Source organism: Mongoliimonas terrestris, from assembly GCF_001927285.1.
Classification (GTDB): domain Bacteria; phylum Pseudomonadota; class Alphaproteobacteria; order Rhizobiales; family Pleomorphomonadaceae; genus Chthonobacter; species Chthonobacter terrestris.
The window spans coordinates 170,739-368,599 of the sequence record NZ_MSIG01000005.1; the positions used below are offsets into that span (position 1 = coordinate 170,739).

Sequence of the window (197,861 nt, forward strand, 5' to 3'; positions counted from 1 at the left end):
CGGCCGAGAAGTGCGCCTTCACCGTTCCGGTGGCAAGGTCCACGATGGCGAGGTGATTGTTTTCCTGGAGAGTGACCAGCACCTCGTTCGCGTCGTTGATCGCGACGAACTCCGGCTCCGGGTCCTCCGGCGCGACCGCAGCGAGGCCGGTGAGGTCCACCTTCTTCAGGCTGTCGCAGACGGGCACGCCGTTCGCGATGCCGAGGATGGCGAGGTAGCCCGCCGGAAGCTGCGGAATGGCGGCGTCGTTGACCTCCTCGTTCCGCTCGTTCTCGATGGCGACGGCGACGAAGGCGCCGTCCTTGGAGATCGCCACGCTGTCGGGCTGACCGCCGAGGTCGCAGCTGCTTTCGACCGCCTTCGTGGCGATGTCGACGACCGTGAGGTTTCCGCCCGGCTCGGTGAAGGACGCGGAGGTGTTCACGCCGACCAGAGCCTTGCCGCCGATCACCTTCACCGAGGTCGGCTCGCCGCCGAGCGCCACGAAGCCGGCCGCCTTCGGCGCCGCCGGATCGGCGATGTCCACCATGCCGATGCCGCCCTGGGGGCTGTCGGTGTAGACGAGCATCATGCCGTCTTCGGTCGCGCTGATGATCTCGGCCACCGACTCCTTGCCCGGCTCCGGCGCGTTGGCCGAGGAGGGCAGAGACGCGACGCGGTTGAACATCTCCGCCGCGGGGGCCGAAAGGACCGTGGTGGAGAGAAGGGCGGCGGCGAGGGCGCCGAGCCGGATCGTCGATGTCATGGGTCTTCCCCTTGGGCTACGGACAAGCTTGGGAAGCACCTCAATCAACGCCCGTCATGACAGTCGCATGACAAGATCCTTAAGTTTTCAAGAAAGCCCGAAGGATCGCACCAGACTGCCGGCGAGCAGCGCCCAGCCGTCCACCAGCACGAAGAAGATCAGCTTGAAGGGGAGGGAGACCACCGCGGGCGGCATCATCATCATGCCCATGGCCATCAGGATGGACGACACCACCATGTCGATGATCACGAAGGGCAGATAGATCAGGAAGCCGATCTCGAAGGCGCGCCGGAGCTCGGAGATCATGAAGGCCGGGATGAGGATCCGAAGGCTCAGCTCCTCGGCGGTCGCCGGCGCCTCCTGGTTGGCGAGGTCCAGGAACAGCGCCACGTCCTCCTCGCGCACCTGGGTGCGCATGAAGACGTGGAAGGGCGCCACCGCCCGCTCGATCCCCTGGTCGAGTTCGATCGTGCCCTCGATCACCGGCTGGATGCCGTCTTCGTAGGCAGCCTCGAACGTCGGCTGCATGATGAAGGCGGTGAGGAAGAGCGCGAGCGAGATCATCACCGCGTTCGGCGGCGCCGACTGCAGGCCGATGGCCGTGCGCAGCAGCGACAGGACGACGACAATCCGGGTGAAGGACGTCATCATCACCAGGATGGACGGGGCGAGGCTGAGGACCGTGATGAGGCCGATCAGCTGCACCGCCCGCTCGGTGAGCGTTGTGCCCTCGCCGAGCGCGATGGAGATGTCCTGGGCGCTGGTCGGCACCGTCAGGACGGCAAGCGCCACCGCCGTTCCGAGCGCGCGCCGCCGCCAGCGCGCCGTCCCCCACACGATTGCCATGGTCCTCACCTCGGCGCGTCGCCCCACGCGGGTCTGAAGATCCGCGAGCTCCGATCCGCCGAACGCCCAAGGCGCCGGGGGCGGCCTCGCCCTCGACGGCATCAACGCAACGCTGCCGGATTCCCTACGTCAAAAGCGCCCCGGGCACGCGGCCCGGAGCCCTGCGTCGCCCGGTCCCGACCTCGATCAGGACCGGGACGAGCGGTTGCTGTCGCCGGCCAGTTCGTCGAGGAGGCGAGCCATCTCGTCCTCCAGCGACGTGAAGTCGTCCGCCCGGGCGGTCTCCTTCTGGGCCGGCTTGTCCACCACGACCGGTGGTGCCGCGTCGGGCGCCGGCTCGGCCAGCTCCTCGGCGAAATTGATGGTCGGCTCCGGCCGGCGGCTGCCCGCGTTCGGCTCCTCAACCAGGATCCGGGCGAGGTCGTCCGCGAGCGTGGAGCCGATGTCGGCGCGCACCGGCGGTGCTTCCACGGCCGGCAGCACGGCGGCCACCGGGCCGTCGGTGCGGGCGAGGGAGTCCGGCTCGACGCGCGGGAAATCCGGCTCGCCGGCCGGCTTGTCGGCCACCGGCTTCAGCCCGAGCGCTTCCGGCTCCAGGCGGACCCGCTCGGGTCCGGAACTGGCGGCCGGACGCTCCGGCGCGGGCTCTCCGGCCGGCTCCAGGCGCGTCGGCTCCAGGCGCGGTGTGGCGGGCGACGGATTGGAGCGCGGACGGAACCAGGTGCTCGCCGAAGCCAGCGGCGAGCGGGGCGCCGGCGGTTCCGGATCCACCGGCTCGGGCAGGTCGGCGACCGGTTCGGCCGCCGCGATCGGCGGCGCGGCCACGACCGGCGGTGCGGTCACGACCGGCGGAACCGGCGCGGGCGTCATGGGAGCCGACCCGACCGGAGCGGATCCGACCGCGCCGGGCACGGCCGCCGGGCCGCGGGTCGGCCGCGGGTAGCTGGTGGCGACCGGCGCAACCGGGGCACGGGCCGGTGCGGGCGCCCGGGGCTGCTCGATGTCGAGGCGAAGCGCCTCGTCGAGCCGCGCGGCAAGGTCGTCGAAGGGAACCGCCGGCTCCTTGGGCGCGGCACTCGATGGCGCGGGCTCACGGATGTCCGGGGCGACGACGGCCGGTTCGGCGACGATCGGCGGCGTGGCGATCGGCTCCTGGCGGGCCGCCGGCCGGCTCGGGGCGGGCGGCACGTAGGGCTTCGCGGGCGCCGCGGGCACGTCGGTCATGGCCGGCGCGGCGACCGGGGCAGGGACCGCCGCGGTCGGCGGGGGAACCGGTGCCGGCGACAAGGCCGTCTGCGCCATCGCGGAGGCGGACGCCGCGAGCGGTGCCGGCGACACCGCCGGCTGGGAAGTGGCGGTCGCCACCGGTGCCGGGTGCGACGGGGCAGACTGCAGCGGGGATGCCGGGCGGGCCATCGGCCGGCGGGCGTCTGCCGGCTTGGCCTCGGCCACCGCCGGTGCGGGCGCTGGCGCGGGCTCGGACGAGGGGCGCAGGGCGCGGACCGTGGCCGCCGCCTCGCTCACCGCCTCGGACGAGCGCGTGCCGCGTCGGTCGGCGGGGCGCTCCGGGGCCGGACGCTCGTCGTCGGCGCGATCGCCGGCCCGTTCGCTGACCGACGGCGGCACGTCGAAGGTCTGCGGCGGTCGCGGCACCCGGCCGGCGGTGGTGCCCACCGGCACGCCCTTGATGATCGTCTGTTCCACCACCACGTCGGACGGGCCGCCGATGAGGATCAGATGTTCGACGTTGTCGCGCCGGATCAGCACGAGACGGCGGCGGTTGTCGACGGCGGCCACGTCCATCACGGCAAGCCGTGGCTGCCGGTTGCGGATGGACCTGAGGCCCGAACCGCCGACCATCGCGTTCCACATGCGCGGAAGGACGAGCCAACAAACGAGAACGACGAGAACGACAAGGGCGATGATCAGCGCCCTTCCGCCTCCGGTCGATCCAAACCACTCAACGAGCTGATCCTGCATTTCGCTCTCTTGTCGATTCCTGTGCAGCGGCGGGTGCACCCCGGGGCGTCAGCGAATCCTAGACGTATACAAAGATAGTAAACTGTCAGGAAATGTTTGCCGACCCCCCGTTCAGTGCCGAAGGCCGTCCGGGGCACGTCCTCCGTCCTGGCTACGGCAATACTACGGGATACGGCCTTCTGCCAGTCCGCTCAAGAACAGCATTAACGCCCCGTTAACCATGCAGTCGGCAGAATATGCCTAGTGAAACATCTGTCCTTGTCCGACCAATGCCTGAGGGCGGTCCGAAGGCGGATGCCGAGTGGGTGCACGGGAGCGTTCTGTCCATGGCAATTTCCGACCTCACGGTCATGCGGGCCATCCGCGAAAAGCTGAAGTTCCACGAGCAGCGCCAGACGGTGCTGGCCGACAACGTCGCCCATTCGACGACCCCCGGCCATCGCGGCAAGGACCTGAAAGCACCCGACTTTTTCCGCATCGCCGCGACCGGTGGGCCGACCGGTTCGGCGACGCCGGTGCGTCCGGCGTTGACCAATGCCGGCCATCTGCCGGGGCGGGTCCTCTCCACCGGTCGGTTCAAGGACGAGACGGTCGCCGGCTACGAGGTGACCCCCGACGGCAACGCGGTCGTCCTTGAAGAGCAGATGATGAAGATCGCCGAGAACCAGATGGATTTTCAGATGGCGACGTCGCTCTACCAGCGCAGCGTCGGCATCCTGAAGACCGCCATCGGCAAGCGCTGAGGACGGATCATGGATTTTCTCAAGACCCTCATGGTGTCGGCGGCGGGCCTGAAGGTGCAGTCCGGCCGCATGCGCATCATCGCGGAGAATCTCGCCAACGCGGACAGCGCCGCCCGCACGCCGAACGAGGATCCCTATCGGCGCAAGGTGCCGACCGTGACCACGTCCTTCGACAAGGCCCTCGGCGCGGAGGTCGTGAAGCTCGGCCGCATCGAACCGGACCGCAGCGACTTCGACAGCCGCTACGAGCCCGGCCACCCGGCCGCAGACGCCAAAGGCATGGTGCGCTACCCGAACGTCTCCACCCTCATCGAGAGCGTGGACATGCGCGAGGCGCAGCGGACCTACGAGGCCAACCTCAACGTGGTCACCGCAACCCGGTCCATGCTGCAGAAGACAATCGATATCCTGCGCGGCTGACGCCGCCGCTGGCGACGTCCCGCCCGACTGACGCCGCCGCGGCTACCGACCTGTTCTCCCTCCTTCCGTCCGACCTGGAGTGCCCTCCGTGGCCATCACCACCCCGCTGAACGCCACGAATGCCTACGGAGCCATGGCTCGTCTGGCGAATCGAGGCCCCGACGTGCAGTCTCTCCGCGGCGGTGGCGGCATCGCCGGCGCCGACCCCTCCAGCTTCGCCGGACTGGTGCAGGACCAGGTCAAGTCGATGGTGGAGCAGGGCAACGCGTCCGAGGCCCTGCAGCGCGACCTGATGGCCGGCAAGGCGGACGTCATCGACGTGGTGACCGCCGTGTCGGAGACCGAACTCGCCTTGGAGACCATGGTGTCCGTGCGCGACAAGGTGATCGCCGCCTACGAGGAAATCATGCGGATGCCGATCTGATCCCTGTCTCCGGCCTGTGTCTCGTCGCTCGTTCAGTCCCGCCCGACGGTTTCGGGCCATCGCTTCAGGAATTCCGTGCGCCCATGACCGGAGCCGACGCCCTCGACATCGCCCGCGACGCCATCTGGGTGACGGTGGAGATCGCCGCGCCGACCATGGTGGTCGGCCTCGTCATCGGTCTGACCGTGGCGCTCTTCCAGGCGCTGACGCAGATCCAGGAGATGACGCTCGCCTTCGTGCCGAAGATCCTCGCCATCTTCGTGGTGCTGATCCTCGCCTTGCCCTTCATGTCGGACGCCCTCAACGGGTTCATGACGCGCATCTCCGAGCGGATCGTGGCGGGATGAGATGACCATCACCATCCTTCCCGAGGTGACGGTCCTGTTCCTGCTTCTGTTCGCCCGCCTCGGCGCACTCGTGATGCTGATGCCGTCCCTCGGCGAGCAGGCGATTCCAAGCCGCTACCGTCTGTCTCTCGCCCTGGCGATGACGCTCCTCTTCTTCCCGATCGTCTCCACCACGCTGCCTCAGGGCCTGCAGAACGACACGCCGGCGCTGATCTTCGCGCTCATCACCGAGGTGCTCACCGGCGTTGCGCTTGGTCTCGTTGCGCGCCTCGCGCTCTCGGTCGCCCAGGTCGCCGGCACCACGGTGGCGGCCAACATCGGCCTCAGCTTCGCCCAGACGGTGGATCCCACCATGGGCCAGCAGGGCGCGGTGATCGGCGGCTTCCTCTCCGTCACCGGCCTCACCCTCGTCTTCGTCACCGACCTCCACCACCTGGCCATCGCCGGCATCGCCGACAGCTACCGCATGTTCCCGCCGGGCTCCTACCTGCCGATCGAGGACTTCCGCGACGCCGCCCTCATGGCGGTCGCGGAGGCCTTCAAGGTCGGCATCCAGATCGCCGCACCCTTCATGCTGTTCGGCCTCGTCTTCAACCTCGGCCTCGGCGTCTTGCAGAAGCTGATGCCGCAGCTCCAGGTCTTCTTCCTCGCCCTGCCGGTGTCGATCGGCGTCGGGCTCATCCTCTTCGCGCTCCTGGTCGGCGCCATGACGACGGCCTACGTCGAGCATGTGCGCACCGTCCTCATGCGCTTCATCGGTCCGTGAGGGAGCGCGCCGATGGCCGAGGGGGATGACGGCGATAAGACAGAAGAACCAACCCAGCGAAAACTCGACAAGGCGCTGGAGGAGGGCGACGTCGCCAAGAGCACGGAGGTGGTCACCTTCTTCACCCTAGCGGCCGTCACCATGATCGTCTGGAGCCTCGCCAACGGCACGGTCGGCGGCCTGACGCCGACCCTTCGCGGTCTCATCGAACACGCCGGCGACATCGCCATGGACGGCGGGGGCCTCCGCCGCCTGTTCCTCTCGGTCGCGGGCGCTGTGGGCCTTGCGATCGCCGCGCCTGTGCTCCTCATGATGGTCTCGGGCGCGGCTGGCCACATGATCCAGCACCGGCTGGTCTTTTCCACCAAGAGCCTGCAGCCGCGCTTCTCCAAGGTGTCGCCGCTCGCCGGGCTCAAGCGCCTGTTCTCGCCGGAGACGATCGCCAACTTCGTGAAGGGCCTCTTGAAGCTCTCCCTCGTCGGCGCCGTCATGCTGTGGATCCTCTGGCCCGAGCGCCAACGCCTCGCCGGCATGGTCACCATGGACCTCGCCGGCTTTCTCGGCTTCGCCCAGACCGAGGCGGTCGCCATGCTGGCCGCCATGCTGGCGATCGTCTTCTTCATTGCCATCGGCGACTTCGCCTGGTCGCGCCATCGCTGGATGCAGAAGCAGCGCATGTCCGTGCAGGAGATGAAGGAGGAGTACAAGCAGACCGAAGGCGACCCGGCCGTGAAGGCAAAGATCCGCCAGATCCGCCAGGAGCGGTCGCGCCGGCGCATGATGGCCGCGGTGCCGACCGCCACGGTGGTGATCACCAACCCGACCCACTATGCCGTCGCTCTCAAGTACGAGGAGGGCATGCAGGCGCCGGTCTGCGTCGCCAAGGGCACCGACCAGGTGGCCCTGAAGATCCGGGAGGTGGCCAACGCCAACCAGGTGCAGGTGGTGGAGAACCCGCCGCTCGCCCGCGCCCTCTACGCCACCGTCGAGATCGACGATCTCGTCCCCGAACAGCACTACAAGGCCGTCGCCGAGGTCATCGGTTTCGTTCTCAATCTCAAGAAGAAAGGCTCGTGGCGGTCCTGACCGCGCTGGCGTGTGCACCCTTCGCCTCGCCCGGCCGGTTCACCGCGCCTCGGCGAAGCGCTATGAATGGCAGGATCGGATCGCGGCTGATTCGCGTGCGTCGGGGCAGGGCCCCTCATGGCTGGACTCCATGTTGAACCCCAATCGAGGCTATGAGCGCATGAGCGACAGCGAGGCGGCGCCCTCGGTCGAGGCGGCTGTGATCGACCGGTCGGAGCGCGGCGGCAACGTCGGCCTTCTGGTGGCGCTGGCGCTCGCCCTCGTCACGGCCGCGGCCGTGTTCGCCATGCTGGACCGCACTGCGGCAGAGCCCTATGTGCTCGGCCTGCTCGGCCTCCTCGCGGTGGTCGGCGTCTTCTCCCTCTTTGCCGGCGCCATCGGCCTTCTGCGCTTCGGCGCCAAGCCGGACGGTCAATCCACGCTCGCCCGCCGCTTCCTCGACAGCACCGCCGACGGCGTCTGCATCACCGACGAGGACGGGCGCATCATCTACGCCAACGTCTCCTATGGCCGCCTCATCCGGGCCGAGACGGCGAGCGAGGTGCGCACGGTGGAGCGCGTCTTCTCCGGCGATCCGGACGCGGCCGACGCCATCTTCCGCCTGTCGCACGCCGCCCACGAGGGCCGGTCGGCGGAGGAGGAGGTGCGCGTCGCCCACCCGATCGGCCGCACCGAGGGCGCCGCCCGCTGGTACCGCATCCGCGTCCGCCCCCTCGGCGACGGCGGGCCGAAGGCGCTCACCGTCTGGCGCATCACCGACGTCACGCGCGACCGCGACGAGCAAGAGGACAGCTTCCAGGCCCTCCAGCGCGCGGTCAACTTCCTCGACCACGCGCCCGCCGGCTTCTTCTCCTCCGATGCGCTCGGCCGCATCGTCTACATGAACGCCACGCTCGCCGACTGGCTCGGCTACGACCTTGCCGAGTTCGACGTCGGCTCCATCAACCTCTCCTCCATGGTGGCGAGCGACGGGGCGGCGCTGCTCGACGGCGTGCGCGGCGCGCCGGGCGAGATCAAGACCGGCATCGTGGACATCGACCTCGTCAAACGCAACGGCCAGAGCCTGCCGGTCCGCCTCATCCACCGGGTGCCAGTGGGCGCGGAGGGCGGCATCGGCGACAGTCGCACGCTGGTGCTCAACCGCTCGCCCGGGGAGGACATCTCCGAATCGCTCCGCGCCGCCGAGGTGCGCTTCGCCCGCTTCTTCAACAACACGCCGATCGCCATCGCGTCGATCGACAAGGACGGCAGGATCGGGCGCACCAACGGCCCCTTCATGAAGCTGTTCGGCCCCTTTCTGAAGCAGGACGGCGGGGCGGCCCGCGGCCGGCTGGTGGACGTGGTGAGCCCGCGCGACCGGGATTCCATTGCTGCCGCCGTCAAGGCCGCGGTGGAAGGGCAGGGGCAGATCCCGCCCATCGACGCGCCGCTTGCCGATGACAAGGGCCGCTCCGCCCGCTTCTTCGTCTCTCCGGTGGAGGAGGGGGCAGGCGACGGGGAGGTCGGCGTCGTCTATGCGCTGGAAACCACCGAGCAGCGGGCGCTGGAGGCGCAGTTCGCCCAGGGCCAGAAGATGCAGGCGATCGGCCAGCTCGCCGGCGGCGTGGCGCACGACTTCAACAACGTGCTGACCGCCATCATCGGCTTCTCCGATCTCCTTCTGGCCAACCACCGGCCGACCGACCCGTCCTTCCAGGACATCATGAACATCAAGCAGAACGCCAACCGGGCGGCGGGCCTCGTCCGCCAGCTCCTGGCCTTCTCGCGCCGCCAGACCCTCCGGCCGCAGGTGCTCAACCTCTCCGACGTGCTCGCCGACCTTTCCATCCTGCTCGACCGCCTGCTCGGCGAGAAGGTGAAACTGAAGGTGGTGCACGGCCGCGACCTCTGGCCGGTGATGGCCGACCTCAACCAGCTGGAGCAGGTGGTCATCAACCTCGCCGTCAACGCCCGCGACGCCATGCCGGAAAGCGGCCGGGTGGAGATCCGCACCACCAACGTCACGGCCGACCAGTGCTCCGCCTACGCGCACCAGGGTTTCGTGCCCGGCGACTACGTGATGATCGAGGTGGAGGACACCGGCACCGGCATGCCGCCGGAGATCATGGAGAAGATCTTCGAACCCTTCTTCTCCACCAAGGAGGTCGGCAAGGGCACCGGTCTCGGCCTCTCCACCGTCTACGGCATCGTCAAGCAGACCGGCGGCTACATCTATCCGATGTCGGAGGTCGGCGTCGGCACCACCTTCCGCATCTTCCTGCCGCGCCATGTGGCCGCCCAGGACGCGGCTCCGAAGAAGAGCGTGGAGGCGACCCCCATCGCCGACCTCACCGGCACGGCCACCATCCTCCTGGTGGAGGACGAGGAAGCCGTCCGCGCCTTCGCCGCCCGCGCCCTCAAGTCGCGCGGCTACACCGTGCACGAGGCCTCGTCCGGCACCGAGGCCCTTGAGGTGATGGAAGAGACCGGCGGCACCGTCGACCTCGTCGTCTCCGACGTGGTCATGCCCGAAATGGACGGCCCGAGCCTCCTCCGCGAACTCCGCAAGACCCGCCCCGACCTCAAGATCATCTTCGTCTCCGGCTACGCCGAGGACGCCTTCAAGAAGAACCTGCCCGAGAACGAGCAGTTCAACTTCCTGCCAAAACCCTTCAGCCTCAAGCAGTTGGCGACGACGGTGAAGGAAACGCTGGCGCAGTGAGGGTGCGTTCAGATGGTGTATGGGACGAGGACGGACGGGTCGGCGGGGTCGAAGTCCTTCGTGTTCCGCGTCACCAGAACGGCGCCGGCGAGATCCGCGCTCGCCTTGATCACCGCGTCGGGTAGGCGGACACGTGTCCGTCTGCGGATGTCCACAGCCCGTTCGGCGACAGCCTCCGTCAGCGGGAGGATTGGAAACCCATCGAGAAACGCGCGCGTAGCCATCCGCGTGTCGCCAGCCCCGACCATCACCTCGATCCAGGTGACGACGCTGATCGCCGCCGCGCCATCGTGACGCCGGAGTTCGGCGTGAGCCACTTCGACGCCTTGCAGAAAGTCGATCAGGATGCAGGTGTCGAGGACGACTTTCACCATTCGGACCGAAGGCGGCGCTGATAGTCGAGCCCGTCTTCCGGTAGATCGCCGGTTGGCTCCGACCGCCAAAGACCGAACGCCGCATCGCGATCGATGGGCTGCCGGGCGGCCAGATATCCTGTGACAGCCTCCCGCACGAGAACGGACAGCGACGTCCGCCGCTCTTCCGACAGCCGCTCCAGGTCTTCAATCTGCTCCTCCGGCAGATCAACGCGGATTCGTCGCATCACGGCGCTTCGCCTTGACATCGATGGTTGCAAGTTGCTCGACACGATCCAAGCCCGGATTCGAGCGACGGCGACAACGAAGCCGTTGAGCTTCGCTTGAATTCCCCCCAAAGGGTAGTCTCGCGCCTTCTCCGAATCCAGTGCCGTTCGTTCACTGTTCCGCCGCTCGGGATGCTTCATGCCACCCTTCCGCCAGCCGCCCGCCGATCACGCCTTCGGCCAGAACCCCTATCCGATCTATGACCGCATGCGCGCGCATGGGCCGGCGGTGTTCTGGGAGGACTACGGCTTCTGGTGCTTCACCGGGTTCGAGCCGGTCGGCGCACTTCTGCGCGACAAGCGGTTCGGCCGGGCCATCCTGCACGTGGCGAGTCGGGAGGAACTCGGCTGGCCGGAGATCCCCGAGCGGCTGAAGCCCTTCTACGACGTGGAGGCGCACTCGCTCCTGGAGACCGAGCCGCCGGTGCACACGCGCCTGCGCACCCTCGTCAACCGCGCCTTCGTCAGCCGCGCCGTGGAACGGCTCCGCCCCCGCATCGCCGCCCTTGCTAATGACCTGATCGACCGCTTCGAGGGCGTCGGGACCGCCGACCTGATCGCCGCCTTCGCCACCCCGATCCCGGTGATCGTGATCGCCGATCTCCTCGGCGTCCCCGCCGCGATGGCGGACCGGCTGCTCGACTGGTCGCACCGCATGGTGGCCATGTACCAGTTCAACCGCACGCCCGCCGTGGAGGACGACGCGGTGGCGGCGACGGAGGGATTCGTGGCCTTCATGCGGTCCTATGTGGACGAGCGCCGGTCGAAGCCCGGCGACGACCTCATCAGCCACCTGATCGCCGCCGAGGAGGCCGGCGAGCGGCTCTCCACCGACGAGCTCATCACCACCTGCATCCTCCTCCTCAATGCCGGCCACGAGGCGACGGTGCACGCCATCGGCAACGGCGTGAAAGCCATGCTGGAGGCCGGCGCGGACCCGGCGGCCGCTTTCGCAACGCCGGCCGCGACCGCCGCCACGGTGGAAGAACTGCTCCGCTTCGACGCGCCGCTCCACCTCTTCACCCGCTATGCGCTGGTCGACACGGAGGTCCACGGCGTTCCGCTCCGCAAGGGCGATCGCATCGGCCTCCTCCTCGGCGCCGCCAACCGCGACCCGGACCGCTTCGCCGCGCCGAACAGCCTCGTCCTCGACCGGACGGACGGCGCCAACGTCTCCTTCGGCGCCGGCATCCATTTCTGCGTCGGCGCGCCGCTTGCGCGTCTGGAGCTGCAGGTGGCCCTGCCCACCCTGTTCCGCCGCCTGCCGGGCCTCCGCCTCGCCGCGCCGCCGGTCTACGCCGACCGCTACCACTTCCACGGCCTTGAGCGGCTGGACGTCAGCTGGTGACGGGAATCCCGCCGCTTCGCGCGAAGACCCGAAGCGCCAGATCCGCTGCCTCGTCGTGAAGCCGCCGTCGGTCGATGCCCGGCGGATCGGCGAAGAGCGTGGCGTCGAACAGCTTGCCCACGGGCAAACCCTCCGGCAGGTAGACATAGTGGCCGACGCCCAGGCCGGTCACCGTCAGGCGCGCGTCCGGCAGGCGCGCCGCCAGCCAGCGGGCGCAGTCGTCCGCGGGCGCGATCGTGTCCGCGTCGCCCACCAGCATGTCGACCGGCACGCGCAGCGCCGCGAGGCTCTCGTCCGTGAAGCCGCGCACTGTCGGCGCCGGCGCGATGGCGAACACCGCCCGCACCCGCTCGTCCCGATGGCTCTCCCCGTGCCGGGCGAGCGAGTCCCGATAAGCCGGGCTGGTCTCCCGCAAGCTGGCCGCGCGGGCGATCAGGTCGGGAAACTCCGGCACGCCGGCCAAGCCCACTGCCGCCGCATAGGCGTCGAACCGCGCGACCTCCGTGATCGCGCCGGCAAGCGCCAGCACCGTATAGCCGCCGAGCGAAAATCCCGCCGCGAAGACACGGCCGAGATCCGCCGCCGGCCCGAACAGCGGGTCCGCCGCCAGCCGGTCGAGCGCGACGGAAAGGTCGCGCGCCCGCTCCCACCAGGCCATGAAGCCCTCGGCCCGATAGGGCTCGTTCGCCGTGTTGCCGTGATGGTCCACGCCGACCGCCAGATAGCCCCGTTCGGCGAGCCGGATCCCGAGCCAGCCGAAGCCGGCCGCCGTGCCGCCCGTGCCGTGCGAGAGCAGCACCACGGGGCGCCCGCCCGGCGCGATGGCGAGCGGCGCGTCGACGGCCACCTTGCCCATCCGGCAGAAGGGCCGCCCCGGCGGGCCGATGTCGAAGTCGGCCACGGTCGTGCCGGCGGGCGCGGGGTACCAGACGGCCGCCGCCAACGGGCGGGGCGGTGTCCCGTCCCAGGTCGTCCGGTCCGGATCGACCCAGGCACGCGTGGTGAAGCCGACCGGTCCCGCCTCGTGCATGGTGCACCCCTTCCTGACGACCGCCTTCGACGTTGTCCGATCCGATGGCCGTTCGCCCCGGCAGACGAACGCCGGGCGGCGTCAATCCGTCCCCAATCGAAACGCAACAGCCTGTTGCCTATCTCGACCATGTATGTCGAGTATACCGCCCCACGACCGAACCCGCGAGGCGCGATGGAGTCCACTCATCTCTTGATCTTCCTCGCCGGCGTGCTCGCCCAATTGGTCGACGGCGCACTCGGCATGGCGTTCGGCGTCACCGCCACCACCGTGCTCCTCAGCTTCGGCGTGGCGCCGGCGGCCGCCAGCACCATGGTGCATGTGGCGGAGATGTTCACCACCGCCGCCTCCGGGGCTTCCCACATCGCCCACCGCAACGTGGACTGGTCCATGCTGAAGCGCCTCGCGGTGCCCGGCATGGTGGGCGGCGTTCTCGGATCCACGCTGCTGGCCAACGTGGACGGCAACATGATCCGCCCGTTCGTGTCGGCCTACATGCTGGTGATCGGCGCGATCATTCTCGCCAAGGCGCTCCGCTGGCGGCCGCGCACCACCAATCTCCGCTGGGCGCCGGGTCTCGGCCTCGTGGGCGGCTTCCTCGACGCGGTCGGCGGCGGTGGCTGGGGGCCGATCGTCACCTCCACGCTGATCGGTCACGGCGGCGCGCCCCGACGGGTGATCGGCACGGTCAACACCACGGAATTCCTGGTTACCACCGCCACGTCCGCGGCCCTCGTCACCCAGGTCGGCCTGTCCGATGCCTGGCCGGTGGTCTTCCTGGTGCTCGGCGGCCTCATCGCAGCCCCGTTCGCGGGCTGGATCACCAAGGTCATGCCCGAGCGGGTGCTCATGAGCCTCGTCGGTGGCCTCGTCGTGCTGCTCGCCACCATCCAGCTCATCCAGGTCGTCTCCCGCTGACCGTCCGCTCAGCGGGCGAGCGCCACCGCGATTTCCGCCGCCACCCGGGCGTTGTTCTTCACCAGCGCGATGTTGGTCTGAAGGCTGCGGCCGCCGGTCCGCTCCAGCATGTCGCCGAGGAGGAAAGGCGTGACCGCCTTGGCGGTGATCCCTTGCGCCGCCGCGGCGGCGAGCGCCGCCTCGATATGGACGGCGATCTCCGCCGCCGGGATCTCGTCCGCCACCGGCACCGGGTTGGCGACGAGCACGCCGCCGGTGAGCTTCAGGCTCGCCCGCGCCTTCAGGAAGGCGGCGATCTCGGCCGCGCTGTCGAGCCTCAATGGCGCCTTCAAGCCGGACGTCCGGCTCCAGAAGGCGGGCAGGTCGTCGGTGCCGTAGCCGATCACCGGCACGCCCTTGGTCTCCAGCACCTCCAGCGTCTTCGGCAGATCGAGGATGGCCTTCGCCCCCGCCGCCACCACCGTCACGGCCGTGCGGCCGAGTTCCTCCAGGTCGGCCGACACGTCGAACGTGGTCTCCGCCCCCCGGTGCACACCGCCGACGCCGCCGGTCGCGAACACCGGAATGCCGGCGAGCGCCGCCGCGATCATGGTCGCCGCCACCGTGGTGGACCCCGGCCGGCCTGTCGCCACGGCGAAGGCGAGGTCGGCGCGCGACAGCTTCATCACGTCCGTCGTCGTCGCCAGTCGCTCCAGCGTCGTGTCGTCGAGCCCCACCCGGATGGCGCCGTCCAGCACCGCGATGGTCGCCGGTACCGCGCCCCCCGCGCGGATGACCGCCTCGACCGCCCGCGCGGTCTCCACGTTGGCCGGAAACGGCATGCCATGGGTGACGATGGTGGATTCCAGCGCCACCAGCGGCCGGCCCGCCGCGCGCGCGGCCGCCACTTCGGCGCCGAAGACCAGGGGAGGGGCGGACGACGGGGTGGTCATGACGGATCGGCCTCTTCGATGCTTAGAGCGCTTTCCAACCTGATGGACTCATCAGGTCGATAAGAAATCGCTCCAGATTCAATCAGCTGGAGCAATCTCTCAGCGATCAGGTCGTGCAACTTGATCGCAGAAAGCTCCAGGGTTGGTCGGGATGGCCCCGGCCCGGTGGAGCACGGCGGCCGGCAGTCGCGCAAGAGCGCCGGTGCACGATAGCGCAGCACCGGCAGCCAGGATGCCGATCTCCGCCGCCTCCACCAAGCTCCGGCCGAACGCCAGCGCCAGCAGCGTGCCCGCGATCAGCGCGTCGCCGGCCCCGGTGACGTCCGCGACCGGCATCGCCGGCACCGGGAGCAGCCGCGGATCACCGCCGTCCAGCACCGCGACCGGCCCGGCCCCCGCCGTCACCACCGCGCGCCGCACGCCGATCGTCCGAAGGCTCCGCGCCGCCGCATCGGCGCTCGGAAGGGCGCGCCCGGCAATGGCCTCGGCGCTGGCTCGGTTGATGAAGAGGAGGGCGCCCGCCTGGGCCGGCGCCAGCACCCGGCCGGCCTTCGCCCGCGACACCGCATCGACCGCAAGCCGCGCGCCGACGCTCTCCGAAAGTACCGCCAGGGTGGCGGCCGGCAGGTTGGCATCGGCGAACACGACGTCCGCCGCCGCAAGCGGCGCCGCAAGGGCGGCCATCTGGTCCGGCGACAGGCGGTCGTAGATGCGAAGGTCGGAAAGCGCCGCCACCAGTTCCCCGTCGGACCCGTGCAGGGCCACATAGGTGCCGGTCGCCGCGGTGCCGTCGCGGACGACGCCGTCCGTGCCGACGCCGCGCGCCGCAAGGTCCGCCAAAAGGGCGTCGCCGGCCGCGTCCGCGCCGAGCCGCGTCGCCAGGTGGATCGCGACCACCGGCGCCGCGCTCGCCAGCAGCACCGCCACGTTCCGGGCCACCCCGCCGGCGCGCTCCGCAAGCCGTCCCGGGCAGGACGTGCCCGGCTCGAACGGCTGGTCGGTGCGGCCGATCAGGTCGCGATGACAGCCACCCACCGCCAGGAGCATCGGGGCGCCGCGGCCCCCGAGGATCCCCGCGCCCTCGGGCGAGTCGACGCCGGAGGTCACGGCGACCGGCCTGTGAAAAATATGTGAACAAGCATAGAACGCATGGGCGAAAAATTATTCACCGCAAAGGGTTGGGGCGACTCTTGCAAACCAGAACAAACCACGTACATTAACCTCAGTTTGTAAGCGCCGTCCGCACGTGGAATAAGGGCTGATCTCATGTCGCAGAATACGCTACGCCTCGTCGAGGGAAGTTCAATGGACAAGACCAAGGCCCTGGATGCCGCCCTCTCGCAGATCGAGCGCGCCTTCGGCAAGGGCTCCATCATGCGGCTCGGCCAGGGTTCGGCGGTGGAGGTGGAGACGGTGCCGACCGGCTCGCTCGGTCTCGACATCGCGCTCGGCGTCGGCGGCCTGCCGCGCGGCCGAATCGTGGAGATCTACGGGCCGGAGTCCTCGGGCAAGACCACGCTCGCGCTCCACACCATCGCCGAGGCGCAGAAGCGCGGCGGCGTCTGCGCCTTCGTGGACGCCGAGCACGCGCTCGATCCGATCTACGCCCGCAAGCTCGGCGTGAACCTCGACGACCTCCTGGTCTCCCAGCCGGACGCCGGCGAGCAGGCGCTCGAGATCACCGACACGCTGGTGCGCTCCGGCGCGGTGGATGTGCTCGTGATCGACTCGGTCGCGGCGCTGACGCCGAAGGCGGAGCTGGAAGGCGAGATGGGCGACAGCCTGCCCGGTCTCCAGGCCCGCCTGATGAGTCAGGCGCTCCGCAAGCTCACCGCTTCGATCTCCAAGTCGAAGACCATGGTGATCTTCATCAACCAGATCCGCATGAAGATCGGCGTGATGTTCGGCTCGCCGGAGACCACCACCGGCGGCAACGCGCTGAAGTTCTACGCCTCCGTGCGCCTCGACATCCGCCGCATCGGCGCCATCAAGGCCCGCGACGAGATCACCGGAAACCAGACCCGCGTGAAAGTGGTGAAGAACAAGCTCGCGCCGCCGTTCAAGGAGGTCGAGTTCGACATCATGTACGGCGAGGGCATCTCCAAGCTTGGCGAGCTGGTTGACCTCGGCGTGAAGGCCGGCATCGTGGAGAAGTCGGGCGCGTGGTTCTCGTACAACAGCCAGCGGCTGGGGCAGGGACGCGAGAACGCCAAGACCTTCCTGAAGGACAATCCGGCCGTCGCCAACGACATCGAACAGGCCATCCGGCAGAACGCTGGCGTGATCGCCAATGCCATCCTGCAGGGGACGCCCGAGCCGGACGGCGACGCGGCGTCGCCCGACTTCGAGTAGGTGCCGGCGCGCCCGCTCCGGCGGGCGGTTCCGTTCTGCCGTCGTGTTCGGGGGCGCCGTTCTGGACAGGGGCCGGCACGACGGCTAAAACCCGAAGAAATACCGCCGTGGGGTCCAGCGCCTCGCGGCGGTTCCCGTTCGCGGCGAGCCTGTTCGTCCGGCCGGCACGGATCCGTCGAAGGTCCGTCCGGGTGGGCCCAGGGCAATGCGGCGGGCCGAAACCGTGCGCGGGGAGGCGCCCCTTCTTCAGGGCGTCCCAGCCGCCGAGCCTCAAGGTGAAATCAGCGTCATGAGCGGCGTCAACGAGATCCGGTCGACCTTCCTCGACTTCTTCGCCAAGAACGGCCACGAGCCGGTGGCGTCCAGCCCGCTCGTGCCGCGCAACGATCCCACGCTGATGTTCACCAACGCCGGCATGGTGCAGTTCAAGAACGTCTTCACCGGCCTGGAGAAGCGCCCCTACGTGCGCGCCGCCACGTCGCAGAAGTGCGTCCGCGCCGGCGGCAAGCACAACGACCTCGACAATGTCGGCTACACCGCCCGGCACCACACCTTCTTCGAGATGCTGGGCAATTTCTCGTTCGGCGACTATTTCAAGGACCGGGCGATCGAGCTTGCCTGGACCCTGGTCACCCGCGAGTTCGGCCTCCCGAAGGACAAGCTCCTCGTCACCGTCTACTCCGAGGACGAGGAGGCCGCCGCGCTCTGGAAGAAGATCGCGGGTCTTGGCGACGACCGCATCATCCGCATCGCCACCTCCGACAACTTCTGGGCCATGGGCGACACCGGCCCCTGCGGCCCCTGTTCGGAGATCTTCTTCGACCACGGCGAGGGCATTCCGGGCGGACCGCCCGGCTCGCCGGACGAGGACGGCGACCGGTTCATCGAGATCTGGAACCTCGTGTTCATGCAATACGAGCAGGTCTCCAAGGCCGAACGGATCAACCTGCCGCGCCCGTCCATCGACACCGGCATGGGGCTGGAGCGCATCGCCGCGGTGCTGCAGGGCGTTCACAACAACTATGAGATCGACCTATTCCGGGCGCTGATCCGCGCCTCCGTGGAAGCGACCGGCGTGCCGGCGGAGGGTGCCCAGACCGCCAGCCACCGCATCATCGCCGACCACCTGCGCGCCTCGTCCTTCCTGATCGCCGACGGCGTGCTGCCGTCGAACGAGGGGCGCGGCTATGTGCTTCGCCGCATCATGCGCCGGGCCATGCGCCACGCCCACATCCTCGGCGCCGCCGATCCGCTGCTGCACCGGCTGGTGCCTGCCCTCGTGCGCGAAATGGGCCAGGCTTATCCGGAGCTCGTGCGCGCCGAATCGCTCATTACCGAAACCCTGCGTCTGGAGGAGACACGCTTCCGCCGCACCCTGGCGCGCGGCCTCGGTCTTCTCGACGAGGCGACGCAGGACCTGTCGGCCGGCGGGCGGCTCGACGGCGAAACCGCCTTCCGCCTCTACGACACCTACGGCTTCCCCCTCGACCTGACGCAGGACGCCCTGAAAGCCCGCGGCATCGCCGTCGACACCGATGGTTTCGCGGTCGCCATGGAGCGCCAGAAGGCCGAGGCCCGCGCCAACTGGTCCGGCTCCGGCGAGGCGGCGACCGAGACCGTGTGGTTCGCCCTTCGCGAGAAGCTCGGCGCCACGGAATTCCTCGGCTACGAAACCGAGACCGCCGAGGCCGTCGTCACCGCCCTCGTCCAGGACGGCCGGCAGGTCGAGACCCTGGAGACGGGCGCGTCCGGCGCCGTCGTCCTCAATCAGACGCCCTTCTACGGCGAGTCCGGCGGTCAGGTCGGCGACACCGGCATCATGACCGGCGCCGGCGTTCGCCTCCGTGTCACCGACACCCAGAAGAAGGCGGACGGTGTCTTCATCCACATCGTCACGGTGGAAGAAGGCCCCGTGCGCCTCGGCGACGCGGTGGAGCTTTCCGTCGACCACGACCGCCGCGGCCGCATCCGCGCCAACCATTCGGCCACCCATCTCCTCCACGAGGCGCTCCGCACCGTGCTCGGCACCCACGTGGCGCAGAAGGGCTCGCTCGTCTCGCCGGACCGGCTTCGCTTCGACATTTCCCACCCGAAGCCCATCGTGGAACCCGAACTCGACGAGGTTGAGCGGCTCGCCAACGCCATCATCCTCCAGGATGCGCCGGTCACCACCCGCCTGATGGCGGTCGACGACGCCATCGAAAGCGGCGCCATGGCGCTCTTCGGCGAGAAGTACGGCGACGAGGTCCGTGTCGTCGCCATGGGCACCGCCCTTGAGGGCGAGAAGGCCGGCCGCGCTTATTCGGTGGAGCTCTGCGGCGGCACCCATGTGGGCCGCACCGGCGAGATCGGCCTCGTGCACCTGGTCAACGAGGGCGCGGTCTCGGCCGGCGTCCGCCGCGTCGAGGCGCTCACCGGCGCCGCGGCCCGCCAGCACCTCGCTGAGCAGGAGCGGCGCCTGAAGGATGTAGCCGCCACCCTCAAGGTCTCGGTCGCCGACGTGGTGGAGCGGGTCGCCACCCTGGTGGACGACCGCCGCCGCCTGGAGCGCGAGTTGGCCGACGCCCGCAAGAAGCTCGCCATGGGCGGCGGCAAGGCCGCCGACGCGGTGCGCGAGATCGGCGGCGTCAAGTTCCTCGCCCGCGTGGCCGAGGGCATCGCCCCGAAGGACCTGAAGGGCTTGGTGGACGAGACCAAGAAGTCGCTCGTCTCCGGCGTCGTTGTCATGGTCGGCGTCGGCGAGGACGGCAAGGCCGGCGTGGTCGTGGGCGTCACCGATGACCTCACCAGCCGTATCTCCGCCGTGGACCTCGTCCGTCATGCCTCAGAGGCGCTCGGTGGCAAGGGCGGCGGCGGCCGTCCCGACATGGCCCAGGCCGGCGGCCCCGACGGCACCAAGGCCAACGAGGCGATCGCCGCCGTGGAGGCCGCCCTCTCGGCCTCCTGAGGACTGCGGTTCATGTAGCGCCCGCCGCGAACCGGCGGACGCACCGTCGCTTTCTCGTCCGGGCGCACGCGCTTTCGGCTCGTCCTCACGCCGGTCACCACCTACGCCCACGCCATTCAAACCGCCTTTGCGCGGCCCCCTAGTGCTTGATCCGCCAGCCCTTTCCGGGGCCGTCACCCAGTTGCGTGGGCGATCCGCTTCGCCCGTCGCCGCCCGCATCGGGGTTGGCCCCGATGGCGCCCCGCTCCGTTCGATGACAATTCTGCGATTGATGCGAACCGGGGCGGGGCACCATGTGGCAGCGGCGGCTCTTCGAGGTGCTTGAGATCGGCGGCGTCAGCGACCGAACCGCGCGCCTTGTGGAATGGACGATCATCCTCATGGTCGTCGTCAACGTCACCGCCGCCGTGCTGGCCACCGTTCCGTCCCTGGCGGCGTCGCACGGCACCCTCTTCGTCGGTATCGAGGCCGGCACGGTCTTCTTCTTCGCCTTGGAGTACGGCCTCCGCCTCTGGGTGGCTCCGCTCCAGCCGGCTCTCGTGCGCCAGCCGCCATGGCGCGCCCGCCTCGCCTTTCTGCGCCAGCCGCTCGCGGTGGTGGACCTCCTCGCCATCCTGCCGCCGGTGATCGGCGTCCTGTTCGGCCTGGAGGATGCCGGAATCGCCGTCGCCTTCCGGCTCCTCCGCTTCCTGAAGCTCGCGCGCTACTCTCCCGGCATCCGCTCGCTGGCGGCGGCGATCGCCTCGGAGCGGCGAGCCATCCTGGCCTCCGGGGTCATCATGATGGGGCTGATCGTCGCCGTCGCCAGTCTCATGCACGCGCTCGAGGGCGATCTCCAGCCGACTGTCTTCGGCTCGATCCCGGCCGCCATGTATTGGGCGGTCACCACCCTGACGACGGTCGGCTACGGCGACGCCGTTCCCATATCGCCGGCCGGCAAGGTGCTTGCCGGCATCACCATGGTCCTGGGTTTCACCATGTTCGCCCTGCCGGTCGGCGTCATCGCCACCGCGTTCGCCCGCGAGATCCGCCAGCGCGAGTTCATCGTGACCTGGTCCATGATCTCCCGCGTGCCGCTCTTCTCCGAGCTCGACGCCGCCGAGGTGGCCGACGTGCTCCGGCTCCTGCGCGCCCAGAGCGTGGGCGCCGGCACGGTCATCACCTATGCGGGCGAGCCGGCGACCTCCATGTATTTCATCGTCGCCGGACAGGTGGAGATCCAGCTTCCAGGCAAGGCCGTGGTCATGGGGGAGGGGAAGTTCTTCGGCGAGATCGCGGTGCTGAGCCGTGCACGGCGCTCCGCCGACGTGGTCGCCCTGGCGCCGACCCGCCTCCTGGTGCTCGACGCCGACGACTTCCACCATCTCATGCACCGACGCCCGAAGATCGCCCGCCACGTCCGCGCCGTCGCCCGCGAACGCCTCCAGGGCGAGGCCGTGACCCCGAAGGGTGACATTTCCGCCGCCGAGATCGCCGGCTCGCCCGACCCGGACACCGATCCCCCCGCCTGACGGCTCTTCCGCCCGGCACGGAAACACGAACGGCGGGCCTTTCAGCCCGCCGCTCAGTGTCATTTCCTGTTCCGAAGCCCGAAGCCCGAAGCCCGAAGCCCGAAGCTAGACGCCCGACGCCCCGTCGCCCGCTCAGGCCATCGCCTTCTGCAGGTTCTCGTCGATCTTGTCGAGGAAGCCGGTGGTGGAGAGCCAGCCCTGCTCGGCGCCGACCAGCAGCGCCAGGTCCTTGGTCATGAAGCCGGCTTCGACCGTGTCGATGCAGACCTTCTCCAGCGTGGAAGCGAAGCGCGCCAACTCCGCGTTGTCGTCGAGCTTGGCCCGGTGGGCGAGGCCGCGGGTCCAGGCGAAGATAGAGGCGATGGAGTTGGTGGAGGTCTCCTTGCCCTGCTGGTGCGTGCGGTAGTGGCGCGTCACGGTGCCGTGGGCGGCTTCCGCCTCCACGGTCTTGCCGTCCGGCGTCATCAGCACGGAGGTCATCAGGCCGAGCGAGCCGAAACCCTGCGCCACCGTGTCGGACTGCACGTCGCCGTCGTAGTTCTTGCACGCCCACACATAGCCGCCGGACCACTTCAGCGCCGAGGCCACCATGTCGTCGATCAGGCGGTGCTCGTAGGTGATCTTCGCTTCGGCGAACTTGTCCTTGAACTCCGCATCGAACACCTCCTGGAACAGGTCCTTGAAGCGGCCGTCATAGGCCTTCAGGATGGTGTTCTTCGTCGACAGATAGACCGGATAGCCGCGGTTGAGGCCGTAGTTCATCGAGGCGCGGGCGAACTCGCGGATTGAATCGTCGAGGTTGTACATGGCCTGGGCGACGCCGCCGGCCGGGAAATCGAACACCTCGTGCTCGATCGTCTTGCCGTCGGTGCCGACGAACTTGATGGTCAGCTTGCCCGGGCCCGGCACCACGAAGTCGGTGGCCTTGTACTGGTCGCCGAAGGCGTGGCGGCCGATGATGATCGGCTTGGTCCAGCCCGGCACCAGCCGCGGCACGTTCTTGCAGATGATGGGCTCGCGGAAGATCACGCCGCCGAGGATGTTGCGGATCGTGCCGTTCGGCGACTTCCACATCTTCTTCAGGTTGAACTCCTTCACGCGCGCCTCGTCCGGCGTGATGGTGGCGCACTTCACGCCCACCCCGTGCTTCTTGATCGCCTCGGCGGCGTCCACGGTCACCTTGTCGTCGGTGGCGTCCCGGTGCTCCATGCCAAGGTCGTAGTAGTGGAGGTCGATGTCCAGATAGGGATGGATCAGCTTGTCCTTGATGGCCTGCCAGATGATGCGGGTCATCTCGTCGCCATCGAGTTCGACGACCGGGTTGGCAACCTTGATCTTGGACATGGGCGAGGGACCTCTCGTCTTGCGGATTTTCTGGCCGGGATGCTCGCGCGGGCCCGGCGGGCGCGGGGGATGAGGCGATCGGCGAGGGACCGGCGCCCGGGGGGTTGCATAGCACCGCAGGCGGCGGGCCGCAAAGGTCACCGTTCGGATGATGGGATTTGCCGATCGGCTGGTCGGCGCTGCCGCTGATGGCCGTCCGGAGCGCGCCGCGGTAAACCAAGACCGGCGTTGAGTGGTGAATCTAACCTTGCTAAACTTGACACTCATGAAGGCGAGCCTTAGTGTGCAGCGAGTGCATTGAACAAGGAATGATTGCCATGACCAACACATTCGCTCGCGCATTCGGCGCTTCCGCCCTGGCTCTCTCCATGGCCGTCGGCGGCTTCTCCGGTGCGGTCGTCCTCACCGGTGCCGCCTACGCCCAGGTCGCTTTCGTGCCCTTCGTGATTCTGATCAACGGCGTGCCGGTGACGGTGACCTCGCTTGCTCAGCTGTCGACGATCGTCGCCAGCAACCCGGCGCTGGCGGCCACCATCGCGTCCGCCGCTCGTGTGGCCAACCCGGCCCTGACCGTCGAAATCGCGTCGGCGATCACCAGCGTCCCGGGCGTGGACGTGGCGGCCGTGCAGGGCGCCCTGGGCCCGTCGCCGACCGACACCGCCGGCCTGCCGACCGGCGCTACCCCGGTTTATTGATACCTCTCGCCTGACGGTCGATCCGGCCGGGACCACAACACGGCCCGGGGCTTGCGTGGCCCCGGACCCTCCTGTCGATGGCGCGCTGAATGGCTTCCCGAAGCAGTCTCCAAGCCGCGCCGTCCGGGTCGAGCCGCGGGCCTCGTTCATCCGGTCGCCTTCCTGGCTCGTCGACCTCGAAGGTCAACCGCCGCTTCGCCATCCTGGTGGCGCTGCTGGTTGCCGTGGCGCCGATCCCGTTCGGATCGACGTCCCCGCTTTTCAGCCTCCTGCTTGCTGGTGGCGTTGGGGCTTTGGCCCTGGCCTATGTCCTTGCGATCCGGTTCGATGCCGCGAACGTTCGTGTTCCGCCGTCCCGCGCTCCCCTCGCCACCGCCTTCATGCTCGCCACGCTCGTCATGCTCGGCGTGCAACTGCTGCCACTTCCCTTCGCGGTGGATGAGAACATCCGGCTGGCGGCTGAAGCGCTCGGCACGCCGGTCACCGCCCGCATTTCCGTCGATCCGGCAGCCACCTTGCTCCAGGCCGTCCGATACGGCGCCTATGTGCTCTTCACCTTCCTCTGCCTGCAGGTCGCCGCGCGGCTCGGGCGTGCCCGCATCTTCCTGGAAACCCTGTTCTGGATCGCCGTGGCGCACGGCCTCTGGGCCCTCGCCTCGCTCTACGCCCTCGACGACAGCTTCCTCGGGGTCCCGAAGTGGTTCGTCCAGGGCTTTGCCACCGGCACCTTCTTCTCCCGCAACACCCTCGCCACCTTCATGACCCTTGGCGCCGTGGCCGGCAGCGGCCTTCTGGCCCTGGCGATCACCGACCGGACCGGCGAACGGCTGCGGTTCGACGTGGCTCCTGTCATCCTGCTTTACCTTTGCGGCATCGGCATCCTGGCGGCGGCGACCTTTGCATCCGTGTCGCGGATGGGCATCGTCCTCGTCATCCTCGGCCCGTCGATCGTGCTCGCCGCGCTCATCGCCCGCAGCCTGCACGGGCTCGCCAGCCGGCTGGTCGCGCTGGCAGCCTTCGGCGGGATCGTCACGACCATCACGCTCGTCTATGCGGATCGGCTGATCCTTCGGGTCGGCAGCGTCGACCGGGACGGGGAGGTCCGTTGGGCGGCGGTGTTGCAGACCTACGAACTCGCCCTCCAGCGGCCCTTCGTCGGCTGGGGCGGCGGCACATTTCCCACGGCCTTTCCGCTGGTCCGCGAGCCTGCGGTCGGGGTCAACACCAACTGGACCTATGCCCACAATCTCTATGTGGAACTCTGGTCCGACCTCGGCTTCATCGTCGGCAGCTTTCCGATCCTGGCGGTGCTCGCGCTCACGGCGCGGTGCTGCGTGGGCGCCGTCCGCAACCGCACCCGCTGGCCCTACGCGGTGACGGCGCTTGCCGCCGTCCTGGTGGCGGGCGTTCATTCCGCGGTCGATTTCAGCCTGCAGGTCCCGTCCGTCGTGCTCTTCTTCCTCGCCCTCCTGGCGATCGGCACGGCCCAGTCCGACCGCCCCGTCGTCGGCGGGTCCCCCTGATCGTGGCCGCCGTGCCGCGGCTGCAGCCCGCGACCGCAGACCGGCCTTCGCCGCTCCGTCCAATTCGACACAAATCGTCACGGGCCCGGCAAGCTTCGCTTATCCCCTTCTTTTAATTGATAATTCTGACATGGGTGATTTCATGGGTGCACCGAACGGAAAAGGTGCTCTTCATGCGAATTCTCCGCGCCGCCCTGGCCCTGTCCGCCTTCCTGGCCCTCGCGCCTTCGGCACACGCCCTCATGCCCACTCTGCCGAAAAACCTTCCGACCCTGCCGAAGGCCGGCAAGATCGCGCTCGGCGCCGAGACCTCCCCGCCGCTCGGCTTCGTCTTCTATTGCGCCCGGGATCGGAGCGCCTGCGCGCCCCGCAAGGCGAAGTCGGTGTCGGTCACCAAGGATGGCCGGGTGGAGATGGAGGCGGCGGTCGCCGAGGCGATCGTGACCGTGAACCTTGCCGTGAACCGCCAGATCCGCCCGGTCTCCGAAGCGGCCGGCAGCCCGGACAACTGGCAGGCCAACGTCTCCGCCGGCGACTGCGAGGACTACGCCCTCACCAAGCAGCAGCGGCTCCTGAAGGCCGGCTGGCCGTCCTCGGCGCTGCTCATCGCCAAGGTGCGCATGCGCGACGGCCTCTACCACGCCATTCTGATCGCCCGCACCTCCGCCGGCGACTATGTGCTCGACAACATGACCGACGAGATCCGGTCGTGGAACGCGGTGCCCTACCGCTACATCGGCGTGCAGTCTCCCGCCAACCCGAGCGTCTGGCGCACAGTCTGAAGGAAGAGATCGGGCATCGCGAAAATTCGCATTGCGATTGACCGCAGTGTTGGCTAACCAACGGCGCACAACAAGAAGCGGGCCTTCTCATGCGCATCGGATTGGATCAGATTGTCCTCGGCCTGTTCGGGCTCGCCGCCGTGGGGCTTGTGACGACCGCAACCCTGATCGTGCCGGCGGAACTGGCGCCGTTCGTGGACCAGTTCGCGGACGACGCCGAGGTCTATCCGGTCTTTGCCGAAAAGGCCGGCGTGCGCCAGCCGTTCGTGAGCCTTGCCGCCCTCAAGATGGACCTCGACCGGTGCGTGAAGCTCGATCCCGCCAGCCTTGTCGACAGGGAGGGCAGGGGGCTGGGTCAGGCGGCCGTGCTGGACGTCTGTCAGCAGATGGCCGAGGCCGCGGTGGCCGCGTCGCCGCACTTCGCCTACGGCTGGTACATCGCCGCCGGCACGGCCCTACGAACCGGCGAAGAGGCGCGCGCGCATGACGCCTATATGCGCTCCGTCGCGACGAACCCGGCGGAGGCCTGGCTCGCCCGGCTGCGCTTCCAGGTGTTCGACCGGCCCGGCACGCCGCTGCCCGCCCCTGTGACAGCCGCCGCCGACCGGGATGTCGCCGTGCTTCTCACCGAACACTCCACCGTGGAGATGGTCGCCCGCCGCTATCTGGAGGATCCCGGCTTCAGAGGCCGCTTGTCGGTGATCGCCGAGTCGCTGCCACCGCAAAAGCAAGCCGATTTCGTCCACCGGGTCCGGGCCCTGATGGCGAAGGGCGCAGGACAGCCCGTGTTGCCGGGCTCCGGCTGACCGGACCGGACGCGCCGAGCCCTCAGGGTGAAACCGCCAGGGCCAGGCGACGAAAGCCGGTGCGCTCGGCGTCCAACCGTCAGGCGACCGGCCGCTCGCGGAACAGTGCCTTGGCGGCGCGGATCGCATCGCGGGCGTAGGATCCGTCCCGGTGCACGAGCGATTGCACCAGCGCTCCATCCACCAGCACGGCCAGCAGCCGCGCGTCGCTCGGGTCGCGCCCTTCCGCCTTCAGGAGCGCTGCGAACCAAAGCTCCACGGACTTCTTGCCGCTCACGGCCAGCCGTCGGGCCGGGTGGTTGGGCAGGGCGCCGAGTTCGGTGGCGAAACGGATGAAGCCCAACTCCGACCATGCGCCGCTGTCGATCCAGTCGCCGATGTGGGAGAGAAGGCGCTCCATGCGGGCCTCCATGGAGAGATCCGCCTCCTCGCCGCCCGCCCAGTCCTTGATCCGCTTCAATGTCGGGTGCTGCTCCGCCGTCACGCAGGCGGCCGCAAGGTCGTCCTTCTTGCCGAAATGGTAGAGCAGGCCGCGCTTGGTGATCCCCGCCGACCGGGCCACATCCTCCAGGCTGACCTGCGATAGCCCCCGTTCCTCGAACAAACGTCCTGCTTCAGCGACGATGCGTTCCCGTGTCGATGTTCCGTCCCGCGGCATTGCCCAAAGCCCCCACTCCGGAAAAAATACAGCATTAGCTATCAACGAAGGAAAAGACATAGAGCATTGTTCAGGAAGAGCGGTCACCAAAACAGGTGACGGCCTCGATTTCACGCGCGGATTGCGTCCAATTGACCTAAAGTAACACAAATGGAGCAAGCGTCGTCAGCTTTGTCAGGTCCTGTCGGCAACTTGGACGCGGCGGTCCGGCACCCCGCGCCATGCCCGGACCTCTGGCGGAGACACGGGGCATCCGCCCGCCGATCCTGGACGCCCGGGCCCTACCGAACCGGCGGTCGGCGGCTCCAAGGGCCAGCCAACCCGCCTGTGCGCGTGGGGCAGGGGGTCTGGACTTCCGTCCCTTGCCCGCCTAACACCGTCCGATCGTTCCCCTCAGCAGACCCACACGAGCCGTTCCGTGCCCGATCCTTCCACCGTCTCTCCTGTCGTGGTGCTTGTCGAACCCCAGATGGGTGAAAACATCGGCGCCGCGGCCCGGGCGATGGCGAACTTCGGCCTTTCCGACCTGCGGCTGGTCCGCCCGCGCGACGGCTGGCCGAACGAGAAGGCCGTCGCGGCGGCGAGCCGGGCCGATCACGTCATCGCGGCCGCTACCGTGTTCGAGACCGTGGAAGAGGCCGTGGCCGATCTCGGCTTCGTCTACGCCACCACCGCGCGGGACCGCGATCTCACCAAGGAGGTGGTCGGTCCGGTCGAGGCCGGCCGCCGCCTGCGCGCGTTCGGCACCGACGGGGTGCGCACCGGCCTCCTGTTCGGCCGCGAGCGCTGGGGCCTCAACAACGACGAGATCGCGCTCGCCGACCACATCCTCACCCTGCCGGTGGTGCCGGAGTTCGCCTCCCTCAACATCGCCCAGGCGGTGCTGGTGATCGCCTACGAGTGGCGGAAGGCCGGTTTCGAGGCCGAGGATGGCGGCCTGCCGTTCCGCATGCCGGACCGCTCTCCGCCCGCCACCAAGGAAGAGCTCATCCACTTCTTCCACCACCTGGAGACGTCGCTGGAAGAGCGCAGCTTCTTCCGTCCGCCGGAAAAGCGCGAGACCATGATCCGCAACCTGCGGGCCATCTTCCAGCGGGTGCAGCTCACCGCCCAGGAGGTACGCACCCTTCGCGGCATCATCGCCACCCTGGAGGACCGGCCGCACCGGCCGAGCCGCCCCAAGGGCCAGCCGCGCAAGCCGAAGCCGGATCCGGCCGGCGATCCGCCGATCGCCGCACCCGAGCCGGACGGCGACTGAGGAGAGACGGATGCGGCTCGTCGTGTTCGACAGCGGGGTCGGCGGCCTCTCCGTGGTGCGCGAGATCGCCGCGAGCCTGCCGGCCGCCGACATCCTCTACCTCGCCGACACCGCCGTCTTTCCCTACGGCGACCTGGAGCCCGACGCCCTCGTCGACCGGGTGGAGTCGCTGATGGACCGCGTCCTGCCGGCCGCCGACCCGGCCGCCGTCGTGATCGCCTGCAACACCGCCTCCACCCTGGTTCTGCCGCCGCTCCGCGCCCGTTTCGCCGTGCCCTTCGTCGGCACGGTACCGGCGGTGAAGCCGGCCGCGCAGTCGAGCCGCAGCCGGCTCGTCAGCGTGCTGGCGACGCCCGGCACGGTCCGGCGCGACTATACCCGCGACCTCATCCGCGAGCACGGCCAGGACTGCCGCTTCACCCTCGTCGGGTCCGCGCATCTTGCCACGCTGGTGGAGCGCCATCTTGCCGGCGACCCGGTGGACGACGCCGCCTTCGCGGCCGAGATCGCCCCGTCCTTCGTCACCGACGGCGACGCCCGCACCGACACGGTGGTGCTCGCCTGCACCCATTTCCCCCTTGTCCTCGATCGGCTCGCCGCCGTCGCGCCCTGGCCAGTCGACTGGATCGATCCCGCGCCCGCCATCGCCCGCCGCGTCGTCACGGTGGCGGGCGGGGAGGGGGGCGGTACAGGCCGGCGGCGGATCCTCGTCACCGGCCGGGCGCCGGCTCCCGCCTTCCTCGCCGCCTTCGGCTTCCCGTCCGCCGAACCCTTCGCCGGCTGAGCGGACCGCCGGCCGCTTTCCGGCCTCAACCGGCCCCTCCGGGTTTGACATCGCGGCCGACCTCGTCTATCCACCCCACCAACGTGCGCGGGTCCCTCAAGGGCCCGCGTCTGCGTTCACGCACCCGTGGATCGGACTGCCTCGCGCTCACCCGGTCCTGTCGGCCTTTCCGTGCATCGCCTTCGGGCGGCGCTTTCGGATCGTGCAAAGGAGGGCGTGTGTCCTGAAGAACGATCCTACTAAGAACGGGATACGCGATGTCCAAGCGCCATAGCGCCAAGTACAAGATCGACCGTCGCCTCGGCGAAAATCTCTGGGGCCGCCCCAAGAGCCCGGTCAACAAGCGCGAGTACGGCCCCGGCCAGCACGGCCAGCGCCGCAAGGGCAAGCTCAGCGACTTCGGTCAGCAGCTTCGCGCCAAGCAGAAGCTGAAGGGCTACTACGCCAACATTTCCGAGAAGCAGTTCTACGGCGTCTACGAGGAGGCCTCGCGCCTGCGCGGCGACACGTCCGAGGCGCTGATCGGCCTTCTGGAGAGCCGCCTCGACGCGGTGGTTTTCCGTGCGAAGTTCGTGCCGACGCCGTTCGCGGCCCGGCAGTTCATCAACCACGGCCACATCAACGTCAACGGCAAGCGGGTGAACATCTCCAGCTACCGTGTGAAGCCGGGCGACGTGATCGAGGTCCGCCAGCGTTCCAAGGAACTGGCCATCGTCCTTGAGTCCGTGTCGCTCGCCGAGCGGGACGTGCCGGAGTACATCGAGGCGGATCATTCCAAGATGGTCGCCAAGTTCGTGCGCATCCCGACGCTCAGCGACGTGCCCTACGCCGTCCAGATGGAGCCGAACCTGGTCGTCGAGTTCTACTCGCGCTGATCAGGCCTCGACGGGCACCGCTCCCTTCGGAGCGGTTGGCTCACCGAGAGTGCCCACATGATCGAAGCCGCCCCGTCGCACGGGCGGCTTCTTTTTTGTGCAGGATTCGCGAGCCCGGGAGGGGGCGACGGCTGCCTTTCGCCCCCGCGAGAAGGCGCACCCGCCGGTCGGACCGGATCGCCCGTCCGGGCTGCCTCAATTCCAGGCATAGATCGATATATTTTCGCCCTTGAAATTACTGGAGTCGGGGCGCATATGGGGATTGTCGGCTCTGGCCGACCTCGCCCATCCGGGCGTTTCCTCCCTAGACTTCAGGCCGCGCTCGCGCGGCCTTTTTTCTTGTCTCGGGACATCCGTCGCCGAGGACGGCGCCGATAGGGGCCGCTCCGTGCATTCGGAGATCTGCCTAGCGGCCGAGCTTCTCGCGCAGGGCGTCGATTCGCCTGGAGGCCTCCGCCTTGTCCAGGTCGTCGGCAAAAGCGTCCGAATCTCCAGCCTCTTCGGACAACGTCTTCAAGTAGGATGCCTGTGCGCCGGTCATCGGATCGTGGCCAGAGACCCACGCGTCCGGGTCCTTCTCCGTGTTGGAACCGGGATGATCGTCCTGTTTCGGGTTGGTCGCCATGACGGATCCTTTGTTCATGATGTGTTCCGCAGAAGAACGCGCCCCGATCCATCAGGTTCCATTTCGGCATCCCCGCAGCGACCGCCCGGCCCCGCGCGCCAAACTGTCGCGTTAAGCCTGTTCGTGGCTGCAAATCGCGCAGGATTGCTGGGTATTTGACGCAGCCGAGGGCAGCGTCTTGCGCTGCAACAGTTCGGTGACGGCCAATGCTTGGGAAAAATCCGTTGCACCGTCTGCATCGATGTCTGACATTACGGCACTGCACTCACGGGCGCACACCGACAGGAACGCAAATATGGCAAGACACAGGTATTACGTTGTCGCCATAGACGAGCAGTGGGCTGTAAAGGGCGACGACGACGCGTGCATCCGCTGCGCCACGGAAGACGAGGCGGTCTGCACGGCCAAGAAGGTCGCGCGCCAGCACCATCGCTCCGGCGACGTCTCCGAAGTCATCGTTCCCGATCCGCACGGCTACCCGCGCACGGCGTGGAGCTGCGGCTGAGGGCAGGGGCCGCGCGTCGACCGCGCCGGCTGACCCCGACCAGATCCCATCCCCGAATCCGAAGAGGCCACCCGATCACTCGAGTGGCCTCTCTTTGTTTTTGCCGTCCACCGGCAATGGGGCGGTGGGGGGCGATGACTCCATCGCCGTGTGGACGGCTCCGTCCACCACGAGGGTGGCCGGATGGCGGAAAGGGAGCTGACCGTCGGCGCGCAATGATGCGCGCGAGATCACGTCCCTGATGTCGCGGGAAAATCCCCACCCGCACATCAAGAACCGCCTTCCCACCCTTCCGGTTCCATGCCACCGACGAATTTTCTCTTCTTCGCCCTACCGCCAGCGCGACGCCGACCGGGACGGCCCTGCCTCCCCGAAACGCGAAGCGCCGGCCGCGAGGGTGCGGCCGGCGCTTGGGCATCGATCAGGGATCGATCGGGGCGTCTTAGATAGGCTCTGCCTGTCGGCTGGCCGGTGACGGGCTGTCGGCCCGACACCTCCCGGCCGTCCTCAGACGCTGGTCTTCACCGGCACGCCGGCACCCGACATATGGCTCTGCAGTTCGCCCTGCTGGAACATCTCGCGGACGATGTCGCAGCCGCCCACGAACTCGCCCTTCACGTAGAGCTGCGGGATGGTCGGCCAGTTGGTGTAGGTCTTGATCCCGTCACGCAGCTGGTCGTTCTCCAGCACGTTGATGCCCTTGTAGGGCACGCCTAGGTGGTTGAGAATCTGCACCACCTGGCCGGAGAAGCCGCACATGGGGAAGTCCGGGGTGCCCTTCATGAAGAGCACCACGTCGTTAGACTTCACCTCGTTGTCGATGAAGGCATGGATAGGCTCGGCCATCGTTCTGTTCCTCGCATGCCGGGTTCAAGGCCCGGGTTACACTAGGGTTGGTTCAAAAAAAAGCGCCGAAGCGGCCGGGCCCGGCAGACCCCGGCGCTGCAGCCGGTCGTCGGTCACGCCGGGGCGCTGGTCTGCAGAGCCAGCGCGTGAAGCTGACCGCCCATCTTGCCCTGCAGGGCGTTGTAGACGAGCTGGTGCTGCTTCACCCGCGTCAGCCCCCGGAAGGCTTCCGAGATGACGATCGCCGAGTAGTGGTCGCCGTCCCCGGCGAGATCGCGGATCTCGACCTTGGCGTCCGGCAGCGCTTCCTTGATCATCGCCTCGATTTCACGGGCCTGCATGGCCATGTCGCTCGTCCCCTTCCTGGTCAGTCGGGGCAGAACGGCCCCTTTGGATCCCGCGCTCCGCCGGTCAGGCCGCTTCCCCGCCCATGAAGCGGGGGAACCAGCCTTCGTGCGTGTCGCGCAATGTCTCCACCGATATGGCGCCCGCCGCGCCAAGGTTCAACGCGTCGCCGCCCACCGTGCCGAGCCGCACCACCGGCACGCCCGCCGACTGGGCGTCCGCCGCCACCGCCTCGGCCTGTCCGGCCGGAACGGTGACCAGATACCGCGCCTGATCCTCGGCGAAGAGTGCCACGTGCGGGGTGATCCCGTCGAGGGAGACCTTCGCGCCGAGCGACCCTGCCATCGCCATCTCTGCAAGCGCGATGCCGAGACCGCCGTCCGAGAGATCGTGGCAGGCGCTCACCCGTCTGGCGGTGATCAGGGCGCGCACGAAGTCGCCGTTCCGCCGCTCCACCGCCAGATCCACCGGCGGCGGGGCGCCTTCCTCGCGCCCCAGCACCTCCCGCAGATAAAGCGACTGGCCGAGATGGGTGCCGTGGCCGCCGACGAGCAGGATCTCGTCGCCCGCCGCCTTGAAGGCGATCGTCGCCATCTGTCCGATATCCGACAAAAGCCCGACACCCACGATGGTCGGTGTCGGCAGAATGGCCTTGCCGTTGGTCTCGTTGTAGAGCGACACGTTGCCTGACACGACGGGGAAGTCCAGCGCCCGGCAGGCCTCGCCGAGGCCTTTGATCGCGTGGACGAACTGGCCCATGATCTCCGGCTTCTCCGGATTGCCGAAGTTCAGGTTGTCGGTCACGGCGATCGGCGTCGCTCCGACGGCGGTGATGTTGCGCCACACCTCCGCGATCGCCTGCTTGCCACCCTCGAACGGATCCGCCTCGCAGTAGCGCGGCGTCACGTCCGACGACATGGCGATGCCCTTGGTCGTGCCGTCCACGCGCACCACGCCCGCGTCGCCGCCCGGCACCGTCGCCGAGTTGCCCTGGACGAGCGTGTCATACTGCTCCCACACCCACCGGCGGGAAGCCGCGTCCGGCGAGCCGAGCACGGTGAGGAGCGCGGCCGCCAGATCGTCCGGCGCCTCCACGCTCTCCGGCGCGATCAGCACTGGCCGGGCCGGCGGAATCCACGGCCGGTCGTACTCCGGCGCCTGGTCGCCGAGGTCCTTGATCGGCAGGTCGGCCACCACTTCGCCCTGGTGCTTGATGCGGAAGCGCAGGTCGTCCGTGGTCACGCCGACCACCGCGAAATCCAGCTCCCACTTGGCGAAGATCGCCTTGGCGACGCCCTCCAGCGCCGGCTCCAGCACCATGAGCATGCGCTCCTGGCTCTCCGAGAGCATCATCTCGTAGGCGGTCATGCGCTCCTCGCGCACCGGTACCTTGTCGAGGTCGAGCTCGATACCGAGGTCGCCCTTGGCGCCCATCTCCACCGCCGAACAGGTGAGGCCGGCCGCGCCCATGTCCTGGATGGCGATGACGGCGCCAGACGCCATCAGCTCCAGGCAGGCCTCCAGCAGGCGCTTCTCGGTGAACGGGTCGCCCACCTGCACGGTCGGGCGCTTCTCCTCGATCTGGTCGTCGAACTCGGCCGACGCCATGGTGGCGCCGCCGACGCCGTCGCGGCCGGTCTTCGCCCCGAGGTAGACCACCGGCAGCCCGACGCCCTTGGCCTCGGAGAGGAAAATCTTGTCCCGGTCGGCAAGGCCGAGCGCGAAGGCGTTGACGAGGCAGTTGCCGTTGTAGCGCGGGTGGAAGTTCACCTCGCCGCCGACGGTCGGCACGCCGAACGAGTTGCCGTAGCCGCCGACACCCGCCACCACGCCGGCCACCAGGTGCCGCGTCTTCGGGTGGTCCGGCGCGCCGAAGCGCAGCGCGTTCATGGCGGCGATCGGCCGGGCACCCATGGTGAACACGTCGCGGAGAATGCCGCCGACGCCCGTCGCCGCGCCCTGATAGGGCTCGATATAGGACGGGTGGTTGTGGCTCTCCATCTTGAACACCGCCACCTGGCCGTCGCCGATGTCGATCACGCCCGCGTTCTCGCCCGGGCCGATCACCACCTTGTCGCCGGTGGTCGGCAAGGTCTTCAGCCACTTCTTGGAGGACTTGTACGAGCAGTGCTCGTTCCACATGGCCGAGAAGATGCCGAGCTCGGTGATGGTCGGCTCGCGGCCGATCAGGTCCAGGATGCGCTGGTACTCGTCCGGCTTCAGGCCGTGCGAGGCGACGAGGTCGGGCGTGATGGCGATGTCGTTCCGGAGCACGGAGAAGGCCTCGCAAGGATCGCTGCGGTTTCAAGCCGGTGGATTAGACCGGCAGCCCGGCGAGTGCAAGGAAGGAGGGCCGGAACGGTGCGGAAAAGCGCCGCCCGTGTGCTAGCATCGTGAACCGACATCGCCTTGGGGCGAAGCCACGAACAGGCCGACCATGCGCATGCGATCCGACCCGCCATGGACGCTGGCGGAATACGAGGAACTCATCCAGGAGATGCCCGAGGGCGAGCGCTGGGAACTGATCGGCGGCCGCATCTACAAGATGATGGTCGGTGGTACGCTGGGCCACGCCAGGATCGTCGGCAACATAGGGTTTGCGATCTCGCGGCAGCTCCGCGAGCGCGGCTCTCCCTGCGGCGTCTTCCAGGAGGCCGCGCGGGTCCAGGTGGACGCCGCGGAGGCCACCTTCTTCCCGGACGTGGTCGTCACCTGCGAGGACACCGACGACGCGGCTCGCGTGGTCCGCAACCCCGTCCTTCTCGTCGAGGTCCTCTCGCGCACGACCCGGGAGAAGGACGAGACGATCAAGCTCGCCGCCTATCGTGAGATCCCGTCGCTTCGCGCCTACATCATGGTGGAGCAGGGCGCGCCCATGGTCCGTGCGGTGATCCGGACCGACGACAGTCTATGGACCTGGGTGCACCTCGAGGAGGGCATGGCCGAGTCGATGCAGCTTCCAGGCATCGACGTGACCCTGTCGCTAGCGGACGTTTACGCCGGGCTTTCCCAAGTGGTTGCGGACCGATGATCCTGGCTCACCCGCCTTCCAGCCCCGCCGCCACCTCGCGGATTACCCGCCACCCCTCGCGCGCATCCCCCTCCGTCATCTCGAACGCCCCGAACTGGATGCGGATGGCGATGCGCCCGTCGTGGCGGGTCTGCGTCACGTAGACCCGCCCGTCCCGGTTCACCGCCTCCACCAGCTGGATGTTGGCCGCATCGAGATCCGTCGCGCCCGGCGGCGTCCAGCGGAAGGCGAACAGCGACAGCACCGGCTCGGTGACGAGCTCGAAGCCTTCGCTCGCCCGGATGGTCTCGGCGAGGTCCCGTGCCCAGGCCACATGGTTGCGGATCATCGTCCGCAGTCCCTCCAGCCCGTAGGCGCGCAGGAGGAACCACAGCTTCAGCGATCGGAACCGCCGGCCGAGCGGCACGCTCCATTCGCTGAAGTTGACGATCCGCGTCTCCCCATAGGTCTTCAGATACTCCGGCTGGATCGCCAGCGTGCGCACGTGGCTCTCCGGGTCGCGGATGAAGTGGGCGGCGCACTCGAACGGCGCGCCCAGCCACTTGTGCGGGTTCACGACGATCGAATCCGCGTCCTCCGCGCCGGCCCAGAGTCCGCGAAACTCCGGGCAGATCATGGCCGACCCGGCCCAGGCCGCGTCCACGTGCACGAAGAGGCCGTGCGCCCGCGCCACCCGCACCACCGCCGCCACGTCGTCGCTCGCCCCGACGCTGGTGCCGCCGACGCAGGCGATCACGCCCGCCGGCAGATGCCCCGCCGCGCGGTCCGCCCGGATCGCCGCGTCCAGCTCGTCCGCATCCAGCCCTTTGCTGGGGCCGCGGCCCGGCAGCTTGACGAGGTTGTCCTCTCCGACGCCCGCAATCCAGCAGGCCTTGTCGATGGAGGAATGCACCTGGTCGCTGCAGTAGACCCGCACCGCAGGCCGGCCCGCGAGCCCGGTCCGGTTGCCCGTGAAGGCGAGGGCGCGTTCGCGCATGGTCAGCACCGCCGCAAGCGTCGCCGTCGAGGCGCTGTCCTGCAGCACCCCTGCGAACCCGTCCGGCAAGCCCAGCGCATCGCGCAGCCAGCCGACGACGGTGATCTCCAGCTCCGTCGCCGCCGGCGAGGTCTGCCACAGCATGCACTGCGCCGCCATGGACGAGATCAGGATCTCCGCCACCACGGCCGCCGGTGCGGCGTTCGCCGGGAAATAGGCGAAGAATCGAGGATGCTGCCAGTGCGTCATGCCCGGCACGATCAGGTCCTCGAAATCGCGGACGATTGTCTCCATGGGCTCCGGCTTTTCCGGCGCGCGGGCCGGCAGACGGGCCGCGATGGCGCCGAAGGCCAGATTCGGCCGCACGGGCCGGTCGCGGAGGGTGCGGCGGTAGTCGGCCGCCCATTCGGCGGCGCGGACGGCCCAGGTCTTGAAGTCGGATATCTGCATGGCCGGTGGCCTATAGCGCAGCGCGCCGCCGCCCGCTAGCCGCGCCGTCGACCGCGCCTCAGGCGGCGAGCGACTTCACCACGCTCTCGAACACGCCGCGCCCGTCGAGGCCGCCGTGCAGCGCCTCGATCAGGTTCTCCGGGTGCGGCATCATGCCGAGCACGTTGCCCCGGTCGTTGAGAACACCCGCGATGTCGTTGATCGACCCGTTCGGGTTCGTGCCCTCCGCATAGCGGAACGCCACGCGGCCCTCGCCCTCGATCCGCGCCAGCGTCTCCGCGTCGGCGAAAAAGTTGCCGTCGTGGTGGGCGACCGGGCAGCGGATGATCTGCTCGGTCCCGTACGCGCGGGTGAAGTCCGTGTCCGGGTTGGCGACCTTCAGCTTCACCTCCTTGCAGATGAAGCGCAAGTGCGCGTTCCGCATCAGGACGCCCGGCAGGAGGCCCGCCTCGGTCAGGATCTGGAAGCCGTTGCACACCCCGAGCACCCGCACGCCGGCAGCCGCCTTCCGCGCCACGTCCTGCATGGCCGGCGAGCGCGCCGCGATGGCGCCGCAGCGCAGGTAGTCGCCGTAGGAGAAACCGCCCGGCAGCACGATCAGGTCCACGTCCGGAAGCGTGCTGTCCTGGTGCCACACCACCGCCGGTGCCTCGCCGGTGATTGACGTCAGCGCCCTGATGGCGTCGCGTTCGCGATTGGAGCCGGGAAAGACGACGACGGCCGAGCGCATGGCGGGCGATCCTGATCAGCGGGGAGGGGGCTTATCAGCGCCCTTTTCAACCAAGACTGCGGCAAAGTCCAGAACGGCGCGCGATTTTCAGCGCCGGTTGTCACGGCATCAGGAAGGCGACGGCAAGGACCGTGGCCACCAGCGGAATGCCGATGAAGATCGCCGCCTTCACCACCAGGAAGCGCACCATCCGGCCGGTGTCGTCGCCGGGCGCCGCCATGCCGGTCAGCCGAGGATGTCGATCGTGTAGTTCTCGATCACCGTGTTGGCGAGCAGCTTGTCGCACATGGCGGCGATGGTGGCCCGGGCGGCGTCCGCGTCGGTCTCGGCCAGCGTCAGGTCGATCACCTTGCCCTGCCGCGCGCCCTCCACCCCGCCGAACCCCAGCCCCTTCAAGGCGCCCTCGATGGCCTGTCCCTGCGGATCGAGCACGCCGGACTTCAAGGTGATGATGACGCGGGCTTTCATGGGATGGGAGCTCCAGATCACGCCGGGTCGCCGAGCACGGCGATCCCTTCCTTGCGAGCGGCGCGTAGCATGGCCCCGTCGAGACTGGCAAGGACAGATCCGGTGCGAAGCGCGAGATCGACATAGAGCGCGTCGTAGACGGTGAGTCCGTGGCGGGTCGCAAGCGCCATCAGCCGAAGCAGTCCATCGCGGTCCAGTGCCTCTTCGACGACGGGAGACATGGCGAACCCGTCCTCCACCAGGCGCTCCCGGTCCGACGGCTCCACCCGGTGGCGCCGTTCGGCGTTGACGATCGCGTTCGCAAGCTCTGTCGGCCACAGCGACGGCACAAACACCGTCGCGGTCATCATGACCGCCCGGAACGCGTCGATGGACGCCCTGAACTGTGGCGCGTCCTCGCCGAGGCAGAGCGCGGTGACGATCGAGCAGTCGGCAACCAGCCTCAACCGCGCCGCCCTTCCTTGACGATCTCCAGGATCTCGTCGACGGACAGGGGGTTGGTCAGGGTTCGCCGATAGGCCTCCATGTCCTTCAATGCCGCGAGTCGCCGGGCGACCGTCGCCGCATCCGGCTTACCGTCCGGATCGTCTTCGAGCGTCATGCGGCCCAGCACCCGCCCGCCGCGGGTGAGAATCACGTCGTCGCCCCGTTGCAGATGCTCGACCACCGTCTCCAGGGTTTCGCCGGCCTGCACGTCGATCTCGATGCGTATGCTCTCCGACATGGCTCGACACTCCAACACGGTCCGCACCACACGAAAACGCCCGCCGGGTCTCCCCGGCGGGCGCATCCTAGCATAAATCCGGAGGCAGTGCCTCACCGTGCCGCTGTCACTTCACCAGCGTCGGGCCGCCCGTGCGCGCCGGGCCTTCCTCGTTGAGGATGCCGAGGCGGCGGGCCACTTCCGTGTAGCTTTCCAGAAGCCCGCCCATGTCCTTGCGGAAGCGGTCCTTGTCCAGCCGGTCGCCGGTGGAGAGATCCCACAGTCGGCAGTTGTCGGGGCTGATCTCGTCGGCGACGACGATGCGCATCATGTCGCCTTCCCAGAGCCGCCCGCACTCCATTTTGAAGTCGACGAGCTTGATGCCGACGCCGAGGAAGAGGCCGGCCAGGAAGTCGTTGACACGAATGGCGAGCGCCATGATGTCGTCGATCTCCTGGGGGGTCGCCCAGCCGAACGCCGTGATGTGCTCCTCCGACACCATCGGGTCGTTGAGCGCATCGTTCTTGAAGTAGAACTCGATGATCGAGCGCGGCAGCTGCGTGCCTTCCTCGATGCCGAGGCGGGCGGAGAGCGAGCCGGCCGCCACGTTGCGCACCACGACCTCGAGCGGGATGATCTCCACTTCGCGGATCAACTGCTCGCGCATGTTGAGCCGTTTGATGAAGTGGGTCGGAATCCCCATGTTGTTGAGGTGCGTGAAGACGTACTCGGAGATGCGATTGTTCAGCACCCCCTTGCCGTCGATGATCTCGTGCTTCTTCGCGTTGAACGCCGTGGCGTCGTCCTTGAAGTGCTGAATCAAGGTCCCGGGTTCCGGACCCTCGTAGAGGATCTTGGCCTTACCCTCGTAGATGCGCCGGCGGCGGTTCATGGGGATGTACCGTGGTCTGTTGATGAAATCCATTGTACTCGCTCTTGCCAGGCCAGACGGTCCGGGGGTGAAATCGGGTCGTTCGCCTCGGCATAAGCGACGAAAGCGGGCGGAGTAGCTCCGCCCGCTCACTCGCAGTCGCGCGGACACTACTCGATCGGCCCGAGGATCACAATCCCGTTGCGGTTCCGGCCGTTTCGCCGCCGGAGCCAGCCCCGTGCGCCGGGCCGGGCGGGGGCATCTCTGTCGCCGGCAACCGGGACCCGTGGTCGCATCCCGACGCGTCCGGACTACGCTTCGGCCTTGGCCCCACCTACATGGGAGGGCCGGACGTGTCATTGATTTGGGGTGGTCCGGGCGATATGCAAGGCGCGAACCGGCGACGGCGCGGAATAGGGGAGACGAGTCATGAGCGGCTTCGACAATCGGGAAAAGGCTTTCGAGGACATGTTCGCCCACGACGAGGCGCTGAAGTTCAAGGCGCTCGCGCGGCGGAACAAGCTGCTCGGCCTCTGGGTTGCCGAGAAGATCGGCCTTTCCGGCACCGAGGCCGACGACTACGCCAAGTCGGTCGTGCGGGCCGACCTGGAGGAAGCCGGCGAGGAGGACGTCTACCGCAAGGTCAGCGGCGACATGACCGCCAAGGGCGTCTCCGTCTCGGAGCACCAGATCCGGCGCACCATGGAAGAGCTGCTGGCGACCGCCGTCGCCCAGGTGAAGTCCGAAGGCTGATCGCCCTCGGCCACCTCATCGAAATTCGGTCCGGGGCGCGGGATCGCCCCGGTCACGCGTCCGGCGGCGCCTGAGTCCGAGGATCGCCCCTTCGCGCCCGGGCCGTCGTGCCCCGGCGCACCACCTGCCCGGAGCTGACATGACGAATCCGTCCCTCGCCGGGCGCTTCAAGACCGAAGACACCATCCTCGCCGGCTGGATCAGCCTTCCCGAGCCGCTGGTGGCGGAAGCCTGCGTGCGGGCCGGCTTTTCGGCCCTGGTCGTCGACCTCCAGCACGGCCAGGTCGACATGCTTTCGGCCACCCGCATCATCGCAGGCATCCGCCACGCGGGCGGGCGGGCGATGCTGCGCATCCCGGTCGGCGAGTATGCCACCGCGTCCCGCCTCCTCGACGCCGGCGCCGACGCGGTCATCGCCCCCATGATCGAGACCGTCGCCGACGCCGAAGCCTTCGCCTCGTTCGTGAAATACCCGCCGCTCGGCACGCGGTCCTGGGGACCGACCCGGGCGGTGCAGCTCTCCGGCGGCACCCCGGAGGCCTATCGCACGGGGGCCAACGGCGAAACCCTCGCGATCGCCATGATCGAGACCCTCACGGCACTGCGGAACGTGGAGGCGATCCTCGCGCTTCCCGGCATCGATGGCGTCTTCGTCGGCCCCGCCGACCTGTCGATCGCCCTCTCGAACGGCGCCGCCCTCGATGTGGACGCGCCGGATGCCGTCGCCGCCTTCCGGACGATCGCCGATGCCGCCCGCGCGGCCGGCAAGATCGCCGGCATCTACGCGGTCGACCCCGCGCACGCCCGCCGCTGCTTTGGCATGGGCTTCCGCTTCGCCACCCTCATGAGCGACCTCGGCTATCTCACCGCCGGCGCCAAGGCCGCGATCGCCGCCGCCCGCAGCTGAGTCCCGGCTCGTGAAGCTCGGACGCCTCCGGCCTTCACCGGCGTTTCGGCCGAACCAGCCTGTGCTCGTTCAGGCTTGCCGGCGCCCATAAAGTCTCGCCAGGTCGGGACTTTACGGACTTGGGATGAGCTCCCCCGCCGCCGTTCCGACGTCGCTCCGACGGCCGTTTCCGCCCCGCCGCTGGCGCACGGCTGCCCTATGGCTGCGACTGTTCCTTGTCATTCGTGCCATCAGCAGTATCTTCAGAATTTCGCTGCACCCTGCGCATGCGAAATGGGTGCTTATGGGCAAACCGGCGGGACGGCAGATGGGTCTCACTTCACTGTCCGGGCAACTCGTCGAGGCCTCGATCGACATGCAGTCCTGCGTCCAGGCAGGGGGCATCGTCGACGTGGTCCGCACCCGGCTCTCCGCGGCCTGGGGCACGATCCGGTTCGGCGCCTTCACGGTCTCGCCGAGCGGAAGCGTCTCTGAAGTCCCGATCCTTGACCCACCCGACATGTTCCGGGTCGCGAACCTGGACGCTTGGCTGCTCCATGGCGGTACGCCCCAGGTGGCGGACGCGGGCGCTCATCTGCTGCACCGCCGCCTGGCCACCGCGGAAAGGGGCTTCGGCGGCATCCTCGTGGAGGCCGGCCCGCGCGAGGCGGACGACCTTTTCCTGCTGGATGCCCTGGTTCGGCTCGCGACGGCCAGCCTATCGGCCCTTCATCAGAAGCGCCTCTCCCAACTTGTCCTCGAAGCCCTGGAGGAGAGCGAGGAGGCGATCTCCTTCTATGACAAGGACGAGGGGATCATCTTCACGAACGATGCCTATCACCGGGTCTTCCCGCATTATCCGGACCGTTCCTCCCTCATCGGCTGGCGCCACCTGGACTTGTACCGGCTCGATCTTGAGGCCGGCGTCATCGACGATCCGCTCGCCCGCGAGGACCCGGATGCCTACCTGCGTCAGCGGGCCGAGAAGGCCAACGCCCTCACGCACCGTCAGCGCGAGGTGCAGTCGATCGCGGGGCGCACCTACATCTACATCCGCTCGCGGTCCCGTACCGGCGCGACCCTGTCGCGCCGCATCGATGTGACCGACCAGGCCCTTGCCGAGGCCAAGCTGCGCGAGCGCGAGCGGGACCTCCACGAGCTTGCCTACAAGGACGCCCTCACCGGCCGCCACAACCGTGCCTTCCTCCCCGAAAGCTTGCGCCGCGTCCGCGAACGGATCGCGCGAGGGGCCCTCGACGGCTTTTCCGTCTTCCTGATCGACCTCAACGACTTCAAGGCGGTGAACGACACCCACGGTCACGACGTCGGCGACCATGTGTTGAGGACGGTCGCAGAGCGGGTGGCCGATGCCGCGCCCCCTGGCAGCGCGATCATCCGGATGGGCGGCGACGAGTTCATCGTCCTGACCGAAGGCGCCGCCGCCGAGGGCGATCTGGCCGCGACGGCGGAGGGCTTCCTGGCAACCGTCGGCCGGCCGATCATCCTTCACGATCTGGTGCTGCGGATCGGCTGCTCCATTGGCGTCGCCCAGCTCCGGGCTCCGGAGATCGACGACCGGGAGATCCTGATCGAGGCCGACCTCGCCATGTACGAGGCGAAGGGCCGGCGCCCCAAGCGCAGCGGCTATGCGCTGTTCCGCTCCCATCTCAAGGATGTGGCGGCCCTCCGGCAGGCCGTGCTGTCGGACGTCCGGTCCGCCGTCCATGGCGGGGCCTTCGAGCTCCACTACCAGCCGCAGTTTGCCATCCGCGACCTCCGCCTCTCCGGCTTCGAGGCCCTTCTCCGGTGGCGTCACCCGACCCGGGGGCTGATCTCACCAGCCGAATTCATCCCCGCCCTGGAAGAGGCCGACCTGATCGAGACGGTTGGCGCCTGGGTGCTGGAGACCGCCTGCCGCGAGGCGATGCGCTGGCCGCAGCATCTGAGGGTCGCCGTCAACGTGTCGCCGCTCCAGCTGCGCAAGCCCGGCTTCACGGCGACGCTCGCCGAAACGCTCCGGCGAACCCGTCTGCCGGCCCACCGCCTCGAGTTGGAGATCACCGAGTCGGTCTTCCTCGCCGACGAAGCCGATGCCCGGAGCATCCTGGAGGCCTGGAAGGCCATCGGCGTCCGCATCGCGCTCGACGACTTCGGCCGCGGCTATTCGGCCTTCAGCCATCTCGGCAGCCTGCCGATCGACACCATCAAGATCGACGGCAGCTTCATCGGCGCGATGGCGCCTGACGACCCGGCGTCGCCCGCGCTCATTCTGTTGAAGAGCATCATCCGGCTCGGTCGCGATCTCGGCATGACGGTCACCGCCGAGGGCGTCGAGCGACAGGACCAGTTCGACCGCCTCGCCGCCCTCCAGTGTCCGCTGGTCCAGGGCTTCCTCTTCGGCAAGCCCGGCCCCTCCGCCGATGTGTGGCCTCTGGTCGAGGCGGCCGCCGAAACCGTCAGATCCGACCGAGAAGCGTTGCGAACCGGGTGAGCCCTTCCGGCCACGGCCCGTGGCCGGACTGCGTGTTGATGTGGCCGGCGTCCCCGGCATCCACCAGCACCGACCCCCAGGCCGCCGCCATCTCGTCAGCCGCCTCGAAGCCGCAATAAGGGTCCGTGCGGCTCGCGATCACCATGGACGGGAAGGGCAGGGGATCGCGCGGCGCGGCGCCATAGCTGTGGTGGATGGTCGGCGGCATGTCGGGCCGCGCCACGTCCGGCGGGGCCACCAGAAACGCGCCACGCACCTTGTCACCCATCAGCGGGGCAGCTTCCGCCACGGCGATCACGCCCAGCGAATGGGCAACCAGCACCACCGGCCGCGTCGCCGCCGCCACCGCCGCCACCAGGCGGGCGGTCCAGGCGGCGCGGTCGGGCCGCTCCCAGTCGGTCTGCTCAACCCGCCGCGCGGTCGGCAGCTTGCGCTCCCACCGGGTCTGCCAGTGGTCCGGCCCGGAGTTGCCGAGGCCGGGGATGATCAGGATGTCGCATTCGGCTGTCTTCATGGGGAGGAGAGTGCCGGGAATCGCCGCCTCGCGACAAGAGGGCTCGTGGTCCGTCCACCGCCGAACGCCCACGGCCGGCGCACCTCAGCGGGCCGCCGTCCCGGTGGTGAGCGCGTGCGCCCAGTCGGCGCGACCGCGCGCCCGGGCGACGGCGGCCGCCGCCTCCCAGTCGTAGGCGACGGCGCGGATCTGCACGTCGAGGCCCTGACGCCGCTGGTCGATCACTGCGTAGCGCGCGTGCGGGCTGCCGGTCTCCACCACGTGCGGCGCCGGCACGTCGTCCGCGAAGGCCTGGATGCCCACGCTGCCGGGGTTCACGATGGTCGGCCCGTCCGGCACCGTCGCCACGCGGGGCAAATGGGTGTGCCCGCACAGCACCAGCGGTTCCGACACGGTCTCCACCATGGCGCGGATCTCGAAGGCCGGACGCAGCACCATGGCGTGGTTGGCCACATGCTCGGTCAGGTAGGTCTCGTCCGAGCGCGGCGCGCCGTGGCAGAGGAAGGCGTCGCCGATCACCAGCGTCGGCGGCAGCAGCGCCAGCCAGGCCAGATGCCGCTTTTCCAGCTGCGGCAGCGCGTCCGCGTCCCAGTCGCCGAGATCGGCCTCGTCCTCCTCCAGGAGGTAGCGGTCGTGATTGCCCCGCACCGTCGGCCAGCCTAGGTCGTCCAGCCGCTCGATTGTCGCCGCCGCCTCCAGCGGCCCCGAGGCGCTGTCGCCGAGGTTCACCACAAGATCCGGCGCCTGCCCCCTCAGATCGGCCACCACCGCCTCGAGCGCCCGCAGATTTCCATGAATGTCGGCGACGACGGCGATGCGCATGGTCGGATCCGTTCAAGAAGCGAGAGGTATGAAGCGCCCCGGCCCTCATCAAGCCTTATCGGATCGGGGCTGGCCATGCCTGTCATTTTTCCTTACCTTGTACGCCAAACCGATGAGTGGTCGCCGCCATGCCCGCCCAAACCCCCTACGCCGCCAAGGCACTATCCCGCGGAACCGATGCCGCCGGTCGAAACGCCGATGCCCGCCCACCGATCAAGGCTGCCGCCGAAAGGCCGTCTTCCGGAAACGCGGACATGACCCCCGAGGGTGTTCTGGCCGTTCTTGACGCTGTGGCCGGCGCGGGTGCCGCGGAAAGCCGCGGCTGGACCGCCCGTGAGATCGACGCCCACCTCCGCCGCCTGCGTGGCGATGATTGACGTCCCGGGCGGGTCGCGGGTCTACGTCGACACGAACATCTGGATTTATGTGGTGCAGCTCGACCGGGCGGAGCACGCGGCCGCCAGAGCCTTGCTCGACGGGCTGGTCCACGCCGGCTGTCGCCTGACCACCAGTGAACTCACCATCGCCGAATGCCTCTACAAGCCCGCCCAGCAGGGTTGGCAGGCGTCCATCCTGGCCTTCGACCGGCTCTTCCATTCGGGTGCTGTCGACATCCTGCCGCTCGATGGAGCGCTGGCCCGTCGCGCGTCGCTTCACGGCGCCCGCACCAAGCTGAAGCTCCTGGACGCCATCCACCATGTCTCGGCGATCGAGAGCGGCTGCCGCCTCCTCGTCACCAACGATCGCCGCTTCCGCGCGTCGGACGACCTTCCCGTCCTCAACCTCGACCCCTGAGCCCCCTCACGCCCGCCCGAACACCCGGCGGAAGATCGTGTCCACGTGCTTCACGTGGTAGCCGAGGTCGAACTTGTCGCGGATCTCGTCCTCCGAGAGCGCCGCCCGCACCTCCGCGTCGGCGAGGAGCTCGTCGAGGAAGTCCACGCCCGCGGCACCCGCCTGCTGGTAGCTGTCCCACACCTTCATGGCGTTGCGCTGCACCAGCCGGTAGGCGTCCTCGCGCGAAACGCCCTTCTGCGTCAGCGCCAGTAGGATGCGCTGGCTGTGAACGAGGCCGCCGAGCCGGTCCATGTTGGCGACCATCCGCTCCGGATAGACCAGGAGCTTGTCCACCACGCCGGTGAGCCTGGCGAGCGCAAAGTCCAGCGTCACGGTGGCGTCGGGGCCGATCATCCGCTCCACCGAGGAGTGCGAGATGTCCCGCTCGTGCCAGAGCGCCACGTTCTCCATCGCCGGCATCGCGTAGGCGCGCACCATGCGGGCAAGGCCGGTGAGGTTCTCTGTCAGCACCGGGTTGCGCTTGTGCGGCATGGCGGACGAGCCCTTCTGCCCCGGCGAGAAATACTCCTCCGCCTCCAGCACCTCCGTCCGCTGCAGGTGGCGGATCTCCACCGACAGGCGCTCGATCGACGAGGCGATCACCCCGAGGGTGGCGAAATACATGGCGTGCCGGTCGCGCGGGATCACCTGGGTCGAAACCGGCTCCGGCTTCAGGCCGAGGGCGGCCGCCACGTGCTCCTCCACCCGTGGGTCGATGTTGGCGAAGGTGCCGACCGCGCCGGAAATGGCGCAGGTGGCGATCTCCTCGCGGGCGTGCCGAAGCCGCGTCCGGCAGCGGTCGAACTCCGCATAGGCCTCGGCCATCTTCAGCCCGAACGTCACCGGCTCCGCGTGGATGCCGTGGCTGCGCCCGATGCAGACCGTGTCCTTGTACTCGAACGCCCGCCGCTCGATCGCGGCCAGCAGGCCGTCCATGTCCTTCAGGAGGAGGTCGGTCGCCCGCACCAGCTGTACGCTGAAGCAGGTGTCGAGCACGTCCGACGACGTCATGCCCTGGTGAACGAAACGGGCGTCCGGCCCGACGATGTCGGCCAGATGCGTCAGGAAGGCGATCACGTCGTGCTTGGTCACGCGCTCGATCTCGTCGATGCGCTCCACGTCGAACACCGCCGGCCCGCCCTTCTCCCAGATGGTCCGGGCGGCCTCCTTCGGCACCACGCCGAGGTCGGCGAGCGCGTCCGTCGCGTGCGCCTCGATCTCGAACCAGATGCGGAACTTGGTTTCCTGGCTCCAGATCGCCGTCATCTCGGGGCGGGAATAGCGCGGGATCATGGGCGGAACCTCTGGCGTCGGGCACGGGCGGAAAAAGCGCCCCCCACCTATCAGGAAGCCCCGCGCGCCTCAACCGCCACGGTTCCGCCGCCGCCGCTGGCTCACGGCGCGCCGAAGCGTTCGGCCCAGGTGGGGTAGGGGTCCTTGTCGGCGGGGCTCGCCAGGAAGACCGCCCGGGCGATGGCGCGGGCGAGCGTCGCTGCCGCGATGGCGGAGAGCACGATCAGGTCGCGGTCCGGCGCGGCCAGGGCCCGCCGGCCCGTCGCCATGGCGAACACCAGGTCGCCGTCGAACGGGGTGTGCGCCGGCCAGAGCGCGCGGGCGAGGCCGTCGTGGGAGGCGACGGCCAGCCGCTTGGCCTGCGCCTTGGTCAGGATGGCGTCCGTCGCGACCACGCAGATGGTGGTGGCGGCCAGCGGTTCCGGCGCGAACTTGGTGCGCACCGCCGAGGCCTCCGGCACGAAGATGGGCGGCCAGCCGAGGCCGCCGAACTCGTCGCCGATCTCGAACGGCGCCGCCCAGAAGTGGGCCGTGTCGCCCACGGTCGCCGAGCCTACCGCGTTCACCGCCGCGATGGCGCCGATCGTCACGCCGTTCGCCAGCCGCGTGGAGGCGGAGCCGAGTCCGCCCTTCAGCCCCGCCGTGGTGGCGCCCGCCCCGGCGCCCACGCTGCCGAGCGCGAAGGTTCTCGACGTCGCCGACAGCGCCTTGCGGCCGAGCGCCCGGTAGGGCGGCTCCACGGGCTCCCCCGGCTTCGTCGCCACGAAGTCCTTCTCGCCGCCGTTGAGAAGGTCGAACAGGATGGCGGCCGGCACGATCGGCACCCGCGCCGGGCCGACCGCGAACCCGCGTCCCCGCTCGGCGAGGGCGTGCATCACCCCCGTCGCGCTCTCCAGCCCGAAGGCGGATCCGCCGGAGAGCACCAGCGCGTCCACCCGCTCCACGGTCTGCTCGGGCGCCAGCAGGTCGGTCTCCCGCGTGCCCGGCGCGCCACCCATCACCGACACGGAGGCGATCGCCGGCTCCTCCGCCAGCACCACCGTCACCCCCGTCTTGGCCGCAACGTCGGTGGCATTGCCGACGAGGAGGCCCGGAACGTCGGTGATCAGGTTGGCGGGGCCGGGGATCATGGGGCCATCACGGGGTGCGGGTCTTGTCGTAGTGGCGGTCGCGATAGATGAGCACGCCCTGGTCCTGATCGGAACCGGCTTCGATGGCGCGCACCGCCACCACGCGGCCGAACATCACCGCGTGGGTGCCCATCTCCACCACGTCGGCGAGCACACAGTCGAGGGCCATCGGGGCGCCGTCCAGCACCGGTGCGCCGGTCAGAAGCACCGACCAGGCGCCGTGCGCGAACCGCTCCTCGCCGACGATCCCGCCGCGCCCGGCGAACACGTCCGCCAGGGCCGCGGCGTCCGCCGGCATCATGTTGACGGCGAACACCCCGTTCGCCCGGAAGGCCTCGTTCTGTCCGCTCTTGCGGTTGAGGCAGACCAGAATGGTCGCCGGGTCGTCGGAGACGGACGCGAACGCCGTGGCGGTGAAGCCGCGCCGGCCCGCCGGTCCGGCCGTGGTGATCACGTGAACGGCGGACGGCACCCGCGCGATCGCGTCCCGGAACGCCGGACCGGGCACGCCCGGCATCGCGCCGGCCGCGTCGGCGCCCGTCCCGCTGTCGACCGGACCGCCGGGATCGCTTGGCCGCTTGGAGAACGTCATGGATTTCCCTGCCTGAATGGAGCCGGCGGTGAACCCGCGGACCACCGTCCGCGGCAATTAATCAGGTTGCCGGCATTTTGAAACCAGGGGCGAAGCCGAAACGGATCTGCGACCCGTCCGGCTTGGGAAAATGCCGGCCGTCGGCGGTTCGGCAAGCCCCTCCGGCCATCGACAGGATTGACACTGCTGAGACTTTGCCGCGTTCTCGGCCAAGGTGTCGCCACGGGCCGCCGCCGCTGCCTGTGCGCACCGGAAAGCGGTGCCGATCCATAGGCTGCAAACGATTGAAAACCCGTAAGCGCGAACGCTGCGATGATATGGCGGCTTCCACCGGAAATTTCGCCAGGAGTGCGCCGGGAAACCGCTCGAAAACCCTATGTTTCCGCAGTTTCCCGGCATAGTCACCAAAATCGTCGGTAATCCCTGGGATACCTGCGGGCCGCGGTTGTAACGGTTCGTTCAGGCTGCTAATGGACAGGGAACGCCCAAAAACAAGCGATGCACCCAAAAAAGGCACGCATGCGGCGGCAGGGGACCAGGCTCACATGGAAATCTTCATTCAGCAGTTGATCAACGGGATCACTCTGGGGTCGATCTACGGGTTGATCGCGATCGGCTACACGATGGTGTTCGGCATCATCGGCATGGTGAACTTCTCGCACGGCGACGTCTTCATGGTGTCGGCGTTCATCGCCCTCATCTTCTTCCTCGTGCTCACCACCTGGCTCGGCATCGCGTCGGTGGCGCTGGCGCTCTTCCTGGTGATGATCATCGCCATGGTGCTGACCGGCCTCCTGTCCTGGACGATCGAGCGGGTCGCCTACCGGCCGCTGCGCGGTTCGTTCCGGCTGGCGCCGCTGATCTCCGCCATCGGCATGTCCATCGTGCTGTCCAACTTCATCCAGGTCGCCCAGGGCCCGCGCAACAAGCCGACCCCGCCGATGGTCCGCGACGTGATCGTGCTGATGGACTCAAACGGCTACGCCGTGACGCTCTCCTACAAGCAGATCATCATCATGGCGACGACCGCCGTCCTCCTGGCGGTGTTCTGGTACGTGGTGCAGAAGACGCCGCTCGGCCGCGCCCAGCGCGCTTGCGAGCAGGACCGCAAGATGGCCGCGCTCCTCGGCGTCAACGTGGACCGCACCATCTCGCTCACCTTCGTGATGGGCGCCGCCCTCGCCGCCGTCGCCGGCACCATGTACCTGATGTACTACGGCGTGGTGAACTTCTCCGACGGCTTCGTGCCGGGTGTGAAGGCCTTCACGGCGGCGGTTCTCGGCGGTATCGGCTCGCTGCCCGGCGCGGTGCTCGGCGGCCTCCTGATCGGCCTGATCGAGACCTTCTGGTCCGGCTACTTCTCGATCGACTACAAGGACGTGGCGGCCTTCTCCATCCTCGCCATCGTGCTGATCTTCATGCCGCAGGGCATCCTGGGGCGGCCGGAAGTGGAGAAGGTGTGATCCCATGACCGCACCCGTCTCCGCAAAGCCGCGCGAGGGCGCCGACTACGGCAAGGCCGGGAAGGACGCCATCCTGGCCGGCATCATCGCCTTCGGCATCTTCGGGCCGCTCGTCGGCCTGAAGACCGAGCAGAACATGAGCAACGAGCTCATCGTCGTGAACGACATGGTCTCGGCGCTGATCATCGTGGCCATCGTCATGGCCGGGCGCTTTCTCCTGTCGGCGTTCGTCTTCCCCTACATGAGCCAGCGCGGCAAGAAGCCGACCGCCGCCAACGCCCTCGGCACCGAGAAGCCGGACCGGAGCAAGCTCTACGCCCGGCTCGGCCTCGTGCTCATCTTCTTCTATCCTATCATCGTCGTGTCCCTGGTCGGCTTCCAGGGCTCGCTGAAGTGGGTGGACAACTTCGGCATCCAGATCCTCATCTACGTGATGCTCGGCTGGGGCCTCAACATCGTGGTCGGCCTCGCCGGTCTTCTCGACCTCGGCTACGTGGCCTTTTATGCGGTCGGCGCCTATTCCTACGCGCTGCTCGCCATCAACTTCGACCTCAGCTTCTGGGTGCTGCTGCCGGTCGCCGGGCTCCTCGCCGCCTTCTGGGGCGTGATCCTGGGCTTCCCCGTGCTGCGGTTGCGCGGCGATTATCTCGCCATCGTGACGCTCGCCTTCGGCGAGATCATCCGTCTGGTGCTGATCAACTTCCGCGAACTTACCAACGGCTCGGCCGGCATCTCGTCCATCCCGAAGGTGACGCTCTTCGGCATCCCGTTCGACGCCTCGCCGGACGGCTTCGCCAAGATGTTCGATCTGCCGCTGTCGTCGGCCTACTACAAGATCTTCCTCTACTATCTCATCCTGCTCCTCGCCCTCCTCACCGCCTACGTGACCATCCGGCTCCGCCGCATGCCGATCGGCCGCGCCTGGGAGGCCCTGCGCGAGGACGAGGTGGCCTGCCGGTCGCTCGGCATCAACACCACGAACACCAAGCTGACGGCCTTCGCCATCGGCGCCATGTTTGCGGGCTTCGCCGGCTCCTTCTTCGCCGCCCGCCAGGGCTTCGTGTCGCCGGAGTCCTTCGTCTTCATGGAATCGGCCGTCATCGTCGCCATCGTGGTGCTCGGCGGCATGGGCTCCATGATCGGCGTCGCCGTCGCGGCCGCGGCCATGATCGGCGGCACGGAACTCCTGCGCGAACTCACCTTCCTCAAGGCGGTGTTCGGGCCCGAGTTCAACCCCGATCAGTACCGCATGCTGCTGTTCGGCCTTGCCATGGTGGGCATCATGATCTGGCGTCCGCGCGGCTTCGTCTCCTCCCGCGAACCCACCGCCTACCTGTTCGAGCGCAAGTCGGTCTCCGGCTCGCTGGTGAAGGAAGGGCACGGCTGACCATGACCACCGAACGCTGGGATACCGATCCCGTCCTCACCGTGGAACACGTCACCATGCGCTTCGGCGGCCTGGTGGCGGTGAACGACCTCTCCTTCAAGGCCGGGCGCGGCGACATCACCGCCCTCATCGGTCCGAACGGCGCGGGCAAGACCACGGTCTTCAACTGCATCACCGGCTTCTACAAGCCGACGATGGGCCTCCTCGACCTCGCCCACCGGGACGGCAAGCGCTTCATGCTCGAGCGCATGCCGGACTTCAAGATCTCCGGCAAGGCCAAGGTGGCGCGCACCTTCCAGAACATCCGCCTCTTCTCCGGCATGACGCTCCTGGAGAACCTGCTCGTCGCCCAGCACAACGCCCTCATGCTCGCCTCCGGCATGACCATCGGCGGCATTCTCGGCATCGGCGGCTACAAGGCCAAGGAGAAGGAGGCGATGGAGCGGGCCAAGTACTGGCTCGACAAGATCCGCCTCACCGCCCGCGCCGACGACCCGGCCGGCGATCTTCCCTACGGCGCCCAGCGCCGCCTGGAGATCGCCCGCGCCATGTGCACCGGCCCGGAGCTCCTCTGCCTCGACGAGCCGGCCGCGGGCCTCAACCCGCGCGAATCGGCGGAGCTGAACGAGCTCCTCCTCGGCATCCGGGAGAGCGAGAAGACCTCGCTCCTCCTCATCGAGCACGACATGTCGGTGGTCATGGAGATCTCCGACCACGTGGTCGTGCTCGAATACGGCATCAAGATCTCCGACGGCACCCCCGCCTTCGTCCAGAACGACCCGCGCGTGATCGCCGCCTACCTCGGCGTCGACGACGAGGAAGTGGAGACGGTGGAGAAGCAGCTGGACGTGCTGACGGGAGAGGCCGGATGACGAGCGTGACCAACGGAACCGGGTCGCCCATGCTGGCCGTCCGCGGCGTGAAGACCTTCTACGGCAACATCATCGCCCTCAAGGGCGTGGACGTGGACGTCCACGCCGGCGAGATCGTGACGCTAATCGGCGCCAACGGCGCCGGCAAGTCCACCTTGATGATGACCATCTTCGGCAGCCCCCAGGCCCGCGAGGGCGCCATTCTCTACGAGGGGCGGGACATCACCCGCATGCCCCCGCATGAGATCGCGCGCCTGCGTATCGCCCAGTCGCCGGAGGGGCGGCGCATCTTCCCGCGCATGACCGTGCTGGAAAACCTCCAGATGGGCGCCAGCCTCGACGAGCTCAAATACTTCGACGAGGACGTGGAGAAGATGTTCACGCTCTTCCCGCGCCTCAAGGAGCGCATCGGCCAGCGCGGCGGCACCCTGTCGGGCGGCGAGCAGCAGATGCTGGCCATCGCCCGCGCCCTGATGGCCCGCCCCAAGCTCCTGATGCTGGACGAGCCCTCGCTCGGCCTCGCGCCGCTGATCGTCAAGCAGATCTTCGACGCCATCAAGGAGCTCAACCGCACCCAGGGCCTCACGGTCTTCCTCGTGGAGCAGAACGCCTACCACGCGCTGAAGCTCGCCCACCGCGGCTACGTGATGGTCAACGGCGTCATCACCATGGCGGGCTCCGGCCGCGAGCTTCTGGAAAGCCCGGAGGTGCGCGCCGCGTACCTCGAGGGCGGACGGCACTGAGGGGGAGGGGACGATGCAAGGCATTCTCTATGAAGAACCGAACATCCTCTTGTTCGCCTTCGTCACCCTCATCCTCGGCGGCTGGGGCGCCTGGATGACGGGCCGCGCCTGCGCCATCACCTGGCGCAGCGCCACCATCCTCGTGGCCTATGTGCTCGTGCTCGCCATGGCGGTGCGCTTCATCCACTTCGCGCTCTTCGAGGGCACGCTCCTGTCGCTCCACTACTATCTGGTCGACATGGTGATCCTGCAGGCGATCGCGTTTGCCGGCTACCGTTTCTACCTGACGCGGCAGATGGTGCGTCAGTACTACTGGCTCTACGAGGCATCCGGGCCGTTCGCCTGGAAGCCCAAGGCCGCCGCTTAAGTTCTTTGACCAATTAGTCGAATCCGGGTGACAAGTCTGAAAAGATAGTCGAAATTCTATCTCCAGCGGGTCAACCGTGCCAAACGGGCCGAGCCAATTCGGCCCGCCTTCCAGAACCATTGGGAGAGTCTCAAAAATGAAGAAGCAGCTTCTGACGGGCGCCGTCTTCGCCGCGAGCTTGATGTTCGCGTCGCAGGCCTTCGCCGAGATCAAGATCGGCGTTGCCGGTCCGCTCACCGGCCCGAACGCCGCCTTCGGCGCGCAGCTCCAGAAGGGCGCCGAGCAGGCCGTGGCCGACATCAACGCCGCCGGCGGCGTGAACGGCGAGATGCTGAGCATCGTGCTCGGCGACGACGTGTCCGACCCGAAGCAGGGCGTGTCGGTCGCGAACAAGTTCGTGGGCGAAGGCGTCCAGTACGTGGTCGGCCACTTCAACTCGGGCGTCTCGATCCCGGCCTCGGAAGTCTATGCCGAGAACGGCATCTTCCAGATCACCCCGGCCTCGACCAACCCGAACTTCACCGAGCGCGGCCTGTGGAACACCTTCCGCACCTGCGGTCGTGACGACCAGCAGGGCGCCGTCGCCGGCAAGTATGTCGCCGACAACTTCAAGGACACCCCCGTCGCGGTCATCCACGACAAGACCCCGTACGGCCAGGGCCTTGCCGACGAGACCAAGAAGGCCATGAACGGCCTCGGCGTCACCGAAGTCGTCTACGAAGGCATCAACATCGGCGACAAGGACTTCTCGGCCCTGATCTCCAAGCTCAAGGCGGCGAACGTCGGCGTCATCTACTACGGCGGCCTGCACACGGAAGCCGGCCTGATCATCCGTCAGGCGGCCGACCAGGGCCTCAAGGCCGTGCTCATGTCCGGCGACGGCATCACCTCCGACGAGTTCGCCTCGATCGGCGGCCCGGCCGTGGAAGGCACCCTGATGACCTTCCCGCCCGACCCGCGCAAGAACGCCGACGCCGCGCCGGTGGTGGAGAAGTTCCGCACCGCCGGCTTCGAGCCGGAGGCCTACACGCTCTACTCCTACGCGGCCGTCCAGGTCATCGTCGAGGGCATCAAGGCCGCCGGCGAGAACGACCCGCAGAAGGTGGCCGAAGCCCTCAAGGGCGGCAGCCAGTACTCCACGGTGGTCGGCACCCTCGGCTTCGACGAGAAGGGCGACATCACCCGTCCGGACTACACCATGTACGTCTGGAAGAAGAACGACGAAGGCAAGATCACCTATATCCAGATGCAGTGATCGGCCGGACGGCGCGGCCCGCCCACCGGCGCCCGCTCCGTCCCCATCCGTCCCGCCCGCCCCGGCCATCGCCGGGGCGGGCTTTTTCATGGCCGGACGAATCCCCCGCGCCCGCCCCCGGAGAGGGCGCACCCCGTCGCCAGCCCTGCCCCTCGATCTCCCCACCCGCCCTACATCGTCATGGTTCGCGCAGGCGGACCACCCACGCTTTTGTCGCGCCCACAGAAAGACACAGCGCCCGTCGCTCCCAAGCCGCATGCGTGGCTGGTCCGCCTGAAGCGGACCATGACGGAGGTTGGTGGGAGCTGGAGGGTGGCCGTCAGCCCGGCGAACGCCGGGATCCAACCGTCCCATCCGCCGTCGCAACCAGCAGTCGACCCTGGCGTCGGCTGGATCCCGGCTTGCGCCGGGATGACGGGATCGGGTGATGGTGGCGCACGATGGACAAGGGTAGGGGATGCCGCCATGACCCAGCCCCCGCACCTCTACCCACGCCCCCGCCCCTTCGTGCATACTCCCCCCGCCGTCCTCTCACCCCCAGGTCCCGGAATGCGCCTTCTCCCCGCTCTCGCCCTCGCCGCCGTCCTTGCCGTCCCCGCCCGGGCGGAGGTGCTGATCGGTGTTGCCGGCCCCATGAGCGGCGCGTTCGCCGGCATCGGCGCCGAGATCCAGGCCGGCGTGGAGACGGCCGTCGCCGCCCTCAACGCCCACGGCGGCCTTGACGGCGAGCCCGTCGCCGTCGTCACGGTGGACGACAAGTGCGACGCCGAAACCGGCACCGCCGTCGCCAACCAGCTGATCGGCCGGGGCGTGCGCTACGTGGTCGGCCACGCCTGCGCGGCGGCGGCCATACCCGCCGCCAAGGCCTACGCGGCCGCCGGCCTGCCCTTCGTCACCCCCGCCGTCACCAACCCGCGCTTCACCGACGAGCGGATCGGCCCGCTGGTCTTCCGCCTCGCGCCCCGCTCCGACGCGCAGCCGAAGGCGATCCTCCGCGCGCTTCTCGCCGAGGGTCCGGATGTGCGCGTCGCCTTTGTCAGCGACGGCAGCGTCTACGGCCGCGGCCTCATCGACGCGGTCGCCGCCGGCTTCACGGCGGCGGGCGGGCGCCCTGTCGCCACGCTCGACTTCACCCCCGGGGAGAAGAGCCAGAACGCCCTCGTTGGCGAGTTGCAGGACGCCGCGGTCACCCGCGTGGTCGTTGGCGCCTTCCATCCGGACCTTGCGGTCATCGCCACGGAGATGCGCGCCCGCGGCCTCTCCGCCACCCTCCTCACCGGCGACGCCGCCGCCCTCAACGCCTTCCCGGACCTTGCCGGTGCAGCCGCCGACGGCGTCGTCGTCGCCATGCCGGCCCCGGCGCCGGGCGCCCCTGGCCAGAGCGAGGCGGCAGCCGCCATCATGGCGCTCGGGGCCGAGCCCGGCATGGTGGCGCTCACCAGCCATGCCGCCGTCGAACTCCTGGCGGCCACCGCCGGCGCGGCGGATGTGGGCGCCGCCCTTCGCGCCGCCCCTACCGCCACGGTCATCGGCCCGGTCACCCTCGACGACAAGGGCGACCGGCTGGAGAGCGGCTACGGCCTCTTCGTCTGGCGCGCCGGCACGCTCCAGCGCCTCGACTGACAACCGCCGCCACGCCGCCGGATCACGACCGCCGTCCTGTACCTTTGGGCGGGACGCGGCACCCGCCACGCCGGTGCTATAACGGTCGCAAGCCGCTCCGGCGGCAGCCCCGAGCGCCGACGCGTCGTCGGACCGCCTCCGGGGCAGAACAGATCGATCGCAGAGGACATGCCCATGCCGGCCGCCGTGCCCGCTACCATCGACGACACCCTGGCGCTCCTCACCTCCGGCGGCTACGTGGCCGACCGGGCGCTCGCCACGGTGCTCTTCCTATCGCTCCGGATGAAGCGGCCGCTCTTCCTGGAGGGCGAGGCGGGTGTGGGCAAGACCGAGATCGCCAAGGTGCTGGCCGCCACCCTCGGTCGTCCGCTGATCCGGCTGCAGTGCTACGAGGGCCTCGACCTCGCCAGCGCCGTCTACGAGTGGAACTACGCCGCCCAGATGGTGGAGATCCGCATCGCCGAGGCCGCCGGCGTCGCCGACCGGGGCGAGATCGCCTCCGACGTCTTCTCCGAGCGCTTCCTCATCAAGCGGCCCGTCCTCCAAGCCCTGGAGCCGACCGTGGACGGCCGCGCGCCCGTGCTCCTCATCGACGAGCTCGACCGGGCCGACGAGGCGTTCGAGGCCTTCCTCCTGGAGGTCCTGGCCGACCACCAGGTCACCATTCCGGAGTTCGGCACCATCCGGGCCGGCGAACCGCCGATCGTCATCATCACCACCAACCGCACCCGCGAGATCCACGACGCTCTGAAGCGCCGCTGCCTCTACCACTGGGTCGACTATCCGGACATCGAGCGCGAGCTTGCCATCGTCCGCGCCAAGGCTCCCGGCGCCCCCGCAGCCCTCGGCCGGCAGGTGGTGGCCTTCGTCCAGACCCTTCGCGAGATGGATCTCTTCAAGGTCCCCGGCGTCGCCGAAACCATCGACTGGGCAACCGCGCTCGCAGAGCTCAACACCCTCGCGCTCGACCCGGAGACCGTCTCCGACACCCTCGGCGTCCTCCTCAAATACCAGGACGACATCGCCCGCCTCCGCACCTCCGACCTCGGCCGCCTCGTCGACCAAGCCAAAAGCCGCGCGCTCGCGGGTTAAGGCGGATATGGTCTGCCTGAAGCAGACCATGACGAGCGCGGCGTTAGGGGCAGGGCGCACAACGAAACGCCGGCCGACCCCCCCGCCAACCACCGATGCCCCCCACGTCCCTCGTCATGGTCCGCGCAGGCGGACCACCCACGCTTTCCCCCGGCAACCAACTCCGCATCCGATGGCTGACCACCCGCAGTGGCGAACATCGAACCTCACCACGTCCCCGCCATCCTTCCCCCCAGGTCGTCACCCCGGCGAAAGCCGGGGCCCAACCGTCACGCCCGTCACCCGCACCGCCCCGCATCCCTGCCGCCGTCGGCTGGATCCCGACTTTCGTCGGGATGACGGTTCAGGCGGCGGGTGTCCGTTCCGTCGGCTCGCGGAAGAAATGCGTGGATGGTCTGCCTGACGCAGACCATGACGAGCAAGGCGTTAGGGGCAGGGCGCACCCCGAAACGCCGGCCGGCGATGCCAGCGCCGTCACCATCAACACCCTCCACCGTCATGGTCCGCGCAGGCGGACCACCCACGCTTTCCCCCGGCAACCAACTCCGCATCCGATGGCTGACCACCCGCAGTGGCGAACATCGCCCCCTCACCACGTCCCCGCCATCCATCCCCCCAGGTCGTCACCCCGGCGAAAGCCGGGGCCCAACCGTCACGCCCGTCACCCGCACCGCCCCGCATCCCTGCCGCCGTCGGCTGGATCCCGACTTTCGTCGGGATGACGGTTCAGGTGGCGGGTGGCCGTTCCGTCGGCTCGCTCCAAGGAATGCGTGGCTGGTCTGCCTGACGCAGACCATGACGAGCAAGGCGATGGGGGCAGGGCGCACACCGAAACGCCGGCCGCCCCCCCGCCAACCGCCGATGCCCCCCACCTCCCTCGTCATGGTCCGCGCAGGCGGACCACCCACGCTTTCCCAACCCCCACCCCAACCTCCACCCTGTCCACCCCCGCCGCCGTCCGCTACCATCCCCCCCACCCGCGCCCCCACTCCAGGACCCCTCCCATGACCGACCACGACCCCGCCGAGAGCCGCCTCTCCGAAAACGTCGTGCTGTTCGCGCGCCTCCTGCGCCGGGCCGGCATGCCGGTCGGGCCGGCGTCCGTGGTGGATGCGGTGGAGGCGCTGACGGTCGCCGGCGTCGGCTCGCGGGCGGACGTCTACTGGACGCTGCACAGCATTTTTGTCACAAGGCGCGATCACCACGTGCTTTTCGACGAGGCCTTCCGCACCTTCTGGCGCTCCCGCGGGCTCGTGGAGAAGATGATCGCCATGATGTCGCCGGTCGCGCCCCCGCGCGCGCCGACCGAGGCGCCAAAGGCCGGCGCGGCGCGGCTCGCCAAGGCCCTCTTCGGCGACAGCGCGGCGGACCGGACCGTGGAGCGGCCCGAGATCGAGATCGACGCCCGGCTCACCGTGTCGGACCGGGAGATCCTGCAGAAGAAGGACTTCGCCCAGATGTCCGCCGAGGAGATCGCCCGCGCCATGCTGGCGGTCCGCGACCTCGTCATGCCGCTCGACACGGTGCCGATCCGCCGCCGGGTCGCCGCCCGCCGGTCCGGCGAGATCGACCTTCGCCGCACCCTGCAGGCGTCGCTGCGCACCGGCGGCGCCATCATCCCGCTGGCCTTCCGCGAGCCCAAGCGCGTGCATCCGCCGATCGTGGCGATCGTCGACATCTCCGGCTCCATGAGCCAGTACTCCCGCCTGTTCCTGCACTTCCTCCATGCCCTGTCGATCCGCCGCACGGTGCAGACCTTCCTGTTCGGCACCCGCCTCACCAACGTCACCCGCCAACTCACCCTGAAGGATCCGGACGAGGCGCTGATCGCCTGCTCGTCCCAGGTGGCCGACTGGTCCGGCGGCACCCGGATCGGCGAGGCGCTGCACCGGTTCAACAAAGAGTGGTCGCGCCGCGTCCTCTCCGGCGGCCCCATCGTGCTCCTCATCACGGACGGCCTGGAGCGCGACGACGTGGAGGGGCTCGGCCGGGAGATGGACCGGCTGCACCGCTCCTGCCGCCGCCTCGTCTGGCTGAACCCGCTCCTGCGGTTCGACGGCTTCGAGGCCCGGGCGGCCGGGGTGAAGAGCATGCTGCCCCATGTGGACGAGTTCCGCCCCATCCACAGCCTGGACGCGGTCGCGGACCTCTGCCGCGCCCTCGGCGGCAGCCGCGGCGAGGCCCCGGCGCGGGATCCGCGCGCCTGGTTGCGTGCCGTGGCCTGAAGCGGGTCGTGGCCAACGGGCAGGGGACACGCGTACGAAAATTATAAGGTATTACGCATATGATTGCCGCCTGCCATGGAGAAGCCCCCGCTCGAAAGGGGCCAGGAGGGACGGCGTGGACGTGTGCTTGTTGATTCCCCAGTGGTCCATTCGGCCGACCGCCCGGACCGAATTCGAAGCGCTCATTCAACGCTGGCGCGAAACGGTGCTGGCAATGCCCGGCTGCCTCGCCTTCAAGCTCTTCCGGGGGTTCGACGATCCGCTCGACTATCTGTTCCTGGAGACTTGGGTCGACGAGGCGAGCTTCCGCGCCTACGTGACCAGCCCGGAGGCGGCCGATTTCCTCCGCGAGGCGTCCTACTACGCCTCCAGCCCCGGCAGCGCCCAACTGGCCAAGCTCGTTCACGAGCGCTCGGTCCTCTGAGCCGCGCCCTACCTGCGCGACGCATCTTTCTTTCGTGAACCGTTGATTGAACCAAACCCACGCCCGGGGCGTAGGGGAGGGACCAGTGAGCGCGACGCGAGGAAGACGAATGCCTGACACCTATCTGATCTACGGCGGCACCGGCGGCCTCGGTTCGGCCATCGCCCGGCGGCTTGTCGGCAGGGGTGCGGCGGTGCATCTGGTCGCGCGCGACGAGGACCGCCTGAAGGCGTTCGGCGCCGCTCCATCGACGAACCAGGCGGCTACGTTGTCGGACAGTTCGGCCCCGACGGGCAGTTTTGCCGGCTACACTGCCGGCGACGTCGCCGATCCGGAGACCTTCATCCGCGCCATGCAGGACGTCGGCGACAAGCCGCTGAAGGGCTTGGTCTATGCGGTCGGGACCATCAACCTGAAGCCGCTCGGCCGGTTGACCGACGAGGACTTCCTCAACGACTACATCTTGAACACCCTTGGCGCCGCCAGAGCCATCCGGGCGGCGGTGGCGCATCTGGCGCGGGCCGAGGGAACGTCGTCCGTGCTCCTCTTCTCCACGGTCGCGGCCCGCCAGGGCTTCGCCGCCCACGCCTCGGTGGCGGCCGCCAAGGGCGGCGTCGAAGGGCTCGTCCACGCCCTCGGGGCCGAACTTGCGCCGAAGATCCGCGTGAACGCCATCGCGCCGAGCCTTGTGGAAACAGAGCTTTCCGCCCCTTTGATCGCCAGCGAGCCGATGCGCAAGGCCATCGCCGGCCTGCACGCCCTGCCGCGCCTCGGCACCCCGGACGACATCGCCGGCATCGCCGACATGCTGCTCTCCGACGGCGCCGCCTGGATCACTGGCCAGATCATCGGCATCGACGGCGGTCGCTCGACCTTGCGCACCAAAGGCTAACCCCCTGCCAGATCTTATCTTTCAGCCATCTGATGCAATGCGCCGCCGGGCGGGTCATTGTCGCTCCGGGGGCAGATCTGATTCGGAGGATATGATGAGGCGATACGGACCCGCGCTCCGGCGGACGACCCTGGCCGTCGGCCTCCTCCTCGCCACCGGCCCGCTCGTCCTCGGTGCGCTCGCCCAAGAGGCGGTTCCGCCCGAGGCGCCGCCGGATGCCGGCACCAGCCCGGTCGCGCCGGAAGCTGTCGTTCCCGAGGGCAGCGTGGCGCCTCTGCCGGAACCGTCGGCCCGCACCGGTAGGGCCTATCTGGAGCAAGTCTGTTCCGGCTGCCACGCGGTGGGGGCGACCGGCGACAGCCCGAACGGACTGGCGCCGCCGTTCCGCGACATGCTGAAGGACTACAGCGCTGAGGATCTTGAGGAAAGTCTCGCCGAAGGGATCGTGACCGGGCACCCGGACATGCCGGAGGTGGTCCTCGATCCGCCGCAGATCGCCAACGTGGTCGCCTATCTGGACGCGCTCGCGATCGTCACGGGCAACTGATCGCCCGAACCCCTAGAGCGCTTTCCGACCTGATGGAATCATCAGGTCGATCAGAAATCGCTCCAGATTCAATATCCTGGAGCATTGTCTCATCGACCAAGTCTTTCAACTTGGTCGGACAATGCTCTAGCGCGGCGGCGGCGACCGGTATAGAAGGCGTTGCCTCTTGCCGCGCCATGGCGCGTCTGGCAGCACTCTCCGGAAGCTGCTGCTAAGCCTTTGATTCACCTACACTAAACTCTTTCGCTCGCACACTTGTTGGCGCATCATGGGATGCGGAGCGAGGGCGCGGACGCCGTCGCTTCAGGTCTCAACCGCGAGCGAGGTTCGGTATGGCGAGCGCTGAGTTCCAACTTCAACTGAAGGGCTACGGCCTGACCACGGCCCACATCCTCTACCGGCTACCCGATCATCCCAAGATCCTGCAGACCTACGTCTGGCAGAACTACGACATGGCCCCCGACTTCCCGGAGCTCTCCCGCTTCCTGGACTTCTGGCGCACCAAGATCGAGGGCGCCCTCCACTCGGTCGACGTGGCGCACCGCAAGTTGATCGGGCCGAGCGAATGGCGGAAAGTGGACGCGTCCTTCCTGGTCAACTGAGGACACGGTCGGGATGACCTGCCGGCGGAGGCATCGCCAGGGCGCGCGTTCGTGACTATATGGGGCTCAGCCATCGCAAGGGAGCTCCGGCAAGCCATGAACATCGGCGATGCAGCCACCCGGTCGGGCCTTCCGGCCAAGACGATCCGCTACTATGAGGAGATCGGCCTTCTCCGCCCCCCGCGCGCGGAGAACGGCTATCGGCACTATGGCGAGCGGGAGCTGCACAAGCTCCGCTTTCTCCAGCGCGCCCGGTCCCTCGGTTTCACCATCGAGGAATGCCGGCACCTCCTGTCGCTCTACGAGGATCGCGGGCGGGCGAGCGCCGATGTCCGGGCTCTTGCCACCGAGCGGATCGCCGACGTGGATGCGAAGATCGCCGAGCTGCAGGCCATGAAGGCGACCCTCAGCCGCCTCGTCCACGCCTGCCATGGCGACGACCGGCCGGACTGCCCGATCCTGGACGATCTCGCCTCGGACGGTCAGGCCCGCGCCGACCGGGGACGGTCGCCGCTCTGAAGCAGAGAAAACGCAACGCGTTGAATGGCCTGGACCGCTTTCCTCCGGACGGCTTCAGCTGTCCTGATCGACGCGCCGACCGGCCGTCAGCCGCTGTAGGGCGGCTTCGGGATCGCCTGGTGGGCGGCGCGGAGGGCCGCGGACCAGCGTTCGCGCAGGTCGTGGAAATAGGGCTCGCCCGGTTCGATCCGGTGCAGCACCTCGTGCCGGATGGCATCGCGCGGTATGGTGATCAGGTCGATCGGCATGCCGACGCCGAGGTTGGAGCGCATTGTGCTGTCCATGGAGATGAGGCCGAGCTTCAGCGCCTCGTCGATCCCGGTGCGGAACTTGATCGCCCGGTCCAGGATGGGCTTGCCGTATTTGTGCTCGCCGATCTGGAGGAAGGGCGTGTCCTCGGTCGCCTCGATGAAGTTGCCCTGCCGGTAGATCATGAAGAGGCGCAGCCGTCCCCGGGCGATCTGGCCGCCCACCAGCATGGTGACCTCGAATCCGGCCGACGACTGCTCCAGCGCCGGCCCGTCGATCCGGTAGACCTCGCGGATCGCCCGGCCGACGAACTGGGCCGTTCGGAACATGGACGGCTGGGTCCAGACCGATTCCATCTCCCCGGTCTCCGGGTCGAGGATGCCCTCGTTCAGCATGGAGATGACCGACTGGGTGATGGCCAGGTTGCCCGCGGTCGCGATGGAGACGATGCGGTCGCCGGGCCGCTCGAACACGTGCAGCTTGCGGTACTGCGCCACGTTGTCGAGGCCCGCGTTCGTGCGCGTGTCCGCGATCATCGTCAGGCCATCGGCCACCAGAATGCCGACGCAATAGGTCATGGTCGTGAACTCCACCCGTCCCGGAGTGGATCGCCCGCTGGCGACTGCCCCCACCCGGCCCTCTGATCGGCCTTTACCAGTGCCCGTACCACCAAAGACAGGGTTTCGCGCTGCGAAGACACCTGTCGTGCCCCTTGTCATAGTGGATCGCCCGATCGACGTCAGTGCGTAAATCGGGCACCCGACCCAGCCGCCGCGTCGCACCTCCCGGCACCGCCGACGCCGTCCGAACCGCCTCGGCGATCGTTCCTCGGCCTCGGATCATCCCGCCCGGCCGATCATCGGCCCACGGAACGGACCGATGCCCTTTCGATGGTCAGGACACCTCCGAAACTGTCGCCGCCGAGGCGAGTGTCTCGGTGGCGGGACCCTGGTGGGCGCCGCGCAGAAAGGCCACGCCGTGCTGGTCGAGACCCGCCGCCACCCGGACATACTGCTCCGTCGGGCATCGGTCGTTCGCCGCGTCGAAGCCGACCCAGCCGAGACCGTTGACGTGGACCTCCGCCCAGAGCCAGGCCGCGTCCGCCTTGCCGTCGCGGTCGGCCAGATAGCCGGAGACCACCCGTGCGGGCATGTCCATGCACCGGGCGAGGGCGACGAAGAGGTGGGCGAGGCCCGCCGGCGATCCTTCCGCCGCCTTCAGCACGTCGGCGGCGGTCTCCCGCGTGATGCAGGACACGTCCTCCACCGCCAGCGGCCGCGGCTTGATGCGCTCGTTCAGCAGCTTCATGGTCGCGTGCCCGCGATCGAGCGGGTTGGCGCCGGCCGCGGCCCGCACGTCCGCGGCGACGTCGCGTATGGACGGATCCGGCGTCGTCAGCATGGTTTCGCGCAGGAAGAGCGCGGTCGGCAGGCGCTCGCCGATCTGGAGGACGCCAGCCGTGTCGTCGGTCTCCACCTCGCCGGCGGCCGTGATGGTCAGGTCCTCCAGCGGTCCGGCCAGGAAGAAGTCGTGGGTGATGTTGCCGTAGCTGTCGAAGCTGCGGGCAAGGCGGCAATCCCGGTCCACATCGATGCGCCAGTCGACCACATACTGGCCGTCGTAGGTGCGCGGGGTCATCCTGAGGTTCCGGATGGCGCTGGAGACCGGTTGGTCGAACCGGGCCGAGATCTCGTGGCTGATGCGCAATCGCATGGGGCTACTCGAGATACTGTTCGGCGATCGCGAACCCGAGGTTCGCGTTGTCGGCGATGAAGGTATCCAGGTAGTCCGACAAGCCGGTCTTGAACACCTCGTCCATCTGCGCGCCCTGCAGCCGTCCGAAGGTCGCCCGCGCCTTGCGCTGCGCCGGACCTTGCCGGCCATAGTCGCGGGCGAGACTGTCGAGGTTGCGGGTGATGTTCTGGTAGCAGGCGACCAGCGAGCGGGGCATTTCGTCCCGGAGGATGAGGAGATCGGCCACCAGATGCGGCTTCAGGTTCTCCCGGTAGACCCAGTGGTAGGAGGTCAGCGCCGACACCGAGCGGAGGATCCACGACCACTGGTAATAGTCGAACCCGCCGCCAACCGACGGACGATCGGGCGTCAGCACGTCCGCCTTCACGTTGAGGATGCGGGCGGTGAAGTCGGCCCGCTCGATGTAGCTGCCGAGACAGAGGAAATAATAGGCGTCGTTGCGCAGCATGGTCCGGTGGGCGGAGCCGTCGAAGCGCAGCGAGGCCTCCTTCACCCAGCCGAGGAAGTCGGACAATTCCTGCCGGTTCATCCGGGCGGCGGAGCGCTTGCGCATTTCCAGCCAGCCGGAATTGATCGTCTCCCACATGTCCATGGTAAGCGCCGTGCGCACCGACCGGGCGTTGGTGCGCGCGACTTCCATGCAAGAGCGGATGGACGACGGATTGAAGGTGGAGAAGGCCAGATGCTCCACCACCGTGCGGGCGTTGGCCTCGCCGTAGGCTTCCTGGAAGCTGTCGAGCGTGCCGGTGGCGGCGACGGCCATCTCCCACTCGTTGCTGCCCTCCGCATGGCTGACCGGCATGGCGGACAGACGGGCGGCGGCTTCCAGGAGGCGCGCGGTGTTCTCGGCCCGCTCCACATAGCGGGCGAGCCAGAAGAGGTTGTCGGCGTGGCGACTCAGCATGGACGGAACTCGGCCGAGGGGAACGGATGGCGGACTGGGCGCACGCGGATCAGACCTTTCCCTGCGATTGGGACTGCGACTGCGATGGGCTGCCACCCTCGGCCGGCCCGAGGTCGTCCGTGTCCGGATCCTCGATGATCCAGGTGTCCTTGGTGCCGCCGCCCTGGCTGGAGTTCACCACCAGCGAGCCCTCCTTGAGGGCAACGCGCGTGAGGCCGCCGGGGACGATGCGGACCTTGTCGGACCCGGTGAGCACGAACGGTCGAAGGTCCACATGGCGCGGCGCGATGCCCTCCTCCACGAAGGTGGGCGAGGTGGAGAGCGCCAGGGTGGGCTGGGCGATGAAGTTGTCCGGATCGGCCTTCAGCTTGGCGGCGAAACTTTCGATCTGCGCCTTGTCGGCCTTCGGGCCGACCAGCATGCCGTAGCCGCCGGAACCCTGCACCTCCTTCACCACCAGGTCGGGAAGGTTCTCCAGGACGTATTTCAGCGAGTCCGGCTCGCGGCAGCGCCAGGTCGGCACGTTCTTCAGGATCGGCTCCTCGCCGAGATAGAAGCGCACGATGTCCGGCATGTAGGTGTACATGGCCTTGTCGTCGGCAACGCCGGTGCCGACCGCGTTGGCGACGTTCACGTTGCCGGCGCGGTAGGCGCTGATCAGGCCCGGCACGCCCAGAACCGAATCCGGCCGGAAGGCGAGGGGGTCGAGGAAGTCGTCGTCGATGCGCCGGTAGATCACATCCACCCGCTTCGGCCCCTCGGTGGTGCGCATGTAGACCACGTTGTCGCGCACGAAGAGATCGCGGCCCTCCACGAGGTCGACGCCGAGCTTGTCGGCGAGGAAGCTGTGCTCGTAATAGGCGGAATTGAGCGGTCCCGGCGTCATCAGCGCCACCGTCGGCTCCGACGGCGCGGAGGCGGGCGCGAGCGACCTGAGGCTCGCCAGCAGTTCGTCCGGATAGTTCTCCACCGGCTGGATGCGCGCTTCGGCGAAGAGGTCCGGGAAGAGCCGCATCATCACGTCCCGGTTCTCCAGCATGTAGGAGACGCCGGACGGCGTGCGGGCGTTGTCTTCCAGGACGTAGAAGTCGTTGTCGTCGGTGCGGATGATGTCGATGCCGGCGATCTGCACGTAGACGTCGGAGGGCAGCTTCACGCCCACCATCTCGGGCCGAAAGGACGGGTTCTGGTAGACCAGTTCCTGCGGCACGACGCCGGCCCGGATGATCTCGCCCTTGCCGTAGATGTCGGCGAGGAAGCGGTTGAGGGCGGTCACCCGCTGGGTGAGGCCCTTGGAAAGCGTGCCCCATTCGGCGGTGGTCAGCACCCGGGGCACGATGTCGAACGGGATGATGCGCTCTTCGGCTTCCGCGTCGCCATAAACCGCGAAGGTGATGCCGATGCGCCGGAACAGGAACTCGGCTTCCTCCTGGCGACGCTTCAAGGTCTCCGGCTTCGTCTCCGCCAGCCAGGACTTGATCAGGCTGTAGGCCGGACGACAGGTCGACCCGTCCCCCGTCATTTCGTCGAACGCAACTCCGGCCATCAACCCGTCCTTTGCAGCACCCCACGTGATGATTTAAGCGGCATTTCGGCACCTGGAGCAAGGACACGGATTAGGCAATTCGTCGGCGGAACCGTTTATTTTGCGGGCACCCAACCGATTGTGCGCGCGCGCCTTTCCGTGCCGTGCCGAAACCCTTCGCCCGGACCCTCGCGATCGACGGCGTTACATGAGCCGCAGACCCTTCAGGCTGGCATGGCCGTCGCGGCCGATGATGATGTGGTCGTGCACCGCGATGCCGAGCGGTCCGGCCACGTCCACGATCTGCTTGGTCATGGTCACGTCCGCCCGCGACGGGGTCGGGTCGCCGGACGGGTGGTTGTGGACGAGGATGAGGGCGGTGGCCGACAGCTCCAGCGCGCGCTTGACCACCTCGCGCGGGTAGACGGGCGTGTGGTCCACGGTGCCGGTCTGCTGCACCTCGTCGGCGATCACGGCGTTCTTCTTGTCGAGGAAGAGGATGCGGAACTGCTCCTTCTCCTCGAACGCCATGGCGGCACGGCAATAGTCGATGACGGCCGACCATGAGGAGAGCACCGGCCGTTTCAGGACCGCGCCGCGGGCGAGGCGCTTCGCGGCGGCGTGCAGGATCTTGAGGTTCAGCGCCACCTTGGGGCCGATGCCCTTCACCCGGGCGAGCCGCGCTTCCGGCGCGCCGATCACCTCCGCGAAGGAGCCGAACTCGGCGATCAGCTGCTTGGCGAGCGGCTTCAGGTCCTTCTGCGGGATGAGCGGGAAGAGGACGAGTTCCATGAGCTCGTAGTCGGCGATGGCCTCCGGCCCGACGGCGCTGAACCGCTGGCGCAGTCGCTCGCGGTGGCCGACATAGTGGGGCGGAACGGCGCTTGCGGGCGTTCCGGCATCCGCCGGCCGATCGGGCGCCGGACCATCCGGCACCGGACCATCGGGCACCGGACCATCAGGCACCCCATCCCCGCGCGCCGTCCGGCGCCGCGACTTGGGGGCAGGCGCCCCATCGGCGCCCGTCCCGTCCGCGCCCGTCCGGTCACCGGAAGCCTGCCGGCCCATCGCCGGCTTGCCGTCTTCAAGACCGTCCATGCCTCGCCTCGCCGCCTTCCGCCGACCTTAGCAGATTCGACAGGAGGCCCGGCAAGCGACGGAAAGCGGTCTGCGCCGCTTCCACTATCTGGAGTTGTAGCGATTGCGGACGGCGATCTCAGCCCACCATCACCGGCGGCTTGTCGAGGCCCTTCGGCGACAGCGTGAAGATGTCCACGCCGGTGTCGGTCACGCCGACCGCGTGCTCGAACTGGGCCGACAGCGACCGGTCGCGGGTCACCGCCGTCCAGCCGTCGTTCAGCACCTTCACGTGCGGACGGCCGAGGTTCACCATGGGCTCCACGGTGAAGATCATGCCCGGCCGCAGCACCACGCCCTCGCCGCGGCGGCCGTAGTGCAGGATGTTTGGCGCGTCGTGGAAAAGGCGGCCGACCCCGTGGCCGCAGAAATCGCGCACCACCGAGCAGCGCTCGCTCTCCACATAGCGCTGGATCGCCTCGCCGATGTCGCCGGTGGTGGCGCCGGGGCGGATGGCCGCGATGCCGCGGAGCAGCGACTCGTAGGTGACGTCGATCAACCGCTCGGCCGCGCGCTTGATCTCGCCGACGCCGTACATGCGGCTGCTGTCGCCATGCCAGCCGTCGAGCACATAGGTGACGTCGATGTTGACGATGTCGCCTTCGCGCAGCGGCTTGTCGTTCGGAATGCCGTGGCAGACCACGTGGTTGATCGAGGTACACGAGGCCTTGGTGTAGCCCCGGTAGTAGAGGGTCGCCGGCAGGGCGCCATGGTCGACGCCGAACCCGAAGACGAAGCGGTCGATCTCGTCGGTGGTCACGCCCGGGCGCACCCGATCGACGAGTTCGTCCAGGCAACGCGCCGTCAACTGGCAGGCCCGGCGCATGCCTTCGAAGTCCTCGGCCGTGTAGAGGCGGATGTCGCCGGTGTTGCGCAGCGGAGCGAGCCCCGCGTCCACATAGGTCACCATCAATCGTCTCGATGCAGCGGATGCCGCGGCGGCGCCGATAGCGCCCAGCCGGCGGGTCCAGGTCCAGGGGAGGGGTGCGACGCACCCGTGTTCTGCCGTCTATATAAGCACGCCCCGTCCCGGTTGCCCATCCGCAGCCGACGCCGCCGGCTCAACGGACGTCGATCGGGATCGGCCGATCGGCGCGAATCTCGGTCGGCGCGACCCGGCACGCGTAGGCGATCGCCTCCACGCCGCGCGCCCGGGCGATCCGGAAGGCCGCCGCATAGGCGGGGTCGATGTCCTCGGCGATCCGCAGCACCGCGCAGTCGGTGCGCTGGACCAGATAGACCATCACCGCCCGATGGCCGGCCTCCACCATGTCGGCGAGCTCCATCAGGTGCTTGGCGCCGCGCGCGGTGACGCTGTCGGGGAATTCCGCGACGCCGGGCGAGCGCATCAGGTGGACGTTCTTCACCTCCACATAGGCGTGCGGGCGGGCATCGTCCTCCAGGAGGATGTCGATGCGGCTGTTCTTGCCGTACTTCACCTCGCGGCGCATGCGGGCATAGCCAACGAGTTCGGCCATCACCCCGCCCGCCACCGCCTCGCCCACCAAGCCGTTCGGATGGGCGGTGTTGATCCCCACGAACCCGCCGTCCGCCTCCACGATCTCCCACGAATAGCGCAGCTTGCGCTTCGGGTCGTCGGAGAGCGACAGCCAGACCGGCGAACCCGGCAGGGCGAGCCCGGTCATGGCGCCGGGGTTGGCGCAGTGGGCGGTCGTCTCCGAGCCGTCCTCCAGGATGACGTCCGCAAGGAAGCGTTTGTAGCGCTTGACGAGGCGGGCAGGGACGAGCGGGGCGGGAAACAGCATCGGGGCTCCGGGGGAGGGTCGAGGATCCGGCGTGGGGGCCGCCTCCTCCCCGTATCCGAGGGGCCGGTCGCGCTCAAGTCCGCTCCACCATCCGGTTCGCCGACGGGGCTTCGCCTCATCCCGCCGGCGCGATCGGCCGCCGGGGAACGCGCCGCCTCTTGAGGGGATCGCGGGCTTGCACTAACACCAGTGCACCCCGCCCTCCAGACTGCCGGTCGCCCCTCGTGTCCGAACATAGCGCGCCCACCCCGATCACCGCCGGCATCGTCGTGATCGGCGACGAGATCCTGTCCGGCCGCACCCGCGACACCAATTCCGGCACCATCGCCGCCTATCTCACGTCGGTCGGCATCGACCTGCGGGAGGTGCGGGTCGTGCCGGACGATCAGGACATGATCGTGGAGGCCGTCAACACCCTGCGGTCCCGCTACACCTACGTGTTCACCACCGGCGGCATCGGCCCGACCCACGACGACATCACGGCCGACGCCGTGGGCGCCGCGTTCGGCGTGCCGGTGGACCACGACCCGCGCGCCGTGGAGATCCTGCGCAGCCACTATGCCCGGCCGGAGGACCTCACCGACGCCCGCCTGCGCATGGCCCGGATCCCGGCCGGCGCCGACCTCATCGCCAACCCGCTCACCAAGGCGCCGGGCTTCCGGATCGGCAACGTGTTCGTGATGGCCGGCGTGCCGAAGATCATGGAGGTCATGCTCGACGGCATCGGCCCGCAGCTCGCCACCGGCGCCGTCATCCACTCGGTCACGGTGGACTGTCCGTTCGGCGAAGGCGTCATCGGCACCGCCCTTGGCGCCGTGGCGGCGGCGCATCCGCTGGTGACCATCGGCAGCTACCCGATGTTCGACGGCCGCCGCTTCGCCACCAAGCTGGTGGTCCGCTCGCGCGATCCGGAGGCGTTGGCCGAGGCCGAGGCCGCCGTCAGGGCCATGGTGGACGCCGTCGCCGCGGCATCCGCGGCCGCGCCCGCCGATGCGGGCTCGGGCCGCGACAGCTATTGAACCGCAGCCCCCGATGCGCCGGTGACGACCGGCGCGCCGCGCGCCCGCCTTGCCGCCGCCCGGTGCCGGATGCCAACCCGGTCACCGCTCCCTTTTCACCTCTGCCCGTGAAGTCGACGCCATGACCGAAGATCATCAGCCGCTCAACCCCAAGGCCTTTCCGGTGTCCTGGGACCAGTTCCACCGCGACGCGCGGGCGCTCGCCTGGCGCCTATCGGGGCAGGGAAGCTGGCAGGCCATCGTGTGCATCACCCGCGGCGGCCTGGTGCCGGCGGCCATCGTGGCGCGCGAACTCGGCATCCGGGTGATCGAGACGATCGGCATCGCCTCCTACCACGAGTACAAGGACCAGGGCTCCCTGAAGATCCTGAAGGGCGTCGACCCGAGCCTGATCGAACTCGCCGGCGGCGAGGGCGCCGGCATCCTCATCATCGACGACCTGGTGGACACCGGTAAGACCGCCCGCGTGGTGCGCGACATCCTGCCGAAGGCCCATTTCGCCACCGTCTACGCCAAGCCCAAGGGCCGGCCGCTGGTCGACACCTTCATCACCGAAGTGAGCCAGGACACCTGGATCTACTTCCCCTGGGACCTCGGCTTCGCCTTCCAGCCGCCCATCAACCGCGACAGCCAGGGCTGAAGCACGGCAGCGGCCGGAGCCTTCCGGCTGCGACAAAGGACCAATCAAGCAGATTTTTTGCGATGTATTCACTTTTCTGTGGATAGCCAAAAAATCTGTTGAGAATCAGCGGATCAATCCCCCGTGAGAATGGATTTGAACAGGAACTGATTCGCTTCTTGCATGAAATGACAAGAGAGCCTGCCCGATTCCTGCCTTTTTTGACCGGCCAATGCGAAACAGCGGACAGGCGCATCGAGGTCGATGTGTCCCCGTCGGAGGTCGTTGGTCACCGCGCGCGGCAACGCGGTCACGGGTCGAAAGGCACACGCATGACACTCAGCATCGGCGCACAGCGCGCCATCGCGACGGCCGTCCTCATGGTCGTCTTCGTTGCCGGCGCCGGGCCGGCCTTTGCCAAGACCCAGTGCGGCAAGGCGTCGTGGTACGCCATGCACAGCCGCACGGCGAGCGGGGAGCGCGCCAATCCTTCGGCCATGGTGGCGGCCCATCGGTCGCTGCCGTTCGGCACCATGGTGAAGGTGGAGAACCTCAACAACGGCCGTTCGGTCGTGGTGCGCATCAACGATCGCGGCCCGTTCGTGCGCGGCCGGGTGATCGACCTCTCCAAGCGCGCCGCCAACGAACTCGGCTTCGTCAGCCGCGGCGTCACCTCCGTGCGGGTCAGCGTCATGGACAAGAAGGGCACCGCCGCCGCCGCCGTCTGCGGCTGACCGGCCCTAGAGCATTCTCCGATCAAGTTGCACGAATTGATCGATGAGAGAATGCTCCAGGCTTTTGAATCTAGAGCGATTTCTTGTCGACCTGACGATTCCGTCATGGAGGACAAGCGCTCTAGCCTCCGATGAACCGACGGGGGCGCCCGCGTCCCCGGTCGCTGCGCCGAGGTCTTGACCGGACCCGCGCCGCCCCGTAACCGTTCCGGCTGCATGGGGTGCCGCCGGCCCGCGGACGTGGCGAAACTGGTAGACGCACGAGACTTAAAATCTTGCGCCGCAAGGCTTACGGGTTCGAGTCCCGTCGTCCGCACCATGGCAGCCGACCCGGTTCTCCTGTGGCGTCAGCCAGGAGATGGACGGAACGGGGCCTAGTTGTTCCACCCGTCGCCCCGGATCCGGCCGATATCCTGCACCAGCAGGCGAAGCCCACGCCGCACGTCCGCGCCGTCGAGGATGGCGCCTATCCGGGTGAAAACCGCTTCGGACACCGCCGGATAGCGGTCCCCGGCGATGCCGGACGGGCGCAGGACGCCGCTTGAAACGGAAAACGGAAAATCCTCGAAGAAGGGGACCGCGACGAGAATGGCGTCGTCCATGTAAAGATCGGGCCGGGTCGGCGGGTAGTTCGCCGAAATGGCGCGACGCTTGAGTTCGTCCCGTGATGTCAGGAAGCGGACGAGATCGATGGCCTCGGCTTTCTCCGCGGACCGCCGCGCCACGGCGAGCTGCCAGCCGCCGAGCACGGCGGTGGACGATCGGCCGTCGTCGGACGCCGGAAGGTCCGTGATGCCGACCTTGCCGCGGACCGGGCTGTCCGCCTGGTTCATGAGGGACCATGCATAGGGCCAACTCCTCAGGAAGGCGGCATTGCCGGTCTGGAACAGCATGCGGCCGTTCTCCTCCTCGTAGGACAGCACCTCGCGCGGCGCGATGGTGCCGATCCAGGCCGCGGCGGCGGCGATCGGGCCGGTCGCGGTGTCCGGATCGAGCGCGGTGGCGCCCGTCTCGTCGACGAGGCGGAGGCCGGCGCGGGCCATCCATTCGAGGGCGTTCACGGTGAGGCCTTCGTAGGCCGCACCCTGGAAGGCGAAGCCCCAGAAGCCGGAGCGGCCGTCCTTGCGTTCCGCCCGCTGGATCAGCCGGGCCTGATCCGCCAGCTCGGTCCAGGTGCGCGGCGGACGAAGGCCGTGCTTCTCCAGGAGGTCGCTGCGGTAGTAGAGGACGCCCGCGTCCACATACCAGGGGATCGCCAGCAGCCGGCCGTCGACCGTGTTGTTGGCGATGAGGCTCGGAAAGAAGTCGGTGCGCGCGCCGGGGAAGGCCTCGCCGAGGTCGATGAGGTCGTCGGCCAGGACCCGCGGCCAGGTGATGTCGATCTGCAGGATGTCGATGTCCTCGCCGCCGGACGCCAGGGCCCGCTGCAGAAAGGCCAACCGGTCGGTCATGTTCGTCGGCGCGGTGACGATCTTCACCGTGTTGCCGGTGCGCCGGGCCCAGCTCTCGCTGCCCGCCCGGCACTCGTCGTACTCCAGGCCGCCCGAGCCCCCGCACTGGATGGTGACCGTCACCGGAGGCTTCGGCGCCGTGCTCGGCGCGGCGTCCGTGGCAACGGTCGCCGGCCCGGGCAGCGTCGCCTCCGCGACCAGCCGGTTCCGGCGATCGGTCACATAGTCGGTGTAGTGACTGGTCGGAAAACGCGACAGGAAGGCGTCGTAGGCCGGAACCGAGCCGATCGACTGGACGGCGAAGAAGGCCCGGTCCACGGCCCCGGGCTCGGCATCGCGAATGGTCTCCGGACGGACGAAGTAGAATTCCGAGGTCAGGCGGGACACGCGCTCCGGCTGCTGGCGGCCGCCGGTGGCATCCCGGACGCTCGCCGTCACGCGCTTCAGAAGCGTCTCGATCTCCACGCCCGGCGTTGCCACATGGCGGAGCACGGCTTTCGTGAAGGGGCTGTTGTCCTCCATGCCATCGCTCGCGACTTCACCGGGCGTGGTGGCGAAGACGACGAGCGTGTCCTGGCTCTCCAGGTTGATGGGCGCGAGGCCACGACTGACGACCGCCGACCGGTCCGGCGCGAAGGCCTGGAGTTTTCCCTCGAAGGGATTGTCCCGACAGGCGTCCAGGAAGACCAGGGTGGTTCGCGCGGCCCGTCCGACCGTCGACATCAGGTCCAGGAGCGCAAACCCCTCCCGTTTTGCCGAAAGCGGGGAGGTCACCTCGGCGTCGGTCGGCACGAGGTAGTTCCCACCGTCGATCTGGAGGGCGTGGCCGCTGTAGTAGACCAGCGCCACATCGGCGCCTCGGGCCGCGGTGGCAAAGGCTTCCACGGCTGCGTTGAAGCCGTCGCCGGTAAGATCATGGTGCTTGTGGACGGTGAAGTTCAGTGCCTCCAAGGCCAGCGCGATATCGTCCGCGTCGCGGGTAGGATTGCGCAGAACCGTCGCGCCGACATAGTCCGCGTTGCCGATGACGAGCGCGAATCGGGTTTCGGCGAACGCTGGGGCGGGTCCGGCCAACGCGACGAGGATCGCTATGGCCCATGCCACGACGAGGGCGGCAGGATTTGGTCTCGCCATCGCGGATCTCCCCCTCCAGGGCGACGACGTTACCAAAATGCAAAGGATCCGGGAACATCGCCGGCGCCGCGGTCCTCTTCGCCGGCCGCGGTTTGCAGCGTGCGGTGCGCTGATGCACCGGCTTGGACTTGCCGCTCGGGAATGCCATGTTGGGGGCATCAACAAGATGTCCCGGGAGGACCCTTCCATGCCCTTCACCCGCCTTGCCGCCGCCGCCACGGCCTTCGCCGTCAGCGCCGGATCGGCCTTTGCCCAGATCCCGAGCGTGCAGAACGATTTCCCGACCTATGCGCGGGCGGACTATGTGTACGGCTGCATGAAGGCGAACGGCGAGACGCAGGAGGCCATGCAGCGCTGCTCCTGCTCGATCGACGTGATCGCCACCATCATCGACTACCGGCGCTACGAGGAGGCTTCCACCTTCCTGTCGCTCGGCCTGCAGACCGGCGAGAAGGGCGTGGTGTTCCGCACCAGCGCCCAGTCGAAGGCGGCCATCGGCGACCTGCGCCGGGCGCAGGCCGAAGCCGAGATGCGCTGCTTCTGAGAAAAGGCCGATCCGCTCGCCCGCAATCGCGGGAGTGATGCCGGACATGAAGAAGGCTCCGGACCGTGTTGGTTCCGGAGCCTTTTCTCGTTCGTCTCGGACGATGCGGCGTCAGCCGTTGAGGATCAGGTGCCGCTGTTCTCGAGCGGGAAGCTGCCCTCGAACACCTTGCCTTCGGTGTCCGTGGCATGGACGGCGATCGGACCGGCCCCCGTCGACATATAGGAGAAGCGGATGTTCGGATCCTCGGACAGCGAAATGCCGCCGGTGACCTTCATCAAGAGGGCGTCGCCTTCCTTGACGGTCAGTTCGTCGATGAACCACGCCGGAATGTAATGGCGGGTCACCTGATCCATCTGCAGGCCGGAGAACTGCGGGTGACGGATCATCACCTGGGCCTCGCGGCGCGCGGTGCCGACCGCATTCGTGCCGGCGAACTGCTTCACCTTCATCTGGCCGAGGTTGTTGAACGCCGTGGCCGGATCCTTGCCGGCCGGAGCCGAGCAGCCGCCCGAAGCCTTCACGAAGGTCTCCACCATATAGAGCGCGCCGTCGCTGGCCTCCGCCACCGCGTGCACCTTGGTGTAGCTGTTCACCCGCACGCGGGTTTCGATCGTCTCCACGCGCGCGGTTTCGCCGAGCTCGAACACCGCCGCCACCGGCGCGGGGTTCTCGTCGATGACGAGCGTGATCTTGCGGATGCTGCGGGCGTCGCCGGCCGGGAGCGCGGCCTTCAGCGTCATCGGCACGATCGCCGCGTCCTCCGCCCGGACCGGCGCTTCCAGGGAGATGATGCCCGCGCCGTCCAGCATGGGCCGGTCGTCGAACACGTCGGTGACGAGGCCCGACCAGGTGTCGGCGGCCGGGGCGGGCGCGCCGGACTGGGCGAACGCCGTGCCGCCGGCGAGCCCCAGCCCGATCAGCGCGGCGGCGACCGCCGATGTGAACCCGGAAAAGTCGATCATGTGCGTTTTCCTCCCGATTTGGCGTTTCTGACGATGCGACCTTGACTGTAAAGATGGATGAGCCGGCGGCACTCCGCCAGAGGGGATCACTCCCATTCCAGTTCGGCATAGCCCGCCGTTGCGTTACGGCGGTTGAAGGTGTCGAACAGCCGCCAATGGCCCGCTTCCGATAGCCCCGCCGACGTGACGGCCTCGCTGATCGGGATGCCCTTGTCGATCGCGGCCTTGAGATCGCGGGCGAGGGCGTCGAAGTAGCGGCGCTCCGGCTCGAGCGCCGCCGGCCAGGGCGAATCGATCGGCCCGTGGCCGGGCACCACCCGGGTGGCCGGGATGGCGGCGAGACCGTCGAGCGCCCGCTGCCAGCCCCGCAGCGACCCGTCGATCGAGGGCAGATGCTCCAGGAACACCAGATCGCCGGAAAACAGCGTTCCGCTGGCCGGATCGAACACCGTCAGGTCGTTGTCCGTGTGCGCCGGCGGCCAGGCGTTGAGGAGAATCGATCGCCCGCCGAGATCGAGCGTGAGGCTGTCGGTGACGGTCATGTCGGGCAGAACGAGTTCCACGCCGTCCAGGTGGGAGCCCATCTCGGGGCGGTTGGCGGCCAGGTAATGGGCGAAGCGCGCCTCCATGGCCTCCTTTAGTCGAACGTGGCCGACGAACGCGACATTCCGTCTCAGGAATGCTGCACTGCCAAAAATGTGATCGGGATGGACATGCGTCAGGATGACGTAGCGGATGGGTTTGTCCGTCTTTTCGGCGACCGCCGCTAGAAGTGCTTCCCCCTGACTGTTCGATCCTCCGGTATCGATGACCGCAACGGCCTCGTTCCCGACGATGAAGCCCACGTTGGCGATGGCTCCGGCATTCTCCGCATTCATCAGCGCGTGAACACCCTGGTGGACGAATAGCCCCGGCGCCAGCTCCTGCACATGCAGAGGGCGTGTATTTCCCTGCGAAAGTGCCGTTCCAGAACTCAAAACAAGGATGAACAGTACATAAACGAGGATGCGGTTTGCTCCAAAGGACATAACCCGCCACAGATTGTGCAGTGCGGTATCATTCCTCGTTATGTAATAGGGTGAGTCTTTTGTTTCATAGAATCCGCCTATCGACCGCTCGCGGGCGTTTGGTACTAAGGGCATGATTTTTCTCGCTTTACCGCGTTTTCCACCGGTTCGCCCCCGAATTCCTAAATCCATTAAACCGAGCTGCGTGCGGCGTTCTTCCTCATATCGGAGGATAGTATCCAACTTGCAGGGGGGCAGAAAGCTGAGTAAGGTCCAAAACGTCGCCGGACGAGCAGGTGTCGGAGTTGGAGGGAACCCCGTCATCATCGGAGCGCGGCGGATTGGGAGAGGGACCTGATCCGGCGGGCGTGACACACGGTCGGCGACTTACCCAAATGGGACTGGTCCGAAGAACCGGAGGGCAACCTCCGGGCGCGACGATCAGGGAAAAGAGCACTCATAAGTGTGGTCTAGGGAGAACACAAATGAGAAAAATGATCTCTGCGGTTTGCATGACCGCAGCCGCCGCTCTGTTTGCCGGCAACGCTGCTGCGAACGACGAGCTGGCGTCGATGATGAAGGACCCCAAGCAGTGGGTCGCTCAGGCTGGTAACTTCGCCAACACCCGTTGGTCCGATCTGAGCCAGATCAACAAGGACAACGTGAAGGACCTCCAGGTCGCCTGGACCTTCTCCACCGGTGTTCTCCGCGGCCATGAGGGTGGCCCGCTGATCATCGGCGACGTGATGTACGTCCACACGCCGTTCCCGAACATCGTCTACGCGCTGGACCTGAACGACAACGGCTCCATCATCTGGAAGTACGAGCCGAAGCAGGATCCGAACGTCATCCCGGTGATGTGCTGCGACACCGTGAACCGCGGCGTGGCCTACGGTGACGGCAAGATCATCCTGCACCAGGCCGACACCAAGGTCGTGGCGCTCGACGCCAAGACCGGCCAGGAAGTCTGGTCGGTTGTCAACGGCGATCCGTCGATCGGCGAGACCGGCACTGCCGCTCCGCACATCTTCGGCGACAAGGTCATCATCGGCATCTCCGGTGGCGAGTTCGGCGTGCGCGGTTCGCTCACGGCCTACAACCTGTCGGACGGCAAGCTGGCCTGGCGCGGCTACTCGATGGGTCCGGACAGCGACACGCTGATGGACGGCGAGAAGACCACGCACCTCGGCAAGCCCGTCGGCGCGGACTCCGGCACGGCCACCTGGGAAGGTGACCAGTGGAAGATCGGCGGCGGCACCACCTGGGGCTGGTTCTCCTACGATCCCGAGCTGAACCTCGTCTATTACGGCTCCGGCAACCCGTCGACCTGGAACCCGTCCCAGCGGCCGGGCGACAACAAGTGGTCGATGACCATCTGGGCCCGTGACCTCGACACCGGCATGGCCAAGTGGGTCTATCAGATGACCCCGCATGACGAGTGGGACTTCGACGGCGTCAACGAGATGATCCTCACGGATCAGGAGATGAACGGCGAACAGCGCAAGCTGCTCACCCACTTCGACCGCAACGGCATCGCCTACACGATGGACCGCGTGACGGGCGAACTCCTCGTCGCCGAGAAGTATGACCCGGTCGTCAACTGGACCACCGGCGTCGACATGGACAAGAACTCGCCGACCTACGGTCGTCCGGCGGTCGTGTCGCAGTACTCCACCGCCCAGAACGGCGAAGACGTGAACACCACCGGCATCTGCCCGGCGGCGCTCGGCACCAAGGATCAGCAGCCTGCGGCCTACTCGCCGAAGACCAAGCTGTTCTACGTCCCGACCAACCACGTCTGCATGGACTACGAGCCGTTCCGCGTGTCCTACACCGCGGGCCAGCCCTACGTCGGTGCCACCCTGTCGATGTACCCCGCGCCGAACAGCCATGGCGGCATGGGCAACTTCATCGCCTGGGACAACACCACGGGCAAGATCGTCTGGTCGATCCCGGAGATGTTCTCCGTGTGGTCGGGCGCTCTCGCGACGGCCGGCGACGTCGTCTTCTACGGCACCCTCGAGGGCTTCCTGAAGGCGGTCGACGCTTCTGACGGCAAGGAACTGTACAAGTTCAAGACCCCGTCGGGCATCATCGGCAACGTCACCACCTACGAGCATGGCGGCAAGCAGTACATCGCCATCCTGTCGGGTATCGGTGGCTGGGCCGGCATCGGTCTCGCGGCCGGCCTCAACGACCCGAACGCCGGTCTCGGCGCGGTGGGTGGTTACGCCGCTCTGTCGAAGTACACCGCTCTCGGCGGCCAGCTGACCGTCTTCGGTCTGCCGAACTGACCTTGAGCTGAACTAAAGCAACGGCCCGGACCTCAAGGTTGAACCTTGGCAGGACCGGGCCGTTGTTCATGTATACGCCGGGACAAGGTGAAATCCGGGGAGACACCGTGGGCCGTCGTGTGACGAACTGCAACGAGGGAGCTTGGAGGAGATTTTGATGTTCTTGCGCACCCTAGCCTTCGCTTTGATCACGACCTTGAGCGCACCGGCCTTCGCCGCCCCGGGAGATCCGGCCGTAGCGTCCGAGGAAGACGGCAAGTTCTTGGACGCCGACGGAAACCCGACCTACAAAGTCTTCGATGACAAGTCGGTCGACTGGTACACCTGGCGCGGCTTCAAGAAATACAATGCCAACTGCATGCAGTGTCATGGTCCGGATGGTGTCGGTTCCAGCTTCGCGCCGGACCTGACCAATTCGCTGAAGACCATCGACTACAACAAGTTCATGGAAGTCGTGTCGAGCGGCCAGCAGAACGTCTGGCATCCGGTGAACAGCATCATGCCGGCCTGGGGCAGCGACCTCAACGTCATGTGCTTCGCGGACTCGATCTATTCCTACCTGCGCGGCCGGGCGACCGGCGACGTGGGACGCGGGGAGATCAAGCGCAACGGACCGGTCAACGAAGCCGCCAAGGCCGACGAGAACGCCTGTCTGGGTTTCTGAGACCAAGATCCAGCGGGGCCGGGCTTTTCGTCGTCCGGAATGCTGCTGCCGAGCGCCCAGGAGGGAGACTGGCGATTGGCAACGGCCTGGACTTGAAAGTCGTCCGACTTTCATGAAAATCCGGCCCTGAAGGATCGCGCTGGTCATCGCATTCGAAAACGGGCCGTGCCGGACCACCGGGACGGCCCTTTTTTGCTTTCGCGTCTGCTCGCATTAAATTTGCGTAATGCTGCCGCTGTTCCTTGAAGAAGTCGGCTTGTGCTGCATTCTCACACCCGGGATCTTCAGGGAACCTGACAATCCGGCGGATGTCGCCCGCGGTGGAGAGCGCGGTCGGCGCCCGATAAGAACAATATGGAGGAATAGGTCCATGGCATTCCGTTTCGCGGTCACCGCCGCCGTCATGGCGGCCCTCATCACCCCGGCCGCTGCGCAAAATCTGCCACCCATGCCGGCGCCGGTGGAGCCCTTCGCCTCGGCCGTCGAACTGATCGACCCGAAAACGCTGCGCGTCTGTTCCGACCCGGCCAGCCTGCCGTTTTCCAACGACAAGCTCGAAGGGTTCGAGAACCGGATCGCCGAACTGCTGGCGGAGAAGCTCGGCAAGGGCATTTCCTACACCTGGTTCCCGATGGCCACGGGCTTCGTGCGCAAGACCCTCGGCGAGCACCGCTGCGACGTGATCATCGGCTACGCCCAGGGCGACGAGCTGGTCCAGAACACCAACGCCTACTACCGCACCGCCTACGCCATGGTGGTGAAGCCCGGCTCCGGCCTGGAAGACGTGGAGACGCTGAGCGACCCGCGCCTGAAGGACAAGCGCATCGGCCTCGTGGCCGGAACGCCGCCCGGCACCAACGTGGCGCTCAACGGCCTGATGGGCCGGGTGAAGCCCTACCAGCTGATGGTGGACACCCGCTACACGCACGTGCCGCAGATGATGATGGAGGACCTCTCCAAGGGCGACATCGACGTCGCCATCCTGTGGGGGCCCATCGCCGGCTACTTCGCCAAGATCCAGGATCCGCCGCTGAAGGTGATCCCGCTCGTGAAGGAAGCCAGCGGTCCGCGCATGGTCTATCGCATCACCATGGGCGTGCGTGCGTCCGATCAGAACTGGAAGCGCGACCTCAACAAGCTGATCCGCGAGAACCAGCCCGAGATCAACAAGATCCTGGCCGATTTCGGCGTTCCGCTGCTGAACGAGAAGGACGAGGCCATCAGCGTCACCCAGTGATGGGTCGCAGGCCGCGCCGGTCTCGTGCCGGCGCGGCGTTCTTTCGGGGGTGAGGGCGCCGTGTCGGCGCGGGCGTGCTTGTCTCGGGGGGTCCGTCGATGAAATCCGTCCGCCGGTTCAGGGACGTCGTGGCCGCCGGCCTCGTCGTCGCTGGTTGTCTGTTTCCGCTCGTCGTCGGGCATGCCGCAGCCGGCGAGGTTCCGGAGCCCAGCGACTACAGGATGGACGACTACCGCGCGCCCGTCCCGAACACCCTTGCGGGCGCGCGGGTGCTCGACACGGCGGCCGTGGCGGCCTTGTGGAAGGCGGGCGGCGCGGTCTTCATCGACGTGCTGCCGAAGCTGCCCCGCCCGGACCTGCCGCCCGGAACCGTCTTCCGCCTCCCGGCGCGCAACGCCATTCCGGGCTCGATGTGGCTGCCGGACGTCGGCTACGGCGCCCTGTCCGACGAGATGGCCGCCTATTTCCGGGAGGAGCTGGCGGCCGCGACCGGCGGCGACCCGACACGGACCGTGCTCTTCTATTGCCTCGCCGATTGCTGGATGAGCTGGAACGCGGCGCGCCGGGCCCTCGAATGGGGCTATTCGGACGTGGCCTGGTATCCGGAAGGAACCGACGGCTGGGCTTTCGACGGTCTCCCGCTCGAAGAGATCAAGCCCGTGCCGCGGCCGGGCATCACGGACTGATACCAAGCTCGTTAAGTTCCGACCTGTCGGGGCTTAACGAGCGCAGGCAAGCCCGACCGGGCGCCGGCCGGCAGGCCGTAACGCTCATGAAGGTCGGACGAGTCCGACCTTCATGAGCCTGGTATGACGCGCGGCCCGGCGCGCTCGATCTCGCCCAACAATCCGATCTTTCGCACGGATCCGGCCGCGACGCCCGTCGCCGGCTGACGAGGGCGCCCCACGACGATCGACCAGCGTTCCCGCCGTCAGGCGATGAGGCCGGGATAGCGGCCGACGAGATCCGTCCGTGTCGCCTCCACGAACACCTCGTCGCGTTGCTCGTGCGGGGTGTCGAGAACGATCTCCGCCACCACGTGCGAGGGGCGGGGCGCCAGGAGGACGATGCGCTCGGCAAGCTGGATCGCCTCGCGCACGTTATGCGTCACCATCAGCGTCGTCGGCTGGTAGCGCCGCCAGACCGTCAGCACCAGCTGGCGCAGCCGCTGGGCGGTGGTCTCGTCCAGGGACGTGAAGGGCTCGTCGAGGAGCAGCACGTCCGGCTCGATCGCAAGGGCGCGGGCGATGGAGACGCGGCGGGCAAGGCCGAGCGACAGCTCCGTCGGAAACCGGTTGCGCATGTCCTCGAGGCCGAGCTCGGCGAACAGCGCGTCGAGATCGGCGCCGCCGCCTTCCATCACAAGCCGCACGTTCTGCTCCACCGTCCGCCACGGCAACAGCCGCGGTTCCTGGAACACGAACCCGATCCGCGCGGCCGGCGGCAGGCCGATGGTGCCTTCGAACCGGGTGTCGAGGCGCGCCAGGATCCGGAGGCTGGTGGTCTTGCCACAGCCGGACGGGCCGATCAGCGCGGTCAGGCTGCCGGCGGGCGCCAGCAGATGAAGATCGCGAACGGCCTCGACCTCGCCGCCTTCGGCGCCCTGGTAGGTCTTCTTCTTGATGTGGAGTTCAAGTGGTGCGGACACGCCAGCGGTTCGCCCGGAGTTCGATGGGTTGCAGGACCAGGAGTTCGATCGTCAGCATCACGACGACGAAGGAGATCGCATAGGCGAAGATCGACGCCACATCAAAGAGCTGGAAGAAGAGGTTGAGCTGGAATCCGACCCCGTTGGACCGGCCGAGCAGTTCCACCACGAGCACGATCTTCCAGACGAGCGACAGACCGGAGCGGGCCGAGGCGGCCACATAGGGCTGAAGCTGCGGCAGCACCACATCGAACAGCCGCTTGCGCCAGGACAGGCGGAAGGCCTTCGCCATCTGGTCGAGGTCGGCATCGAGCGCCCGGGCGCCCTCGCGGATCGTCACGATCACGTTCGGCAGCTTGTTGAGCGCCACCGCGCCGATCGCCGCGGTCTCGTTGAGGCCGAACCACACGTAGGCGAGGATGATGATGACGAGGGCGGGCAAGTTCAGAAGCACCACCAGCCACACGTCGAGCGCCCGGTCCACCGCCCGGATCCGCCCCATGGCAAGCCCGATCGCGGTGCCGAGCGTCAGCGCCAGCGTGAAGGCCGCAAGCACCCGCATCAAGGTGGCGGAGAGATGGTAGGGCAGGTCGCCCGAGGCGATTTCGGCGGCCACGATGGCCGCCACGGTCGAGGGCGCGGGGAACACGCGGCTTTCCCCGAACAGCGCGGCCACCTGCCACACCGCGACCAGCACCAGGACGGACAGGAGGGTGCTGGCCGTGTTGGTCCGGGTTCGCTTCACCGGCGCCGGCCCTCAATGGAACGGGTCGGCGCGCGTGAGGGTGCCGCGGCGGGCGCCGCGCCAAGGGCCTGTCGCATGGATGCGTCCTCCCCGGCCGGGTGTACCGGCCACTCTGTCCAGCCGGGTGTACCGGCCGTTCTTTTCACCCAGCCGGGCATACCGGCCGTTCTCATTGTTGCGTCCACTGTGGCAGACGGGCATAGGGGGTCAATGCCCGTGGGTGGACACCCTGTCGCAGGGCGCGTATCGCCGGGGTGGAAAAGTGACAAGGGTGCCGCTACGGTGCCGCCATCTGCATCCGTCAGAGGATATCGCCTGCATGTCGACCGAACCGCTTGCCCTGTCCGCGCATCTGAGAGCCACCGTGGCGCGCGATCGCCTGATGGTCTGGCTGATGAACGAGGCCCTGCCGATCTGGGCGTCGTTCGGCGCGGACGAGGCGCGGGGCGGCTTTCACGAGCGGCTCGGACTGCGGGCGGAAATCTTGGATGACCGTCGCCGGGTGCGGGTGCAGGCCCGCCAGGTGTTCACCTTCGCGGTCGCCGGCCGGCTGGGCTGGACCGGCCCGTGGCGCCGCCGGGCGGAGGAGGGGCTGGCCTATTTCCTGGAGCGGTGCGTGCTGCCGGACGGTACCGTCCGGATGGTGATCGAGCCCGACGGCACCCCGTTCGACGACAGCTTCAGCCTCTACGATCAGGCTTTCGCGCTCTTCGCCTTCGCGGCCGCGGCCTCCGTCGTGGCGGATCGGGCCCTGGCGGAGACCGCGGCGCTGCGGCTCCGGGGCGCCCTGATGGAGCGCTACAAGCATCCGGTGGCCGGCTTCGAGGAGGACAATCCGCGCACCCTGCCGCTGAAGGCCAACCCGCACATGCACCTGTTCGAGGCCTGCCTCGCCTGGGTGGAGGCGGGCGGTGACGCGACCTGGGGCGTGCTCGCCGACGAGATCGCCGACCTCTGCCTCACCCGCTTCCTGGATCCCGCGGAGGGCTGGCTGAAGGAGTTCTTCGACGGCGACTGGAACCCGGCGCCCGGCGACGACGGCCGGATCGTGGAGCCCGGCCACCAGTACGAATGGGCGTGGCTGCTCGTCCGCTGGGGCCGCCTGCGCAACCGGCCGGACGCGATCGCGGCCGCCGCGCGGCTCGCCGACCTCGGCGAGACCCACGGCCTCAACCGTGCGACCGGCGCGGCCATCAACGTGCTTCTCGACGACGGCCGCATCGTGGATGGCGGGGCACGCCTCTGGCCGCAGACGGAGCGGATCAAGGGGCATGTGGCGCTCGCGGCCGTGGCGCCGGACGACGCGACCCGGTCCCGCCATCTCGGCCTTGCGGCCGACGCCGCGGATGCCCTGATGCTCTACTTCGACGTAGCCACGCCAGGCCTCTGGCGGGACAAGATGAAGCCGGACGGCACCTTTGTGGACGAGCCCGCGCCGGCCAGCTCCTTCTACCACATCATCTGCGCCATCGAGGAACTGGACAAGGCGGTGAAGACCCTCGGGTGAGGGCGCGCGCTTTCGGCGGGTCGACGGCGGTGCTTCCGTAGCGGAAGCTCGCGACTTTCTGTATGTACCGTTCAAGTCAGGGGGGCTGCGCCGGATCCTTTCGGATGCCGGCGCGGTTTGAACCCACGGAACGGGCAGGGAGCAGCCATGACCACCGAGACCGACGCAGCACCGCTTCGGACCGTGTCGCAGCACGGCTCATCGCCGGAGGCGGCGGGCCTCGATCCGCGGTTCTGGCGCCGATCCCTGTTCCAGGCGCTGGTGGACGCCGCCGCCAAGGCCGGTGACGCGCCCGCCATCGAGGACCAGGAGCGCCAGCCCATCGGCCGCAAGCGCCTGATCCTGGCGGCCGCCGTGCTCGGCCGGCGGCTGGCGCGGTTGACCAAGCCCGGCGAGCGGGTGGGGGTGCTCCTCCCGAACGTGAACGGTGCGGCGGTGGTGTTCTTCGCCCTCGCCGCCTACGGCCGCGTCCCCGCCATGCTTAACTTCTCCACGGGCGTCGGCAACCTGGAGGCCGCGCTGACGGCGGCGGACATCCGCACCGTCGTCACGTCCGAGAAGTTCGTGAAGACCCAGAAGCTCGACGACATGGTGGCGACGCTTTCCAAGCGCGCCACGGTGCTGAAGGTCGAGGCGGTCCGCGCCAGCCTATCGGCCGCCGACAAGGCCTTCGGCGCCGTCTACGCGGCCGCCCCGTCGCTCGTCAACCGGCTCTACCGGCGCAAGCCCGACGACATCGCGGCGGTGCTCTTCACGTCCGGCACGGAGGGCGTGCCGAAGGGGGTGGCGCTCTCCAACGCCAACATCCTCGCCAACGTGGCGCAGGTGCTGGCCATCTACGATTTCACCGAGCGCGACGTGTTCTTCAACGCGCTGCCGGTCTTCCATTCGTTCGGCCTCACGGCGGGCCTGCTCCTGCCGGTGTTCGGCGGCTTCAAGTCCTTCCTCTATCCCTCGCCGCTTCACTACAAGCAGATCCCGAAGCTCGTCCGCGAGAGCAGGACGACCATCCTCTTCACCACCGACACCTTCGCGGCCGCATGGGCCAAGGCCGCGGAGCCGGACGACTTCAAGGCGGTGGCCTTCACGGTGCTCGGCGCCGAGCGGGTGAAGGAGGCGACCCGCACGCTCTGGCGCGACAAGTTCCAGGTGGAGCTCAACGAGGGCTATGGCGTGACAGAAGCCTCGCCCGTGCTGGCGGTGAACCGGCCGGGGGCGGACCGGCAGGGCACCGTCGGCAAGCTGCTGCCGGGCATCGAGGCGCGGCTGGAGCCGGTGCCGGGGCTCGATCGCGGCGGCCGGCTGCTCGTGCGCGGTCCCAACCTGATGGTGGGCTACCTGAAGGTCGACCAGCCGGGCGTGCTGCAGCCGGCCACCGAGTGGTACGACACCGGCGACATCGTGGAGATTTCCGACGACGGCTTCGTCGCCATCCGGGGCCGGGCCAAGCGGTTCGCCAAGATCGGCGGCGAGATGGTGTCGCTGGCGGCGGTGGAGGCCTACGCGGCCGCCGTCTGGCCGGATGCCTCGCACGCCGTCGTGGCCGTGCCGGACGACCGCAAGGGCGAGGCGCTGGTGCTCGTCACCGACGCGGAAGGCGCCGAGACCGGTCCGTTGCTCGCCTGGGCCCGCGCCCACGGGGTGGCGGAGATCCTGGTGCCCCGCTCCATCGTGACGGTCCCGAGCCTGCCCGTGCTCGGCACCGGCAAACTCGACTATCCGGCGATCGACAGGGCCGCAAGGCAGAAACCTTGACCGGACTGGGACTGGGCCGCCACCCTTTGCCGGTGCGGAACATCCGGAATAGGTCTAAGTGATTCAAATAGCTGCGTGTTTCATCTCACCCGCCGGTCGAGGACCTTCATCCGGCGGGTGAGGAGGCGGATTCCTAAACCGATTCAGCGGCCGACGAAGATCGGCTCGCGCTTCTCCCGGAACGCCGCGCGGCCTTCCGCGTAGTCGGCGCTGCGGAAGCAGGCGTCCGCAAGGGCGCGGGCGCGGTCCCAGTTGGCGGCGCTGTCCGTCGCGGTCGCGGCGTTGATGGCCGCCTTGATGGCCCGCTGCGTCAAGGGCGCGAGCGCGGTCACCCGGGCCACATAGGCGGTGGCGGCGGCCTCCAGCTCGTCGTCCCGCACCACGTCGTCCACGAGGCCGATGCGGAGCGCCGTCGCGGCGTCGATGCGCTTGGCGGTGAAGAACAGGTCCTTGGTGCGCGACGGGCCGATCAGGCCGACGATGTCGGCGACGGCTTCGGCCGGGTAGGCAAGGCCGAGGCGCGCGGCGGGAATCGCGAACACGGCGTCGTCGCTTGAGATCCGCACGTCGCAGGCGGCCGCAAGTCCGACGCCGCCGCCCATGCAGAAGCGGCGGATCACCGCCACGGTCGGCTTTTCGGCCCGGCGCAGCGCGTTGAACGCCGCCGCGTTCGAGGCCTCGTAGGTGGCCGACGACTTGGCGTCCCGGCGCACCTCGTCGAACTCGGATATGTCGGCGCCGGACGCGAAGGCGCCCCCTTCGGAGCCGCACACCACCAGCACGCGGACGTCCGGATCCGCCTCCAGCTGCGCGACGGCGTCGGGAATGGCCTCCCACATGGAGAGGGACAGGGCGTTGTGACGGCCCGGGTTGTCGATCACGATCCGGCCGAGCGTGCCGACCACATCCACCCGGATGCGACCGTCCACGGCTTCGACCGCGCGCAGCTTCCTCATCTTCGTCGTCTCCTGGCGCATCGGACTTCGACCCGGCGCCCTTCCCACGGCCTTGGCGGCGCCCTATCCTGAGGGGGAACGGGCCGGGTTCCCATCCCTTCCTTGGTCGGGGTGGGTGTACTTCACGTCGAGTGCAACCGGATTTCATGTGCGTCAGACGCCGAAATCGGGGAACCGGACTGGTGCGGCGGCCCGTTATGATGGCAAATGGCCGCATCCGCGGACAAGGAACGAGAAGCATGTCCCCCCATCTGAAGCCCGTCGGCCGGCTCTCCATCGAGACGATCGATCCGATCTGGGACCGACTGCGCACCGAGGCCTATGCGGCGGCGGAGCGCGAACCCGCCCTCGCCGGCTTCCTCCACGCCACCGTCATCGACCAGCCGCGGCTGGAAGAAGCCGTTGTGCAGCGGGTGGCCGACCGGCTGCACCACGACAGCGTCTCCTCCACCCAGATCCGGCACGCCTACATGGAGGCGCTCTCCGCCGAGCCGTCGATCGGCGACGCCTTCCGCGTCGACATGGCGGCTGTCCTCGACCGCGACCCGGCCTGCGACCGCGTGCTCGACCCGGTGCTCTACTTCAAGGGCTTCCACGCCATCCAGACGCACCGGTTGGCGCACTGGCTGCTGCAGAACGGCCGGCGCGACTTCGCCATCTACCTGCAGAGCCGCTCGTCCGAGGTGTTCCAGGTGGACATCAACCCCGGCGCCCGCCTCGGCCGCGGGCTCTTCTTCGACCACGCCACCGGCATCGTGATCGGGGAGACGTGCGTCATCGAGGACGACGTGTCCATTCTCCAGGGCGTCACGCTCGGCGGCACCGGCAAGGAGACCGGCGACCGCCACCCGAAGATCCGCCACGGGGTGCTGATCGGCGCCCACGCGTCGATCCTCGGCAACATCGACGTCGGCGCCAACTCGCGCGTGGCCGCCGGATCGGTCGTGCTGAAGCCCGTTCCGCCCTGCACCACGGTCGCCGGCGTGCCTGCGCGCGTCGTCGGCGAGGCCGGGTGCGCGGAGCCGTCCCGCTCCATGGAGCACCGCCTGCTCGACACCGGGTCCGACTACGACATCTGATACCGAGCCCGACCATCACGGGCCGGGCATGAGCCGCACCGGCCGGGCGGATCGCGTCCGGGGAAATCGCCGTTGGACGGGTTTTCTCGGGGCGCCGTCCATGCCAGAAGGTGCCAACAACGAACCCGGAACGGAGAGCGGCCCGTGAACAAGGACGAACTGAAGAAAGTCGAGATCTACCTGAAGCGCACGCTTCAGTCGCCGAACATCAGCGTGCGCGCGCGCCCGCGGAAGACGGATTCGGCGGAGGTCTACGTGGGCGAGGAGTTCGTCGGCGTGCTCTTCAAGGACGAGGAAGACGAGGACGATCTCTCCTACAATTTCCAGATGGCCATCCTGGCCATGGACCTGGAAGGCTGACAGCACCCGACCGGCGCGTCCGCGCCGGTCTAGAGCGCTTTCCGACCTGACGGAATCGTCAGGTCGAAAAGAAATCGCTCCAGATTCAATAAGCTGGAGCATTCTCTCATCGATCAAGTCGTGCAACTTGATCGGAGAATGCTCTAGCCGCCGTTCTGACACGGACCCCGTTGAAGCGTCCGGTCAGGAGAAGAGGCCGAAGGTCAGCAACAGGGCGCGGGTCGCCCGCTTGATGCCGGCCCATTCGCCGAGAAGCCCCTTGCGGAAGCGGATCTGCACCGAGAGCGCGTCGCCCGCGTGGATCTCGGTCAGGCAGGGCGCCGGATAGCCGCTGTCGTCGGTGGCGAGGCAGTGGGTCGTGAACGGCGTCGTGCTGCCGGCCTCGAAATAGACCTCCTCGCCCGCAAGGCCCGAGTCCTCCGACAGGCGGCGGCCGATCAGCCCCTTCGGCGCCGGCAGCGCCTCTCCCTCGAAGAAATGCTGGTAGACGCTGGCGAGCCGCCCGGCGCTGTCCGTCGCGGTCTCGCGCGGCCGGATCGTCATGAAGACGATGGGCGCCTCGGCGCTCTGGTCCAGGAAGTCCGCCCGCGTCTCCGGCGCATAGCCCATCAGCGAGGGCCAGTGGATCGCCAGATCCAGCCGCTCCTGCGGGCCGACCACGCGCTGGTCCTCGAAGCGGATCATGTTGCCCGGCACCGTCAGCCGCTGCTCGCCAAGGAAGACCGCCACCGGCGTCGGGTCGCTCGACCGCCCGTCCACCACGTTGAGCGCGGACGTCCAGTTGAGGCCGAGGTCGATCAGGACGATCGCGCCGGCGACCACCAGGCACATGGTGGTCATCTTGAGGAACCAGGTGGCAGCGCCCCGCGGCGGACGCGGCCGGGCGCGCACCGTGTAGAGGCCTTGGTCGTCGTCCCGGTCGATGGCGTGGTTTGGCACCTTCCGCTCCCAATTCGAGACGCCGACGGTCCGGACCTCGGGTCCGGCCACGGCCAGGACGGCTCCTGAAGCCGAAGAACCCGACCGTTCCGGCCGAAACCGCCCGATCGCTCCCCACGGCCCGATCCTTGCTGATTCATTGATCAGAGGACCACCCTCGTTTCATTTCGGCATTTTGGGTTAAAGGGGCGTTAAAGCCGATGCTCATGGATCTGTTCATCGCGGCTTTTGCGGCCGCCACCGGCTTCGTCAGCGCGGGCGTCCTGTCGTCCTTCTACCAGCTCGTGACCGCCCAGCCGGCGCGTTTCGACGTGGACGGCTCGTCCATGATGGCCGGGATCGCGGCGGTCATCCTCCTGATGTTCGCCGGCCCTGCCATCCTGATGCGCAACGCGGTCCGGGCGCGCCTCATCGAGCGCCGGCCGGTCGGCTGGCTCGCCGCCTCCATGGCCATCGCCAGCGTCTGGAGCCTCTGCTCGGGCGTGGTGGTGCTGGAGTTCGCCCTGGCGCTTCGCCACAGCATGTTCTGACCGCGCGTCTCTCGGCGAACCCGTTCGTCGCATGGAGCAGGCGGCCCGCCCGGTCTATGGTCCGGGCGATCCGACCCCATGCTGAGGAGACGCCGCCATGCCGCTCTACGTCCTTGAAGGACTGGCCCCCGAGGTGCCCGCGGACGAGGATTACTGGGTGGCGCCCGATGCCTCCGTGATCGGCAAGGTGCGCCTGGAGGCCGGCGTCGGCATCTGGTTCGGCGCCGTGCTCCGGGGCGACAACGAACGGATCGCGATCGGCCGCGACACCAACATCCAGGAGCATTCCATGCTCCACACCGACCCCGGCTTCCCGCTGACCGTGGGGGAGGGGTGCACCATCGGCCACCGCGCCATCCTGCACGGCTGCACCATCGGGCGGAACTCGCTCGTCGGCATGGGCGCCATCGTGCTCAACGGCGCGCGCATCGGCGACAACTGCCTGATCGGCGCCGGCGCCCTGGTGACCGAGGGCAAGGAGATCCCCGACGGGTCGCTCGTGGTGGGCTCGCCCGCCAAGGTGATCCGCACCCTCGACGAGGCGGCGATCGACAAGCTCCGCCTCTCCGCGTCCCGCTACGTGGCCAACTGGCGCCGCTACCGGGCGCATCTGGCGGTCAAGGGCGACTGATCCTCCACGCCGGCCAAAAAAAGGGCCGGCCTTCCATGAGGAAGACCGGCCACCGTGAGCAAGGACATCCCGTGGGCAGGGACAGGTCGTGAATGGGACCCTCGCTCGCGTCTCCTCAATCCGTTCCGGCGATCCCGCCGCCCGCGTCGGGCAGGTGCGGCGCCGTTTCAGTCCGATACGCCCCCCCGGCCGTGGCCGGAGGCCGCCTCCTCAGTTCCGCCGCACGCTGCCGACCATCGGCGTCCGCCGGTCGCCGATCTTGTCCCAGGCGCTGGGCATCCGCCCGGACTGGCGCTTGATGAAGCGGTAGGGCGTGTCCGACCAGAGCCGGATGGTGTCGGTCTTGTTGTCGAGGATCAGATCCCCGAGATCGGTGCGCACCGTCAGCACCGCGTGTCCGTCGCCGCGCTCGTCGCGCACCACGGTGATCAGCAGCGCGCTGTCCGGAAAGCCGGCCGCGATCAGATCGTGGCGCTTCTGGATCACATAGTCCTCGCAGTCGCCGACGAGCGCTGGATAGCTCCAGCGCTCCACAACGCCAAAGGCGTCCATGTCGGTCGCCGGCACGATCGCGTGGTTCACCGCCACGTTGATGCCGAGCAGCTTCTTGTGGGTGGAGGGCGTCAGCCGGACCACGCGGTTGGGCTTGCCGCCGGCGCGGCAGTCGTCCGGGTGGTCGGCGCAGAACTGCACGTGGCCGGCGGGCGGCGACGTGGGGCCGTTCAGCGGCATGTTCAACGGCATCGACAGCGCATGGGCCGCCGCGATGCCGAGGCCCCAGGCCATCAGGGCAATCATGATCCGCTTGCCGCCCATCCGCTTCCGGTCTCCTCGCTCGTTGAAAGGAGCATGGCAGATCGGTTTTGAGGTCGGGTGTAGGCGGTCTATGCAATTGCGTAGGCGTTATTCACGCTTGCTTAAGCGGTGCGGCAGGTCGCATCCGACCTGGAGCGCGCGTAACGGTCGAACGCGTCCGACCATCCCGAGCCAGATATCAGAGGTTGTTGGTGATCACGTCCGGGTTCTGGTAGGCGGCCGCGAACTCGAGGGCGATGCCCTCGTCGAAGTGGCGCACCACACGGGCCCGCATGCGGCCGAGCGTGACGGCCTCGCCGAGCGGCGGGCGCTGCTCCAGAGCGACGGCGGCGCCCGACAGCGACACGTCGATGATCCGGCACCGCAGCTCTTTGCCGTCCGGCAGGATGACGTGGGAGAAGGGGTTGCGCGGCACGATGCGCTCGTGGCGGCGGTCTTCGGGCAGGTTCAGCACATGGCGGTTGGCAAGCCAGGTGAGCTGCGAGGCCAGCTTGTCGCGCTTGCGGGCGGAGGCGTTCACCGTCATGGCGAAACCCCCGTCGAACACGCGGGTGATCTCGCCCTCGATGCGGCCGATGTGGTCCAGGTAGGCGATCACCTTCTCGCCCATGGTGCCGGAGACGGGCGTCATCAGGGCGGCGCCGCCGGGGGACATGTCGACGACCTGGCACGGGTATTCGGTTCGGTTCGACAGCATGAAGCGGCCGAGCACATTGATCTTCACGCGCTGGAAGCGACGGCGATCCAGCTTGGGGAGCGGGCGCCGGCCTTCCTTCATCGGACGAGCAGTGGACGTCATTCCCGAACCGTCTGGCGCAAAGGTCGAAAGAGGCGGTAGCCTCCTGGACTCTCAGCGTAGCGGCATCTTACTTAACGGTGCGTTTATTTCGCAGAAGTTGCATTCATTTACGACCGCCGTCGATCACCGTCAGGTGGGCCACCTTGCGCCCCGGCATGCGGCTGGAGGCCCGCATCGAGCGGCGGAGAACGGGCGGTTCGGCGGCGGGGGCGAGGTCCGCTTCCGCGCCGGTGCGCAGGAAGGACGGGCGCTCGTCCGGCCAGATCAGCCGCAGGCTCAGCACCGGCTGGCGCACCACCGGATGGAGGCCGAGCCAGTAGGGCTGGTCCAGCGGCGCGTAGCAGCCGAGGATGCGGGTGTGGCGCGGGCCGTCGTGGCGCAGCGGCAGCAGCATGATCTCGACCGGCATCTTCTGGCCGCGCTCGTTGTGCGCCTCCAGGCCGACCACGGCCGCGGCGCCGTCCTCCACGATGGCGGCCAGCATGCAGGCGATCGCCTCGCGGTCCTTGCCGGTCCACATGTCGAGGAAGTTGCGGCCCTTGAGCTCCCGGCAGTAGGCCGCGCAGAGGCGCGTGCCGGCGAGGCGGAAGCCGTAGGTGCCCCGGTCCTGGGCCTCCAGGATGAAGGTATCGCCGAGGATGTGCCGGATGTCGCCCGGCTCGATCTCGTAGCGGGCAGGCGCCGTCCGACGGCCGCGCAGGCGGCTCCAGTAGTCGTACAGCATGCGGGTCGCAGCGTGTTTCATCCTCGCCCAATTCTCCAGGCCGGTATCATGACCGTTCGTCGGAAGCGGCATCGAAGTCCGGCCGGGCGCACGTGGGCGTCCATGCCGGCCGAAACGGCCAACCTCCGGGGCTTGTCGCCGGCCGAACCGTTTCGGCACAGGCGCTTCCCTCTTAAGACCAAACCTGATCGGGCGGAGCAGGAGGCGTGCCAGCACCCTCCGGTCGTCCACATGGTTTTAACAAAGGCGCGCAAACCGGGCCGGCGGCCTTAACGATAAGAAGCCGCGGCCGCGATGCTGAAGCCCGCATTCCCGCCTTGGGGCAGGCGGCGGTCCCGCTTCGGGACGGGCGCGGGACGTTAACGGCCCGACGCCTCGCGTTAACGCTTTCCGGCGGCCATCGGCCGCCGTTCCGCCAGCTGCGGCGCCGTGCCGATGATTCTCCCGATTCACCGTACCGATGGTGCGCTGCCGTTGCCGACGACATGGCAAGTGTCTATGTGCCAATGTCGACGTCCAACCGCTTCGCTTCGGCCCGGCGGCAAACCTTCGTGTACCGTCGCCCGGCGAGGCCCATGACAGATCCGACTCTCGTTCAGCGCCGCGAGCCGGTGTTCAACCTTCCCGCCGTCGTCACCGCGCTCATCGTGGTGCTGGCGCTGATCCATCTTGTCCGCACGACGCTTCTGTGGCCGCGCCAGGACGATGCGCTGCTCCTCCTCTTCAGCTTCATTCCGGCGCGCTACGAGGCCGCCAGCCTCGGGATCGAATTCCCGGGCGGGGGCCTTGCGGAACTCTGGACGCCGATCACCTACGGCTTTCTCCACGGCGACCTGATCCATCTCGGCGTCAACTCGGTGTGGCTCGCGGCCTTCGGCAGCGCGCTCGCCTGGCGGTTCGGAGCGGGGCGCTTCCTTCTCTTCAGCCTGCTCGCCACCATGGGCGGCGCCGCCGCGCACTATCTCGCCCACAGCCACGACTTCGTGCCCATGGTGGGGGCCTCGGGTGCCATTTCGGGACATATGGCGGGGGTCTCCCGATTCATGTTCCAGTCCCGCGGGCCGCTCGCCGGCGTCGGCCGGGACCCGCGCGCCCGCTTCCAGGTGCCGGCCGTCCCGCTCTCCGGCCTGCTGGCGGACCGGCGGGTGCTCGCCTTCCTCGCCGTCTGGTTCGGCATCAACCTTCTGGCCGGCTTCGGCACGCTCGCCCTCCCGGGCGAGGAGGCGGTCGTCGCCTGGGAGGCGCACGTGGGCGGCTTCCTGGTGGGCCTGCTCACCTTCGACCTGTTCGACCCCGCCCGCGCCCCGCCGCCGGCGCGCTCCCCCAGTGGGCGGGCGGAATGGATGGACGGCTTGGACGACCCCGACGACCCGAACCGCCGGAGCGGCTGATCCGTCACGCCGATCGCCGCTGCCGTCCGAACCGGTCGGCAGCCGCGCGCGGGTGCCGCGGATCGGACGGCTCCGCCGTCGTTCACCGGTTTTGCGGAAACTGACGATTTCCTTGCGGCCCGCGACGTTTCGCCATGGCCAGTACCTTGATCCTCAATCGATTTAGACCCATCCTTGCCTCAGGCCTGAGCGAGGGGCCGCGGATTTCGACCCTGGGGAGGGAGAAGAGATCCGGAAGGGGAGAGGGAGAGGGAGACACCGATGACCGTGCAGAAGATTCTCACGTTCAAGGACGCGGGCGTGACCACCGGGGACCCGTCCATGACCATTGCCGAGGTGTGCAACCGGCTGGCCGAGCATCGCATCGGCGCGCTGGTGATGACCGACGAGCGACGCAACGTGGTGGGCATCATTTCCGAGCGCGACGTGGTCCGCGTGATCGCCAACGGCGGCGGCGGTGCGCTCGCCGATCCGGCGAGCCGCCACATGACCCGGACGGTCACCACCTGCAATCTGCGCGACACGGTCGGCGACGTCATGGAAAAGATGACGCGCGGACGCTTCCGCCACGTTCCGATCGTGAACAACGGCGAACTGGTCGGCATCATCTCGATCGGCGACGTGGTGAAGTACCGCATGGCCGAGATCGAGCGGGAAGCGGCGGAGATGCGCAGCTACATCGCCACCGCCTGACACATAGGGCCGCGCCGTCGCCTCCGGGCGGCGGTGCGGTAAGCGCCGCGCCGACATCCGCTCGGCCGCCGGCGCCGGCACCGCCCGTCCCGATCACCTGGGGTCCGTGCGGGGGAGGGGCGGTCAGGCCAGCGTCTTGATCAGGTCCCGGATTTCCGCCACCTGCCGCGTGGCCGCCTCGTAGCCGATGTCGATCGCCTCGGCGGCCCGATGGAATTCAAAGAGGCCGATGCGACCGAGCCGCGGCCCGATGGTGAGGTCCGGCGGATCGCCGGCCAGTCGCGCCCGGGTGATGCGGTCCTGGATGATGTTGAAGGCCTCCATCATCACGCCCGGAATGCCCGGCAACCCCTTCCCGTCGCCGCCCACCACCGTCCGCAGCCAGGTCTGGCGCGGGCGCGGCGCCGGATCGCCCGCTTCGGGCAGGTGATCGATCGGCCCCGGCGGCAGATGATGGTGGATGACGGCGCCCTTGCCGAAGGTGTCGGTGCCGAGGTTGACGGCGATCACCAGCCGCGCCCCTTGGGCCCGCGACACCGAGACCGGCACCGGATTGACCAGCGCGCCGTCCACCAGCCAGCGCCCGCCCACCGTCACCGGCGTGAACAGGCCCGGCAGCGCGTAGGACGCCCGCATGGCCTCGGTGATGGACCCGGACGAGAGCCAGATTTCGTGCCCGGTCCCGAGCTCCGTGGCGACCGCCGTGAAGTCCCGCGGCAGATCCTCCACCCGGACGGTGCCGAGATGATCGTCGAGCAGGGTGCGCAGGCGCCGCCCGCCGATGAGGCCGTGGCCGTTCAGCGACAGGTCCATGAGGGACAGCATGCGCCGCTTGGTGATCTGGCGGGCGAAGGCCTCCAACTCGTCGAGCCGCCCGGCGAGCCAGCAGCCGCCGACGACCGCCCCGATGGAGGTCCCGGCAACCGCGTCGACGTCGATGCGCGCCTCCGTCAGGGCGCGCAGAACGCCGATATGCGCCCACCCGCGCGCCGACCCGCCGCCGAGCGCAAGGCCGATCCGAGGCCGGAAAGCGGGCGCCTCGTCGGGCGGAGGATGGTCGGGCGCGGAAGGCGTGTCGGAGCCGCCGGCGCGCGGCGTCCTGGTCCAGAAGCGGGAAACGGCGTCGAGCATCATCGCCACCCCTCGGGGGTCATGGCGAAGTCTAGGGTCGAACGTCCGAACAAAGCATCAAGACGATGGGATGGATGGACGGGGCGGGCGTTCGCGCGTCGGCCCCGGTCCCCTTACGGCTTGCCGTAGACGTCCGACGGATCGAACCGGCGTTCGCCGCCCGCGTGCTCCAGCCGCACCGGGCCGTCCGCCGCCCGCTGGCCGAGGGGCACGCGGCGGTAGAAGCACGACACCTGCCCGGTGTGGCATGTGGCGCCATGGCCTTCCACCCGCACGGCCATCACCAGGGCGTCCTGGTCGCAGTCGACGCGAAGCTCCGTCACCTTCTGGACGTTGCCGCTGGTCGCGCCCTTGTGCCAGAGCTCCTGGCGCGACCGGCTCCAGTACCAGCCCTCGCCGGTCTCGATGGTGAGCGCCAAGCTCTCGGCGTTCATGTGGCCGACCATCAGCACCTGGCCGCTGTCCGCGTCGACGGTCACGCATGTGAGCGTGCCGTCCGGTCCGAACTTCGGGCTGAAAACGAGACCGCCCTCGCGATCCGCCTTCGACAGGGTCGGCGGCGCGGCGAGGGCGGGGGAGGCGGGGTCGGCTGTCATCGGCGGGCTCTGGACGGTCTTAAGCGGAAAACGCCGCCCGCCCGGCCGGTCAGCGTCCGGCGCGCAGGAGCGTCATGAAGCGGACCTGCTCCGCCGGATCGTCGCGGAACACGCCCGTGAACTGGGTCGTGATGGTCGACGAGCCGACCTTCTGGACGCCGCGCATCGACATGCACATGTGCTCGGCCTCGATCATCACGGCGATGCCGCGTGGCTTCAGCCCCTCGTCAATGGAGGACACGATCTCGGCGGTCAAGGTCTCCTGCGTCTGCAGGCGGCGGGCGAACACGTCCACCAGCCGGGCGAGCTTGGAGAGCCCGACGACGCCCTCGGCCGGATAGTAGGCGATGTGCGCCTTGCCGACGAAGGGCACCATGTGGTGCTCGCAGTGGGAATAGAAGGGAATGTCGCGGACGAGCACGATGTCGTCGTAGCCGGCGACCTCCTGGAACACCCGCTGCATCATGGCGGCCGGGTCTTCGCTGTAGCCCTTGAACAGCTCGCCATAAGCCTTCGCGACCCGCCTCGGCGTGTCGAGCAGGCCCTCGCGGTCCGGGTCGTCGCCCGCCCACGCGATCAGCGTGCGGACAGCCGCCTCGGCCTCTTCGCGCGTCGGGCGGACGACCGGCCGCTTCGCCGTCTCAGTGCGGTTGACCAAGCCTGCGGGGGTCAGGATGGCGTCCATGCGGGATCCTCGTGCAGTACGTTCTTCCACCCTGATACGCCTCAGCCTTGTGGTCGGACCATCAGAAAACGACCGTCCGTCGATCGACAGGGCCGAACATTCGAGTGCCGACGACGGTGGTTGTCCCCTCACCCAACGCCTATATACTCAGCAGACAGGCCCCGCGAAAGGCCGCGGCTCGCCTTGAGCCGATCACAGAACCGTTGAGCGCCGTCGGATTCTCGTCATGATCGATGACATCTACAATGCAAAGATTCTCGACTTTGCCGGCAACATCCCGCGGCTCGGCCGGCTTGAGAACCCCGACGCGTCGGCAAAGGCCCATTCAAAGCTCTGCGGTTCCACGGTGGTGGTCGACCTGAAGGCGGCGGACGGGGTCGTGGTGGATTTCGCCCACGATGTGAAGGCCTGCGCCCTCGGACAGGCGTCCTCGTCCATCATGGCACGCACCGTGGTGGGGTCGAGCGCCGCCGAACTCAGGGCACTCCGCGACACCATGCGGCGCATGCTGAAAGAGAACGGCCCGCCGCCCGAAGGCCGCTTCGAGGACTTCCGCTACCTGGAACCCGTGCGCGACTATAAGGCGCGCCACGCATCCACCCTTCTGACCTTCGACGCGATCGTGGACTGCCTCGACCAGATCGAGGCCCGTGCTGCGTCCGGCGTCCCCGAACAGGCAGCCGCCGGCGCGGCGGTCTGAGCCATGGGCGCCCACTCGGCGCCGGCCGTGCCGCCGACGGACGGTCCAGCCCCGTGCGCCTGCGGCCGGCACCATGATCCGCAGAGCCGAACCGTCGGCGACCCCCTCGCGCCGTCCGCCGCGCCGGCCCCTTTGCCGACGGCCCGGCGCCCCGTGCGCTTCCTCGCCCATCTCCTGATCCGCACCTATCAGTTGACGCTCTCCGGCCTCTCCGGCCGGCAATGCCGCCACCTGCCGACCTGCTCGGCCTACACGGACGAGGCGATCCAGCGCCACGGCTTCTGGGCGGGCGGCTGGATCGGCCTTGCCCGGGTCGTCCGCTGCCATCCGTGGGGCTCGTCCGGCTTCGATCCGGTCCCCGCGGCCCTCGATCCGACCTACCGCTGGTGGGCGCCCTGGCGCGGGGCGCGCTGGACCGGCCGGCACATCGACCCGGCGACCCGGCTCGACTGAACACCCGTTCCCGTCCCGGCCAACGACGCCTCAGTCCACGCCGCGGGCCGCCGGCTCCGGATTCGCCTCGGCGGCGGCCGCCGCCTGGGCGCCGCGTCCGGAGACGGACGACCCGGCGTCGGGCGCCAGCCGCAGGAAGAGCACCGGCGCCACCAGGGCGATGACCGACACCACCAGGAACGCCGGCGTGAAGTCGTCCGCCACCAGCATCGTATCGCCGCGCGCCGAGCGGGTGAACTCCAGGACGCCGGCGGCGACGGAGACGCCGAGCGCGATGGCGATCTGCTGCGTGACGCTGGAAAAGCTCGTCGCCTGGCTCATGGCCCTGCCATCGAGGTCCGCGTAGGCGAGGGCGTTGAGGGCGGTGAACTGCAGCGAGCGGAAGAAGCCGCCGACGAGGAGCACGGTGAAGATCACCGCGCCGGGCGTCGCCTCGGTGAAGAGGGCGGTGATCGCCAGGAACACGGTGGAGATGATGCCGTTCGCCACCAGCACGTTGCGGAAGCCGAGGCGGCGAAGGATGGGCGGCGCGGTGAACTTCATCAGGATGGCGCCCGCCGCCGCCGCGAACGTCAGCGAGCCGGACGCGAAGGCCGTCATGCCGAAGCCGATCTGCAGCATGAGGGGGAGGAGGAAGGGCAGGGCGCCGATGCCGACCCGGAAGAACAGGCCGCCCACGATGGCGGCCCGATAGGTCGGCACCCGCAGGAGACGCAGGTCGATCAGCGGATGCTCCACCCGTCGCGAATGGATCACATAGGCGATCAGCGACGCGAGCCCGAGCCCGATCATGGTGCCCACCACCTCGTTCGGCAGGAGGCCGATGCCGCTCGCCGCAAGGCCGAACACGAAGCCCGCCAGCCCGAAGCCGGAGAGGAGGAAGCCCGTGGAGTCGAGCTTCGGCACGTCCTCCTCGCGCAGATTGGCGATGTAGACGGAGACGAGCACGAAGCCGAGCACGCCGATCGGCACGTTGATCCAGAAGATCCACCGCCAATCGAACCAGGTGGTGATGAAGCCGCCGACGGGCGGGCCGAGCATGGGCCCGATCAGGCCGGGTATCGTCAGCCAGGAGAGCGCGCGCAGATAGTCCTTCTTCTCCACCGAGCGGAGAAGCACCAGCCGGCCGACCGGCACCATCATGGCGCCGCCCATGCCCTGCACCACCCGCGCCGCCACGAACCCTTCCAGCGACGACGACAGCCCGCAGAGCACCGATCCCGCCACGAACACCACGATCGCCAGCCGGAACACCGTCCGCGCGCCGAACCGGTCTGCCATCCAGCCGGAGACCGGCGTGAAGATCGCGATGGAGAGGAGGTAGCTCGTGAAGGCGAGCTTCAGGGCGATCGGATCCACCCCGAGATCCACCGCGATGGCGGGCAGCGACGTCGCCACCACGGAGGAATCCAGGTTCTCCATGAAGAGCGCGCAGGCGACGATGAGGGGGATGAGCATGAAGCAACCGAGCTGTGGACGACCGGACATATGGACCATGGACGTCTTCAGGTCGAGCCATCCGATTCCCATGCATGCCGGTCGGTTTTGCCGCTCGACTCGGGTCCCGGCAGGGTCATTTGCAATTTTTATCGATGAGCCGGATTCATCATATGCTGAATAAAATTAAGCAGTAATGTCGTTGACATAACTTCCGATATCACCACGATTGCGCGACGCAAGTGCATTGCCTTGCGGGAGGAATGTTGGGAGGAGTCCATGTTGTTTAAATCCTTGTATGGCGGCCTTCTGGTCGCCATAGGGGTCCTTGCGTTCGGCGTACAGGCGAATGCAGACCCGGTCACCCTGACCATCAGCCATTCCAGCCCGGTGACGAGCCACTGGGGCGTCGCGGCGACCACCTTCGCCAAGACCGTCGAGGAGAAGAGCGGCGGGCGGTACAAGGTCATGGTCCAGCGTCTGGACAACGAGCGCGAGGGCATGGAGAGCGTGCAGCTCGGCTCTCAGGAGTTCGCCTACGGCTCCACCGGGCCGGCCGGAAACTTCGTGCCGGAGGTGCGCGTCTTCGACATTCCCTTCCTCTTTACCGACTACGCCCACGCACGCGGCGTGCTCGACGGCGAGATCGGCCAGTCCGTGCTCGCCAAGTTCGAAGGCGCCGGCATGATCGGCATGGCCTTCGGCGAGAACGGCTTCCGCCATCTCACCACCACGAACCGCGTGGTCGGCCAGCCGGCCGATGCCAAGGGCCTGAAGATCCGCACCATGGAGAACAAGGTCCACATGGCGGCCTGGTCGGCTGCCGGCATCCTGCCGACGCCGATGGCCTTCTCCGAACTGCCGACCGCCCTCCAGCAGGGTGTCGTCGACGGCCAGGAGAACCCGATCCCGATCATTCTCGCCAACAATTTCGACCAGCTTCAGAAGCACCTCTACCTCACCGGCCACGTCTACTCGCCCGGCCTCCTCGTCGGCAACCCGGACTTCCTGAACGGGCTCTCCCCGGAGGACCGGGCGATCTTCGACGCCGCCGCCCTGGAAGCCGTGAAGGCCAACCGGGCGAAGGTGGAGGAGGACGAGAAGAACGGCATCGCGGAGCTGAAGTCCCGCGGCATGGATGTCCAGGAGGTCGACCGCACAGAGTTCCTCGCGGCCATGGCCGGCGCCATGCCGGACTTCGAGTCCCAGTTCGGCGCCGAGCTCATCCAGAAGATCCGCGATTGGAAGTGATCCCGATGACGTCCATCCCGCTCATGACGCGGCTGGACAAGGCATTTGACCTGGCGGCCTCCGTGGCCGCCAGTCTTTGTCTTGCCGGTGCCGCAGCCGCCGGCTTCTGGCAGGTGGTCACACGCTTCATCTTTGAGAATCCGTCCGTCTGGTCGGAGGCGCTCGTCCGGCTCCTCCTCGTCTGGATGGTGATGATCGGGCTCGGCGTCGCCATCCGGCACGGCGCGCTCGTCTCGATCGACATCGCCGAGAAGAACGCGCGCGGCCTGTTCCTGAAGGTGGTCCGGGTGGCGATCCTCTCCGCCGACGTCGCCGTGCTCGGCGCGCTCCTCTACTTCGGCTACCGCATGGTCGGCAGGGTCCAGGCGCAGGAGATGGCGGGCCTGGAAATCTCCATGGCCTGGGGCTACGCGGCGATCCCGGTCGGCGCGGCGTTCGGGATCCTCGGGTCGATCGCCAACTACCGTTCCCATGAGAACTCCGAACTGGAGAACGCCACGTGAGCCCGGCCATGCTCTCCGTCATGCTGGTGCTCTTCGCGCTCAGCGTTCCCGTCGCCATCGCGATCGGGGTCGCCAGCCTCGTCGGCCTCGGCTTCACCAACCTGCCGCCGATCGTGCTCGCCCAGCAGGTCTACGTGGCGCTCGATCGCTTTCCGCTCGCGGCCATCCCCTTCTTCATCCTGGCCGGCAACCTGATGGACGTCGGCGGCCTCTCGCGCCGGCTTGTCGAACTGGCGCGCGCCTTCGTCGGCGGGATCCAGGGCGGCCTCGCGGCCACCTGCGTCCTAACCTGCATGATCTTCGCCGCGATCTCCGGCTCCAGCGTGGCGACCACCTTCGCAGTCGGATCGGTGCTGATCCCGGCGCTCCTGCGCCACGGCTACCCGGTCGGCTTCGCGGCCGCCCTCCAGGCCGCGTCCGCCGAACTCGGGGTCATCATCCCACCCTCCATCCCGATGATCCTCTTCGGCATCTCCACCCAGACGTCGATCCCGGAGCTCTTCATCGCCGGCTTCGGCCCGGGCCTCTTCATCAGTTCCGCGCTGATCGTCACCGTGCTGATCTGGTGCCGCATCAAGGGCTGGGGCAAGCAGGACGGCGACGGCCGGCTCGGCAAGCGGGTGGCCATCAAGCAGGCGGCCTTCTCGCTCCTGATGCCGGTCATCATCCTCGGCGGCATCTACGGCGGCATCACCACGCCGACGGAGGCCAGCATCATCGCCGTGGTCTACGCGCTCGTCGTCGGCCTCTTCATCCACCGGGAGATCAGCTTCAAGCAGCTCTTCCCGGTGTTCCGGAAGTCGGTGATCAGTTCCGCGGTGATCATGTTCATCATCGCGACCGCGAGCTTCTTCAGCTACCTCCTCAACCGTGTCGGCGTCCCCGACGCCGCCGCCCTCTGGCTCACCGAGACGTTCAGCAGCCAGGGCGCGTTCCTGATGGCCGTGAACATGGCGCTCTTCGTCGTCGGCATGTTCATCGAGACCAGCGCCAGCATCATCGTGCTCGCGCCGATCCTGACGGACGCGGCGATCAAGCTCGGCATCGACCCGGTGCACTTCGGCACCATCATGGTGGTGAATCTGGCGCTCGGGATGATCACGCCGCCCTTCGGCGTGAACCTCTTCGCCGCCGCCCAGGTGGCCGGCTGCTCGATCGACAAGATGATCAAGCCGCTCCTGGTCTTCATCGCGGTCATCATCGGCTGCCTGCTGGCCATCACCTACGTTCCGGCGATCCCCTTGTTCCTCAGAGACCTCCTGATGCGATAAGGCCCGCCCGGCCCGCGGTCGCGGCGCTGCCGAACAGGACTGGAATGGCCGGATCGCGCGAGCGGTCCGGCCATTCCATTCCAGAGCGTCGATTGGACATCGCCGGAGGTTCCCCCTATACCGTCGCCGTTTGGAACCCGAACGCTTACCCGCGCTCGTCAGCGGGAGTGAGCGAGGAGAGACCCGATGACCGTTCACATCATCTTCCCCGACGGCTCCGTGCGCGATTTCGCGCCGGGCACCACCGGCCTTGCCATCGCCGAGGGCATTTCCAAGTCGCTCGCCAAGAAGGCGGTGGCGATGGCGCTCGACGGGGTGCTGACCGACCTGTCCGACCCCATCACCCGCGACGCGAAGCTCGAGATCGTCACCCGCGACGACCCGCGCGCGCTGGAGCTCATCCGCCACGACGCCGCCCACGTGATGGCCGAGGCGGTGCAGGAGCTCTTCCCCGGCACCCAGGTGACCATCGGCCCGGTGATCGAGAACGGCTTCTACTACGACTTCTTCCGCCCCGAAGGCCCGTTCACCCCGGACGACCTGCCGGTGATCGAGGCGAAGATGCGCGAGATCATCGCCCGTGACGCCCGCTTCACCAAGGAGGAGTGGACCCGCGATCAGGCGAAGGACTGGTTCGCCACTAAGGGCGAGGCGTTCAAGATCGAGCTGGTGGATGCCATTCCGGCCGACCAGAGCCTGAAGATCTACCGCCAGGGCCAGTGGCTCGATCTCTGCCGCGGCCCGCACATGACCTCCACGGGCAAGATCGGCAACGCCTTCAAGCTGATGAAGGTGGCCGGCGCCTATTGGCGCGGCGATAGCAACCGCGAGATGCTGACTCGCATCTACGCGACCGCCTGGCACACCGAGGACGAGCTGAAGGCCTATCTCCACATGCTGGAGGAGGCCGAGAAGCGCGATCATCGCCGGCTCGGCCGGGAGATGGACCTCTTCCACTTCCAGGAGGAGGGGCCCGGCGTCGTGTTCTGGCACGGCAAGGGCTGGACCCTCTTCCAGGAACTGGTCGCCTACATGCGCCGGCGCCTCCGGGGCGACTACCAGGAGGTCAACGCTCCGCAGATCCTCGACAAGAGCCTGTGGGAGACCTCCGGCCACTGGGGCTGGTACAAGGAGAACATGTTCGGCGTGCAGTCCGCCGGCGACGAGGCGGAGGACAAGCGCCTGTTCGCCCTGAAGCCGATGAACTGCCCCGGCCATGTGCAGATCTTCAAGCACGGCCTCAGGTCCTACCGCGAACTGCCGCTGCGCATGGCGGAATTCGGCGTGGTGCATCGCTACGAGCCGTCGGGCGCCATGCACGGCCTGATGCGCGTGCGCGGCTTCACCCAGGACGACGCGCACATCTTCTGCACCGAGGAGCAGATGGCCGCCGAGTGCCACAAGATCAACGACCTGATCCTGTCGGTCTACGCGGACTTCGGCTTCGACGAGGTGGTGGTCAAGCTCTCCACCCGGCCGGAGAAGCGCGTCGGCTCCGACGCGCTCTGGGATCACGCCGAAGCGGTGATGACCAAGGTGCTGGAAGAGATTGCCGCCCAGTCCGGCGGGCGCATCAAGACCGGCATCAACCCGGGCGAGGGCGCCTTCTACGGGCCGAAGTTCGAATACACCCTGCGCGACGCCATCGGCCGCGAGTGGCAGTGCGGCACCACCCAGGTGGACTTCAACCTGCCGGAGCGGTTCGGCGCCTTCTTTGTCGACAAGGACGGCGAGAAGAAGACGCCGGTGATGATCCACCGGGCCATCTGCGGCTCGATGGAGCGTTTCCTCGGCATCCTGATCGAGAACTTCGCCGGCCACTTCCCGCTCTGGCTTGCCCCGACCCAGGTGGTGGTGACCACCATCACCTCGGACGCGGACGCCTATGCGGCCGACGTGCATCAGAAGCTTCTGCGCGCCGGCATCAGGGCCGAGGTCGATCTTCGCAACGAGAAGATCAACTACAAGGTCCGCGAGCACAGCCACGCCAAGGTGCCGCTCATCTTCGTCTGCGGCAAGCGAGAGGCCGAGGAGGGCACCGTCAACGTCCGCCGCCTCGGCAGCCAGCACCCGACCGGCATGAGCCTCGCCGACGCGCTCGCCATGCTGGCCGACGAGACCACGCCGCCGGATCTTCGCCGGGCGGCGTCGGCGCGCGAAGCGGCCGAATAGGCCCGGACGGCCACTCATCGGGCCCCGGTCGGCTTCCTTGCGCGGAGGCGGGCCGGGGCCTTGATCCGCGTCATAGTCGACAAGGCGCCTGACTGAATTGACAGGGCTGACCCGGTGGAGAACTCTGGGCCAGTCGCCGGTCGTCGGCGGCTGGACACGGAGGGACGGCGCTGTTGCAGGATCGGACGGACGAGAACTTTCTTCTCAACCTGAAGCTGGCCTGCAGCTACTTCACATCCGTGTCCGAACTTTGCCGCAAGCTGGCGATCAATCGCCAGCAGTTCATGAAATACCTGACCGGCCGCGCCTACCCGTCGCGCCACACAATGCGGCGGCTCTGCGATTTCCTGGGGTTCGACGAGCACGAACTCCTGATGCCGCACGACCAGTTCCGCGAGATCATCACGCTGCGTCCGGTCGGCGCCGTGCACGAACTGGAGCTGCCGGAGCGCATGACCGCGCTGATGGCGCAGCTTCGCCGCAGCGATTCCAAGCTGAAGATTCTGAACGGTTACTACTTCCAGTACTATTTCTCCTTCTCCACCCGGGGCTACATCCTGCGGGCGCTGGTGAACGTCTACGATTGGCGCGGCTACACCTTCTACCGCCGGATCGAGCGGTTGCGGTCCGAGGCCATCGCCGGGCCGCCGGACATCTACAAGTATGACGGCATCGTCACCATGGTGGGCGACAAGATCCACATGATCGACCAGGAAGCGATCACCAAGAACGAGCTCAGCCACGCCATCCTCTATCCGAGCTATCGCAACCGGGCGACGCTGCTCACCGGCCTCATCGTGGGCGTGTCGGGCAAGGGCGTGCACCAGCCGGCCGCATCGCGCGTGCTGCTCGAATATGTGGGGCGGACGGTCAACCGGCGGCGGGCGATCGAGGGATGCCGTCTCTACGCTTCGCAGTCACCGGATGTGCCGGAGGTCGTGCAGGAGTTCCTGCTGTCCGCGTCCGCCGATGCCGGAGGCATCACCCGCCCCGGCCCGATCCACGCCTCCTGAACCCGCAAGCTGAACCGCGTGTCCTGCCGCCGGTCCGTCTGGCGATCGCCTCACCGGCCGGCTGGCCGGCTTATCCTTCTCCGCCTCGGGCAAGCTGCATTCAGTTCTTCCAACCTGTCGCTAGTTGAAGCTTCAAGGGTATCAAGTCGCGGCGTGGCCCTGGAAGAAATACGTTGTGCGACGCAACGGACTTATCTTCAATGTGACCGATCGAAGATCCATCCTCCGTCCAAGACGACGTTGCAGTAAGGGATCTCGATCCAGCGGGGACGTGTGCGTCACACATCAGGGGGATTTCATGAAGAAGAAATACTTGCTTGCCTGCGTCGCCATGGCGGCGACGATGCTTTCCGCGCCGGCCGCTTTCGCCGACATCAAGATCGGCGTCATCGGTCCGATGACCGGCCCCAACGCCGTCGGCGGGGCCCAGTTGAAGAACGGCGCCGAACAGGCCGTTGCCGACATCAACGCGGCCGGTGGCATTCTCGGCGAGAAGATCGTGCTCCTCGTGGGTGACGACGCCTCCGATCCCAAGCAGGGCGTGTCGGTCGCCAACCAGTTCGTCGGCGAGGGCGTCCAGTTCGTCATCGGCCACTTCAACTCCGGCGTCACCATTCCGACGTCCGAGATCTTCGCCGAGAACGGCATCCTGCAGGTGACCCCGGCAGCCACCAACCCGAAGGTCACCGAGCGCGGCCTCTGGAACATCTTCCGCACCTGCGGCCGCGACGACCAGCAGGGCGCGCTTTGGGGCAGCTACGCGCTGAAGCACTTCGCCGGCAAGAAGATCGCCATCGTCCACGACAAGACCACCTACGGCCAGGGCCTCGCCGACGTCGCCAAGGCGGAAATCAACAAGGCCGGCGTGACGGAGGTTCTCTACGAAGGCCTCAACGTCGGCGAGAAGGACTTCTCCGCGCTGATCTCCAAGATCAAGGCCGCAGGCGCCGACCTCGTCATGTGGGGTGGCCTGCACACGGAAGGCGGTCTCCTGATCCGCCAGATGCGCGACCAGGGCGTCGCCGCCACCGTGATGGGCGGCGACGGCATCAACACCAGCGAGTTCCCCGCCATCGGCGGCGAGGGCGCCGTCGGCACGCTGATGTCCTTCGGCTCCGACCCGCGCGACAACCCAGGCGCGAAAGAGGTGGTGGCGAAGTTCCGCGCCGGCGGGTTCGAGCCGGAGGCCTTCACGCTCTACAGCTATGCGGCCGCGCAGGTGATCGAGCAGGCCATCAAGGCGGCCGGCACGCTGGAGGCCCCGAAGGTCGCCGAATACATGCGGACCGGGGTAACCTTCCCCACCGTGATCGGTGACATCGTCTACGACTCCAAGGGCGATCGGAAGGATGTCGACTTCGTGATGTACGAGTGGGTCAAGAAGGACGACGGCAAGATCGACTACGTGCTGGCGAAGTAGCCGAACCAGCCCGCTACAAGCGGGCTACGGGCAGGCTACAGGCGGGCTACAAACCCGCTACAATCGGCTTCTTCGGACGACGAAGCCGCACCCTTCAATCCGGCGGCGCCGCCTTGGCGCCGCCGGATGCGATCGGCCTCCCGCTCTTCAGCGGGTGCGCCGGATGGACAGAGGAATGTTCAGGGTTGGCCTGCTAGGCTGGGTCGTCGGCAGCAACAGACATCCCCTCGATGACGGCCCCCTTCAAGCACGACTATCCGTTCGATCCCTCCTACGGCTACGACCACGCGGCGCTCACCCGGGTGGAGGCCCCGCCGCCGCCTGGCGATTTCGAGGCCTTCTGGCGCAAGCGCTACCAGAAGGCGCTGGCGCTCGACCCGCGCCCGTCGATCCGCCGGACGCATGGAGGATCGGCCGATCTCGCCGTCATGGACCTGAAATACCGGTCCACCCAGGAGGCCACCATCCGCGGCTGGCTGGTGCTCCCCCGGTCCGGACCGGTGCGGCGGGCGCTCGTGATCGGTCACGGCTATGGGGGTCGGCAAGGGCCGGATCTCGTGCAGCCGATCGCCGAGGCGGCGCTGCTCTTTCCGTGCTTCCGCGGCCTTTCCCGCAGCGCCAAGGCGCCGATCAGCCAGGATCCGCAGTGGCATGTGCTGCACGACATCGACAAGCGGGATGATTACATCCTCGGCCGCTGCGTGGAAGACTTGTGGCTCGCGGTCTCCGTCCTGCTCGCGCTCTTTCCTTGGCTGGAGGGACACGTCGGCTATTCTGGCGTCAGCTTCGGCGGCGGGATCGGCTCACTTGCCCTGCCGTGGGACCAGCGGATCGCCCGGGCGCACCTGCTCGTGCCCACCTTCGGCAACCATCCCCTCCGCCTGAAGCTGCCCTCCGTCGGCAGCGCGGCCGCCGTCCGCCGCTATGCCGAAGCCCATCCGGAGGTGCTGGCGACCCTTGCCTACTACGATGCCGCCTCGGCGGCCCGCTTCGTGTCCCAGCCCGTGCACGTGGGGGCGGCGCTGTTCGATCCGGCGGTGGCGCCGCCGGGCCAGTTCGCGATTTACAACGCGCTTCCCGGCTGTAAGCAAATCTTCACACTGGACGCCGGCCACTTCGACTATCCTCACCGTGCCGACCAGGATCAGGCGCTCCACGCCGACCTCCGCACGTTCTTCGATGGATTATGAACCGCGAGTATCACCGCTGGTATAGCGATCGTCTGTCCAGGGACATGGAGCTTCTCGTCTTCGGCCACGCCGGAGCGAAGGTGCTTGTATTTCCGACTCGGGACGGCCGCTTCTTCGAGTACGAGGACATGGGGATGGTCGACGTCCTCGCCCCCCGGATCGCCTCCGGGGAGATGCAGCTCTTCTGCGTCGACAGCATCGATCACGAGAGCTTCTACTGCTTCTGGTGCCGGCCCGAGGACCGCATCCGCCGGCATCTGCAGTTCGAAGCCTATGTGCTCGGCGACGTCCTGCCGTTCATGGCGATCCGCAACGACCACCCGGTCACCGTCGCGCACGGGTGCAGCCTCGGCGCCTTCCATGCGGCCAACATCGCCTTCCGGCACCCGCATCTCTTCCGCCGGCTCGTGGCCTTCTCCGGCCGCTACGACCTCACTGCCGCGGTGGAGCATTTCGGCGATCTCTTCGACGGCTATTACGACGACACGATCTTCTACAACACGCCCACCCATTTCCTGCCGGGCATCCGCTGCCCGCTGCTTCTGCGGAGCCTGAGGCAGTTGGACGTCACGCTCGCCATCGGCCGGGACGATCCTTTCCTCGACAGCAACCGGCATCTTGCCGGCATCCTGGAGGCCAAGGGCGTGCCGTGCCACATGCCCGTCTGGGACGGCCGGGCGCACCAGGGCGGGGCGTGGCGGCGGATGGCCCGGCTCTATCTTTAAACGGGATCAACGCGATAGCGGCGCGATGTGCGCGACCAGTTGGGCGAGCTCCGCCTGTCGGGCGAGGCCGAGCCGGTCGTAGAGGTTCTTCACGGTGGTGCGCACCGTGTTCTCCGACACGCCGAGCCGAAGCGCGGCTTCCTTCGGCGGCATGCCGCCGCCGATCATCAGCGCGAGACGGGCCTGGGCCTTGGTGAGCCCGAGTTGGACCAGCGGGCGGATGTCGTTGTCGTCGTGCCGCTCGGCCGGATCGATCACCAGGATCAGCACCGCATTCACCGGCACCAGCCCGAAGTGCTGTTCCAGGCGCGGCGCGGTCACCGGAATCGCGCGGATCAGAAGCGGCGTCCCGCCGTTTGGCCGGCGGATCGCCGACACCGCCGGGGTGCGGCCGGGCTCAGCCGAAAGCGCGGCGCCGATCAGCCCGTCGAAGATCGACTGCTGGTCGGTCCGGGTGCAGCGGATCTGTCGGCCCGCGATCTGCAAGCCGTCGCCCCGCAGCGCCTCGAACGCTCCATTGGCCAGGATGACCGTGCGCTTCCGGTCGATGACGGCGGCCGCGCAGCCGAAACGGTCGAGCGCGCTTCCCATGGCGTGGTTCAGCGCCGTCGCCGTGTCGAGACGGCTGGCGACTGCCACGGCGCGGACGATATGGCCTGACAAGCGTTGGAATGCCCGCTGCTCGTCGGCATCGAGGGGAGGGGCCTTCATGTCCCTGTGGATCGAGACCGAGTAGGTGTGCCCTGGCTCCGGCGTGGTCACCACGCCGGACAATCCGCCGATCCCGTAGGAACGCAGGAAATCCTGATAGAAGGGATGTTGGGCGCGAATGGTCTCCGACAGCAGCTCGCGGTCGCTGAAGAGGCCGTTGGTGATCTTGCGGGCCCGCCCTACCTCGACCAGCACGTCGTCCTGCCACCAGTTGGCCGCGTAATCCATCGCCGAATCCAGCGCATCTCTGGAGATCTGGACGAAGGGCGCTTCCCGCGACAGCGGAATGATGATGGCGCTTCGCCCGTGCAGGCGGCTGGCCAGCGACTGCAGGGCGCCAGGCCACAGGGAGGCATCGAGAGCGGCGTCGTAGAACCCGGCGATCAGCGCGTCATCGATGTCTTTCGACATGGGGCATTCCTTGGCGCTTCGTCTCCTTGTGGCCGGAACCGCTCAACGGTTGGCGCAGCGACGATCCGAGCGCCACGTCCCACAACTCAGACGTTCTATCTTGTACGCCAAGAACCCCGCTGAATCCATGTATGCGAATTACTAAGTACGAAAACCGTCGTCAACTCCTGCATGGAGAGCGGCGCGCGGGCGGGCCCGCAGCGGGCGACAAGGCCCGGTTCGCCGGCTTGCGCGCCCTTTGTGGCGCGGGCCATCGAGAAGCGGCTCGGGTGCGCGTCAGTACAGGCGGCTGCGCGGGTCTTCCGCCCGTTCCGCCAGATGCAGGCGATCCAGGAAGCCCTGCAGGATGAAGCTGGCGGCCATCTTGTCCACCACCTCGCCGCGCCGTCGACGGGAGGTATCCGCCTCCAGAAGCGTGCGTGTGACCGCGGCGGTTGACAGGCGTTCGTCCCAGAAGATCATGGGGAGAGGCGTCAGCGGGCGGAGCATGCGCACGAAGGCGCGGGCGGACTGGGCGCGCGGGCCCTCGCTTCCGTCCATGTTGATCGGCAGGCCCACCACAAGCCCCGTCACCTCTCGCGCGGCGGCAAGGGCCAGCAACTTCTGCACGTCCTTGGTGAACTTGACCCTGGCGATCGTCTCCAGCGGGGAGGCGATGCGCAAGCCGCCGTCGGATACCGCAAGGCCGATCGTCTTCGTGCCGAGGTCGAGGCCGAACAGGCGGCCGCCGGGCGGAAGCAGGGCGTGGAAGGCGAGAGGGTCGTCAAGAAGCGGGGCGGTCATCGGCGCGTGGTAGCATGGCCGCACGCAGCCGTCACCGGCTGGCGTCGTCGTCGAGATCGCCGGAACCGGCCTCGTCCACCCGCTGTTCGAGAGCCGCGACCAACCGCTCTGCAGCCGCCGGGTCGGCCCGCAGAAGCGCCATGAAGGCCTCCTCGGCCTTGTCCTCCAGGGCGCGGTTATAGCGGGCCTTCACGGTCTCGACCCGGTTCGCCACCTGCCGAAGCCGCTCCACGCCGACGCCGGGTCGCTCGTCCGCCAGCTCCAGAAGGGCTTCCGTCAGGATGCCGATCTGCTTGCCAAAACTGGCGACCTCCGAGACGATGCGCTCTTCGATCTCCCGGTCGCCCGCATAGGTGATGACGGTTGGCGACAGCCAGTTGGAGACCGGCGCGATATACTGCTGGTTGCTGTCGGCGCCGGGAAACTTGATTTCCGTCGGCCACGGAAAGGGAAAGGTCAACATGTCGGCCCCCGCCGCTGAATTGCGGGTCTATCGCACCGCAGCAACCTACCACGGCTAACGAGCCCTGGCGATTCCGAACCGCGCAACCCGCTACCGCTTCGTTGGTTCGACGGGATTGAAGCATCTGGTATTCCCGATCGCCTGAGCTACCTTGCGGCGGACAGCCCCACCGGACGAACGAGGAAACGCCCATGAAGATCACCTGGTACGGCCATTCGGCCTTCCGCGTCGAATACGCAGGCGCTGTCGTGCTGTTCGATCCTTTCCTGTCGCAGAACCCTTCGTTCAAGGGCGCGCTGGAGGAAGTCCAGGCCGGCGTCACTCACATCCTGCTCACCCACGGCCACGGCGACCACCTGGGCGACACCATCCCGATCGCCAAGGCGACGGGCGCCAAGGTGGTGGCGAACGCCGATCTCTGCGCCTTCCTCGGCGCCCGCGGCCTGACGAACCTCGATCCGGGCAACACCGGTGGCACCATCGACCAGGGCAGCTTCTCGGTGACCTTCGTCAACGCGCTGCATTCGTCCGCCACCCAGACGGACGACGGCGTCTCCCATGCGCTCGGCAATCCGAACGGCATCATCCTGAAGGCAGCGAACGAGAAGACGCTCTACCACATGGGCGACACGGACATCTTCGGCGACATGGCGCTGATTGCCGAACTCCATGCCCCGGCGGTCGGGCTGGTGCCGATCGGCGACCGGTTCACCATGGGCGGGAAGGTGGCGGCGCTCGCCTGCCGTCGCTATTTCGCCTTCGACACGGTGATCCCGTGCCACTACGGCACCTTTCCGCTGATCGACGCCACCGCCGATACGTTCGTCGCCGCCATGGGTGACCAGGCGGGCATCGTGAACGTGATCGCAACCGGGGAAAGCCTGACCGCCTGACTTGGCCCGCCGGGCCAGGCCTCAGGAGGTCGGCTTCGGCGTGAAGCTGGAAACCCGGTTCCGGCCGCTGTTCTTGGCGTGGTAGAGCGCCGCGTCCGCGCGGCGCTGGGCGTCGGCGATGGTCTCACCCGGATTGAGTTCGGCGACGCCGAAGCTCGCCGTGACGGTCAGCACCTCGGCGCCGGCATCGATCTCGAGCGCCGCCACCTGGTCGCGCAGGTACTCGGCGACCGAGACCGCGCCGTCGAACGGCACGTCCGGCAGGACGAGCGCGAACTCCTCGCCGTTGATGCGGCCGTAGAGCGCGTCCGGCGGCGTGCGCAGCGCGCCGAGACGCCGGATCACCTCGTCGCCGACCGCATGGCCGTAGACGTCGTTGATGCGCTTGAAGTGGTCGATGTCGAACAGGATCATGGAGAGCGCGCCGTCCGGCGGCAGGCTGGTCGCCGCCTCCTCGGCCCGCTCGAAGAAGGCGCGGCGATTGAGGATGTTCGACAGCGGATCGAGGGTCGCAAGGGCGATCAGCCGGCGCTGCATGCCGAGCGTTCGGTCGGCGACCCGCAGGCGGGCGTTGAGTTCGTCCGGTCGGGGCGGTTTCGGCATGAAATCGTCCGCGCCCGCGTCGAGAACGCCGATCACGTGTTCGGAATCGATGTTGGCCGACATGCCGATCACATAGATCGGCCGGCCCTTGTCGGCCAGAACACGGACCTCCCAGCAGAGTTCGGTGCCCGAGAGGGTCGCCACCTCGAAGGAGGTGATCACCACCTCCACGTCCGTATTCTCGCGGACGAAATCGAGCGCCTCCTGGCCATCCATGAACAAGCTGACCTGGTCGCTGCGGGCTTCGATCATCCGGTAGAGGATCATCAGCCCGGTCCGGCTGCCGTCTACGATCACGATGTGCATCGGTGCTCAGTCTTCGCCCGTCTGATTTGACCCTGGTGGCTTTATCGATAGCACGCTTCCGGGGACGGTGGCGACATAGCCTCCTGTCGAGAGGTGGCCAGGGTCTTAACGGCGGTTGGCGGATCGGCGGACGCTCTGCTATGAGGGCCGAACGATCACCCATTCCGGATCAGGAAGCCTTCGCCATGTCCGTCGATACGGCCACCGTCACCCGCGTCGCGCGGCTCGCCCGCATCAAGGTCAGCGCCGACGAGGCGGAGCGGATGACGCACGAGCTGAACTCCATCCTGGGCTTCGTGGAGCAGCTGAACGAAGTGGACGTTGCCGGCGTCGAGCCGATGACCTCGGCGGTCAACACCACCATGCGCTGGCGCCAGGACGCGGTGACCGACGGCGGCGACGCCGGCCGGGTGACCCTCAACGCGCCCTTGTCGGACGACAACTTCTTCATGGTTCCGAAGGTGGTTGAATAACGATCCGGCCTTCCGCCGACCCGCCGTCTTTCCTTTTTCTGCCCGGATGTCCCTCGTGACCGACCTGACCGCACTCACCCTTGCCGAAGCCCGCGCTGGCCTCAAAGCCGGCGACTTCACCGCCGTGGAACTGACGGAGGCCTATGTGGCGGCCGTCGAGGCGGCGCGCGGGCTCAACGCCTACATCGTGGAGACGCCGGAGAAGGCCCGGGCCATGGCCAAGGCGTCGGACGAGCGGATCGCGCGCGGCGAGGCGCGGCCGCTGGAGGGCATTCCGCTCGGCATCAAGGACCTGTTCGCCACCGAGGGCGTGCACACCCAGGCCTGCAGCCACGTGCTCGACGGCTTCAAGCCGCCATACGAATCCACCGTCACGGCCAACCTCTGGGCGGACGGCGCCGTGATGCTCGGCAAGCTGAACATGGACGAGTTCGCCATGGGCTCGTCGAACGAGACGTCCTACTACGGGCCGGTGACCAACCCCTGGCGCCGCCAGGGCTCCAACGCCAGCCTCGTGCCGGGCGGGTCGTCCGGCGGTTCGGCCGCGGCGGTGGCGGCGCGCATCTGTCTCGGCGCCACGGCCACCGACACCGGCGGCTCGATCCGCCAGCCGGCCGCCTTCACCGGCACCGTCGGCATCAAGCCGACCTACGGCCGCTGCTCGCGCTGGGGGATCGTCGCCTTCGCGTCGTCGCTCGACCAGGCCGGCCCGATCGCCCGCGACGTGCGGGACGCCGCCATCCTGTTGAAGTCCATGGCTTCGGTCGACCCGAAGGACACCACGTCCGTCGACCTGCCGGTGCCGGACTACGAGGCGGCGGTCGGCCGCTCCGTGAAGGGGCTCACCATCGGCATCCCGCGCGAATACCGTCTCGACGGCATGCCGGCCGAGGTGGACGCGCTCTGGCAGACGGGCATCGAGATCCTGAAGGACGCGGGCGCGACCATCGTGGACATCTCGCTGCCCCACACCAAGTACGCGCTGCCGGCCTACTATATCGTGGCGCCGGCGGAGGCCTCGTCCAACCTCGCCCGGTACGACGGCGTGCGCTACGGCCTTCGGGAAAAGGGCGACGACATCGTCGACCTCTACGAGAAGTCCCGCGCGGCCGGCTTCGGCGACGAGGTGAAGCGCCGCATCCTGATCGGCACCTACGTGCTCTCGGCCGGCTATTACGACGCCTACTATCTGCGCGCCCAGAAGGTGCGCACGCTGATCAAGCGGGATTTCGAGACCGCCTACGCGAGCGGCGTCGACGCGGTGCTGACCCCCGCCACCCCGTCCGCCGCCTTCGCCATCGGCGAAAAGGCGGGCGCCGACCCGGTGGAGATGTATCTCAACGACGTCTTCACCGTGACGGTGAACATGGCGGGCCTGCCCGGTCTCGCCGTCCCGGCCGGCCTTTCCGCCGAGGGCCTGCCGCTCGGCCTGCAGCTGATCGGCCGGCCGTTCGACGAGGAGACGCTGTTCACCCTCGGCGGCGCCATCGAACAGGCCGCGGGCCGGTTCAGCGCCGACAAGTGGTGGTGAGGGCGTTGCGCCATCCGGGCGGGCGCTCCGACCCTTGACCTTCCTTCGCCGGCATCCAATAGGAGGAAGGAGCCAATTCCTGCCCGGCGCCCGCGCCGCTGCGTCCGCCGATCCCCTTCCAGACAAGAGCCCGCCCATGACCATCGCGCCGCGTCTCCCCGATCCGAAGAAGCTCATCAAGGGCGCCACCGGCGACTGGGAGGTCGTCATCGGCTTGGAGGTGCACGCGCAGGTCACCTCGCAGTCCAAGCTTTTCTCGGGCGCCTCGGCAGCCTACGGCGGCGCCCCGAACAGCCACGTGTCGCTGGTGGACGCGGCGATGCCCGGCATGCTGCCGGTGATCAACGAGGAGTGCATCGCCCAGGCGGTGCGCACGGGCCTTGGCCTCAGGGCGGCCATCAACCCCTACAGCGTGTTCGACCGGAAGAACTATTTCTATCCGGACCTGCCGCAGGGCTACCAGATTAGCCAGTACAAGCAGCCGATCGTGGGCGAGGGAATCGTCACGGTGGACTTGGCCGACGGCTCGGCCATCGAGGTCGGGATCGAGCGGCTGCACCTGGAGCAGGACGCCGGCAAGTCGATCCACGACCAGCACCCGACCATGTCCTTCGTGGACCTCAACCGGTCGGGCGTGGCGCTGATGGAGATCGTCTCCAAGCCGGACCTGCGCTCCTCGGAGGAGGCCAAGGCCTATCTCGCCAAGCTGCGGACCATCCTGCGCTACCTCGGCACCTGCGACGGCAACATGGAGGAGGGGTCGCTCAGGGCCGACATCAACGTGTCGGTGCGCAGGCCGGGCGATCCGCTTGGCACGCGCTGCGAGATCAAGAACGTCAACTCCATGCGTTTCGCCGGCCAGGCGATCGAGTACGAGGCGCGGCGCCAGATCGCCATCCTGGAGGACGGAGGCGTCATCGACCAGGAGACGCGGCTCTACGATCCCGGCAAGGGCGAGACCCGGTCCATGCGCTCCAAGGAAGAGGCGCACGACTACCGCTACTTCCCGGATCCGGACCTCTTGCCGCTGGTGCTCGACCCGGCCTGGATCGAGGGCCTGAAGGCGCACCTGCCGGAGCTTCCGGACGAGAAGAAGGCCCGCTTCATCCGCGACTACGGCGTCACCCCCTACGACGCCATGGTGCTGACGCTGGAGCGCGCCTCGGCCGACTATTTCGAGCAGGTGGCCAAGGGCCGTGACGGCAAGGCCGCTGCCAACTTCATGATCAACGAGCTGTTCGGCCGCCTCAACAAGGACGGCAAGGCGATCGAGGACAGCCCCGTCTCGGCCGACCAGCTAGGCGCCATCGTGGATCTCATCCGCGACGGCACCATCTCGGGCAAGATCGCCAAGGACCTCTTCGAGATCGTCTACACCGAAGGCGGCGACCCGCGCGACCTCGTCGAGAGCCGCGGTCTGAAGCAGGTGACCGACACCGGCGCGATCGAGGCGGCGGTCGACGCGGTGATCGCCGCCAACCCGGACAAGGTGGCCCAGGCGCTCGCCAAGCCCACGCTCGCCGGCTGGTTCGTCGGTCAGGTGATGAAGGCGACCGGCGGCAAGGCCAACCCGCAGGCGGTGAACGACCTGGTGAAGGCGAAGCTCGGGATCGAGTGAGGCGTCGAAGGACGGGCTGCGGTGGAGGCCGCGGCCCGTTCGACAAGCGCCGGTCAAGATGGCCGATAGTAGGTTACGTTTGCCGCCGATGGCGCAGCGTACATGACAGCTGAAATATCAAGAATTTGGCAACACGATTTGGGCTGCTTTCAACTGCTCTACGGTTCGGCGTACTTCCGAGTTGATCATCGGTGCATTCCACACTGCGATAACTGTGACGACCACCCAGAAAGCCGCGCCTATTCTGGGGATCCATAGGTGATTGGCCGCTCCACGCCATGCCACCCCTGAGCCGCCACCGCCCGTGATACTTGGGAAACCCGCCAGTGGCAGCATCGTCTTTTCATAGTTGGCCTTGAGGTTTTTGATGGATTGGTCGGCGGCCATTACGCCGATCCAGGTAAGAACAGCAATAACCAACCCGATTTGGCATATGAAAATGAGCGTCAGTGCAGGCCAAGTGTCCAATAGCTTGGATACTTGAGCCAAGCCGTAGCTGTTGGAAAGAAAATAACTGAGTGCCGTGAGCGTTATTGTCTGGCCAAGCATGTACCAAGTCAGGCGAAAATTGATCAATTGGTCTTCGTGGCGAACATAGCTTCGGTAGAGTTCGTACTGAGCCAGTTCTGAACAGGTGGGCATGAGAGAGTTCCGCAGTCAGGGGTGCATTCCCTGGCGCCACTATCTCAGGTAGCTGTGTTCTTGTTGAACACAATTTTTGTGAAGTCCGTTTGAGCCACGTGGCCCCATTACTATTCCGTCAGGACTTCCTTAAACGCATGACCTCTGACCCGCCTGATTCCCGCCCCACACCCCTCATCGCCGAAACCGTCGACCCCGACGCCCCCGTCTCTCGACCCGGCAAGATCCTCGCCGGGACGCCCGCGTTCCGGGCCATGAGCTGGGCGCTGTTCTCCGCCGGGTTCGCGACCTTCGCGCTGCTCTACAGCGTCCAGCCGCTGCTGCCGGCCTTCTCGACCGCGTTCGGCGTGTCGCCGGCGGTGTCCAGCCTCGCGCTGTCGTTCTCCACGGGCGTGCTCGCGGTCGCCATGCTGGTGGCGAGTTCGATGTCGGAGGTGGTGGGGCGCAAGCCGGTGATGCTGGTGGCGCTGACGGCTTCCGCCGTCGCGACATTGCTGGTAGCCGTCGCGCCGGCCTGGAGCCAGATCCTCGGGCTCCGGGCGCTCATGGGCCTGACGCTCAGCGGGCTGCCGGCGGTCGCCATGGCCTATCTGGTGGACGAGGTGGACAAGAGCGCGGTCGGGCGGGCCATGGGCCTCTACATCGGCGGCTCGGCGATCGGCGGCATGGGCGGGCGGATCATCGTCGGCGTGCTCGGCGACTATGTCGGCTGGCGCATGGCGCTGGTGGTGATGGGGCTGCTGGGCCTTGCGGCCGCCGCTCTCTTCTGGCGCAACCTGCCGCCGTCGCGCCATTTCGAGGCCCAGCGGCCGGACCTGTCGGCCCTGACCCGCTCGCTCCTTCGACATTTCCGGGATCCGGGGCTCTGCCTTCTCTTCCTGCAGGGCCTCCTCCTGATGGGCGCCTTCGTGACGCTCTACAATTACCTCGGCTACCACCTGCTGGAGCCACCCTATCGGCTGACGCAGGCGGAGATCAGCATCATCTTCCTCTGCTACCTGCTCGGCACCGCGGCGTCCGCCTGGATGGGCGTGCTCGCCGACCGTTTCGGCCGGCGGCGCGTGCTGGTCGGCACCATCGGGCTCATGCTCGCCGGCATCCTGGCCACCCTGGCGACGTCGCTCGTCGTGGTGATCGGCGGGATCGCCGTGGCGACCTTCGGCTTCTTCGGCGCCCATTCCACGGTCAGCGCCTGGGTGGGCCTTAGGGCGGAGAAGGCGAAGGCGCAGGCCTCCTCGCTCTACCTCCTTGCCTACTACACCGGCTCCAGCGTCGCCGGCACTCTGGGCGGCTTCGCCTGGGTGGCGGGGGGCTGGAGCGCCGTCGTGGCGGCCGTGACCGGGCTCACCCTGGCGGCGCTCGTGGTCGCGCTCGTGCTCGCGCGCATGCCACCACCACCCTGGATGCGGCAGGCCGGATAGGATAGACGGCTCCCCATCGGACACGACCGGGAACCGCCATGATCCGGATCACGCCCGCGCATCCCGAGGACCGGGACGCGCTCCACCGTCTCCTCACCCGCTCCTGGCTTGAGACCTGGGCGCCGCACCTGCCCGCCGACGCGGTGGCGCGCTTCCACGCGGCCGATCCGGTCGCGGCCGAGCTCGACGCCCATCTCCAGGACATCCTGGTGGCGCGGCTCGACGGTCGGGTGGCGGGCATGCTCGCGGTCGTCGGCGAGACGCTGGAGTCGATCCACGTGGATGACGATTTCTGGGGCAAGGGCGTCGGCACCGCCCTGTTCCGCCACGCGGAGGATCTCGGCGCCCGCCGTCTGGAGGTGCGGGCCTTCAACGCGCGCGCCATCGCCTTCTACCAAGCACGCGGCTGGGTGGAGACCGAGCGTCGGATGGCGACCGAGATGGGCGTTCCGGCCGAGACGCTCGTCATGCGCGGACCGGAGGCCTGAGCCATGGAGTCGAGACCGCTCGTCGACCGGCTGGCGACCCCCGTCGCCGTGGTGCTCTTCTGGCTCCTGCACGGGGTCGTCTACACGGTCCTGCTCGGTGGCCTCTACCCGACCATCGCCCATGTGGACGCCAACTCGCTCGACACCATGCAGCGGGCGCTGGCGCCCGCCTACCAGGTGAACAACCCGCCGTCGTGGGAGTGGATGCTCTGGGCCGTCCAGCGCGTGGTGGGGGAGGGGGCCTTCTCCCATCTCGTGCTGCGCTACGGCCTGATGGGCGCCATCGGCGTCCTCATGTACGGCCTCGTGCGCCACTGGACGGGACGGCGCCTGGACGCGGCGGCCGCCTCCTACGGGCTGCACGGCTTCTACTGGTTCGCCTGGTACATGCACGAGGGGATGACGCACACCATCACCCTCGTGGTGGCAATCCTCGCCTTTCTCGCGGTCGTCGTGCGCCATCTGGAGCGGCCGACGCTCGAGTCGGCCGTCGGGATCGGCCTTGCCATGGGGTTCGGACTGCTGGCGAAGTTCAACTTCGCCATGCTGATCGGCGCGACCCTGATCGCCTTTCTCGCCGATGCAAAGCTGAGGCCCCGGCTTGTCGATGCGCGGCTGCTGGTCTCGGTTCTCGTCGCCACGGCGATCGCGGCGCCGGTCGCCATCGCGGTCGGCGCGCTCGGCGGCGACATCGCCCGCATGACCGCCGGGCAGCTTGCCGGCGACGAGCCGGACCACCTCACCCGCGCCGTCGTCGGTGCCGTCCGGTATGCGGCATCGTTCGGTCTCTTCCTCCTGCCCTGGGGCCTCGTCGCCGCCTATGCCTGGTGGACCGGACGCGGCGTCGAGGCGCCGTCCCCTTCCACGCGGGAGGCGCTGGCGGCCCGGCTGCTGCGGAGCCTGATCGTCACGGGCATTCCGGCCGGGCTTGTCGCCGTCGTCGTCTTCGGCATCGCCAGCACGAGCGAGCGCTACATCTTCCCCCTCGCGCTGCCCATCGTCCTTGCCTTCCACGTGACGGTGGCCCGCCGGATCGCGCCGCGCCGGCTGGTCGGCGCGTTCGCAACGGTCGGTGCCATCGTGCTGGTGGTCGCGCTCGTGCTGCGGACCGCCGCGGCCTTCACCGGCGGCTATCCGGAAGCCCGCGAGAACAAGCGCCTCGACCCCTACGACCGGCTCGCCGAGGCGCTGCGGGCGGACGGTCTCGCCGACGCCTTCTTCGTCACGCGCGACCGCTACGAGGCGGGCAACCTCATGACGGCGCTGCCGACCGCGCAGGCGGCCGGCCTTGTCACCCACCGGCTTCGCCAGTCGATGAGCTATCCGCCGGACGGGCGATGCCTGCTCTTCTTCAAGGGCCGGTTCGAGACCGCGGACCGTCCCCCTGGCGAGATCCGCCCGCCTGCCGCCATTGCGGAGCGGATGCCGCCGGGCGCCACGGTCGAGACGATCCGGGTGCCCTGGCACCCGACGCTCCTCGGTCCGGATCGCACCGGGGTGTTCCACCTGGTCGACGTTGGGACCGATGCGCCCCTCTGCCGGGAGGTGTTCGGCGACAAGGTCCTGGCGATCACCGATCGGTGACGGCAATCCCACTTCGCAGGCGCGAAGCAAGGGTCTACATCTGTGCTCCATCAGGCCCGAAACCCCGGAGACCAGCCGATGACCGTCACCCAGACCGCTCCCATCGATGTCTACTACTGGCCGACCCCGAACGGATGGAAGATCACCATCCTGCTTGAGGAACTGGGCGTGCCGTACAACGTCCACTTCGTGAACATCGGCAAGGGCGACCAGTTCAAGCCGGACTTCCTGGTCATCTCGCCGAACAACAAGATGCCGGCCATCGTCGACCCGGAGGGTCCGGACGGCAAGCCGATCGCCGTATTCGAGTCCGGCGCCATCCTGCAGTATCTCGGCCGCAAGTTCGGCCAGTTCTATCCGACCGACGAGCGCAAGCGCGTCGAGGTGGACCAGTGGCTGATGTGGCAGATGGGCGGCTTCGGCCCGATGCTCGGCCAGAACCACCACTTCTCGATCTATGCGCCGGAGAAGATCCCCTACGCCATCGACCGCTACCGCAACGAGTCGCACCGGCTCTACGGCGTTCTCGACAAGCAGCTTCAGTCCCACGACTACGTGGCGGGCGACTACTCGATCGCCGACATGGCCATCGTCGGCTGGGCCAAGCTCTACGAGCGCCAGGGTATCGACGGGGCCGAGTTCCCGGCCTTCAAGGCCTGGCTCGACAAGGTCATGGCGCGTCCCGCCGTGGAGCGCGGCCTCGCCATCAAGGCGCCCGAGGAGATGAACCTCGCCGACGACAAGGAAGCGCAGAAGGTGCTGTTCGGTCAGCGCGCCCGCTGACCGCCAGCCGCTTGCCCTCACGCGCTGGACTTTGAGCGACGTCCCGAGACAGGCCCGGGGCGTCCCGCCGCAAAGGTTGACGCGTCAGTCGACCCGGGTCCAGGTCTCGCCCTTGCAGATCAGGCCGCCCAGCACGCAGCCCTGCAGCTTCAACTGGTTGGCGCCGATCAGCGTGGCGTAGCCGGTGTAGGTCCTTCCGTCCTCGGCGTTGTAGACCTCGCCCTTCCATTCACCGGCCGTCTTCGTCGGGCGCAGGTCGTGCACGATCCGCCGGCCGATGAGCGACTGCGACCGCTTGGCCGGATCGGGGTTCTTGGTGTCGTTGGCCGGCGTCTTCAGCCAAACGAGGTCGCCGCAAAGACCATTCCCGCAGGTCTTGATCTCCATGCGCGAGGCCCCGCTCGGGCGTGTCCAGACCCCTGTCGGGTCCGCCGCCCATGCGGCGCTCGCGGTCATCCCCAGCAGAACCGTTGCGACAACACCCTTCAGCATGCTCGATCCTCCCTCTCCACGCTCTGATGGGACGCGGCTGAGCTCCACATTACGTAAACGGAAGGTGATTGCAAGATCGCGAGTTGGCGCCGTTGCCGTGGCGGCCGACCGCCCGGTACCCGCAAGGCCTGACGTAGCGGCAGCGAGGCTGGCGGGCGGGCGGTCGTTCTCTTCGGCGTGGTAAAGCAATGGTAAGCGGATGCGGGCTGATTTTCTGAGTATCAGATGTGAACTATCCCGGAAATCCGCCGATTTTGTGGTTATCCAAGGGTGAAAGTAACCAGCAATTATAGGTTTTTTCTTGTCTCATTAAGTTCGCTGTTTAACATCCTTTTCAAGCCATCCGGGCAGCATTGCGTTGTCTTCGACGAGAACGACGAAGACTTGTTGTTCAAGAAGTCGAACAGGAGCAAGGGCGCAGAATGGCTCGTTTGGACATGGCTTCGGCCGATATGATCGCGGAAGGGCAGAACGCCAACGGCGACATCCTCTTCCAGTTGGGCGTGATGTACGCGACCGGTCGGACGGTGCCGCTGGATCTCGTGGCCGCCCACAAGTGGTTCAACCTCGCCGCCCACCGCGGCAGCACGGAAGCCGCCCGCTATCGGCGCGAACTCGCCGCGGAAATGTCCGCCGCCGACGTCGCCGCCGCCCAGCGGGAGGCGCGCGAATGGCTGGCGCGCCTCTGACGGCGCGCTTCGCGCGGCTCCGCGCTTTCCCCACCATCGTCCCCTGAACGGCGGCCCGCTCCAGCGGTGCCGCCGTTCCCGCTTGTACCGGGCGTACGCCGCGCCAGCGCCGCCCTTGGCAGGGGACGGTGCAGATGCTAAGGGGGCCGTCACGACGCGCGGGAGCCCCGCGCCTGTCTCGATCCCACCAGGCAACGAGGTGTCCCGATGGACCGGTCCTTCATGGCGGCGCAGACCGCCCGCATGATGCTCGAAGTGAAGGCCATCCAGTTCAACGCCGAGACGCCCTACATCTTCACGTCCGGCTGGGCGAGCCCCGTCTACGTGGACTGCCGCAAGCTCATTTCCTTTCCCCGTCTTCGCAAGCGCCTGATGGGCTTCGGCGCCGAGGTCATCCTGTCGGAGATCGGCGCGGAATCGCTGGATGCGATCGCCGGTGGCGAGACCGCCGGCATCCCGTTCGCCGCCTGGCTGTCGGACCGCCTCGAACTGCCGATGCTCTATGTGCGCAAGAAGGCCAAGGGCTTCGGCCGCAACGCGCAGATCGAGGGCGACGTGCGCGAAGGCGCGCGGGTTCTGCTGGTTGAGGATCTGGCCACCGACGGCCGTTCCAAGCTGACCTTCGCGGATGCGCTGCGGGCGGCCGGCTGCCAGGTGTCCGACACCTTCGTGATTTTCCACTACGGCATCTTCAAGGAAAGCACCGCCGTGCTCGCCGAGCACGGTGTGCGCCTCCACGCCCTCGCCACCTGGTGGGATATCCTGGAGGAGGCCAAGCGCTCCGGCGCGTTCCCGGCGTCCACCATCGATGCCGTGGAGGCCTTCCTGCACGCGCCCGCCGACTGGTCCGCCGCCCATGGCGGCCGGTCCGAAATGGCGCCGGCCGGCTGATCGGAGAGGGCGCCTCCATCCAGGATGCCGTCGCGGCCGAGCCAGGGGCCTGCTTGAACCCCCCGTGTCACGCCCCATCTAGGGTGCGCGGGGACGACCCCGCCATCCGGCATTTGGAAGGGACGGCCCTCCACCCACGGAAGAGGGCTATTCCCCATGTCCTGGTTCATCCTCGTCATCGCTGGTCTGCTGGAGATCGGTTGGGCCGTCGGCCTGAAGTACACCGAAGGCTTCACCCGCCTGGTGCCGTCGGTCCTCACGGCCGGCACCATGGTGGCGAGCGTCGTGCTTCTTGCCATCGCCATGAGGGAATTGCCCCTCGGCACCGCCTACGCGGTCTGGACCGGCATCGGCACGGTCGGAACCGCCCTCGTCGGCATGGCGATCTTCGGCGAGCCGGCGGACGTGTTGCGGGCGCTCTGCATCCTCTTGATCGTAGCCGGGATTGCCGGATTGAAGATCCTCTCGCCGCACTGATCCGGCACGGCATCCCGCGCATCCGCACCCGTCGTCTTTTGCGCTGCAGCACACCAATCAGCGGATATCCGCGAAAAAAACCCGCGTTCTGGTGAACGATCGAACCCGTGCGGCGTTTTCCCTCTGTCTCGGATGTCGCATCGCCGCTCCGGCGGCTGACGCGGATCTGAACATGACGCGGTGGTTAGACTTGGCCTCGGCGCATTCGCGCCGAGGTTCTTTCTGTGCTGGCTCCCGCAGTCCAAGTCCGCGGTCGTCCCTCATTCCTTCACCGGATCCTGCGGGCGGCTTTCAAGACATAACTTCTGGAGGAGCGCCCATGACCATGGATACCGGCCCGAGGGATCCCCGCGGCACTGCCCGGCCGCGATCGCGCAACACGACGATCATCGTCGCGCTCGTGATCGCCGTGATCCTCGCGATCGTCTTCATCTTCGGGTTCAGTGGATCGGAGCCGGAATCCACGCCGGCACTCGACAGCGGAGCGACCGACACCACCGCCCCGCCGGCCGACACCACCACGCCGCCGGTGGATACCACGGCGCCGCCGGCAACCACGACGCCGCCCGCAGACACGACAACGCCGCCCGCGGTCACCACTCCGCCGGCCGACACCACCACGCCGCCCGCGACGACGACCCCGCCGGCTCAGTAACACGTGGCTCGCCAGACCGATTGAAGCACAGCCACCGCCTCCTCAAGGGGGCGGTGGCATTTCCCTGGCCGGTACCGTGCCAAGGCGCGCCGCTGGCCATTTATCAGACGAATGCATATAACATTTGTCGTCGCGCAGCTTACCTTTTCCGTGCGGCGCCAGCATAAGGACGCGAGCGGACGTGCATCTGCCGGGCTATCGGGACGACCGGATCGCGAAGGGCGAGGAGCCGGTGCGCGACCTTTTCGAACGCACCGTGTTCGACGACACACCGCTCGGTCCGCGCGCGCGCTGGAGCCCGGCGCTGGAGTCGGCGGTTTCGATGATCATGTCGTCCGGCTTCCCCATGTCCGTGCGGTGGGGCGAGGAACTCGTCTTTCTCTATAACGATGCTTACCGGCCTATCCTGGGGCGCAAGCATCCGGATGCGTTCGGCAAGCCGTTTCACGTGGTGTGGCCGGAAGTGTGGGTGCGCGGAAACGTCGGCGCCATGCACCGCGACATCCTCTCCGGCCAGCAGACCCACATCTACCTGGAGGACCAGCCGTTCGAGCTGGAACGCTGGGACGGTGGCCTGGAACAGGCCTACTTCACCTTCTCCTACAGCCCGATCCTCGATCGGACGGTGCCCGGCGGCATCGGTGGTGTCTTCTGTGCCGCGGTGGAAAACACCCGCCGCATCAAGGCGGAGGCGGCGCGCCGATCGAGCGAGGAACGCATGCAACTCGCCATGGAGGCGTCCGGGGCGATCGGCGTGTGGGACTGGAACGTCACCGCTGACGAGGTGGTCGCCAGCCCCCGCTTCGCGGCGATGTTCAACGTGCCGCCCGACGACGCGACGACGGGCGCGCCCATTGATGTCTTCGTGTCCGCCATTCATCCGGACGATCGGATGCGTGTCGCCCAGGAGATCAGCCGTGTCGTCCAGACCGGCGGCGAGTACAGCGCCGAGTACCGGGTCACCCAGGAGGACGGAACCGTCCGCTGGGTGCTGGCGCGGGGGCGGTGCATGCCGCCGGCGTCCGGCGCACCCCAGCGCTTCCCGGGCGTGGTGGTGGACATCACCGAACGGCAGCGGGCTCTCGACGCCTTGCGGGAGAGCGAAGCCCGCTTCCGGACTGCGGCCGACAGCGTGCCGGCCCTGATGTGGATGTCCGACGCGGACGGCCAGGTGGTGTTCGCCAACCGCTGGTACGAAAGCTTCGGCCTGAAGCCGGAGGAAGCCCTCGGGGACGGCTGGCGGCGCATGCTGCTGCCGGAGGACGTGGACGGCTTCTACAGCGCCTTCGTGACCGCCTTCGCCCAGCGGGGGCCGTTCCAGGCCGATGTCCGCGTCCGCGATGCGGCGGGCCGGATTCGCTGGCTGCACTGCGAGGGCCGGGCGCGGTTCGACGACAATGGGGCCTTCCTGGGCTACACCGGCTGCAACGTGGATTTCACCGAATCCAAGGAGGCGGCCGAGCATCTCCAGCTGCTCATCGCCGAGCTGAACCACCGCGTGAAGAACAGCCTGGCGACCGTGCAGTCGATCGCCTTGCAGACCCTTCGCGACACCAGCGATCCGGTCGCCGTGCGCGAGCGGTTTCTGTCGCGCCTCCATGCGCTCGGGCGCGCCCACGACGTGATCACGGCGGAGCGTTGGGACGGCGCCTGGCTCGAGCGGCTGGTGGAGCGAGCCGTGGAGCCCTTCCAGGCCAGCGGAGGCCGTTTCGACATCGCCGGCGAGCCGGTGCGGCTGCCTCCCCCGGCCGCCCTTGCCATCTCCATGGCCTTGCAGGAACTCTGCACCAACGCCGCCAAGTATGGCGCCCTCTCCCAGCCCGAGGGGCGTGTTTCGATCGAATGGGCGATCAACCGACGCAACGGCGAGCGCGTTCTCGATCTTCAATGGACGGAACGCGGCGGCCCGCCGGTGCAAGCGCCCACCCGCCGCGGCTTCGGAACCCGACTGATCGAACGCGGCCTCGCGTTCGAACTCGACGCCGACGTCACTCTGGATTTCCACCCCGAGGGTGTCGTCTGCAGCATCCAGGCCCCGATGCGCTAACCCGCCGGTGCACGGCCCCTTGAGAGGGGTTGACCGGTTCCCCGGCTTCCTCTAGGCATTCCGCTCGCTGGAGTCGTGGCCGAGAGGCTGAAGGCGGCGGTTTGCTAAACCGTTATACGGGCGTAAACCCGTATCGAGGGTTCGAATCCCTCCGACTCCGCCACTCGCCTCGTGTGAGCATTTCGCGTTCCTCTATCGCTTTTCATCACCTTCGCCGCCTTTCTTCAGGTCGGCTGACCGGTCCCGGCGCGTCTACTCGCGATGGCGGTGGCGGTGTTGATGAGGCGGGGGGCACGTGCTCATCTCGGCTATCCATTGATCAGCCCGGGCGGCTCGTCTGCTTCGTCCTGCCTTAGGCGTGCTCATGCGGCACGGCGATCGCCGCAAACGGCCGATTTGCGCAACGTTTTCGTTGTCTCGCCCGGCAGTATAGATCCTTCGGTGGCTTGATCTTCTGCAGCATCTTCTCTGGATTTTGCGCTTGGAAATGGGAACGGATCCCGGCGTACGTCCGTTGACAAGGTGTTGCATTGAACGATGACGGTTCGCGTTCGGCGGATCGACGTCGGATCCGGCTCAAGACAAAGGATAACCCGATGCGCAAGACATTCTATCCCATGCTTCTGGCATCCGCGCTCCTTCCCATGTCCGCCATGGCGCAGACCGCGCCCAGCGTGGACACGACCCAGCCTACCGTTCAGTCCCCCGACACCATGGGCGGCACTGGAGCGATGACCAACGATCCGGCTGCCAGCACCGAAATGATGCCGTCGACGACGGCCGAGACGGGCGCCATGCAGTCCGAAGGGCCGTTCGTGACGGTTCCCGAAACGGGTGCGTGGCGCGTTTCCGACCTTGAGGGCAAGCAGGTCTACGGCGCCGACGGCGAGAGTATTGGCGACGTCAAGGACGTGCTCGTGAACCAGCAGGGCGACATCGCGGCTGTCCTCGTCGGCGTCGGGGGATTCCTGGGCATCGGTGAGAAGGACGTCGCGGTCAGCATGGATGCGCTTCAGCTCCGCCCCGGCATGACCCAGCAGGAAGTGTCCGCCGTCACCGGCAATGACATGGCGACGGGCGTCGACACGCCCGCCACGACCGGCGACATGGCGCAGACGCCGACGACAGGCACCGGGACGGCCAACACGGGAGCGGCCGAGCCGCTCGCCGGAACGCAGGCGCCGCCGACGGGGGCCGTCGGCACCACGCCGGGCGTTGCCGATCCGGGCACGGCCGGTAACGCCGGCTACGGCACCATGGCGGAGACCGGCATGGCGGTCGACGTCGGAGCCGACAACCTGCCGGAGCGGATCGTGCTCAACGTGACGCGCCAGCAGCTCGAGGACGCCCCGGCGTTCGAGGGCGTGGACGCGGCGACCCGGGCCCAGTGATCCCACACGGGAAGCAGGCCGCTTCTTGCCGGCTTCCAACACGCTTTGCTCCGGCCCTCAGGGCCGGGGCTTCCGCAGTTTCGAGCGACCAGGGAGAACCCCATGCTCAAGTTCATCGGCGGCACGATCGGCATCATCTTCATCGTCGGCCTTCTGGTCATCGTCGGCCTGCTGGCGCTCATCTTCTGATGCGTTGCCGGGGGGCATCGGCTCCGAGAAGGACTGACGCCTGACGGCCGATGCGGACATCGGCTTTGGCGAGTCACCACTTGGCATTCTGGTTTTGATCCAACCACTTGCTGACAGATCCTGACGCTTGTTCGCAATTTGTTCCCGTGCCACCGTGCCGGGATGATCAGACATTATCCCACCTCGAAACCCGATAACCGATTCACCGTCGAGCTCTGGACGGACGACGAGACACGGCCGCTGGAGCAGTTGGCCGTGGCGGCCAACTTCTACCTGGCCAAGGCCGCCTTCGACGAGGCGGTGCGCCGCATGCCGGGCAAACCCATCCTGGTGCGCCATGGGATCCGCGTCGTCCTGGAAAGCAGGGTCCCGCGGTGATGCGCGGAGTTCAAGGGGAGCAGTGGCGGCGCCGGCGGTCAGTGTCGTGCCGGATGACCGGTTTCGGCGAGGCGAAACGCCAGGGCGACCGGCCCGTCGGTGGGGCGGGCGGGCGACAGGGGGCCGGTGGAAACGGGGCAACCGTCCGACACCTTCCGCCAGGATGAAACGTTGAGCGCCTTATCGCACCGGTAGAGCGACGCGTGGCCATCGAGCCGGATGCAGGCCACGGTTCCGTGCGGCAGGGAAGCGCCCGCAAGCCGGCACGTGCAGTCGGCGGCGGCCGAGCCGGTCAGGGCGATCAGGACGGCGAAGCCGACAAGGGACGGACGCATGGACTGCGCTCCTCCAACAGGCGATTGGCCGAGCCCAGATTAGCAGACCTTTGTCGTCCTGGCGCGCGCGGTGTTTTGCGAGCCGGTCCCGATGGACCGCGGGCCCTGCGGGAGCGAGGCTGGTCAGGATGGCCGCTCCGGTGCGCCGCCCGTTCCGGCATTCTCCGCCGACTGCGACATCGCCGCCGCCGAGGCGGCGAACGAACCGCCGCCGCGGGCGCCCTGCCGCCTGTCCAGCCACCCCATGACGGGCGTCACGGTGATGCCGTGGAAAACGATGGAGAGCAGCACGATCAGAGCCGCTGCGGCCCAGAGGGTGTCGCTGGAGGCCGGGCCGTCGTGGTTCATGGCGTAGGCCAGATAATAGGCCGTGCCGAGGCCGCGGATCCCGAAGATGCTGATGATGGCCTTCTCGGCTGCCGGTTCGGATCGGCCAAGCAGGCTCAGCCAGCCGATCACCGGGCGGATGACGAGGAGCACGAGGACGGCGAAGATCCACACGGAAGCGTCGGCGGCAGCTAGCAGGCCGCCGCCCGACAAGGCGCCGCCGAAGAGCACCAGAAGCGCCATCATGAGCAGCCGTTCGAGCTGCTCGATGAAGTCGTGCAGCCGGTCGTGGTAGGTGTGGTTGCGCTCCACCGACCGGAAGACGACCGAGGCGACGAAGACCGCCAGGAAGCCGTAGCCCTGGACCATTTCGGTCACCCCATAGGTCACGGCCGTGATGCCAAGGGCGACAAAGCCGTCTTGGGTGCGCGCCAACCGGGTGTGCTTCGACAGCCGGAAGGTGAGCCAGCCGAGCGCCCGTCCGACGATCCACCCGGTGACGAATCCGGCGGCAAGTTTCCAGACCACGTAGAAGCCGAACCAGTGGAGCACCGCTCCCTCGGTCACGGCGGCAAGCACGATGGCGAGGTGGACGAACGGAAAGGCCAGCCCGTCGTTGAGACCGGCCTCCGCCGTCAACGTGTAGCGCACCTCGTCCTCCTGCCCCTTGCCCGGCCCGCCCACCTGCACGTCGCTCGCCAGCACCGGATCGGTGGGGGCCAGCGCGGCGCCGAGCAGAAGGGCGGCCGGCAGGCCGAGCCCGAGGATGCCGACGCCGAGACCCGTGATGGCCAGAATGGTGAGCGGCATCGCCAGGATCAACAGCCGCCAAGTCAGCCGTGACGATGCCCAACTGAGCGGACGGTCGAGCTTCAGGCCGGCCCCCATCAGCGCGACGATGACGACCAGTTCGGTCAACCGTTCGGTCAGCATCGGATGGTCGAGCGGATTGGGGGCGATGCCGGGCAGGCCGGGAATGGCGAACACCGCAGCGCCGAGACCGACGCAGAAGATGGGCAGCGACAACGGCAGGTCGCGCAGCACCATGGGCAGCCAGGCTGTGAGGAGAACGATCAGGCCGAAGGCAGTGAGAACGGCGATGTAGGGATCCATGGGCCGCCAACGTGGCCGACCCGCGTCCGTTCCGAATGCACGTCATTCCGGCACGTCGCCCGCGACCGATCCTGGCGGCCGCTCTTCGATCCCAGGCGGCCTCGACCGTCAGCCATGCGGCCGGGCACGAGGCGGCGGCGGCCCACTGGCCGTCCGACGGCTGCTTGCGCGCCGGGTCCTATGAGCAAATCACATGACAGAACCATGTCAAATGCCGAAGCGCGGCCGCGTTCGTTGCAGACCGGCAACACATATACGGCGATCTATATGTGAGTCTGCCGGAACCAATCACGGCCAGTTGATCATAACAATCGCATAGGTCAGGGTCGCGTTCGGAAGCGTTTGCAGGCGCTTCGATGTCGCATCGGCGGGGGCTGGTGACCTACAGGTCTTCGGTGGGGCGGTATCTCTCAGGAACTGTCGCGTTGCTATTGCATCTATGATTTCGCTGAAGTCATGGAGCGATGAAACTTGACAGTACTTAACAAGATATACTGGAGATATGGAAATGGGCATCAAGAGCGTACTGCTCGGCACTGTAGCGGGACTGGTGGCCGTCACCGGCGCTCAGGCCGCCGACCTGCCGGGCGAAGCCGTTCCGGCGGCAGTCGATTACGTCAAGGTGTGCGACACGTTCGGCACGGGCTTCTTCTACATCCCCGGTACCGAAACTTGCCTCGACATCTCCGGCCGCGTCCGCTTCCGCATGACCGCCTATGAGAGCGGCGTGGACAACGACTTCACCGTGCAGTTCCGGGCTGATGCCCGCGTCGACTTCGACGCCCGCACGATGACCGAATACGGCCAGCTCCGGTCGTTCTTCCGTCTGGCGACCAACAGCTCCGACGGCATCCAGGTCGAAGGCGCCTTCATCCAGCTCGGCTACCTGACCGCCGGTCTGGCCGGCGACCTCTACAACGCCGACGTCCTTTACGGCGTGAACGACTTCGTGGTGCCGCAGCACGACGAAGCGGTCCAGCTGACCGTGCTGGTGGACGGCATCGGCGGCGGCTTCTATGCCGGCGCGTCGATCCTGTCGGCGGCCGACCGCGATCTCCGCGACGAGTTCTATGACGACTACCTGCCGGAACTGCAGGCGGCCATCGGCATCGCCAAGCAGCCCTGGGGTTCGTTCGACCTGTCGCTGCAGTACATCCCCGAGGAAGAGCGCGTCGCGGGCAGCGACGACCGCTTCTCGGTCAAGGCGACCGCCGACCTCACCCTCGTGGAGAACCTGAAGGCCCGCCTGACCGCGGCCTACTTCTCGGATGATCCGGGCACCTTCCGGCGCGGCTTCGCGGCCGATGGCGACGAGACCTTCCTCTTGTCCGGCGCGCTGGCCTATACGGTCGGCAACGGCGTCGCGCTTTACGCCGGCCTTCGCTACGACATGCAGGACGAGAGCGACGACGACATCTACGCCAACATCGGCGTCGACTACACCGTCACGTCGGGCCTCGTCCTGACCGGCGAAATCGCCTACTCGGATGTCGACGACGACGACGACCTCCAGGGCGTGCTGCAGCTGTCGCGTACCTGGTAAAACCAAGCATCCAAAGTCTCCGACGGAAAAGGCCCGGTCACCCCGCCGGGCCTTTTTCGCGTCTGACGATAATCTGGCGAGATCCGCCGTCGCCTCATGCCGGGCTCGTAAAGTCCCGACCTGTCGGGATCTAACGAGCGCCGGCAAGCCCGAACGGGCGCCGGCCGGTCAGGCCGAATGGTCGTGAAGGTCGAACGAGTCCGACCTTCACCAGCCGGGTATCAGCCGCGCCGGCCACTGCCGCGGACCCGCTTGTAGAGCCAGCCGAGAACCAGGGTTTTGATGATGCGTCCGAACATGGGTTGTCCTCCGGTGATCCGGGATGGTTTGGCGGCGTGATGCCGACCGTCCCGGATGTGATGGAGGGTCAACCTTCGGCAGACGGGGTTCGTTCCGCAGAACGCCGCGTCCACATGCCGGCTCGCGGCCAAAGCGTCGGCGGGCTGCGTGCGGCGGCGTCAGGCTGCTGCGCGTCTGGACGGCTCGGAGACGGTTCGGCGCGTGTCCGACCCGTGCCGGCCGGCCGATGTGGCAACCGGGTCGCCGAGCGGCAGCGGCTGGTCGAAGACATATTGCTTGTCCAGCCGGTACTTGACCACGTTGCCGATCGCCAGACCGATGACGGCGCCGAGATACTTGGCGGCGGCCGACCCCGAGGCGAACAGGAAGGCCAGTTCCACCGCCCAGAAAAGCAGGGTGGTGAACACGCTCACCAGCCCGTAGACCGCGACCTTGCGGACCTCTTCGGTCTGTCCGGCGTAGCCGTCCATGAAGATCCAGTTGCGGTCAAGCAGGTACTTGACGGCGAAGCCCACCGCGGTGCCGAAAAGCACCGAGAGCATCACCGGCGAGGCGCCGACGAGCCGGATCCAGACCTCCTGCATGACAAGATTGCACGCCCCGGCCGTGACCGCGAACGCCACGTAGCGCACGAAGACCGTGCGCGGGGACAATGGCGGGCGGGCCTCTACCGGTTCCGACATCAGGACGCCTTCTGCGCAAACTCGTTCAGAAGACGCTATGCGATGGTGTTTAACAAGGGTTCAATGGCGTTTTTCGAGGGGTCGAGCGCCACTCTAGGTGGTCATGCGGACCTCGTCTTGGTGCTCGGCACCAGATCGGTGTACAACGCCGAGCATCCTGTCGTCAGCTTCCCTGTTTTCCGCGACAAACGTCATTCGCTGTTCGCCGATGAGCGGCCACCGGCGCGTCAGGCCGCATGCTCCGGATAGCGGAGGGTCATCAACCGGCGGTGGCCGATTCGGCCATGGCGCCGACGATGCAGGGTGCGGCGGCCGGCGTGGGCGATCCGCTCCTGGCGGGCGATCAAGCGCTCCACGGTCTGGTCTTCGGACCGATGGGCCTGTCCGGCGCGCCCCTTGAGAAGGCCGCCCACCACGACGAGCACCATGAATACGACGGGGATGATCAGAAACAAGCTCGTCATCGTTGTCCTCGCGGTACGCGCTCCGAACCGAGCCCAACGCTCCCCGTGTGCGTCGCAGCAAAAGCGGTGGTCTTTTGACGAGACCTGCAGTTTATGGCTGCCACCAACTCACCGTATGCCGCTCGATCCGGCTGTTTCACTTGCCGACCCGGGGCGAGGCATGCCTCACCCTAGGCCGAACACTACTATAAAAGCGTGAAACGTCGGCTGCGTTCCGACCTTCGTCTCATTCCTCACTCAAACGTTAACATGAACACATGCCGTAAACTGAAAATCCCACCTGGCGGCCGCAGGACGTCCGCCCCGGTTTGTCAGGCACGGGTGGTCGCGAGCCGGTCCGCGAGGCGCAACGCCAGCATGCAAATGGTCATCGTCGGCGGCCCGACAAGCCCGGTCGGGAACACCGAGCTTCCGGTCACGAAGAGATTGGGAATTCCATGGACCGCGCCATCGGTGTCGACGACGCCGCGCGTAGGGTCCGGATCCATCCGGGTGGAGCCCATGTGGTGGGAGGTCGAGAGGATCACGTGGTCCTCCGGAAGGTCCAGCGTCGCGCGACCGAGGCCGCGCCGCTCGACCTCGTCCTTCAGGAGCACGAAGGCGTGGTTGAGGCTTCGCCGTTCCAGCACGCCCACCGACCAGCGGACTTTCGCGCGCGGCATGCCGAAGTCGTCATGCTCGTCGTCGAGGGTCACCCGGTTTTCAGGGTCGGGCTCCGGCTCCACGACGCTCTCCATGACGAAATGCCGGATAAGCCTGCGCAGGCTTGCCTTCCGGAAGCCGTAAGCGAGGGCGTTCGGAAAGACGGAGCCGGCGGTACGGAACGGATCGGCGGCAATGGCCGCCCGCGCTTTCGCGTTTGCCGGCCCGAGCCGGAAGGCATCGCGGATCCGGACTGCCCGAACGGTGTCCTCGCCGCGAAACACGGCGCGCAGGCCGATCTGGCTCGGCAGCAGCTTCTGGCGCGCCGCGTACGCCTCCGCAAGCGTGACCGACAGGCCGAACTCGGCGTGCGCCCGGAAGTAGGACCCGTCGTAGAGGCGGCTGAACCGATCGGGATCCTCCAGCACGAGCGTTCCGGAGCGGACCCGCGCGTGGTCCATGAAGTAGCGCCCCACCAGGTCGTGCGCATTGCCGAGCCCAGCGGGTCCGTGACCCTTGGAGGCGAGCAGCAGCCGCGGGTTCTCGATGCCACCCGCCGCGAGCACGAACTGGCGAGCCTGGATGCGGAACACCGACCCGGACGGCGTGCGGACGACTGCGTGATCGATGCGCCGCGGGTCGGCGAGCGGGCCTGAAGCCGGCACCAGTTCGGTGGCGGTCGCATGCAGAAGAAGGCGCAGGGTCTCCGCGCGACGAAGCGCATCGCGATAGATGAGGCCGAACCGGGTAGGCGGGCTGATCAGGCTGAGCGTGGGGCGGAAGATTTCCGGTGCGAGCGGCAAGGGCGCCGTTCCCGGCGGCGCGTTCTCCAGACAACTCTCCAGCGTCATGTCCGGCGCCACCTCCAGGAGGTTGGCTGCCCCACGGGCATAACGGACGATCTCCTCGTAGGCGATCGGCCAGCCGCTGTTCGGAACCCAGTCCCGCACGGCCATGTCGGCCCGGCTGATCGGCTGGCACCAACCGGTCCAGCAGTTGGAACTGCCGCCGAGGTAGCGCGAGCGCGAGAACCCGTAGTCGTCGATGACCCCTTCCACCTTGCAGCGATAGAGGGAATCGGAAAAGGCGCTGCGGCGGGCGCCGCCGCCTTCCAGCAGCACGACGGTTCGCCCGGCGGCGGCAAGCTGGAGAGCGAGGGCAATTCCGGCGATCCCGGCCCCGACAACACAGATGTCGGTGGCAATCAGTTCGCCGGATCCGACCGACCGTGCGTCCTCAATCATCGCTGCCGTGTTCCATCCGGTACAGGGGCTGGCGGGACGACCCGCGCCCACAACCGGCTGTCGCCGTCCCATCGGTGAGGCACGGCCAGTGATAATCAATCTACAGCATGGATTGTGCGTCTCGCCACGTGTGCGGCGTGAAATCACAGTGCAAAATCGATTTGAATGCCGGCCGGCGAATCGTCACATTGAGAGAAACCGAGACGGCAGCCAAAGAGCAACTACCGACCCCGGCGGGCGCGGCGGCCGCCAGGGAGGACGGCGACCGCCGCGCCCGGCGAACGGTAGGGGCCGTTCGCTGAGGGACGGAGCCGCGGCCGCGGTGGGAGCAATCGCGGAGGGCTCGACGCCTGCTTCCAACCGGTGGGCCGCGATACTGTTCCCGACGTGCAGCACCAGGGCCGCGTTCCCGCCGTTCGGTGCCGGGCCCGGCCGCGCCGGTTGCGAAGCGTCAGGATTTTTCGGCTATGGTCGCTCGGGAGACCTTGCTGCGGCGGTGTCTCTCGGGTCCATGCTTGCCGAGGGTCGCCGGCCTCCGTGTCCTCCACATCACCCCTGAAGGAAATTCCTGGCCTCGTCTGGGGTTACCGGTTCGATCCGGAGCGCGGACAAGGCCGCGCGCTTCCGGCCGACGCCGAACGGGCCGAGGCCCTTCGCGACGGCGGGCCGCTCTGGCTTCACCTTGCGCTCAGCGACGCGCGCATCCCGGGCTTTCTGGAGGGCCTGCCGGATCTGCCCGATGCCGCCCGCCAGACCCTGATCGAGCGCGACAACCATGTCTCGATCACCGTGACCGCCGGTGTGGTCCACGGCGTCCTGCCGGATCTGGAGCGCGATTTCGACGTGGAGACGCGGGACGTCGGCTGGTTCCGCTTCGCCTTCACGGACCGGCTGATCATCACGGCCCGGCTGCATCCCTTGCGGTGCACGGAAGCCGTTCGCAGCCTTGTGGAGCAGGGCCGGCCGCACACCCGGCCGGTCATGGTGTTCGAATCCATCGTGACCGAGTTCCAGCGGACCGTCAGCCGCCTCGTGGTCGAAATGACCGACGAACTCGATGTCATCGAGGACCATGTCTATGACGATGCCCCGCGCGACGAGCGGCGCCGGCTCGGCCCAGTGCGGCGGACGATCGTGCGTCTGCATCGGCAGGTGCGCGGCACCATCCAGCTTCTGCGCCGCCTGGAGGCGGAGGACCGCCGCGATGTGCCCGCCGGCATGGAGGACGTGGCCGACCGTCTGGTCGACCGTCTCGCGGGCGTCTATTCGGACCTGCAGGCGCTGCAGGACAGGGCGCGCCTCTTGCACGAGGAGATCGACAGCAAGATCTCCTCGGAGACGAACCGCCACCTCTACGTCCTCAGCGTAATGACGGCGCTCCTGCTGCCGCCCACCCTCGTAGTGGGCTTCTTCGGCATGAACACGTCCGACATGGCCTTCACCGCCACGGTCGGCGGCACCTGGTATGCCTTCTCGCTCTGTGCCGCGAGCATTCTCGGCGCCTGGTGGCTGCTCCGCCGCAACGGGATCTTCTGAGGGCCCGTGGCGTCGCGGCCGTCAGGGTTGCCGGACGCTGCCGGGGACGACGCAAGTGTAGTCGTGCTCGAACTGGGTGGTGAGAACCTCCCGGGACGCACCGACGAGGCTGCAGGTGCGGCCCCGGCTGGCGAGGTAGGCCTCGGCGACGATCCTGTGGTGAACCACGTTCGGCGTGTCGTCCACCAGTCCGAGCGTCGCCTGCGAGACGACGCCCGTGGTCACGGTGGCGCGGATGGACGGGGTGGTCATGATCTTGCCGATGTCCGGACGGTCGAACACGCGGTAGCGTGCGCCGTCCGGGAGGGCGAAGCTGTCGGCCGGAATGCTGCCATACGTCGTCACGACGTAGTCGACGCTTGCGCACGCCGAGAGGCCGCCCGCCAACATGAGCGCCAGAGCGGCTTTCATCGCCCGGTATTTCGCGTCCGACGTCACCTTCGCCAAAGACAATCTCCGCCCCATCGTCGCTCCTCGTCCGCTCGCCCGTATCCGGTCGCCTGGCAGGGAAGCGCCGGAGCGGCCGGTTGGATCCCCAGATTGCCGGATCCGATGCGGCTTTGGCGGGGCGGACGCAGAAAAAAGGGCTCTCCCGCTTGCGCGAAAGAGCCCTCAAGTCAGGCCCGCGTCCCCCATGACACGGACCGAGAACCGGCCGGGTCGCCCCCGTCCCCCGACTGAGGCGACCCGGCTAGTCGATGACCTCACGCCACCCGGTCGGGCGGCGTGCGGCCGTCGAAAAAGGCTTCCAGATTGTTGAGAACGCGCCAGCCCATGGCCTCGCGGGTCGAGGCGGTGGCGCTGCCGAGGTGCGGGAGCAGCACGGCGTTCTCCACGCTGTAGAGATCCTCGTCGATGTTCGGCTCGCCCTCGAACACGTCGAGGCCGGCGCCGACGATCGTGCCGGCCTTCAGCGCGCGGACGAGCGCCTTGGCGTCCACCACTTCGCCGCGCGCCGTGTTCACCAGGATGGCGGTCGGCTTCATGAGGGCGAGGCGGGCGTCGTTGATCAGGTGGTAGTTGTCCTTGCCGCCCGGCATGTGGAGCGACACCACATCGGCCTCGCGCAGCACGTCCTCGATGGTGTCGCGCTTTTCCGCGCCGAGTTCGGCCGCAAGTTCCGGCTTCACCGGGAAGGGGTCGAAGTAGATGATCTTCATGCCGAAGCCGAAGTGGGCGCGCTTGGCCGCCTCGCGGCCGATACGGCCGAAGCCGAGCACGCCGAAAACGCCGCCAGAGACCTTGGTGCCGATCATGTGGGTCGGCCGCCAGCCGGTCCACTTGTGGGCGCGCACCTCGCGCTCGCCTTCCCCGGCGCGGCGGGCGGCCATCAGCATCAAGGTGATGGCGAGGTCGGCGGTGCATTCGGACAGCACCTCCGGCGTGTTGGAGACCATGATGCCGGCCTTCTTGGCGGCGTCCGTGTCGATGTGGCTGTAGCCGACCCCGTAGCTCGCCAGGATCTTCGCCCGCGGCTCCGTCACCTCCAAAACCGCCGCGTCCACCTTGTCGGAGACGGTCGGGCAGACCGCGTCGTAGTCCATGAGCGCCTGGCGCATGGCGGCGCCGGTCATGGGCATGTCGGTCTCGTTGAGGGTGACGTCGTAGAGCGCCTTCAGCTTGGCTTCGACGACATCGGGCCAGCGGCGGGTGATCAGGACCTTCTTCTTCGACACGGGGGCGTTCCTCGGGTTGGTGGGGAGTGCGGCACGTCGTTCGCGCGCTCGCGGATCTCCAACGTCTTCATGGTCCGCGGCAGCGAACCACCCACGCATTTGTTCGTTGGCGGGCCCTGAAGGCCAGCGGAAAAGCAGGGGAGGGCGGCGGGCGAACCCGCCGCCCGTTCATGTCACTCGGCTGCGACCTTCATGCTGGCGAGCATCTTCTGGACGGTGGAGCCGAACTCGGCCGGGGTCGGCACGATGGTGACGCCGCAGCCCTTCAGGATCTCGACCTTCTCGGCCGCGCTCTCGCCGAAAGCCGACACGATGGCGCCGGCGTGGCCCATCTTGCGGCCCTTCGGGGCGGAGAGGCCGGCGATGTAGGCGCAAACCGGCTTGGTCATGTGGTCGCGGGCGAAGGCGCCGGCTTCGGCTTCCTGCGGGCCGCCGATCTCGCCGATCATGATCACCGCGTCGGTGTCCGGATCGTTCTCGAACAGCTCCAGGATGTCGCGGTGCGAGCAGCCGTTGATCGGGTCGCCGCCGATGCCGACGGAGGTGGAGACGCCAATGCCGAGGTCCTTCAACTGCGAGGCGGCCTCGTAGCCGAGGGTGCCGGAGCGGCCGACGATGCCGATGCGGCCCGGCAGGTAGATGTGGCCCGGCATGATGCCGACCAGCGCCTCGCCCGGGGTGATGATGCCCGCGCAGTTGGGACCGAGCAGGCGCATGCGCTTGTCGGCCTTGTAGCGCTTCATGTAGCGCTTCACGCGCATCATGTCCTGGGTCGGGATGCCGTCGGTGATGCAGACCGCGACCTTGATGCCCGCGTCGGCCGCTTCCATGATCGAGTCAGCCGCGAACGGAGGCGGCACGAACACGATGGAAACGTCGGCGCCGGTTTTCTCAACGGCTTCCTTGACGGTGTTGAACACCGGCTTGCCGTGGATCTCGGTGCCGCCCTTGCCGGGGGTCACGCCGCCGACCACCGGGGAGCCGTAGCGGATCATGTCCTCGGCATGGAACGAGCCGATCTTGCCCGTGATGCCCTGTACGATGATCTTGGAGTTCTTGTTGACGAGAACGGACATGGGGGATCTCCTCAGGCGGCCTTGGCGCTGCCGGTCTTGGCGGCCTGCACCGACAGACGCGCGGCTTCGGCCAGGGTGGTCGCGGAGATCACGTTGATCCCGCTCTCGTTGATGATCTTGCGGCCTTCCTCGACGTTGGTGCCGGCGAGGCGCACGACCAGCGGCAGCTCCAGGCCGGAGATCTCCACCGCCTTGACGACGCCCTGGGCGACCCAGTCGCAGCGGTTGATGCCGGCGAAGATGTTGACGAGGATCGCCTTCACGTTCTTGTCCTGGGTCACCAGGCGGAAGGCCTTGGCCACGCGCTCGGGCGTCGCGCCGCCGCCGATGTCGAGGAAGTTGGCCGGAGCGCCGCCTTCCAGGAGGATCATGTCCATGGTCGCCATGGCGAGGCCGGCGCCGTTGACGATGCAGCCGACGTCGCCGTCGAGGCCCACGTAGGAGAGGCCGCGGTCGGCGGCTTGCGTCTCGCGCGGATCTTCCTGGCTCTTGTCACGGAGCTCGGAGATGTCCGGGTGGCGAAACATGGCGTTATCGTCGAAGCTCATCTTGGCGTCGAGGGCGATCAGGTTGCCCTCGCCGGTGAAGACCAACGGGTTGATCTCCAGCATCACGCCGTCCTTGTCGCGGAAGGCGCGGTAGGCCCCGAGGATCACCCGGGTGGCGTCGGCGACGGCCGAGCCCGGCAGGCCGAGCTTGAAGGCGAGTTCGCGGGCCTGGAAGGCCTGCATGCCGACGGCCGGTTCCACGGAGATCTTGACAATCGAATCCGGATGGTTCTCGGCCACTTCCTCGATGTCCATGCCGCCTTCGGTGGACCCGATGACGATGACGCGCTGCTCGGCGCGGTCGAGCACGAAGCCGAGGTAGAGCTCCTTGGCGATGTTGACGCCGCCTTCCACGTAGAGGCGGTTCACCATCTTGCCGGCCGGGCCGGACTGATGGGTGACGAGCTTGCGGCCGAGCATCTTCTCGGCGGCTTCTTCGACGTCATGCTCGGACTTGCAGACCTTCACGCCGCCGGCCTTGCCGCGGCCGCCGGTGTGCACCTGGGCCTTCACCACCCATACCGAACCGCCGATCTCGCGCGCCCGGTAGGCCGCCTGCTCGGGGCTGTAGGCAAGGCCGCCCTTGGGGATCGGCACGCCGAACTTGGCGAGAATTTCCTTCGCCTGATATTCATGGATATCCATGGGTCACTTCCTCTGGAACGATGTTCTGGGGGAGAGCCGGAGACCGATCGACCTCGGTCGTGGTTCACCCCTCTCCCTGGCCCTCCCCCACAAGGGGGGAGGGGACGCTGATCCGGCTGTGGAGGCTGACCGGCCGACCGGTTCTTCGCCCGACCCTTGTCCCGGCGCTCCCTCCCCCCTTGTGGGGGAGGGTCGGGGAGAGGGGGGAACCGCCCCGGTCAGATCCGTTCGCTCACGCCGCCTTGGCGTTCGCCTTCGACTTCTCGGCGATCGCGTCGGCCACCATCACGATGTTCTGGGCCATGCGGGCGGAGGCGGCGTCGATGAGGCGGCCGTCGAGGGACGCGGCGCCCTTGCCCTGGGCGGCGGCTTCGTCGAGGGCGACGAGCACGCGGCGGGCGCGGTCGACTTCGGCCGGCGGGGGCGAGAACACGTCGTTGGCGAGCGCGATCTGCGAGGGATGGATGGCCCACTTGCCTTCGCAGCCGAGCACGGCGGCGCGCTTGGCGGCCTTCACATAGTCCTCCGGCGAGGAGAAGTCGCCGAACGGCCCGTCGATGGCGCGAAGACCGTAGGCGCGGCAGGCTGTGACCATGCGGTCGATGGCGGCGTGCCACTGGTCGCCCGGATAGTCCGGGTTGAGGCCGCCGATGACCACGGTGCGCGACCGGCGCGAGGCGGAGAAGTCGGCGACGCCGAAGTGCAGGGCTTCCAGATTGCGGGCGGCGGCGATCGCCTCCACGTTGGCCATGCCGAGGGTGGTCTCGATCAGGGCCTCGAGGCCGATCTCGTTCGGGATCGCCTTGGCTTCACGGATCTGCGCCACCATGGCTTCCACCATGTAGACGTCGCCCGGCACGCCGACCTTGGGGATCAGGATGGTGTCGAGATGTTCGCCGGCCTGCTCGACCACGTCAACCACGTCGCGGTACATCCAGTGGGTGTCGAGGCCGTTGATGCGCACCGACATGGTCTTGCCGCGCTCGCGCCACGGCATTTCCTTCAGCGCCTTGATGATGTTCTCGCGGGCCGTGACCTTGTCGTTCGGCGCGACGGCGTCTTCCAGGTCGAGGAAGATGAAGTCGACCTCGGAGTTGAGGGCCTTCTCGAACATCTGCGGGTTGGAGCCCGGAACCGCCAGCTCGGAGCGCTGAACGCGCGTCTTGACCGGCTTGTACTGGGTGAAGCTCATGGGGTGTTCCTCCGGAGGGCGCGGCTCTTGTGGCGCGCCGGGAATTTTGGGTCGAGCGTCGGGGTTCACCCCCCACTCCAACTCTCCCCCTCAAGGGGGGAGAGAGCCGGTCGGAGGGTGGTGCTTGCGTCGGCGTCTTTCACGTCGGCCGGTTCTGATCCGGAACCGCCTCGGGACCCTCTCCCCCCTCGAGGGGGAGAGTGGGAGAGGGGGGGGCTCCACCCTCTCCGGCAAACCTCACGCGGCCGCGGCGGTCACGTTGCGGCGGGCGCCGTAGTAGGCCTGGGCGGCGGCGACGCCGGAGCCGAACTCGATCTTGGCGCCGCAGTCGACGAGGGCCATCTCGGCGGCCGCGACGGCACCGAGGAGCATCAGCTCGTTGGTGGCGCCCAGGTGACCGATGCGGAAGACCTTGCCGGACAGCTTGTTGAGGCCCGAGCCGAAGGAGACGCCGTAGCGGTCGTAGGCGCGGCGGATCACCTGCACGGCGTCCACGTTGGACGGGACCCAGATGGCCGACACGGTGTCGGAGTGCCACTTGGGCTCCTTGGCGACGAGGTCGAAGCCCCAGGCCTTCACCGCTTCACGGACGCCCGAGGCGACGTGGTTGTGACGGATGAAGACGTTCTCCAGGCCCTCTTCGAAGAGAAGGTCGAGGGAGGCGCGCAGGCCGCGCAGGAGAACGGTGGCCGGCGTGTAGGGGAAGTAGCCGTCCTTGTTCATGCGCGTCATGTCTTCGAAGGAGAAGAAGCAGCGCGGGAACTTGGAGGACTTGTGCGCCTCGAGCGCCTTCTGGCTGACGCAGATGATGGCGAGGCCGGTCGGCAGCATGAAGCCCTTCTGCGAGCCCGACACGATGCCGTCGACGCCCCACTCGTCCATGCGGAAGTCGATCGAGGCGACCGAGGACACGCCGTCGATGTAGAGGAGGGCCGGGTGGCCGGCGGCGTCGAGCGCCTTGCGCATGCCGGCGACGTCGGAGGTGACGCCCGTCGCGGTCTCGTTCTGGGTGCCGAGCACCGCCTTGATCTTGTGCTCCTTGTCGGCCGCCAGGATGTCGTGGAAGGTTTCCACCGGGACGCCTTCGCCCCACTCCACGTCCACCACCTGGGTCTCGAAGCCGAGACGCTGGCACATGTCGGCCCAGAGCAGCGAGAACTGGCCAAAGGTGGAGATGAGGACCTTGTCGCCCGGGTTGAGCGTGTTGGTCAGCACCGCTTCCCAGCCGCCGGTGCCGGAGGACGGGTAGATGAAGGGCTGGCCGGTCTCGGTCTTGAAGATCTTCTTCAGGTCGGCGAACAGCGGCAGGGTCAGCTTCGGAAAGTCAGGAGAGCGCATGTCCTCCTGCGGCAGGTTCATTGCACGGCGGACCTGATCCGGAACGTTGGTGGGACCGGGAATGAAAAGGCCGGAGTGGTAGCGCATGGGGTCTCCTCGGGGCGTAGGGCGCGCGGTTGGGGTTCCGCGCAGGTCTCGTCGCTCGCCCTTCGGCCGTTCGGCGCGCCGGGCTCCTCACCCGGCGACCGCCCTGTCCGTGGCGGGCTCCTCCTGCGGCGGACAATGTGTCGGCACCCTTGCGGTGAACAGAACGATTTTCTTCAAGAGACCGACAGTTCATCTGAAGGTGCGGTGCAACATTTCGCGTATCGGGACCATGTTAAGCTTGGGAGGCACCATTCTGGCCTTCCGCGTGCCTAGAAGATGCGAAGTCATCTACTGCGCAATAGGGGTCATCTATCAAACTCCACGTGATGCGACAGCCCACCGCAGTGGAAATGCGCAAAGCGCGCCCCTGCAACGCCACGGCCGCGGCTCGGCGGGGCGGTTCGCGAGAAGGGTTTCCCGGATTCGGCCTTTGGATTGCGCGCCGCGCGTGCCGGGGGCGAATGCAAAAAGACCCCCGGTGGGGCCGAGGGTCTGCGGTGTGCGTCGGTTTTGCGAAAGGTTTCCAGACTATTGGAACGCCGTCTCCAGGAAGCTGCGGAGCTTGCGGCTGTGCAGGCGTTCCGGCGGCATCTGGCGAAGCTTTTCCATGGCCAGGATCCCGATCTCCAGGTGCTGGCTGACCTGCCGCCGGTAGAAGGCGCTCGCCATGCCGGGCAGCTTCAGCTCGCCGTGGAGCGGCTTGTCGGAGACGCAAAGGAGAGTGCCGTAGGGCACGCGGAAGCGGAAGCCGTTCGCCGCGATGGTGGCGGACTCCATGTCGAGCGCGATGGCGCGCGACTGGCTGAAGCGCTGCACCGGCTCGCGGTGATCGCGGAGTTCCCAGTTGCGGTTGTCAATGGTGGCGACTGTGCCGGTGCGCATGATGCGCTTCAGCTCCCAGCCCTCCAGGCCCGTCACCTCCTCCACCGCCTGTTCCAGGGCGACCTGGATCTCGGCGAGCGCCGGAATGGGAATCCACACCGGCAGGTCGGCGTCGAGCACGTGGTCCTCGCGCACATAGCCGTGGGCGAGCACGTAGTCGCCAAGCTTCTGGCTGTTCCTGAGGCCCGCGCAGTGGCCGAGCATCAGCCAGGCGTGCGGGCGGAGGACGGCGATGTGGTCGGTGATCGTCTTGGCGTTGGAGGGGCCGACGCCGATGTTGACGAGGGTGATGCCCGAGTGGTTGTCGCGTGTGAGGTGGTAGGTCGGCATCTGCGGCAGCCGCGGCGGCGCCTCGCCGGAGGACGGCGCGTGCTCGCCGAGGCGGGTGACGAGGTTGCCGGGCTCCACAAAGGCCGTGTACTCGCCGGTGCCGCTCGCCATCATCTCGCGCGCCTTGGCGGCGAACTCGTCCACGTAGAACTGGTAGTTGGTGAAGAGCACGAAGTTCTGGAAATGGGCAGGCGACGTCGCGGTGTAGTGCTGCAAGCGGTGCAGCGAGTAGTCGATGCGCGGCGCCGTGAACGGCGCGAGCGGCAGCGGTTCGCCGGCGCGCGGCTCCAGCGTGCCGTTGACGATCGCGTCGTCCGTGATGGCAAGGTCCGGCACGTCGAAGAGGTCGCGGAGCGGGCGGGGCAGGGCCTCCACCAGGGTGCCTTCCACGTGCGCGCCTTCGAAGAAGGCGAAGTGGAGCGGGATGGGCACGTCGCTCTCGCCGATCTCCACCGGGACCGCGTGGTTGCGGATCACCTGGGTGAGCTGGTCGACCAGATAGTCGCGGAAGAGCGCCGGGCGCGAGATGGTGGTGGTGTAGGTGCCCGGACCCGGCACGTGGCCGTAGGAGAGGCGCGAGTCGGCCAGATCGTGGGTGTCGGTGGTGATGCGGATCGCCGGGTAGCAGGCGCGGGTGCGGCCGTCGGGCACGTGGCCGTGGGTCACCCGGTCGAAGGCCTCCCGGAGGAAGGTGGTGTTCCGCTCGTAGATCTCGATCAGCCGGTCGACGGCGGCGCGCGGGTCGTCGAAGGTCTCGAAGGGGCGGGGGTCCGGGCGGTGCACCGGCGCGGCGGGCCTGATCCTGTCGTTCATCGTTTCTCTCGGTACAAGAAGCCTGACTTGTACCCGATGTCGGATATCACAGTGTGACGCTTTCCGCGCGGGTTTTCTTCATTTGCTAACAAACCGTTGACAAACAAGGTTTTTTGCCCGGTGGACGCTTAACCCGGCGTTTACCGTGTCGGGCCATTCTCCTGTGCATGGCAGGGGTATCGAGACCCCGCCCCGTTCCGGTTCTGCGTCAAGGGTGGGTAGTGGCCATGAATGTCCATAGTCGGCGGACGAGCGTTTTTGCGTCCGGGTCCGGTCTCGATACCACCGCCAGCGTAAAGCCCGATTGGCTCGACCAGATCATCGTCGGGGACTGCGTGGCGGCGCTGGAGCGCCTGCCGAAGCAGTCGGTGGACGTGATCTTCGCCGATCCGCCGTACAACCTTCAACTCGGCGGCGACCTCACCCGGCCGGACCAGTCCAAGGTGGACGCGGTCGACGACGCCTGGGACCAGTTCGAGAGCTTCGAGGCCTACGACGCCTTCACCCGCGCCTGGCTGCTCGCCTGCCGGCGGGTGCTGAAGCCGAACGGCACGATCTGGGTGATAGGCTCCTACCACAACATCTTCCGCGTCGGCGCGGTGATGCAGGACCTCGGGTTCTGGGTGCTGAACGACATCGTCTGGCGCAAGGCCAACCCGATGCCGAACTTCCGCGGCAAGCGGTTCACCAACGCGCACGAGACCATGATCTGGGCGTCGAAGTCGAAGGATGCCAAGAGCTATACTTTCAATTACGAGGCCATGAAGGCCTTCAACGACGACCTGCAGATGCGCTCCGACTGGATGCTGCCGATCTGCACGGGCAACGAGCGCCTGAAGGACGACGCCGGCACCAAGGTGCATCCGACCCAGAAGCCGGAGGCGCTGCTCTACCGGGTGCTTCTGTCGTCCACCAACCCGGGCGACGTGGTGCTCGACCCCTTCCTCGGCACCGGCACCACCGCGGCGGTCGCCCGGCGCCTCGGCCGGCATTTCGTCGGGGTGGAGCGCGACCGGGGCTATGCGGAGCATGCGCGCGCTCGGATCGACGCGGTGGAACCCATCGCCGAGGGCAGCCTGCAGGCGACGACGCCGAAGCGGGCGGAGCCGCGCATTCCGTTCGGCAGCCTTCTGGAGAGCGGGCTGATCGCCCCCGGCGCGCACCTGACCGACGCCCGCCGCCGCTTCGTGGCGGAGGTGCGGGCCGACGGGTCGCTCGCCGCCTACGGGGAAACCGGTTCGATCCACCGCATGGGCGCCCGGGTGCAGGGGCTCGACGCCTGCAACGGCTGGACCTTCTGGCACACGGACATCGGCGGCGCGCTGCAGCCGATCGACGTGCTCCGCGGCGAGATCCGCCGGCGGATCGGTGCCATGGGCGCCTGAACGCGGCAGGTCGTGGCCGGCTGATCCGGCGCGTGCAGCGAGCATTGCCGAAGTGAAAAAACCCTCTCCGTTGCCGGAGAGGGTCGAATATCGAATAAAGTATATGGTTATCTGCCGTCGTGGCCAGCAACGGACCCGGCGGCGTGTTCGTTTTTCAAACGCCCTCTCCTCTAAGCAGAAACCCGGTGATTTGCAACGGCCGGGGACGATCGTCACGCATTAAATTGACTGATCCGCCGTTGTAACAAATCGGATTTCGGCACACGCCGTTGGCGCGCGCCGGCTTCCTGGCCAAGGTGGCAAAGCATCCGCGGACGAGCGGCCGGCCGGGGATCAACGCCGCGGGCGGCGGGTGGCGCCGGGGAGAGCCGCCTCGACGGCCTTGCGCATCACCGTCGGCAGGGCCTCGTCGGCCACTGCGGAACGGGGCGCCCACCACGAATCGGCCGGGGCGGGCGCGTCGGCCTCGGCGGTGAGGACGCTCAGAATCAGATGGAAGTGGGTGAAGGTGTGCTCCACCCGGCCAGCGGGCCGCCAATCCGCCGGGAAGGGCGCGCTCGCAATGCCGGCGTTGGAGGGATCTTCCGTCCAGGGCGATCCGGGCACGCCGGTCATGCCGCCGAGGAGGCCCTTGTCCGGCCGGCGCACCAGGAGCACCGCGCCGTCGGACCGGGTCGCCACGAAGGCGGTGCCGTGCCGGGTGGGTCGGTCCTTCTTCGGGCTCTTGCGCGGATAGGTTTCCTGCAGGCCGGCCGCCCGCGCAACGCAGGCGGCGGCGAACGGGCAGAGGGCGCAGGCCGGCCGCTTCGGCGTGCAGATGGTGGCGCCGAGGTCCATCATGGCTTGGGCGAAATTGCCGGGGCGGGCATCGGGCGTCAACTGGTCGGTGAGGCGGCGGATCTCCGGCTTGGCGGCGGGCAGGGGCGTCTCCACCGAGAAGAGGCGGGTGACGACCCGCTCCACATTGCCGTCCACCACAACGGCGCGCCGGTCGAACGCGATGGCCGCCACCGCTGCCGCCGTGTAGGCGCCGACGCCGGGCAGGGCGCGCAGGCCCTCCTCGGTGTCGGGGAAACGGCCGTCGTGCTCTGCCGCGACCGCGTCCGCACAGGCCTTGAGGTTGCGCGCGCGGGAGTAGTAGCCAAGGCCCGCCCAGGCGCGCATGACATCGTCCCGGTCTGCGGCGGCGAGGTCCTGGAGCCGCGGCCAGCGGGTGGTGAAGGCCTCGAAATAGCTCTTCACCGCCGCCACGGTGGTCTGCTGCAGCATGATCTCGGACAGCCACACCCGATAGGGATCCGGCAGGACGCCGACGGCCCGATCCTCCGGCGGCACGCGCCAGGGCAGCCGCCGGGCGTTCCGATCATACCAGGCGAGGAGGTCGGCGGGATTCGGGGCTGGACGCTGCATGGGCGACAGGGTTGGCCGGCCGGGCGGCGATTTGCAAGCGGCGGCTCGGGTGCCGCGATGTGGATTGCGGGCAGGGCGTCGGCGGCCGGTTGACAGGGGAGCGCGAAGGCGCCTTCATCCGCGGACGAGACCCGTTGCGCCGGACCAATTGTCCGAACGCCCGGGTGCGGACCTGGCGACCAGGAAGGATATCGTGGCCAACGACAAGCCCGCCTTCGCCTACAAGGGCGCGCGGCCGCTCGCCGACATCGTCGGCGGGGCGCTTTCGGCTGCCTGCCGCAAGCGTGGATTCGCCACGGTCGACCTCATCCAGCACTGGCCGGACATTGTCGGCCCGGCCTACGCCACCTCGACCTCGCCGGACCGGCTGTCGTGGACGCGCAAGCCCAAGGGTCTGATCACCGAGGACGAGCACGAGCCGGCGCTCCTCACCGTGCGCTGCACCGGGGCGGCGTCGCTGCGCTTCACCCACGAGCTGCCGCAGGTGATCGAGCGCATCAACATGTTCTTCGGCTATCGCTGCGTCGGCCGCATCCGCCTCGTGCAGCTGCCCGTCGCCCGGATCGAGCGGCCGGTGCGGCCGGCGCCCGGCCCGGTGTCGCCGGAGGCGGCGGAGACGGTGCGGCAGGCGGCCGCCGGCATCGAGGACGACGGGCTGCGTGCCGCGCTGGAACGGCTCGGCCGGGCCGTCGCGGGCCGGGCCTCGCGCCCGACGTCGACGCGCTGACAGGCGGTCGAACGGCCGATCCATTCACGAAAACCTGACCGCCGCACCTGTTCCGGGCGACCGGGACCTTTGAATTCGGCGCCCGGCTGCCATAGTTTCGACCGGACCGAAGAAGACCATGACCCGGCCGCCGACAGTGCGGCCGAACGGAGGACCGAGACGCCGATGATGACCCGCCGCCGCTTCCTGGCAACCGCCGGCACGACCGCTCTAGTGCTCGCGCTGGTGCCGTCCTTCCCGTTCGCCGCCTTCGCGCAGGACGGCACCGTGGACGTCGAGGCCCTGATGGACTCCGGCCCGCTGCCGGAGAAGATGCTGGGCGACCCGAACGCCAAGGTGACGGTGGTGGAATACGCCTCCATGACCTGCGGCCACTGCGCGGCCTTCCATGAGAAGACCTATCCGCAGCTGAAGGCGGACTATATCGACACCGGCAAGGTGCGGTTCGTGTTCCGCGAGTTCCCGCTCGATCCGCTCGCCGCCGCCGGCTTCATGCTGGCGCGCAACGCCATGGGCGACACCTATTTCGACGTGGTCGACCTTCTGTTCGAAAAGCAGCGCGACTGGGCCTATTCGGACGACCCGGTGACGGCGCTGCGCACGCTCGCCAAGCAGTTCGGCTACACCGACGCGACCTTCGAGCAGACCCTTTCGGACCAGCCGCTGCTCGACAACATCAACGCCGTGCGCGAGCGCGGCGAGAAGGAATTCGGCGTCAACTCCACGCCGACCTTCTTCATCAACGGTCAGCGCCACCGCGGCGCCATGTCGATGGAAGAGATGGCCAAGATCCTCGATCCCATGCTGCAGGGCTGATGGATCGCGCCGGATGGCCGCTTGCCGGCGGCCACCGGGACAAACTGGTTGATATCCTCGCCGGCCGGCGTCGCGCACCCTTGCCAAGGGTCGCCCGCCGGCCGTCTTGTTTTCCGGCCGCTCCGACGCTGCGACTGGCAGCCCGGGCGGGCGGACCGAGACGGTGGGCATGAAGTTCGAGAAGCTGCGCATCCGGGGGTTCAAGACCTTCGTGGAGCCGACCGAGTTCCTGATCGAGCCGGGCCTTACCGGTGTGGTTGGGCCGAACGGCTGCGGCAAGTCGAACCTCGTGGAAGCCCTCCGCTGGGTGATGGGCGAGAACTCCTACAAGAACATGCGCGCGTCCGGGATGGACGACGTGATCTTCTCCGGCTCGGCCAAGCGCCCCGCGCGGAACGCCGCCGACGTGACGCTGGTGCTGAGCAACGCCGACCGCACCGCGCCTGCCGCCTTCAACGATGCGGACGTGCTGGAGATCTCCCGCCGGATCGAGCGGGAAGAGGGCTCGGTCTACCGCATCAACGGCCGGGACGTGCGGGCGCGCGACGTGCAGCTGCTGTTCGCCGACGCCTCTACCGGCGCCCGTTCGCCCGCCATGGTGCGCCAGGGGCAGATCGGCGAGCTGATCGCCGCCAAGCCGACGGCGCGCCGCGCCATCCTGGAAGAGGCGGCAGGAATTTCCGGCCTGCACTCGCGCCGGAACGAGGCCGAGCAGCGCCTCAGGGCCGCCGAGACCAACCTCACCCGGCTCGAGGACGTGGTGAAGGAGATCGAGACCCGGCTGGAGAGCCTGCGTCGCCAGGCCCGGCAGGCGGCGCGCTACCGTGGCCTTTCGGCGGACATCCGCAAGCACGAGGCGGTGTCCGCCTGGCTGCGCTGGACCGAAACGGATGCCGCCGCGATCGCGGCCGAGCAGGCGGTGACGGCCATTCTCGCCGACGCCGCCACCCGGCAGGCCGCCCAGGCCGAGGCAGCGCGCCTGCAGGCGATCGCCGCCCACCAGCTGCCGGCGCTTCGCGACGACGCCGTACGCGCCGCCGCCGCGCTGCAGCGGCTTAAGGCGGCGCTGGCGGAGTCCGAGGCGGAGGAGCGGCGCGTGCGCGAGCGGCTGTCCGACCTCGGCCGACGGGCCGGCGAGATCCTGCGCGACCGCGACCGGGAGGCGGCGCTCGTCGCCGACAACGACGCCCATCTGCAAGCTCTGGTGGACGAGGCGGAAGCGCTGGCTGCGGCCTCCGAGGACGACGCCGCGGAGGCGGAGGTCGCTGCCGCCCGCTGCGCCGAGGCGGAGGAGGCGGTGACCGCCGTGGAGATGCGCCTTGCCGAGGCGACGCGCGCCCATGCGGACGCGGCCGCGCGGCGCGACGCGCTGATCCGCGCCCGGCGGGAGGCGGTGGACCGGCTCGCGCGTCTGGAGCGCGACCTTGAAACGCTCGACCGGGATCTCGCCGGACTGCGCGCCACCCTCGACGCGGACAGCGGCATCGCCGACGCCAGGCTCGAGGCCGAGATGGCGGCGGAGACGCTGCTGGAGGCGGAGGACGCGGTCGCCGCCGCCGAGGCGGAGACCGTCGCCGCCGAGGCAGCCGAACGGGCCGCGCGCGGGCCACTCGGCGAGGCGGAGAAGCACCAGAACCGTCTCGACACCGAGGCGAGGACGCTCGCCAAGGTGCTGAACCTGGAGATCGGGGCCCTGTTTCCGCCGCTCGTCGACCAGCTCACCGCCGCGCCCGGCTACGAGCTCGCCCTCGGGGCGGCGCTCGGCGATGACATCGAGGCGTCCATCGACACCGCCGCGCCGGCCCACTGGGCCGACCCGGGCTCGGCCGCGGGAGACCCGGCGTTGCCGGAAGGGGCGGTGCCGCTGTCGCGCTTCGTGAAGGGGCCGCCGCTGGTGCAGCGCCGTCTGGCGCAGATCGGCGTGGTGGACCGCCGCGAGGGCCCGCGTCTCCGGCTGGCGCTGGCGCCGGGACAGCGACTGATCAGCCCGGAGGGGGACCTCTGGCGCTGGGACGGCTATGTGGCCGTCGCCGGCGCGCCGACGCCCGCCGCCCAGCGTCTGGCCTCGCGAAACCGCCTCGCCGAACTCGACGCGCAGCGGGCCGATGCGGCGCGCGTGGCGGCCGACAAGCGGCGCCTGCTCGCCGACGCCCAGGCGACCGCGCGCGCCACCGCCGAGCGGCTGAAGATGGCACGCGACGGCGCCCGGTTGGCCTCCGGGGCGGTGTCGGAAGCGCGCGACCGGCTGGCCCGGGCCGAGCGGGCGCTCGCCGACGTGGCGGCCCGGGCGGAGGCGCTGGCCGACCAGCGCCGGCGGCTCGCCGACGACGTGGCGGACGCGCGGGGTCGGGCCGAGGAGGCGGCCGAGGCCGAGGCGGATCTGCCCGATGCGGACAGCCTGACGGCCGAGGTCCAGGCGGCCCGCATGGCCGCGGCGGAAGCCCGGGTGGCTTTCGCGGAGGCGCGCTCCGCCGCCGAGGCCCTGGCGCGCGAGCAGGACGGGCGCGCCCGTCGCCTGCGGGCGATCGCGGCGGAACGGCAGGCCTGGTCTGGCCGTGTCGCGAACGCGCAGCAGCACCTGGACGACCTCGCGGCGCGGCTCGACGAGGTGGAGGCCGAGCGCGCCGACCTCCTGGATCGGCCCGACGAGATCGCGGCGGCGCGCCACCAGCTGCAGCGCACGATCGGCCAGGCGGAAGTCGCGGCCCGGACGGCGGCCGACCGGCTGGCGTCGGGCGAGGCGGAGGAAGCGGAGGCGAGCCGCCGGGCGTCGGACGCGCTGAAGGCCCTCTCCGACAGCCGGGAGGGGAGGGCGCGGGCGGAGGAGCGGTTCGAAGCCCTGAAGACCCGCCGCGCCGAGCTGGCGGCGGACATCCGCGACCGGTTCGAGTGCCCGCCCTTCGCCCTTCGCAAGCTGGCCGAGATCGACGGCGACGGACCGCCGCCCGACATGGCCGCCGTCGAGGCGCGCCTGGACCGGCTTCGCCAGGAGCGCGATCGGCTCGGCGGCGTGAACCTCCAGGCCGAGGAGGAGGCCGCCGAGGTGGAGGCGCGGCTCGACACGCTGGTGCACGAGCGGGAGGACGTGATCGAGGCGATCCGCCGGCTGCGGCAGGGCATCCAGAGCCTCAACAAGGAAGCGCGCGAGCGGCTGATGGCCGCCTTCGACGTGGTCAACGGCCATTTCCAGCGCCTATTCGGACATCTGTTCGGTGGTGGCGACGCCAGCCTGAAGCTGGTCGACAGCGACGATCCGCTGGACGCCGGGCTGGAGATCTTCGCCCGCCCGCCGGGCAAGAAGCCCTCCACCATGACGCTTCTCTCCGGCGGCGAGCAGGCGCTGACGGCGCTCGCGCTCATCTTCGCGGTCTTTCTCACCAATCCGGCGCCGATCTGCGTGCTCGACGAGGTGGACGCGCCGCTCGACGACGCCAACGTGGAGCGCTACTGCGACCTCCTGGACGAGATGGCGCGGACCACCGACACGCGCTTCGTGGTGATCACCCACAACCCCATCACCATGGCGCGCATGAACCGCCTGTTCGGCGTCACCATGGTGGAGCGCGGCGTCTCGCAGCTGGTCTCGGTGGATCTGGAAGCCGCCGAAGCGTTCCGGGAGGTCGGCTGAAGCCGGCGGGAAGAGGCTTCACCCGAGGCCTCACGACGACTTCCGGCTTAAGCCCGGGCACCTAAATCGATATGACCCGCAAAGCGCTGCGTCAAACGGTGCAGTGACCCGGAATGCCTGCCAATTCACCTTTCGTTGCAACAACTTAAGGCCTGTTGGCGCGTTCTTGACAGGAAAATGGGCCGTGACTATGGTGCGCGCGACTTTCGGGGTGCCCCCCAAATCCCAGGATTTCAGGGCGTTTCGAGTTCGCCTGGCCGTTCTGTCATAGGGCTCGATGCCCGCGATGGGGCGCTGACGACGAGCGAGGACGCATGGTCATGGGAAGCGACGGGGCACCTGAGGGCGACCGGATCGACGCGCGGCTGAAAGAGCTCAAGGACAGGCTCGAAGCGGAGCGCCGTCGGGACGCGGAACGGCGCGGCAGCGGGCGGAGCGACAACTCCGGCATGGGGCAGGCGCTGAAACTGGGGTCGGAGTTCGTGGCCGGTGTCCTTGTGGGCGCGGGTCTCGGATATGCGATCGACTACTATGTGGGCACGTCCCCGTGGGGTCTGATCGTGTTTCTCCTCCTCGGCTTCGCGGCGGGACTCCTCAACGTTTTGAGGGCGGCGGGCATGGTCGCGGAACCGGATCCACACCGGTTCAAGCGGCCGCCGGAACCACCCCGAGACGATAAGGACACTTGAGAATCGGCGGTGCATGGGCGACACGTCGCCTCGCTCGCCGATCGGTCGAGACAGACTTTACGAGCTTGAAGCGCGCTTCGAAGCGGAGGGGACCCCGAGTGGCGAACGATCCGATCCATCAGTTCCAGATCTCGAAGATCCTCGACATCTCCATCGGCGGCCTCGATTTCTCGTTCACCAACTCCTCGCTCTTCATGGTCGCCACCGTGGCGGCGGCCAGCGGTTTCCTCGCCTGGGCGACCTCCACCCGCTCCATGGTGCCGGGCCGCGCCCAGACGGTGGCCGAACTCTCCTACGAGTTCGTCGCCAACACGCTGCGCTCGTCGGCCGGCACGGAGGGTATGCGTTTCTTCCCGCTGGTGTTCTCGCTGTTCATGTTCGTCCTGGTGGCGAACCTCTTCGGCATGATCCCCTTCTTCTTCACGGTGACGAGCCACATCATCGTGACCTTCGCGCTCGCCATGCTGGTGATCGGCACGGTTACGGTATACGGCTTCATGCGCCACGGGTGGCACTTCCTCGGCCTCTTCGTGCCGCACGGGGTGCCTGCGGCGGTGGTGCCGCTGGTGTCGGCGATCGAGGTGATCTCGTTCCTCTCCCGGCCGATCAGCCTCTCGGTTCGTCTCTTCGCCAACATGCTGGCCGGCCACATCACCCTCAAGGTGTTCTCCGGCTTCGTGGCGACGCTGACCGGCCTCGGCGCGCTCGGCATCTTCGGCGCGATCCTGCCGCTCGCCATGACGGTGGCGCTGACCGCCCTCGAATTCCTGGTGGCTTTCCTCCAGGCCTACGTCTTCACGATCCTGACCTGCATGTATCTCAACGACGCCCTTCATCCGGGCCATTGAGACCGGGATCGACGAAGCTCATCGGCAAGACTGATCCAAGTTCCGATAGATAAATTCCAAAGGAGCATCACGATGGAAGCTGAAGCTGCGAAGTACCTCGGCGCTGGTATCGCCACCCTCGGCATGGCGGGCGCCGCCCTCGGCCTCGGCAACATCTTCGGCAACTTCCTGTCGGGCGCCCTGCGCAACCCGTCGGCTGCCGATGGCCAGTTCGGCCGCCTCATCCTCGGCTTCGCCGTGACGGAAGCGCTCGGCATCTTCTCGCTGCTGATCGCGCTTCTGCTGCTGTTCGCCGTCTGATTTCAGACGGTCGGCGTCCGGGGCGGTCCCGCCCCGGATGTCCCTAGCAGCGCCGAACGACGGCGTCGCGCCGCCCCATCGGGTGGCCGATCCGCCTACCCGACACCCCGCCCGTTGCGGGGTGTTCGTTCGGTAGACCGAGGAACACGCTCGCCCGTCGCCGTCGACGGTGATCGAGGAGCCGGAGCAGTCGATGACCCTGTTCATCACCCCCGCCTTCGCCCAGACGCAGGCCCCTGGTGCGCCGGAAGCCGGTATCAGCGTGCCGCCGGTGGCGCCGGAATCGCCCGAACTCGGCGACACCCACTCGGAAGTGGGGCACGCGGCCGAGGCGGAGCACGGCGGCGCCTTCCCGCCGTTCGACCCGACGTATTTCGGATCACAGCTCCTTTGGCTGGCGATCACCTTCGGCTTCTTCTACTGGATCCTCTCCACCAAGCTGCTGCCGCGTCTCGGCGGCATCCTGGAGGTCCGCCAGGACCGGATCGGGGCCGACCTCAAGGAAGCCGAGCGCAGCCGGGCCGAGACCGACGCCGCCATCGCGGCCTACGAGCAGGCTCTCGCCGAGGCCAAGCAGAAGGCGGGCGTGATCGCGGCCGAGACCCGCGCGACGCTCACCGCCGACCTCGACAGCCGTCGCAAGGCGATCGAAGCCGACCTGTCGGCGCGTGTGGTGGAGGCCGAGGGCCGCATCTCGGCCATCAAGGCCCAGGCGCTCGCCGAGGTGGACGCCATCGCGACCGAGACCACCGAGGCCATCGTGGCGACGCTCATCGGCGACAGCTCGCAGGCGGAAGCCGCCGCCGCCGTCGCGTCCGTGCAGAAGGGCTGAGGGCACCATGTTCGACGCAACCATTTGGGCCTTCGTCGGTCTCATCCTCTTCTTCGTGCTGATCGGCGCCCTTGGCGTGTTCCGCACCATCGGCACCCTGCTGGACAAGCGCGGCGCCGCCATCGCCAACGAACTGGACGAGGCACGCCGCCTGCGCGAGCAGGCCGCTGCGCTCCTCGTGGAGTACCAGGGCAAGCGCGCCGCGGCCGAAAAGGAAGCGGCCGAGATCGTGGACAACGCCAAGGCCGAGGCCGACCGCCTCGCCGCCGACGCCGAAGCCTCGCTGAAGGACATGGTGGAGCGCCGCACCCGCGCCACCGAAACCAAGATCGCCCAGGCGGAAGCCCAGGCGCTTGCCGAGGTCCGGGCGCTCGCGGCCGACGTGGCGGTCCGCGCCGCCACCCAGATCCTCGGCACCCGCGTGACCGGCGACGTCGCCGCGACCCTGGTCTCGCGCGGCATCGCCGACGTGAAGGCACGCTTGAACTGAGGGTGCGCAGGTTTGGGTACGAGAGGCGGCTGATTGGCCGCAACGCGTGATCCGCAAGAAGCCCGGTGCGAACGCGCCGGGCTTTTTTGGTTTCGGGCAGGGGGCTGGATTGCTTGCTGCATCCTGTCCTTTCCTCGTCATGATCCGGTTCGTCCGGACCAGCCACGCCTTGGGCCGCCTTGAAAGCGTGGGTGGTCCGCCTGCGCGGACCATGACGAGCGAAACGAGTGGAACTGGCGGGTAGGGAACGTGGTGGTCGGCGCCGGAGGAGTGCCTTTGCCGCCCTTCCTCGTCATGGCCCGGTTCATCCGGACCAGCCACGCTTTACGCCGGCTTGAAAGCGCGAGTGGTCCGCCTGCGCGGACCTTGACGAGCGAAACGAGTGGGCTGGCGGGGAGGGAACGTGGTGGTCGGTGCCGGAGGAGTGCCGTTGCCGCCATTCCTCGTCATGGTCCGGTTCAGCCGGCACAGCCACGCTTTGCGCCGGCTTGAAAGCGTGGGTGGTCCGCCTACGCGGACCATGACGAGCGAGACGAGTGGGGCTGGCGGGGAGGGAACGTGGTGGTCGGTGCCGGGGTGGTGCCGTTGCCGCCCTTCCTCGTCATGGTCCGGTTCAGCCGGCACAGCCACGCTTTGCGCCGGCTTGAAAGCGTGGGTGGTCCGCCTACGCGGACCATGACGAGCGAGGCGGGAGACGGGGCGGTGAATGGCACTTTGACGCGGGGGCTCATCGTCATCGATCGACCTCCACGATCGTCATGGTCCGGTTCATCCGGACCAGCCACGCATACTGCCTAGCTGGGTGCCTGAGCACTGTGTGAGTGGTTCGCCAGTACGGACGATGGCGAGCGCTTTGACTGGCGGTCGGGGGACGGGTGGGGGGGTACGGGTGGCGCCTGTTGCTCCCGTCCGCAGCCGACGGAACCCACCGAGCGCGCCTGTCAGAGGCGCGGCTAAATCCCGCACCGCAAAGACCGGTTAGTGCGCGACCGCCGATTTCACCTGCTGGTCCAACAGATTGCACGACTCGCACAGGGCGTTGAAAACGCATTGGTATCACCTCCGCTTCGGCCGAAGGTGACTTCGGCACAGACCGAGACGGCGGACCCTGATGGGAATGGGGGCGGCGCGTTTATCGAGCCCGCCTATCGGGTCATCGTCGCCTGCGACAGACAGCCACCTCGTTTGGTTTCCACTCCGAACTAAAACAAGGGCACGGGGTCGAGGTGGCGAGGGCAGTGCCGATACGGCGGGTTCATGTCACCTTTCAGAGCCGGCGGACAGGACGGGATTGTCCGCATGGCCGAACGCCCGAGGAGGCCGTATGGAACTCGATCCACTGATCCTGGCGCGCATCCAGTTCGCCTTCACCATCTCCTTCCACATTATCTTTCCGGCCTTCACGATCGGCCTTTCGGCCTGGATCGCGACCCTGCTCGGCATGAGCCTTTGGACCGGCAACGTCCGCTACAAGGACCTCGCCCAGTTCTGGACAAAGATCTTCGCCGTGTCCTTTGCCATGGGCGTCGTCTCCGGCATCGTGCTCACCTACCAGTTCGGCACGAACTGGAGCGAGTTCAGCCTGGCGGTCGGCAACGTGATCGGCCCGCTGATCGGGTTCGAGGTGCTCACCGCCTTCTTCCTGGAGGCGTCCTTCCTCGGGATCATGCTGTTCGGCCGCGATCGGGTGTCGCCGGCGATGCACTTCACGGCGGCGGTGCTGGTGGCGGTCGGCACGGCCATCTCGGCCTTCTGGATCCTGTCGGCGAACTCCTGGATGCAGTTCCCGGCGGGCCACGAGGTCCGCGACGGCATCGCCTACCCGGTCGACTGGTGGCAGGTGATCTTCTCGCCGACGTTCGGCTGGCGGATGGTGCACATGCTGACCGCTGCCTACATCACCACCGGCTTCGTGGTGCTCGCCGTCGGCGCCCGCTTCTGGCTGAAGGGCAAGCATCTGCCGGAAGCCGAGACCATGATGAAGATGGCGCTCGGCATTCTCGTCGTGCTCACACCCGTGCAGGCGGTGATCGGCGACTTCCACGGCCTCAACACCTTGGAGCACCAGCCCGCCAAGATCGCCGCCATGGAGGCGCACTGGGACGGCACCCATCCGGCCGCGCTCGTGCTCTTTGCCATTCCGGATGTGGTCGCCGAGGTGAATCGCTTCGAGATCGCCATCCCGAAGCTCGGCAGCCTGATCCTCACGCACGATCTCAACGGTACCTTTCCGGGCCTGAAGCAGTTCGCGCCCGAGGACCGGCCGCCCGTGCTGCCCGTCTTCATTTCCTTCCGGGTGATGGTGGGCATCGGCCTCCTGATGATCCTCCTCTCCGGCCTCGGCGCCTTCGCCTGGTGGCGCGGCAAGCTGTTTCGGCCGAACCTTCTGATGCAGGTGTTCGCCAACACCTGGCCGCTCGGCTTCATCGCCGTGCTGGCCGGCTGGATCACCACGGAGATCGGCCGGCAGCCCTGGGTGGCCACCGGCCTGATGCGCACAGAGGACGCACTGTCGCCCGTCGGCGCCGCCACGGTGCTGACCTCGCTCATCCTCTTCGTGCTCGTCTACGCGGTGATCTTCGTGTCCGGCGGCTACTACATCAACCGACTGCTGGAAAAGGGTCCCGTCCGGCATGTGCCGAAGGAGCCCCTGCGTCCCACCCGTCCCATGGCGGCGGCGCAGGATTCCGGCCGCATCGCCCTCAGCGCGGGAGAGTGACATGGCCGAACTCGACCTTCCCCTGATCTGGGCCGGCATCATCGGCGTCGCGGTGATCCTCTACGTGATCCTCGACGGCTTCGATCTCGGCTGCGGCATCCTCTTCCCGCTTACCCGCGAGGAACACGAGCGGGACCAGATGATGAACTCGGTGGCGCCCTTCTGGGACGGGAACGAGACCTGGCTGGTGCTCGGCGGCGGCGGACTCTGGGTGGCGTTTCCCGCCGCCTACTCGATCATCATGCCGGCGCTCTACGTGCCGGTGCTGGTGATGCTGCTGGCGCTCATCTTCCGCGGCGTCGCCTTCGAGTTCCGCTGGGTGGCCAAGCCCAACCACCAGCTCTGGGACCTCGCCTTCTGGCTCGGCTCCACGGTGGCGGCCTTCGCCCAGGGCCTGATCCTCGGCGGCCTGCTGCACGGCATCGCCATGGAGCAGGGCCGCTTCTCCGGCGGCACCTTCGACTGGCTGTCGCCCTTCGCCATCATGTGCGGCTTCGGCGTGGTGGCCGGCTATGCGCTGCTCGGCGCCACCTGGCTGCACATGCGCGTGGCGGGCGATCTGGAGAGGCGGGCGAACGAATGGGCGAAGCCGCTTCTCCTCGCGCTGCTCGGCTTCATCCTGGTCGTCAGCATCTGGACTCCGCTCCACGTGGAGCGGATCGCGGCGCTCTGGTTCTCGTGGCCGAACCTTCTCTACCTGTCACCGGTCCCGGTGCTGACGCTGGTGCTGGCGGCGCTCGTCTGGAAGGGCCTCGACGACAAGGCGGCGGCAACGCCTTTCCTCGGCTCGGTCGGCATCTTCGTGCTCGCCTTCGCGGGGCTCGCCATCTCCAACTTCCCCTATCTGGTGCCGCCGAGCCTGACCGTGTGGGACGCGGCCGCCGCGCCGGAATCGCAGATGTTCCTGCTCGTCGGCGTGCTCATCCTCTTGCCGGTGGTGCTCGGCTACACGGTGTTCGTCTACTACACCTTCCGTGGCCGGATCCGGCCGGGGGAGGGGTACCACTGAAGGGGCGGCGGGTCGGCGCGGGCGGTGATCAGACCGACTGCGCCGGCCGCCGCTCAGGCCTCGTCCGTCGCCTCGCCGTCCTGGCGCAAGGGGCGGAAGCTCATGCGGTGGAGCGGGCAGGGGCCGTGGGCGAGGAGCGCCGCCCGGTGGCCGGGTGTGCCGTAGCCCATGTGGCGCTCGAAGCCGTAGGCGGGGAAGAGGCCGGCGTAGGCCGTCATCATCCGGTCGCGCGTGACCTTGGCGACGACGGAGGCCGCCGCGATGGCGGCAACCCGGCCGTCGCCCTTGACGATGGCGGCGCCCTTCAGCCCGCGTGCCGCGACGGCGGGCGGCACGTCCCGCCCGTCGACCAGCACGCCGACGGGGGTCACCGGCAGGGCCGCGAGCGCGCGGCCCATGGCGGCGAGCGTGGCGGCGCGGATGTTGATGCGGTCGATCAGCGCCGCGGAGGCGCTCGCCACCGCCACGTGATGGTCGCGGACGATGGCCTCGAAGCAGGCCTCCCGCTCGGCGACGGAAAGCTGCTTGCTGTCGGTAAGGCAGTCCGGGATCGGCGCGTCGGTGAGTACGACGGCGGCGGTGACCACGGGCCCCGCCCACGGGCCGCGGCCCGCCTCGTCTATGCCGGCGACGAGGCCCATCCAGCGGCGGGCGTAGAGGGCTTCGGTCGTGCGGTCGCACACCCCCGGCAGGAGGTCGGCGAACAGGTCCGCATCGGCTGATTCGAGCGCGCTCATGATGCCGACGGTGCCGGAAACCGGCGCGGGAGAAAAGGGCGGACGGAGACGGTGCCAGGTCGGGGCCGGCTCAGGCCTCGCCGGCGGCCATGCGCTTCAGCCAGTCGCCGAAGGTGCGGACCCAATGGCCGCCCGCCATCGCCTCCGGGTAGACGAACCAGTAGCTAGTGCCGGCGTCGAACGCCCGGTCGAACAGGATCTCCAACCGGCCGCTCTGGAGTTCGGACTCCACCAGGAAGCGCGGGACGAGGGCGACGCCGAGACCGGCGGCGGCGGCTTCCGCGATCATGGCGAACTGGTCGAAGCGGGCGCCGCGGTAGGCGGCGGCGGTCTCCACCCCGGCCATGGCGAACCAGTCGCGCCAGGCGTCCGGCCGGGTGGACTGGTGGAGGAGGGGGAGGGCTGCGAGGTCGGCGGGCGCCGCGACGCTGTAGCGGGCCCGGATGTCCGGTGCCGCGACAGGCACCACCGCCTCTCGGCAGAGGTGCTCGCAGACGGCGCCCGGCCACGTGGCTTCGCCGTGGTGGATGGCGGCGTCCTGGGTGTCCTCGGCGAAGTCGAATGGCGCGAGGCGTACCGTGAAGTTCACCGTCACCTCCGGGTGCGCCGACAGGAAAGCCGGCAGGCGCGGCATCAGCCAGCGGGTCGCGAAGGTGGGCAGGACGGCGAGGTTGAGCGTCGCCTCGGCGCCAACGCCGCTCATGACTTTTCGTGTCGCAACGGCCAGCCCTTCCATCAGCGGGGTGATGTCGCGGAGATAGGACCGGCCGGCGTCGGTGAGGATGACGCGCTGGTTTACCCGCTCGAACAGCGGCACGCCGAGCGCATCCTCCAGTTGGCGGATCTGGCGGCTGATGGCGCCCTGGGTGAGGTGAAGCTCGGCGGCGGCCCTGGAGAAGGAGAGGTGCCGGCCGGCGCTCTCGAAGGCCAGGAGAGCCGCGATGGAGGGAATCGATCCGCGCTGCATGAGGGTGCCTTGTTCCAGGCGAGATCATGAGCATTCCGCATGAGCCTGCCAGTAACTATCGCTTGAAGGCGCACGGGGTGAAGGAGATAACCGGAGCCGTGCCGTTCGGTGGCGAGCGCGGCCTTGCGGTTCTTGCCGTCGCAAGCCCCGCGCCGCCGCCCCGGACGCCTTCGCCGACCGATGCACCGCCGACCGCAGGACGCCCATGACCGAGACCGCCCGCCCCATCGCCGCCGACGTCGCCGCCATCCTGGAGCGCCTGGGCGTTCCGGCCTCGGCCGTGTCGGGCGGTCCGCTCGTCGCCCGCTCGCCGATCACCGGCGAGGTGGTGGCGGAGCTGAAGGACGCGGGCGCGGCCGAGATGACGGCGGCCATCGGCCGGGCGCACGGGGCCTATCTCGCCTGGCGTACCGTGCCGGCGCCGAAGCGCGGCGAGCTCGTGCGCCTCTTCGGCGAGGAACTGCGCGCCGCCAAGGCGGACCTCGGCCGGCTGGTGACGCTGGAAGCGGGCAAGATCATCTCCGAGGGCCTCGGCGAGGTGCAGGAGATGATCGACATCTGCGACTTCGCGGTCGGCCTCTCACGCCAGCTCTACGGCCTCACCATCGCCACCGAGCGCGTGTCGCACCGGATGATGGAGACCTGGCACCCGGTCGGCGTCGTCGGCGTCATCTCGGCATTCAATTTTCCCGTAGCGGTCTGGTCGTGGAACGCCGCGCTCGCCCTGGTGGCGGGCGACTCGGTGGTTTGGAAGCCGTCGGAGAAGACGCCCCTGACCGCGCTCGCCGTCGAGGCGCTGTTCCGCCGGGCGGCGGCGACGTTCGGCGGCGTGCCGGACGGGCTGCTGGAGGTCGTCGTCGGCGGCCGTGCGGCCGGCGAGGCGCTGGTGGACGACGCCCGCGTGCCGGTCGTCTCGGCGACCGGTTCGACCGCCATGGGCCGGGCCGTCGGCCCGCGTCTCGCCAAGCGCTTCGCCCGAGCGATCCTGGAGCTCGGCGGCAACAACGCCGCCATCGTGGCGCCCTCGGCGGACCTCGATCTCGTCGTGCGCGGCGTCGCCTTCGCGGCGATGGGCACTGCCGGCCAGCGCTGCACCACGCTTCGCCGGCTGATCGTGCACGACAGCGTCTACGACGCGCTCGTGCCGCGGCTGAAAAAGGCCTACGGCTCGGTGAAGGTGGGCGATCCGCGCGAGGCGGGCGTGCTGGTCGGTCCGCTGATCGACCCGCGCTCGTTCGACGGCATGCAGGCGGCGCTCGATGCGGCGCGGGCGGCCGGCGGCACCGTGACCGGCGGGGAGCGGGTCCGTGAGGACCTCGGCACTGAGGCCCGCTACGTGCGCCCGGCGCTGGTGGAGATGCCCGCCCAGGCCGAGATCGTGTGCCACGAGACCTTCGCGCCCATTCTCTACGTAATGCGCTACTCCGATTTCGACGAGGCGCTCGCCCTTCACAACGGCGTCCCGCAGGGGCTCTCCTCCTCGGTCTTCACCAACGATCTGCGCGAAGCGGAACGCTTTCTTTCCGTGGAGGGCTCCGACTGCGGCATCGCCAACGTCAACATCGGTCCTTCGGGGGCCGAGATCGGCGGCGCGTTCGGCGGCGAGAAGGAGACGGGCGGTGGCCGGGAAGCCGGGTCCGACGCGTGGAAGGCCTACATGCGCCGCGCCACCAACACCATCAACTACGGCCGCGACCTGCCGCTTGCGCAGGGCGTGACCTTCGACGTGGAATGAGGATCCGATCATGACCGCCATGCCGAAGCCCGTTGCCGACAAGGCCCCCGCTTTCCAGTGGGACGACCCGTTCCTCCTCGACGACCAGCTCACGGAAGACGAGCGGATGATCCGCGACAGTGCCCGCGCCTACGCGCAGGAGAAGCTGCAGCCGCGCGTGATCGAGGCCTATGCGGAGGAGCGGACCGACCCGTCCATCTTCCGCGAGATGGGCGAACTCGGGCTCCTCGGCGTGACGCTGCCGGAGGAGTATGGCTGCGCCGGCGCGTCCTACGTGGCCTACGGGCTCGTCGCGCGCGAGGTGGAGCGGGTGGACTCCGGCTACCGCTCCATGATGAGCGTGCAGTCGTCGCTGGTGATGTATCCGATCTACGCCTACGGCACGGAGGCCCAGCGCAAGCGCTACCTGCCGAAGCTGGCAAGCGGCGAATGGATCGGCTGCTTCGGCCTGACCGAGCCGGACGCCGGCTCCGACCCGGCAGGCATGCGCACGCGGGCGGAGAAGGTGGCGGACGGCTATCGGCTGACCGGCTCCAAGATGTGGATCTCCAACTCGCCGATCGCCGACGTGTTCGTCGTCTGGGCGAAGTCCGATGCCCACGACGGCCAGATCCGCGGCTTCGTGCTGGAGAAGGGCATGGCGGGCCTCTCGGCGCCGAAGATCGGCGGCAAGCTGAGCTTGCGCGCCTCCATCACCGGCGAGATCGTCATGGACGGCGTCGTGGTGCCGGAGGACGCGCTGCTGCCGAACGTCTCCGGTCTCAAGGGTCCGTTCGGTTGCCTCAACCGGGCCCGCTACGGCATCTCCTGGGGCGTGATGGGCGCGGCGGAATTCTGCTTCCACGCCGCCCGCCAGTACACGCTCGACCGCAAGCAGTTCGGCAAGCCGCTCGCCCAGACCCAACTGGTGCAGAAGAAGCTCGCCGACATGGAGACCGAGATCGCCCTCGGCCTGCAGGCGAGCCTGCGCGTCGGACGGCTGTTCGACGAGGGGCGGATGGCCCCGGAGATGATTTCGCTCGTCAAGCGCAACAACTGCGGCAAGGCCCTCGACATCGCCCGCCACGCCCGCGACATGCACGGCGGCAACGGCATTTCCGGGGAATATCAGGTGATGCGCCACATGATGAACCTGGAAACCGTGAACACCTACGAGGGCACCCACGACGTCCACGCCTTGATCCTGGGTCGGGCGATCACGGGGCTGCAGGCGTTCTTTTGAGGGGGCGTTCGGCGCGGATATGCAACCTCATGTCCCCGCCAAGATCGTCATGGTCCGCGAAGGCGGACCACCCACGCGTTCTTCTGTAGACATGTGAGACAGACCAAATCGTGGATGGTCCGCCTTCGCGGACCATGACGATCAGGAGGGTAGCGGACGCCGTCATGACCACCCCGAAACCCCTCGCCGGCATCCGTGTGCTCGAACTTGCCCGCATCCTCGCCGGGCCGTGGTCCGGGCAGCTTCTGGCCGACCTTGGGGCCGAGGTCATCAAGGTGGAGCGGCCGGGGGTGGGCGACGATACGCGGGGGTGGGGGCCGCCGTTCGTCACCGCGGCGGACGGGACGGCGTGGGGCGCGGCCTATTTCCATGCGTGCAACCGCGGGAAGCGATCCGTGGCGGTGGACTTCGAGCAGGCGGACGGGCAGCGCGTGGTGCGGGCGCTGGCGGCCGAGTGCGACGTGGTGATCGAGAACTTCAAGGTCGGCGGGCTCCTGAAGTACGGGCTCGACATGGCGGCGCTCCGCGCCCTCAACCCGCGCCTCGTCACCTGCTCCATCACCGGGTTCGGCGCAGACGGGCCCTATGCCAACCGGGCCGGCTACGACTTCATGATCCAGGGCATGGCCGGCATCATGGACGTGACCGGCGATCCGGCGGGTGAGCCGCAGAAGGTGGGTGTGGCGGTGGCGGACATCTTCACCGGCGTCTACGCCACGGTCGGCATCCTGGCGGCGCTCCGCCGGCGCGATACGACCGGAGTGGGCGGGCATGTGGACATGGCGCTTCTCGACAGCGCGGTCGGCATCCTGGCCAACCAGGCTATGAACTATCTCGTCTCCGGCCGGGCGCCGACCCGCCTCGGCAACGCCCATCCGAACATCGTGCCCTATCAGGTGTTCGCCGTTGCCGATGGGCACGTGATCGTGGCGGTCGGCAACGACGGCCAGCACAAGCGCTTCTGCGACGTGATCGGCGCCGGGCACCTTTCGGGCGAGCCCTACACGTTCAACCGCGACCGGGTGCGCCTGCGAGACGAACTGGTGCCGCTGCTGGCGCCCTTCGTCGCCCCGTTCACCCGCGACGACCTCCTTGCCCGCCTGGAGCAGGCCGGCGTGCCGGCCGGGCCGATCAACACCATCGCGGACGTGTTCGCGGACCCGCAGGTAGTCCACCGTGGCCTTCGCCTCGATCTCGTGGCGGCCGACGGATCGACCGTACCGGGGATCGCCTCCCCCATCGTGCTCGACGGCGTCCGTCAGGTGGCGAACGGGCCGAGCCCACGGCTCGGGGCGGACACGGCGGCCGTGCTCGGCGCCTTCAACATCGCACTTCCTTCTGCGGAGTCTGAGACTTGATGACGGATCTCCAAGCCCGTACCGGCGGCCGCATCCTGGTCGACCAGCTTCTGGCCCAAGGGGTGGAGCGCCTCACCTGCGTGCCGGGCGAGAGCTATCTCGCCGTGCTAGACGCGCTCCACGACGCCAGCATCGACGTGCTCGTCTGCCGCAACGAGGGCGGGGCGGCCATGATGGCGGAGGCCTACGGCAAGCTCACCGGCCGGCCGGGCGTCTGCTTCGTCACCCGCGGGCCGGGCGCCACCAACGCCAGCCCGGGGCTGCACATCGCCGCGCAGGACTCCACGCCGATGATCCTCTTCGTCGGGCAGGTGGAGAGCGCCATGAAGGGACGCGAGGCCTTCCAGGAGCTCGACTACCGCGCGGTGTTCGGCTCCATCGCCAAGTGGGTGGTGGAGATCGACGACGCGGCCCGGATCCCGGAACTCGTCGCCCGGGCGTTTCGCGTGGCGACGCAAGGGCGGCCCGGTCCGGTGGTGATCGCCCTGCCGGAGGACGTGCTCACCGATCTCGCCACCGTGGCGGACGCCCCGAAGGTGGAGCCGGTGGAGACCTGGCCGGGGCTCACCGACATGGTGCGGCTGCAGAAGCTGCTCTGGGCGGCGGAACGACCGCTCGTGATCCTCGGCGGATCCCGCTGGTCAGAGAAGGCGGTGCGCCAGATGGTGCGCTTTGCCGAGCGGTTCGACCTGCCGGTGGCGACGTCCTTCCGTCGCGCCACCCTTTTCCCGGCTAAGCACCCGAACTACGCCGGCGACGTCGGCATCGGGCCGAACCCGAAGCTTGCCGCGCGGGTGAAGGAGGCGGACGTGCTGGTGCTCGTCGGCGGTCGGCTCTCCGAGATGCCGTCGTCGTCCTACACGCTTCTCGACGTGCCGACGCCGCGCCAGACGCTCGTCCATGTGCACGCGAACGCGGAGGAGATCGGCCGCGTCTACCAGCCGGCGCTCGGCATCAACGCCTCGGCGAGCGCCTTCGCGGCGGCGCTGGAGACCGTGCATCCGCCCGTGTCCATCCCGTGGGGCGAGCGCACCCGGGAAGCGCGGGCCGACTTCCTCGCCTGGACCGAGACGCCGAAGACGCTGCCCGGCGCTTTCCAGTACGGCGAGGTGATGGCCTGGCTGCGTGCGCGGCTGCCGGAGGACACGATCGTCTGCAACGGCGCCGGCAACTATGCCATCTGGGTGCACCGCTACTGGCGGACCAACAGCTTCGCCTCGCAGTTGGCGCCGACCTCCGGCTCCATGGGCTACGGCCTGCCGGCGGCCGTGATGGCCAAGCGCCAGCGGCCGGAGAGCCCGGTGGTGTGCTTTGCCGGCGACGGGTGCTTCCTGATGAACGGCCAGGAGTTCGCCACCGCCGTCCAGTACGGCATCCCGATCGTGGTGCTGGTGATCGACAACGGCATGTTCGGCACCATCCGCATGCACCAGGAGCGCCACTATCCGGGCCGCCCCTCCGCCACGGCGCTGACGAACCCCGACTTCAACGCCTACGCCCGCGCCTTCGGCGGCCACGGCGAGACCGTATGGACGACGGAGGAATTCGCGCCCGCCTTCGAGCGGGCGGTGGCGAGCGGCAAGCCGGCCATCCTGCACTGCTTCATCGATCCGCAGGCCATCACGCCGGCGAAGACGCTGGACGAGATCAGCCTTGGCGGGTGAGCCGCGGCCCGGTGGGGCGGCGGACCGCCCGCCGACCGCCGCCGACACTGCTTTGGAAACGCCACGAGTTCCCCGACCCATGTCCTCCTACGACGTCGTCATCATCGGCGGTGCCGTCACCGGTTCCTCCGTCGCCTACCATCTGGCCGCCGACCCGGCGTTCACCGGCCGGATCCTGGTCGTGGAGAAGGACCCGTCGTACCAGCGCTGCGCCTCGGCGCTCTCCGCCGCCTCCATCCGGCAGCAGTTCTCCACGGCGGTGAACGTGGAGATCTCGCTCTACGGCATCGATTTCCTGCGCCGCCTGCCGGATGTGCTGGCGGTCGACGGCGAGCGGCCGGACGTGCAACTGCACGAAGGCGGGTATCTGTTCGTGGCGACGGCGGCGGGCCGGGACATCCTGGCGGCGAACCACGCCCTGCAGACCCGCCTTGGCGCCGACATCGTCCTTGAAGAACCCGCCGCCCTTCGCCAGCGCTTTCCCTGGCTCAACACCGACGATCTCGCCGTCGGCTGCCTCGGCCGGTCGGGCGAGGGGTGGTTCGACGGCTATGGGCTGATGCAGGCCTTCCGGCGCAAGGCTCGGTCGCTCGGCGTGACCTATCGGGCGGCGAGCGTCGTCGGCTTGACGATGGACAAAGACCGGGTGGTCTCGGTGACCCTCTCGGATGGCGAGACGATCGCCTGCGGGGCCGTGGTCAATGCGGCGGGGGCGGGTGGACGGGCGATCGCCGCCATGGCGGGCCTGGACATTCCGATCCAGGTGAAGAAGCGCATCATCTTCACGTTCAAGTGCGCCGACCCTGTTCCAGCCTGTCCGCTCCTCATAGACCCGTCGGGTGTCTATGTGCGGCCGGAGGGGGAGGGGTTCCTCTGCGGAACCCAGCCGCCGCCGGACCGCGACCCGGACGTGGACGACGACTTTGAGGTGGAGTGGGATCTCTTCGAGGACATCATCTGGCCGACGCTGGCGCACCGGGTGCCGGTCTTCGAGCGGATCAAGCCGGGGCGGGCCTGGGCGGGCACCTACGACATGTGCGCATTCGACCACAACGTGCTGCTCGGGCCGCCGTCCGCCGTGCCGAACCTTTTCCTCGCGAACGGCTTTTCCGGGCACGGGCTGCAGCAGTCCCCAGCGGTCGGGCGCTATCTGGCAGACCTCATCGTCCACGGACGGCCGCTTAACATGGATCTTTCGGTGCTCTCGCCGGACCGTGTGGCCGCAGGGCGTCCCGTCCTCGAAAAGAACGTGGTCTGACGGCGCGAACGGCAAGGCTGCTGCGCTGTATCGCCGGCTATGGCTACTCCGCCGCCTCGCGGTCGTCCTCCGCTTTTCGCGCAGCCGTGACCTTCGCGACAATCGTTTCAACCAACTGGGCGTCGATCTTCACATCAAACATCTGGTGGCGTCGATCGATCACGAGCAGACGGATGCTGCCGTCCGTCTCGTCGAATCCCGCCGACTGGGCGATGAACGTGTCTAGGGCCATGGAATTGTCCTGATAGCCTGCCGCCCTGCCCGGATTGTCCTTGGCCGTTTTCGTGGCCCCGAGCCCTCGTATCCGGGAAAACACTAACAGACGCGGCCCGTACGTCAAACGGCGATCCGCCCGCGGTCGAAGATCCGATCCGGCCTGGTGAACTCTTTGTCCTTGAAAACCGGTTCTGGCGCGTGTCGGGCGCAAGGATTGAACAATCTGATACTAAATCTGGAATATTTTCGGCGTGTTTCGAGCCAGTAAACTGCCTTGGACAGGCGCTGGCGCGCGCCGACTCGGGTGGTCTGCACCACGCATCTCCTTCGCGTCGAGGGTCGTCACGTCCGCAAACCGGGTCCTTGTCTTCCGATGCGCCGAACCGACATTATGGGCAGACTGAGTCCCGTCATGGCCGATCGCTTCCGGGACCACTTCCTCCGGTCGGCCCGCGGCGGACCTTCAACGGATCCTTGCATGACCGCTCCGCTTCCCTTCGACAACAGCTACGCCCGGCTCCCCGAGCGGTTCTATGCCCGCATAGCGCCCAACCGGGTCTCGGCGCCGCGCCTCATCAAGGTCAATCGTGCCCTCGCGCTCGACCTCGGCCTCGATCCGGACTGGCTGGAGAGCCCCGAGGGTGTGGACTTCCTCGCCGGCCACGCCATGCCGGACGGGGCCGAGCCGATCGCCCAGGCCTATGCCGGCCACCAGTTCGGCCAGTTCGTGCCTCAGCTCGGCGACGGGCGGGCCATGCTGGTCGGCGAGGTGATCGACCGGCACGGGGTGCGTCGCGACATCCAGCTGAAGGGCTCCGGGCCGACGCCGTTCTCGCGCCGCGGCGACGGACGCGCAGCGCTCGGGCCGGTGCTTCGCGAGTATATCGTCAGCGAGGCGATGGCGGCGCTCGGCATCCCGACCACCCGCACGCTGGCCGCTGCGACGACCGGCGAGACGGTGGTGCGTGAGGCCTTCCTCCCGGGGGCGGTGCTTGCGCGCGTCGCGTCCAGCCATGTGCGGGTTGGCACCTTCCAGTATTTCGCGGCGCGCAAGGATGCCGAGGCGATCCGCACGCTCGCCGACCACGTGATCGACCGTCACTATCCGGAGGCGCGCGACGCTGCCCTTCCCGCCCGCGCGCTCCTGGAAGGGGTGGTGGACCGGCAGGCCGACCTGATCGCCGCATGGCTGCTCGTCGGCTTCATTCACGGGGTGATGAACACGGACAACATGTCGATCGCCGGCGAGACCATCGACTACGGGCCGTGCGCCTTCCTCGATGTGTTCGATCCCTCCAAGGTGTTCAGCTCCATCGACCAGTTCGGCCGCTACGCCTACGGCGCCCAGCCATCGATCGGCCTCTGGAACTTGACCCGCTTCGCGGAGACGCTGCTGCCGCTCCTCGACGACGACCAGGATAAGGCGGTCGCCATCGCGCAGGAGAGCCTGACCCGCTTCGGTCCCCGGTTTGAAGCCGCTTTCCACGCGGGTCTGCGGCGGAAGGCGGGGCTCACCACGGCGGAGGAGGGGGACGTGGAACTGGTCCGCGCGCTCCTCGACGCCATGACGGAGAATCAGGCGGACTACACCCTCGTGTTCCGGTACCTCGCCGACGCCGCCCTCGGTGCCGCGCACGACGAGCCGGTCCGCCGCCTCTTCGTCGACCCGACGGTGTTCGATCGGTGGGCCGTGCGCTGGCGGGAGCGGACCGGGCGCGAGGCGGTGACCGCTGAGGACCGCCGGATCCTGATGCGCGCGGCCAACCCGGCCTTCATCCCGCGCAACCACCGTATCGAGGCGGTCATTCGCGCGGCCATGGACCGGAACGATTTCAAGCCGTTCGAGACGCTTCTTCAGGTGCTCTCGCGGCCGTTCGACGACCAACCGGAGCACGCCGCCTACGCGGATCCCCCGGCGCTGACCGAGCAGGTGCTGGCGACCTTCTGCGGCACCTGACGCGGATGGCGCCTTCGCCGTCGGCAAGGGGGATGAGCGGTCATCCCTCCTCGGCCGGCCAGCGACCGCCTGGGGCAGGAGGCGGCACGACGACGACGGCGACGTCCCGCGAGAGGCAACGGTGGCAGGCGAGCGTCCGGGCAATCTCGGCCGGGCGGGCGTCCGCCGGGAAGGTCTGGCGCATGTAGCGCAGCCGGCCGCAGGACGCGCACCGAAGCATGAGCCGTCCTCCGGCCTCGACGATCTCGCCGAATGGTCTGTCCGACAAGGGGGGGAGCGTCATGGACCTCCTAGAGGGCAGGCTTACGGTTGAAGCAACTGCCGGACGCCAAGGTCCAGGAGTTGCTGGAGTGGATCGGGTTCCGCCGGCACAGGTTCGCCGGGCGGCTGGTCTGGGGTTGGCTCCGGGGCGGGCGCTGGTGGCGCGTCGGCCGGTGGCGCGTCCGGGGATGGTGCGTCGGCAGGCGGCGGTTCCACCGGCGCATCGACAGGCGGCGTGTCGGCCCGTGGCTGTTCTGCAGGCGGCGGCTCCGGCGGCGGTGCTTCAGCGGGCGGAGCCGCCTCCGCTGCTGCAGGCGGCGGGGGCGCGGGATCCGGCGCGCGGGTCCTGTCACCGCCGAGAAGCTGGTCCAGCACCTGGCCGAGGCCGTCCTCCAGCCCTCCGCCCTGTCCTCCACCCTGTCCACCGGGGGCCACGACGGCGCCGAGGCCGGGCGCCAATTGATCCACCACGGTTTCAAGCGTCCGCTCGTCCACCTTGCCGAGCCGGCTGAAGGCGCCGCCGAGGGCGCGCAGCTTGTCGTATGCGGCTTCCGGGTTCTCCAGGATGCCGCTGATGTCCGGGTAGAGGCGCGGCGCTGCCCATGGTCCTTCTAGGATCACCGGCACCTCGAACGACAGCGGCTCGGCGCCGTTCGCCACCGTCAGGCGCGGGATGAAGCGGTAGCCGATCAGCCGCCGGGGCAGGTCGACCCGGCCGGCGCCCGTCGCCTGGACCACTGGGCCGTCGAGCACCAGATCCTCGTTGAGCGCGATGCCGTTCTCGATCCGGAACGTGCCGGTGAGGCTGTGGAAGGGGGTCGCGGCGTCGGCCGATCCGGTAAGGCCGGAGACCACCGCCACGGCCGCGGCCCGCAACAGCCCGGCCGCATCCACGCCCCGGACCGCGCCGTCGCGGAAGGCGACGCTCGCGGTGCCGCCGAGAGCCTCCACCAGAGCGCGCTCCGACCCGCCGCTCCCTTGGACCGAGAGGGTCAGGTCGGCGCGCCCGTCGATCCGCGTGAAGCCGGCCGCGTCCGCCAGAAAGGGCAGGGCGGCGACATCCCGCGTGGAGAGGTCGAGGGCAACGGCCGGGACACCCTGTCCGGCATCTAGGACGACCCGCGCGGCGCCGGTGCCGCCGTAGAGCCCGATCGACGGCAGGTCCGCCGTCAGGCGGCCGGCCGCGTTGGTCAGCGACACCGCTGCTGGGCCGGTGACGACGCCGCCGACCCGAAGAGCCGCGGCGTTGAAGGCTACGTCGGCGTCGAAGCCGTGCAGCCCGGAGAAGTCGAGCGGGGCCTCGCTCCACCCGCGTTCGCCACCACCGTCGCCGGCCGATCGGTCGCGCGGCGCGCCGCTTCGGCTCGCGCCGCCCACGATCGCGCCGATGTCCACCGTGTCGCCGGCGAGGCGGGCGGTGATGCGTGGCTTGCCGGCCATGTCGACCGCGACGTCCCCCTTCAGCCGCGTGTCGGCGAAGAGGAACTCCGCATCCGCGAAGCGAAGCGCCTGCGGGCCGACGTCCAGGCGGCCGAACACCGACACCGGTCCGTCCGGCAATCCGTCCGCCGCGCGGTTCATGACGGCGAGGGCGGCGCCGAGCGACGGCGCGTCGATCCCGATCCCGCCGGCAGCCGTGCGGCCGGCCGGGTCCACCGTTCCGTCGAAGCGGAGGCCGAGCCGGTCGGACGCCGCCGCGGCGGTGACGGCGAAGGGGCCGCCGGCGCGGGCTGCGTTGGCGTCGAGCGTCAGGTCCACCGTGAAGGGCACGCCGCGGAAGGTGGCCCGACCCTTGAGATCCACCGGCGCGGTGAGGCTTTCGAACGCGGCCGTGAGGGCGACGTCCGTCAGCCGGTCGGCGGCCGGGTCGCCGAACGCGTCGGCAAGACCGAGGCCGCGGAGCGTGCCGCCCGACAGGGCCACCGACCCGGCCGCACCGAGGCTCCCGACGAGCGCGCCACGGTCGGCACCGGCAGCCGCGAACCGCACGTCCGCCGAAAGCAGGCCGTCGAAGGGGAGGGGCGCAGGACTGACAGCGTTCAGCGCCTCTGCGTCGAAGCCGGTTGCCTGCACGCGGCCATCCAGGCGAAGGCCCGCCGGATCGGGTCGGGCGGTGGCCCGGATCTCGGCGCTGCCGTCGAGGACGGCGAGGGGGCCGAGGACCACCGTCACTACCCCGGCGTCCGCCACGGCCACCATACGGGAGTCCCTCAGCGGGGCGACGGATCCGAGCGCGCTGCCGGACAGTTCGCCGACCGTCAGCTCCAGCCCGCCGTCGAAGCTCTGAAAGGGCGAGAGGTCGAGGCCGGATCCGGGAGCGGGCGCCGCGTCCGGCCGGTCCGCGCCGTCGCCCTCCCCGCTTGCGGCGAACCGGTCGAGGTCGAGGCCGGGGACCTGGAGGCGAACGTCGAGGCGCGGGCGGTCTCCCGCAAGCGACAGCGCAGCCTCGCCCGATCCGCTGACGCCATCCGCCGTGAAGGCGAGCGAGGTCGCCTCCAGCCGACCGGCGCCGGCTGCGAGCCGGCCTTCGAGCGTGAGGGACCGGACCGGCAGGTCGGCATCCGCACCGGCGAGCCGGGCCAGTGCGGCCGTGTCGCCGGTCTGAAGCCGCAGGGTGCCGTCGAAGAGACCAGACCCGTAGGTGCCGGCGAGCGCCAGATCGAGCGCATCGCCCGCAAGCGCGATCTCCACAGCCGCCGGTTCCCCGTCGATCAGCCGGGCGGGCGTGTCGGCGCGGACGTTGGCCGTCAGGACGGTGCCCCGCACGGTGGCATTGCCCGTCGCCTGAAGGGGCGCTGCGAGCTGGACGAGGCCGGTTTCCAGCGACAGGTCGTCGATGCGCTCCACGGCCCCGTCCGCGCCGGTGATCGTCACGGTGCCGCCGCTGACACGGATCCTGTCGATGCTGCCGTCGGGGACGCTCGTCGAAGATGGCGGCGGACCGTCTGGCGCAGGGCTGGCGTTGCCGTCGGCCGGCAGCGGCTTGGCCCCGAGGAGCGCGAACCGTCCGTCGGCGGTCCTGGCGATGGCGATACTGGGACCTTTCAGGTCTAGCCCGGTGATCGCCACCGTCCCGTCGAGGAGGGGGCCGGTCGCGAGGCCGAACCGCACCTGATCGATCTCCGCAAACGGCGGCTGGTCGGGCCAGCCGATCGACAGGCTGGCGACCGCCAGGGCGGGGGCGGGGACGACGGTCATCGAAACGTCGCCGTCGATACGGACGACGAGGCCGGTGGACCGCTCGATCTCGGCCACGATGCGGTCGCGGATCCAGTCGGAGGAGACCATGAGGGGAAGGACGAGCACGACGGCCGCCGCCAGGGCGACGAGGACCGCGCCCGCGATCACGATGCGTTTCAACCCGTGCCCTCCCCGCTCGATCGCCGGCGCGGCGAATCACGTCGGGAGTATGCCCGCATGGGGCGGGCCTGGGGATCAAACCTCGCGTACCCGAACGGCCGGCGTGTTCAGTCGACCGGGATGTCGAAGTGGTGCACGTCCTCGCGCACGCCGAGTCCCGTGTAGAGCGCGATGGCCGGATCGTCTCCCGGGTCGGCCTGGACGAAGATGACGGACGCGCCCGCCTTCCGGGCGATCGGCTTCAACGCCTCGATGAGCGCGGTGGCGATTCCCTGCCGCCTGTGGGATGCCGCGACGGCGAGATCGTAGATGTAGACCTCGCTCCGCTCGCGCTCGAACTTGCGCAGCACATAGGCGGCAAGCGCCCCGACGACGGCCCCGTCCTTGCGGGTGGCGAGCGCGATGAAGCCGGGGTCGGCAAGCAGCGAGGTCATGTAGGCCCGCCCCGGCCGCGCCCGGCGGTAGGCCTCGTCGTCTTCGAACGCATCGGCGAAGACGTCGAGAACGCCCTCCATGAGCGTCAGGTCGCTTGCGGTGAGGCGGTCTATGGCGATGGACATGGCGAACCTCACGCCTCGACGCGAAAGGCCGCCCGTTCGGCCGTGTCGAGGTCCGAAACGAGGTTCTTCTCCCAGGCGAGATAACGCAAGGAGGCGTCCCGGTCGCCGTCGTGGCGGTTGCGCGTGAACCAGACTACGTCGTCGGCGCCGTCCATCGAACGGGGGCTGTCGTCCAACCGTCCGCCGGCGGCGCGCCAGTCGGCGATCCCGGCAGCGACGAACGCCGCGCGGATGCCGGCGTCGGCAAGGTCCATCGCGGCGAGGTCCGCGGTGGCCGGGTCGGCGGCGAACAGCAGGACCTCCGCCGCTCTGTCCGGTACGGCGGCGATGATCCGGGGACGGAGGGTCCAGGTGGCGCCGGCCGGCCGGGAGAGCGCGTGATCGGTGGAGGGCCGGAGGTCGAGGATGGGCACTCCGGCCGCTGCCCGGGCCACCGCCTCGGCGGGGGTCATCCGGGCACCGGGGGGTGGTTGCCAGGCGGGCGCTGCCGCGAGGGCCGGCCGGGATCTGGACGGCTGTTCGTCGAGGGCGAAGACCATGGTCCGGTGGCCCATCATCGCCAGGAAAGCGGCGGCGAGACTGGCTCTGAGGCCGGTGTCGTCGACGAGCACCACGGTGGACCGCAGGACGCCGATGTGGTGGTCGGTGGCCTGCACCAATTGGACGCCGGGCACAGGCCGCGCCCAGTCGAGCGGTTCCTGGTTCCGCTCGTCCGCTGTCCGGAGGTCGAAACAGAAGGTGGTCCGGGTCGGGTCACCGAGCAGGCTCTCCACCTCGGCGGCGGTAAGGGCCGGGATGCGGCGGGCCTCGCGGACCCGGCGGGCCCGGTCCCGGCTCGCCGACCGGGCGGCGGGGGTAAGCGGCGGCAGCGGCTTCGGCCGATTTCCGAGCGCAAGGTCATGGCGGGCGAGCGCCCAGCCCTGGGTGCCATCCTCCAAGGCGAAGACCGGCCCGTTGATGCCGGCAAGCGCGAGGCCGACGGCCCCGACGATGCCCCGGGTGCGTCCGGCGCAGGTGAGGACGACCGGCGTATCGGCTTGGTCGGTCGCCTCGGCGAACCGATGCGCCAACTCGCCGTTCGGCCCGCTTTCCGCGCCCGGCACGGTCATCCGGGCGTACTCCTCGGGCGGCCGCACGTCGAACAGGCGGAAGGCGCGGCGGTCGTCCATCCAGGATTTCAGGGTGTCGGCGTCGATCCTGGCGGGCCGGAAGGCATGCTCGATCAGTTCGCCGAGGGTCTTGCTCGGCACGTTGACGCCGCTGAACAGCCGGTGGCCCGCCTTGGTCCACCCTTTCGTACCGCCCGCGAGCACCTGGACGTCCGTGTAGCCCATGGCGGCGAGGCGGCGGGCGGCGCGGGGAGCGAGGGCGTCTCCATCGTCCAGGAGGACGATCGCGGTCGACCGCCGGGGAACGAGGACCGCGGCGGTGGTCTCCAGCCGGCTGTAGGGGCAGGGCGCCGCGAACAGCGGGTGGCCTTCGCCGTGGGCAGCCACCTCCCGCACGTCGAGAAAGGCGACCTCGCCGTCGCCGTGCACCAGCGCTTTGGCGGCGTCGGCCGCGATGGTGCGGGGGGATGGCGTCATGCGGGTGTCCGCTGCTCCTGGCGGTGCCGGACGAGGGCGAGATAGCGGTAGAGCCCGTGCACGAACTTGCCGTAGGGGATGGTGATGAAGAGCGCGAAGACGACGCCGAGGTGGATGGCGAGCAGCATGCCCATGGCGGGTGTCGCCCGAAGGACGAGCAGCGCGAGGCCGGTGACGCCGGTGAGGAAGAGCATCGCCAGGAAGGCCACGTCCATGCCGAGACCGCCCTTGTCGAGGAGCATGGGATCGCGCCGGAACTTGGCCGCCAGAAGGCCGGCCGGGCCGATGGTGATGCCGATGCCGCCGAGAGTGCCGAACACCACGGGCAGGTCCCACCACGGGTAGGGCGCAATCCGGTCGAACGCATAGTGCCAGACCGATGCCACGGAGGTCGACAGGAAGCAGAGAAGGAAGCCGTAGAAGGTGAGGTGGTGGTAGAGCTTGCGCCGATCCTTGACGGCGCCCTCCCCGTCCGCGCAACCGTCGCCGCCGCCGTCCAGGTAGCGCAGCGTGGCGGCGTCATGGCCCGCACCGGCGAGCGCCGGCCGGTCGACGAGCGGGCTCGACGGCGACGCGATATCGATCCAGAAGCGCCGGAGGCCGATCACCGTGGCCACGATGGCGTAGAGGAAGGCGGCACCGAAGACGGCCACCATGGTGTTGTGCGGCATCACCCGGTAGAAGGCGCCCGGTCCGGTCTGGGCGGTGAAGAGCGCCTCCGGATTGCCGATCAGGACGAAGCCGATAATGAAGGCCGCGACGGCGGCGGCGGCGATGGTTGCGATGACAAGACCGTTGCGGGCGAAGACGCCCGAGAAGGCGCGCGGCCACACATAGGCGTCGTAGGATTCCCGGCGGAGCTTCGCCATGGTGGCTGGCACGTTCACGGCGAAGTCGTGCGGCGGTGCGAACTGGCAGTCGTCGTAGCAGGCGCCGCAGGCGTGGCAGAGGTTGGCGAGGTAGTTGAGGTCCGTGTCGGCGAAGGACCGGCGCTGTTCCATGGCCGGGAACATGGCGCAAAGCCCCTCGCAATAGCGGCACGAGTTGCAGATGGTCATCAGCCGGCCGGCTTCGGCCAAGGTCTCAGTTGCGTGCATGGCGCGCCGCTCCGTCGCCGGCCAGGCGTCCGAAGACGCTGCCGATGGTCATCCCGATACCGGCCGCGTAGCCCTTTCCGAGCACGTTGCCGGCCATGATCTCCCCGGCCGCGAACATGTTCGGGGAGGGGCGCCCGTCCTCCATGAGGACGCGCGACGACGCGTCGACCTTGGTGCCGAGATAGGTGAAGGTGATGCCGGGCCGCACCGGGTAGGCGAAGTAGGGCGCCGTATCGAGCGGCCGGGCCCAGTGGCTCTTCGGTGGCGTCAGCCCCTCGGTGCGGCAGTCGTCGAGCACCGTGTGGTCGAAGTGGCCGGGGCGGATGGCGCCGTTGAAGGCCGCGACCGTGGCGGTGAAGCGGGCCGGGTCGAGTTCCAGCCGGGCGGCGAGGTCGCCGAGGGTCGGTGCTTCCACCGGCGGGAAGAGCGACGGCATGAAGAGGTCGCGCGACTTGGCGTCGAACACGATGTAGGCGATCTCGCCTGGCTGCTGGGCGACGAGGCGGCCCCAGATGGCGTAGCGCTTCGGCCAGAAGTCCTCGCCCTCGTCGTAGAAGCGCTCCGCATTCCGGTTCACCACGATGCCGAACACCACGCAGTCGAGGCGGGTGATGATGCCGCCGTCGAAGCGCGGCGCCCGGGCGTCCACCGCGACAGCGTGGCACTGCTTGGGGTCGCCGGTCGGCGTGACGCCGGCCGCCAGCAGCATCTTCAGGAGCGCGCCGTCGTTGTTGCGGGTGCCGCGGATGATGAAGTTGTCGGCCGCCGGTCCCCAGAGCTCCCGGAGCCAGCCCACGTTGGATTCGAACCCGCCCGCCGCCGCCACCACGCTTCGCGCGGCAACCACCCGATCCTGGCCGGCGCGGCGCACGGTGGCGGACCGGAACACCCCGTCCTCCACCTGGATCCCGACCACCTCGCTCTCGTAGGCGACCGCGACGCCAAGGGTGTTCGCTGTCCGGTAGAGCGCGTTCAGCATGGCGCGGCCGCCGCCGAGAAAGAAGGAGTTGGTGCGCCCAAGGCTCAAGGTGCCGCCGAGCGACGGCTGGAAGCGCACGCCCTGCTCCTGGATCCAGCCGAGCATGGACTTCGATTCGCGGATCATCATGCGGGCGAGCTGCTCGTCGGTCTCGCCTTCCGTCACGCGGAGAAGGTCGTCGAAGAACTCCGCTTCCGTGTAGGGGCCCGTGAGCGTGGCGGTGGCCGTGTCGTGGGCGCAGCGCATGTTGCGGGTGTGGCGCGTGTTGCCGCCGCGGTTGAACGGATCCGCCTTCTCCACGACGAGCACCGACGCGCCCCGCCGCCGGGCCGCGATGGCCGCGCAGAGCGCCGCGTTGCCGCCACCGATGACGAGAACGTCGACCGTCTCGGGCAGATCCTGAGGTCGCTCGGCCACCACTCTCATCCGTCTCGCTCTCCAATCGCTTCGGCATGTCTGTATACAGCTGCATACACCTCCGTCAAGCGACCGGCGACGGCAGAGACGGGAGGGGGGCTGTGCCGACCCTTGAGGTGCGTGCCCGGAACCGTGCTAGAGTCCGGCGGACCGATCGGCGCAGCGAGGAAGCGGACGGAACGGATGGAATCGGTGGCGGATGAGGCCGACGGCCCGAGGTCGAAGCGTTCGCGGGCGAAGATCGTCTATGAAACTCTGCGCGACGACATCAAATCCGGGCGCTACAAGGCTGGCCAGCGCATCCGCGAGGAGGAGATCGCCGCCCGTCTCGGCGTCAGTCGCACGCCCGTGCGCGAAGCGCTGTCCCGGCTGCAGCATCATGGGTTGCTGGAGAGCGCCCCCGAGGGCCTTGCCGTCACGGAGCTTTCGCGCAATCAGGTGCTGGAACTCTATGCCATGCGCGAGATGCTGGAGGGCGCCGCGGCGCGCTTTGCGGCCCAGCACGCCTCGACCTACGACGTGGACGACCTCCGCCGGCTCGCCGCCTCTTTCGAGGCCGCAAAGGGCGACCCGGACCGGCTCGCCGCCATCAACATCGCCTTTCACCGTGCCATCTACGAGGCGGCGCACAACCGCTATCTCCTGCGCACCCTCGACGAGCTGCACGACGCCCTGGCGCTCCTCCAGACCACCACCTTCACGGTCGACGGCCGCTACGACGGGTCGGTCGCAGAGCACGGCCGTATCATCGCGGCCATCGCCGGCCGCGACGCGGACACGGCCGAGCGCGAGGCGCGCGACCACATCCGCCACGCCCTCGACGCTCGGCTCGATCTGATCCGCAAGGGAGGGTAGGGGCGTCCCGGCGAGAGCCGAGACGCGGAGCCCGGCCGAGGCCGGAACACGCGCCCCGGTCACCGTCAGCCGATGGCGGCGACGATGGCTTCGGTCATGCCGCGCGTGCCGGTGCGGCCGCCGATGTCGCCGGTGCGCTTCTCCGGATCCGCGATCGCCGCGTCGAGGGCGGTGCGCACGAGCCGGGCGGTTTCCACCGCCGCCTCGATGCCCCGGTCCCGGCCGAGCCATTCCACCAGCATGCGGGCGGATTCGATCATGGCGTAGGGGTTGGCGAGATCGCGACCGGCGATGTCGGGCGCCGAGCCGTGGGTCGCCTGCGCCATGGCGATGCGGCCGGCCCCGAGGCAGAGGCCCGGCGCCATGCCGAGCCCACCGACCAGCCCGGCCGCTTCGTCCGAGAGGATGTCGCCGAACATGTTGGTGGTCACCACCACGTCGAAGCTGCCCGGGTCGCGGACGAGCCGCATGGCGAAGGTGTCGACGATCACGTCGTCCACCGTCACGTCCGGGTAGTCCTCCGCGGCCTTGCGGCATTCCTCCACGAACATGCCGCAGCCGAGCTTGAACACCGTGTCCTTGTGCACGAAGGTCAGCCGCTTGCGCCGGTGGCGGGCGATCTCCAGGGCAGCGCGGGCGACCCGGTTGCTGCCCCGGCGCGTGATAACCCGCACCGAGATGGTCACGTCGTCGGTCGGCCGGAACTCGCCCGATCCGGCCACCACGTTGCGATCTGGCTGGAAGCCCTCGTTGTTCTCGCGCACGATGACAAGATCCACGTCGTCGTGCAGGCACCCAATCCCCGGATAGGAGCGGGTCGGCCGCACGTTGGCATAGAGGTCGAAGTGCTTGCGCAGGATCGGGTGCGGGTTGATGGCGCCCGGCCCCTTCGGATAGGCGCGGTGCCCGATCGGCCCCAGGATGAAGCCGTCCATCTGGCCGAGCGCCTCCAGCGTGCCTTCGGGGAGCGTCGAGCCATGGGTGTCGAGCGCCCGCCGGCCGATGGGCATCGGCCGCCAGTCGATCCGAAGACCCGTGCGGGCCGCGGCGGCGCGGATCACCGCCACCGCCGCCGGAACGATCTCGTGGCCGATGTCGTCGCCGTCGAGGACGCCGAGGGTGAGGCTGGACGCGGCCATCAGGCGGCGCCGCGGCCCGCCGCCGCTTCCGTCTGGCTGAGACGGGCGAGGCTGCCGACGTCGGCAAGGCCCGGCAACGTCCAGGCGGCGGCGAGCAGGTCGCGCGACCGCGCCTCGCCGATGACGAGGGCCGACTGGTCGACGAACTTCTTCTCCAGCTCCGCGTCGGTCAGCGGCCGGTCCAGGCTGCCGATGGCGTGGGCGACGGACTTCTCGATCCGGCGGCCGTCCGTGAGGGTCACGGTGATGTGCACCGCGTCCTCGTGCACGGACCGGTCGGTCTCGGCACGCACCTTGTCGCGAAGCGCGATGATGTCGGGCGCCCGCACCACCTCGTCGGTGAAGGCGGTCGGCGAGCCGTCGCCGCGAAGGAGGGCGGTCGCCGCCGCATGGAAGACACTGAACTTGCCTTCAAGGCCGGTCTGCGGCCGAGTCTTGCCGGTCAGTTCCAGCACCAGCGGGTGGGTGCGGAGCGCCACCGACTCGATCCGGGCCACGTCGGCGCCGAGTTCGTCGCGAAGCTGGCAGCATCCGTCGATGGTCGGATGGATGACGATGCCGCACGCATAGGGCTTGTAGCTGTTGAGCGAAGCCTCCCAGCGGGTGCCGAGACCGTCCAGGATCTCCGCATAGTCCTGCTTGGTGGAGAGCACGGTGGCGAAGCCGCGCGGCGCCTCGATGGAGCGCAGCGAACTGTCGAAGCCGGCCTCGGCCAAGTAGGCCGCCATGGCCCCATTCTGCGCGGCGCGGCCCGGGTGGAAGCTCTTGCACATGGTGCCGAACATTTCGCGCAGGCCCGACGCCTGGGTGGCGGCGATGCCGAGCGCCCAGGTGGTGCGTTCCGCGTCGAGGCCGAGCAGGCGCGAGACCGCCGCGGCGGCGCCGAACACGCCGGTGGTGCCGGTGATGTGCCAACCCCGGTCGTAGTGGTCCGGATAGACCGCGTTGCCGATCCGGCAGGCCACCTCCACGCCGACGATCTGCGCCGCCAGGAAGTCCTCGCCCGACACCGGCCGGTGCTCGGCGACTGCCAGGATGGCGGATGCCACCGGCCCGGCCGGGTGGATGATGGTCTTCAGATGGGTGTCGTCATAGTCGAGCACGTGGGACGAGATGCCGTTGATGAGCGCCGCGTGCATGACGTCGAGCCGCTCGGTCCGGCCGATGACGCTCGCCTGCTCCGGACCGCTGAAGAGGGTGACGGCCGCGAGCGCCCGGTCCACCGTCTCGTGGCGCGCGCCGCCGACGGCGCAGCCGAGCCAGTTGAGGAAGGTGCGCACGCCCGCCGCGCGGACCTCATCGGAAAGATCCGACGGCTTCAGGCTGGAAATCCACTCTGCGAGCGGGCGGGTGACGGCGGGTGTGGCGTTCATCAGGGGAAACCTTGGTGGCTAAGACAGAATGGATAGGGGAATTTGAGCCGGCTCAGCGTTTCGGCGCGCGCCGCATGCGGGCGAACCCGTTGAGCACGTGGGCGAGGCCGGCGTCGAAGGCGCGCTTGTCGTCGCCCGCCGCGATGGCGTCGACGATGGCGGTGTGCTCGGCGTTGGAGAGCGCCAGGCTGTTGCGGTTGGAGAGTGCCCGGTAACGCTGCACGTGGAGTTCGCGCGCAAGGCCCTGGTACAGGCCGGCGAGCCGCCGGTTGCGGCAGAGTTCGCCGAGGCGGGTGTGGAAGCGCAGGTTGATCGGGTAGTAGTCGCGCACGTTGCCGCGCTCGGCCGCCTCGTCCATGGCAAGGAGCAGGGCGCGGAGATCCGCCACGGCGGCGGCGTCGCTGCGGAGCGCCACCGCCGACACGATGGAGGCGAACACATAGGCGCGGGCCTCAGCCACCTCAGCGAGTTCGGCGTCGTCCAGCCGGCGCACGAAGAAGCCCCGATTGGGGATGCTCTCCAGGAGGCCGAGAGCCGCGAGCGCGCTGCAGGCCTCCCGCACCGGCCCGCGGCTGACGCCGAGTTGGGTGGCGAGCGCCAGTTCGTTGATGCGCTCGGTCGGCTTGAAGCGGCCGTCGAGCACCATCGCCTCGATCTCGTCGCGGACCGCGTCGGCGAGCGAGCGGGTCTGCAGGATGGCGATGGTGGAGGTGGGGGAGGGATGCGAGCCGGGCTCGGTCACGGACATCTCCACCTTAACCGCGGAACCGGGCGAGCGCGCCCATATCGGGGGCGCCAAAGAGGCCGGCGAGAACCGCGAGGCAGTCGGTGATCTGCGCGTCGGACCAGCCGCCATGGCGGCAGTTCGCCCTGAACTTGGCCTCGATCTCGGCCATGTCCAGGGTCTCCCGCACGCCGCCGCGCAGGTGCGGCTGGCGGGCCGTGTGGGTGCTGCCGTCCTGGAGCGTGACGGTGACGGTGCCGCTGTAGTTGCGCGGGTATTCGTCGTCCGGGTCGATCTCGTAGCGCACGCGCCCGGCGAGATCGAGGACGGCCGGATCGGCGATCCGGTCGTCGGTGAACTGGCCAAGGCCGGCTTTCCGATCGATCAGCCCGACCGCGACGCCGAAGGGGACGCTGAACTTCGCCGAATAGGGCGTGGAGGGCCGCCGCTTCTCGGCGAGCGGCTCCCACAGCCGGTGGACGGTGCCCTCGCCGACCCGGCAGAGCACGTCCGTGACGTCGGCGGCGCGGATGCCGCGTCCGGCGAGCGCGATGGCGCAGTCGATGAAGGGCTGCACCATGGTGCCGCAGGCATAGGGCTTGAAGGCGATCCGCCCGGCGTACCAGTCGGTGCCGAGGCCGTCGGTGAGGCGGCTGAGGTCGGGCGGGATCTGTGGCACGCCGAAGGCGAAGAAGAAGCCGTGCTCGCCCTCGAACACCGTGCGCGGCCCCTTGAACCCGGCGCGGCCGAGAAGCGCGGCGCGAAGCCCCGCCTGGGCGGCCCAGCCGGGGTGGATGCGCTTCGTCCAGGTGCCTTCGGCGAGGTACTCGATGATGCCGGAGGCGAAGCTGCCCGCGACCCCGAGCGCGTCGGTCATCGCGGCCGGCGTCAGACGAAGCGCCGTCGACACCGCGGCGGCGGCCCCCATGGCGCCGATGATGGCGGTCGGGTGGAAGCCGGCCCGGTGCTGCGCCGTCGGCGCCACCACCGCCATCCGGCACATGAGTTCGGTGCCGACCACCATGCCGCGAAGCACGTCGTCGCCGGCAAGGCCGAACCGTTCGGCGGCGGCCAGCACCGCCGGCACGATCACCGCGCTGGTGTGGACCGGCGAGCCCTCGAAGGTGTCGTCATAGTCCTCGCCGTGGGCGGCGGTGCCGTTGACGAGCGCGGCGCCGGCAAGGTCGAGCCCCTCGGCGTGGCCGAACGCGGTGCACGGGCCGGTCCCGTCCCAGCTCGCCGCGATGGCCCGCACATAGGGCTCGTCGCGGGCCGACACGGTGAGGCCCACGTGGTCGACGAGCGCGCGCGTGGCGGTCTCCCGCACCGCGTTCGGGATGGCGGCGGCGTCGAGCGCGAGCGCCCAGGCGGCGAAGGTCTCGGCGAGAGCGCTTCCGGGAGGCGGTGTGTTTTCGCGGGCCATCGGTCGTCGGTCGTCCTTGAAGAAGGGGAAGGGCGAGGGCGCGGCGCTCTTCGCCGCGCCCCGGCGGTCAGGCCGTGGCTTCGCGCCGGAAGCGGCGGAACTCGGTGTAGGCGCCGAGCACCAGGACCACGATGGCGCAGCCCATCAGGAAGGCGCTGACGCCGTTCTGGAAGAAGACCGCGTGGTCGCCCTGGGTCAGGAGCAGGGACCGGCGATAGTTGGACTCGATCATGTAGCCGAGCACCAGGCCGAGGATCAGCGGCAGCGCCGGGAACTTCAGCACCCGGAGCACGTAGCCGATCGCGCCGGCGGCGAGCACCACCCAGAGGTCGAAGATGCTGTTGTTGATCGAGTAGATGCCGGAGAAGACGAGCGCCAGGATGGAGGCGTTGAGATAGGGCCGCGGCCGGTTCACGAGCCAGATCGCCGGTCCGAGGATCACGATGCCGATGAGGAACATCATGATGTTGGCGACGAACAGGCCGCCGAAGAGGCCGTAGAGGATGTCCGGGTTGGTGGAAAAGAGCAGCGGGCCGGGCTGCAGGCCGTGGATCAGGAAGCCGCCGAGCAGGATGGCGGTGGAGTTGGAGCCCGGGATGCCGAAGCTCAGCGTCGGCACGAGCGCGGTGGCGGTGACCACGTTGTTCGCGGTCTCCGGGGCGATCACCCCTTCCTCCGACCCTTTGCCGAACTGCTCCGGCGTCTTCGACCAGCGCCGCGCCTCGTTGTAGGAGAGGAAGGACGCCACAGTGCCGCCGGCGCCGGGGACGGGCCCCTCCAGCGCGCCGACCGCGCAGCCGATCGCCTGGGCGCGGCGCAGGCTCCAGAGCTTGGACAGGCTCGGCAGCACCAGCTTGGACACCGTGTCCGGCTTGACGAGGTCGTCCGGCTCGTTGTCGGCGAGCTTCGACATCAGTTCGGCGACCGCGAACACGCCGAGCATCACCAGGATGAAGTGGACGCCTTCCAGGAGTTCAGGCTCGCCGAAGGTGAAGCGGGTGACGCCGGAGAGCGGATCGGTGCCGACCGTCGCCAGCATCAGGCCGAGAACACCGGCGATCAGGCCCTTCACCATCGAGCCTTCCGAGACGGATGCGATGATGCTGAGGCCGAGGAGGCCGAGCGCGAAATAGGCCGGCGGCGTGAACATCAGGGCAAGGTCGGAGAGCGGCTTGGTGAGTGTCGCCAGGAGGATGAGGCCGAACAGCCCGCCGATGGTCCCGCCGGTCAGCGACAGGCCGAGCGCCTCACCGCCGCGGCCCTGCTGGTGCATCACGTAGCCGTCGATCACCGTGGCGGCGGCGGCGTTGGTGCCGGGCGTGCGGATCAGGATGGCCGGGATGGATCCGCCGTATTCGGCGCCGATGTAGACCGAGCCGAGCATCACCAGCGCCATCAGCGGCGACATGTCGTAGGTGAACGGCAGGAGAAGCGCCATCGCGATCGAGGGCGAGATGCCCGGCAGCGCGCCGCCGAGAATGCCCCAGAGCACCCCGCCGCCCGCGGCCAGGAGGATCTGCCACGACGTCACGGCAGAAAGAGCGTGGATGAAACCGTCCATCGCGTTTTGGACCCCGTATTCTGTCGTTTGAAGGCTGGTCAGGCGGCGCCGGAAAAGAGCGTGGCGAACACGCCGGCCGGCAACGGCACCTTCAGGAGATGGACGAAGAGCACGTAGAAGAAGATGCCGCCGCCGACCGCGAAGAGGCCGGTCTGGACCGAGGGGCGTCGACCCGAGTAGGCCGTCACCGCGATCAGCAGCAGCATCACCGAAACGACGTAGCCGAGGACCGGCAGGAGGAGGACGAAACCGGCGCCGATGCCGATCACGCCCATCGCCTTCGCATGTCCGGACCAGTCCGTGTCCGCCGTCTCGGAGGCGGGGAGGGGAGCGGCGCCCGGACGGCGCCGCTTCCTTGCTTCCAACAGCGTCTGCAGGGCAAGCCCGGCCGACAGCAGGCCGAGCGAGACCGCGAGCAGTTTCGGCAGCCCGTCGGCCCCCACCATGCCGCCGAGCCTGCTCTTCGGGATGGCGTCGGCGCCGAGCCAATAGGCCAGGGCGAGGGCGAACAGGACGCCCGAGATTGCCAGCATTCCCCGCATGATCGCTTCCCAGTTCGTCAGCCGGTCACTCGGCCTGGATGTTGTATTCGGTGAAGAAGGCCTTCATCTCGGTGGCGAACTCGGCCGTCAGGGCGCGGGCACCCTCCTGGTCGAGGTAGGCCGGAATGACGCCTTCGCCCTCGTACCAGGCCTTGAACTCTGGATCGGCGAGCAGCTTCTGGATGCCCTCTTCCCAGGCCGTCACCACGTCCTCCGGCAGGCCCTTCGGACCGGCGAGGCCGCGGAACTTGCGCACGACGAGGTCGATGCCCTGCTCCTTGGCGGTCTTCACGTCGGGGAAGAGGTCGAGCCGCTCGTCGGTGTAGGTGGTGATGAGGCGGAGCTCGCCGGCATCGATTTGGCCGCGCAGCTCGGCGATCTCGCCGATGCCCACCTGGGCGGTGCCGTTCAGCACGTTGAGGATGACGTCGCCGCCGCCGTCATGGGTGAGGATGGTGACCTCGGTGCCGGTCACGGTCTGGAACTGCTCCATCACCTGCCGGTCGAGCGAGCTCGGCGTGCTGACCGCCACGATCACCTGCTGGGGCCGGCTCTTGGCGTCCTCCACCACGTCGGTCAGGTCCTGGTAGGGGCTGTTCGCCCGCACGTAGACCACCTGCGGGTCGTAGAACATGTTCACCACCGGATCGAGGTCGGTGAACGAGGCCTCCGGGCTGCTCAGCAGCGAGGTGTTCACGTAGCTCGGCGTGGTGCCGTAGAAGATGCTGCCGTCGGCCGGCGAGTTGGCGAGCACCGCCATCGCCTTGGCGCCGCCACCGCCGCGCACGTTCTCCACGACGAAGTTGACGCCCATGATCGGGCCAAGATGCTGGCTGAGCTTGCGCAGGAACACGTCGGTCCCGCCGCCCGGACTGGAGTGCGTGACCAGCTTGACGGTGCTGTGCGGATAGTCCGCAAGGGCCTCGGCGGCGAGCGATACGGTGGCCGATACGGCGACGAGCGCTCCAAGGAAATGTCTGTACTTCATGCTATCCTCCCGTGAATGCGGTGACTGTTGTGTTTTGTTGATTGTCACCTTGGTCTGTCCGTTTGCAGTCGATTGCAAACTGCCGACAATTTGCAGCGTGAACCCGCGCGGCGGTTGGCCTCTCAGGTCCGGTCAGGTCAGGTAGAGCCCTCCGTTGACGTGGATGGTCTGCCCGGTGATGAAGCCGCCGGCCGGGCCGCAGACGGTGAGGATCACCGCCGCCACGTCGTCGACCGTTCCCTCGCGGGACACCAGCGGCCGGCCGCCGTTCGGCAGCGCCACGCCGGCCCCTGAGGTGGCGGACCGCTTGCCGCCGATCTTGCCGGGGGCGATGCAGTTCACGGTGATGCCGGTCGGCGCGAACTCCACGGCGAGCGCATGGGTGAGGCCAACGAGGCCCATCTTGGCGGTGGCCACATGGGCGCGCTCGATGGCGCCGGTATGGGCGCTGACGCCGCCGATGTTGACGATGCGCCCGCCGCCCTGGCGCTTCATGTGCGGGATGGCCGCCCGGGCGCAGAGGAAGGCGCCGTCGAGAACGACGGACATGATCTCCCGCCACTCGGCAAGCGGCATCTCCGTGAAGGCACCCTCGCGGCGGATAGCGGCGTTGTTGACGAGGATGTCGAGCCGGCCGAACCGTTCCACGACGGCGTCCGTCATGGCGCCGACGGCGGCCTCGTCGGTGACGTCTGCCAGGTGCACCATGGCCCTGACACCGAGCGCCTCGACCTCGCGGGCCGTCGCTTCCGCCTCGTCGCGGGACGAGCGGGCGTTGATGACCACGTCGGCGCCGGCGCCGGCAAGCGCCAGGGCGGTAGCGCGGCCGATGCGACGGACGCTTCCGGTCACCAGGGCGACCTGGCCGGCGAGCGGCCGGCGCGCGCTGTCGAGGGTGTCTACTCCCACGTTGTTCTCCCTTGTGGCGATGCTTTGTCCCGACCGTCGTTGCGGCCCGTGTCTCGCCAAGCGCACTTGTCCGTGCGGCTTCACTTGTCTGTATACAGTCGTGTGCAACGTCGGCGCAACCTCAAACCGCATTCATGCATACGACAAATCGAATGCGTTAAACGATCCGGAGCCGGTCGCAAAGGCGGCCGACCAGGCGGAACAGTCCCGCCCGGCGGAACAGCCGAAAGGCGGGCAGGGTGAAGGCGTTCACGAAGAAGGACCGCACCACGTGGAAGGCCGTCACCAGCGCCACGTTGAGGTGAAGCACCTGAGCGGTCAGCGACATCTCGGCAAGCCCGCCTGGCGAGGACGACAGGACGGTGCTGGAGAGGTCGATGCCGGTGGCGAGGGTGAGGAGGGCGGCATAGCCGAGGAGGATCAGCGTCAACAGCACGATGAAGAGCATCACCATCACGCACACCCGCGGCAGGCGCACGAGGTTCTCCCGCTTGAAACGGCTGCCGATGACGATCCCGATCAGGAACTGGCCGCCTGCGAACAACGGGTACGGCATGCGCCCCTCCACCAGTTCCAGGCCCGCCACGATGCCGCCACCGAGGAGGGCGCCGATCATCCACGCGTTGTTGGCCTTCAGAAACTTCACGATGGCGATGGCCGCGAGGCCGGTGGCGAAGAGGAGCGCCAGTTCCACAGGGTCGAGATCGCCGGCCGCCGGCGGGGTCGGAATGCCGCCGTCGATGCCAAAGGCGAGGATGAGCGGCGGCATCAGGCAGACGAGAAGCGCCACCCGGATCGCCTGCGAGAGCGCGATCGGCTCCGGGTCGGCGCCTTCCGCCTGGCCCACGTTGGCCATCTCGGAAAGACCGCCGGGCGTGAGGGAGAAGAAGGCGGTCGTCTCGTTGATCCGGCTCGCCCTGGCGAACGGCACGGAAAGGACCGCCGCGACGAGCATGGCGACCGCCGCCGTCAGCACCATGGCCGGCAGCCAAAGGGCGATCAGGCCGAGGGCGGCGGCGGTGACGTTGAGCCCGATGCTGCTGCCGACGAGCAGTTGGCCGATCTGACGGCCCCGCTTGGAGGCGAATACCGGCCAGCCGGCGATCGAGCAGGCCGCCGTCACCACGAGCGGGCCGAGCACCCAAGACAGCGGTACGCCGGCGAGCGAGGCCCCGTGGCCGGCCGCCCCGGCGAGGAGCAGCACGAGGGCGATACGCAGCAGGCGTCCGAAATCAAGGCGTTGGAGCATCACGTCACCCCGCCAGCCGCACGAGCAGGCCCACGTCGTCCAGATGCTCCAGCATGGCCGCGGCGCCCGCGATCTTGTCCGCCCGCTCGGTTCCGATGATACGGTCGGCGTTGCCGTGAAATTTTGCCGCGATGGCCGCGTCGCTCATCGGATTGCCGACGGTGCCGCTGGCATGCGCGACGGCGTGGCTCACCGTCCGCCCGTCGTGGAGGGTGACCACCACCTGCGCCTGATCGCGCGCGAGGGCGTCGTCCGTCCTCACCGCGATCCGGCCGGCGAGATCGCGGATGACCGGGTCGGCGGCGCGGGCGTTGGTGAACTGGGCGATGCCGGCCGCCCGGTCCACGAAGGCGACGGCAGCCGTGTGGGTGATGCTGAACTTCGCCTTCAGCCCCGACTCCGGGTTCGCCACACCGGTGATGGTGACGGCGGCCGGGTTGACCGTGAGAACGATCGACGCGACCCCGTCTGCAGGCCCGGCCTGCGCGGCAGCCGCGATCATGGCGTCGATGGCCGGATGGAGCACCACGCCGCACGCATAGGGCTTGTGGCCGTTGCGGGTGATCTCCCAGCGCGCCCCGAGGTCGCGGAGAAGGGCGTCGGCGTCGGTGCGGGCGCTGTAGATGCGGCAGAAGCCGCGGCGTCCCTCCAGGATCTCGTCGGAGCCGTCATAGCCCTCCGCCGCCAGAAGCGCCGCCAAAAGGCCGTTCGCTGCCGCCTTTCCGGCGTGGAAGGATTTCGACATGGTGCCCCGGTTCTGCTGCATGCCGCCGGCCTGGGTCGCCGCGATGGCGAGGGCGTGGCCCATGCGGCGGGCGTCGAGGCCGAGCGCGCGGCCGGCCGCGGCGCCGGCGCCGATGCTGCCGAGCGTCCCGGTCAGGTGCCAGCCGCCCGCGTGGTGGTCGGGCGCCGCCTGCCCGGCCCGGACGCTCGCCTCGAACCCGACCGCGTAGGCGGCGATCAGGTCAGGTCCGGACAGGGGGCGCTCCTCGGCAAGCGCGAACAGCGCCGGCAGGATCGCGGAGCTTGCGTGCAGCACGACGCCGCCCATGTGGGTGTCGTCGAAATCGAGCACGTGCCCCATCTGGCCGTTCGCCAGCGCCGCATCGAGCGGCGCGAGCCTGACGCCCCGGCCGAGCACCGTGGCCGTGCCGGCGCTGCCCGACATCCGCTTCAGCGTGCGGACGAGTATCTCCGCCGCCGGATGATCGCTGCCGGCAAGAGCGCAGCCCATCCAGTCGAGCACTCCCCGGCGCGCCGCGGCGACCACGTCGTTCGGAAGCCGATCGAATCGAACGTCGGCGAGGAAAGCGGCGAGGTCGCGCGTGTGGCCGGAGCCGAGGCTCGCCGCGCCGTAGCCGACGGGGGCGGAAGTATCTGACATGATTGACCTGTCTCTCCCTCGAGCGTTCCTGCTTCCGGTGCAGACGACCTTGTAGCGCCGGTGCGCGCGAATGTATACAAGCGGATACATCAGTGCTGCGCCTCCCGCCTTGGGGCGCGGCACACCGAGGGAGCCCCGTCGACCATGGCCGGACCGTCCAAAGATCAGCCCGGCGAGATCGCCGTCCGTCTGGCCGCCCACGTGGCGGGCGCACTCGACGGGCCGCTTGCCGAGGCGGTTGTGGCCAAGGCGAAGGCGCACATCCTCGACACGGTCGCGGCGATCGTGTCCGGGTCGCAGCTGAAGGTCGGCCGGCTGGCAACGGCCTTCGCCGCGGCGCAGGGCGGCCCGCCGCTCGCCACCGTCATCGGGTCACCGGTGAGGGTCGCACCGATCGTCGCGGCCTTCGCCAACGGCCTGTCGGCCCACGCCGACGAGACCGACGACTCTCATCTGGCCGCCCGCTTTCACCCCGGCTGCGGCATCGTCCCGGCCGCGCTCGCCGTCGCCGAGGCCGAAGGCGCCACCGGGGTGGACCTGATCCGCGCCGTCGTGCTCGGCTACGACATCGGCGCGCGGGCGGTGATGGCCCTCGGCTTCGCCCGGCCCGACACGGCGCGCCACTCTAGCCACAGCCTCGGGCCGCTGTTCGGCGCGACGGCCGCCGCCGCCGCCCTCTATCGGCTGGACGAACGCGGCGTTCGGCACGCTTTCTCCTATGCGGTGCAGCAGGCGTCCGGCGTGCCCTTCTGGCAGCGCGACACCGAGCATGTGGAGAAAGCGTTCGACTTCGGCGGCATGGGCGCACGCAACGGCGTCACCGCCGCCGCCATGGTGGCGGCCGGCTTCTCGGCCGTGGACGACCCCTTCTCCGGCCGCCACTCCTTCTTCACCGCCTTCGGCGAAGCGCCGGACCCGGCCGTGCTCGTCGACGAACTCGGCACGCGCCACGAAATCCTGCGCGCCTCCATCAAGAAGTGGTGCGTCGGTTCGCCGATCCAGTCCGTGCTCGACGCTGTGATGTGCGTCCTCGCCGAAGGGCCGATCGATCCGGCCGCAATCGAGGACGTTGCGGTCACCTTGCCGGACGACCGGATCCACATCGTCGACGATCGCGCCATGCCGAGCGTCTGCGTCCAGCATCTGGTGGCGGTGGCGCTGCTCGACGGGACCGTGACCTTCCAGAGCGCCCACGACGAAGCCCGGATGACCGATCCGGCCGTGCTGGCGCTCCGCCGCCGCATCCGCCTGATCGCCAGCCCCGAATTGACGGCGGCCCGGCCGGCGCGTCAGTCCATCGTCGAGGTGACGCTCGTCTCCGGCGAGCGCCGGCGCCACCACGCCAGGGCCGTCCGCGGCACGCCCGACGACCCGATGACCGCCGACGAAGTCTTCGCCAAGGCTATGGACCTGACCACGCCCATCCTCGGCGCGCCCCGCGCGGAGACGCTATGTCGCCGGCTCCAGACCCTCGATGAGCTCAAGGCTATCACCGACCTCCGCCCGTTGCTCGCGATCGGCTGATCCCGGCGGAGGCGAGGTTGGTGCGGTGTCATGGATGGGAAGGGATGGTGCCGGCAGAGAGGATCGAACTCCCGACCTTCGGTTTACAAAACCGCTGCACTACCGCTGTGCTATGCCGGCCCGCCCCGTGAGATAACCCGCTCGCCGGCGGATCGCAACCGCCGCGGCGCTTGCCGCTTCGTCGCGATCCGCTCGCGCTTCACGCCGCCGGCGGGGCGATCGCGCGGCGCACCACGTAGAGCGCCAGCACGCACGCGTTCGACACGTTGAGGCTCTTGATCTCGCCCGGCATGTCGAGGCGGGCGAGCACGTCGCAGATCTCGCGGGTGCGCTGGCGCAGGCCCTTGCCCTCGGCGCCGAGCACCAGGCAGACCGGCGCGCGGAGCGCGGTCGCCTCCAGCGGCGCCGGGCCCTCGCTGTCGAGGCCGACGATCTGGTAGCCCTCGGCCTTGAAGTCCTGCAGCGCGTCGCCGAGGTTGCGCACCTCGATGATGGGCACGAGGTCGAGTGCGCCGGAGGCCGACTTGGCGAGCACGCCCGATTCGGCCGGGCTGTGGCGCGCCGTGGTCACCACGGCGCCGACGCCGAGCGCGCAGGCGGAGCGCAGGATGGCGCCCACGTTGTGCGGATCGGTGATCTGGTCGAGGACGAGCACCAGCGGCGCCCCGTTGAGGTCCCGCGCGCGGAGCGGCGGCAGCGGCTCCACCTCCAGCGCGACGCCCTGATGGACCGCGTCGGAGCCGAGCAGCCGGTCGAGCGACGGCGGCGAGGCCTCCTGAGGGTCGATCGGCAGCACGCCGCCCTCGAAGCGCTCGGCAAGGCGCGCAGCGGCGTTGCGGGTGGCCAGCAGCTTCAGCGCGCGCCGCCGCGGGTTCTTCAGCGCGAACTCCACCGTGTGCAGGCCGTAGAGATAGAGCGTCTCGCCGGCCTCGCGCTCGCGCTTCGGGCGCGGACGGAAAGGCCGGCCGGCCGCGCCACGCGGGTTGGCGGTGCGGGAGCCGGCCGGGCGGCCGGGGCGGGGAGGGCGGGGAGAGTCGGTCATGGGCGCCTTATAGCGGCCCGTTCGCCGCCCGTCATGGCCCGCGTGCTGCCGATCGTGCGCAGCCCGCGGGGCTCCTCACGAAGGCACAAGCCCGAAACCGCGGCCGTCTGCACGGGGGCTTTGCGCCTCGTCTCCGTGCCGATCGGGGTGAGGCGACGAAGCGGTGAACTTCGTGTCGGCAAGGCGTTGACAAGCCCGGATCGAACGGCCATAACCCGCCCCGAAATTCACGCCCGCCGGGCGGCGAGTTTCACTCGACCATCCAGACGCTTGGTCGACTTCGTTGGGTGTCCCTAAGGAGAGGTGCCCGAGTGGTTAAAGGGGACGGACTGTAAATCCGTTGGCTCAGCCTACGTTGGTTCGAATCCAACCCTCTCCACCACCCGATGAAGGTCGAACGGCAGAGTAAGCGTTGCGGGTGTAGCTCAATGGTAGAGCAACAGCCTTCCAAGCTGATGACGAGGGTTCGATTCCCTTCACCCGCTCCAGCCGTTTGATGCGCCTCGCGTGGCCGAGCGACAACCGTCGTGGGAGCTTCGCCGAAGATCCCCGCGTGAAGTAGAGGTTTGCACCACGGTTCGTGAAACGGTCCGTGGTGTTCGCGTTGTCCGGTCCGCTCCGACGGCTCGGCCAAGGCGGCAGCATCGGCAGGCGAGCGCTCGCGCCAGCGGCGTACCCGTCGTCCGACACACATGAGACCGAGACGAGAGAGCGACGTCGATGGGTAAAGAGAAATTTGCGCGGACGAAGCCGCACTGCAACAT

At 68.5% G+C, this 197,861-nt stretch carries 188 protein-coding genes and 5 tRNA genes (1 of these 193 only partly in view); 105 read left to right on the forward strand and 88 right to left on the reverse strand.

Going from position 1 to position 197,861, the window contains the following annotated elements; translation table 11 throughout:
• From BUQ68_RS09085 to BUQ68_RS09095, 3 genes are all read right to left on the reverse strand, one after another.
• On the reverse strand, nt 1–745 hold the beginning of the coding sequence (locus BUQ68_RS09085) for an esterase-like activity of phytase family protein (RefSeq protein ID WP_075215644.1). It extends 1,451 nt beyond the left edge of the window; the window shows 745 of its 2,196 coding nt (coding positions 1–745); it begins with the start codon at nt 743–745; the stop codon falls past the left edge of the window.
• 87 nt (nt 746–832) lie between these two features.
• Nucleotides 833–1,591 (reverse strand): flagellar type III secretion system pore protein FliP, encoded by a 759-nt coding sequence (gene fliP / locus BUQ68_RS09090; RefSeq protein WP_075215645.1) that lies wholly within the window; start codon nt 1,589–1,591, stop codon nt 833–835.
• A gap of 186 nt (nt 1,592–1,777) precedes the next feature.
• Nucleotides 1,778–3,451, reverse strand: a complete 1,674-nt coding sequence (locus tag BUQ68_RS09095; protein ID WP_175577771.1) for a flagellar biosynthetic protein FliO — start codon at nt 3,449–3,451, stop codon at nt 1,778–1,780.
• A 446-nt stretch (nt 3,452–3,897) separates the two neighbouring features.
• Between BUQ68_RS09095 and BUQ68_RS09100 the strand changes: the two genes are divergently transcribed.
• The 7 genes from BUQ68_RS09100 (at nt 3,898) to cckA (ending at nt 10,058) form a co-directional block, all read left to right on the forward strand.
• On the forward strand, nt 3,898–4,314 hold the full coding sequence (locus BUQ68_RS09100; protein ID WP_075215647.1) for a flagellar basal body rod protein FlgB: 417 nt from the start codon (nt 3,898–3,900) through the stop codon (nt 4,312–4,314).
• 9 nt (nt 4,315–4,323) lie between these two features.
• Complete coding sequence (gene flgC / locus BUQ68_RS09105; RefSeq protein ID WP_075215648.1) at nt 4,324–4,734, forward strand: flagellar basal body rod protein FlgC; 411 nt, start codon at nt 4,324–4,326, stop codon at nt 4,732–4,734.
• A gap of 94 nt (nt 4,735–4,828) precedes the next feature.
• Nucleotides 4,829–5,158, forward strand: a complete 330-nt coding sequence (gene fliE / locus BUQ68_RS09110; protein ID WP_075215827.1) for a flagellar hook-basal body complex protein FliE — start codon at nt 4,829–4,831, stop codon at nt 5,156–5,158.
• An 83-nt stretch (nt 5,159–5,241) separates the two neighbouring features.
• Nucleotides 5,242–5,505 (forward strand): flagellar biosynthesis protein FliQ, encoded by a 264-nt coding sequence (fliQ, locus tag BUQ68_RS09115; RefSeq protein WP_075215649.1) that lies wholly within the window; start codon nt 5,242–5,244, stop codon nt 5,503–5,505.
• Between the two features lies 1 nt (nt 5,506).
• Complete coding sequence (gene fliR / locus BUQ68_RS09120) at nt 5,507–6,271, forward strand: flagellar biosynthetic protein FliR (protein ID WP_075215650.1); 765 nt, start codon at nt 5,507–5,509, stop codon at nt 6,269–6,271.
• A gap of 12 nt (nt 6,272–6,283) precedes the next feature.
• Nucleotides 6,284–7,357 (forward strand): flagellar biosynthesis protein FlhB, encoded by a 1,074-nt coding sequence (gene flhB / locus BUQ68_RS09125; RefSeq protein ID WP_075215651.1) that lies wholly within the window; start codon nt 6,284–6,286, stop codon nt 7,355–7,357.
• A gap of 160 nt (nt 7,358–7,517) precedes the next feature.
• Entirely contained in the window at nt 7,518–10,058 is a 2,541-nt protein-coding gene (gene cckA / locus BUQ68_RS09130) for a cell cycle histidine kinase CckA (RefSeq protein ID WP_075215652.1), read from the forward strand.
• An 8-nt stretch (nt 10,059–10,066) separates the two neighbouring features.
• On the opposite strand, the gene BUQ68_RS09135 is transcribed toward cckA, so the two are convergent.
• Complete coding sequence (locus tag BUQ68_RS09135) at nt 10,067–10,432, reverse strand: type II toxin-antitoxin system VapC family toxin (protein WP_075215653.1); 366 nt, start codon at nt 10,430–10,432, stop codon at nt 10,067–10,069.
• Nucleotides 10,426–10,839, reverse strand: coding sequence for a ribbon-helix-helix domain-containing protein (locus BUQ68_RS22815; RefSeq protein WP_083656426.1), 414 nt, complete (start codon nt 10,837–10,839; stop codon nt 10,426–10,428). Before BUQ68_RS22815 ends, BUQ68_RS09135 begins: the two co-directional genes overlap by 7 nt.
• On the opposite strand from BUQ68_RS22815, the gene BUQ68_RS09145 reads away from it, so the two are divergent.
• Nucleotides 10,838–12,046: a cytochrome P450 gene (locus BUQ68_RS09145; protein ID WP_075215655.1), complete on the forward strand. Its 1,209-nt coding sequence runs from the start codon at nt 10,838–10,840 to the stop codon at nt 12,044–12,046. The two genes, BUQ68_RS22815 and BUQ68_RS09145, sit on opposite strands and share 2 nt — an antisense overlap.
• Here BUQ68_RS09145 and BUQ68_RS09150 read toward each other — a convergent pair.
• On the reverse strand, nt 12,036–13,076 hold the full coding sequence (locus BUQ68_RS09150; RefSeq protein WP_075215656.1) for an alpha/beta hydrolase family protein: 1,041 nt from the start codon (nt 13,074–13,076) through the stop codon (nt 12,036–12,038). The genes BUQ68_RS09145 and BUQ68_RS09150 overlap by 11 nt on opposite strands.
• Before the next feature lie 174 nt (nt 13,077–13,250).
• Between BUQ68_RS09150 and BUQ68_RS09155 the strand changes: the two genes are divergently transcribed.
• Nucleotides 13,251–13,994, forward strand: coding sequence for a sulfite exporter TauE/SafE family protein (locus BUQ68_RS09155; protein ID WP_075215657.1), 744 nt, complete (start codon nt 13,251–13,253; stop codon nt 13,992–13,994).
• Between the two features lie 8 nt (nt 13,995–14,002).
• On the opposite strand, the gene BUQ68_RS09160 is transcribed toward BUQ68_RS09155, so the two are convergent.
• Both BUQ68_RS09160 and BUQ68_RS09165 read right to left on the reverse strand, forming a co-directional pair.
• Complete coding sequence (locus BUQ68_RS09160; protein ID WP_075215658.1) at nt 14,003–14,926, reverse strand: pseudouridine-5'-phosphate glycosidase; 924 nt, start codon at nt 14,924–14,926, stop codon at nt 14,003–14,005.
• A 99-nt stretch (nt 14,927–15,025) separates the two neighbouring features.
• Complete coding sequence (locus BUQ68_RS09165; protein WP_139315183.1) at nt 15,026–16,033, reverse strand: PfkB family carbohydrate kinase; 1,008 nt, start codon at nt 16,031–16,033, stop codon at nt 15,026–15,028.
• A gap of 159 nt (nt 16,034–16,192) precedes the next feature.
• Between BUQ68_RS09165 and recA the strand changes: the two genes are divergently transcribed.
• The 3 genes from recA (at nt 16,193) to BUQ68_RS09180 (ending at nt 21,736) form a co-directional block, all read left to right on the forward strand.
• A complete protein-coding gene (gene recA / locus BUQ68_RS09170; RefSeq protein ID WP_075215660.1) occupies nt 16,193–17,278 on the forward strand; it encodes a recombinase RecA in 1,086 nt (361 codons plus the stop codon).
• A 289-nt stretch (nt 17,279–17,567) separates the two neighbouring features.
• On the forward strand, nt 17,568–20,225 hold the full coding sequence (gene alaS / locus BUQ68_RS09175) for an alanine--tRNA ligase (protein ID WP_075215661.1): 2,658 nt from the start codon (nt 17,568–17,570) through the stop codon (nt 20,223–20,225).
• A 293-nt stretch (nt 20,226–20,518) separates the two neighbouring features.
• Nucleotides 20,519–21,736: a cyclic nucleotide-gated ion channel gene (locus BUQ68_RS09180; protein WP_075215662.1), complete on the forward strand. Its 1,218-nt coding sequence runs from the start codon at nt 20,519–20,521 to the stop codon at nt 21,734–21,736.
• 132 nt (nt 21,737–21,868) lie between these two features.
• Here the strand turns inward: BUQ68_RS09180 and BUQ68_RS09185 are convergent, their stop codons facing one another.
• A complete protein-coding gene (locus BUQ68_RS09185; protein WP_075215663.1) occupies nt 21,869–23,080 on the reverse strand; it encodes an NADP-dependent isocitrate dehydrogenase in 1,212 nt (403 codons plus the stop codon).
• A gap of 308 nt (nt 23,081–23,388) precedes the next feature.
• Between BUQ68_RS09185 and BUQ68_RS09190 the strand changes: the two genes are divergently transcribed.
• From BUQ68_RS09190 to BUQ68_RS09205, 4 genes are all read left to right on the forward strand, one after another.
• Entirely contained in the window at nt 23,389–23,775 is a 387-nt protein-coding gene (locus BUQ68_RS09190; RefSeq protein WP_139315184.1) for a hypothetical protein, read from the forward strand.
• Nucleotides 23,776–24,068: 293 nt separating this feature from the next.
• On the forward strand, nt 24,069–25,298 hold the full coding sequence (locus BUQ68_RS09195; RefSeq protein ID WP_175577772.1) for an O-antigen ligase family protein: 1,230 nt from the start codon (nt 24,069–24,071) through the stop codon (nt 25,296–25,298).
• Between the two features lie 173 nt (nt 25,299–25,471).
• On the forward strand, nt 25,472–26,080 hold the full coding sequence (locus tag BUQ68_RS09200) for a transglutaminase-like cysteine peptidase (RefSeq protein WP_075215828.1): 609 nt from the start codon (nt 25,472–25,474) through the stop codon (nt 26,078–26,080).
• 89 nt (nt 26,081–26,169) lie between these two features.
• A complete protein-coding gene (locus tag BUQ68_RS09205; protein WP_075215666.1) occupies nt 26,170–26,886 on the forward strand; it encodes a hypothetical protein in 717 nt (238 codons plus the stop codon).
• Between the two features lie 79 nt (nt 26,887–26,965).
• On the opposite strand, the gene BUQ68_RS09210 is transcribed toward BUQ68_RS09205, so the two are convergent.
• Nucleotides 26,966–27,604, reverse strand: coding sequence for a TetR family transcriptional regulator (locus tag BUQ68_RS09210; RefSeq protein ID WP_083656429.1), 639 nt, complete (start codon nt 27,602–27,604; stop codon nt 26,966–26,968).
• A gap of 358 nt (nt 27,605–27,962) precedes the next feature.
• Between BUQ68_RS09210 and BUQ68_RS09215 the strand changes: the two genes are divergently transcribed.
• The 3 genes from BUQ68_RS09215 to rpsD all read left to right on the forward strand — a co-directional run bounded on the left by BUQ68_RS09215 (nt 27,963) and on the right by rpsD (nt 30,461).
• On the forward strand, nt 27,963–28,802 hold the full coding sequence (locus BUQ68_RS09215; RefSeq protein WP_075215668.1) for an RNA methyltransferase: 840 nt from the start codon (nt 27,963–27,965) through the stop codon (nt 28,800–28,802).
• Nucleotides 28,803–28,812: 10 nt separating this feature from the next.
• Entirely contained in the window at nt 28,813–29,586 is a 774-nt protein-coding gene (gene murI, locus BUQ68_RS09220; protein ID WP_075215669.1) for a glutamate racemase, read from the forward strand.
• 257 nt (nt 29,587–29,843) lie between these two features.
• Nucleotides 29,844–30,461, forward strand: coding sequence for a 30S ribosomal protein S4 (gene rpsD / locus BUQ68_RS09225; protein WP_075215670.1), 618 nt, complete (start codon nt 29,844–29,846; stop codon nt 30,459–30,461).
• A 406-nt stretch (nt 30,462–30,867) separates the two neighbouring features.
• On the opposite strand, the gene BUQ68_RS09230 is transcribed toward rpsD, so the two are convergent.
• A complete protein-coding gene (locus BUQ68_RS09230) occupies nt 30,868–31,086 on the reverse strand; it encodes a DUF3072 domain-containing protein (protein WP_095407314.1) in 219 nt (72 codons plus the stop codon).
• Between the two features lie 295 nt (nt 31,087–31,381).
• Here BUQ68_RS09230 and BUQ68_RS23660 point away from each other — a divergent pair, with 295 nt between their 5' ends.
• Entirely contained in the window at nt 31,382–31,591 is a 210-nt protein-coding gene (locus tag BUQ68_RS23660) for a DUF2188 domain-containing protein (RefSeq protein WP_075215672.1), read from the forward strand.
• 507 nt (nt 31,592–32,098) lie between these two features.
• Here BUQ68_RS23660 and grxD read toward each other — a convergent pair.
• From grxD to purL, 3 genes are all read right to left on the reverse strand, one after another.
• Entirely contained in the window at nt 32,099–32,437 is a 339-nt protein-coding gene (grxD, locus tag BUQ68_RS09240) for a Grx4 family monothiol glutaredoxin (protein WP_075215673.1), read from the reverse strand.
• A gap of 113 nt (nt 32,438–32,550) precedes the next feature.
• Nucleotides 32,551–32,784, reverse strand: a complete 234-nt coding sequence (locus tag BUQ68_RS09245; protein WP_075215674.1) for a BolA family protein — start codon at nt 32,782–32,784, stop codon at nt 32,551–32,553.
• Nucleotides 32,785–32,848: 64 nt separating this feature from the next.
• Entirely contained in the window at nt 32,849–35,056 is a 2,208-nt protein-coding gene (gene purL, locus BUQ68_RS09250; RefSeq protein WP_075215675.1) for a phosphoribosylformylglycinamidine synthase subunit PurL, read from the reverse strand.
• Between the two features lie 163 nt (nt 35,057–35,219).
• On the opposite strand from purL, the gene BUQ68_RS09255 reads away from it, so the two are divergent.
• Complete coding sequence (locus tag BUQ68_RS09255; RefSeq protein ID WP_075215676.1) at nt 35,220–35,813, forward strand: Uma2 family endonuclease; 594 nt, start codon at nt 35,220–35,222, stop codon at nt 35,811–35,813.
• Between the two features lie 7 nt (nt 35,814–35,820).
• On the opposite strand, the gene BUQ68_RS09260 is transcribed toward BUQ68_RS09255, so the two are convergent.
• The 7 genes from BUQ68_RS09260 to purC all read right to left on the reverse strand — a co-directional run bounded on the left by BUQ68_RS09260 (nt 35,821) and on the right by purC (nt 40,065).
• Nucleotides 35,821–37,239, reverse strand: coding sequence for a pyridoxal phosphate-dependent decarboxylase family protein (locus tag BUQ68_RS09260; RefSeq protein WP_075215677.1), 1,419 nt, complete (start codon nt 37,237–37,239; stop codon nt 35,821–35,823).
• A 58-nt stretch (nt 37,240–37,297) separates the two neighbouring features.
• Complete coding sequence (purQ, locus tag BUQ68_RS09265) at nt 37,298–37,969, reverse strand: phosphoribosylformylglycinamidine synthase subunit PurQ (RefSeq protein ID WP_075215678.1); 672 nt, start codon at nt 37,967–37,969, stop codon at nt 37,298–37,300.
• Nucleotides 37,970–38,069: 100 nt separating this feature from the next.
• The gene (locus tag BUQ68_RS24210; RefSeq protein WP_245293204.1) at nt 38,070–38,189 is read right to left on the reverse strand and encodes a phosphoribosylformylglycinamidine synthase-associated small membrane protein; all 120 of its coding nucleotides are present in this window, start codon (nt 38,187–38,189) and stop codon (nt 38,070–38,072) included.
• Nucleotides 38,190–38,194: 5 nt separating this feature from the next.
• Complete coding sequence (purS, locus tag BUQ68_RS09270) at nt 38,195–38,437, reverse strand: phosphoribosylformylglycinamidine synthase subunit PurS (RefSeq protein ID WP_075215829.1); 243 nt, start codon at nt 38,435–38,437, stop codon at nt 38,195–38,197.
• 17 nt (nt 38,438–38,454) lie between these two features.
• Nucleotides 38,455–38,883, reverse strand: coding sequence for a type II toxin-antitoxin system VapC family toxin (locus BUQ68_RS09275; RefSeq protein WP_075215679.1), 429 nt, complete (start codon nt 38,881–38,883; stop codon nt 38,455–38,457).
• Nucleotides 38,880–39,161 carry a hypothetical protein gene (locus tag BUQ68_RS09280; RefSeq protein WP_075215680.1) on the reverse strand — a complete coding sequence of 94 codons (282 nt, stop codon included), beginning with the start codon at nt 39,159–39,161 and terminating at the stop codon, nt 38,880–38,882. The genes BUQ68_RS09275 and BUQ68_RS09280 overlap by 4 nt, the downstream gene beginning before the upstream one ends.
• A 106-nt stretch (nt 39,162–39,267) precedes the next feature.
• Nucleotides 39,268–40,065: a phosphoribosylaminoimidazolesuccinocarboxamide synthase gene (gene purC, locus BUQ68_RS09285; RefSeq protein ID WP_075215681.1), complete on the reverse strand. Its 798-nt coding sequence runs from the start codon at nt 40,063–40,065 to the stop codon at nt 39,268–39,270.
• A 375-nt stretch (nt 40,066–40,440) separates the two neighbouring features.
• Between purC and BUQ68_RS09290 the strand changes: the two genes are divergently transcribed.
• The 3 genes from BUQ68_RS09290 to BUQ68_RS09300 all read left to right on the forward strand — a co-directional run bounded on the left by BUQ68_RS09290 (nt 40,441) and on the right by BUQ68_RS09300 (nt 44,141).
• Nucleotides 40,441–40,764, forward strand: a complete 324-nt coding sequence (locus tag BUQ68_RS09290) for a DUF1476 domain-containing protein (protein WP_075215682.1) — start codon at nt 40,441–40,443, stop codon at nt 40,762–40,764.
• Between the two features lie 139 nt (nt 40,765–40,903).
• Nucleotides 40,904–41,671 carry an HpcH/HpaI aldolase family protein gene (locus tag BUQ68_RS09295; protein ID WP_075215683.1) on the forward strand — a complete coding sequence of 256 codons (768 nt, stop codon included), beginning with the start codon at nt 40,904–40,906 and terminating at the stop codon, nt 41,669–41,671.
• Between the two features lie 307 nt (nt 41,672–41,978).
• Nucleotides 41,979–44,141: a putative bifunctional diguanylate cyclase/phosphodiesterase gene (locus tag BUQ68_RS09300; RefSeq protein ID WP_075215684.1), complete on the forward strand. Its 2,163-nt coding sequence runs from the start codon at nt 41,979–41,981 to the stop codon at nt 44,139–44,141.
• Here BUQ68_RS09300 and BUQ68_RS09305 read toward each other — a convergent pair.
• Nucleotides 44,107–44,655, reverse strand: coding sequence for an RBBP9/YdeN family alpha/beta hydrolase (locus BUQ68_RS09305; protein WP_075215685.1), 549 nt, complete (start codon nt 44,653–44,655; stop codon nt 44,107–44,109). The genes BUQ68_RS09300 and BUQ68_RS09305 overlap by 35 nt on opposite strands.
• Before the next feature lie 84 nt (nt 44,656–44,739).
• A complete protein-coding gene (locus BUQ68_RS09310) occupies nt 44,740–45,477 on the reverse strand; it encodes a metallophosphoesterase family protein (RefSeq protein WP_075215686.1) in 738 nt (245 codons plus the stop codon).
• A gap of 333 nt (nt 45,478–45,810) precedes the next feature.
• On the opposite strand from BUQ68_RS09310, the gene BUQ68_RS09315 reads away from it, so the two are divergent.
• Nucleotides 45,811–46,272 carry a type II toxin-antitoxin system VapC family toxin gene (locus BUQ68_RS09315; protein ID WP_139315188.1) on the forward strand — a complete coding sequence of 154 codons (462 nt, stop codon included), beginning with the start codon at nt 45,811–45,813 and terminating at the stop codon, nt 46,270–46,272.
• 6 nt (nt 46,273–46,278) lie between these two features.
• Here BUQ68_RS09315 and purB read toward each other — a convergent pair whose 3' ends face one another.
• The 3 genes from purB to BUQ68_RS09330 all read right to left on the reverse strand — a co-directional run bounded on the left by purB (nt 46,279) and on the right by BUQ68_RS09330 (nt 49,329).
• Nucleotides 46,279–47,607, reverse strand: a complete 1,329-nt coding sequence (gene purB / locus BUQ68_RS09320; protein ID WP_075215688.1) for an adenylosuccinate lyase — start codon at nt 47,605–47,607, stop codon at nt 46,279–46,281.
• A gap of 101 nt (nt 47,608–47,708) precedes the next feature.
• Nucleotides 47,709–48,737: a P1 family peptidase gene (locus BUQ68_RS09325; RefSeq protein ID WP_075215689.1), complete on the reverse strand. Its 1,029-nt coding sequence runs from the start codon at nt 48,735–48,737 to the stop codon at nt 47,709–47,711.
• A 7-nt stretch (nt 48,738–48,744) separates the two neighbouring features.
• Nucleotides 48,745–49,329: a flavin reductase family protein gene (locus BUQ68_RS09330; RefSeq protein ID WP_095407315.1), complete on the reverse strand. Its 585-nt coding sequence runs from the start codon at nt 49,327–49,329 to the stop codon at nt 48,745–48,747.
• A gap of 545 nt (nt 49,330–49,874) precedes the next feature.
• On the opposite strand from BUQ68_RS09330, the gene BUQ68_RS09335 reads away from it, so the two are divergent.
• The 14 genes from BUQ68_RS09335 to cueR all read left to right on the forward strand — a co-directional run bounded on the left by BUQ68_RS09335 (nt 49,875) and on the right by cueR (nt 63,340).
• Complete coding sequence (locus BUQ68_RS09335; RefSeq protein WP_075215690.1) at nt 49,875–50,792, forward strand: branched-chain amino acid ABC transporter permease; 918 nt, start codon at nt 49,875–49,877, stop codon at nt 50,790–50,792.
• 4 nt (nt 50,793–50,796) lie between these two features.
• On the forward strand, nt 50,797–52,179 hold the full coding sequence (gene livM / locus BUQ68_RS09340; protein WP_075215691.1) for a high-affinity branched-chain amino acid ABC transporter permease LivM: 1,383 nt from the start codon (nt 50,797–50,799) through the stop codon (nt 52,177–52,179).
• Between the two features lie 2 nt (nt 52,180–52,181).
• Complete coding sequence (locus BUQ68_RS09345; protein WP_075215692.1) at nt 52,182–53,051, forward strand: ABC transporter ATP-binding protein; 870 nt, start codon at nt 52,182–52,184, stop codon at nt 53,049–53,051.
• The gene (locus tag BUQ68_RS09350; protein WP_075215693.1) at nt 53,048–53,794 is read left to right on the forward strand and encodes an ABC transporter ATP-binding protein; all 747 of its coding nucleotides are present in this window, start codon (nt 53,048–53,050) and stop codon (nt 53,792–53,794) included. Before BUQ68_RS09345 ends, BUQ68_RS09350 begins: the two co-directional genes overlap by 4 nt.
• Before the next feature lie 13 nt (nt 53,795–53,807).
• Complete coding sequence (locus tag BUQ68_RS09355) at nt 53,808–54,161, forward strand: DUF6867 family protein (protein ID WP_075215694.1); 354 nt, start codon at nt 53,808–53,810, stop codon at nt 54,159–54,161.
• A 136-nt stretch (nt 54,162–54,297) separates the two neighbouring features.
• A complete protein-coding gene (locus BUQ68_RS09360) occupies nt 54,298–55,416 on the forward strand; it encodes a branched-chain amino acid ABC transporter substrate-binding protein (protein WP_075215695.1) in 1,119 nt (372 codons plus the stop codon).
• A 549-nt stretch (nt 55,417–55,965) separates the two neighbouring features.
• Nucleotides 55,966–57,039 (forward strand): branched-chain amino acid ABC transporter substrate-binding protein, encoded by a 1,074-nt coding sequence (locus BUQ68_RS09365; protein WP_075215696.1) that lies wholly within the window; start codon nt 55,966–55,968, stop codon nt 57,037–57,039.
• Between the two features lie 174 nt (nt 57,040–57,213).
• Nucleotides 57,214–58,131 carry an AAA family ATPase gene (locus BUQ68_RS09370; protein WP_075215697.1) on the forward strand — a complete coding sequence of 306 codons (918 nt, stop codon included), beginning with the start codon at nt 57,214–57,216 and terminating at the stop codon, nt 58,129–58,131.
• A gap of 1,004 nt (nt 58,132–59,135) precedes the next feature.
• On the forward strand, nt 59,136–60,356 hold the full coding sequence (locus BUQ68_RS09375; RefSeq protein WP_075215698.1) for a vWA domain-containing protein: 1,221 nt from the start codon (nt 59,136–59,138) through the stop codon (nt 60,354–60,356).
• Between the two features lie 115 nt (nt 60,357–60,471).
• Nucleotides 60,472–60,780 (forward strand): antibiotic biosynthesis monooxygenase family protein, encoded by a 309-nt coding sequence (locus BUQ68_RS23665; protein ID WP_075215699.1) that lies wholly within the window; start codon nt 60,472–60,474, stop codon nt 60,778–60,780.
• Between the two features lie 109 nt (nt 60,781–60,889).
• A complete protein-coding gene (locus BUQ68_RS09385) occupies nt 60,890–61,672 on the forward strand; it encodes an SDR family NAD(P)-dependent oxidoreductase (RefSeq protein WP_075215700.1) in 783 nt (260 codons plus the stop codon).
• 94 nt (nt 61,673–61,766) lie between these two features.
• A complete protein-coding gene (locus tag BUQ68_RS09390; RefSeq protein WP_083656455.1) occupies nt 61,767–62,219 on the forward strand; it encodes a c-type cytochrome in 453 nt (150 codons plus the stop codon).
• A gap of 332 nt (nt 62,220–62,551) precedes the next feature.
• The gene (locus BUQ68_RS09395) at nt 62,552–62,821 is read left to right on the forward strand and encodes an usg protein (protein WP_075215701.1); all 270 of its coding nucleotides are present in this window, start codon (nt 62,552–62,554) and stop codon (nt 62,819–62,821) included.
• 96 nt (nt 62,822–62,917) lie between these two features.
• Nucleotides 62,918–63,340, forward strand: coding sequence for a Cu(I)-responsive transcriptional regulator (cueR, locus tag BUQ68_RS09400; protein WP_075215702.1), 423 nt, complete (start codon nt 62,918–62,920; stop codon nt 63,338–63,340).
• Nucleotides 63,341–63,426: 86 nt separating this feature from the next.
• Here cueR and BUQ68_RS09405 read toward each other — a convergent pair whose 3' ends face one another.
• The 7 genes from BUQ68_RS09405 to sfsA form a co-directional block, all read right to left on the reverse strand.
• Nucleotides 63,427–64,167: a proteasome-type protease gene (locus BUQ68_RS09405; RefSeq protein WP_075215703.1), complete on the reverse strand. Its 741-nt coding sequence runs from the start codon at nt 64,165–64,167 to the stop codon at nt 63,427–63,429.
• A 316-nt stretch (nt 64,168–64,483) separates the two neighbouring features.
• Nucleotides 64,484–65,302, reverse strand: coding sequence for a transglutaminase family protein (locus BUQ68_RS09410; RefSeq protein ID WP_075215704.1), 819 nt, complete (start codon nt 65,300–65,302; stop codon nt 64,484–64,486).
• A 4-nt stretch (nt 65,303–65,306) separates the two neighbouring features.
• Nucleotides 65,307–66,248: an alpha-E domain-containing protein gene (locus BUQ68_RS09415; RefSeq protein ID WP_075215705.1), complete on the reverse strand. Its 942-nt coding sequence runs from the start codon at nt 66,246–66,248 to the stop codon at nt 65,307–65,309.
• A 49-nt stretch (nt 66,249–66,297) separates the two neighbouring features.
• Nucleotides 66,298–67,794: a circularly permuted type 2 ATP-grasp protein gene (locus BUQ68_RS09420; protein ID WP_083656434.1), complete on the reverse strand. Its 1,497-nt coding sequence runs from the start codon at nt 67,792–67,794 to the stop codon at nt 66,298–66,300.
• 183 nt (nt 67,795–67,977) lie between these two features.
• Nucleotides 67,978–68,709: a RadC family protein gene (gene radC / locus BUQ68_RS09425; protein ID WP_245293205.1), complete on the reverse strand. Its 732-nt coding sequence runs from the start codon at nt 68,707–68,709 to the stop codon at nt 67,978–67,980.
• 280 nt (nt 68,710–68,989) lie between these two features.
• Nucleotides 68,990–69,820 carry a type I methionyl aminopeptidase gene (gene map / locus BUQ68_RS09430; RefSeq protein WP_075215707.1) on the reverse strand — a complete coding sequence of 277 codons (831 nt, stop codon included), beginning with the start codon at nt 69,818–69,820 and terminating at the stop codon, nt 68,990–68,992.
• Between the two features lie 151 nt (nt 69,821–69,971).
• Nucleotides 69,972–70,676 (reverse strand): DNA/RNA nuclease SfsA, encoded by a 705-nt coding sequence (sfsA, locus tag BUQ68_RS09435; RefSeq protein WP_075215708.1) that lies wholly within the window; start codon nt 70,674–70,676, stop codon nt 69,972–69,974.
• A 224-nt stretch (nt 70,677–70,900) separates the two neighbouring features.
• Between sfsA and BUQ68_RS09440 the strand changes: the two genes are divergently transcribed.
• The 4 genes from BUQ68_RS09440 (at nt 70,901) to BUQ68_RS09455 (ending at nt 73,367) form a co-directional block, all read left to right on the forward strand.
• On the forward strand, nt 70,901–71,695 hold the full coding sequence (locus tag BUQ68_RS09440) for a competence/damage-inducible protein A (protein ID WP_075215709.1): 795 nt from the start codon (nt 70,901–70,903) through the stop codon (nt 71,693–71,695).
• A 121-nt stretch (nt 71,696–71,816) separates the two neighbouring features.
• Entirely contained in the window at nt 71,817–72,335 is a 519-nt protein-coding gene (gpt, locus tag BUQ68_RS09445; protein WP_075215710.1) for a xanthine phosphoribosyltransferase, read from the forward strand.
• 311 nt (nt 72,336–72,646) lie between these two features.
• Nucleotides 72,647–73,048, forward strand: a complete 402-nt coding sequence (locus BUQ68_RS09450) for a septal ring lytic transglycosylase RlpA family protein (RefSeq protein ID WP_083656435.1) — start codon at nt 72,647–72,649, stop codon at nt 73,046–73,048.
• A 234-nt stretch (nt 73,049–73,282) separates the two neighbouring features.
• A tRNA-Leu gene (locus BUQ68_RS09455) sits at nt 73,283–73,367 on the forward strand.
• Nucleotides 73,368–73,422: 55 nt separating this feature from the next.
• Here the strand turns inward: BUQ68_RS09455 and BUQ68_RS22825 are convergent.
• Nucleotides 73,423–75,633 carry an extracellular solute-binding protein gene (locus tag BUQ68_RS22825; protein WP_175577774.1) on the reverse strand — a complete coding sequence of 737 codons (2,211 nt, stop codon included), beginning with the start codon at nt 75,631–75,633 and terminating at the stop codon, nt 73,423–73,425.
• A gap of 187 nt (nt 75,634–75,820) precedes the next feature.
• On the opposite strand from BUQ68_RS22825, the gene BUQ68_RS24220 reads away from it, so the two are divergent.
• Nucleotides 75,821–76,177, forward strand: coding sequence for a hypothetical protein (locus BUQ68_RS24220; RefSeq protein WP_075215711.1), 357 nt, complete (start codon nt 75,821–75,823; stop codon nt 76,175–76,177).
• A gap of 125 nt (nt 76,178–76,302) precedes the next feature.
• On the opposite strand, the gene BUQ68_RS09475 is transcribed toward BUQ68_RS24220, so the two are convergent.
• Both BUQ68_RS09475 and BUQ68_RS09480 read right to left on the reverse strand, forming a co-directional pair.
• Complete coding sequence (locus BUQ68_RS09475; protein ID WP_075215712.1) at nt 76,303–77,142, reverse strand: quinoprotein dehydrogenase-associated SoxYZ-like carrier; 840 nt, start codon at nt 77,140–77,142, stop codon at nt 76,303–76,305.
• Nucleotides 77,143–77,228: 86 nt separating this feature from the next.
• On the reverse strand, nt 77,229–78,170 hold the full coding sequence (locus BUQ68_RS09480) for a quinoprotein relay system zinc metallohydrolase 2 (protein ID WP_075215713.1): 942 nt from the start codon (nt 78,168–78,170) through the stop codon (nt 77,229–77,231).
• A 464-nt stretch (nt 78,171–78,634) separates the two neighbouring features.
• Between BUQ68_RS09480 and xoxF5 the strand changes: the two genes are divergently transcribed.
• The 4 genes from xoxF5 to BUQ68_RS09500 all read left to right on the forward strand — a co-directional run bounded on the left by xoxF5 (nt 78,635) and on the right by BUQ68_RS09500 (nt 83,030).
• The gene (gene xoxF5, locus BUQ68_RS09485) at nt 78,635–80,443 is read left to right on the forward strand and encodes a lanthanide-dependent methanol dehydrogenase XoxF5 (RefSeq protein ID WP_175577775.1); all 1,809 of its coding nucleotides are present in this window, start codon (nt 78,635–78,637) and stop codon (nt 80,441–80,443) included.
• 157 nt (nt 80,444–80,600) lie between these two features.
• Nucleotides 80,601–81,107, forward strand: coding sequence for a c-type cytochrome, methanol metabolism-related (locus tag BUQ68_RS09490; RefSeq protein ID WP_075215715.1), 507 nt, complete (start codon nt 80,601–80,603; stop codon nt 81,105–81,107).
• Between the two features lie 370 nt (nt 81,108–81,477).
• Nucleotides 81,478–82,344 carry a quinoprotein dehydrogenase-associated putative ABC transporter substrate-binding protein gene (locus BUQ68_RS09495; protein WP_075215716.1) on the forward strand — a complete coding sequence of 289 codons (867 nt, stop codon included), beginning with the start codon at nt 81,478–81,480 and terminating at the stop codon, nt 82,342–82,344.
• Nucleotides 82,345–82,442: 98 nt separating this feature from the next.
• Entirely contained in the window at nt 82,443–83,030 is a 588-nt protein-coding gene (locus tag BUQ68_RS09500; protein ID WP_075215717.1) for a PQQ-dependent catabolism-associated CXXCW motif protein, read from the forward strand.
• A gap of 245 nt (nt 83,031–83,275) precedes the next feature.
• Here the strand turns inward: BUQ68_RS09500 and BUQ68_RS09505 are convergent, their stop codons facing one another.
• The gene (locus BUQ68_RS09505; RefSeq protein WP_075215718.1) at nt 83,276–83,992 is read right to left on the reverse strand and encodes an ABC transporter ATP-binding protein; all 717 of its coding nucleotides are present in this window, start codon (nt 83,990–83,992) and stop codon (nt 83,276–83,278) included.
• The gene (locus BUQ68_RS09510) at nt 83,976–84,737 is read right to left on the reverse strand and encodes an ABC transporter permease (RefSeq protein WP_075215719.1); all 762 of its coding nucleotides are present in this window, start codon (nt 84,735–84,737) and stop codon (nt 83,976–83,978) included. The genes BUQ68_RS09505 and BUQ68_RS09510 overlap by 17 nt, the downstream gene beginning before the upstream one ends.
• Before the next feature lie 340 nt (nt 84,738–85,077).
• Between BUQ68_RS09510 and BUQ68_RS09515 the strand changes: the two genes are divergently transcribed.
• Both BUQ68_RS09515 and BUQ68_RS09520 read left to right on the forward strand, forming a co-directional pair.
• Nucleotides 85,078–86,244: an AGE family epimerase/isomerase gene (locus BUQ68_RS09515; RefSeq protein ID WP_425349516.1), complete on the forward strand. Its 1,167-nt coding sequence runs from the start codon at nt 85,078–85,080 to the stop codon at nt 86,242–86,244.
• 147 nt (nt 86,245–86,391) lie between these two features.
• Nucleotides 86,392–87,999: an AMP-binding protein gene (locus tag BUQ68_RS09520; protein WP_083656437.1), complete on the forward strand. Its 1,608-nt coding sequence runs from the start codon at nt 86,392–86,394 to the stop codon at nt 87,997–87,999.
• 143 nt (nt 88,000–88,142) lie between these two features.
• Here BUQ68_RS09520 and BUQ68_RS09525 read toward each other — a convergent pair whose 3' ends face one another.
• Nucleotides 88,143–88,955, reverse strand: coding sequence for an enoyl-CoA hydratase (locus BUQ68_RS09525; RefSeq protein ID WP_075215834.1), 813 nt, complete (start codon nt 88,953–88,955; stop codon nt 88,143–88,145).
• Nucleotides 88,956–89,194: 239 nt separating this feature from the next.
• Here BUQ68_RS09525 and cysE point away from each other — a divergent pair, with 239 nt between their 5' ends.
• Complete coding sequence (gene cysE / locus BUQ68_RS09530; RefSeq protein ID WP_075215721.1) at nt 89,195–90,034, forward strand: serine O-acetyltransferase; 840 nt, start codon at nt 89,195–89,197, stop codon at nt 90,032–90,034.
• A 144-nt stretch (nt 90,035–90,178) separates the two neighbouring features.
• Entirely contained in the window at nt 90,179–90,394 is a 216-nt protein-coding gene (locus BUQ68_RS09535) for a DUF3126 family protein (protein WP_075215722.1), read from the forward strand.
• Between the two features lie 183 nt (nt 90,395–90,577).
• On the opposite strand, the gene BUQ68_RS09540 is transcribed toward BUQ68_RS09535, so the two are convergent.
• On the reverse strand, nt 90,578–91,333 hold the full coding sequence (locus tag BUQ68_RS09540) for a hypothetical protein (protein WP_139315189.1): 756 nt from the start codon (nt 91,331–91,333) through the stop codon (nt 90,578–90,580).
• 200 nt (nt 91,334–91,533) lie between these two features.
• Between BUQ68_RS09540 and BUQ68_RS09545 the strand changes: the two genes are divergently transcribed.
• The gene (locus BUQ68_RS09545) at nt 91,534–91,863 is read left to right on the forward strand and encodes a DUF6949 family protein (protein ID WP_075215724.1); all 330 of its coding nucleotides are present in this window, start codon (nt 91,534–91,536) and stop codon (nt 91,861–91,863) included.
• Between the two features lie 97 nt (nt 91,864–91,960).
• Entirely contained in the window at nt 91,961–92,494 is a 534-nt protein-coding gene (locus BUQ68_RS09550; RefSeq protein ID WP_075215725.1) for a gamma carbonic anhydrase family protein, read from the forward strand.
• A gap of 210 nt (nt 92,495–92,704) precedes the next feature.
• Here BUQ68_RS09550 and BUQ68_RS09555 read toward each other — a convergent pair whose 3' ends face one another.
• From BUQ68_RS09555 to BUQ68_RS09565, 3 genes are all read right to left on the reverse strand, one after another.
• Complete coding sequence (locus tag BUQ68_RS09555; protein ID WP_075215726.1) at nt 92,705–93,310, reverse strand: transglutaminase-like cysteine peptidase; 606 nt, start codon at nt 93,308–93,310, stop codon at nt 92,705–92,707.
• 178 nt (nt 93,311–93,488) lie between these two features.
• Nucleotides 93,489–94,109 carry a PilZ domain-containing protein gene (locus tag BUQ68_RS09560; protein WP_075215727.1) on the reverse strand — a complete coding sequence of 207 codons (621 nt, stop codon included), beginning with the start codon at nt 94,107–94,109 and terminating at the stop codon, nt 93,489–93,491.
• 103 nt (nt 94,110–94,212) lie between these two features.
• The gene (locus BUQ68_RS09565) at nt 94,213–94,854 is read right to left on the reverse strand and encodes a PAS domain-containing protein (RefSeq protein ID WP_075215728.1); all 642 of its coding nucleotides are present in this window, start codon (nt 94,852–94,854) and stop codon (nt 94,213–94,215) included.
• Between the two features lie 554 nt (nt 94,855–95,408).
• Here BUQ68_RS09565 and BUQ68_RS09570 point away from each other — a divergent pair.
• Nucleotides 95,409–96,224: a rhomboid family intramembrane serine protease gene (locus tag BUQ68_RS09570; protein WP_075215729.1), complete on the forward strand. Its 816-nt coding sequence runs from the start codon at nt 95,409–95,411 to the stop codon at nt 96,222–96,224.
• A 261-nt stretch (nt 96,225–96,485) separates the two neighbouring features.
• Nucleotides 96,486–96,917, forward strand: a complete 432-nt coding sequence (locus BUQ68_RS09575; protein WP_075215730.1) for a CBS domain-containing protein — start codon at nt 96,486–96,488, stop codon at nt 96,915–96,917.
• Between the two features lie 123 nt (nt 96,918–97,040).
• On the opposite strand, the gene BUQ68_RS09580 is transcribed toward BUQ68_RS09575, so the two are convergent.
• From BUQ68_RS09580 to folE, 3 genes are all read right to left on the reverse strand, one after another.
• Nucleotides 97,041–98,051, reverse strand: a complete 1,011-nt coding sequence (locus BUQ68_RS09580) for a patatin-like phospholipase family protein (RefSeq protein WP_083656438.1) — start codon at nt 98,049–98,051, stop codon at nt 97,041–97,043.
• Between the two features lie 110 nt (nt 98,052–98,161).
• On the reverse strand, nt 98,162–98,644 hold the full coding sequence (gene hisI / locus BUQ68_RS09585; RefSeq protein ID WP_075215731.1) for a phosphoribosyl-AMP cyclohydrolase: 483 nt from the start codon (nt 98,642–98,644) through the stop codon (nt 98,162–98,164).
• A gap of 49 nt (nt 98,645–98,693) precedes the next feature.
• Entirely contained in the window at nt 98,694–99,329 is a 636-nt protein-coding gene (folE, locus tag BUQ68_RS09590) for a GTP cyclohydrolase I FolE (RefSeq protein WP_075215732.1), read from the reverse strand.
• A 226-nt stretch (nt 99,330–99,555) separates the two neighbouring features.
• Between folE and BUQ68_RS09595 the strand changes: the two genes are divergently transcribed.
• Nucleotides 99,556–100,029 (forward strand): iron-sulfur cluster assembly scaffold protein, encoded by a 474-nt coding sequence (locus BUQ68_RS09595; RefSeq protein WP_075215733.1) that lies wholly within the window; start codon nt 99,556–99,558, stop codon nt 100,027–100,029.
• 153 nt (nt 100,030–100,182) lie between these two features.
• Entirely contained in the window at nt 100,183–100,482 is a 300-nt protein-coding gene (yidD, locus tag BUQ68_RS09600; protein ID WP_342586996.1) for a membrane protein insertion efficiency factor YidD, read from the forward strand.
• A 30-nt stretch (nt 100,483–100,512) separates the two neighbouring features.
• Here yidD and BUQ68_RS09605 read toward each other — a convergent pair whose 3' ends face one another.
• Nucleotides 100,513–101,940 carry an MFS transporter gene (locus BUQ68_RS09605; protein ID WP_083656457.1) on the reverse strand — a complete coding sequence of 476 codons (1,428 nt, stop codon included), beginning with the start codon at nt 101,938–101,940 and terminating at the stop codon, nt 100,513–100,515.
• Nucleotides 101,941–102,201: 261 nt separating this feature from the next.
• Here BUQ68_RS09605 and dctP point away from each other — a divergent pair, with 261 nt between their 5' ends.
• The 8 genes from dctP (at nt 102,202) to BUQ68_RS09645 (ending at nt 111,464) form a co-directional block, all read left to right on the forward strand.
• On the forward strand, nt 102,202–103,170 hold the full coding sequence (gene dctP / locus BUQ68_RS09610; protein WP_245293206.1) for a TRAP transporter substrate-binding protein DctP: 969 nt from the start codon (nt 102,202–102,204) through the stop codon (nt 103,168–103,170).
• A 5-nt stretch (nt 103,171–103,175) separates the two neighbouring features.
• Complete coding sequence (locus tag BUQ68_RS09615) at nt 103,176–103,673, forward strand: TRAP transporter small permease (protein WP_210215609.1); 498 nt, start codon at nt 103,176–103,178, stop codon at nt 103,671–103,673.
• Complete coding sequence (locus BUQ68_RS09620) at nt 103,670–104,944, forward strand: TRAP transporter large permease (RefSeq protein WP_075215735.1); 1,275 nt, start codon at nt 103,670–103,672, stop codon at nt 104,942–104,944. Before BUQ68_RS09615 ends, BUQ68_RS09620 begins: the two co-directional genes overlap by 4 nt.
• Before the next feature lie 186 nt (nt 104,945–105,130).
• Nucleotides 105,131–107,116 carry a threonine--tRNA ligase gene (thrS, locus tag BUQ68_RS09625; protein ID WP_075215736.1) on the forward strand — a complete coding sequence of 662 codons (1,986 nt, stop codon included), beginning with the start codon at nt 105,131–105,133 and terminating at the stop codon, nt 107,114–107,116.
• Nucleotides 107,117–107,289: 173 nt separating this feature from the next.
• Nucleotides 107,290–108,129, forward strand: a complete 840-nt coding sequence (locus BUQ68_RS09630; RefSeq protein ID WP_075215737.1) for a helix-turn-helix domain-containing protein — start codon at nt 107,290–107,292, stop codon at nt 108,127–108,129.
• 298 nt (nt 108,130–108,427) lie between these two features.
• Nucleotides 108,428–109,549: a branched-chain amino acid ABC transporter substrate-binding protein gene (locus BUQ68_RS09635; protein WP_075215738.1), complete on the forward strand. Its 1,122-nt coding sequence runs from the start codon at nt 108,428–108,430 to the stop codon at nt 109,547–109,549.
• Nucleotides 109,550–109,779: 230 nt separating this feature from the next.
• Nucleotides 109,780–110,739 (forward strand): acetylxylan esterase, encoded by a 960-nt coding sequence (locus BUQ68_RS09640; RefSeq protein WP_075215739.1) that lies wholly within the window; start codon nt 109,780–109,782, stop codon nt 110,737–110,739.
• Entirely contained in the window at nt 110,736–111,464 is a 729-nt protein-coding gene (locus BUQ68_RS09645) for an esterase family protein (protein ID WP_075215740.1), read from the forward strand. Before BUQ68_RS09640 ends, BUQ68_RS09645 begins: the two co-directional genes overlap by 4 nt.
• A 6-nt stretch (nt 111,465–111,470) precedes the next feature.
• On the opposite strand, the gene BUQ68_RS09650 is transcribed toward BUQ68_RS09645, so the two are convergent.
• From BUQ68_RS09650 to BUQ68_RS09660, 3 genes are all read right to left on the reverse strand, one after another.
• Nucleotides 111,471–112,586, reverse strand: a complete 1,116-nt coding sequence (locus BUQ68_RS09650; protein WP_075215741.1) for a helix-turn-helix transcriptional regulator — start codon at nt 112,584–112,586, stop codon at nt 111,471–111,473.
• A 276-nt stretch (nt 112,587–112,862) separates the two neighbouring features.
• Nucleotides 112,863–113,369 (reverse strand): Holliday junction resolvase RuvX, encoded by a 507-nt coding sequence (gene ruvX, locus BUQ68_RS09655; protein ID WP_075215742.1) that lies wholly within the window; start codon nt 113,367–113,369, stop codon nt 112,863–112,865.
• Between the two features lie 31 nt (nt 113,370–113,400).
• Entirely contained in the window at nt 113,401–113,832 is a 432-nt protein-coding gene (locus BUQ68_RS09660) for a hypothetical protein (protein ID WP_075215743.1), read from the reverse strand.
• Between the two features lie 191 nt (nt 113,833–114,023).
• Between BUQ68_RS09660 and BUQ68_RS09665 the strand changes: the two genes are divergently transcribed.
• Complete coding sequence (locus BUQ68_RS09665) at nt 114,024–114,725, forward strand: metal-dependent hydrolase (RefSeq protein ID WP_075215744.1); 702 nt, start codon at nt 114,024–114,026, stop codon at nt 114,723–114,725.
• A 21-nt stretch (nt 114,726–114,746) separates the two neighbouring features.
• Here the strand turns inward: BUQ68_RS09665 and BUQ68_RS09670 are convergent, their stop codons facing one another.
• Nucleotides 114,747–115,634: a GGDEF domain-containing response regulator gene (locus BUQ68_RS09670; RefSeq protein WP_075215745.1), complete on the reverse strand. Its 888-nt coding sequence runs from the start codon at nt 115,632–115,634 to the stop codon at nt 114,747–114,749.
• Between the two features lie 185 nt (nt 115,635–115,819).
• Here BUQ68_RS09670 and gatC point away from each other — a divergent pair, with 185 nt between their 5' ends.
• From gatC to gatB, 3 genes are all read left to right on the forward strand, one after another.
• Nucleotides 115,820–116,107, forward strand: a complete 288-nt coding sequence (gene gatC / locus BUQ68_RS09675; RefSeq protein ID WP_075215746.1) for an Asp-tRNA(Asn)/Glu-tRNA(Gln) amidotransferase subunit GatC — start codon at nt 115,820–115,822, stop codon at nt 116,105–116,107.
• A gap of 55 nt (nt 116,108–116,162) precedes the next feature.
• Nucleotides 116,163–117,638 (forward strand): Asp-tRNA(Asn)/Glu-tRNA(Gln) amidotransferase subunit GatA, encoded by a 1,476-nt coding sequence (gene gatA / locus BUQ68_RS09680; protein ID WP_095407319.1) that lies wholly within the window; start codon nt 116,163–116,165, stop codon nt 117,636–117,638.
• A gap of 136 nt (nt 117,639–117,774) precedes the next feature.
• A complete protein-coding gene (gatB, locus tag BUQ68_RS09685; protein ID WP_075215748.1) occupies nt 117,775–119,256 on the forward strand; it encodes an Asp-tRNA(Asn)/Glu-tRNA(Gln) amidotransferase subunit GatB in 1,482 nt (493 codons plus the stop codon).
• A 117-nt stretch (nt 119,257–119,373) separates the two neighbouring features.
• On the opposite strand, the gene BUQ68_RS23260 is transcribed toward gatB, so the two are convergent.
• Nucleotides 119,374–119,898, reverse strand: a complete 525-nt coding sequence (locus tag BUQ68_RS23260) for a hypothetical protein (RefSeq protein WP_139315190.1) — start codon at nt 119,896–119,898, stop codon at nt 119,374–119,376.
• A 254-nt stretch (nt 119,899–120,152) separates the two neighbouring features.
• Between BUQ68_RS23260 and BUQ68_RS09690 the strand changes: the two genes are divergently transcribed.
• From BUQ68_RS09690 to BUQ68_RS09705, 4 genes are all read left to right on the forward strand, one after another.
• Nucleotides 120,153–121,319 carry an MFS transporter gene (locus BUQ68_RS09690; RefSeq protein WP_075215749.1) on the forward strand — a complete coding sequence of 389 codons (1,167 nt, stop codon included), beginning with the start codon at nt 120,153–120,155 and terminating at the stop codon, nt 121,317–121,319.
• Nucleotides 121,320–121,357: 38 nt separating this feature from the next.
• Nucleotides 121,358–121,807 (forward strand): GNAT family N-acetyltransferase, encoded by a 450-nt coding sequence (locus BUQ68_RS09695; protein WP_075215750.1) that lies wholly within the window; start codon nt 121,358–121,360, stop codon nt 121,805–121,807.
• 3 nt (nt 121,808–121,810) lie between these two features.
• On the forward strand, nt 121,811–123,391 hold the full coding sequence (locus BUQ68_RS09700) for an ArnT family glycosyltransferase (RefSeq protein ID WP_075215751.1): 1,581 nt from the start codon (nt 121,811–121,813) through the stop codon (nt 123,389–123,391).
• Between the two features lie 78 nt (nt 123,392–123,469).
• Complete coding sequence (locus BUQ68_RS09705) at nt 123,470–124,174, forward strand: glutathione S-transferase N-terminal domain-containing protein (protein ID WP_075215752.1); 705 nt, start codon at nt 123,470–123,472, stop codon at nt 124,172–124,174.
• A gap of 84 nt (nt 124,175–124,258) precedes the next feature.
• Here the strand turns inward: BUQ68_RS09705 and BUQ68_RS09710 are convergent, their stop codons facing one another.
• Entirely contained in the window at nt 124,259–124,666 is a 408-nt protein-coding gene (locus BUQ68_RS09710; protein ID WP_075215753.1) for a DUF2147 domain-containing protein, read from the reverse strand.
• Between the two features lie 437 nt (nt 124,667–125,103).
• Here BUQ68_RS09710 and BUQ68_RS09715 point away from each other — a divergent pair, with 437 nt between their 5' ends.
• From BUQ68_RS09715 to sugE, 3 genes are all read left to right on the forward strand, one after another.
• The gene (locus tag BUQ68_RS09715) at nt 125,104–125,355 is read left to right on the forward strand and encodes an SEL1-like repeat protein (protein WP_245293208.1); all 252 of its coding nucleotides are present in this window, start codon (nt 125,104–125,106) and stop codon (nt 125,353–125,355) included.
• Nucleotides 125,356–125,562: 207 nt separating this feature from the next.
• Entirely contained in the window at nt 125,563–126,246 is a 684-nt protein-coding gene (locus BUQ68_RS09720) for an orotate phosphoribosyltransferase (RefSeq protein WP_075215755.1), read from the forward strand.
• 156 nt (nt 126,247–126,402) lie between these two features.
• Entirely contained in the window at nt 126,403–126,723 is a 321-nt protein-coding gene (sugE, locus tag BUQ68_RS09725) for a quaternary ammonium compound efflux SMR transporter SugE (RefSeq protein ID WP_075215756.1), read from the forward strand.
• A 291-nt stretch (nt 126,724–127,014) separates the two neighbouring features.
• Here sugE and BUQ68_RS24535 read toward each other — a convergent pair whose 3' ends face one another.
• Nucleotides 127,015–127,344 carry a hypothetical protein gene (locus BUQ68_RS24535; RefSeq protein ID WP_139315191.1) on the reverse strand — a complete coding sequence of 110 codons (330 nt, stop codon included), beginning with the start codon at nt 127,342–127,344 and terminating at the stop codon, nt 127,015–127,017.
• Between the two features lie 215 nt (nt 127,345–127,559).
• Here BUQ68_RS24535 and BUQ68_RS09735 point away from each other — a divergent pair, with 215 nt between their 5' ends.
• The 5 genes from BUQ68_RS09735 to BUQ68_RS23275 all read left to right on the forward strand — a co-directional run bounded on the left by BUQ68_RS09735 (nt 127,560) and on the right by BUQ68_RS23275 (nt 131,383).
• Complete coding sequence (locus BUQ68_RS09735) at nt 127,560–129,425, forward strand: sensor histidine kinase (RefSeq protein WP_075215758.1); 1,866 nt, start codon at nt 127,560–127,562, stop codon at nt 129,423–129,425.
• Between the two features lie 69 nt (nt 129,426–129,494).
• Nucleotides 129,495–129,588, forward strand: a tRNA-Ser gene (locus BUQ68_RS09740).
• A gap of 433 nt (nt 129,589–130,021) precedes the next feature.
• On the forward strand, nt 130,022–130,816 hold the full coding sequence (locus BUQ68_RS09745) for a PRC-barrel domain-containing protein (protein WP_075215759.1): 795 nt from the start codon (nt 130,022–130,024) through the stop codon (nt 130,814–130,816).
• Between the two features lie 102 nt (nt 130,817–130,918).
• On the forward strand, nt 130,919–131,005 hold the full coding sequence (locus tag BUQ68_RS24615) for a small membrane protein YohP (RefSeq protein WP_139315197.1): 87 nt from the start codon (nt 130,919–130,921) through the stop codon (nt 131,003–131,005).
• Between the two features lie 162 nt (nt 131,006–131,167).
• Nucleotides 131,168–131,383 (forward strand): hypothetical protein, encoded by a 216-nt coding sequence (locus BUQ68_RS23275; RefSeq protein ID WP_139315192.1) that lies wholly within the window; start codon nt 131,168–131,170, stop codon nt 131,381–131,383.
• Between the two features lie 38 nt (nt 131,384–131,421).
• Here the strand turns inward: BUQ68_RS23275 and BUQ68_RS09750 are convergent, their stop codons facing one another.
• Together BUQ68_RS09750 and BUQ68_RS09755 are read right to left on the reverse strand one after the other, a co-directional pair.
• Nucleotides 131,422–131,718 (reverse strand): hypothetical protein, encoded by a 297-nt coding sequence (locus BUQ68_RS09750; protein ID WP_075215760.1) that lies wholly within the window; start codon nt 131,716–131,718, stop codon nt 131,422–131,424.
• A gap of 123 nt (nt 131,719–131,841) precedes the next feature.
• Nucleotides 131,842–133,158: a cation:proton antiporter gene (locus BUQ68_RS09755; protein WP_075215761.1), complete on the reverse strand. Its 1,317-nt coding sequence runs from the start codon at nt 133,156–133,158 to the stop codon at nt 131,842–131,844.
• A gap of 508 nt (nt 133,159–133,666) precedes the next feature.
• Between BUQ68_RS09755 and BUQ68_RS09760 the strand changes: the two genes are divergently transcribed.
• Nucleotides 133,667–134,701: a porin gene (locus BUQ68_RS09760; protein WP_075215762.1), complete on the forward strand. Its 1,035-nt coding sequence runs from the start codon at nt 133,667–133,669 to the stop codon at nt 134,699–134,701.
• A gap of 458 nt (nt 134,702–135,159) precedes the next feature.
• Here BUQ68_RS09760 and BUQ68_RS09765 read toward each other — a convergent pair whose 3' ends face one another.
• The 3 genes from BUQ68_RS09765 to BUQ68_RS09775 all read right to left on the reverse strand — a co-directional run bounded on the left by BUQ68_RS09765 (nt 135,160) and on the right by BUQ68_RS09775 (nt 138,181).
• Entirely contained in the window at nt 135,160–135,684 is a 525-nt protein-coding gene (locus BUQ68_RS09765) for a GtrA family protein (protein WP_083656443.1), read from the reverse strand.
• A gap of 227 nt (nt 135,685–135,911) precedes the next feature.
• The gene (locus BUQ68_RS09770; protein ID WP_139315193.1) at nt 135,912–136,148 is read right to left on the reverse strand and encodes a hypothetical protein; all 237 of its coding nucleotides are present in this window, start codon (nt 136,146–136,148) and stop codon (nt 135,912–135,914) included.
• A gap of 311 nt (nt 136,149–136,459) precedes the next feature.
• Nucleotides 136,460–138,181 (reverse strand): GMC oxidoreductase, encoded by a 1,722-nt coding sequence (locus BUQ68_RS09775; protein WP_139315194.1) that lies wholly within the window; start codon nt 138,179–138,181, stop codon nt 136,460–136,462.
• A 390-nt stretch (nt 138,182–138,571) separates the two neighbouring features.
• On the opposite strand from BUQ68_RS09775, the gene BUQ68_RS09780 reads away from it, so the two are divergent.
• Nucleotides 138,572–139,570, forward strand: coding sequence for a transporter (locus BUQ68_RS09780; RefSeq protein WP_075215766.1), 999 nt, complete (start codon nt 138,572–138,574; stop codon nt 139,568–139,570).
• A 21-nt stretch (nt 139,571–139,591) separates the two neighbouring features.
• On the opposite strand, the gene BUQ68_RS09785 is transcribed toward BUQ68_RS09780, so the two are convergent.
• The 7 genes from BUQ68_RS09785 to BUQ68_RS09815 all read right to left on the reverse strand — a co-directional run bounded on the left by BUQ68_RS09785 (nt 139,592) and on the right by BUQ68_RS09815 (nt 148,157).
• On the reverse strand, nt 139,592–140,017 hold the full coding sequence (locus BUQ68_RS09785; protein ID WP_075215767.1) for a hypothetical protein: 426 nt from the start codon (nt 140,015–140,017) through the stop codon (nt 139,592–139,594).
• A 257-nt stretch (nt 140,018–140,274) separates the two neighbouring features.
• Entirely contained in the window at nt 140,275–141,246 is a 972-nt protein-coding gene (locus BUQ68_RS09790) for a 2-hydroxyacid dehydrogenase (RefSeq protein WP_075215768.1), read from the reverse strand.
• A 173-nt stretch (nt 141,247–141,419) separates the two neighbouring features.
• The gene (gene sucD, locus BUQ68_RS09795) at nt 141,420–142,322 is read right to left on the reverse strand and encodes a succinate--CoA ligase subunit alpha (protein ID WP_075215769.1); all 903 of its coding nucleotides are present in this window, start codon (nt 142,320–142,322) and stop codon (nt 141,420–141,422) included.
• Nucleotides 142,323–142,333: 11 nt separating this feature from the next.
• A complete protein-coding gene (locus BUQ68_RS09800) occupies nt 142,334–143,515 on the reverse strand; it encodes a malate--CoA ligase subunit beta (protein ID WP_075215770.1) in 1,182 nt (393 codons plus the stop codon).
• A 232-nt stretch (nt 143,516–143,747) separates the two neighbouring features.
• Nucleotides 143,748–144,707, reverse strand: coding sequence for an HpcH/HpaI aldolase/citrate lyase family protein (locus tag BUQ68_RS09805; RefSeq protein ID WP_075215771.1), 960 nt, complete (start codon nt 144,705–144,707; stop codon nt 143,748–143,750).
• Between the two features lie 237 nt (nt 144,708–144,944).
• Entirely contained in the window at nt 144,945–146,132 is a 1,188-nt protein-coding gene (locus tag BUQ68_RS09810; RefSeq protein ID WP_075215772.1) for an aminotransferase class V-fold PLP-dependent enzyme, read from the reverse strand.
• Between the two features lie 528 nt (nt 146,133–146,660).
• On the reverse strand, nt 146,661–148,157 hold the full coding sequence (locus BUQ68_RS09815; RefSeq protein WP_075215773.1) for an AMP nucleosidase: 1,497 nt from the start codon (nt 148,155–148,157) through the stop codon (nt 146,661–146,663).
• A gap of 227 nt (nt 148,158–148,384) precedes the next feature.
• On the opposite strand from BUQ68_RS09815, the gene BUQ68_RS09820 reads away from it, so the two are divergent.
• Nucleotides 148,385–149,542: a site-specific DNA-methyltransferase gene (locus BUQ68_RS09820; RefSeq protein WP_083656446.1), complete on the forward strand. Its 1,158-nt coding sequence runs from the start codon at nt 148,385–148,387 to the stop codon at nt 149,540–149,542.
• Between the two features lie 333 nt (nt 149,543–149,875).
• Here the strand turns inward: BUQ68_RS09820 and mutY are convergent, their stop codons facing one another.
• A complete protein-coding gene (mutY, locus tag BUQ68_RS09825) occupies nt 149,876–150,952 on the reverse strand; it encodes an A/G-specific adenine glycosylase (RefSeq protein ID WP_075215774.1) in 1,077 nt (358 codons plus the stop codon).
• Between the two features lie 193 nt (nt 150,953–151,145).
• On the opposite strand from mutY, the gene BUQ68_RS09830 reads away from it, so the two are divergent.
• From BUQ68_RS09830 to cydB, 10 genes are all read left to right on the forward strand, one after another.
• Complete coding sequence (locus BUQ68_RS09830) at nt 151,146–151,679, forward strand: DUF721 domain-containing protein (protein ID WP_075215775.1); 534 nt, start codon at nt 151,146–151,148, stop codon at nt 151,677–151,679.
• Between the two features lie 165 nt (nt 151,680–151,844).
• A complete protein-coding gene (locus BUQ68_RS09835) occupies nt 151,845–152,495 on the forward strand; it encodes a DsbA family protein (protein ID WP_075215776.1) in 651 nt (216 codons plus the stop codon).
• Nucleotides 152,496–152,664: 169 nt separating this feature from the next.
• Entirely contained in the window at nt 152,665–156,123 is a 3,459-nt protein-coding gene (locus tag BUQ68_RS09840) for a chromosome segregation SMC family protein (RefSeq protein ID WP_075215777.1), read from the forward strand.
• A 314-nt stretch (nt 156,124–156,437) separates the two neighbouring features.
• A complete protein-coding gene (locus BUQ68_RS09845; RefSeq protein ID WP_075215778.1) occupies nt 156,438–156,812 on the forward strand; it encodes an AtpZ/AtpI family protein in 375 nt (124 codons plus the stop codon).
• Between the two features lie 98 nt (nt 156,813–156,910).
• Nucleotides 156,911–157,660: a F0F1 ATP synthase subunit A gene (locus tag BUQ68_RS09850; RefSeq protein ID WP_075215779.1), complete on the forward strand. Its 750-nt coding sequence runs from the start codon at nt 156,911–156,913 to the stop codon at nt 157,658–157,660.
• 72 nt (nt 157,661–157,732) lie between these two features.
• Nucleotides 157,733–157,960, forward strand: coding sequence for a F0F1 ATP synthase subunit C (locus tag BUQ68_RS09855; protein ID WP_075215780.1), 228 nt, complete (start codon nt 157,733–157,735; stop codon nt 157,958–157,960).
• Between the two features lie 199 nt (nt 157,961–158,159).
• Nucleotides 158,160–158,792: a F0F1 ATP synthase subunit B gene (locus tag BUQ68_RS09860; protein WP_083656459.1), complete on the forward strand. Its 633-nt coding sequence runs from the start codon at nt 158,160–158,162 to the stop codon at nt 158,790–158,792.
• Between the two features lie 7 nt (nt 158,793–158,799).
• On the forward strand, nt 158,800–159,282 hold the full coding sequence (locus tag BUQ68_RS09865) for a F0F1 ATP synthase subunit B family protein (protein ID WP_075215781.1): 483 nt from the start codon (nt 158,800–158,802) through the stop codon (nt 159,280–159,282).
• Between the two features lie 1,324 nt (nt 159,283–160,606).
• The gene (locus BUQ68_RS09870) at nt 160,607–162,001 is read left to right on the forward strand and encodes a cytochrome ubiquinol oxidase subunit I (protein ID WP_075215782.1); all 1,395 of its coding nucleotides are present in this window, start codon (nt 160,607–160,609) and stop codon (nt 161,999–162,001) included.
• Nucleotide 162,002: 1 nt separating this feature from the next.
• Nucleotides 162,003–163,010 (forward strand): cytochrome d ubiquinol oxidase subunit II, encoded by a 1,008-nt coding sequence (cydB, locus tag BUQ68_RS09875; protein ID WP_075215783.1) that lies wholly within the window; start codon nt 162,003–162,005, stop codon nt 163,008–163,010.
• 53 nt (nt 163,011–163,063) lie between these two features.
• Here the strand turns inward: cydB and BUQ68_RS09880 are convergent, their stop codons facing one another.
• Entirely contained in the window at nt 163,064–163,747 is a 684-nt protein-coding gene (locus BUQ68_RS09880) for a ribonuclease HII (protein WP_075215784.1), read from the reverse strand.
• Between the two features lie 70 nt (nt 163,748–163,817).
• Nucleotides 163,818–164,714 carry a transcriptional regulator GcvA gene (gene gcvA / locus BUQ68_RS09885; RefSeq protein ID WP_075215785.1) on the reverse strand — a complete coding sequence of 299 codons (897 nt, stop codon included), beginning with the start codon at nt 164,712–164,714 and terminating at the stop codon, nt 163,818–163,820.
• Nucleotides 164,715–164,919: 205 nt separating this feature from the next.
• Between gcvA and amaB the strand changes: the two genes are divergently transcribed.
• From amaB to BUQ68_RS09910, 5 genes are all read left to right on the forward strand, one after another.
• Nucleotides 164,920–166,449, forward strand: a complete 1,530-nt coding sequence (gene amaB / locus BUQ68_RS09890; RefSeq protein ID WP_075215786.1) for an L-piperidine-6-carboxylate dehydrogenase — start codon at nt 164,920–164,922, stop codon at nt 166,447–166,449.
• A 10-nt stretch (nt 166,450–166,459) separates the two neighbouring features.
• Complete coding sequence (locus BUQ68_RS09895; protein ID WP_075215787.1) at nt 166,460–167,671, forward strand: acyl-CoA dehydrogenase; 1,212 nt, start codon at nt 166,460–166,462, stop codon at nt 167,669–167,671.
• A gap of 164 nt (nt 167,672–167,835) precedes the next feature.
• Nucleotides 167,836–169,029: a CaiB/BaiF CoA transferase family protein gene (locus BUQ68_RS09900; protein WP_075215788.1), complete on the forward strand. Its 1,194-nt coding sequence runs from the start codon at nt 167,836–167,838 to the stop codon at nt 169,027–169,029.
• Nucleotides 169,029–170,693 (forward strand): thiamine pyrophosphate-binding protein, encoded by a 1,665-nt coding sequence (locus BUQ68_RS09905; protein ID WP_075215789.1) that lies wholly within the window; start codon nt 169,029–169,031, stop codon nt 170,691–170,693. Before BUQ68_RS09900 ends, BUQ68_RS09905 begins: the two co-directional genes overlap by 1 nt.
• A 79-nt stretch (nt 170,694–170,772) precedes the next feature.
• Complete coding sequence (locus BUQ68_RS09910) at nt 170,773–171,951, forward strand: NAD(P)/FAD-dependent oxidoreductase (protein WP_075215790.1); 1,179 nt, start codon at nt 170,773–170,775, stop codon at nt 171,949–171,951.
• 43 nt (nt 171,952–171,994) lie between these two features.
• Here BUQ68_RS09910 and BUQ68_RS09915 read toward each other — a convergent pair whose 3' ends face one another.
• Nucleotides 171,995–172,183, reverse strand: coding sequence for a hypothetical protein (locus tag BUQ68_RS09915; protein WP_075215791.1), 189 nt, complete (start codon nt 172,181–172,183; stop codon nt 171,995–171,997).
• A 462-nt stretch (nt 172,184–172,645) separates the two neighbouring features.
• Here BUQ68_RS09915 and BUQ68_RS09920 point away from each other — a divergent pair, with 462 nt between their 5' ends.
• Entirely contained in the window at nt 172,646–174,124 is a 1,479-nt protein-coding gene (locus BUQ68_RS09920; RefSeq protein ID WP_075215792.1) for a protein adenylyltransferase SelO, read from the forward strand.
• 40 nt (nt 174,125–174,164) lie between these two features.
• On the opposite strand, the gene BUQ68_RS09925 is transcribed toward BUQ68_RS09920, so the two are convergent.
• The 6 genes from BUQ68_RS09925 to tcuA form a co-directional block, all read right to left on the reverse strand.
• Nucleotides 174,165–174,344 (reverse strand): hypothetical protein, encoded by a 180-nt coding sequence (locus BUQ68_RS09925; RefSeq protein WP_139315195.1) that lies wholly within the window; start codon nt 174,342–174,344, stop codon nt 174,165–174,167.
• An 83-nt stretch (nt 174,345–174,427) separates the two neighbouring features.
• On the reverse strand, nt 174,428–177,745 hold the full coding sequence (locus BUQ68_RS09930) for an AsmA family protein (protein WP_075215794.1): 3,318 nt from the start codon (nt 177,743–177,745) through the stop codon (nt 174,428–174,430).
• Nucleotides 177,746–177,852: 107 nt separating this feature from the next.
• Complete coding sequence (locus BUQ68_RS09935; protein WP_075215795.1) at nt 177,853–178,305, reverse strand: AAC(3)-I family aminoglycoside N-acetyltransferase; 453 nt, start codon at nt 178,303–178,305, stop codon at nt 177,853–177,855.
• A gap of 8 nt (nt 178,306–178,313) precedes the next feature.
• Nucleotides 178,314–179,891: a rhodanese-like domain-containing protein gene (locus BUQ68_RS09940; protein WP_075215796.1), complete on the reverse strand. Its 1,578-nt coding sequence runs from the start codon at nt 179,889–179,891 to the stop codon at nt 178,314–178,316.
• Nucleotides 179,888–180,988 carry a tricarballylate utilization 4Fe-4S protein TcuB gene (tcuB, locus tag BUQ68_RS09945; protein ID WP_075215797.1) on the reverse strand — a complete coding sequence of 367 codons (1,101 nt, stop codon included), beginning with the start codon at nt 180,986–180,988 and terminating at the stop codon, nt 179,888–179,890. The genes BUQ68_RS09940 and tcuB overlap by 4 nt, the downstream gene beginning before the upstream one ends.
• Nucleotides 180,975–182,393, reverse strand: a complete 1,419-nt coding sequence (gene tcuA / locus BUQ68_RS09950) for an FAD-dependent tricarballylate dehydrogenase TcuA (RefSeq protein WP_075215798.1) — start codon at nt 182,391–182,393, stop codon at nt 180,975–180,977. The genes tcuB and tcuA overlap by 14 nt, the downstream gene beginning before the upstream one ends.
• 183 nt (nt 182,394–182,576) lie before the next feature.
• On the opposite strand from tcuA, the gene BUQ68_RS09955 reads away from it, so the two are divergent.
• Nucleotides 182,577–183,239, forward strand: coding sequence for a GntR family transcriptional regulator (locus BUQ68_RS09955; RefSeq protein ID WP_245293209.1), 663 nt, complete (start codon nt 182,577–182,579; stop codon nt 183,237–183,239).
• A gap of 65 nt (nt 183,240–183,304) precedes the next feature.
• On the opposite strand, the gene BUQ68_RS09960 is transcribed toward BUQ68_RS09955, so the two are convergent.
• From BUQ68_RS09960 to BUQ68_RS10005, 10 genes are all read right to left on the reverse strand, one after another.
• Entirely contained in the window at nt 183,305–184,378 is a 1,074-nt protein-coding gene (locus tag BUQ68_RS09960) for an isocitrate/isopropylmalate dehydrogenase family protein (RefSeq protein WP_075215800.1), read from the reverse strand.
• A complete protein-coding gene (locus BUQ68_RS09965) occupies nt 184,378–185,751 on the reverse strand; it encodes an MmgE/PrpD family protein (protein WP_075215801.1) in 1,374 nt (457 codons plus the stop codon). Before BUQ68_RS09965 ends, BUQ68_RS09960 begins: the two co-directional genes overlap by 1 nt.
• A 52-nt stretch (nt 185,752–185,803) precedes the next feature.
• Nucleotides 185,804–186,493 (reverse strand): FCD domain-containing protein, encoded by a 690-nt coding sequence (locus BUQ68_RS09970; RefSeq protein ID WP_175577777.1) that lies wholly within the window; start codon nt 186,491–186,493, stop codon nt 185,804–185,806.
• A gap of 13 nt (nt 186,494–186,506) precedes the next feature.
• On the reverse strand, nt 186,507–187,898 hold the full coding sequence (locus BUQ68_RS09975) for an MmgE/PrpD family protein (protein WP_075215802.1): 1,392 nt from the start codon (nt 187,896–187,898) through the stop codon (nt 186,507–186,509).
• A gap of 67 nt (nt 187,899–187,965) precedes the next feature.
• On the reverse strand, nt 187,966–189,459 hold the full coding sequence (locus BUQ68_RS09980) for a tripartite tricarboxylate transporter permease (RefSeq protein ID WP_075215803.1): 1,494 nt from the start codon (nt 189,457–189,459) through the stop codon (nt 187,966–187,968).
• A gap of 38 nt (nt 189,460–189,497) precedes the next feature.
• Nucleotides 189,498–189,992, reverse strand: a complete 495-nt coding sequence (locus BUQ68_RS09985; protein WP_075215804.1) for a tripartite tricarboxylate transporter TctB family protein — start codon at nt 189,990–189,992, stop codon at nt 189,498–189,500.
• Nucleotides 189,993–190,026: 34 nt separating this feature from the next.
• Nucleotides 190,027–190,989 (reverse strand): Bug family tripartite tricarboxylate transporter substrate binding protein, encoded by a 963-nt coding sequence (locus tag BUQ68_RS09990; protein ID WP_075215805.1) that lies wholly within the window; start codon nt 190,987–190,989, stop codon nt 190,027–190,029.
• A 132-nt stretch (nt 190,990–191,121) separates the two neighbouring features.
• Entirely contained in the window at nt 191,122–191,898 is a 777-nt protein-coding gene (locus BUQ68_RS09995; RefSeq protein ID WP_075215806.1) for an SDR family oxidoreductase, read from the reverse strand.
• Between the two features lie 157 nt (nt 191,899–192,055).
• Nucleotides 192,056–193,147 (reverse strand): AbrB family transcriptional regulator, encoded by a 1,092-nt coding sequence (locus tag BUQ68_RS10000; RefSeq protein ID WP_139315196.1) that lies wholly within the window; start codon nt 193,145–193,147, stop codon nt 192,056–192,058.
• A gap of 4 nt (nt 193,148–193,151) precedes the next feature.
• A complete protein-coding gene (locus BUQ68_RS10005; protein WP_075215808.1) occupies nt 193,152–194,531 on the reverse strand; it encodes an MmgE/PrpD family protein in 1,380 nt (459 codons plus the stop codon).
• 144 nt (nt 194,532–194,675) lie between these two features.
• Between BUQ68_RS10005 and BUQ68_RS10010 the strand changes: the two genes are divergently transcribed.
• Nucleotides 194,676–196,055, forward strand: coding sequence for an MmgE/PrpD family protein (locus BUQ68_RS10010; protein WP_075215809.1), 1,380 nt, complete (start codon nt 194,676–194,678; stop codon nt 196,053–196,055).
• A 45-nt stretch (nt 196,056–196,100) separates the two neighbouring features.
• On the opposite strand, the gene BUQ68_RS10015 is transcribed toward BUQ68_RS10010, so the two are convergent.
• Both BUQ68_RS10015 and BUQ68_RS10020 read right to left on the reverse strand, forming a co-directional pair.
• Nucleotides 196,101–196,175, reverse strand: a tRNA-Thr gene (locus BUQ68_RS10015).
• A gap of 79 nt (nt 196,176–196,254) precedes the next feature.
• Nucleotides 196,255–197,097, reverse strand: a complete 843-nt coding sequence (locus tag BUQ68_RS10020) for a TrmH family RNA methyltransferase (protein WP_075215810.1) — start codon at nt 197,095–197,097, stop codon at nt 196,255–196,257.
• Between the two features lie 297 nt (nt 197,098–197,394).
• On the opposite strand from BUQ68_RS10020, the gene BUQ68_RS10025 reads away from it, so the two are divergent.
• Nucleotides 197,395–197,479, forward strand: a tRNA-Tyr gene (locus tag BUQ68_RS10025).
• A 32-nt stretch (nt 197,480–197,511) separates the two neighbouring features.
• A tRNA-Gly gene (locus BUQ68_RS10030) sits at nt 197,512–197,585 on the forward strand.
• Nucleotides 197,586–197,861 lie beyond the last annotated feature (276 nt).

Excerpts from the sequence above, each read along its gene's own strand:
- fliP (WP_075215645.1), bottom strand. The coding sequence starts at position 1,591 with ATGGCAATCGTGTGGGGGACGGCGCGCTGGCGGCGGCGCGCGCTCGGA.
- BUQ68_RS09095 (WP_175577771.1), bottom strand. The coding sequence starts at position 3,451 with ATGGTCGGCGGTTCGGGCCTCAGGTCCATCCGCAACCGGCAGCCACGG.
- BUQ68_RS09100 (WP_075215647.1), top strand. The coding sequence starts at position 3,898 with ATGGCAATTTCCGACCTCACGGTCATGCGGGCCATCCGCGAAAAGCTG.
- flgC (WP_075215648.1), top strand. The coding sequence starts at position 4,324 with ATGGATTTTCTCAAGACCCTCATGGTGTCGGCGGCGGGCCTGAAGGTG.
- fliQ (WP_075215649.1), top strand. The coding sequence starts at position 5,242 with ATGACCGGAGCCGACGCCCTCGACATCGCCCGCGACGCCATCTGGGTG.
- fliR (WP_075215650.1), top strand. The coding sequence starts at position 5,507 with ATGACCATCACCATCCTTCCCGAGGTGACGGTCCTGTTCCTGCTTCTG.
- flhB (WP_075215651.1), top strand. The coding sequence starts at position 6,284 with ATGGCCGAGGGGGATGACGGCGATAAGACAGAAGAACCAACCCAGCGA.
- cckA (WP_075215652.1), top strand. The coding sequence starts at position 7,518 with ATGAGCGACAGCGAGGCGGCGCCCTCGGTCGAGGCGGCTGTGATCGAC.
- BUQ68_RS09135 (WP_075215653.1), bottom strand. The coding sequence starts at position 10,432 with ATGGTGAAAGTCGTCCTCGACACCTGCATCCTGATCGACTTTCTGCAA.
- BUQ68_RS09145 (WP_075215655.1), top strand. The coding sequence starts at position 10,838 with ATGCCACCCTTCCGCCAGCCGCCCGCCGATCACGCCTTCGGCCAGAAC.
- BUQ68_RS22815 (WP_083656426.1), bottom strand. The coding sequence starts at position 10,839 with ATGAAGCATCCCGAGCGGCGGAACAGTGAACGAACGGCACTGGATTCG.
- BUQ68_RS09150 (WP_075215656.1), bottom strand. The coding sequence starts at position 13,076 with ATGCACGAGGCGGGACCGGTCGGCTTCACCACGCGTGCCTGGGTCGAT.
- BUQ68_RS09155 (WP_075215657.1), top strand. The coding sequence starts at position 13,251 with ATGGAGTCCACTCATCTCTTGATCTTCCTCGCCGGCGTGCTCGCCCAA.
- BUQ68_RS09160 (WP_075215658.1), bottom strand. The coding sequence starts at position 14,926 with ATGACCACCCCGTCGTCCGCCCCTCCCCTGGTCTTCGGCGCCGAAGTG.
- recA (WP_075215660.1), top strand. The coding sequence starts at position 16,193 with ATGTCGCAGAATACGCTACGCCTCGTCGAGGGAAGTTCAATGGACAAG.
- alaS (WP_075215661.1), top strand. The coding sequence starts at position 17,568 with ATGAGCGGCGTCAACGAGATCCGGTCGACCTTCCTCGACTTCTTCGCC.
- BUQ68_RS09180 (WP_075215662.1), top strand. The coding sequence starts at position 20,519 with ATGTGGCAGCGGCGGCTCTTCGAGGTGCTTGAGATCGGCGGCGTCAGC.
- BUQ68_RS09185 (WP_075215663.1), bottom strand. The coding sequence starts at position 23,080 with ATGTCCAAGATCAAGGTTGCCAACCCGGTCGTCGAACTCGATGGCGAC.
- BUQ68_RS09190 (WP_139315184.1), top strand. The coding sequence starts at position 23,389 with ATGATTGCCATGACCAACACATTCGCTCGCGCATTCGGCGCTTCCGCC.
- BUQ68_RS09200 (WP_075215828.1), top strand. The coding sequence starts at position 25,472 with ATGCGAATTCTCCGCGCCGCCCTGGCCCTGTCCGCCTTCCTGGCCCTC.
- BUQ68_RS09205 (WP_075215666.1), top strand. The coding sequence starts at position 26,170 with ATGCGCATCGGATTGGATCAGATTGTCCTCGGCCTGTTCGGGCTCGCC.
- BUQ68_RS09210 (WP_083656429.1), bottom strand. The coding sequence starts at position 27,604 with ATGTCTTTTCCTTCGTTGATAGCTAATGCTGTATTTTTTCCGGAGTGG.
- murI (WP_075215669.1), top strand. The coding sequence starts at position 28,813 with ATGCGGCTCGTCGTGTTCGACAGCGGGGTCGGCGGCCTCTCCGTGGTG.
- rpsD (WP_075215670.1), top strand. The coding sequence starts at position 29,844 with ATGTCCAAGCGCCATAGCGCCAAGTACAAGATCGACCGTCGCCTCGGC.
- BUQ68_RS09230 (WP_095407314.1), bottom strand. The coding sequence starts at position 31,086 with ATGGCGACCAACCCGAAACAGGACGATCATCCCGGTTCCAACACGGAG.
- BUQ68_RS23660 (WP_075215672.1), top strand. The coding sequence starts at position 31,382 with ATGGCAAGACACAGGTATTACGTTGTCGCCATAGACGAGCAGTGGGCT.
- grxD (WP_075215673.1), bottom strand. The coding sequence starts at position 32,437 with ATGGCCGAGCCTATCCATGCCTTCATCGACAACGAGGTGAAGTCTAAC.
- BUQ68_RS09245 (WP_075215674.1), bottom strand. The coding sequence starts at position 32,784 with ATGGCCATGCAGGCCCGTGAAATCGAGGCGATGATCAAGGAAGCGCTG.
- BUQ68_RS09255 (WP_075215676.1), top strand. The coding sequence starts at position 35,220 with ATGCGCATGCGATCCGACCCGCCATGGACGCTGGCGGAATACGAGGAA.
- BUQ68_RS09260 (WP_075215677.1), bottom strand. The coding sequence starts at position 37,239 with ATGCAGATATCCGACTTCAAGACCTGGGCCGTCCGCGCCGCCGAATGG.
- purQ (WP_075215678.1), bottom strand. The coding sequence starts at position 37,969 with ATGCGCTCGGCCGTCGTCGTCTTTCCCGGCTCCAATCGCGAACGCGAC.
- BUQ68_RS24210 (WP_245293204.1), bottom strand. The coding sequence starts at position 38,189 with ATGGCGGCGCCCGGCGACGACACCGGCCGGATGGTGCGCTTCCTGGTG.
- purS (WP_075215829.1), bottom strand. The coding sequence starts at position 38,437 with ATGAAAGCCCGCGTCATCATCACCTTGAAGTCCGGCGTGCTCGATCCG.
- BUQ68_RS09280 (WP_075215680.1), bottom strand. The coding sequence starts at position 39,161 with ATGTCGGAGAGCATACGCATCGAGATCGACGTGCAGGCCGGCGAAACC.
- purC (WP_075215681.1), bottom strand. The coding sequence starts at position 40,065 with ATGGATTTCATCAACAGACCACGGTACATCCCCATGAACCGCCGCCGG.
- BUQ68_RS09290 (WP_075215682.1), top strand. The coding sequence starts at position 40,441 with ATGAGCGGCTTCGACAATCGGGAAAAGGCTTTCGAGGACATGTTCGCC.
- BUQ68_RS09295 (WP_075215683.1), top strand. The coding sequence starts at position 40,904 with ATGACGAATCCGTCCCTCGCCGGGCGCTTCAAGACCGAAGACACCATC.
- BUQ68_RS09300 (WP_075215684.1), top strand. The coding sequence starts at position 41,979 with ATGGGTCTCACTTCACTGTCCGGGCAACTCGTCGAGGCCTCGATCGAC.
- BUQ68_RS09305 (WP_075215685.1), bottom strand. The coding sequence starts at position 44,655 with ATGAAGACAGCCGAATGCGACATCCTGATCATCCCCGGCCTCGGCAAC.
- BUQ68_RS09310 (WP_075215686.1), bottom strand. The coding sequence starts at position 45,477 with ATGCGCATCGCCGTCGTCGCCGACATTCATGGAAATCTGCGGGCGCTC.
- purB (WP_075215688.1), bottom strand. The coding sequence starts at position 47,607 with ATGATCCCGCGCTATTCCCGCCCCGAGATGACGGCGATCTGGAGCCAG.
- BUQ68_RS09325 (WP_075215689.1), bottom strand. The coding sequence starts at position 48,737 with ATGATCCCCGGCCCCGCCAACCTGATCACCGACGTTCCGGGCCTCCTC.
- BUQ68_RS09330 (WP_095407315.1), bottom strand. The coding sequence starts at position 49,329 with ATGACGTTCTCCAAGCGGCCAAGCGATCCCGGCGGTCCGGTCGACAGC.
- BUQ68_RS09335 (WP_075215690.1), top strand. The coding sequence starts at position 49,875 with ATGGAAATCTTCATTCAGCAGTTGATCAACGGGATCACTCTGGGGTCG.
- livM (WP_075215691.1), top strand. The coding sequence starts at position 50,797 with ATGACCGCACCCGTCTCCGCAAAGCCGCGCGAGGGCGCCGACTACGGC.
- BUQ68_RS09345 (WP_075215692.1), top strand. The coding sequence starts at position 52,182 with ATGACCACCGAACGCTGGGATACCGATCCCGTCCTCACCGTGGAACAC.
- BUQ68_RS09350 (WP_075215693.1), top strand. The coding sequence starts at position 53,048 with ATGACGAGCGTGACCAACGGAACCGGGTCGCCCATGCTGGCCGTCCGC.
- BUQ68_RS09355 (WP_075215694.1), top strand. The coding sequence starts at position 53,808 with ATGCAAGGCATTCTCTATGAAGAACCGAACATCCTCTTGTTCGCCTTC.
- BUQ68_RS09360 (WP_075215695.1), top strand. The coding sequence starts at position 54,298 with ATGAAGAAGCAGCTTCTGACGGGCGCCGTCTTCGCCGCGAGCTTGATG.
- BUQ68_RS09365 (WP_075215696.1), top strand. The coding sequence starts at position 55,966 with ATGCGCCTTCTCCCCGCTCTCGCCCTCGCCGCCGTCCTTGCCGTCCCC.
- BUQ68_RS09370 (WP_075215697.1), top strand. The coding sequence starts at position 57,214 with ATGCCGGCCGCCGTGCCCGCTACCATCGACGACACCCTGGCGCTCCTC.
- BUQ68_RS09375 (WP_075215698.1), top strand. The coding sequence starts at position 59,136 with ATGACCGACCACGACCCCGCCGAGAGCCGCCTCTCCGAAAACGTCGTG.
- BUQ68_RS09385 (WP_075215700.1), top strand. The coding sequence starts at position 60,890 with ATGCCTGACACCTATCTGATCTACGGCGGCACCGGCGGCCTCGGTTCG.
- BUQ68_RS09390 (WP_083656455.1), top strand. The coding sequence starts at position 61,767 with ATGAGGCGATACGGACCCGCGCTCCGGCGGACGACCCTGGCCGTCGGC.
- BUQ68_RS09395 (WP_075215701.1), top strand. The coding sequence starts at position 62,552 with ATGGCGAGCGCTGAGTTCCAACTTCAACTGAAGGGCTACGGCCTGACC.
- cueR (WP_075215702.1), top strand. The coding sequence starts at position 62,918 with ATGAACATCGGCGATGCAGCCACCCGGTCGGGCCTTCCGGCCAAGACG.
- BUQ68_RS09405 (WP_075215703.1), bottom strand. The coding sequence starts at position 64,167 with ATGACCTATTGCGTCGGCATTCTGGTGGCCGATGGCCTGACGATGATC.
- BUQ68_RS09410 (WP_075215704.1), bottom strand. The coding sequence starts at position 65,302 with ATGCGATTGCGCATCAGCCACGAGATCTCGGCCCGGTTCGACCAACCG.
- BUQ68_RS09415 (WP_075215705.1), bottom strand. The coding sequence starts at position 66,248 with ATGCTGAGTCGCCACGCCGACAACCTCTTCTGGCTCGCCCGCTATGTG.
- BUQ68_RS09420 (WP_083656434.1), bottom strand. The coding sequence starts at position 67,794 with ATGGCCGGAGTTGCGTTCGACGAAATGACGGGGGACGGGTCGACCTGT.
- map (WP_075215707.1), bottom strand. The coding sequence starts at position 69,820 with ATGGTGACCTATGTGGACGCGGGGCTCGCTCCGCTGCGCAACACCGGC.
- sfsA (WP_075215708.1), bottom strand. The coding sequence starts at position 70,676 with ATGCTGTTTCCCGCCCCGCTCGTCCCTGCCCGCCTCGTCAAGCGCTAC.
- gpt (WP_075215710.1), top strand. The coding sequence starts at position 71,817 with ATGACCGAAGATCATCAGCCGCTCAACCCCAAGGCCTTTCCGGTGTCC.
- BUQ68_RS09450 (WP_083656435.1), top strand. The coding sequence starts at position 72,647 with ATGACACTCAGCATCGGCGCACAGCGCGCCATCGCGACGGCCGTCCTC.
- BUQ68_RS22825 (WP_175577774.1), bottom strand. The coding sequence starts at position 75,633 with ATGGCGAGACCAAATCCTGCCGCCCTCGTCGTGGCATGGGCCATAGCG.
- BUQ68_RS24220 (WP_075215711.1), top strand. The coding sequence starts at position 75,821 with ATGCCCTTCACCCGCCTTGCCGCCGCCGCCACGGCCTTCGCCGTCAGC.
- BUQ68_RS09475 (WP_075215712.1), bottom strand. The coding sequence starts at position 77,142 with ATGATCGACTTTTCCGGGTTCACATCGGCGGTCGCCGCCGCGCTGATC.
- BUQ68_RS09480 (WP_075215713.1), bottom strand. The coding sequence starts at position 78,170 with ATGTCCTTTGGAGCAAACCGCATCCTCGTTTATGTACTGTTCATCCTT.
- xoxF5 (WP_175577775.1), top strand. The coding sequence starts at position 78,635 with ATGAGAAAAATGATCTCTGCGGTTTGCATGACCGCAGCCGCCGCTCTG.
- BUQ68_RS09490 (WP_075215715.1), top strand. The coding sequence starts at position 80,601 with ATGTTCTTGCGCACCCTAGCCTTCGCTTTGATCACGACCTTGAGCGCA.
- BUQ68_RS09495 (WP_075215716.1), top strand. The coding sequence starts at position 81,478 with ATGGCATTCCGTTTCGCGGTCACCGCCGCCGTCATGGCGGCCCTCATC.
- BUQ68_RS09500 (WP_075215717.1), top strand. The coding sequence starts at position 82,443 with ATGAAATCCGTCCGCCGGTTCAGGGACGTCGTGGCCGCCGGCCTCGTC.
- BUQ68_RS09520 (WP_083656437.1), top strand. The coding sequence starts at position 86,392 with ATGACCACCGAGACCGACGCAGCACCGCTTCGGACCGTGTCGCAGCAC.
- BUQ68_RS09525 (WP_075215834.1), bottom strand. The coding sequence starts at position 88,955 with ATGAGGAAGCTGCGCGCGGTCGAAGCCGTGGACGGTCGCATCCGGGTG.
- cysE (WP_075215721.1), top strand. The coding sequence starts at position 89,195 with ATGTCCCCCCATCTGAAGCCCGTCGGCCGGCTCTCCATCGAGACGATC.
- BUQ68_RS09545 (WP_075215724.1), top strand. The coding sequence starts at position 91,534 with ATGCTCATGGATCTGTTCATCGCGGCTTTTGCGGCCGCCACCGGCTTC.
- BUQ68_RS09550 (WP_075215725.1), top strand. The coding sequence starts at position 91,961 with ATGCCGCTCTACGTCCTTGAAGGACTGGCCCCCGAGGTGCCCGCGGAC.
- BUQ68_RS09555 (WP_075215726.1), bottom strand. The coding sequence starts at position 93,310 with ATGGGCGGCAAGCGGATCATGATTGCCCTGATGGCCTGGGGCCTCGGC.
- BUQ68_RS09560 (WP_075215727.1), bottom strand. The coding sequence starts at position 94,109 with ATGACGTCCACTGCTCGTCCGATGAAGGAAGGCCGGCGCCCGCTCCCC.
- BUQ68_RS09565 (WP_075215728.1), bottom strand. The coding sequence starts at position 94,854 with ATGAAACACGCTGCGACCCGCATGCTGTACGACTACTGGAGCCGCCTG.
- BUQ68_RS09570 (WP_075215729.1), top strand. The coding sequence starts at position 95,409 with ATGACAGATCCGACTCTCGTTCAGCGCCGCGAGCCGGTGTTCAACCTT.
- BUQ68_RS09575 (WP_075215730.1), top strand. The coding sequence starts at position 96,486 with ATGACCGTGCAGAAGATTCTCACGTTCAAGGACGCGGGCGTGACCACC.
- BUQ68_RS09580 (WP_083656438.1), bottom strand. The coding sequence starts at position 98,051 with ATGATGCTCGACGCCGTTTCCCGCTTCTGGACCAGGACGCCGCGCGCC.
- hisI (WP_075215731.1), bottom strand. The coding sequence starts at position 98,644 with ATGACAGCCGACCCCGCCTCCCCCGCCCTCGCCGCGCCGCCGACCCTG.
- folE (WP_075215732.1), bottom strand. The coding sequence starts at position 99,329 with ATGGACGCCATCCTGACCCCCGCAGGCTTGGTCAACCGCACTGAGACG.
- BUQ68_RS09595 (WP_075215733.1), top strand. The coding sequence starts at position 99,556 with ATGATCGATGACATCTACAATGCAAAGATTCTCGACTTTGCCGGCAAC.
- BUQ68_RS09605 (WP_083656457.1), bottom strand. The coding sequence starts at position 101,940 with ATGCTCATCCCCCTCATCGTCGCCTGCGCGCTCTTCATGGAGAACCTG.
- BUQ68_RS09615 (WP_210215609.1), top strand. The coding sequence starts at position 103,176 with ATGACGTCCATCCCGCTCATGACGCGGCTGGACAAGGCATTTGACCTG.
- thrS (WP_075215736.1), top strand. The coding sequence starts at position 105,131 with ATGACCGTTCACATCATCTTCCCCGACGGCTCCGTGCGCGATTTCGCG.
- BUQ68_RS09635 (WP_075215738.1), top strand. The coding sequence starts at position 108,428 with ATGAAGAAGAAATACTTGCTTGCCTGCGTCGCCATGGCGGCGACGATG.
- BUQ68_RS09640 (WP_075215739.1), top strand. The coding sequence starts at position 109,780 with ATGACGGCCCCCTTCAAGCACGACTATCCGTTCGATCCCTCCTACGGC.
- BUQ68_RS09645 (WP_075215740.1), top strand. The coding sequence starts at position 110,736 with ATGAACCGCGAGTATCACCGCTGGTATAGCGATCGTCTGTCCAGGGAC.
- BUQ68_RS09650 (WP_075215741.1), bottom strand. The coding sequence starts at position 112,586 with ATGTCGAAAGACATCGATGACGCGCTGATCGCCGGGTTCTACGACGCC.
- ruvX (WP_075215742.1), bottom strand. The coding sequence starts at position 113,369 with ATGACCGCCCCGCTTCTTGACGACCCTCTCGCCTTCCACGCCCTGCTT.
- BUQ68_RS09660 (WP_075215743.1), bottom strand. The coding sequence starts at position 113,832 with ATGTTGACCTTTCCCTTTCCGTGGCCGACGGAAATCAAGTTTCCCGGC.
- BUQ68_RS09665 (WP_075215744.1), top strand. The coding sequence starts at position 114,024 with ATGAAGATCACCTGGTACGGCCATTCGGCCTTCCGCGTCGAATACGCA.
- BUQ68_RS09670 (WP_075215745.1), bottom strand. The coding sequence starts at position 115,634 with ATGCACATCGTGATCGTAGACGGCAGCCGGACCGGGCTGATGATCCTC.
- gatC (WP_075215746.1), top strand. The coding sequence starts at position 115,820 with ATGTCCGTCGATACGGCCACCGTCACCCGCGTCGCGCGGCTCGCCCGC.
- gatB (WP_075215748.1), top strand. The coding sequence starts at position 117,775 with ATGACCATCGCGCCGCGTCTCCCCGATCCGAAGAAGCTCATCAAGGGC.
- BUQ68_RS23260 (WP_139315190.1), bottom strand. The coding sequence starts at position 119,898 with ATGCCCACCTGTTCAGAACTGGCTCAGTACGAACTCTACCGAAGCTAT.
- BUQ68_RS09690 (WP_075215749.1), top strand. The coding sequence starts at position 120,153 with ATGAGCTGGGCGCTGTTCTCCGCCGGGTTCGCGACCTTCGCGCTGCTC.
- BUQ68_RS09695 (WP_075215750.1), top strand. The coding sequence starts at position 121,358 with ATGATCCGGATCACGCCCGCGCATCCCGAGGACCGGGACGCGCTCCAC.
- BUQ68_RS09700 (WP_075215751.1), top strand. The coding sequence starts at position 121,811 with ATGGAGTCGAGACCGCTCGTCGACCGGCTGGCGACCCCCGTCGCCGTG.
- BUQ68_RS09705 (WP_075215752.1), top strand. The coding sequence starts at position 123,470 with ATGACCGTCACCCAGACCGCTCCCATCGATGTCTACTACTGGCCGACC.
- BUQ68_RS09710 (WP_075215753.1), bottom strand. The coding sequence starts at position 124,666 with ATGCTGAAGGGTGTTGTCGCAACGGTTCTGCTGGGGATGACCGCGAGC.
- BUQ68_RS09715 (WP_245293208.1), top strand. The coding sequence starts at position 125,104 with ATGGCTTCGGCCGATATGATCGCGGAAGGGCAGAACGCCAACGGCGAC.
- BUQ68_RS09720 (WP_075215755.1), top strand. The coding sequence starts at position 125,563 with ATGGACCGGTCCTTCATGGCGGCGCAGACCGCCCGCATGATGCTCGAA.
- sugE (WP_075215756.1), top strand. The coding sequence starts at position 126,403 with ATGTCCTGGTTCATCCTCGTCATCGCTGGTCTGCTGGAGATCGGTTGG.
- BUQ68_RS09745 (WP_075215759.1), top strand. The coding sequence starts at position 130,022 with ATGCGCAAGACATTCTATCCCATGCTTCTGGCATCCGCGCTCCTTCCC.
- BUQ68_RS24615 (WP_139315197.1), top strand. The coding sequence starts at position 130,919 with ATGCTCAAGTTCATCGGCGGCACGATCGGCATCATCTTCATCGTCGGC.
- BUQ68_RS23275 (WP_139315192.1), top strand. The coding sequence starts at position 131,168 with ATGATCAGACATTATCCCACCTCGAAACCCGATAACCGATTCACCGTC.
- BUQ68_RS09750 (WP_075215760.1), bottom strand. The coding sequence starts at position 131,718 with ATGCGTCCGTCCCTTGTCGGCTTCGCCGTCCTGATCGCCCTGACCGGC.
- BUQ68_RS09755 (WP_075215761.1), bottom strand. The coding sequence starts at position 133,158 with ATGGATCCCTACATCGCCGTTCTCACTGCCTTCGGCCTGATCGTTCTC.
- BUQ68_RS09760 (WP_075215762.1), top strand. The coding sequence starts at position 133,667 with ATGGGCATCAAGAGCGTACTGCTCGGCACTGTAGCGGGACTGGTGGCC.
- BUQ68_RS09765 (WP_083656443.1), bottom strand. The coding sequence starts at position 135,684 with ATGTCGGAACCGGTAGAGGCCCGCCCGCCATTGTCCCCGCGCACGGTC.
- BUQ68_RS09770 (WP_139315193.1), bottom strand. The coding sequence starts at position 136,148 with ATGACGAGCTTGTTTCTGATCATCCCCGTCGTATTCATGGTGCTCGTC.
- sucD (WP_075215769.1), bottom strand. The coding sequence starts at position 142,322 with ATGTCCGTTCTCGTCAACAAGAACTCCAAGATCATCGTACAGGGCATC.
- BUQ68_RS09800 (WP_075215770.1), bottom strand. The coding sequence starts at position 143,515 with ATGGATATCCATGAATATCAGGCGAAGGAAATTCTCGCCAAGTTCGGC.
- BUQ68_RS09805 (WP_075215771.1), bottom strand. The coding sequence starts at position 144,707 with ATGAGCTTCACCCAGTACAAGCCGGTCAAGACGCGCGTTCAGCGCTCC.
- BUQ68_RS09810 (WP_075215772.1), bottom strand. The coding sequence starts at position 146,132 with ATGCGCTACCACTCCGGCCTTTTCATTCCCGGTCCCACCAACGTTCCG.
- BUQ68_RS09815 (WP_075215773.1), bottom strand. The coding sequence starts at position 148,157 with ATGAACGACAGGATCAGGCCCGCCGCGCCGGTGCACCGCCCGGACCCC.
- BUQ68_RS09820 (WP_083656446.1), top strand. The coding sequence starts at position 148,385 with ATGAATGTCCATAGTCGGCGGACGAGCGTTTTTGCGTCCGGGTCCGGT.
- mutY (WP_075215774.1), bottom strand. The coding sequence starts at position 150,952 with ATGCAGCGTCCAGCCCCGAATCCCGCCGACCTCCTCGCCTGGTATGAT.
- BUQ68_RS09835 (WP_075215776.1), top strand. The coding sequence starts at position 151,845 with ATGATGACCCGCCGCCGCTTCCTGGCAACCGCCGGCACGACCGCTCTA.
- BUQ68_RS09840 (WP_075215777.1), top strand. The coding sequence starts at position 152,665 with ATGAAGTTCGAGAAGCTGCGCATCCGGGGGTTCAAGACCTTCGTGGAG.
- BUQ68_RS09845 (WP_075215778.1), top strand. The coding sequence starts at position 156,438 with ATGGTCATGGGAAGCGACGGGGCACCTGAGGGCGACCGGATCGACGCG.
- BUQ68_RS09855 (WP_075215780.1), top strand. The coding sequence starts at position 157,733 with ATGGAAGCTGAAGCTGCGAAGTACCTCGGCGCTGGTATCGCCACCCTC.
- BUQ68_RS09865 (WP_075215781.1), top strand. The coding sequence starts at position 158,800 with ATGTTCGACGCAACCATTTGGGCCTTCGTCGGTCTCATCCTCTTCTTC.
- BUQ68_RS09870 (WP_075215782.1), top strand. The coding sequence starts at position 160,607 with ATGGAACTCGATCCACTGATCCTGGCGCGCATCCAGTTCGCCTTCACC.
- cydB (WP_075215783.1), top strand. The coding sequence starts at position 162,003 with ATGGCCGAACTCGACCTTCCCCTGATCTGGGCCGGCATCATCGGCGTC.
- BUQ68_RS09880 (WP_075215784.1), bottom strand. The coding sequence starts at position 163,747 with ATGAGCGCGCTCGAATCAGCCGATGCGGACCTGTTCGCCGACCTCCTG.
- gcvA (WP_075215785.1), bottom strand. The coding sequence starts at position 164,714 with ATGCAGCGCGGATCGATTCCCTCCATCGCGGCTCTCCTGGCCTTCGAG.
- amaB (WP_075215786.1), top strand. The coding sequence starts at position 164,920 with ATGACCGAGACCGCCCGCCCCATCGCCGCCGACGTCGCCGCCATCCTG.
- BUQ68_RS09895 (WP_075215787.1), top strand. The coding sequence starts at position 166,460 with ATGACCGCCATGCCGAAGCCCGTTGCCGACAAGGCCCCCGCTTTCCAG.
- BUQ68_RS09900 (WP_075215788.1), top strand. The coding sequence starts at position 167,836 with ATGACCACCCCGAAACCCCTCGCCGGCATCCGTGTGCTCGAACTTGCC.
- BUQ68_RS09905 (WP_075215789.1), top strand. The coding sequence starts at position 169,029 with ATGACGGATCTCCAAGCCCGTACCGGCGGCCGCATCCTGGTCGACCAG.
- BUQ68_RS09910 (WP_075215790.1), top strand. The coding sequence starts at position 170,773 with ATGTCCTCCTACGACGTCGTCATCATCGGCGGTGCCGTCACCGGTTCC.
- BUQ68_RS09915 (WP_075215791.1), bottom strand. The coding sequence starts at position 172,183 with ATGGCCCTAGACACGTTCATCGCCCAGTCGGCGGGATTCGACGAGACG.
- BUQ68_RS09920 (WP_075215792.1), top strand. The coding sequence starts at position 172,646 with ATGACCGCTCCGCTTCCCTTCGACAACAGCTACGCCCGGCTCCCCGAG.
- BUQ68_RS09925 (WP_139315195.1), bottom strand. The coding sequence starts at position 174,344 with ATGCTTCGGTGCGCGTCCTGCGGCCGGCTGCGCTACATGCGCCAGACC.
- BUQ68_RS09935 (WP_075215795.1), bottom strand. The coding sequence starts at position 178,305 with ATGTCCATCGCCATAGACCGCCTCACCGCAAGCGACCTGACGCTCATG.
- BUQ68_RS09940 (WP_075215796.1), bottom strand. The coding sequence starts at position 179,891 with ATGACGCCATCCCCCCGCACCATCGCGGCCGACGCCGCCAAAGCGCTG.
- tcuB (WP_075215797.1), bottom strand. The coding sequence starts at position 180,988 with ATGCACGCAACTGAGACCTTGGCCGAAGCCGGCCGGCTGATGACCATC.
- tcuA (WP_075215798.1), bottom strand. The coding sequence starts at position 182,393 with ATGAGAGTGGTGGCCGAGCGACCTCAGGATCTGCCCGAGACGGTCGAC.
- BUQ68_RS09960 (WP_075215800.1), bottom strand. The coding sequence starts at position 184,378 with ATGGCCGCGTCCAGCCTCACCCTCGGCGTCCTCGACGGCGACGACATC.
- BUQ68_RS09965 (WP_075215801.1), bottom strand. The coding sequence starts at position 185,751 with ATGAACGCCACACCCGCCGTCACCCGCCCGCTCGCAGAGTGGATTTCC.
- BUQ68_RS09975 (WP_075215802.1), bottom strand. The coding sequence starts at position 187,898 with ATGGCCCGCGAAAACACACCGCCTCCCGGAAGCGCTCTCGCCGAGACC.
- BUQ68_RS09980 (WP_075215803.1), bottom strand. The coding sequence starts at position 189,459 with ATGGACGGTTTCATCCACGCTCTTTCTGCCGTGACGTCGTGGCAGATC.
- BUQ68_RS09985 (WP_075215804.1), bottom strand. The coding sequence starts at position 189,992 with ATGCTGGCAATCTCGGGCGTCCTGTTCGCCCTCGCCCTGGCCTATTGG.
- BUQ68_RS09990 (WP_075215805.1), bottom strand. The coding sequence starts at position 190,989 with ATGAAGTACAGACATTTCCTTGGAGCGCTCGTCGCCGTATCGGCCACC.
- BUQ68_RS10000 (WP_139315196.1), bottom strand. The coding sequence starts at position 193,147 with ATGCTCCAACGCCTTGATTTCGGACGCCTGCTGCGTATCGCCCTCGTG.
- BUQ68_RS10005 (WP_075215808.1), bottom strand. The coding sequence starts at position 194,531 with ATGTCAGATACTTCCGCCCCCGTCGGCTACGGCGCGGCGAGCCTCGGC.
- BUQ68_RS10010 (WP_075215809.1), top strand. The coding sequence starts at position 194,676 with ATGGCCGGACCGTCCAAAGATCAGCCCGGCGAGATCGCCGTCCGTCTG.
- BUQ68_RS10020 (WP_075215810.1), bottom strand. The coding sequence starts at position 197,097 with ATGACCGACTCTCCCCGCCCTCCCCGCCCCGGCCGCCCGGCCGGCTCC.